This window comes from Mesobacillus sp. MER 48, from assembly GCF_023714225.1.
Taxonomy (GTDB): Bacteria; Bacillota; Bacilli; order Bacillales; family Cytobacillaceae; genus Mesobacillus; species Mesobacillus oceanisediminis_A.
Map to the genome: position 1 here is coordinate 1 of NZ_JAMAUR010000006.1, position 230,686 is coordinate 230,686.

General features: G+C 42.7%; 225 protein-coding genes, 1 pseudogene and 7 riboswitches (1 of these 233 cut by a window edge). Of the genes and pseudogenes, 156 read left to right on the forward strand and 70 right to left on the reverse strand.

Annotated elements, in window-relative coordinates; genetic code table 11:
* Positions 1 to 836 precede the first annotated feature (836 nt).
* The 8 genes from M3593_RS18145 to M3593_RS18180 form a co-directional block, all read right to left on the reverse strand.
* Positions 837 to 1,985 (reverse strand): FAD-dependent monooxygenase, encoded by a 1,149-nt coding sequence (locus M3593_RS18145; protein WP_144478570.1) that lies wholly within the window; start codon positions 1,983 to 1,985, stop codon positions 837 to 839.
* 140 nt (positions 1,986 to 2,125) lie between these two features.
* Complete coding sequence (gene mnhG / locus M3593_RS18150) at positions 2,126 to 2,497, reverse strand: monovalent cation/H(+) antiporter subunit G (protein WP_144478572.1); 372 nt, start codon at positions 2,495 to 2,497, stop codon at positions 2,126 to 2,128.
* On the reverse strand, positions 2,475 to 2,765 hold the full coding sequence (locus tag M3593_RS18155; protein ID WP_144478574.1) for a Na(+)/H(+) antiporter subunit F1: 291 nt from the start codon (positions 2,763 to 2,765) through the stop codon (positions 2,475 to 2,477). The genes mnhG and M3593_RS18155 overlap by 23 nt, the downstream gene beginning before the upstream one ends.
* Positions 2,765 to 3,241: a Na+/H+ antiporter subunit E gene (locus M3593_RS18160; RefSeq protein ID WP_144478576.1), complete on the reverse strand. Its 477-nt coding sequence runs from the start codon at positions 3,239 to 3,241 to the stop codon at positions 2,765 to 2,767. Before M3593_RS18160 ends, M3593_RS18155 begins: the two co-directional genes overlap by 1 nt.
* A gap of 4 nt (positions 3,242 to 3,245) precedes the next feature.
* Positions 3,246 to 4,727: a Na+/H+ antiporter subunit D gene (locus M3593_RS18165; protein ID WP_251544936.1), complete on the reverse strand. Its 1,482-nt coding sequence runs from the start codon at positions 4,725 to 4,727 to the stop codon at positions 3,246 to 3,248.
* Positions 4,720 to 5,061 (reverse strand): Na(+)/H(+) antiporter subunit C, encoded by a 342-nt coding sequence (locus M3593_RS18170; protein ID WP_144478580.1) that lies wholly within the window; start codon positions 5,059 to 5,061, stop codon positions 4,720 to 4,722. The genes M3593_RS18165 and M3593_RS18170 overlap by 8 nt, the downstream gene beginning before the upstream one ends.
* Positions 5,061 to 5,483, reverse strand: a complete 423-nt coding sequence (locus M3593_RS18175; RefSeq protein WP_144478582.1) for a Na(+)/H(+) antiporter subunit B — start codon at positions 5,481 to 5,483, stop codon at positions 5,061 to 5,063. The genes M3593_RS18170 and M3593_RS18175 overlap by 1 nt, the downstream gene beginning before the upstream one ends.
* Positions 5,470 to 7,887 (reverse strand): Na+/H+ antiporter subunit A, encoded by a 2,418-nt coding sequence (locus tag M3593_RS18180; protein ID WP_251544935.1) that lies wholly within the window; start codon positions 7,885 to 7,887, stop codon positions 5,470 to 5,472. The genes M3593_RS18175 and M3593_RS18180 overlap by 14 nt, the downstream gene beginning before the upstream one ends.
* A 308-nt stretch (positions 7,888 to 8,195) precedes the next feature.
* Here M3593_RS18180 and M3593_RS18185 point away from each other — a divergent pair, with 308 nt between their 5' ends.
* Positions 8,196 to 8,399 (forward strand): hypothetical protein, encoded by a 204-nt coding sequence (locus tag M3593_RS18185; protein WP_144478586.1) that lies wholly within the window; start codon positions 8,196 to 8,198, stop codon positions 8,397 to 8,399.
* A 144-nt stretch (positions 8,400 to 8,543) separates the two neighbouring features.
* Positions 8,544 to 9,101 (forward strand): DUF5366 family protein, encoded by a 558-nt coding sequence (locus tag M3593_RS18190; protein WP_251544934.1) that lies wholly within the window; start codon positions 8,544 to 8,546, stop codon positions 9,099 to 9,101.
* A 60-nt stretch (positions 9,102 to 9,161) separates the two neighbouring features.
* Here the strand turns inward: M3593_RS18190 and M3593_RS18195 are convergent, their stop codons facing one another.
* Positions 9,162 to 10,916: a transglycosylase domain-containing protein gene (locus M3593_RS18195; RefSeq protein WP_251544933.1), complete on the reverse strand. Its 1,755-nt coding sequence runs from the start codon at positions 10,914 to 10,916 to the stop codon at positions 9,162 to 9,164.
* Between the two features lie 274 nt (positions 10,917 to 11,190).
* Here M3593_RS18195 and kapD point away from each other — a divergent pair, with 274 nt between their 5' ends.
* Positions 11,191 to 11,814 carry a 3'-5' exonuclease KapD gene (gene kapD, locus M3593_RS18200; protein WP_144478592.1) on the forward strand — a complete coding sequence of 208 codons (624 nt, stop codon included), beginning with the start codon at positions 11,191 to 11,193 and terminating at the stop codon, positions 11,812 to 11,814.
* Between the two features lie 40 nt (positions 11,815 to 11,854).
* Here the strand turns inward: kapD and kapB are convergent, their stop codons facing one another.
* Entirely contained in the window at positions 11,855 to 12,241 is a 387-nt protein-coding gene (gene kapB, locus M3593_RS18205; RefSeq protein ID WP_144478594.1) for a kinase-associated lipoprotein KapB, read from the reverse strand.
* A 104-nt stretch (positions 12,242 to 12,345) separates the two neighbouring features.
* On the opposite strand from kapB, the gene M3593_RS18210 reads away from it, so the two are divergent.
* The 3 genes from M3593_RS18210 to M3593_RS18220 all read left to right on the forward strand — a co-directional run bounded on the left by M3593_RS18210 (position 12,346) and on the right by M3593_RS18220 (position 14,063).
* Positions 12,346 to 13,068, forward strand: coding sequence for a peptidylprolyl isomerase (locus M3593_RS18210; protein ID WP_144478596.1), 723 nt, complete (start codon positions 12,346 to 12,348; stop codon positions 13,066 to 13,068).
* Between the two features lie 73 nt (positions 13,069 to 13,141).
* Positions 13,142 to 13,354 carry a hypothetical protein gene (locus M3593_RS18215; RefSeq protein ID WP_144478598.1) on the forward strand — a complete coding sequence of 71 codons (213 nt, stop codon included), beginning with the start codon at positions 13,142 to 13,144 and terminating at the stop codon, positions 13,352 to 13,354.
* A 259-nt stretch (positions 13,355 to 13,613) separates the two neighbouring features.
* On the forward strand, positions 13,614 to 14,063 hold the full coding sequence (locus tag M3593_RS18220) for a hypothetical protein (protein WP_144478600.1): 450 nt from the start codon (positions 13,614 to 13,616) through the stop codon (positions 14,061 to 14,063).
* A 54-nt stretch (positions 14,064 to 14,117) separates the two neighbouring features.
* Here the strand turns inward: M3593_RS18220 and M3593_RS18225 are convergent, their stop codons facing one another.
* Positions 14,118 to 15,287, reverse strand: a complete 1,170-nt coding sequence (locus tag M3593_RS18225) for a MalY/PatB family protein (RefSeq protein WP_144478602.1) — start codon at positions 15,285 to 15,287, stop codon at positions 14,118 to 14,120.
* Between the two features lie 84 nt (positions 15,288 to 15,371).
* Here M3593_RS18225 and M3593_RS18230 point away from each other — a divergent pair, with 84 nt between their 5' ends.
* The gene (locus M3593_RS18230) at positions 15,372 to 15,632 is read left to right on the forward strand and encodes a DUF1871 family protein (protein WP_144478604.1); all 261 of its coding nucleotides are present in this window, start codon (positions 15,372 to 15,374) and stop codon (positions 15,630 to 15,632) included.
* Positions 15,633 to 15,656: 24 nt separating this feature from the next.
* Here M3593_RS18230 and M3593_RS18235 read toward each other — a convergent pair whose 3' ends face one another.
* The 3 genes from M3593_RS18235 to M3593_RS18245 form a co-directional block, all read right to left on the reverse strand.
* The gene (locus M3593_RS18235) at positions 15,657 to 16,514 is read right to left on the reverse strand and encodes an alpha/beta fold hydrolase (protein ID WP_144478606.1); all 858 of its coding nucleotides are present in this window, start codon (positions 16,512 to 16,514) and stop codon (positions 15,657 to 15,659) included.
* A 250-nt stretch (positions 16,515 to 16,764) separates the two neighbouring features.
* Positions 16,765 to 17,022: a helix-turn-helix domain-containing protein gene (locus M3593_RS18240; RefSeq protein ID WP_144478608.1), complete on the reverse strand. Its 258-nt coding sequence runs from the start codon at positions 17,020 to 17,022 to the stop codon at positions 16,765 to 16,767.
* A gap of 93 nt (positions 17,023 to 17,115) precedes the next feature.
* Positions 17,116 to 18,459: a sodium-dependent transporter gene (locus tag M3593_RS18245; protein WP_144478610.1), complete on the reverse strand. Its 1,344-nt coding sequence runs from the start codon at positions 18,457 to 18,459 to the stop codon at positions 17,116 to 17,118.
* Positions 18,460 to 18,733: 274 nt separating this feature from the next.
* Between M3593_RS18245 and M3593_RS18250 the strand changes: the two genes are divergently transcribed.
* From M3593_RS18250 to M3593_RS18265, 4 genes are all read left to right on the forward strand, one after another.
* On the forward strand, positions 18,734 to 19,291 hold the full coding sequence (locus tag M3593_RS18250) for an RNA polymerase sigma factor (protein WP_251544932.1): 558 nt from the start codon (positions 18,734 to 18,736) through the stop codon (positions 19,289 to 19,291).
* Positions 19,284 to 20,984, forward strand: coding sequence for a hypothetical protein (locus tag M3593_RS18255; protein ID WP_144478614.1), 1,701 nt, complete (start codon positions 19,284 to 19,286; stop codon positions 20,982 to 20,984). The genes M3593_RS18250 and M3593_RS18255 overlap by 8 nt, the downstream gene beginning before the upstream one ends.
* A 123-nt stretch (positions 20,985 to 21,107) precedes the next feature.
* Positions 21,108 to 21,500, forward strand: a complete 393-nt coding sequence (gene yugI, locus M3593_RS18260; RefSeq protein WP_144478616.1) for a S1 domain-containing post-transcriptional regulator GSP13 — start codon at positions 21,108 to 21,110, stop codon at positions 21,498 to 21,500.
* 758 nt (positions 21,501 to 22,258) lie between these two features.
* On the forward strand, positions 22,259 to 23,452 hold the full coding sequence (locus M3593_RS18265) for an ornithine--oxo-acid transaminase (protein WP_251544931.1): 1,194 nt from the start codon (positions 22,259 to 22,261) through the stop codon (positions 23,450 to 23,452).
* A 38-nt stretch (positions 23,453 to 23,490) separates the two neighbouring features.
* Here M3593_RS18265 and M3593_RS18270 read toward each other — a convergent pair whose 3' ends face one another.
* Positions 23,491 to 23,724: a DUF378 domain-containing protein gene (locus M3593_RS18270; RefSeq protein ID WP_144478620.1), complete on the reverse strand. Its 234-nt coding sequence runs from the start codon at positions 23,722 to 23,724 to the stop codon at positions 23,491 to 23,493.
* Between the two features lie 203 nt (positions 23,725 to 23,927).
* Here M3593_RS18270 and M3593_RS18275 point away from each other — a divergent pair, with 203 nt between their 5' ends.
* The 3 genes from M3593_RS18275 to M3593_RS18285 all read left to right on the forward strand — a co-directional run bounded on the left by M3593_RS18275 (position 23,928) and on the right by M3593_RS18285 (position 27,450).
* Positions 23,928 to 25,091 carry an iron-containing alcohol dehydrogenase gene (locus tag M3593_RS18275; RefSeq protein ID WP_251544930.1) on the forward strand — a complete coding sequence of 388 codons (1,164 nt, stop codon included), beginning with the start codon at positions 23,928 to 23,930 and terminating at the stop codon, positions 25,089 to 25,091.
* 287 nt (positions 25,092 to 25,378) lie between these two features.
* Positions 25,379 to 26,728: a glucose-6-phosphate isomerase gene (locus M3593_RS18280; RefSeq protein ID WP_144478624.1), complete on the forward strand. Its 1,350-nt coding sequence runs from the start codon at positions 25,379 to 25,381 to the stop codon at positions 26,726 to 26,728.
* 314 nt (positions 26,729 to 27,042) lie between these two features.
* Complete coding sequence (locus M3593_RS18285; RefSeq protein ID WP_251544929.1) at positions 27,043 to 27,450, forward strand: YugN-like family protein; 408 nt, start codon at positions 27,043 to 27,045, stop codon at positions 27,448 to 27,450.
* 20 nt (positions 27,451 to 27,470) lie between these two features.
* On the opposite strand, the gene M3593_RS18290 is transcribed toward M3593_RS18285, so the two are convergent.
* Positions 27,471 to 28,469, reverse strand: coding sequence for a potassium channel family protein (locus M3593_RS18290; RefSeq protein ID WP_144478628.1), 999 nt, complete (start codon positions 28,467 to 28,469; stop codon positions 27,471 to 27,473).
* Between the two features lie 212 nt (positions 28,470 to 28,681).
* Here M3593_RS18290 and M3593_RS18295 point away from each other — a divergent pair, with 212 nt between their 5' ends.
* The 7 genes from M3593_RS18295 to M3593_RS18325 all read left to right on the forward strand — a co-directional run bounded on the left by M3593_RS18295 (position 28,682) and on the right by M3593_RS18325 (position 35,348).
* Complete coding sequence (locus M3593_RS18295) at positions 28,682 to 28,885, forward strand: hypothetical protein (protein ID WP_144478629.1); 204 nt, start codon at positions 28,682 to 28,684, stop codon at positions 28,883 to 28,885.
* A gap of 308 nt (positions 28,886 to 29,193) precedes the next feature.
* The gene (gene uptA, locus M3593_RS18300; protein WP_251544928.1) at positions 29,194 to 29,784 is read left to right on the forward strand and encodes an undecaprenyl phosphate transporter UptA; all 591 of its coding nucleotides are present in this window, start codon (positions 29,194 to 29,196) and stop codon (positions 29,782 to 29,784) included.
* Positions 29,785 to 29,901: 117 nt separating this feature from the next.
* On the forward strand, positions 29,902 to 31,446 hold the full coding sequence (locus M3593_RS18305) for a spore germination protein (RefSeq protein ID WP_144478633.1): 1,545 nt from the start codon (positions 29,902 to 29,904) through the stop codon (positions 31,444 to 31,446).
* Positions 31,447 to 31,449: 3 nt separating this feature from the next.
* On the forward strand, positions 31,450 to 32,559 hold the full coding sequence (locus tag M3593_RS18310) for a GerAB/ArcD/ProY family transporter (protein ID WP_251544927.1): 1,110 nt from the start codon (positions 31,450 to 31,452) through the stop codon (positions 32,557 to 32,559).
* Positions 32,534 to 33,790 (forward strand): Ger(x)C family spore germination protein, encoded by a 1,257-nt coding sequence (locus M3593_RS18315; RefSeq protein WP_251544926.1) that lies wholly within the window; start codon positions 32,534 to 32,536, stop codon positions 33,788 to 33,790. The genes M3593_RS18310 and M3593_RS18315 overlap by 26 nt, the downstream gene beginning before the upstream one ends.
* 251 nt (positions 33,791 to 34,041) lie before the next feature.
* Complete coding sequence (locus M3593_RS18320) at positions 34,042 to 34,929, forward strand: helix-turn-helix domain-containing protein (RefSeq protein ID WP_251544925.1); 888 nt, start codon at positions 34,042 to 34,044, stop codon at positions 34,927 to 34,929.
* 41 nt (positions 34,930 to 34,970) lie between these two features.
* A complete protein-coding gene (locus M3593_RS18325; RefSeq protein WP_251544924.1) occupies positions 34,971 to 35,348 on the forward strand; it encodes a hypothetical protein in 378 nt (125 codons plus the stop codon).
* A gap of 364 nt (positions 35,349 to 35,712) precedes the next feature.
* Here M3593_RS18325 and M3593_RS18330 read toward each other — a convergent pair whose 3' ends face one another.
* Entirely contained in the window at positions 35,713 to 35,970 is a 258-nt protein-coding gene (locus tag M3593_RS18330; protein ID WP_144478643.1) for a hypothetical protein, read from the reverse strand.
* Positions 35,971 to 36,075: 105 nt separating this feature from the next.
* Between M3593_RS18330 and M3593_RS18335 the strand changes: the two genes are divergently transcribed.
* The 7 genes from M3593_RS18335 (at position 36,076) to M3593_RS24095 (ending at position 42,180) form a co-directional block, all read left to right on the forward strand.
* Positions 36,076 to 36,645, forward strand: a complete 570-nt coding sequence (locus M3593_RS18335) for a TVP38/TMEM64 family protein (protein ID WP_251544923.1) — start codon at positions 36,076 to 36,078, stop codon at positions 36,643 to 36,645.
* 3 nt (positions 36,646 to 36,648) lie between these two features.
* Positions 36,649 to 37,698: a F510_1955 family glycosylhydrolase gene (locus M3593_RS18340; RefSeq protein WP_251544922.1), complete on the forward strand. Its 1,050-nt coding sequence runs from the start codon at positions 36,649 to 36,651 to the stop codon at positions 37,696 to 37,698.
* Positions 37,699 to 37,991: 293 nt separating this feature from the next.
* On the forward strand, positions 37,992 to 38,570 hold the full coding sequence (locus M3593_RS18345; protein ID WP_251544921.1) for a sulfurtransferase TusA family protein: 579 nt from the start codon (positions 37,992 to 37,994) through the stop codon (positions 38,568 to 38,570).
* 14 nt (positions 38,571 to 38,584) lie between these two features.
* Complete coding sequence (locus tag M3593_RS18350; RefSeq protein WP_041964856.1) at positions 38,585 to 38,974, forward strand: DsrE/DsrF/DrsH-like family protein; 390 nt, start codon at positions 38,585 to 38,587, stop codon at positions 38,972 to 38,974.
* Positions 38,975 to 39,001: 27 nt separating this feature from the next.
* On the forward strand, positions 39,002 to 40,123 hold the full coding sequence (locus M3593_RS18355) for an MBL fold metallo-hydrolase (RefSeq protein ID WP_251544920.1): 1,122 nt from the start codon (positions 39,002 to 39,004) through the stop codon (positions 40,121 to 40,123).
* Between the two features lie 459 nt (positions 40,124 to 40,582).
* Complete coding sequence (locus M3593_RS18360) at positions 40,583 to 42,016, forward strand: bifunctional metallophosphatase/5'-nucleotidase (protein WP_251544919.1); 1,434 nt, start codon at positions 40,583 to 40,585, stop codon at positions 42,014 to 42,016.
* Positions 42,017 to 42,054: 38 nt separating this feature from the next.
* Positions 42,055 to 42,180, forward strand: a complete 126-nt coding sequence (locus M3593_RS24095; protein ID WP_260983613.1) for a hypothetical protein — start codon at positions 42,055 to 42,057, stop codon at positions 42,178 to 42,180.
* 264 nt (positions 42,181 to 42,444) lie between these two features.
* Here M3593_RS24095 and M3593_RS18365 read toward each other — a convergent pair whose 3' ends face one another.
* From M3593_RS18365 to M3593_RS18395, 7 genes are all read right to left on the reverse strand, one after another.
* Positions 42,445 to 43,032: a peroxiredoxin family protein gene (locus M3593_RS18365; RefSeq protein ID WP_251544467.1), complete on the reverse strand. Its 588-nt coding sequence runs from the start codon at positions 43,030 to 43,032 to the stop codon at positions 42,445 to 42,447.
* Entirely contained in the window at positions 43,029 to 43,640 is a 612-nt protein-coding gene (locus M3593_RS18370) for a hypothetical protein (RefSeq protein WP_251544465.1), read from the reverse strand. Before M3593_RS18370 ends, M3593_RS18365 begins: the two co-directional genes overlap by 4 nt.
* Positions 43,637 to 44,050 (reverse strand): OsmC family protein, encoded by a 414-nt coding sequence (locus M3593_RS18375; protein ID WP_144478659.1) that lies wholly within the window; start codon positions 44,048 to 44,050, stop codon positions 43,637 to 43,639. Before M3593_RS18375 ends, M3593_RS18370 begins: the two co-directional genes overlap by 4 nt.
* A 67-nt stretch (positions 44,051 to 44,117) precedes the next feature.
* Positions 44,118 to 45,185, reverse strand: coding sequence for a HAMP domain-containing sensor histidine kinase (locus tag M3593_RS18380; protein WP_251544463.1), 1,068 nt, complete (start codon positions 45,183 to 45,185; stop codon positions 44,118 to 44,120).
* Entirely contained in the window at positions 45,172 to 45,867 is a 696-nt protein-coding gene (locus M3593_RS18385) for a response regulator transcription factor (RefSeq protein ID WP_251544462.1), read from the reverse strand. The genes M3593_RS18380 and M3593_RS18385 overlap by 14 nt, the downstream gene beginning before the upstream one ends.
* A 45-nt stretch (positions 45,868 to 45,912) precedes the next feature.
* Complete coding sequence (locus tag M3593_RS18390; RefSeq protein ID WP_251544461.1) at positions 45,913 to 46,626, reverse strand: cytochrome c biogenesis CcdA family protein; 714 nt, start codon at positions 46,624 to 46,626, stop codon at positions 45,913 to 45,915.
* A 284-nt stretch (positions 46,627 to 46,910) separates the two neighbouring features.
* Positions 46,911 to 47,096: a hypothetical protein gene (locus M3593_RS18395; RefSeq protein ID WP_144478665.1), complete on the reverse strand. Its 186-nt coding sequence runs from the start codon at positions 47,094 to 47,096 to the stop codon at positions 46,911 to 46,913.
* Between the two features lie 40 nt (positions 47,097 to 47,136).
* Between M3593_RS18395 and M3593_RS18400 the strand changes: the two genes are divergently transcribed.
* Positions 47,137 to 48,039: a LysR family transcriptional regulator gene (locus M3593_RS18400; RefSeq protein ID WP_144478667.1), complete on the forward strand. Its 903-nt coding sequence runs from the start codon at positions 47,137 to 47,139 to the stop codon at positions 48,037 to 48,039.
* A 212-nt stretch (positions 48,040 to 48,251) separates the two neighbouring features.
* Here the strand turns inward: M3593_RS18400 and M3593_RS18405 are convergent, their stop codons facing one another.
* The 6 genes from M3593_RS18405 to M3593_RS24100 all read right to left on the reverse strand — a co-directional run bounded on the left by M3593_RS18405 (position 48,252) and on the right by M3593_RS24100 (position 53,248).
* Positions 48,252 to 49,832, reverse strand: a complete 1,581-nt coding sequence (locus M3593_RS18405) for a beta-propeller fold lactonase family protein (RefSeq protein WP_186326805.1) — start codon at positions 49,830 to 49,832, stop codon at positions 48,252 to 48,254.
* A gap of 29 nt (positions 49,833 to 49,861) precedes the next feature.
* Complete coding sequence (locus M3593_RS18410; protein ID WP_144478671.1) at positions 49,862 to 50,473, reverse strand: 4Fe-4S binding protein; 612 nt, start codon at positions 50,471 to 50,473, stop codon at positions 49,862 to 49,864.
* Between the two features lie 16 nt (positions 50,474 to 50,489).
* The gene (locus M3593_RS18415) at positions 50,490 to 50,885 is read right to left on the reverse strand and encodes a c-type cytochrome (RefSeq protein WP_144478673.1); all 396 of its coding nucleotides are present in this window, start codon (positions 50,883 to 50,885) and stop codon (positions 50,490 to 50,492) included.
* 89 nt (positions 50,886 to 50,974) lie between these two features.
* Positions 50,975 to 51,514, reverse strand: coding sequence for a cbb3-type cytochrome c oxidase subunit II (locus tag M3593_RS18420; RefSeq protein ID WP_144478675.1), 540 nt, complete (start codon positions 51,512 to 51,514; stop codon positions 50,975 to 50,977).
* A 15-nt stretch (positions 51,515 to 51,529) separates the two neighbouring features.
* Positions 51,530 to 52,903 (reverse strand): cbb3-type cytochrome c oxidase subunit I, encoded by a 1,374-nt coding sequence (locus M3593_RS18425; RefSeq protein ID WP_144478677.1) that lies wholly within the window; start codon positions 52,901 to 52,903, stop codon positions 51,530 to 51,532.
* A 222-nt stretch (positions 52,904 to 53,125) separates the two neighbouring features.
* On the reverse strand, positions 53,126 to 53,248 hold the full coding sequence (locus tag M3593_RS24100) for a hypothetical protein (RefSeq protein ID WP_260983615.1): 123 nt from the start codon (positions 53,246 to 53,248) through the stop codon (positions 53,126 to 53,128).
* 143 nt (positions 53,249 to 53,391) lie between these two features.
* Between M3593_RS24100 and M3593_RS24105 the strand changes: the two genes are divergently transcribed.
* The 7 genes from M3593_RS24105 to M3593_RS18455 all read left to right on the forward strand — a co-directional run bounded on the left by M3593_RS24105 (position 53,392) and on the right by M3593_RS18455 (position 60,218).
* On the forward strand, positions 53,392 to 53,526 hold the full coding sequence (locus M3593_RS24105) for a hypothetical protein (RefSeq protein WP_260983616.1): 135 nt from the start codon (positions 53,392 to 53,394) through the stop codon (positions 53,524 to 53,526).
* A gap of 476 nt (positions 53,527 to 54,002) precedes the next feature.
* Positions 54,003 to 54,482: a DsrE/DsrF/DrsH-like family protein gene (locus tag M3593_RS18430; RefSeq protein ID WP_251544459.1), complete on the forward strand. Its 480-nt coding sequence runs from the start codon at positions 54,003 to 54,005 to the stop codon at positions 54,480 to 54,482.
* Positions 54,483 to 54,509: 27 nt separating this feature from the next.
* A complete protein-coding gene (locus tag M3593_RS18435) occupies positions 54,510 to 55,088 on the forward strand; it encodes a sulfurtransferase TusA family protein (RefSeq protein ID WP_251544457.1) in 579 nt (192 codons plus the stop codon).
* 41 nt (positions 55,089 to 55,129) lie between these two features.
* Positions 55,130 to 56,251 carry an MBL fold metallo-hydrolase gene (locus M3593_RS18440; protein ID WP_251544455.1) on the forward strand — a complete coding sequence of 374 codons (1,122 nt, stop codon included), beginning with the start codon at positions 55,130 to 55,132 and terminating at the stop codon, positions 56,249 to 56,251.
* A 75-nt stretch (positions 56,252 to 56,326) separates the two neighbouring features.
* Positions 56,327 to 56,554 carry a sulfurtransferase TusA family protein gene (locus M3593_RS18445; RefSeq protein ID WP_144478685.1) on the forward strand — a complete coding sequence of 76 codons (228 nt, stop codon included), beginning with the start codon at positions 56,327 to 56,329 and terminating at the stop codon, positions 56,552 to 56,554.
* A 120-nt stretch (positions 56,555 to 56,674) separates the two neighbouring features.
* Positions 56,675 to 57,451 (forward strand): sulfite exporter TauE/SafE family protein, encoded by a 777-nt coding sequence (locus M3593_RS18450; protein WP_144478687.1) that lies wholly within the window; start codon positions 56,675 to 56,677, stop codon positions 57,449 to 57,451.
* Positions 57,452 to 58,382: 931 nt separating this feature from the next.
* Positions 58,383 to 60,218, forward strand: coding sequence for a M6 family metalloprotease domain-containing protein (locus M3593_RS18455; protein ID WP_251665129.1), 1,836 nt, complete (start codon positions 58,383 to 58,385; stop codon positions 60,216 to 60,218).
* Between the two features lie 35 nt (positions 60,219 to 60,253).
* On the opposite strand, the gene M3593_RS18460 is transcribed toward M3593_RS18455, so the two are convergent.
* Positions 60,254 to 61,147, reverse strand: coding sequence for a diacylglycerol/lipid kinase family protein (locus M3593_RS18460; protein ID WP_144478691.1), 894 nt, complete (start codon positions 61,145 to 61,147; stop codon positions 60,254 to 60,256).
* Between the two features lie 284 nt (positions 61,148 to 61,431).
* Positions 61,432 to 61,573: riboswitch (cyclic di-AMP (ydaO/yuaA leader) on the forward strand.
* A gap of 177 nt (positions 61,574 to 61,750) precedes the next feature.
* On the opposite strand from M3593_RS18460, the gene M3593_RS18465 reads away from it, so the two are divergent.
* The 12 genes from M3593_RS18465 (at position 61,751) to M3593_RS18520 (ending at position 73,167) form a co-directional block, all read left to right on the forward strand.
* On the forward strand, positions 61,751 to 63,091 hold the full coding sequence (locus tag M3593_RS18465) for a TrkH family potassium uptake protein (RefSeq protein WP_251544454.1): 1,341 nt from the start codon (positions 61,751 to 61,753) through the stop codon (positions 63,089 to 63,091).
* Positions 63,092 to 63,103: 12 nt separating this feature from the next.
* On the forward strand, positions 63,104 to 63,760 hold the full coding sequence (locus M3593_RS18470) for a potassium channel family protein (RefSeq protein ID WP_251544452.1): 657 nt from the start codon (positions 63,104 to 63,106) through the stop codon (positions 63,758 to 63,760).
* A gap of 162 nt (positions 63,761 to 63,922) precedes the next feature.
* Entirely contained in the window at positions 63,923 to 64,903 is a 981-nt protein-coding gene (locus M3593_RS18475) for a BMP family lipoprotein (protein ID WP_251544450.1), read from the forward strand.
* 23 nt (positions 64,904 to 64,926) lie between these two features.
* Positions 64,927 to 66,582, forward strand: coding sequence for a methyl-accepting chemotaxis protein (locus tag M3593_RS18480; protein WP_144478699.1), 1,656 nt, complete (start codon positions 64,927 to 64,929; stop codon positions 66,580 to 66,582).
* Between the two features lie 357 nt (positions 66,583 to 66,939).
* Positions 66,940 to 67,515: a chromate transporter gene (locus tag M3593_RS18485; RefSeq protein ID WP_251544448.1), complete on the forward strand. Its 576-nt coding sequence runs from the start codon at positions 66,940 to 66,942 to the stop codon at positions 67,513 to 67,515.
* Positions 67,512 to 68,042, forward strand: a complete 531-nt coding sequence (locus tag M3593_RS18490; RefSeq protein ID WP_251544446.1) for a chromate transporter — start codon at positions 67,512 to 67,514, stop codon at positions 68,040 to 68,042. Before M3593_RS18485 ends, M3593_RS18490 begins: the two co-directional genes overlap by 4 nt.
* Positions 68,043 to 68,185: 143 nt before the next feature.
* A riboswitch (SAM riboswitch) is annotated at positions 68,186 to 68,290 on the forward strand.
* Positions 68,291 to 68,364: 74 nt separating this feature from the next.
* Positions 68,365 to 69,378, forward strand: a complete 1,014-nt coding sequence (locus M3593_RS18495; protein WP_251544444.1) for a methionine ABC transporter ATP-binding protein — start codon at positions 68,365 to 68,367, stop codon at positions 69,376 to 69,378.
* Entirely contained in the window at positions 69,368 to 70,033 is a 666-nt protein-coding gene (locus tag M3593_RS18500; RefSeq protein WP_251544442.1) for a methionine ABC transporter permease, read from the forward strand. The genes M3593_RS18495 and M3593_RS18500 overlap by 11 nt, the downstream gene beginning before the upstream one ends.
* Before the next feature lie 20 nt (positions 70,034 to 70,053).
* Positions 70,054 to 70,881, forward strand: a complete 828-nt coding sequence (locus M3593_RS18505) for a MetQ/NlpA family ABC transporter substrate-binding protein (RefSeq protein WP_251544440.1) — start codon at positions 70,054 to 70,056, stop codon at positions 70,879 to 70,881.
* A 179-nt stretch (positions 70,882 to 71,060) separates the two neighbouring features.
* Positions 71,061 to 72,320 carry a DUF445 domain-containing protein gene (locus M3593_RS18510; RefSeq protein WP_251544438.1) on the forward strand — a complete coding sequence of 420 codons (1,260 nt, stop codon included), beginning with the start codon at positions 71,061 to 71,063 and terminating at the stop codon, positions 72,318 to 72,320.
* Between the two features lie 89 nt (positions 72,321 to 72,409).
* On the forward strand, positions 72,410 to 72,802 hold the full coding sequence (locus tag M3593_RS18515) for a hypothetical protein (RefSeq protein WP_251544436.1): 393 nt from the start codon (positions 72,410 to 72,412) through the stop codon (positions 72,800 to 72,802).
* Positions 72,803 to 72,807: 5 nt separating this feature from the next.
* On the forward strand, positions 72,808 to 73,167 hold the full coding sequence (locus tag M3593_RS18520) for a cupin domain-containing protein (RefSeq protein ID WP_285848115.1): 360 nt from the start codon (positions 72,808 to 72,810) through the stop codon (positions 73,165 to 73,167).
* A 50-nt stretch (positions 73,168 to 73,217) separates the two neighbouring features.
* On the opposite strand, the gene M3593_RS18525 is transcribed toward M3593_RS18520, so the two are convergent.
* Together M3593_RS18525 and M3593_RS18530 are read right to left on the reverse strand one after the other, a co-directional pair.
* The gene (locus M3593_RS18525) at positions 73,218 to 73,718 is read right to left on the reverse strand and encodes a DoxX family protein (RefSeq protein WP_251544434.1); all 501 of its coding nucleotides are present in this window, start codon (positions 73,716 to 73,718) and stop codon (positions 73,218 to 73,220) included.
* A 194-nt stretch (positions 73,719 to 73,912) separates the two neighbouring features.
* Entirely contained in the window at positions 73,913 to 74,428 is a 516-nt protein-coding gene (locus M3593_RS18530) for a DoxX family protein (RefSeq protein ID WP_144478717.1), read from the reverse strand.
* A 196-nt stretch (positions 74,429 to 74,624) separates the two neighbouring features.
* On the opposite strand from M3593_RS18530, the gene M3593_RS18535 reads away from it, so the two are divergent.
* From M3593_RS18535 to M3593_RS18555, 5 genes are all read left to right on the forward strand, one after another.
* Entirely contained in the window at positions 74,625 to 75,812 is a 1,188-nt protein-coding gene (locus tag M3593_RS18535; RefSeq protein WP_251544432.1) for an MFS transporter, read from the forward strand.
* A 192-nt stretch (positions 75,813 to 76,004) separates the two neighbouring features.
* Positions 76,005 to 77,390 (forward strand): MBL fold metallo-hydrolase, encoded by a 1,386-nt coding sequence (locus M3593_RS18540; protein WP_251544429.1) that lies wholly within the window; start codon positions 76,005 to 76,007, stop codon positions 77,388 to 77,390.
* Positions 77,391 to 78,061: 671 nt separating this feature from the next.
* On the forward strand, positions 78,062 to 78,760 hold the full coding sequence (locus tag M3593_RS18545; protein WP_144478723.1) for a response regulator transcription factor: 699 nt from the start codon (positions 78,062 to 78,064) through the stop codon (positions 78,758 to 78,760).
* Entirely contained in the window at positions 78,750 to 80,156 is a 1,407-nt protein-coding gene (locus M3593_RS18550) for a HAMP domain-containing sensor histidine kinase (RefSeq protein WP_251544478.1), read from the forward strand. Before M3593_RS18545 ends, M3593_RS18550 begins: the two co-directional genes overlap by 11 nt.
* Before the next feature lie 60 nt (positions 80,157 to 80,216).
* Positions 80,217 to 81,200 (forward strand): Gfo/Idh/MocA family protein, encoded by a 984-nt coding sequence (locus M3593_RS18555; RefSeq protein WP_251544427.1) that lies wholly within the window; start codon positions 80,217 to 80,219, stop codon positions 81,198 to 81,200.
* Between the two features lie 69 nt (positions 81,201 to 81,269).
* Here M3593_RS18555 and M3593_RS18560 read toward each other — a convergent pair whose 3' ends face one another.
* A complete protein-coding gene (locus tag M3593_RS18560; RefSeq protein WP_251544426.1) occupies positions 81,270 to 82,325 on the reverse strand; it encodes a lactonase family protein in 1,056 nt (351 codons plus the stop codon).
* Between the two features lie 219 nt (positions 82,326 to 82,544).
* Between M3593_RS18560 and nadE the strand changes: the two genes are divergently transcribed.
* Complete coding sequence (nadE, locus tag M3593_RS18565) at positions 82,545 to 83,366, forward strand: ammonia-dependent NAD(+) synthetase (RefSeq protein ID WP_251544424.1); 822 nt, start codon at positions 82,545 to 82,547, stop codon at positions 83,364 to 83,366.
* Positions 83,367 to 83,417: 51 nt separating this feature from the next.
* Here the strand turns inward: nadE and M3593_RS18570 are convergent, their stop codons facing one another.
* Complete coding sequence (locus tag M3593_RS18570) at positions 83,418 to 83,762, reverse strand: hypothetical protein (protein ID WP_144478731.1); 345 nt, start codon at positions 83,760 to 83,762, stop codon at positions 83,418 to 83,420.
* Between the two features lie 239 nt (positions 83,763 to 84,001).
* Positions 84,002 to 84,086, forward strand: a riboswitch (cyclic di-GMP riboswitch).
* Between the two features lie 274 nt (positions 84,087 to 84,360).
* Between M3593_RS18570 and M3593_RS18575 the strand changes: the two genes are divergently transcribed.
* Positions 84,361 to 84,585, forward strand: a complete 225-nt coding sequence (locus M3593_RS18575) for a hypothetical protein (RefSeq protein ID WP_144478733.1) — start codon at positions 84,361 to 84,363, stop codon at positions 84,583 to 84,585.
* A 53-nt stretch (positions 84,586 to 84,638) separates the two neighbouring features.
* Here M3593_RS18575 and M3593_RS18580 read toward each other — a convergent pair whose 3' ends face one another.
* The 5 genes from M3593_RS18580 to M3593_RS18600 form a co-directional block, all read right to left on the reverse strand.
* Complete coding sequence (locus M3593_RS18580; RefSeq protein WP_251544421.1) at positions 84,639 to 85,823, reverse strand: acetyl-CoA C-acetyltransferase; 1,185 nt, start codon at positions 85,821 to 85,823, stop codon at positions 84,639 to 84,641.
* Between the two features lie 63 nt (positions 85,824 to 85,886).
* On the reverse strand, positions 85,887 to 87,329 hold the full coding sequence (locus M3593_RS18585; protein WP_144478737.1) for a GntP family permease: 1,443 nt from the start codon (positions 87,327 to 87,329) through the stop codon (positions 85,887 to 85,889).
* Between the two features lie 37 nt (positions 87,330 to 87,366).
* Positions 87,367 to 88,962: an acyl CoA:acetate/3-ketoacid CoA transferase gene (locus M3593_RS18590; RefSeq protein ID WP_251544402.1), complete on the reverse strand. Its 1,596-nt coding sequence runs from the start codon at positions 88,960 to 88,962 to the stop codon at positions 87,367 to 87,369.
* 45 nt (positions 88,963 to 89,007) lie between these two features.
* The gene (locus M3593_RS18595; RefSeq protein ID WP_251544399.1) at positions 89,008 to 89,733 is read right to left on the reverse strand and encodes a beta-ketoacyl-ACP reductase; all 726 of its coding nucleotides are present in this window, start codon (positions 89,731 to 89,733) and stop codon (positions 89,008 to 89,010) included.
* 187 nt (positions 89,734 to 89,920) lie between these two features.
* Positions 89,921 to 90,805, reverse strand: a complete 885-nt coding sequence (locus tag M3593_RS18600; RefSeq protein ID WP_251544397.1) for a LysR family transcriptional regulator — start codon at positions 90,803 to 90,805, stop codon at positions 89,921 to 89,923.
* Between the two features lie 173 nt (positions 90,806 to 90,978).
* On the opposite strand from M3593_RS18600, the gene M3593_RS18605 reads away from it, so the two are divergent.
* The gene (locus M3593_RS18605) at positions 90,979 to 91,314 is read left to right on the forward strand and encodes a nucleoside triphosphate pyrophosphohydrolase (protein ID WP_144478745.1); all 336 of its coding nucleotides are present in this window, start codon (positions 90,979 to 90,981) and stop codon (positions 91,312 to 91,314) included.
* Positions 91,315 to 91,361: 47 nt separating this feature from the next.
* Here M3593_RS18605 and M3593_RS18610 read toward each other — a convergent pair whose 3' ends face one another.
* Positions 91,362 to 91,877 carry a DoxX family protein gene (locus tag M3593_RS18610; protein WP_251544393.1) on the reverse strand — a complete coding sequence of 172 codons (516 nt, stop codon included), beginning with the start codon at positions 91,875 to 91,877 and terminating at the stop codon, positions 91,362 to 91,364.
* Between the two features lie 248 nt (positions 91,878 to 92,125).
* Between M3593_RS18610 and M3593_RS18615 the strand changes: the two genes are divergently transcribed.
* Together M3593_RS18615 and M3593_RS18620 are read left to right on the forward strand one after the other, a co-directional pair.
* Positions 92,126 to 92,578 carry a DinB family protein gene (locus M3593_RS18615; protein WP_251544390.1) on the forward strand — a complete coding sequence of 151 codons (453 nt, stop codon included), beginning with the start codon at positions 92,126 to 92,128 and terminating at the stop codon, positions 92,576 to 92,578.
* Positions 92,579 to 92,668: 90 nt separating this feature from the next.
* A complete protein-coding gene (locus tag M3593_RS18620) occupies positions 92,669 to 93,064 on the forward strand; it encodes an HIT family protein (RefSeq protein ID WP_144478752.1) in 396 nt (131 codons plus the stop codon).
* Positions 93,065 to 93,108: 44 nt separating this feature from the next.
* Here the strand turns inward: M3593_RS18620 and M3593_RS18625 are convergent, their stop codons facing one another.
* Positions 93,109 to 93,321 carry a methionine aminopeptidase gene (locus tag M3593_RS18625; protein WP_144478754.1) on the reverse strand — a complete coding sequence of 71 codons (213 nt, stop codon included), beginning with the start codon at positions 93,319 to 93,321 and terminating at the stop codon, positions 93,109 to 93,111.
* Positions 93,322 to 93,529: 208 nt separating this feature from the next.
* Between M3593_RS18625 and M3593_RS18630 the strand changes: the two genes are divergently transcribed.
* A complete protein-coding gene (locus M3593_RS18630) occupies positions 93,530 to 93,970 on the forward strand; it encodes a Dps family protein (RefSeq protein ID WP_144479025.1) in 441 nt (146 codons plus the stop codon).
* An 89-nt stretch (positions 93,971 to 94,059) separates the two neighbouring features.
* Here M3593_RS18630 and M3593_RS18635 read toward each other — a convergent pair whose 3' ends face one another.
* Positions 94,060 to 94,368: a winged helix-turn-helix transcriptional regulator gene (locus M3593_RS18635; RefSeq protein WP_144478755.1), complete on the reverse strand. Its 309-nt coding sequence runs from the start codon at positions 94,366 to 94,368 to the stop codon at positions 94,060 to 94,062.
* A gap of 183 nt (positions 94,369 to 94,551) precedes the next feature.
* On the opposite strand from M3593_RS18635, the gene M3593_RS18640 reads away from it, so the two are divergent.
* The 4 genes from M3593_RS18640 (at position 94,552) to M3593_RS18655 (ending at position 97,214) form a co-directional block, all read left to right on the forward strand.
* Positions 94,552 to 94,959 (forward strand): DoxX family protein, encoded by a 408-nt coding sequence (locus M3593_RS18640; RefSeq protein WP_251544388.1) that lies wholly within the window; start codon positions 94,552 to 94,554, stop codon positions 94,957 to 94,959.
* Positions 94,960 to 94,972: 13 nt separating this feature from the next.
* A complete protein-coding gene (locus tag M3593_RS18645; protein ID WP_251544386.1) occupies positions 94,973 to 95,827 on the forward strand; it encodes a VOC family protein in 855 nt (284 codons plus the stop codon).
* Between the two features lie 28 nt (positions 95,828 to 95,855).
* Positions 95,856 to 96,455 (forward strand): NADPH-dependent FMN reductase, encoded by a 600-nt coding sequence (locus M3593_RS18650; protein ID WP_144478761.1) that lies wholly within the window; start codon positions 95,856 to 95,858, stop codon positions 96,453 to 96,455.
* Between the two features lie 123 nt (positions 96,456 to 96,578).
* Complete coding sequence (locus M3593_RS18655) at positions 96,579 to 97,214, forward strand: FMN-dependent NADH-azoreductase (RefSeq protein WP_251544384.1); 636 nt, start codon at positions 96,579 to 96,581, stop codon at positions 97,212 to 97,214.
* Between the two features lie 403 nt (positions 97,215 to 97,617).
* Here the strand turns inward: M3593_RS18655 and katA are convergent, their stop codons facing one another.
* Positions 97,618 to 99,078 (reverse strand): catalase KatA, encoded by a 1,461-nt coding sequence (gene katA / locus M3593_RS18660; RefSeq protein WP_251544382.1) that lies wholly within the window; start codon positions 99,076 to 99,078, stop codon positions 97,618 to 97,620.
* A 457-nt stretch (positions 99,079 to 99,535) separates the two neighbouring features.
* On the opposite strand from katA, the gene M3593_RS18665 reads away from it, so the two are divergent.
* Positions 99,536 to 100,123, forward strand: coding sequence for a cell wall hydrolase (locus M3593_RS18665; RefSeq protein WP_144479027.1), 588 nt, complete (start codon positions 99,536 to 99,538; stop codon positions 100,121 to 100,123).
* Positions 100,124 to 100,277: 154 nt separating this feature from the next.
* A complete protein-coding gene (locus M3593_RS18670; protein ID WP_251544380.1) occupies positions 100,278 to 101,192 on the forward strand; it encodes a nuclease-related domain-containing protein in 915 nt (304 codons plus the stop codon).
* A 648-nt stretch (positions 101,193 to 101,840) separates the two neighbouring features.
* Here M3593_RS18670 and dacB read toward each other — a convergent pair.
* Positions 101,841 to 103,322, reverse strand: coding sequence for a D-alanyl-D-alanine carboxypeptidase/D-alanyl-D-alanine endopeptidase (dacB, locus tag M3593_RS18675; RefSeq protein WP_483308933.1), 1,482 nt, complete (start codon positions 103,320 to 103,322; stop codon positions 101,841 to 101,843).
* Positions 103,323 to 103,435: 113 nt separating this feature from the next.
* Here dacB and M3593_RS18680 point away from each other — a divergent pair, with 113 nt between their 5' ends.
* Positions 103,436 to 103,636 carry a hypothetical protein gene (locus M3593_RS18680; protein WP_144478771.1) on the forward strand — a complete coding sequence of 67 codons (201 nt, stop codon included), beginning with the start codon at positions 103,436 to 103,438 and terminating at the stop codon, positions 103,634 to 103,636.
* 76 nt (positions 103,637 to 103,712) lie between these two features.
* Here the strand turns inward: M3593_RS18680 and M3593_RS18685 are convergent, their stop codons facing one another.
* From M3593_RS18685 to M3593_RS18695, 3 genes are read right to left on the reverse strand one after another with little or no spacing between them, the layout of a single operon-like run.
* Positions 103,713 to 104,837 (reverse strand): Ger(x)C family spore germination protein, encoded by a 1,125-nt coding sequence (locus tag M3593_RS18685; protein WP_251544376.1) that lies wholly within the window; start codon positions 104,835 to 104,837, stop codon positions 103,713 to 103,715.
* A complete protein-coding gene (locus tag M3593_RS18690; RefSeq protein WP_144478775.1) occupies positions 104,821 to 105,933 on the reverse strand; it encodes a GerAB/ArcD/ProY family transporter in 1,113 nt (370 codons plus the stop codon). Before M3593_RS18690 ends, M3593_RS18685 begins: the two co-directional genes overlap by 17 nt.
* Positions 105,920 to 107,410 carry a spore germination protein gene (locus M3593_RS18695; RefSeq protein ID WP_251544375.1) on the reverse strand — a complete coding sequence of 497 codons (1,491 nt, stop codon included), beginning with the start codon at positions 107,408 to 107,410 and terminating at the stop codon, positions 105,920 to 105,922. Before M3593_RS18695 ends, M3593_RS18690 begins: the two co-directional genes overlap by 14 nt.
* Before the next feature lie 162 nt (positions 107,411 to 107,572).
* Between M3593_RS18695 and M3593_RS18700 the strand changes: the two genes are divergently transcribed.
* From M3593_RS18700 to M3593_RS18745, 10 genes are all read left to right on the forward strand, one after another.
* Positions 107,573 to 107,914: a metal-sensitive transcriptional regulator gene (locus M3593_RS18700; protein ID WP_144478777.1), complete on the forward strand. Its 342-nt coding sequence runs from the start codon at positions 107,573 to 107,575 to the stop codon at positions 107,912 to 107,914.
* 56 nt (positions 107,915 to 107,970) lie between these two features.
* Positions 107,971 to 108,116: riboswitch (FMN riboswitch) on the forward strand.
* Positions 108,117 to 108,245: 129 nt separating this feature from the next.
* Positions 108,246 to 109,328: a bifunctional diaminohydroxyphosphoribosylaminopyrimidine deaminase/5-amino-6-(5-phosphoribosylamino)uracil reductase RibD gene (ribD, locus tag M3593_RS18705; protein WP_251544373.1), complete on the forward strand. Its 1,083-nt coding sequence runs from the start codon at positions 108,246 to 108,248 to the stop codon at positions 109,326 to 109,328.
* Positions 109,329 to 109,340: 12 nt separating this feature from the next.
* Positions 109,341 to 109,997, forward strand: coding sequence for a riboflavin synthase (gene ribE, locus M3593_RS18710; protein WP_251544371.1), 657 nt, complete (start codon positions 109,341 to 109,343; stop codon positions 109,995 to 109,997).
* Between the two features lie 11 nt (positions 109,998 to 110,008).
* The gene (locus M3593_RS18715) at positions 110,009 to 111,202 is read left to right on the forward strand and encodes a bifunctional 3,4-dihydroxy-2-butanone-4-phosphate synthase/GTP cyclohydrolase II (protein ID WP_251544369.1); all 1,194 of its coding nucleotides are present in this window, start codon (positions 110,009 to 110,011) and stop codon (positions 111,200 to 111,202) included.
* 43 nt (positions 111,203 to 111,245) lie between these two features.
* Positions 111,246 to 111,716: a 6,7-dimethyl-8-ribityllumazine synthase gene (ribH, locus tag M3593_RS18720; RefSeq protein ID WP_144478785.1), complete on the forward strand. Its 471-nt coding sequence runs from the start codon at positions 111,246 to 111,248 to the stop codon at positions 111,714 to 111,716.
* Between the two features lie 162 nt (positions 111,717 to 111,878).
* Complete coding sequence (locus tag M3593_RS18725; protein WP_251544367.1) at positions 111,879 to 113,276, forward strand: S1C family serine protease; 1,398 nt, start codon at positions 111,879 to 111,881, stop codon at positions 113,274 to 113,276.
* 12 nt (positions 113,277 to 113,288) lie between these two features.
* Positions 113,289 to 114,167, forward strand: coding sequence for a peptidylprolyl isomerase (locus tag M3593_RS18730; protein ID WP_144478787.1), 879 nt, complete (start codon positions 113,289 to 113,291; stop codon positions 114,165 to 114,167).
* Positions 114,168 to 114,444: 277 nt separating this feature from the next.
* Positions 114,445 to 115,254 (forward strand): zinc transporter ZupT, encoded by an 810-nt coding sequence (gene zupT, locus M3593_RS18735; protein WP_251544365.1) that lies wholly within the window; start codon positions 114,445 to 114,447, stop codon positions 115,252 to 115,254.
* A gap of 148 nt (positions 115,255 to 115,402) precedes the next feature.
* A riboswitch (cyclic di-GMP riboswitch) is annotated at positions 115,403 to 115,487 on the forward strand.
* 115 nt (positions 115,488 to 115,602) lie between these two features.
* Complete coding sequence (locus M3593_RS18740) at positions 115,603 to 119,097, forward strand: YncE family protein (protein ID WP_251544363.1); 3,495 nt, start codon at positions 115,603 to 115,605, stop codon at positions 119,095 to 119,097.
* 256 nt (positions 119,098 to 119,353) lie between these two features.
* A complete protein-coding gene (locus M3593_RS18745; RefSeq protein WP_251544361.1) occupies positions 119,354 to 120,595 on the forward strand; it encodes a S8 family peptidase in 1,242 nt (413 codons plus the stop codon).
* A 445-nt stretch (positions 120,596 to 121,040) separates the two neighbouring features.
* Here the strand turns inward: M3593_RS18745 and M3593_RS18750 are convergent, their stop codons facing one another.
* Positions 121,041 to 122,165 carry a CAP domain-containing protein gene (locus tag M3593_RS18750; protein ID WP_349654827.1) on the reverse strand — a complete coding sequence of 375 codons (1,125 nt, stop codon included), beginning with the start codon at positions 122,163 to 122,165 and terminating at the stop codon, positions 121,041 to 121,043.
* 223 nt (positions 122,166 to 122,388) lie between these two features.
* On the opposite strand from M3593_RS18750, the gene M3593_RS18755 reads away from it, so the two are divergent.
* From M3593_RS18755 to M3593_RS18800, 10 genes are all read left to right on the forward strand, one after another.
* Positions 122,389 to 123,384 (forward strand): hypothetical protein, encoded by a 996-nt coding sequence (locus M3593_RS18755; RefSeq protein WP_251544359.1) that lies wholly within the window; start codon positions 122,389 to 122,391, stop codon positions 123,382 to 123,384.
* Between the two features lie 126 nt (positions 123,385 to 123,510).
* The gene (kynU, locus tag M3593_RS18760; protein ID WP_144478797.1) at positions 123,511 to 124,797 is read left to right on the forward strand and encodes a kynureninase; all 1,287 of its coding nucleotides are present in this window, start codon (positions 123,511 to 123,513) and stop codon (positions 124,795 to 124,797) included.
* A 15-nt stretch (positions 124,798 to 124,812) separates the two neighbouring features.
* The gene (gene kynA / locus M3593_RS18765) at positions 124,813 to 125,646 is read left to right on the forward strand and encodes a tryptophan 2,3-dioxygenase (RefSeq protein WP_251544357.1); all 834 of its coding nucleotides are present in this window, start codon (positions 124,813 to 124,815) and stop codon (positions 125,644 to 125,646) included.
* 97 nt (positions 125,647 to 125,743) lie between these two features.
* Positions 125,744 to 126,370 (forward strand): arylformamidase, encoded by a 627-nt coding sequence (gene kynB / locus M3593_RS18770; RefSeq protein ID WP_251544355.1) that lies wholly within the window; start codon positions 125,744 to 125,746, stop codon positions 126,368 to 126,370.
* A gap of 139 nt (positions 126,371 to 126,509) precedes the next feature.
* Positions 126,510 to 127,139 (forward strand): TetR/AcrR family transcriptional regulator, encoded by a 630-nt coding sequence (locus tag M3593_RS18775; RefSeq protein WP_251544353.1) that lies wholly within the window; start codon positions 126,510 to 126,512, stop codon positions 127,137 to 127,139.
* 225 nt (positions 127,140 to 127,364) lie between these two features.
* A complete protein-coding gene (locus M3593_RS18780; protein ID WP_251544351.1) occupies positions 127,365 to 128,249 on the forward strand; it encodes an ABC transporter ATP-binding protein in 885 nt (294 codons plus the stop codon).
* Between the two features lie 3 nt (positions 128,250 to 128,252).
* Positions 128,253 to 129,050 carry an ABC transporter permease subunit gene (locus tag M3593_RS18785; protein ID WP_251544349.1) on the forward strand — a complete coding sequence of 266 codons (798 nt, stop codon included), beginning with the start codon at positions 128,253 to 128,255 and terminating at the stop codon, positions 129,048 to 129,050.
* Positions 129,051 to 129,065: 15 nt separating this feature from the next.
* On the forward strand, positions 129,066 to 129,863 hold the full coding sequence (locus tag M3593_RS18790) for an ABC transporter permease subunit (RefSeq protein ID WP_251544346.1): 798 nt from the start codon (positions 129,066 to 129,068) through the stop codon (positions 129,861 to 129,863).
* 488 nt (positions 129,864 to 130,351) lie between these two features.
* Positions 130,352 to 131,758, forward strand: coding sequence for a protoporphyrinogen oxidase (gene hemY, locus M3593_RS18795; RefSeq protein WP_251544345.1), 1,407 nt, complete (start codon positions 130,352 to 130,354; stop codon positions 131,756 to 131,758).
* A gap of 260 nt (positions 131,759 to 132,018) precedes the next feature.
* On the forward strand, positions 132,019 to 133,491 hold the full coding sequence (locus M3593_RS18800; protein ID WP_251544343.1) for a PAS domain-containing sensor histidine kinase: 1,473 nt from the start codon (positions 132,019 to 132,021) through the stop codon (positions 133,489 to 133,491).
* An 81-nt stretch (positions 133,492 to 133,572) separates the two neighbouring features.
* On the opposite strand, the gene M3593_RS18805 is transcribed toward M3593_RS18800, so the two are convergent.
* A complete protein-coding gene (locus M3593_RS18805) occupies positions 133,573 to 133,953 on the reverse strand; it encodes an SET domain-containing protein (RefSeq protein WP_144478812.1) in 381 nt (126 codons plus the stop codon).
* A gap of 137 nt (positions 133,954 to 134,090) precedes the next feature.
* Positions 134,091 to 134,900 (reverse strand): hypothetical protein, encoded by an 810-nt coding sequence (locus M3593_RS18810; protein ID WP_144478814.1) that lies wholly within the window; start codon positions 134,898 to 134,900, stop codon positions 134,091 to 134,093.
* A gap of 151 nt (positions 134,901 to 135,051) precedes the next feature.
* On the opposite strand from M3593_RS18810, the gene M3593_RS18815 reads away from it, so the two are divergent.
* From M3593_RS18815 to cydS, 4 genes are all read left to right on the forward strand, one after another.
* On the forward strand, positions 135,052 to 135,711 hold the full coding sequence (locus M3593_RS18815; RefSeq protein ID WP_144478816.1) for a phosphatase PAP2 family protein: 660 nt from the start codon (positions 135,052 to 135,054) through the stop codon (positions 135,709 to 135,711).
* A 349-nt stretch (positions 135,712 to 136,060) separates the two neighbouring features.
* Positions 136,061 to 137,407 (forward strand): cytochrome ubiquinol oxidase subunit I, encoded by a 1,347-nt coding sequence (locus tag M3593_RS18820; protein WP_251544341.1) that lies wholly within the window; start codon positions 136,061 to 136,063, stop codon positions 137,405 to 137,407.
* The gene (locus M3593_RS18825) at positions 137,404 to 138,429 is read left to right on the forward strand and encodes a cytochrome d ubiquinol oxidase subunit II (protein WP_144478820.1); all 1,026 of its coding nucleotides are present in this window, start codon (positions 137,404 to 137,406) and stop codon (positions 138,427 to 138,429) included. The genes M3593_RS18820 and M3593_RS18825 overlap by 4 nt, the downstream gene beginning before the upstream one ends.
* Before the next feature lie 11 nt (positions 138,430 to 138,440).
* Entirely contained in the window at positions 138,441 to 138,539 is a 99-nt protein-coding gene (cydS, locus tag M3593_RS24385; protein ID WP_395883519.1) for a cytochrome bd oxidase small subunit CydS family protein, read from the forward strand.
* Between the two features lie 49 nt (positions 138,540 to 138,588).
* On the opposite strand, the gene M3593_RS18830 is transcribed toward cydS, so the two are convergent.
* Positions 138,589 to 138,912, reverse strand: a complete 324-nt coding sequence (locus M3593_RS18830) for a BC1872 family protein (RefSeq protein WP_251544339.1) — start codon at positions 138,910 to 138,912, stop codon at positions 138,589 to 138,591.
* 151 nt (positions 138,913 to 139,063) lie between these two features.
* Between M3593_RS18830 and M3593_RS24110 the strand changes: the two genes are divergently transcribed.
* Positions 139,064 to 139,192, forward strand: a complete 129-nt coding sequence (locus M3593_RS24110) for a hypothetical protein (RefSeq protein WP_260983618.1) — start codon at positions 139,064 to 139,066, stop codon at positions 139,190 to 139,192.
* 17 nt (positions 139,193 to 139,209) lie between these two features.
* Entirely contained in the window at positions 139,210 to 139,332 is a 123-nt protein-coding gene (locus M3593_RS24115; protein ID WP_260983619.1) for a hypothetical protein, read from the forward strand.
* Between the two features lie 31 nt (positions 139,333 to 139,363).
* Here M3593_RS24115 and M3593_RS18835 read toward each other — a convergent pair whose 3' ends face one another.
* A complete protein-coding gene (locus M3593_RS18835; protein ID WP_251544337.1) occupies positions 139,364 to 140,356 on the reverse strand; it encodes an LLM class flavin-dependent oxidoreductase in 993 nt (330 codons plus the stop codon).
* 200 nt (positions 140,357 to 140,556) lie between these two features.
* On the opposite strand from M3593_RS18835, the gene M3593_RS18840 reads away from it, so the two are divergent.
* Positions 140,557 to 140,817 (forward strand): flagellar basal body L-ring protein FlgH, encoded by a 261-nt coding sequence (locus M3593_RS18840; protein WP_251544335.1) that lies wholly within the window; start codon positions 140,557 to 140,559, stop codon positions 140,815 to 140,817.
* Positions 140,818 to 140,912: 95 nt separating this feature from the next.
* Here the strand turns inward: M3593_RS18840 and M3593_RS18845 are convergent, their stop codons facing one another.
* Entirely contained in the window at positions 140,913 to 141,086 is a 174-nt protein-coding gene (locus M3593_RS18845; protein ID WP_251544333.1) for a hypothetical protein, read from the reverse strand.
* Positions 141,087 to 141,284: 198 nt separating this feature from the next.
* Here M3593_RS18845 and M3593_RS18850 point away from each other — a divergent pair, with 198 nt between their 5' ends.
* A complete protein-coding gene (locus M3593_RS18850; protein ID WP_144478828.1) occupies positions 141,285 to 142,085 on the forward strand; it encodes a DUF2935 domain-containing protein in 801 nt (266 codons plus the stop codon).
* Positions 142,086 to 142,120: 35 nt separating this feature from the next.
* Positions 142,121 to 142,459 (forward strand): YmaF family protein, encoded by a 339-nt coding sequence (locus M3593_RS18855; protein WP_144478830.1) that lies wholly within the window; start codon positions 142,121 to 142,123, stop codon positions 142,457 to 142,459.
* 184 nt (positions 142,460 to 142,643) lie between these two features.
* Here M3593_RS18855 and M3593_RS18860 read toward each other — a convergent pair whose 3' ends face one another.
* The gene (locus M3593_RS18860) at positions 142,644 to 143,177 is read right to left on the reverse strand and encodes a DUF1259 domain-containing protein (RefSeq protein WP_353056109.1); all 534 of its coding nucleotides are present in this window, start codon (positions 143,175 to 143,177) and stop codon (positions 142,644 to 142,646) included.
* A 208-nt stretch (positions 143,178 to 143,385) separates the two neighbouring features.
* Here M3593_RS18860 and M3593_RS24120 point away from each other — a divergent pair, with 208 nt between their 5' ends.
* A complete protein-coding gene (locus tag M3593_RS24120) occupies positions 143,386 to 143,508 on the forward strand; it encodes a hypothetical protein (RefSeq protein WP_285848107.1) in 123 nt (40 codons plus the stop codon).
* 47 nt (positions 143,509 to 143,555) lie between these two features.
* Here the strand turns inward: M3593_RS24120 and brnQ are convergent, their stop codons facing one another.
* Positions 143,556 to 144,920 carry a branched-chain amino acid transport system II carrier protein gene (gene brnQ / locus M3593_RS18865; RefSeq protein ID WP_251544331.1) on the reverse strand — a complete coding sequence of 455 codons (1,365 nt, stop codon included), beginning with the start codon at positions 144,918 to 144,920 and terminating at the stop codon, positions 143,556 to 143,558.
* A gap of 315 nt (positions 144,921 to 145,235) precedes the next feature.
* Here brnQ and M3593_RS24125 point away from each other — a divergent pair, with 315 nt between their 5' ends.
* On the forward strand, positions 145,236 to 145,370 hold the full coding sequence (locus tag M3593_RS24125; protein WP_260983621.1) for a hypothetical protein: 135 nt from the start codon (positions 145,236 to 145,238) through the stop codon (positions 145,368 to 145,370).
* A 96-nt stretch (positions 145,371 to 145,466) separates the two neighbouring features.
* On the opposite strand, the gene M3593_RS18870 is transcribed toward M3593_RS24125, so the two are convergent.
* Complete coding sequence (locus M3593_RS18870) at positions 145,467 to 146,675, reverse strand: M20 family metallopeptidase (protein WP_251544329.1); 1,209 nt, start codon at positions 146,673 to 146,675, stop codon at positions 145,467 to 145,469.
* A gap of 55 nt (positions 146,676 to 146,730) precedes the next feature.
* Between M3593_RS18870 and M3593_RS18875 the strand changes: the two genes are divergently transcribed.
* Positions 146,731 to 147,111: a hypothetical protein gene (locus tag M3593_RS18875; protein ID WP_144478836.1), complete on the forward strand. Its 381-nt coding sequence runs from the start codon at positions 146,731 to 146,733 to the stop codon at positions 147,109 to 147,111.
* A 76-nt stretch (positions 147,112 to 147,187) separates the two neighbouring features.
* Here M3593_RS18875 and M3593_RS18880 read toward each other — a convergent pair whose 3' ends face one another.
* The 4 genes from M3593_RS18880 to map form a co-directional block, all read right to left on the reverse strand.
* Positions 147,188 to 148,024, reverse strand: coding sequence for a MetQ/NlpA family ABC transporter substrate-binding protein (locus M3593_RS18880; protein ID WP_144478838.1), 837 nt, complete (start codon positions 148,022 to 148,024; stop codon positions 147,188 to 147,190).
* A 15-nt stretch (positions 148,025 to 148,039) separates the two neighbouring features.
* Positions 148,040 to 148,690 (reverse strand): methionine ABC transporter permease, encoded by a 651-nt coding sequence (locus M3593_RS18885; protein WP_144478840.1) that lies wholly within the window; start codon positions 148,688 to 148,690, stop codon positions 148,040 to 148,042.
* Positions 148,680 to 149,711, reverse strand: a complete 1,032-nt coding sequence (locus M3593_RS18890) for a methionine ABC transporter ATP-binding protein (protein ID WP_144478842.1) — start codon at positions 149,709 to 149,711, stop codon at positions 148,680 to 148,682. Before M3593_RS18890 ends, M3593_RS18885 begins: the two co-directional genes overlap by 11 nt.
* A gap of 240 nt (positions 149,712 to 149,951) precedes the next feature.
* A riboswitch (SAM riboswitch) is annotated at positions 149,952 to 150,055 on the reverse strand.
* 89 nt (positions 150,056 to 150,144) lie between these two features.
* Positions 150,145 to 150,248: riboswitch (SAM riboswitch) on the reverse strand.
* A gap of 175 nt (positions 150,249 to 150,423) precedes the next feature.
* On the reverse strand, positions 150,424 to 151,167 hold the full coding sequence (gene map / locus M3593_RS18895) for a type I methionyl aminopeptidase (RefSeq protein ID WP_144478844.1): 744 nt from the start codon (positions 151,165 to 151,167) through the stop codon (positions 150,424 to 150,426).
* Positions 151,168 to 151,424: 257 nt separating this feature from the next.
* Between map and M3593_RS18900 the strand changes: the two genes are divergently transcribed.
* The 15 genes from M3593_RS18900 (at position 151,425) to opuFB (ending at position 175,565) form a co-directional block, all read left to right on the forward strand.
* Positions 151,425 to 152,240 carry a ZIP family metal transporter gene (locus M3593_RS18900; protein WP_144478845.1) on the forward strand — a complete coding sequence of 272 codons (816 nt, stop codon included), beginning with the start codon at positions 151,425 to 151,427 and terminating at the stop codon, positions 152,238 to 152,240.
* A gap of 262 nt (positions 152,241 to 152,502) precedes the next feature.
* Positions 152,503 to 153,489, forward strand: a complete 987-nt coding sequence (locus tag M3593_RS18905) for an ABC transporter permease (RefSeq protein ID WP_144478847.1) — start codon at positions 152,503 to 152,505, stop codon at positions 153,487 to 153,489.
* 84 nt (positions 153,490 to 153,573) lie between these two features.
* Positions 153,574 to 154,401 carry a carbohydrate ABC transporter permease gene (locus tag M3593_RS18910; protein ID WP_251544473.1) on the forward strand — a complete coding sequence of 276 codons (828 nt, stop codon included), beginning with the start codon at positions 153,574 to 153,576 and terminating at the stop codon, positions 154,399 to 154,401.
* A 211-nt stretch (positions 154,402 to 154,612) separates the two neighbouring features.
* On the forward strand, positions 154,613 to 156,268 hold the full coding sequence (locus M3593_RS18915; protein ID WP_251544328.1) for a type 2 periplasmic-binding domain-containing protein: 1,656 nt from the start codon (positions 154,613 to 154,615) through the stop codon (positions 156,266 to 156,268).
* A 182-nt stretch (positions 156,269 to 156,450) separates the two neighbouring features.
* Positions 156,451 to 158,313: a sensor histidine kinase gene (locus M3593_RS24300; protein ID WP_251544326.1), complete on the forward strand. Its 1,863-nt coding sequence runs from the start codon at positions 156,451 to 156,453 to the stop codon at positions 158,311 to 158,313.
* Positions 158,306 to 159,814 (forward strand): response regulator, encoded by a 1,509-nt coding sequence (locus M3593_RS24305; RefSeq protein ID WP_251544324.1) that lies wholly within the window; start codon positions 158,306 to 158,308, stop codon positions 159,812 to 159,814. The genes M3593_RS24300 and M3593_RS24305 overlap by 8 nt, the downstream gene beginning before the upstream one ends.
* Positions 159,815 to 160,684: 870 nt before the next feature.
* Entirely contained in the window at positions 160,685 to 161,482 is a 798-nt protein-coding gene (locus M3593_RS18930) for a glycoside hydrolase family 16 protein (RefSeq protein WP_251544323.1), read from the forward strand.
* Between the two features lie 22 nt (positions 161,483 to 161,504).
* Positions 161,505 to 162,839 (forward strand): GH1 family beta-glucosidase, encoded by a 1,335-nt coding sequence (locus M3593_RS18935; RefSeq protein WP_251544321.1) that lies wholly within the window; start codon positions 161,505 to 161,507, stop codon positions 162,837 to 162,839.
* Positions 162,840 to 162,865: 26 nt separating this feature from the next.
* Positions 162,866 to 166,045: a cellobiose phosphorylase gene (locus M3593_RS18940; protein WP_251544319.1), complete on the forward strand. Its 3,180-nt coding sequence runs from the start codon at positions 162,866 to 162,868 to the stop codon at positions 166,043 to 166,045.
* Between the two features lie 20 nt (positions 166,046 to 166,065).
* Positions 166,066 to 167,400, forward strand: coding sequence for a glycoside hydrolase family 30 protein (locus tag M3593_RS18945; protein WP_251544317.1), 1,335 nt, complete (start codon positions 166,066 to 166,068; stop codon positions 167,398 to 167,400).
* A gap of 117 nt (positions 167,401 to 167,517) precedes the next feature.
* Complete coding sequence (locus M3593_RS18950; RefSeq protein WP_251544315.1) at positions 167,518 to 170,448, forward strand: carbohydrate binding domain-containing protein; 2,931 nt, start codon at positions 167,518 to 167,520, stop codon at positions 170,446 to 170,448.
* Positions 170,449 to 170,919: 471 nt separating this feature from the next.
* Positions 170,920 to 171,855, forward strand: coding sequence for an aldo/keto reductase (locus M3593_RS18955; protein WP_144478863.1), 936 nt, complete (start codon positions 170,920 to 170,922; stop codon positions 171,853 to 171,855).
* Positions 171,856 to 171,886: 31 nt separating this feature from the next.
* Positions 171,887 to 172,876, forward strand: a complete 990-nt coding sequence (mgrA, locus tag M3593_RS18960) for an L-glyceraldehyde 3-phosphate reductase (protein ID WP_251544313.1) — start codon at positions 171,887 to 171,889, stop codon at positions 172,874 to 172,876.
* Positions 172,877 to 173,103: 227 nt separating this feature from the next.
* The gene (locus M3593_RS18965) at positions 173,104 to 174,051 is read left to right on the forward strand and encodes an ABC transporter ATP-binding protein (protein ID WP_251544310.1); all 948 of its coding nucleotides are present in this window, start codon (positions 173,104 to 173,106) and stop codon (positions 174,049 to 174,051) included.
* Positions 174,048 to 175,565 carry an osmoprotectant update ABC transporter permease/substrate-binding subunit OpuFB gene (gene opuFB / locus M3593_RS18970; RefSeq protein WP_251544309.1) on the forward strand — a complete coding sequence of 506 codons (1,518 nt, stop codon included), beginning with the start codon at positions 174,048 to 174,050 and terminating at the stop codon, positions 175,563 to 175,565. Before M3593_RS18965 ends, opuFB begins: the two co-directional genes overlap by 4 nt.
* Before the next feature lie 84 nt (positions 175,566 to 175,649).
* Here opuFB and M3593_RS18975 read toward each other — a convergent pair whose 3' ends face one another.
* On the reverse strand, positions 175,650 to 175,814 hold the full coding sequence (locus M3593_RS18975; protein ID WP_251544307.1) for a hypothetical protein: 165 nt from the start codon (positions 175,812 to 175,814) through the stop codon (positions 175,650 to 175,652).
* Positions 175,815 to 176,194: 380 nt separating this feature from the next.
* On the opposite strand from M3593_RS18975, the gene M3593_RS18980 reads away from it, so the two are divergent.
* The 12 genes from M3593_RS18980 to M3593_RS19035 all read left to right on the forward strand — a co-directional run bounded on the left by M3593_RS18980 (position 176,195) and on the right by M3593_RS19035 (position 187,341).
* A complete protein-coding gene (locus tag M3593_RS18980) occupies positions 176,195 to 176,362 on the forward strand; it encodes a hypothetical protein (protein ID WP_186326811.1) in 168 nt (55 codons plus the stop codon).
* A gap of 16 nt (positions 176,363 to 176,378) precedes the next feature.
* Complete coding sequence (locus tag M3593_RS18985; RefSeq protein ID WP_251544305.1) at positions 176,379 to 176,840, forward strand: cytochrome c oxidase subunit II; 462 nt, start codon at positions 176,379 to 176,381, stop codon at positions 176,838 to 176,840.
* 15 nt (positions 176,841 to 176,855) lie between these two features.
* Positions 176,856 to 178,541 carry a cbb3-type cytochrome c oxidase subunit I gene (locus M3593_RS18990; protein ID WP_144478871.1) on the forward strand — a complete coding sequence of 562 codons (1,686 nt, stop codon included), beginning with the start codon at positions 176,856 to 176,858 and terminating at the stop codon, positions 178,539 to 178,541.
* Positions 178,542 to 178,930: 389 nt separating this feature from the next.
* Entirely contained in the window at positions 178,931 to 179,563 is a 633-nt protein-coding gene (locus tag M3593_RS18995) for an SCO family protein (protein WP_251544303.1), read from the forward strand.
* Between the two features lie 2 nt (positions 179,564 to 179,565).
* A complete protein-coding gene (locus M3593_RS19000; protein WP_144478875.1) occupies positions 179,566 to 180,123 on the forward strand; it encodes a hypothetical protein in 558 nt (185 codons plus the stop codon).
* Positions 180,124 to 180,249: 126 nt separating this feature from the next.
* A complete protein-coding gene (locus tag M3593_RS19005; RefSeq protein WP_251544301.1) occupies positions 180,250 to 180,930 on the forward strand; it encodes a Dph6-related ATP pyrophosphatase in 681 nt (226 codons plus the stop codon).
* 200 nt (positions 180,931 to 181,130) lie between these two features.
* Complete coding sequence (locus M3593_RS19010; RefSeq protein WP_144478879.1) at positions 181,131 to 181,523, forward strand: MarR family winged helix-turn-helix transcriptional regulator; 393 nt, start codon at positions 181,131 to 181,133, stop codon at positions 181,521 to 181,523.
* Positions 181,524 to 181,560: 37 nt separating this feature from the next.
* Complete coding sequence (locus tag M3593_RS19015; RefSeq protein ID WP_144478881.1) at positions 181,561 to 182,262, forward strand: polysaccharide deacetylase family protein; 702 nt, start codon at positions 181,561 to 181,563, stop codon at positions 182,260 to 182,262.
* 81 nt (positions 182,263 to 182,343) lie between these two features.
* Positions 182,344 to 183,339 (forward strand): LacI family DNA-binding transcriptional regulator, encoded by a 996-nt coding sequence (locus M3593_RS19020; RefSeq protein ID WP_251544299.1) that lies wholly within the window; start codon positions 182,344 to 182,346, stop codon positions 183,337 to 183,339.
* Between the two features lie 228 nt (positions 183,340 to 183,567).
* Positions 183,568 to 184,968 (forward strand): sucrose-specific PTS transporter subunit IIBC, encoded by a 1,401-nt coding sequence (locus M3593_RS19025; protein ID WP_251544297.1) that lies wholly within the window; start codon positions 183,568 to 183,570, stop codon positions 184,966 to 184,968.
* A gap of 92 nt (positions 184,969 to 185,060) precedes the next feature.
* Positions 185,061 to 186,551 (forward strand): glycoside hydrolase family 32 protein, encoded by a 1,491-nt coding sequence (locus M3593_RS19030; RefSeq protein ID WP_144478887.1) that lies wholly within the window; start codon positions 185,061 to 185,063, stop codon positions 186,549 to 186,551.
* 352 nt (positions 186,552 to 186,903) lie between these two features.
* Positions 186,904 to 187,341, forward strand: coding sequence for a GreA/GreB family elongation factor (locus tag M3593_RS19035; RefSeq protein ID WP_144478889.1), 438 nt, complete (start codon positions 186,904 to 186,906; stop codon positions 187,339 to 187,341).
* A gap of 83 nt (positions 187,342 to 187,424) precedes the next feature.
* On the opposite strand, the gene M3593_RS19040 is transcribed toward M3593_RS19035, so the two are convergent.
* Positions 187,425 to 187,580: a hypothetical protein gene (locus M3593_RS19040; protein WP_251544292.1), complete on the reverse strand. Its 156-nt coding sequence runs from the start codon at positions 187,578 to 187,580 to the stop codon at positions 187,425 to 187,427.
* Positions 187,581 to 187,668: 88 nt separating this feature from the next.
* The gene (gene eutH, locus M3593_RS19045; RefSeq protein WP_251544471.1) at positions 187,669 to 187,842 is read right to left on the reverse strand and encodes an ethanolamine utilization protein EutH; all 174 of its coding nucleotides are present in this window, start codon (positions 187,840 to 187,842) and stop codon (positions 187,669 to 187,671) included.
* A 455-nt stretch (positions 187,843 to 188,297) separates the two neighbouring features.
* Here eutH and M3593_RS19050 point away from each other — a divergent pair, with 455 nt between their 5' ends.
* From M3593_RS19050 to M3593_RS19070, 5 genes are all read left to right on the forward strand, one after another.
* The gene (locus tag M3593_RS19050; RefSeq protein WP_251544288.1) at positions 188,298 to 191,981 is read left to right on the forward strand and encodes a nitrate reductase subunit alpha; all 3,684 of its coding nucleotides are present in this window, start codon (positions 188,298 to 188,300) and stop codon (positions 191,979 to 191,981) included.
* Positions 191,971 to 193,518: a nitrate reductase subunit beta gene (gene narH / locus M3593_RS19055; protein WP_251544286.1), complete on the forward strand. Its 1,548-nt coding sequence runs from the start codon at positions 191,971 to 191,973 to the stop codon at positions 193,516 to 193,518. The genes M3593_RS19050 and narH overlap by 11 nt, the downstream gene beginning before the upstream one ends.
* Positions 193,493 to 194,050, forward strand: a complete 558-nt coding sequence (gene narJ, locus M3593_RS19060) for a nitrate reductase molybdenum cofactor assembly chaperone (RefSeq protein ID WP_144478897.1) — start codon at positions 193,493 to 193,495, stop codon at positions 194,048 to 194,050. Before narH ends, narJ begins: the two co-directional genes overlap by 26 nt.
* Positions 194,047 to 194,754: a respiratory nitrate reductase subunit gamma gene (gene narI / locus M3593_RS19065; protein ID WP_251544284.1), complete on the forward strand. Its 708-nt coding sequence runs from the start codon at positions 194,047 to 194,049 to the stop codon at positions 194,752 to 194,754. The genes narJ and narI overlap by 4 nt, the downstream gene beginning before the upstream one ends.
* Before the next feature lie 64 nt (positions 194,755 to 194,818).
* Complete coding sequence (locus tag M3593_RS19070) at positions 194,819 to 195,292, forward strand: hemerythrin domain-containing protein (protein WP_144478901.1); 474 nt, start codon at positions 194,819 to 194,821, stop codon at positions 195,290 to 195,292.
* A gap of 83 nt (positions 195,293 to 195,375) precedes the next feature.
* Here M3593_RS19070 and M3593_RS19075 read toward each other — a convergent pair whose 3' ends face one another.
* Positions 195,376 to 196,869 (reverse strand): nitrate/nitrite transporter, encoded by a 1,494-nt coding sequence (locus tag M3593_RS19075; protein WP_144478903.1) that lies wholly within the window; start codon positions 196,867 to 196,869, stop codon positions 195,376 to 195,378.
* A gap of 89 nt (positions 196,870 to 196,958) precedes the next feature.
* Between M3593_RS19075 and M3593_RS19080 the strand changes: the two are divergent.
* Positions 196,959 to 197,126: pseudogene (locus tag M3593_RS19080) on the forward strand (IS1595 family transposase); the annotation flags it as partial.
* A gap of 83 nt (positions 197,127 to 197,209) precedes the next feature.
* On the opposite strand, the gene M3593_RS19085 reads toward M3593_RS19080, so the two are convergent.
* On the reverse strand, positions 197,210 to 197,851 hold the full coding sequence (locus M3593_RS19085; protein WP_251544282.1) for a hypothetical protein: 642 nt from the start codon (positions 197,849 to 197,851) through the stop codon (positions 197,210 to 197,212).
* A gap of 220 nt (positions 197,852 to 198,071) precedes the next feature.
* Between M3593_RS19085 and M3593_RS19090 the strand changes: the two genes are divergently transcribed.
* The 8 genes from M3593_RS19090 (at position 198,072) to M3593_RS19125 (ending at position 209,325) form a co-directional block, all read left to right on the forward strand.
* Positions 198,072 to 199,145 (forward strand): NAD(P)H-dependent flavin oxidoreductase, encoded by a 1,074-nt coding sequence (locus tag M3593_RS19090; RefSeq protein WP_144478907.1) that lies wholly within the window; start codon positions 198,072 to 198,074, stop codon positions 199,143 to 199,145.
* 263 nt (positions 199,146 to 199,408) lie between these two features.
* A complete protein-coding gene (locus M3593_RS19095) occupies positions 199,409 to 201,745 on the forward strand; it encodes a helix-turn-helix domain-containing protein (RefSeq protein WP_251544279.1) in 2,337 nt (778 codons plus the stop codon).
* Positions 201,746 to 202,070: 325 nt separating this feature from the next.
* A complete protein-coding gene (locus M3593_RS19100) occupies positions 202,071 to 203,492 on the forward strand; it encodes an MFS transporter (protein ID WP_251544277.1) in 1,422 nt (473 codons plus the stop codon).
* Between the two features lie 60 nt (positions 203,493 to 203,552).
* The gene (locus M3593_RS19105) at positions 203,553 to 204,740 is read left to right on the forward strand and encodes an amidohydrolase (protein WP_144478912.1); all 1,188 of its coding nucleotides are present in this window, start codon (positions 203,553 to 203,555) and stop codon (positions 204,738 to 204,740) included.
* A 54-nt stretch (positions 204,741 to 204,794) separates the two neighbouring features.
* A complete protein-coding gene (locus M3593_RS19110) occupies positions 204,795 to 205,418 on the forward strand; it encodes a trimeric intracellular cation channel family protein (RefSeq protein WP_251544276.1) in 624 nt (207 codons plus the stop codon).
* A 172-nt stretch (positions 205,419 to 205,590) separates the two neighbouring features.
* Complete coding sequence (locus M3593_RS19115) at positions 205,591 to 207,123, forward strand: spore germination protein (protein ID WP_251544274.1); 1,533 nt, start codon at positions 205,591 to 205,593, stop codon at positions 207,121 to 207,123.
* On the forward strand, positions 207,116 to 208,213 hold the full coding sequence (locus tag M3593_RS19120; RefSeq protein WP_251544272.1) for a GerAB/ArcD/ProY family transporter: 1,098 nt from the start codon (positions 207,116 to 207,118) through the stop codon (positions 208,211 to 208,213). The genes M3593_RS19115 and M3593_RS19120 overlap by 8 nt, the downstream gene beginning before the upstream one ends.
* Positions 208,210 to 209,325 carry a Ger(x)C family spore germination protein gene (locus tag M3593_RS19125; RefSeq protein ID WP_251544270.1) on the forward strand — a complete coding sequence of 372 codons (1,116 nt, stop codon included), beginning with the start codon at positions 208,210 to 208,212 and terminating at the stop codon, positions 209,323 to 209,325. The genes M3593_RS19120 and M3593_RS19125 overlap by 4 nt, the downstream gene beginning before the upstream one ends.
* A gap of 172 nt (positions 209,326 to 209,497) precedes the next feature.
* Here M3593_RS19125 and M3593_RS19130 read toward each other — a convergent pair whose 3' ends face one another.
* A complete protein-coding gene (locus tag M3593_RS19130; RefSeq protein WP_251544268.1) occupies positions 209,498 to 210,598 on the reverse strand; it encodes a carbohydrate kinase in 1,101 nt (366 codons plus the stop codon).
* A 322-nt stretch (positions 210,599 to 210,920) separates the two neighbouring features.
* Here M3593_RS19130 and M3593_RS19135 point away from each other — a divergent pair, with 322 nt between their 5' ends.
* The 11 genes from M3593_RS19135 (at position 210,921) to M3593_RS19185 (ending at position 220,367) form a co-directional block, all read left to right on the forward strand.
* The gene (locus M3593_RS19135; RefSeq protein ID WP_251544266.1) at positions 210,921 to 211,898 is read left to right on the forward strand and encodes a carbohydrate kinase family protein; all 978 of its coding nucleotides are present in this window, start codon (positions 210,921 to 210,923) and stop codon (positions 211,896 to 211,898) included.
* Complete coding sequence (locus M3593_RS19140; protein WP_144478924.1) at positions 211,882 to 212,799, forward strand: pseudouridine-5'-phosphate glycosidase; 918 nt, start codon at positions 211,882 to 211,884, stop codon at positions 212,797 to 212,799. The genes M3593_RS19135 and M3593_RS19140 overlap by 17 nt, the downstream gene beginning before the upstream one ends.
* A 312-nt stretch (positions 212,800 to 213,111) precedes the next feature.
* Positions 213,112 to 213,855 (forward strand): SDR family NAD(P)-dependent oxidoreductase, encoded by a 744-nt coding sequence (locus M3593_RS19145; protein ID WP_144478926.1) that lies wholly within the window; start codon positions 213,112 to 213,114, stop codon positions 213,853 to 213,855.
* Positions 213,856 to 214,285: 430 nt separating this feature from the next.
* Positions 214,286 to 214,645: a hypothetical protein gene (locus M3593_RS19150; RefSeq protein WP_251544264.1), complete on the forward strand. Its 360-nt coding sequence runs from the start codon at positions 214,286 to 214,288 to the stop codon at positions 214,643 to 214,645.
* A gap of 340 nt (positions 214,646 to 214,985) precedes the next feature.
* A complete protein-coding gene (locus M3593_RS19155) occupies positions 214,986 to 215,549 on the forward strand; it encodes a hypothetical protein (RefSeq protein ID WP_251544262.1) in 564 nt (187 codons plus the stop codon).
* A gap of 114 nt (positions 215,550 to 215,663) precedes the next feature.
* Complete coding sequence (locus M3593_RS19160; protein WP_251544261.1) at positions 215,664 to 216,233, forward strand: histidine phosphatase family protein; 570 nt, start codon at positions 215,664 to 215,666, stop codon at positions 216,231 to 216,233.
* A 197-nt stretch (positions 216,234 to 216,430) separates the two neighbouring features.
* A complete protein-coding gene (locus M3593_RS19165) occupies positions 216,431 to 216,802 on the forward strand; it encodes a hypothetical protein (RefSeq protein WP_251544259.1) in 372 nt (123 codons plus the stop codon).
* A gap of 161 nt (positions 216,803 to 216,963) precedes the next feature.
* Positions 216,964 to 217,491: a DUF2199 domain-containing protein gene (locus M3593_RS19170; RefSeq protein ID WP_251544257.1), complete on the forward strand. Its 528-nt coding sequence runs from the start codon at positions 216,964 to 216,966 to the stop codon at positions 217,489 to 217,491.
* A 114-nt stretch (positions 217,492 to 217,605) separates the two neighbouring features.
* Positions 217,606 to 218,448, forward strand: coding sequence for a sugar nucleotide-binding protein (locus tag M3593_RS19175; RefSeq protein WP_251544255.1), 843 nt, complete (start codon positions 217,606 to 217,608; stop codon positions 218,446 to 218,448).
* 435 nt (positions 218,449 to 218,883) lie between these two features.
* Positions 218,884 to 219,333: a GNAT family N-acetyltransferase gene (locus M3593_RS19180; RefSeq protein ID WP_251544254.1), complete on the forward strand. Its 450-nt coding sequence runs from the start codon at positions 218,884 to 218,886 to the stop codon at positions 219,331 to 219,333.
* Positions 219,334 to 219,710: 377 nt separating this feature from the next.
* Positions 219,711 to 220,367: a lysoplasmalogenase gene (locus M3593_RS19185; protein ID WP_251544252.1), complete on the forward strand. Its 657-nt coding sequence runs from the start codon at positions 219,711 to 219,713 to the stop codon at positions 220,365 to 220,367.
* 89 nt (positions 220,368 to 220,456) lie between these two features.
* Here the strand turns inward: M3593_RS19185 and M3593_RS19190 are convergent, their stop codons facing one another.
* From M3593_RS19190 to M3593_RS19200, 3 genes are read right to left on the reverse strand one after another with little or no spacing between them, the layout of a single operon-like run.
* The gene (locus tag M3593_RS19190; RefSeq protein ID WP_353056110.1) at positions 220,457 to 221,014 is read right to left on the reverse strand and encodes a 4Fe-4S dicluster domain-containing protein; all 558 of its coding nucleotides are present in this window, start codon (positions 221,012 to 221,014) and stop codon (positions 220,457 to 220,459) included.
* Positions 221,007 to 223,010 carry a molybdopterin-dependent oxidoreductase gene (locus M3593_RS19195; protein WP_251544250.1) on the reverse strand — a complete coding sequence of 668 codons (2,004 nt, stop codon included), beginning with the start codon at positions 223,008 to 223,010 and terminating at the stop codon, positions 221,007 to 221,009. Before M3593_RS19195 ends, M3593_RS19190 begins: the two co-directional genes overlap by 8 nt.
* A 16-nt stretch (positions 223,011 to 223,026) precedes the next feature.
* Entirely contained in the window at positions 223,027 to 224,247 is a 1,221-nt protein-coding gene (locus tag M3593_RS19200) for a PucR family transcriptional regulator (RefSeq protein WP_251544248.1), read from the reverse strand.
* 259 nt (positions 224,248 to 224,506) lie between these two features.
* Here M3593_RS19200 and M3593_RS19205 point away from each other — a divergent pair, with 259 nt between their 5' ends.
* The 6 genes in view from M3593_RS19205 to M3593_RS19230 are tightly spaced (at most 40 nt apart) and all read left to right on the forward strand, a layout consistent with a single transcriptional unit that may run on beyond the window.
* On the forward strand, positions 224,507 to 225,835 hold the full coding sequence (locus tag M3593_RS19205; protein WP_251544246.1) for a radical SAM protein: 1,329 nt from the start codon (positions 224,507 to 224,509) through the stop codon (positions 225,833 to 225,835).
* 1 nt (position 225,836) lies between these two features.
* Entirely contained in the window at positions 225,837 to 226,559 is a 723-nt protein-coding gene (locus tag M3593_RS19210) for a TorD/DmsD family molecular chaperone (protein ID WP_251544244.1), read from the forward strand.
* 14 nt (positions 226,560 to 226,573) lie between these two features.
* Positions 226,574 to 229,141, forward strand: a complete 2,568-nt coding sequence (locus tag M3593_RS19215; protein ID WP_251544242.1) for a molybdopterin-dependent oxidoreductase — start codon at positions 226,574 to 226,576, stop codon at positions 229,139 to 229,141.
* A 19-nt stretch (positions 229,142 to 229,160) separates the two neighbouring features.
* Positions 229,161 to 229,700 (forward strand): DMSO/selenate family reductase complex B subunit, encoded by a 540-nt coding sequence (locus M3593_RS19220; protein WP_251544240.1) that lies wholly within the window; start codon positions 229,161 to 229,163, stop codon positions 229,698 to 229,700.
* A 14-nt stretch (positions 229,701 to 229,714) separates the two neighbouring features.
* A complete protein-coding gene (locus M3593_RS19225; protein WP_251544238.1) occupies positions 229,715 to 230,548 on the forward strand; it encodes a dimethyl sulfoxide reductase anchor subunit family protein in 834 nt (277 codons plus the stop codon).
* A gap of 40 nt (positions 230,549 to 230,588) precedes the next feature.
* Positions 230,589 to 230,686, forward strand: the 5' portion of a protein-coding gene (locus tag M3593_RS19230; protein WP_251544237.1) for a 4Fe-4S dicluster domain-containing protein. It continues 823 nt past the right edge of the window; the window shows 98 of its 921 coding nt (coding positions 1-98); the start codon lies at positions 230,589 to 230,591; the stop codon falls past the right edge of the window.

Below are 230,686 nucleotides of genomic sequence, written 5' to 3' on the forward strand. Positions count from 1 at the left end.
CTCTATATCTGTAGTCACTTCTAGTTGTACATGCATTCTCTCCACCTCAGGTAAAGTATGAATGCATGACACAAAACTGTACATTCTTACGTAATCATTTTTGTACATAATTAAATTAGCATTTCTAAAAACTGGAAAAGCTGTCAAGAAAACATCGTTATTTTGACAGTTCTGAAGATAGAAGGGCAAAAGCTGTCAAGAAAGCAACGTTATTTTGACAGGTCCGGAGGTAGAAGTCGAAAAGTTGTCAAGAAAGCATCGTTATTTTGACAGGTCTGTAGGTAGAAGTCGAAAAGTTGTCAAGAAAGCGTCATTATTTTGACAGGTCTGAAGATAGAAGCCGAAAAGCTGTCAAGAAAGCGTCGTTATTTTGACAGGTCTTAAGGTACAAGCCGAAAAGTTGTCAAGAAAGCGTCGTTATTTTGACAGGTCCAGGGGTAGAAGCCGAAAAGCTGTCAAGAAAGCATCATTATTTTGACAGGTCTTAAGGTACAAGCCGAAAAGCAGTCAAGAAAGCAACGTTATTTTGACAGGTCTGTGAGTAGAAGCCGAAAAGTTGTCAAGAAAGCAACGTTATTTTGACAGGTCCGGAGGTAGAAGCCGAAAAGCTGTCAAGAAACCATCATTATTTTGACAAGTCTGAAGGTATAAGCCGAAAAGCTGTCAAGAAACCATCGTATTTTTGACAGGTATGAAGAGAAACGACAATAATCTGTCAAAAACGAAGGCTGCTTTTCGCAGCTTTCAGCAGGAATCTGGTCATGTATCAGGCTAGTGCTCCCTACTCCTGCCTGATACCAATAGATTGTCCGCCCCTGAAACCTGCACAGTGTCAATCACATTGTTTCCATATCCTCCTCGATTTCAATGATTCGCCGCAGCTTCTCATTGTGGAAGGAGGCTGGTGTCATTTGAAGCAGTTTATTTCGAATGGAGCTGAGAATCGGGAAATCGATTTGTGAGGCCAACCCGTAGATTTTCATTTCATCTTTAATCAGCTTAATCCGTTCTTGTCTGTGCTGAGTGTATTTTTTAAAAGCATTTAACACCGAGTCTTCTTTACTGATCCATTTTGCCAGGTATACTGCATCTTCAATTGCCTGTGAAGCTCCCTGGCCTATGTTGGGCATTGAGGCGTGAGCTGCATCGCCGAGTAATAGAATATTTCCGGATTGCAGGGGTGTTAAGGGGTTCAGTTCATACAAATCGTCGTAAATAATCTGGTTGTTTGGGGTGTTTTCCAGTATTTCCTGGATTGGATCATGATAGTAGAAAAAGTTGAACAATAAGTCGATTGGAGTCCATTCGCGCAGGCTGCTGGCTTCTGGCGATTTTTTTAAGGCATACCAAAAGATTTGCTGGTCTCGTAAAGGAGCGATGCCGAATCTTCCTCTGGCTCCCCAGGTTTCAGTATAGGCAGTGACTTTGAATGGTGCGTATTCGATGATGCCTCGCCAGCAGGAAAAACCTGTGTAGGTAAGTGAGCTGTTTGGAAACATCTTAGAGCGGACGGAAGATGAAGCACCGTCACAGGCAATCAGATAGTCTGATTCTGCGCTGGTGCCATCTTTAAAAAATAATGTAACAGCTTCATCATCTGTAAAATCAGTTACATGCTTTTCTAAATGAAGAGAACCTGGGAGGAGTGCATCCAATAATATCTTTTGAAGGACAGATCGTTGGATGAACAAGTAATTTGGTATAGGGGTGGGAGGCTGGTAATGAAAATTTGCAATGTTGTTCCCAAAGTCGGATTTCAGCAGACAGGCATCCGATTCAAGTCCGTTATTCCGTAATTGGGATCCCAAACCCATGATGTAAAAGGCCCTTATTGCATTACCGCTTAAAATAATTCCTGTATCCGGTTCGTTGACCTTTTTTGCTTTTTCATAAACTTCTGCATGGATTCCATTTTTCTGCAGGGCAATGGCTGTGCATAATCCGCTGATTCCGCCGCCGACGATTGCAATTTTTTCATCCTCCATTTTTCTCCCTCCATTCTGTCAGACTGACTTATCATCTTAACTATACTCCGGTGCTTCTGAGGTTGGTATGGATAAACTTTGAATTTTCCATGTACAAAAAAAGGCCATCAGGGGGATGTACCTGATGGCCTTTCATATCGTTATTTGGATTGATTTTCAGCGATCTCTTTCCGTGCCTTTGCAAGGTCGTCCTGCACAGTACGGTCCGACAGTTTTACCCCGCTGTTATATGCTGCTCTTGAAATCAGATGCCCGGCAACAGGGGATGTAAGGAAGATGAAGCCAATTCCCAACAATAATCGGGAATTAAAATGATCTTCAATTAGCCAAAAATAAAGGAAGGTTCCAAGCAATACAAGCATTACCCCCATCGTGGCACTTTTTGATGCCGCGTGGTTCCTCGTATAAACATCCGGCAGCCTGATAAGCCCGAATGCCGTCACAAGGCTGAGGAATGCGCCGATCAGGATGAATAAGCCTGCAAAAAACTTAACGATCTCCATTTCTGTCATATTCCATGATTACTCCCTTCTCAAGAAACTTTGAAAAGGCGACTGTTCCGATGAATGCCAGGATCCCTATCAGCAGGATGATATCGAGAAATGCACTCGTATCGAGAAGGATTGACACTAAAGCAACCACAGAAACCAGACTGATGCCGATCGCGTCCAGGGCAACTACCCGGTCAGCCACTGTCGGCCCCTTGATAACACGGTAAATCAGGCCTATCATCGCAAGTGATATGAAGGTAACTGAAATCCACATGACGGTATCGAACATTATCGGCTCACCTCCATAATTGCCTTTTCGAACGTATTTTTGATGCTCTGAATCGCTTCGTCCGCATCACTGATGTCCATCGCATGTACATACAGAATCTTATTATCATCAGAGATATCGACGACAAGTGTTCCAGGGGTCAAGGTTATCAAGTTTGCGAGCATTGTAATCTCCCAGTCTTGCTTCAATTCTGTCGGGAATGCGAAGATTCCGGGCTTGATATTGAGCTTGGGCCTTAGAACTGCCTTTAGGACATCGATATTTGAAAGGATTAATTCCCTCGTAAAAATGTAGATCAGTTCTACTACTGCCACTACCCTCAACAAATAAAAACGGGAAGTGAAGAAGCGGCGGAAAATATAAATGATGAGCAGGCCGAAGAAATACCCGACGAAAAACGAAGCCGGGGAGTAGGATGTTTTAAGGAACATCCACACAAAGGCCAGAATGAAATTCAGCAAGATTTGAAAAGCCATCTCATCACTCCTTTAAAACAGCATTGATATAGATTTCCGGATTCGCCAGCGTTTCTGCTGCATTGGATATGACCGGATAAATTGCTTCAGTTCCGAAGCCGTACAGGACAGCGAACGCGGTCAGGACGGCCGGTGCGATGAGCAGCCATTTCACTGGAGCTTTTTCCTCATTCTTATAAGCTCGAGGTGTTCCCCAGAAGCCTCGGATAAATATTTTCATGACGGAAAACAGGACCAGTAAACTAGACATCAGGACAACGAACGCACCAAGATAGCTTTCATTCTCGAAGCCGGATCGGATCAGCATGATTTTACCTGCAAATCCGCTGAGCGGCGGTATTCCTGCGAGTGCCAGCGCAGCGATGAAGAAGGTCCATCCTAAAGCGGGATATCCATTGATCAGACCGCTAATCTTATTCAGGTCACTCGTCCCTGTAATTGCAATGATGATTCCAATCAACAAGAAGAGCGCGGCTTTGATGTTCATGTCATGGATCAGGTAAAACACGGAGCCTGTTAGAGATTCTGGGGTCAGTACAGAGACCCCGAAAAGAATAACCCCGACTGCCACGATAATGTTATAAATGATGATTTTCTTGATGTCCGAATATGCAATTGCTCCGATAGCACCGACGATGATCGTCAGGATGGAAAGAATCTGGAGCAATTGATGCGTATAGCCGGCATCATGGTAAAAGAACAGCGTGTAAGTCCTTGTGATCGAGTAGACACCGACCTTAGTCAGCAATGCTCCAAACAAGGCCATTACTGGTGCAGGGGGTGCAGAATAAGATCCTGGAAGCCAGAAATAAAGCGGGAAAATCGCTCCCTTCAGGCCAAATACAATCAGGAACAATACAGCAATGACCGTAATGATGCCCATGTCTCCAAGTTCGCTGATCCTCACCGAGATATGTGCCATATTCAATGTCCCTACTACTGAGTACAAATAAGCGACTGCGATGACGAACAGTGCTGATGAAATGACGTTAACAAGTATGTATTTTATCGATTCGCGAAGCTGGATTTTCGTCCCGCCCAATACCAGCAGCACATACGAAGACATTAGCATTACTTCGAAAAATACAAACAAGTTGAATATATCCCCTGTTGTAAAGGCACCGTTTACACCTACCAGCAGAAAGTTGACAACCGCATAATAATAAAATTTTTCGCGCGCTTCCCCAATAGATTTAAAGGAATAGAATAAAGCGGCAAGAGCGATGATGCTCGTCGTCAATACAAGCAGGGAGGAAAGCATATCCGATACGAGCGTAATCCCGTAAGGTGCTTCCCAGTTACTGAGGTCCATTGTCTGGATGCCATCTCTATATACATGGTTTGCCAGCATGGAGGCTGCAATAACAGTGATTACCGCGCTTATTGCAGATATCCAGCGCTGGGCCATGATATTTTTTGAGAAAAATATGAGTATAACCCCTGTTATCAGAGGAATTAAGATGGGTAAGATGATTAGATTATTCATGTCCTTCCTTTCCTCTCAAGCGATCCATATTATCCGTTCCAAGCTCCTGATAAGCACGATAGGCCAGCACCAGGAAAAATGCCGTCACACCAAAGCTGATGACGATCGCAGTCAAAATCAGCGCCTGTGGCAGCGGGTCAACGTAGGATTCGGCATGTTCACCCAGCAAAGGGACTGTCCCCCTCTTCAAACCTCCCATTGTTAAAATCAACAAATGGGCTCCATGGCTTAACAGGCCCGTACCAATAATAATCCTGAGCAGGCTTTTCGAAAGCATCAGGTAGGTGGCTGTCATAAATAAGATTCCAATTAGAAATGCCATTAAGATTTCCATTATTCGCTCTCTCCAATCGTTTGAATAATGGTCATTGTCACACCAATGACGACAAGGAAAACTCCGGTATCAAACAATACCGCCGTATGCAGAGATGTTTTGCCGAGGAGCGGCAAATAAACATAAGTATAGGCATGCGTCAGGAATGGCTTATTGAAAAATAAACCTCCTGCTCCAGTTCCGATTGCAAAGATCAGTCCGACCGCGATCAGTTTAATATAATCGACAGGCAAGATTGCCTTGACCGTCTTTATATCAAAAGCCAGCAGCAGGAGGACGATTGCCCCGGATGTCATTAACCCGCCAACGAATCCTCCACCCGGATGGTAATGGCCTGCAAAGAACAGGTGGATAGAAAACAGGATGATGACAAACAAGGTTAACTTCGTGACAGTCTGGAGGATTATATCATTTGTTTTCATCCAATTCTTTCCCCCTAGTCATGCGCAGCTTGATCATCGCGAAAATCCCGAGGGCAGCGATGCCAAGTACGGTAATTTCAAACATTGTGTCAAAGCCGCGGAAATCAACAAGGATGACGTTGACCATGTTTTCGCCGCCAGCTTTTTTATAGGTATTCTCAATATAATAATCCGCAATCGACCCAAACATTTTATTGCTGTGGGCAGATAGGGCAATCATCGTCACGATTGCTCCGACGCCAATTGAAATTACAGCGTTCGTAGCCCTAAAGCGGATTCGCTCTTCGTTCCTTCTGATCTGAGGCAAGTGATAAAACGCGAGCAGGAACAGCGCTACAGAAACCGTTTCGATCACTAGTTGTGTCAGTGCGAGGTCAGGCGCCCGGAAAATGACGAAGAATAGAGCGACTGTATACCCGACAGCACCGAGCAGGATAATTGAAGTCAATCTTGATTTGGCAAATAAAATCATAATCGATGATACAGCAATGATCAGCACCAGTATGACTTCAGTAATGTGGACTGGGGCAATATTGCTGAGATCCATCTTAAATGCATTTTTATAGAAAAGAGTCGAAGCCAGGATCAAAATGAAGAATGAGAAAATATACACTAGATATGACCGGATGAACCCCGTCATATAAGACTTTGTGATATTTTTAGATACCAGCTGGATGGTTTCCAGTCCTCGGTCATATAAATGATTAAGTGCCAGGCGCTCAGGGAATATGCGATAAACGCCTGTCCATTTTGGCAAGAATTTATAAAGCAGAATTCCGATCGCGATGACACCGATCGTCATGAACAATTCAGCTGTCGGTCCGTGCCAGTGTGAAATATGAACATCGAATCCCTCGCCATTTTCAAGCAATGAAGGGAGGATGGCTCCCATGGCTGGCGAAATGATGTTATGAGACAGTACATTCGGAAAAATACCGAAAATGATCACAAGTGATGCAAGAATAACCGGAGAAATCAGCATGCCGATAGGTGCTTCATGCGGTTTCTTTTCCAACTTTTCAGGCTGATACTTGCCAGTGAAGGTTTTGAATACATATATCATGCTGTAAAGGAATGTGAAAACACTTGCGGTCCAGGCAATCACCGGGAACAGGATGCCCCAAGTATCCATATTGAAAATATCCATTTCCGCCACTCGCAGCATCCCTGTAAAGAACATTTCCTTACTCAGGAATCCATTGAATGGAGGAATTCCTGCCATGGAGAAGGTTCCGATAATGGCAAGCGTGAATGTGATTGGCATGAAGTTCATCAAACCGCCAAGCTTGCGGATATCCCTTGTCCCAGTTTCATGGTCGATAATTCCTGTTACCATGAAAAGGCTCCCTTTGAACGTGGCGTGATTGATCAGATGGAAGACAGCGGCAGTGACCGCCACGATAAAATAGCCATCCTTGATCGTGCCATAATGAAGTGCAGCGGCACCAGCTCCAAGAAGCGACATAATCATACCGAGCTGGCTGACAGTTGAGAATGCGAGAATTGCTTTTAAATCAGTCTGTTTTACTGCAGAAAAAGAACCCCAGAACAATGTGAGCACACCGATTCCGGCGACGAGCCATACCCATGTGCCTGAATGGGCAAAAACAGGTGTCATGCGGGCAACAAGATAGATGCCGGCCTTGACCATCGTCGCTGAGTGCAGATACGCACTGACAGGAGTAGGAGCCTCCATGGCATCAGGCAGCCAGATGTGGAACGGGAACTGCGCTGATTTTGTAAAAGCACCGAGCAAAAATAGAATCAAGGTAACGGTGAATAAAGGATGGTTCATGACTTGATTGGACATTTGAATCGTTTCGGAAATGCTGAAGGTCCCTGTGATGATGTAGAGCATCAGGATGCCCCCGAGCATTGATAGTCCCCCGAAAACTGTGATTAGCATCGATTTCTGCGCACCGTAGCGTGAGCGTTCACGATCGTTCCAGTACCCGATCAGCAGGAATGATGAAAAACTGGTCAGCTCCCAGAATGTATAAAGGACGATCAGGTTGTCCGACAAAACGACGCCGAGCATGGCGCCCATGAATAAAAGCAAGTAGACATAGAAGGTATTCAACTTTTCCTTGTCTGGTGACAGATAATAAATCGAATACAGAACAACCAGAGCGCCGATTCCGGTGATCAACAGGGCGAATAACAGCCCAAGGCCGTCAACTTTTAACGTGAAATCAATCCCAAGGGATGAAATCCAGGGCACCGTTTCCATGGCTGTGCCGCCATGGCCAGTGGTACCAATGAACTTCAGGAAGTATGCAAACAGCACGGCCGGCAGCGGCAGCAGGAACCAGCCTGTATGGATACTCTTGAAATACTTATGTATAAATGGAATTAAGATCGCGAGTAAAAGCGGTGATAAAACTGCAAGGTGTAGTAAAGACAAATGATAATACCTCCTTATTTAATTCCAAATTCATGGCTTAACATTATATTTTTTGCCATTTAACCCAACTTCATGCCCCTAACTCACTGTTGTAAAAATTATATCGTAAAAAAGGTGGGGATGCATGTCAACGGCCTTGATAAATCAATGTTTTCTGAATCCAGCACCAGCACGCGGCCTGGTACATCCCTGAATATGCTTCCTTTCAAGACAGCTTTGGGAAGTTTAATTCACTGGCACTTCTTGTCGAATGCTGAATAAAATCCTGATTCTTTCTGCATACTAACAGTGAATAGGGGGGATAAGCCATGGCCCGAAAGCTGATTGTATGTGTTGGGATATTCCTGAGTTTGTTTACGGGGTTCATGTTACTCGAGCAAAGGGACAACAAAGAGTTGTCAAATAAAGGACCTGGAGTGCTGAATGTCCAGCAATCAGATATGGACGAGGTTGAAACAGCTGAATATATTCCATTCGGTTCAAGAGAATACGTCCGGATTGTGCCGCAATAACTCCAACCTGTTCATACGGATGAAAAGCGAAAAGGTTTCAAAAAAATAAAAGTTCCTTTTTGGGGCTTTTTTCTTTTTGTTTTTATTGCCAGCTTTCGCCATTTCTTTCATAATGATTATGAAAGGAATGAGTGAAAAAACATCATGAAAAATGCCTATTTTACAAGTTACTTTCCTTTGATGTCCATCCTGATGTTCAGCCTGGCTCTTTCTGTCCGTACGGAAATAGAGCTGCTGGCAGTCCTGAAAAATGCCGGGATTTATGATGGTATGATGGAATTCTTTTCGGATACAGGCATCAAGCTGTCATTGCTCGCCTTGCTGATGGTCGTTTTTTTTATGGTATTCGCTGCCCTGAAGCTGATTGCCGATACGATTAATGAGGTTAGCCTGTTATTGTTTTCCGTAGATTACGAGGGAGAAAGCCTGAAATTCATCCGCAAAGGAGCCGTCATTTATTTTGCAGGCGGGATTGCAGCGCTTGTCAGCTTCTTCAGTTTCATCGGGATCGGAGCCATATTCTTTTTAGCCACGATGATTTATTTCATTTATTTTGTCTACAAAATCAGTCCCAAACTCACAATGGCAGGATTGATCGGAACCGTCTTCTTTCAGACCATCCTTTGGAGCACCCTCGTGCTTGGTGTAGTGTACCTGGCGGTAAAAGTATATAACAGCCTGCTTGCAAGCTTGCCGATTTAAGTGCCGAACCATTCATTTGGTCGGTATTTTTTATATGAAAAAACCGGGCTGAGGCCCGGTTTATTTTTTCATGATATCACGCCAGATCAAAAGGTGCGGGGACTGATTGTTGATGGCCTCCATGCTTTGCGGCTGGTCTTTGCCGACCCACACGCCTGCGGTAAATGGACCATTGAATCCGACAAACCAGAAATCATGGTAATCATTTGTCGTCCCCGTCTTCCCGCCAGCTTCTGGTCCTGCACCTGCAGCTTTTCTGGCTGTTCCCGAGGAAACAGTCTTTTTCATGAGCGTCCGAACTTTTTCGATGGTGCTTGGATTCCATACCTGAACAGGTTGCTCATCCCATTTATAAAGAACTTCGCCTGCCTGATTGGTTACTTTAACGATGGCCCTTGGATTCAGAAAAATTCCTTTGTTGCTGAATACCGTATAAGCAGATGTCAGCTCAAGCGGACTTACCCCAGTCGTGAATCCTCCTACTGCCGCTGCGAGTACATGATCCTGGTTTGTTACATTTTTAAATTTGAAAGGCTGCAGGTCACTGAACGCTTCGTCAATGCCTACTTGCTGCAAAACCCTTATGGCAGGGGTGTTGTACGAATGGGTGAATGCTTTTTCAAGCGAAACCATCCCATAGGTTGAACCTCCATAGTTTTTTGGGCAATACCCCTTTATGCAAAGAGAGCCCCCATTGATTTTAGAATCGGTGTTCACATCAAATCTTTCAAAATAGGGTGCATACACAAGGAGCGGTTTGATGGCCGAACCCGGCTGGCGGAACGCCTGGAATGCCCGATTGAAATCGCCGCTTTGATATTTTTTTCCTCCCGCCAGGGCAACGATCCTGCCGTTCTCATGGTTTATAACGGCTGCGGCAGCCTGGACCGATGCATCCGGCAAATGAGCCGAGAGTGCCTGGACTGCCTGTGTCTGCCTATCAATATCAAGGCTGGTGTGGATGCTCACACCTGAGCGAAGCAAATCTTCAATCTTCAGGCTTAACTCCTCCGGATCCTGTATGTTCTCCTGTTGGGCAATCAATTCCCTCATTTCGAAAAGCGCGTATGAAGAATAATCAGGATAGAGATTTTTACGGGAATCGACCTTCAGCTTAATAGGCTCCTTTTTCAGCTCCTCTGCTTTTTCCGCCGTAATTTTTTCGAATTGCGCAAGCTGGTCGATCAGCCGTTCCTGCCGCTCTTTTGTCTGTTTGAAATGCTTTAGAGGATTATAATATGTTGGGTTATTTGGAATCGCGGCAAGAAATGCCTGCTCACTTTCTGATAGCTCCGCCGGCACTTTCTTAAAATAGAAATCAGCGGCAGCCTTGATGCCATACGCATTATTATGAAAGTAAATCGCATTCAAATATTGTTCGAGAATCTCTTTTTTTGAAAAAGTCCTCTCCAGCTGGTATGCATATAAAACCTCGCTCAGTTTCCGGTTGTACGATTCATGATGGTTCAAATACTGGTTCCTGGCCAGCTGCTGGGTAATTGTGCTTGCACCCTGCTGAATTCCATCTGCCTGCATGTTGATGGCGAGAGCGCGGCCAATTGCCGGCAGGTCAAAACCTGGATGTTTTTCAAAATTCCGGTCCTCAGAAACTATGAACACATCTTTTATAAAATCTGGTATTTCATTTCCCTTTGCATAACTCCGGTTCATCGGCCGGTAAATCTCCGTTATGACCTCGCCGTTTCCTGCAAGGATGAAACTCGTTTCGGAAAGCTTGGTCTCCGCCAGGTCAATCTCTTCATCCAATGTTTTGTTGAAGCTGACAGCCTTGCCTGCTTCTGTATAAGTTAACATGACCACCGCCATGAAAGCGGGAACCAAAAGAAATATCATTAGATAGCCTGTGAAAATGCGCACGGTGCTTCCTTTCTTCCTTCAGAATGTTTTCCTGTTACTCCTCATAATATCGGAACCTGGGATGAAATTATTTACTTCTTAAAAATGACAAGCTTAAAATGCAGAAAATTAAAAAATTTACAAAGAAACGTGCTATAATAGAAAAAATAATGCAGCGAAAAGCATATAATGGTTACATACAACTACTGGCTTTTCAGAAAGTTGGGGAAGCATGAGCGAAAAGGAAAGGACAACATTATTTATTGATTTTGAGTTCACGATGCCTGACAGGAACAGCAAAAGACGGGGATTTTACCAGGAAATCATCGAAGCTGGGGCAGTCCTGGTGGAGAACAATAAGGTGGTAGAACAATTTTCATCTTATGTAAAACCAATGCGGTTTCCGATTTTGACAGAACGCTGCCGTTCATTCCTGAATATTTCCCAGGAACAGGTGAACTCTGGAATTACCTTCAAGGATTTGGCTGAAAAGCTGAAATTGCTTGGCGGGAACAAAAATTGCCAGGTCGTGACCTGGGGGAATATGGACATGAAGGTGCTGCAGCAAAACTGTCAGCAGGCTTCGGTCGCTTTTCCGTTGCCTGGGAAGCAAATTGATCTTTCAATGGAGTATAAGCGTTTCTTTGGCGACCAGAATCAGACGGGTCTTTGGAAGGCAGTGCAGGAATATGGAAGGGAAGGGACCGGGAAACATCACCGCGCCCTGGATGATGCGCTGACGACCTACCATATTTACAAGCTCGTAGAGAAAGACAAACAATATCTTCAGAAGCCTGAACCCGCAACAATCGGGGACATGGTCGATTTTTCCAAGTTGCTCAATAAATTCGCATAAAAAAGCCAGATTGGAATAAACAATCTGGCTTTTGGCGTTATCACTGGTTTTTAAAATAATCCTTCTCAAGGGAGTCCAGGTTTCTCAGGCTTTGCTGTGCCCAGGCGGAATCATCGCCTTCGAGCTCAGAACGGAGCTTGCCTGTCGCTTCTTTTAGAGACTCTAGATAATCCGGAATTTCACCCTCGAACGGCTTGACCATTTTTTCCGGGATATTTGCTTGTTCGCGGAAGGAAAGTGCCTTCCTTTCGTGGAAAAAACCTACCGCTGCATCCTTGGGATTGTGAAGGTCGCCCTGCATTGGGTGTTTTGCAACAGCCAAAACTCGGACAAGATAATGCTGCGGGCGCCGTTCCGTGATTTCACCAATATACTTACCGGTTTTATAAATGGCGGTTACCTGATCGCCAATATTCAATTCAGCCATAAAGATGCCCCTTTCGGAATCTTGGATTTCTTTCATTATAGCAAAAATCAAAGATGCAAAACATTTTGCAATCGTATAAAGTGTCTATAGGAGGGATACATATAATGACTAAAAAAATAATGGCAGTACTCTTTGTGATGATGCTGGTTCTTGCTGGCTGCGGCACGGCGGGTGAGAAGCAAGAAGCAGACAAGCAGAAGGAAGAAACGACGAATGGCGGACAAGCAGCCGATGAAAATCTCGACTACCCTCAAGCGAATGCAGAAGTCCAGGAAAATGAGCGGCTTGTTGAAATGGTCACCTCGATGGGGAAAATCAAAATCAAGCTTTTCCCTGAGCAGGCGCCAAAAGCAGTTGAAAACTTTATCAAGCATAGTGAAGAGGGTTACTATGAAGGAGTTACATTCCACCGCGTTATAGATGGGTTCATGATTCAGGGCGGGGATCCTGAAGGAACTGGAGCTGGCGGTGAGAGCATTTATGGAGATCCATTCGAAGACGAGTTTTCAAGAGAACTTTTTAATATCCGCGGTGCATTGTCAATGGCAAATGCAGGTGCAAACACGAACGGAAGCCAATTTTTCATCGTCCAGAATAAAGAGTTGGATCCAAGCTTACCGGAACAAATGAAGGAAGCAGGCTATCCAGAAGAGGTACTTAAGATGTATGAAAATGGAGGTACCCCACATCTGGACGGCAAACATACGGTTTTCGGCCAGGTAATCGAAGGCATGGATGTCGTTGACAAGATCGCTTCTGTCCCAACAGGTGCCGGGGACAAGCCGGAAAAAGACGTTGTAATCGAAAAAATCAATGTACTGAAGTAGGCAATTGTTTGCGGTTGGACGAAACACCAAACCTTGCTATAATGTTTGGAGAGCTGATGAAAGGAAGATGAGAATGAGTAAGTGGTTTGTCATCTCATTGTTTTTATATTTTCCGGAAGATAAAACAGAATACATTCCCGCCGCAATCACTTCACTCGTTTTCCTGATCGGGGCCATCCTGACGATGCGATTCATCATCAAAGTATCGAAGAAAGAAGCCCAGAAAGCAAAGGAACACGAGCGGGCAGTCATGAAGCGAATGAATGATACAAATGAGAACAGCTGATTCAATGGCTGTTCTTTTTTGCGGGTGAAAAATTGGTAAAAATCGAGTGAAATTTCCAGTTCGCGGAATTCAGTCTGTTTTTCGCGGAATTAAGCGCCGACTTCGCGGGATTATTAACTATTTTCACGAAAAAAAGGCAATTATCTTGTTTCGAAAAGGTTTAACTCATTAAAAATTGGGGTAAAACTCATCTTTTCATTATTTTACTAAAACGTTATAATACAATTTATATTCTAAAAATCAAGAGTAGGGGTATAAATTGAAGAACTTACAGATAGAGAAGATTGTTGAACGAATTCTTGTCCAATCTGGCAGCAGTGTGAAAGTTGAACTTGAGGATTTTTTCCCAGGAGACCGGTTTGCGGGCGGGAAATATAACTTTGGCAGTCATACGATTACTTTATATATTGAAGAGATCAAGGCGCAGTGCCTGCAGCTTTTTTCCTCTTTGGACCAGTATGAAAATTATCTTGCCGTTGTTTTCGCGCATGAGATCGGACATGCTGAGGACCGTGAACTTGCAGAATTGATTCAGAAGATGGATGGAACCACTAATGATGTTTCGAAAAAGGGGATTGCCCTTCAGATTGAGATGAATGCCTGGGATTTTGCCCGGACGCTGATACCGTCAAAGCTTCATCCTTTCATGGACACCATCATCCACTATTCCCTCCAGCCATATTATGAAGCGCTTGAAGTGAGCGCATAAAAATGGAGCCAGCCTGATATAGGTGGCTCCATTGCTTATATCGTGCCTAAAAATCTAACTGAATGCCTTCTTCAATCTTTCGAGTCCTTCATATAAGGTTTCCCGCGGACAGGCGAGGTTCATCCGGACGAAGCCTTCACCGCCTTCGCCATATTTCGTTCCTGGTTCCAGGCCCAGTTTTCCTTTCTCCAAAAGCTGATTTTTGATTTCCTCGTCGCTCAAACCAAGCTCGCGGCAGTCGATCCAGAGAAGGTAAGTGGCATCGGCCTTCATTGGTTTGAGTGCTGGCAGATGTTCAGCAATAAAGTCAGTCGTGATTTTCATATTCTCATCAAGGTAGACAAGCAGCTGCTCAAGCCATTCTTCTCCGTACCGGTAGGCCGCTTCCATTCCTGCGATCCCAAAGGTGTTCAATGTGAAAAAGCCCTGCTGCTCCTGTAATTCCTTGAACTTTGCCTTCAGCTCCTTGTTCGGTATCAGGACTGCAGATGCCTGAAGCCCGGCAAGGTTGAAGGTTTTGCTTGGCGCGATGAATGTAGTCGTAATCTCCCTGAATTCTTCCTTGATCGAAGCGATGGGAATATGGACATTTGGCTTGAACACCAAATCTGAATGGATTTCATCGGAAACAATCAGAACATCATGCTTTACGCACAGGTCACCGATTTTCTCCAGTTCATCCTTCGTCCATACCCTTCCACCAGGATTATGCGGGTTGCAGAGGATAAAAAGTTTCACGCCATCCTGCAGCTTGGCTTCAAAGTCGGCAAAGTCCAATTCAAAGCGTCCGTTTTCAACCAATAAATTCGAAGTAACCAGGGTGCGGTCGTTATTTTTAACCATGTTGAAAAATGGTGTGTACACAGGGGAGTGAACGAGCACCTTATCACCTTTTTCCGTATAAGCGCGGATCGCCGTGCTGATCGAAGGGACGACGCCTTCGCTGAAAAGGATGGATGATTTCTTGAATTCACAGTCATGGCGCTTTTTCATCCAGTCCTGGATTGTCTCTGTCACAGACATCGGGACAAAAGTATATCCGAATATTCCGTGGTCAATCCGGTTTTTTAAAGCATCGGTGACCGCCTGGGGAGGGTGGAAATCCATATCTGCAACCCACATTGGCAGGACATCGTCTATGCCAAACACTTTTCCGACAGCATCCCATTTTACTGAATGCGTATTGTTCCGGTCGATTACCTTATCAAAAACTTTATTTTCCATATGTACGCACCGCCTTTTTCCTGAAAATTTATCTGACACTAAACTTATGATAAAATATTTTTAAAAAATAATCAGGTGATTGGATTGGAATCGAGAGAACTTAGCTATAAATTAATAGATGTTTTGAACAAATGGGATCCATTCAAAGTCGGAGAAGGCCAGTTTGATCCGGAAATTGCTGACATTCTCCAGGCTGTTCATGATTATAACGAAGCGAATAAAATCGCCGGAAGGATTCAGTCTGTTTTCGAGTTTTCTTTCGAACAGGTCCTGCCATATGATCAATGCCTGGCAATCGCAAACACTTTACTTGCCATCAAGAATGAAGATGTATGCTCTTTATAAGAGCCACGAACAAAACGGCAGCCATCAGCGGCTGCCGTTTGCTGTTGCTTCTTCAACTATTTCCTCTACAGCAATGAATCGATTGATAAGCTGATGCACATCCTCAGGCCGCTCCTCGGGGACAAGGTGGCCGGTCTCCTTTAAGATGAAAAGCTCGGAATGCTTCAGATCCTTGTTCAGTTTCCTGCCGATTCGCACCGGAACCACTTTATCATGCTCCCCCCATATGAGCAGGCATGGAGCTTCTATTTTTCTCAGTTCTTCGGCAGAAAGATCTCCTTCACGGTGCCTGATCATCATCGTCAACGCTTTGAATATATCATCTTCCAGAAAAGGCGTAAGATACCCATACAGCATTTCATCATTGATCATCGAATGATCATAGACGACGTTCTGCAGGTTTTGCTTCACTCCCGAGCGGGCCAGATGGAACTTTACATAAAGGTGGAAATAAGGAATGTAGCTGGACAGGACCAGTGGCAGACTCGCCTTTTTTAAATAACCTGAACTGCAGAGAAGGATCCCCTTTTTCGCATGATCTGGATGATGCAGCAGGATATTCATGGCGATTTGTCCGCCCATTGAGTGGCCAACGACATTGAACTCATGGATTCCTAAGGATTTCATCAACTCCACTACTGTCGCGGCCAGGTTCTCATAGGAATATTTAAAACTCGATAGCTTGCCGCTTTTTCCAAAAGGAGGAAGGTCGACGGATATGACGTTATAATCTTCTTTCAGCAGCGGGATCAAATGCCTGAAGCTGAAAGAGGAAGAAAGAAAACCATGGAGCAGAACCAGGCTTTCTTTAGCGTCAGGGTTATGATAGTGCTCATAATAAAGATCGATTCCTCTTACTGTCTTATTCCTGGCGAATTCCATCGGCTTTCACTCCTGACATTATGAACGAATTGAGATAGGTATGTTCTTTATTTTCCCCGCGAATCGAAAGTTCACACAAAAAATTGCCCGGAAAACAAAAAAAGATGGACACCATTACTGGTATCCATTAAAAAGGGGGGAATACTAGAAAGCCTTATGTGATTAGGATAGCCAGTTTGGCAGAATCATATACCTTATTGTCTAAAGTTTTTGGCAAGAAAAAAATAAGCAGGCATTCATCTTAGCCTGCTCACGTTTCTTTTAATAAACTGGTTGGTTTTTGTCCTAGTTCTGGCGGTGCAGCGTAATAAATGTCTCCCATGAGCACAGATGCTGGGACATCAAGGGCTGTAGAAATCTTCAAAATCGTCTGAGAGTTAGGTGTTTGCTCGCCGCTTTCGTATCTTTGGATTGTTTGGGTACCTACCCTGATTTTTAAAGCGAGCTCCTCCTGGGAAACTCCGGCTCGTTCACGGCACACTTTGATATTCTGTCCAATTGCAGTCATCGCTCTTCACCTCCAAAAATAATACATCTCTTACTATAATTTTATCACTAAATTTTTGAAAATATCGACAATAATGTGAACGTTTTCTTAACTTTAGATTATACCAATCGACTGTAAGAAAACAAAGCCGATTCCAATAGGCACGATGTAGCGAATCAAGAAGTACCATACCTTGAAAAGTACCGGATTGTTACCGGTGCCTTCCTCAAGTTCATTCCTGACCAATTTCCTCGGCAGCACATATCCGACGAAAATGGCGATGAAAAATGCTCCAAGCGGCAGGGCAATATTGCTTGTCAGGAAGTCGGCAAGGTCAAAGAACGTTTTTCCGAAAAACTTCACTTCCGATAGGACACCAAAGGACAGGGCATTTGGTATTCCAGCAACAAACACGAGCATCCCGCCAATCCAGGCAAATTTTTTCCGTTTGGCTTTATCGCCCTTGGAGAGGACGGCAACGATAATTTCAAGGATTGAAAAAGCGGATGTGAGCGTTGCGAATAACAGCAGAACCAGGAAAACCGTCAAGAACAATCCGCCAAAAGCCAATTGATCAAAAACCGCTGGCAGCACGACAAAAGCAAGGCCAGGACCTGCTTCGGGTTCAAAACCAAGCGCGAATACTGCCGGGAAAATTACCAGTCCGGCAAGCAAGGAGATCAGGATATTCAAGCCGACGACTGAAAAAGCTGATTTAGCGAGACTTTCGCCTTTGGGAAGGTAGGAAGCGTATGTCACCATGACAGATAGCCCGACACTCAATGCGAAAAAGGACTGTCCCAGGGCCATCAGGATGGTCTGCCCTGTTACAGCGGACCAATCAGGCTTCAGGAAAAATTCAACCCCGTCCATGGCTCCATCGAGTGTCAATGATCGGATCGCAAGGATGATGAACAGGATGAACAGAGATGGCATCATGTACTTGCTCGCTTTTTCAATCCCCTGTTGGACACCGCCCTGCACAACCCAGATGGTCATCACAAGGAATAATAGCTGAACAGCGACCGCTTCAACAGGATTTGAAATCGTCTGTTCGAACGCGGCTCCGTATTCTGCCTGGGTCAGCCCCGAAAGAGATCCGGTAAAGCTGCGGGCCAGATAGGACAAGATCCAGCCACCAACGACACTATAGAAAGAAAGAATCAGGAAGGAAGCAACAACACCGCCATATCCCAGCAATGGCCACAGGCTTTTCGGCGCGAGATGCTTATAGGACATGACCGCATCCTTTTGGGTATTCCGGCCAATGATGAATTCAGCCAGCAAAATCGGTGCTCCTATGAATATAGTCATCAGAAGGAAGAATACGAGGAAAACTCCGCCTCCATTGGTTCCTGCCATATAAGGAAATTTCCAAATTGCCCCGAGTCCAATGGCCGACCCCGCGGCTGCCAGAATGAACCCGAGCTTAGAAGTCCATTGTTCGTGCTTGTTCATAAGAAAACTCCTTTAATAGTCTGAATATTTATATTGTCTGACAAAATAAAAAAATACCTTTTCATGTTACTATTTTTTCAGGAAAAAGCATAGCATTTTCAGATTTTAAACATTTATTAAGCTTTTTGTTATTTTTTTGAAACAAAAACCTAAATCCGCCGTTTTATAGGTAAAGCATTCACATTGTAACTGCGTGACGCAATCGGCCGCAGCCGTCCCAGAATAACCATGTGAAGCACCTGATTAAAGATACGTAGAAGTTTGGGGGAGCCAAATGAATGATGATGAATTAGTATTCCGGTCCCGGAACGGAAATATGCAGGCGTTTGCGGAGCTGATTGATATCCACACTCCGACCGTCCGCCGCTTTGCTTTCCAGCTCGGAAACAAATATGACGATATAGATGATATCACACAGGAAGTGTTTGTCAGGGTCTATCGTTTCCTCGACCAGTTTTCGCACGCAAAATTCACCACATGGCTTTATAAAATCACCTTGAATGTAACGAGGGATTTTTCCCGGAATAAGCAAAGGCAGATCAAGAAGGTCCTGAAAATCGGCAAGGAAAGGACATATAACGGGAAGACAGCAGAGGAAAGCATCCTCCGCTTTGAAGAGGACAAGGTACTTCATGAGTGCATCCAGAAGCTCGATGAGAAGTATCGCATTCCGATCATTCTCTTTTATTTTCACGATAAAAGCTATGACGATATCGCTGAGATTACCGGCACTTCGCTCGCAAATGTAAAGACCAGGATGATGAGAGGCAAGGAACATTTAAAGAAGCTGCTTACACTGGCTGAGAAGAAGGAAGGTGAAAACCATGGATGATCAATTATTGGAAAAGCGGCTGGACAGCCTGAAAAAAGCATACGACGAGATGCCTGAAGAGGAAAACCGTTCAGCAATCCTGGCGGCCATCAAAAAAGACCAGAAGAAGCATACAAAGCAAAAGTGGTTTCACTTGCCATATGCCGCCAGCTTTATCGGCGTCGGCATGATCGCCGGAGTCCTGATGATGCAATATATCGGGGAGCAGGAACCTTCTGAAGAGAAAACAGAACAGCACCAGGCAGCCCCCGGTGAAAATAGTTCCCGTGAGCTGAAAAAATCAGAAGTGAAAATCATATTTGATGAGTTGCGGCAATACCATGCAAAAAAAGTTGCCAAGACGAAAGCGGCCCTAGGATTTGGTGCAGGGTTCGAAAAGTACCTTTATCCATCCATTGCTGAGGATATTGAATCAGTCGAAAATGAATATTTGACCTATCTCGAAGACCATGATCCCAAAGATTTGACAGATACGAAGCAGGCTTTAATAAACCAGATTGACGAGTCGTTCATTCTTCCATCGGAAATCATTGACCGCATTGAAAAGCATGACAAGGCTATGAGCGTTGAAGAGGAATTCCCCCTTCTTTCCCAGCTTGATTCATTTAACGGTGCCTATCTTTACGGAATGGTATTTTACGAGTGGGATATCAAAGAGGCCATCGAGAAGGAAGGACTGGAAGCTGTAGTAGAAAAAATGAATGCCGGCGGAAAAGGGCTTGAAAATCAGGATTTGAGAAAGATGGCGGCAGGGGCAGTGGCCAATGGCTATGCATTCCGGGAAGAAGACGGGAAACTGATGCCTTATGTTAACTTTAAGGATATTGCAGACCGCCTCCGCGGCAAGGTTGATGACGACTATGCGATGTATCTTGAATTGAAGAGCAACAGAATCCATGACAGGATGGGGAAAGTGATTTCCTATAAAAATTATGCAGATGTCTTGGTGAAGCTTGAAAAAGCAATTGGCACAATGGAGGATGGAAAAATCAAGGATATCCTTTGTGATGAGGCGCAATCGCTTTATGTCCAGTTTGCGGCAGGTTCGCCAGGAAATTCGATATATGGTGACAACAAGTTTCTCAAAGACGAGGTGAAAGAAGCCTATTTATACCTGATGGATTCCTATCCAGAGACCGACACAGCAACAGCTATGAAAGAAGTTTATGACAAGATGGAAGCAAAGCAGTTCCAGCAGCCAACAGATGAATTGGAAATAAAATTGAATCTGATTTATCCGTTGTATATGAAGATTCCGTCGAATCTGAAGGCAGAGGATATAATTAACAGCAAGATACTGCCGATTCCGGATTCCCTGCTGTCCAGCTACAAGGAATTCGCTGCCAAGAAAAATTTCAATATCCTGAAACATTATGGCCCGTTTGAAATCATGCAATTGTATTTCCATGCTGACCAAGTCGGGGATTATGAGACAAAGTACGCATTATACAGCAGGCAAAGCACCCTCCCGCCAAAAGAACAATATATAAAAGAAAGGGAGGAAGCCGAACCTGGTATGAATCTAAGTAAAATATTGAAAGGGTATCAGTTCGCTTCGCTATACCATCCAGCAGATGATCCGGAAAAAGTCATCGGCATCCAGCTTCATTACTCAGACCGTACAGATGGTCCAGTCTTCCAGATGGTTCAGGAGGATGGCTTCTGGAAAGTACAATATATGCCAATCCAGTAAGAGGGTATGGAAACACTCACATATTGAATTAACTTATTCCTTTTGATAAATGCTACAGAATATGATATAATTTTTAATTGCGTATTAATGGGATAAAATAAAACAATATTTAGGAGTGTTTCCATGTCAGAGAAAATCGAAGTAGGCAGTGTTTTAACAGGTAAAGTAACAGGAATTCAGCCATATGGCGCTTTCGTAGCATTAGATGAAAATACACAAGGTCTTGTGCACATTTCAGAAATCACACACGGGTATGTTAAGGATATTAACGAGCACCTGTCAGTTGGCGACGAAGTGAAAGTGAAAGTATTGTCAATTGATGAAGCTGCTGGAAAAATTGGCTTATCAATCCGTGCAACTGAAGAAGCTCCAGAACAGCCACAACGCGCTAAAAAGCCACGCAGCAAGCGCCCTGCTGCAGTCGTACAGCAGCAAGACGACTCAGCACAAGGCTTCAACACGTTGAAGGATAAGCTTCAAGAGTGGATCAACCAGTCAGATATGGCTAAGAAATAAGCTTCAAAGCAGAAACCGGATATTGCGTCCGGTTTTTTTTTGTTGGTTTGCTTTTTGATGAGGATATATTGTTTGACCTGGGCCAAGCTCGGACAAGGTTTAGAGTGAATTCGGGAAAGCTGTCCGAAGTTGGTGTGACTTCGGACAAGTTTCTAGAGTGAACCCGAAAAGCTGTCCGAACATGGATTGACTTCGGACAAGTTTCAGAGGAAACCCAGAAAAGCTGTCCGAAGTTGGTGTGGCTTCGGACAAGTTTCTAGAGTGAACCCGAAAAGCTGTCCGAACATGGGTTGACTTCGGACAAGTTTCAGAGGAAACCCCGAAAAGCTGTCCGAACTAAGCCTGACTTCGGACAAGTTTCCGAGGAAACCCCGAAAAGCTGTCCGAACTAGGCCTGACTTCGGACAAGTTTCAGGGGAAACCCCGAAAAGCTATCCGAACTAGGCACGATTTCGGACAGGTTTCAGAGGAAACCCCGAAAAGCTGTCCGAACATGGCACGACATCGGACAAGTTTCAGGGGAAACCCCGAAAAGCTGTCCGAACTAGGCCTGACTTCGGACAAGTTTCAAAGGGAAACCCAAAAAGCTGTCCGAACCCGGCACGTCTTCGGACAAGAATCATCAGTGAACACCCCAAGTTGGCATAACCAAAACCGATATTCCGCCTCAATTCTCTTTTAGGGGGTTAAAATGAAAGAGCTTACAGGTTACAATATGATTGTCTAACCAATTTTTTCATTGGAACGGAGGAAGATTCATGACGACAAAAACGAGTTCATTGATTGAACAGACTCAAAAGTATGGTGCGAATAACTATCATCCGCTGCCGATCGTTATTTCGAAGGCAGAAGGAGTTTGGGTAGAGGATCCTGAAGGCAACAAATATATGGACATGCTAAGCGCTTATTCAGCTGTCAACCAGGGGCACCGTCACCCGAAGATCATCCAGGCGTTAAAAGACCAGGCAGATCGCGTGACGCTTACTTCAAGGGCATTTCACAATGACCAGCTTGGACCATGGTATGAGAAGGTCTGCAAGTTAACGAACAAAGAAATGGCCCTGCCGATGAACACTGGAGCTGAGGCAGTGGAAACGGCAGTGAAGGCAGCTCGCCGCTGGGCTTATGATGTAAAAGGTGTCGTGGAAAACCAGGCAGAGATCATCGCATGCGTCGGCAACTTCCACGGCCGCACGATGACAGCTGTTTCGTTATCTTCTGAGGAAGAATATAAGCGCGGTTTCGGGCCAATGCTTCCAGGCATCAAATTGATTCCTTACGGAGACCTTGAAGCCCTGAAGGAAGCCATCACACCAAATACTGCAGCGTTCCTGATTGAGCCGATCCAGGGCGAGGCAGGCATCGTCATCCCTCCTGAAGGCATTATGAAAGCGGCTTTTGATGTGTGTAAAGAAAACAATGTCCTGTTCATTGCGGACGAAATCCAGGCTGGTCTGGCCAGATCCGGAAAAATGTTTGCATGCGAATGGGAAGGCATTGAGCCTGATATGTATATTCTCGGAAAAGCACTTGGCGGCGGGGTATTCCCGATTTCCTGTGTAGTGGCGGATCATGCTGTGTTAGGAGTTTTCAACCCTGGCTCACACGGATCGACTTTCGGAGGCAATCCAATGGCTTGTGCCGTTTCCATCGCCTCTCTTGATGTGCTGATTGATGAGAAACTTGCTGACCGTTCCCTTGAGCTCGGAGAATATTTTGTCGGCAAGCTTCGCGAAATCGATAATCCAATGATCAAGGATATCCGCGGCCGCGGCCTGTTCATTGGCGTCGAGCTGACAGAACCGGCACGCAAATACTGTGAAGAATTGAAAGAAGAAGGCCTGTTGTGCAAAGAAACGCATGATACAGTCATTCGTTTCGCACCGCCGCTTGTCATCAGCCTTGAAGAACTGGACTGGGCCATCGAGCGAATCAAGAAAGTTTTATCATAAAACGATAAAAAACCCGCCTGTTGGCGGGTTTTTGGTTTTTATCGGGTAGCGCGTGGTTCTGCTGCTCTTTCCTCTCTTTCGCTTGGTGCGAAAAGAAGTCCAATGTTAATTAAGCCAGCAAGTCCGACCAAACCATAGATGATTCTTGACAACGCTGAATCCTGGCCGCCAAAGATTGCTGCTACAAGATCAAATTGGAAGAATCCGATTAAGCCCCAGTTGATGGCCCCGATTATGGTAAGAACAAGTGCTGCACGTTGAATACCGCTCATGGATATTTCCTCCTTAAAATTAAATTTGTTCTTTTATAGAATGTTTCAGCACGGTATGAATTATTCATCCGCCCTATATTTCTTACCTACCCTTCTAAAAAAAGTTGTAACTTTTTGCAGCACATTAGAGAACATTAAGGAGTGTATTTTTTGCAATGCGTTTGGAAAAAGAACATAATAATCCCTAGAGGAAGGTGATTTAAATGGACAACTTTACTTTTTATAATCCAACAAAACTGATTTTTGGCAAAGGCCAGCTTGAGGAACTTAAAAATGAGGTTCCGCAATACGGAAAGAAGGTACTGCTGGTTTATGGCGGCGGTAGCATCAAGCGTAATGGACTTTATGACTCTGTGATGAGCACTCTTAAAGAAATTGGAGCTGAAGTATTCGAGCTTTCCGGTGTGGAACCGAATCCCCGGCTTTCGACTGTCCATAAGGGCGTGAAAATCTGCAAAGAAGAAGGTATTGAATTCCTTCTGGCAGTAGGCGGAGGCAGCGTCATCGACTGCACAAAGGCAATTGCTGCCGGAGCAAAATATGATGGGGATGCATGGGACCTGGTAACCAAGAAAGCTTTTGCTTCTGAAGCTCTACCGTTTGGAACTGTGCTCACCTTGGCAGCAACGGGCTCAGAAATGAATGCCGGTTCTGTCATCACAAATTGGGAAACGAATGAAAAGTACGGCTGGGGAAGCCCGGTAACATTCCCGAAATTCTCGATCCTTGATCCTGTGAACACTTATTCAGTGCCGAAGAACCAGACGATTTATGGTATTGTCGACATGATGTCGCATGTTTTCGAACACTATTTCCATCTGACCGAGAATACGGAATTCCAGGATCGCATGTGCGAATCCCTGCTGTTGACTGTGATGGAAACAGCCCCAAAACTGCTTGATGACCTGGAAAACTATGAGTACCGTGCAACAATCCTTTACGCTGGAACGATGGCCTTGAACGGCATCCTGAATATGGGCTACCGCGGTGATTGGGCTACCCATAATATCGAGCACGCTGTATCTGCAGTATACGATATCCCTCACGGAGGCGGCCTGGCGATCCTGTTCCCGAACTGGATGAAGCATAATCTCAAAGTAAAACCAGAGCGATTCAAGAAAATGGCTGTCAGAGTATTCGGTGTGAATCCTGATGGCAAGACAGACGAAGAAGCTGGACTTGAAGGAATCGAAAAGCTTCGTGAATTCTGGAACAGCATCGGCGCACCATCACGACTCGCTGATTATGACATTGACGACAGCAAACTAGATTTGATGGCCGATAAAGCAATGGCGAACGGTGAATTTGGCAACTTTGCAAAAATGAATAAAGACGACGTAGTGGAAATCTATCGTATGTCATTGTAAAGCTGAAATAGCGAAGGACCCGGAATGATTTCCGGGTCCTTTTTCTATTTTGAAAATAATCTGGAGGGAATTGACATAGGAACAATGGAAAATAAACATCGTTTGGGGGTGCAGGAACCTTCTCTTTTTCATTGTTTAAAACCCTTAAATTAGGAAAAAGATAAAGCGAGTCATAGAAGTTTAAAAATATTTCATAATTGGTCACGCTTTCATACTGTGGTGTTTCTTGATTATTAAGATTCATTTCGATAAAGTGATAGAGAATATAAAATAATGGAGGATCAGACATGACACATGTTCGTTTTGATTACTCAAAGGCGCTTAGCTTTTTTGGTGAACACGAAGTTACATATTTAAGGGATTTTGTAAAAGTAGCACACCATTCATTACATGAAAAAACGGGTGCAGGCAGCGACTTTTTAGGCTGGATCGATCTCCCTGTCGACTATGATAAAGAAGAATTTGCCCGCATCCAGAAGTCAGCAGAAAAGATCAAAAGTGATTCTGATGTCCTGCTAGTTGTCGGGATTGGCGGATCTTATCTTGGAGCACGTGCTGCACTTGAATTTTTACAGCACAGCTTCTATAACGCTCTTCCAAAAGAAAAGCGAAACACTCCGCAGGTTATTTTTATCGGCAACAACATCAGCTCAACGTATATGACTGATGTGATGGATCTTTTGGATGGAAAAGACTTCTCCATCAATGTGATCTCAAAATCCGGTACAACAACCGAGCCAGCGATTGCTTTCCGCATTTTCCGCAAGATGCTTGAGGAGAAGTATGGTGTGGAAGAAGCACGCAAACGCATTTACGCGACTACAGACAAAGCACGCGGTGCATTAAAGACACTCGCTGACGAGGAAGGCTATGAATCATTTGTGATTCCTGATGATGTTGGCGGCCGTTATTCTGTATTGACTGCAGTAGGCTTGCTGCCGATCGCTGTCAGCGGTTCAGATATCGAAGCCATGATGAATGGTGCGGCACAGGCAAGGGAAGACTTCGGCAAGTCAGAGCTTGAAGAAAATCCTGCATACCAGTATGCGGCAGTCCGCAACGCGCTTTACAACAAAGGCAAAACAATCGAAATGCTGATCAACTACGAGCCATCCCTTCAGTACTTCTCTGAATGGTGGAAGCAGCTGTTCGGCGAAAGTGAAGGAAAAGACCAGAAGGGAATCTACCCGTCATCAGCTAACTTCTCAACAGATCTTCACTCCCTTGGACAGTATGTGCAGGAAGGACGCCGCGATTTGTTCGAGACGATCATCAAGGTGGAAAAGCCTCGCCATGAGCTGACAATCGAAGAAGCTGCAAGCGATCTTGACGGCCTGAATTATCTTGCCGGCAAGACAGTTGATTTCGTGAATAACAAAGCGTTCCAAGGCACAATGCTTGCCCATACTGATGGAGGCGTACCGAATCTGGTTGTAGAAATTCCTCAGCTTGATGAATACACATTTGGCTACCTTGTGTACTTCTTTGAAAAAGCATGCGCGATGAGCGGCTACCTGCTTGGCGTGAACCCATTCGACCAGCCGGGCGTCGAAGCATACAAAGTGAACATGTTCGCATTGCTTGGAAAACCAGGCTTTGAAGAAAAGAAAGCTGAATTGGAAAAGCGACTTAAATAATGATGAAGAAGGAGTACCCGTAGTGGTGCTCCTTTTTGTTTTGAAATTGGAAAAATAAGGAATAATTTCCAGTTCGCCAATAAATTTTGGATTTTCGCCAATAAACATGTGCAAATCGCCAATAAAAAGAAATTTTCGCCAAAAAAATAGTGGGAATCGCCAATAAAATCATCTTTTCGCCAATAAAGGCACTAATCACAACGCTAATACCCCGAACAAACCCGGATTCTTGGCCAATCCAAACTTTCACCGCTCATTAATTCGCCTGTTTTGGTTAAAACTAAGCAAAAACATTTGGAAAGGCGGACAAACCATTGATTGAGATACAATCTGAGCTTGAGGGCAAACATTTTGATCTTTATAAACTGGAACAGCTGCTTAAACCGTTGGGGTATTCCGTGGGGGGAAACTGGGATTATGACCATGGAGCCTTTGACTATAAAATTGATGACGAGGTGGGCTATCAATTTTTGCGTCTTCCCTTTAAGGCGATTGATGGACAACTCGACTCAAAAGGCTGCACTGTAGCACTTCAGCGTCCATTCCTTCTTTCGCATAAATATCAGCGTGGACTTGATGACCATGCGGAGATTGGAAATGCCAGCGCATCCTTCAACCAGTTCCAGGAACCGGTGGATAAGGATGCGAGTTTTCCAGAAAAGTACATTGAAGTGGGACGTTCACTTGTCTTCGAAGCAGAAATTGCCTTATTGCATCATTAATTGCTTGAAATGGCCAAAAGCTATTCATCATTATCGTTTGAAATGGCAAGAAGTTGATCATCAAATTTAATTTTGATATTTCTTTTGGGGTTGACGATTATGTCATCCCCTCTTTTTATGCCAATCAGGATCGTATTTCGTTCCCTCAGCAAAAAGCTGCTTGCTTCCTGGAAGTGCTTGTCCATCAGAGTGGTTTCAGGCTCAATATAAGACAAGTGTTTGCCGTTTAATTGGCCAAGCAAATCCAATAATGGATTCACAACCTCAGGAGAGGCGATGCTGTTCAAAAGGACTGCGCTGGTCAAAGCATTAGCGGGGATCAGTTCATCTGCCCCTGCCCTTCTGGCGTTATTGACCTGTTCACTCGTTTGGATTTCTGCAATGCAGCGTATATCAGGATTCAGCCCTTTGATCGCAAGCAGTGTAAGAATCGTATTCATATCAGCCTGCAGTTCATCCAGATTTTGATCAGAAGTAATGATCACTTTTCTGGCGGTTGAGATACGGGCATTCAGTAATGTTTCATCCTTGTTCGCACGGCCCCTGATAAAATGCAAATTGTCTTCCTTGATTGGATTCGAACCCAGTGTGTCGTCAATCAGGATAATGGATTCGGATTGAATGAGGGACCTGATAATTGTGCGTGACCTCTCATTCCAGCCGATGATGATGATATGATCGCCCCCTCTATAACCAACTCTCCCCTCCGCGTATGCGTTCTGTTTGGTAACCGTTGCTGCTGACAGGTGAATGAAATAGGATGATAAAAATCCTGTCCCGACCAGGAGCAGGATCATGGCCGTTATTCTTCCTGGAGTAGAAACCGGGTAATAATCACCATATCCCACTGTTGATGCGGTAATGATCGCCCACCAGACACCATCGAAAACGGTCGGAAAGCTTTTGGGCTCAATAAAATGGATGACCGATCCAAAAAGGAAAATCATCAAAGCGGCAATCATCAGGATTCTTGTCAGAATTGGCAGCCTGATGAAGCGCATATACAAAAGGTTAGACATTTTTATTCCTCCTCTTTCATTCTCGCAATATGTATGAAAGCAATAATTACTTTTCCCTTTTTTCCCTATCGAAAAACAGACTTAGGAAAATTTATGTAATTCTATTCTTGTCGAGCAAAATCTTTTTTACACAAAAAAGTCATAATAGTTCATTAGCCCGTACCAATACTTATTCCTGACATATGCTGAATAGGGAAAGGAGGGATTATCAGATGTCATTTAATTGGGGATCGAACATTTTGTTATTTCTCGCCTGTATGGTCGCTGGATGGGCATTGATTCAATATGGTCCAATGCTGTTGACTCTTACGGGAGGCATTTTCGTCATTATAGGTGTCATTGTTATCGTACTTTTCGCTTTCGTCATCATTTTTATCGGCTTGAGGGTACTGCTAAGAGGCGGTTGGCGCAGCTGACGTTTCTCTTTCAAAGAACCTGTCATAATGGCGGGTTCTTTTTCATTGTTTATGAAATTAGAAAATTGTTTAGGTGTGGATAAATATATGTAGTATTCTTAATCTAGCTCCAGCGCCTAGCCCCTCGAGTCGCTTCGGTCCGCCCAATGAAGTCAAAGAACGACTTCACCGGTCGGCCCTCCAGCGCTTGTCGGGGCTGAACGAGGCGCTTACGCTTTTTGTTCTGTTTAGTGAAAAATAGAGATAAACTTGTACATTGTTCAATATATTTTTAAAAGAGAAGATGCAATCGAATTGGAGTGAAAAAAATGCATGCATTCATTATGAATGTTTTGGACTGGCTGTCGAGCCTAGGATACTTAGGAATTGCCCTCGGGTTGATGCTTGAGATCATCCCAAGTGAAATTGTCCTTGGATATGGTGGGTATATGATTTCTGAGGGAACCATTGGGTTTACAGGGGCAGTGGTCGCGGGCACCATCGGCGGGACGATGGCACAGCTTTTTCTTTATTGGCTTGGTTATTTGGGCGGGCGCCCGATGCTTGAGAAGTACGGGAAATACTTATTGATCAACAAACACCATCTTGAAGTATCGGAAAAATGGTTCGATCAATATGGACCAGGGGTTATTTTTTCGGCAAGATTCATTCCGGTCGTGAGGCATGCGATATCGATACCTGCCGGGATTGCTGGCATGTCGGCCATCAAGTTCACGCTGTATACTGTAGCTGCGATGATTCCATGGACGATATTTTTCCTTTATCTCGGCATTGTCCTTGGCGAGAACTGGTCTGGCATCAAGGACGTGGCCAGGCCATACATAATTCCCCTCAGCATCATTGCACTGGGGGCAGGAGCCGTCTATTTATTGGCAGCACGGAAAAAAACTAAGGTTTGATCAGCTCAGGAAACTTCCTGAGCTTTTTTATATGGTTAAAACTCATAAATCATAGGAGTTTAGTAAAAGTTAAGATAAGGAAATAAGCCAACCGCACGGGCAGGGAGTAGATTCAATATGTTAAAGGAAATGCTCAGGCTGTTCAAAAAACAGCAGAAACAACCTCCTCGCTCAGCGGAGAAGCTGGTCGGAGAGCAGTCTGCATTAAAGGATCATAAGTTCTCAGGGAGACTCGAAGACAATCTGTCGGTGATCAGGAAACTGTACAGTATTCCTGACAACAAGGATGTAAAATTGCGCGAAATGTACCTTGAGGGCTTCGGAAAAAATGCTGCCCTCATCTTCATCAGCACGATCTCAGATGTTAAGAGTATAGAAGAGAACATCCTCAAGCCCCTGGCAGAAAATACATCAGCAAATAAAAAGGTGAAGGATGTAGTTTCCATCCAGATGGTCCATGAAATAAATGTGTTCAAGGATGCCGTAAAGGATTTGAATAAAGGAAACGCCCTGCTCATATTGGATGGGGAAGCATGGGGATATGTTCTTGATTGTCCAGATTTCCAGAGCAGGGCAATCGAAAAGCCGGACAGTGAAATCTTAATCAAGGGACCGAAAGAGGCTTTTAATGAAAAGGCCGTAGTCAATATCTCGCTGCTCAGGAAGAAAATCAAAAATGAGAACTTGATAGTGGAAGCCGTTGAAGTCTCGCAACGTTCACACAATGATGTGTACATCGTTTATATTCGCGGACTTGCCAATGAAAAGCTGGTTGACAACATCAAGGAACGATTGGGGAGCCTTCAGGTGAATGCCATCCAGAACTTATCGCTGCTTGAAGAATATATTGAGGAAAGGAATTATTCATTATTTCCAAGTCTTCTTTCGACAGAGAGGCCTGACAGGGCAGCCTCTTTTTTAGAGGATGGTTATATCGTTCTATTAATGGATAACTCACCAGATAGTCTTGTTCTCCCTGCAACATTTTGGGCTTTTTTTCACACTCCTGAGGATCACTATCTTAGGTTCTTTTATGGAAACTTTACGAGAGCGTTAAGAATGGCAGCTCTTTTTATCACGATTTTCACATCTGCTATTTACATATCGATTACCACTTACCATGCTGAAATGATTCCGCCAGACTTGCTCCTTGCAATTGCCGCTTCACGGGAAAAGGTTCCTTTCCCTGCGGTGATTGAAATTTTGATCATGGAATTGGCCTTTGAATTGATCAGGGAAGCTGGGTTGCGAGTGCCAAGTCCAATAGGGCCGACGATCGGAATAGTTGGAGCGCTTATTCTTGGCCAGGCAGCCGTTGAAGCGAATATCATTAGTCCGATTGTCATTATTGTCGTCGCTCTCGGTGGTCTCAGCTCGTTTGCAGTCAGTGATATAAGTTTGAACTTCGCCGTAAGACTGATGCGCTTTCTATTTATCCTGAGTGCGTCGATGATGGGCATTTATGGTATGACTGCAATGTTTGTCGGTGGGCTATTCTATATGGTTTCAATCAAGTCATTTGGTGTGCCGTATTTAGCGCCTATGTCACCAAATTACAAGTCATCGAATGATACAATTTTCCGCAGGCTGACGAAAAATGAAATCTTGAGGCCAGGCTTCTTGAAAAGTGCAGATCTACAAAAAAAGACTAATGGAGAATAGGCGATGAAACAGGATAAGGGGAAAATTGGCATAAAAGAATATTTCGCTATTATTTCGTTGACCATTGGAGCGAAGTTGAGTGACGACACCCCTGCGATTATTTATGAAAATGCCAAAAATGCCGGCTGGATGGCAACGTTGCTGATTGGCCTTCTTTCACTTCTGCCGATCCTTTTTTTAATAAAAGTGTATTCAGCTCATAAAGGTAAAAACCTGCATGAAATTTTATTGCACCTTTTCGGGAAATTTTTAGGGAATATACTATCTCTTTTGTTGATAATTGGCGGGACAGCAGCAGTGATTGCAGACTCAGGTACCTACGTCGACATAATTGGCACGATGTATTTCACGAAAACACCAGCAGTCATTCTTTATATCATTTTAATGGTTATTTGCGCTTATGGAGCAAAGAGGGGCATAGAACAGATAGGCGCTGTATCCTGGCTTTTGCTGCCATACATCAAGATTACCTTGTTCATCGCCCTGATTTTTACTTTTCGCGAAGGAACACTAGGTTATCTTTTCCCTTTGTGGGGTGAAGGGCCGCTCGAAGTTGCAAAATCTTCCGTGAAAAATGTCTCAATATTTGTTGATTTTTTCTTTCTTGCCCTTATTATGCCTGTCGTGACTTCATATAAGGAAATGAAAAAAGGCACACTCATTGGTCTGGGTTTTTTAACAGTAGAAATGAGCCTGGCGCTTGTTGCCTTTGTCGTTTTATTTGATTATACTACTGCAGAAATGCTGAACTATCCTTTCCATGAAACAATCAGATATATTCAAATAGGATTCTTGGCCAACGTAGAAACCTTATTTTTTCCCTTTTGGCTGGTCGCGACTTTTATCCGTTTTTCGTTTTATCTATACATAATCGCCATATTCCTGGGAGGCGTTCTTAAAATTAATGAGTTTGAATATCTCATTCCTTTGATCGCAACCATCATCTTGCTGATGGGATTGTTACCTGATGCCCCATCGATCACCCTCTACTCGCTGAGGGAAAAAGTACTTGTCGTCTTGAGTCCTGCTTTTATGATGATGCCGCCATTAATGTGGGTAGTGGCGAAAATTCGGGGGGATTTTAAGAATGAAAATTCACTCTATAATCATTAAAGTGGCAATCCTCTCGGCTATCACTTTGAGCCTGGCGGGATGCTGGGATCACAAGGAACTGGATGATAAGGCATATGTCATTGGTATAGGACTTGATAAGCATAAAGCAGAAGGAAAGGTTAGAGTCACATACCTGATTGCAAATCCGGAGGTGGGTTCCCAGCAGACTGCTGGCGGAGCGAATGAGCCGCCGCAGGAAATTGTGACTTTGGTTGCTGATGATTTTATTTCATCGCGCAATACAGCCAATACTGTGGTGGCGAAGGAAATATCCTATGACCTGCTTCAGGTGCTTATCGTTTCAGAAGAATTAGCCAGAGACCCGGATTTTATCAGGGTCATCTACAGTGCAACTAAGGATCGGGAAATTAAGCGAAGCGCGCAATTATTAGTCACCCGGGAGGATGCGGCAGACTTCATCAAATTTAATCAACCAAGAATTGAAACCAGGCCGCATAAATTTTTAGAACTGATGATCGAAAGAGGGCAGGAGACTGGCATGATTCCCGAAGCAGACTTGAATAGTTTTTTCCGGGTCACTGAAAGCGATGCCGATTTATTTCTGGCGATATACGCTACCACCAAAAAAGTGGAAAAAGATGAAATGGAAACGACCGATGATGACCTCATGGCGGGTGAGATTCAAGTAAAAGGCACGACAAATAATGCCCAGTTCATGGGATCTGCTGTATTCAAAGAAGGAATGATGATTGGCAAAATAACCGGGGAAGAGACAAGGATATCAAGTCTATTAGACAATACCTGGACTACCGAGGATATCCTGACCGCAGTCCAAGACCCTTTTGATGAGCGATATAAGCTGAGCTTAAGAATTTCTCAAAAAAAAAGCAATAAATTTAAGCTGATTACCGGAAATGGCCGGCCAACCATTGAAATTGAGGTTCCTTTATTTATAGAAGTATACAGCGACCCAAGCATGACCAATTACGCAAAGAACCGTGACAAGGTCAAGAAGCTTAAAAAATCTCTTACGGCTGCAATAGGAAAAAACTTCACCGATTTTATAGTCTATAGTCAGGAAGAATTAAAAGGAGATACATTCGATTTATCCATACCGATGAGGAAGGAGTTTGCCACCCTCCGGGAATTCCGTGAATTTGACTGGATGCACACCTATCCTGATGCAGCAGTTAAGGTGAATGTCTCCATTCGATTTGGTGAATTTGGACGCCAGACGAAGCTGCCTGACCTTGAAGAAGTGAGGGATTAGATGGTACTGATTATGTGGATCGCCATAGCTTTTATCATATTGTATTATTTATTATTTGGTATAACGCTTTGGCGGCAAAAAAACAAGGTTGGAGCTATTGTTATCGTCCTTTTGTCTTTGTCTTGCATAGCACTCCATTATTTTTCCTATCAATGAATGTGCCAGCCATTTCAGGCTGGTACAAATTTTTAAATTTTACGAACACTATGATAATATATAATAAAATAATCACGTAAAAATGGGGTGTAGGGATGGGCCTGGTTGGATATAACTTCGGAAAGATACTTAAGTCTTCAAGAGTTTTTAAAGGATTGACTGAGGCACAGTTGGCTGCAGGTATATGTTCTGAAGAGGATATCATTCAATTTGAAAAAGAAGAGAAATATCCAACAATTGATCAATTATATAAGATGGCTTCAAAGCTTGAAGTAGAGCTTAACCATTTTTTCGATATCGCTTCGTCTGATACATACAATTACGCTATCGCTGTCACGGAGTTAATCAAAAAGTATAAAAGAGAGCGTGATTATGCCGCTATTGATGAAATCATCCAAAAGGAGCAGGATAATCAGCTTTTTAAGCATACGTCTTTCAATCAGTTTCTGGTATGGCACCAGGGGATATGCAGCTATTACCTTGAGGGAGATAGACAGAAATCAATCGGCTTGCTTGGTCAGGCATTGGCCATGACTCATCAGGAACAGGCTAGTATGAGCGAACGTGAAATTGAGATTTTGACCAGTATGGCCATTATTGAAAAGGACAGCGGGAACCTTGACAAGGCAGTGGAACTTTTTCTGAAGTCCCTGAACCAGCTGACAGAGCTGCCCCAAGTCCAGGATTCAAGCATCTGGCTAAGGATTCTTTACGGTCTCGCCCAGGCACTGTCAAAGCTGGAGAGATATGAGGAATCACTCATTTACTGCAGCAAAGGAATCGATAATTGTATATATGAAGAAAATATGTATTTATTTGGAGAACTTTATTACCAATCTGGCATGAATTTTATTAAATTGGGTAAAGAAAACAAAGGCAAGGAATATCTTGAAAAAGCAGTCATGATTTTCAAGCTGCAGAAGAATGAGAAGTTTGCCAGTCTAGTAGAAACTGAAATGGAAAAATTATTGAAATATTGCTGATACACACTTTAACTTTTTAGCCAGAGGCAGAGGAGGATAAAATGAAGAGAATAATACTGATGACCATTTTTGCTGCATTTTTTGCTGGTGTATCTGGTTGGGATTCTGAAGATAGGAGCCTGGCCGATTTGCCATCACAACACACGCCCAGTGGTACAACCTTAGCCGACTTGCCATCACAACATTCAGGCGATGGAGTCACCCTGGCAGACCTGCCGTCACAGCATGCACAAGAAGGAACATTGGTAGCAGATCTTCCCTCGCAGCACTCGCAGAACGGGACAATCGTAGCAGACCTGCCATCACAGCACACTCAACAAGGAACATTGGCAGCAGATCTTCCCTCACAGCATTCGCAGAGCGGGACAATTATAGCCGACCTGCCGTCACAGCATAGTCAAGTTGAAGGATTAGTGTAAGAAATGATTTGAGACAGCCTGGACCGATTAGGTCAGGTTGTTTTTTCATGTTGAAGGGGAAACCTTTTTCTTCATGTTTTTATGCAAGGCTCTTTTCTCAAACTATGTTGCTATTGATTACAAAATGGGATTTAATGACCTAGTTTTCTGCATAAAATTAAAGCTTATTATGAGAAAAGAGCTTGCACACTTAAAAACGAACTGCAAAATGGCTTTATAGCACGTTAAAATCGGCTTTAAGATTTTAACAACAATCTTTACGAAAACAACCTTATGCAAAGATTTCAGCTAGAATAGAACAAGTACATAGTGAAAGGCTCTGGATTTCTCCAGAACCTTATTTGATGTGGAATAGCCTCGGTTTTCAGTCTACGATATCCATATGGCTCCCGTTCATCATATTGAAGTTTTTGCTCGGCATGGCACCGTTTGTTCCGTGGCAGTCATTGTACATTTGCTTGACCTCTTCATCGGACAAGCCGGGATGCATTTTTTCGATAAGCGGCTTCATCTGGCCAAAATTGAATACGCCTTTTCCTTCTGTTCCTTCTTCCGCCAAGGCGGCGGTACTGGCTCCAAGGATTATGGCTGCGCTTAATAAACTTAACGACAGTTTTTTCATCTTCAGGTCAGCTCCTTTCGTTTATAAGTAAATTTTAGCCGGACAGTGTGCAAAAACTTAGCAGAAGCAGTGACAAATTATTGTACTTTTTCCGGAGGATAATAAATGGCATTATTAGATACTCTATCTGGACAGCCTGTCTGGATCGCAGTTTTGATCAGTCTGACGGTCAGTATCACAATTTCAATAATGGGGGTGGTCCCGAGCGCATTTGTGACGGCTGCTAATATTCTTTATTTTGGCTTTAGTGGCGGTCTTGTTCTTTCGATCATTGGGGAAGCCGCCGGGGCGATCATCAGCTTTTTTCTTTATCGAAGAGGGGTAAAAAAACTGGCGCAGAAAATCAACGACACCACCAAACCAATAAAAGGATTGGAGCGGCTTAAAAGCACTGCTGGCGCAGAGGCATTTGTCCTGGTGATTCTATTGCGGCTTTTCCCATTCGCGCCTTCAGGACTGGTGACGCTTGCGGCTTCTTACAGCAAAATGGGCGCACCTGCATTCATGGTATCGAGTACGATTGGCAAAATCCCTGCACTCTTCATTGAGGAATATTCGGTGCACACCTTGCTGGGCTGGAAAACAGAGTACCAGCTGTCAATGACGGTCTTTGCGGTTGTGGCGGGTGTCTGCTACTATTATTGGACAAACAGGAAAAGAAATCGGAGGATGTAGAATATGAGGGATAGAAACAGGCTAATGGCCGCAGCAATTGTCTTACTGGCACTGGTTTTGACAGGCTGTGCGGACCGGGAGGAAAATCAGGCAAAGCAGGAACAACAAGAACAACAGGATCAAAAACAACAGGAACAAGAACAGCAGAAACAAGCTGAAAACCAGCCAAGGATGGAGGGGAACATAACCAGCGATATTCCAGCAGAAAAGTTCATCAGAAAAGCAGCGGAGCAAAAAGTAGACCACGTACATGGAATTGGATATCCAGGCAATGATGAGGGCCTCTATGTTGCATCGCATAATGGCCTGAAAATGTTTATAAAGGGAGATTGGCTGGAAACTGCCGGACAAAACCATGAATATATGGGTTTTCAGGCAACCCAGGATGGCTTTTTTGCAAGTGGCCATCCCGAAAAAGGGTCAAATTTAAAAGATCCTCTGGGCCTTATAAAAAGCACAGATAAGGGCAGGACACTTGAAAAAATCGCTTTTTACGGTGAAAGTGATTTCCACTTCCTTTCTGCTGGCTACCACAACAGCAGCCTGTATTTAATCAATGAAGAACCCAGTTCCAGCATGGAAAGAGGCGTCTATTTATCCAGGGACCATGGCGGAAGCTGGGAGCAAATTGACATGGCTGGGATGGAGGCAAAAACACTTGGTATGATTGCGGTTCATCCGGAAAACGGAGGAATATTCGCAATGGCAACAAGGGAAGGTGTCTTCATCACAGATGATTTTGGGAAGAACATGAAGAAAGCGGGAGATTTCGAGATGGTGACAGCAGCGGCATTCTCGAAAGAATCACTGCTTATTTCCCCGGTTCAGGATCAAAAAATCAAAATGTTCAAGCTGGATCTCCAGCAGGAAGGGGCAGCAGAAGAGCTTCCGATTCCGCACCTTAAGGAAGATAATCCGATTACATATATAGCCGCTGACCCTCGGCAGGACGGAAGAATAGCCTTCATCACCATCCTGAATGACCTTTATGAATCAGAGGATGGCGGCCAGACTTGGAAGCGGCTTTTGGTGAACGGGAAGATTGAAAAATAATCTTGCATCCATCCAATGGGCAGGTATAACAATAGCCTAAATCCGATGGGATACATCCCATGGTTGAGCAGAATTTGGTTACAAAAATCCATATCTCTGCTTGCTTTGAATACCTATTTTAATACCAAATAAGCAGGAAGCAGCATCCAAAACAAAATGGTTGCTGTTTTTCTTTATTTTATTTACAATATACGCATAGTTTTTACCGTAGGAGGTATATAAACTAGGGGGATTTTTTTCAGTATGGATTCCGCGAATTCATAAAATACTAAGCTTTAGGAAGGGGGATTACTATGTCAATTTCTGCGGATAAAGTACTGGACGCAAAAGGACTTGCGTGCCCGATGCCGATTGTCAAAACAAAGAAATCCATGAATGAGATGGAACCTGGACAGGTTATTGAAGTGCAGGCGACTGACAAAGGATCTACAACAGACCTGAAAGCATGGGCTGAAAGTACAGGCAATCAATACCTCGGTACAATCACGGATGGAGATGTGCTAAAGCATTATGTGCGTAAAGCGAGTGAAGATGAACTGAACAATGAATCGCCATACCCACATACATCCACACTTGAAGAAGTGCTGGCAAAATTGGAAGGCGAAGAGAAGATAACCATTCTCGACGTAAGGGAATCTGCTGAATATGCTTTTGGCCATATTCCTAATGCAAAATCGATTCCGCTTGGAGAACTGGAGCAGCGCTTCAATGAATTGGATCCTGAAAAGGACGTCTATATCATTTGCCGCTCCGGATCAAGAAGTGATATGGCAGCGAAGAAGCTTGCCGAAAAAGGATTCAAGAAACCAATTAATGTTGTTTCTGGGATGAAGGACTGGACTGGCCCGACGGAAACATCAGTTGAAAAATAAGGAGGAACCAAATAATGAAAGTAGCTATCATCGCCTCTAACGGCGGAATGTTCGACGCATATAAAGTATTCAATATCGCGACTGCGGCAGCAGCAACAGACGCAGAAGTAGGAATTTTCTTCACATTTGAAGGGCTTAACCTGATCCACAAGGAAGCGCATAAGCAACTTCCTATGCCAGCAGGAACAGAGCACTTCCAGGAAGGCTTTGCAAGAGAAAACGTTCCTCCAGTTGAGCAGCTTGTTGAAATGGCAGCTGAAATGGGTGTAAAGATGATTGCCTGCCAGATGACAATGGACGTAATGTCCCTTGAAAAAGACCAGTTCGTTGATGGCATTGACGTTGGTGGAGCAGCTTCATTCCTTCACTTCGCAAGCGATGCAGATATTACATTGACATTCTAGAAATCAAAGCATAACAGGAGGAATGAAATGGTACAGACAATTACAGCAAAAGAATTAGCTCGAAAAGTCATTAACCATGAAGACCTGTTTATCCTTGATACAAGAAATACTGATGACTTCGATGATTGGAAAATCGAAGGCCGGAATGTAAAAGTCCATAATACACCTTATTTTGACCTGCTAGAAGGTGTGGATCCCGTAAAGAATGTCCTGCCGAAAGACCAGGAAATTTACGTTGTATGTGCAAAAGGCGGTTCATCTGAATTTGTAGCTGAACAAATCGAAGAGGCAGGCTATACGAATGTCTACTCCATTGAAGGCGGCATGAAAGCCTGGAGTGAACATTTAGAGCCTGTTAAAATCGGTGACCTGAAAAATGGCGGATCGCTCTATCAATTCGTCAGGATCGGTAAGGGATGCCTTTCCTATCTTGTCGAATCCAATGGCGAGGCTGCGATCATCGATACAAACCGGATGATTGAGCAGTATGAGGAGTTCATGACTGGCAAGGATTTTAAACTTGTTGCCCTTCTTGATACCCATCTTCATGCTGACCATATTTCCGGCGGTAAGAAGCTTGCAGATAAAGTGGGAGCTAAATATTACCTTCCGCCTAAAGACGCAGAAGAAGTTACCTTCCATTATGAACCACTTCAGGATGGCGATGAAATCAAGGTTGGAAACTCTGTCATACAGGCTTTGTACTCTCCTGGTCATACAATTGGAAGTACTTCGTTCATCATAGATGACCAATACTTGCTGACAGGTGACATTCTGTTCATCGACTCAATCGGACGCCCTGACCTTGCCGGATTGGCAGAAGACTGGGTGGGTGATCTGAGGAACACGTTGTATAAGCGTTATAAAGAACTTGCCGATGAACTGCTTGTTCTGCCTGCCCACTATATGGGAATCAATGAGATGAATGATGACGGCAGCGTTTCCGAAAAACTTGGCGTGCTGTATGCCGAGAACCATGGTTTGCAAATCGACAGTGAAGAAACGTTCAGGAAAACAGTGACCGAGAATCTTCCGCCTCAGCCTAACTCCTACCAGGAAATCAGGCAGATGAATATGGGCAAAATCAACCCGGAGATCGAAGAACAGCGGGAAATGGAAATCGGACCGAACCGATGCGCAGTAAGATAAATAGAAAAGCGCAAGCGCCTTGGTCAGCCCCGACAATCGTTGGAGGGCCGACCATTGAAGTCGTTCTTTGACTTCAAAGGGCGGACCGAAACGATCGAGGGGCTAGGCGCTGGAGCTGGCCAATCAAAGAAGGAGTACCTTATGAAGAGGGTACTTCTTTTTAATAAAGGCTCTTTTCTCAAACTTTGTTGCTATTGACTACAAAATGGGATTGAATGACCTATTTTTCTTTATAAAATTCAAGCTTGTTATGAGAAAAGAGCTTGCACACTTAAAAACGAACTGCAAAATGGCTTTATAGCACGTTAAAATCGGCTTTAAGATTTTAACAACAATCTTTACGAAAACAGCCTTAATAAACAAGGCTTTTTCCGTAAGCATCATGCAATCAGGACGTTTACGGAAAAAGCTTTTATAAGAATTCAAAAAGAAAAGTCATCAATCATAAAGGAGGACCCTATGACCAAGTTGACGATCATCCAGCAGAATGATACACATGGGAGTTTGGATTTGCATGATGAATTATTTTGGAAAAACAACCAGCCTGAGCTAAGTAAAACTGGCGGCCTTCCGAGGATTGCAAAATATATCAAAAATCTTAAATCACAAAAAGATAATGTATTATTCCTTGATGGCGGTGATCTTTTTCATGGGACACTCCCATTAGTTGCTTCAAAAGGAGAAGCAATAATACCAGCTTTGCAAAAGATGGAACTGGATGGCTGGGTCCCGGGAAATTGGGATTTCGCCTATGGAAAACAGCAATTATCTTCATTGGCGAATGCCCTTCCTTTCCCTGCTGTCGCATGCAATGTAAGGGAACAGGATTCCAATCAATCTTTCTTAAAGCCTTATATGATAAAAGAGATGAATGGCGTAAAGCTAGGAGTCATTGGACTCACCTATCCATATGTCGACGAGACGATGCCGGAAAGCTTTTCTAAAGGCCTTTCATTCACAAAAGGGGTGGAAGAGACCCGCCATTGTGTCGAAGAGTTAAAAGGGAAAGTGGATCTGATTGTTCTGCTAAGCCATATGGGCCTCCCGCTCGATGTTGAACTGGCAACCCTAGTCGAGGGAATTGACATCATCTTATCCGGACACAGCCATGACCGGATTGAAAAACCGATTACCGTAAATGGTGCTCTTGTCGTTCAGGCAGGTTCAAGTGCTTCTTTCCTTGGAAATCTGGAGATCAATATGGAAGGCGGTAAAATGGCTGAATATCAGTATGAACTAATAGCGATCGATGAGAGTTTTCCTGTGGATGAGGAAATGGAAGAAATCATTGCCGATATCCTGGAGCCTTACAGGAAGGAACGGGATAATGTGGTAGGGAGGACAGAGTCAATCTTGCACAGGATGACCTTGAATGAAGCGCCAATGGACCAGCTGATCACTGACGCATATCTTCATGCATTTGACGACTGCGACCTGGCGTTTTCTCATGGCTGGCGTTATGGCACACCCGTTCAGCCTGGTGACATAACCGAATACGATCTGCATACCATCATCCCAACAAATCCTGAAATGTTCACGCTGGAAATGAGCGGGGAGCAGCTGATGAATGCCCTTGAGAAAAATTTGGAGATGGTTTTCTCAAGGGATCCATTCAAGCAGAAAGGCGGATATATACTAAGATCTTCTGGCCTGTTCATGGCTTTCAAGCCGTACAACCCTGAAGGAAACAGAATCCAGAAGCTGCTAGTTGGCGGTGAGGAAATTGATTTGAAAAAGACATACAAAGTTGCCGGAGGCGGGAAGCAGCTGTTCAAAGGCGTTGAAGCCGATAAAACATATCAAGGTGTCCATGCCGTTGATGTTATTAAGCAATTTTTAAATGAAAAAGGACCATTCAAAGCAAATCAAGAACCGAAGATCTTGAGCATCTAGAAAACTTTTTGACATTTCAAAGGGGAACCCACGCCAAAATGTCCAAGAAAGAGGATTTAATGGACATTTCGAAGGCGGAGCAGCGCCAAAATGTCCAAGAAAGAGGATTTAATGGACATTTCGAAGGCGGAGCAGCGCCAAAATGTCCAAGAAAGAGGATTTAATGGACATTTCGAAGGCGGAGCAGCGCCAAAATGTCCAAGAAAGAGGATTTAATGGACATTTCGAAGGTGGGGCAGCGCCAAGATGTCCAAAAAGACCTTTCAAGCCAGAGCATCGCCTACAATATAACAAGATGACGGCCACTTTTGCTGAATGTTTTCTTATTTCTGTCCATCATAGGCTTGATGATGGACACTTTTGCTGTTCGCTTCCTGAATTCTGTCCATCATAAACAAAAAAGTCACGGCCTGAGCCGTGACTTTCTATTATTTTACCCCTGTAAGTTCCTTCATCATTTTTTCATCCATCGGTCCGACAATTTTCTTTGTTATGACGCCTTTTTCATCGAGGATGTAGCTGGTTGGGATGGTGAAGGCCTGATAGGTTGTTCCTGCGTTTCCTGCCTCATCCAAAGGGATGGTAAAGGTTAAGCCATATTCATCAACGAATTTTTGCACTTCTTCGACGCCTTTGTCCATGTTGGTCAAATTGACAGCTAGGATTTCTACGCCCTGATCGTTATATTCTTCATAAAAATTTTGCATATGAGGCATTTCGGCCTTACATGGAGGGCACCAAGTTGCCCAGAAGTTCAGGATCACTCTTTTGCCGCGGTAATCGGACAGCTTGACTGTCTCTCCTCCCAGGGTTTTCAGTTCAAAATCAGGTGCCTCAGCGCCTTCCCTTAATGAAGACAGCTTAGCACCCGGGATATCTTCAGTTGTTTCTACGGCTTCCTCAGTCGGTGCTGTTGTTTTCTTTTCGCTCTCGGTCGAACCTGGTTTCCAGATATTCACGACCAATATGACGACAGCCAATGCTAAAATCGCGAATGATAAAAGATTTTTATTCAATGCTGTAATTCCTCCTTATTTAAACCCTGAAATACTAGCAAGTAAATTCCAAGTGCCAAGATCAGCAGGTTTTCCGCTGAAAGCAAATTCGAAAAAAGACTGAGAACGAGTGCTTCAAGCATCAAGAATAATATAGCATATTCCTTCGAAAGCTCCATTCTTTTAAAATAAAACGCTCCAAAGACCAACGCCAGGAGTGCCTGTACTCCAGCAGCGATAAAATCCTCTGAAAATACGAATAGTCCGGTCCAATAGAGCAAAAAGAAAAGGAAATAAGCCGGAAGATACTCGGTCACTTTGACCATGCTTTCCTTTTTCCTTGCAATCCAATATAAATAGGCCGCAATTCCTGCAAAACCAAGGATCTGGCCTTCTGTGCCACCGTTAAAATAGAGAAGGGAGAAGGGGGTGTCAAGGAACATCTTGAAATTGAAAACGACATAGCTCAGTTTGTAGATGGCTATGTATATGAAAAAGCTGTTCCAATACCAATCACCTATGCTCTTTTTTTCCCTTGCCCGGTAGATCAGGGCACCGATAAATATGGCAGCAAACGCCGCGAGCAAATCTGCTGGCACCGTGAATCTGCCAATCGTTATATAATTCAAGCAACATCACCTTTTTTGGGCTGGTCTGACGTGAATTCAATCTGGTATCTGATGTCGATGCTTCCAATGACCGATTGAATCATGCCGCAATTTTTCAGGACAAGGGCGGCAATCTTCTCAGCTTGCTTCGCCTTATCCAATGTGTCGGTCTGCACGGCAACATCGAATGTCAACCGTTCAATCCGGTTTGCCTCTTCTGGATTCCTGACTGCTGACACATTAACGTCGATTCTTTTATAGTCTATTCTCTTCTTGTCCAGAATATTTGCCAGCACCGAAGTACTGCAGCCAGTCAAGGAGGATACGAACAGTTCCATAGGTCTGTATCCCATTTCTGCGTTCGGGGATATTGGAAGGAAACCATATTCCATCTGTCCGATAAGTTTCTCATTATAATAAGTGAATTCCATCAAAATCGCTCCTTTAATTCGAAAACTACTTTTCAGTCCAGTATGTAATCGTATTGTTAAGGATTGATTAAGAAACGGAATGGAGGGGGATCCTGATCCAAAATGAGTGATTATGCCCATCTGTATCAAGGCCAATATGTCCCTGATGGGCATTCATGATACTTTTGGCGATCGCCAGGCCGAGGCCGGCCCCGTCCGCTTTGGTGCTGCGGGATTCTTCTAGCCTGTAAAACCGTTCGAAAATCAGCTCTTTATTTTCCGGTTCAATATAGGTACCTTCATGGGAAAAAGTCACTCTGTATTCTGCATCACTACGCTGTCCCACTATGGCAAGATGCCCGCCAGTGTCATAATCGATAATATTTTGCAGCAGATTGGACAGGACTTGTTTCAAGCCGTCTTTATGGCCAAGAACAGGAGCGTGTTCAATCTGCTGGCTCAATGTCTCGAATCTGCCGGATAGCTTCAAGTGGAACGCTGCAAGTGATTCAGCCAATGCTTGTTTCATATCGATTTCCTCGAATTGTTTTTCGGGTAAATGGGACTCCTGGCTCCATGCATCAAGCTCAGCAATCAAATCGACAATTCTTGTGATCCGCCTGGATTCTTCGAGAAGAGACCCGAAAAGTTCCTGGTCACCTTCCAATACACCGCTGTGAAGAGCTTCTAGATACCCATTGATATTCGTCAGCGGAGTCCTTAATTCATGGGCGATATCCCTTAACATTTCTTCACGCCTTGTTTGGACAACCGATAGGGTTTCGGTCATGGCATTGAAATTTGTTACGAGTTCACCAAGTTCACCGCTTGCCTGTACATCAATCTTCGAAGGAATTGTTCCTGTTTTCACCTTAATTGCGGCAGCAGCCATCGCCTTAACTGGATTCACAATTCTTTTTACCGAAAAATAATGCAAAAGCCCGGCGGCGATGAAAGCGATGATGCTTACTTTGATCAGGAATGAATTCAGGGTTTCAACGAGCTGTTGCCCGGTCACTTGTTCATGATTGACGAGGAAGCAGGCATAGTCTTTTACAGATATTCCTGCCAGCATGATGACCAGCAGAATGACAATACTGTTGACCGCTACCAACTTCGATAACAACAAGTTCGTGATGCTTTTAATTCGCCGCAAATTTATACCCCATTCCTCTTACTGTCTGAATATAATCCTTCGGCGTTTTTTCTTTGATTTTCTCACGGAGATTCTTGATATGTACATCGATTGTCCGCTCCGTCACGGCCTTTTCGTTATTTTCATAAATGGTATCGAGTATTTGCGTCCGCGAAAGAATTTGTCCAGGATGCTGCATGAACATATGGAGAAGCCTGAACTCAAAATTTGTCAAGTCGAGTGTTTCCCCATCAACCAGCGCCTGGCCTTTTGCTGGTTTGAGGGTAAGACCTGTAAAAGTCAGTTTCCCGCATCTGCTTGCCGTCCTTCGTAACACCGCTTCAATCCGGACCATCAGCTCGGCCGGACTGAATGGTTTTACCACATAGTCGTCAGCGCCAAGCTTAAAGCCTTCAATCCGGCTCTTTTCCGAAGCTTTTGCTGTCAGCATGATGACAGGCATCATGCTTTCCAAATCGTTCCGCAGCCAGCAGCATATTTCTTCTCCGCTTTTGCCGGGAAGCATCAGGTCTAGTATAAGGATGCAAGGGTCATATTTTTCAATCATCTCCTGGGCGTCAATTCCATTGTCCGCTTCGAGAACCTCATAGCCCTCATTCGTTAAATAGATTTTGACAAGCGTCCTTATTTTGGGATCGTCTTCGACTACCAATACACTTTTGCCGATCAGTTCTTTCTTCACAAAAATAAGTCACTCCTTCAGGCATTAAGGTGGATCCTTTTAAAATCAGAATCCAAATAAACTGTAAGCTGACAGCCATGCACTGATTTTCTGCATCTGGCCTGACAGGACCAGAAAGCCCATGCCTACCATAATCATACCATTTACGAGTGCGAGCTTAGACAGATATTTATTGATCTTCTTGATTGCTTTTAATGAATAGGAAATGACGAAAGAAATGACCAGGAAAGGCACGGCCATTCCAAGAGAGTAAGAAGTCAGCAGGTACATTCCCTGATATAAAGTATCGGACGAGCTGGCCAGCAGCAAGATGGATGATAGTGCCAATCCTACACAAGGTGACCATCCGCTTGCAAACGCCATTCCTAGAAAGACAGAACCGAAAGCGCCCTTTGATTTTGTTTCAGAATGGACCTTTTTCTCCATCATCAGGAATTTAATATTCAGCAAACCTGCCATCTGCAATCCGAAAATGATGATCAGTAAACCGGCAATCTGCATGACGATTGTCCTGTAATTTGCGAAAACCTGTCCCAGGAATGATGCCGAAGCCCCCATGACAATAAAAATTATACTAAAACCGATGATAAATCCGAATGAACGGGTGAAAAGTGTTGCCCGGTCGACTGCGACCTTTGACCCCTCAATTTTACCTCCTGTTAAATGAGTTATGTAAGCAGGGAGGAGAGGGAACACGCATGGTGAGAAAAATGATAAAATCCCGGCGGTAAAAGCAAAAAATAAACCGATATCTGACATATTTATATTCACTCCTTTTCTATAAACTATATTGGGTTGTCTTTGTTAAGGATTAATGAAGAAGAACTCCTTATTATACCCCTATTGGTATATAACGTAATATATTGTATAATGACTGAGTGTGACTTTCAATTTTTTTCTCTCTCAAATGTAAACCAATTCATAATCCCGCTCGCTTGTTAGTATACTGTCTGGGTAAAAAAAATAAAACCCAGGAGAGCTCCCAGGTTTTATCCTTATGTTTTTTTATCTCCACATTTAAACCCTGTGTGGTATAATGCCAATTAATGATTTAAATTTCTTCTAATCCCGAAATAAGTGAACAGTGATACGGATGATAAAATGACCATCGACGCGATTTCAAATTTTACATCACGATAGCTAATTGAATCGTCTTTTGTGAAGTACATTAAACCAAAAATAAATACAGATAATACGATAACTGTAACGGCGATATCTAATTTCTTCATTTTATTCCCTCCAATCTATTAGTAAAGGGGTGCGATCATATTGAATCTTGAACATCTTAAGACATTCATAGCGGCTGCAAAATATGAAAGCTTCTCCCAGGCGGGGAAGATGCTGAACCTTTCGCAGCCTGCAGTCAGCCATCAAATCAGCCAGCTGGAGACCTACTACAATAAGCAGTTGTTCATAAGGGCCAACCGTAAAATAAGGCTGTCAGAGGCAGGCAAAACCCTGTATGAGCATGGCCAGCAGCTGCTGGCGTTAAATGATAAACTGGAAAGCCTGCTTGCTGAAGGGAATTCAAGCGAAACAATCAAAATTGGCTGCAGCAATACAATTGGTGAATGCCTTATATCCAAAATGATCCAGGATATTATAAAATTGAACCCTGATATAGCGAGCCATCAAATCCAGGTCACAATCGGTACTTCGGTTGAAATAACCGATTTGCTTTATGCATCCGAAATTGACCTTGCTCTTGTTGAGGGACAAGCTGGACGCTATGATTTTATTTCCCATGAATTCTATGATGACCTGCTCGTTCTGGGCGTGTCCCCGCAGCTCAGAGTTAATCCGGAAAACCAGGATCCTGAAAGACTAGAAGAAATGACCTGGCTGATCCGCGAACCAGGCTGCGCTATGAGACAGGCTACGCTTGATTTATGGAGATGCCTGAACATCGAACCCAAGTCCGTCCTTGTTTATAACAGCAATACGCTCATCAAGGAAGGGGTGAAGAATGGTCTTGGCGTCGCAATCTTTTCCAAGCTGGCCATCTGTCCGGAGGTTCAATCCAGGCAGCTCATTGTCAGTCATTTTATAGACAGGGACCGTTCCCGTCCATTCTACCTGTTAAGGAAGGATAAACAGTTCAAGTCAAGTCTCCATGAAAGAGTATGGAACTTTATTAGAAATCTAGATGAAAATCCTAATGCTTCTTGTTAAAAGGGCATTAGGATTTTTCTTTTATTTTGGCTGTTTTCGTAAAGATTGTTGTTAAAATCTTAAAGCCGATTTTAACGTGCTATAAGCAATTTTGCAGTTCGTTTTTAAGTGTGCAAGCTCTTTTCTCATAATAAGCTTGAATTTTATAAAGAAAACTAGGTCATTCAATCCAACTTAGTAGTCAATAGCAACAAAGTTTGAGAAAAGAGCCTTTATTTTTTATTTTGTTCTGCTATCTCCAGTTCAAGCTCGGTTTGGATCTTAAGGGCCTTGTGTGCATCAGATGCAAGATAATCGATGATCTGCTGTCTTTGTTCATCTGTCATCTTTGCTCCATTACCAGCCATCCGGTCCACAACAGATGTCCACTGTTCGGCGCCTTTGCTTGAATTCTTCATGATTCGGCCGATATCATGGCACTGCAGGCATGTTCCGAGGAATGCTTCCTCATTAACATCTTTTGGCTCAGGGAATACAAGGGTAGAAGCTTTTTTGATTCTGTTTGCTTCCTCCTCATTGCCTTTTTGATAAGCCAGAATCTGATCTTTTGGAACATTTGTTTTAAGTGCGATGCCGTTTGGATTCAACCCAACAGGAATTGTCTGTCTGAAATCCTTCTTTTTCGTTAAGTCAATTTTTGTGAGCGTTTTGTCGCCCCAGTTAGATCCAAACATCATGCTTCCGTCCGGACTCCATGACAGCCAGTGAATATTCTGTACTCCCCAGATCTTCCTGACAATTTTGTAATTATCCTTTGGATCAAGGACTGTCAAGAAGCCAGCACCGTTTTGCGAAGTATACCAGTACCCGTCTGGACCAAGGTATGCAATGTTCGTACCGGCTCCAGTTTTTACTGTCTTGATGAACTTTAGCTTATCAGTATCAATGATTGAAATTGACCCATCATTACGATTGCCTGTAACCAAATCATGCGTATTGCCCATAAAGCTTAAGTTAACTGGTTTAGGGATATCTCCAAATTTCTTTAAAAGCTTTTCTGTTTTAGCGTCATAAACCGCAACTTCATTATCAGCAGTGTTTGCAACTGCAACATATTTTCCGTCATTTGACATATCAAGGCCGGAACCCGTCCCTTTGCCATAGTCTGTTTCTGTCCGTTCAAGGTGTCTCATTTCCCCGGTATCAATATCGATAACAGTGATAAATGGTTCTGCCTGCAAGCTGACAAAGAGTTTTTTTCCATCAGGAGTGACGTTCAAATCCCTTGGCTTTTTACCGACATTTTTAAACACCTTAACGAGTTTAGCTGTTTTTGCATCAATCATTCCGACTGCTTCTACACCATTCAATGAAGTGAAGGCGTATTTGCCGTCATGAGATAAGGTCATGTGCTGTGGCGCAGGAGGCTTTTCGAAGCCAGGGAAATCAATATTATGAGACTCTAAAGTTTCCATATTGATCGCTAAGACGCTAGTTCCATAACGCTGTGTCGCAAATGCCCAAGTCTGGTCCTTGTTCAAATGGATGTGGTGCGGTGTACCTGAGCTTTGGATATATTTTACCGGATTCCCCGTTTTGATGTCAGCAATGGCCACCCCATTACTAACTTCGTTCGCTGAGAGGATCCAGCCTTCTCCATCCCAGTCCTTATTGGAGTCTGCGTTTCCGTTCGGCTGGTCTTTCCACCAGTTAGAAGAATAGTCTTCATGGAGTGGAGGAAGTTCCTTGCTGTTTTTATCATCAAGTGATGTATCTTTAACTGCGGCCTCAGAACATGCGGTAAGTGAGACGGCCAGTAAAGCGAATGCAGATAGTTTTAAAATCTTATTCATATGAATTTTCACCTCGCTTTGAATTTTGATTAGAACCATCCAACAAGCAGGACTAGTACAAGGGCTGCTGTTGTACCCCATGTAATCCATACGCCAGGATGTGTAAGCCATTTTGTTTTATCATCCACACGTGAAATGCCCTGGGCAAGTCCGTATGGGCAGACTTTACAAAAAGAGTTTCTTGCCTTGTAAGATAATGCTGTATATAGAACAGCAGTAGAAGTGACAAGGAAGAAGTATTTATCCATTTTGAAGTTGACGAGTGACTCCCAGATTGTCATTGGGTTGTAGAAGTAACTCACAGTCGAGTAAGCCATGAAGATGCTGACAACCAAAGCGAGCAGAAATGTAACTGCTTTGCCTTTGTCACCTAACTTCGATTCGATTTTGTTCAAAAGCATGCTGAAGGTATTATGCGGGCATGCATACTGGCAAAAAGCCCTGTACACGATCATTGACAGTGCGAGGAAAGCCATCAGGAACAAGAATAAGAAAACGAAAAATAAATAGCCAGCTTCATAGGATAATTGGAAGCCGAACAAGAAAAGCTTTTCGTTGTCGATATCCATCCGGAAACCATTCCACAACGGCAATGTGAAAATAATGATAAAAAATGCCCATCTAGTTATTGTTTTACCCACGTAAATCCTCCTTTCCTTATCTGTAATCCTCTAAGTATTCATATACCTTGTCGATTTCTTTTTCTGTGTAAAGATGTCCGATTGCCGGCATCGTGTTGCGGCCTTTTTTGATGACATTTTTAATGTCCTCTTCCGACATCCTGTCTGTAACACCCTTTAAGTCAGGGGCAGCACCCGTAGCATGGCAATTCAGGCAAGTTCCAGTGAAAATAAGCTCTCCCTTGTTATCCTGTGGAGCCGCCGCAGGCTCGACTGCAAGCTTTCCAGGCATGAAGATCGCATACCCAATCGCCCAGATGGCCACAACATAAAATACAGCTACAAGGAGTTTCGGCACCTTGTTATGTTCAATTTTAATACCGGAGACAATATCCTCATGTTTGCTTTCATGTTGCTGATATTCTTTTTTCATGATTTACACCTGCCTTTTAATGCTGTTATAGGAACTCATCGCCTTAAATCGCTGGGGTTCAAGGCGATGAGCAATTAATGAATTTTTAATTATTGTCCCTTGATTTTTGCTTCTTCCCGCTCTTTCTGGTACTCTTCCAATCTTTCTTCAGTTGGCTTGAGGCTCATCAAGTAAGCAACAAGGTCATCCAGTTCCTGATTGGTCAGGTAATCGAAGGATGGCATGATAGAACCAGGGCTCGTTGATTGAGGATCAATCAAGTGCTGGCGCTGCCAGTCTTCGTTGTATTTCAAGCCAACCCACATTAAATCCGGGCCAGTACGGTTAGAACCTAAAAGATGTGGTAAATCATATTTGTAGTCGCCGCCCTGGGATACTGGTCCAAGGTTTTGGTTCGTATCGGCAGGCAACGCCCTGACAAATTGTGTATGGCATGTCTGGCAGCCGTTCTGGATATAAACATCTCGTCCTCTTGCTTCAGCAGAATCCTCTGGATAGTTGCGGAGTTCACCGCTTGCAGTCGCAGAGTTGATTTCCTGGTCGAAGAGGGGAAGGATGACCGTTCCGGCTACGCCGAACATCCATAAAATCAATGCAACGATTAATACAGCTGATGGTTTACGTTCCAACGTGTTCCCTCCTCATTAAGCAGTAGCAGCTTGCTGCTGTGCTTGCTGTTTTTTCTCAAGTTTTGCAAGTTTAATAGTCTTATACATATTCCATGCAAGGAAGAACTGGGCTACATACATCATCGTTCCGCCAATTGCGCGGCCTTGTACGTACGGTTCCATCATCAAGACAGTTTGCAGGAATGGTACACCTTCGATCCAGGCGAATCCTTGGACGACACCTGCAATCCATAATGAGAATGCGAAGACAAGGAAACCGACAGTAGAGAACCAGAAGTGTGCTTCCATTGCTCTCTTGCTGAACATTTCGCGGCCAACGATTTTAGGCAGAATGTAATAGATAGCTGCGAACGATGTGAACGAAAACGCGCCGAATGGTCCCATATGTGCATGCCCGACTGTCCAGTGCGTGAACTTAATGACTGAACTTACGGATGGAAGGGCTTGCAGTGGCCCCTGAAGACATGCGAAAAGGTAGAAAATCGTACCAGCCATTGTGAAGCGGAGCGGTACGCTCGTCCTTGTCTGTGACCATGAACCTTTCATCGTACCCCAGAAGTTAGCCAATACGGCCCAAACCGGTATCAATAGAACGATTGAAGGAATGACACCTGCTTTTGAAATCCAGCTTGGAATTGGACCATTCATCAAATGGTGAGGACCATTCCAAACATAGAATGTAGCAATTGCCCAGAATCCAATCATGGAAAGCTGGTGGCTGTATAGCGGACGTCCTGTCAGTTTAGGAAGCAGGTAATAAATCTGTCCGACACCGACTGTTGTCATCCAGAGACCGATTGCGTTATGTCCCAGGAACCAGCCCATCAAACCTTGCTGGACGCCACTTGGAATCCATTGTGCCGGGAAGTTTCCGACAATCCATGTCAATGGCAGCCACAGCAATGAGCCGAGGAAGTACCAAAGGCTGACGTAAAGCATTTTTTCTGTTCTTTGTCCAACCGTCTTGAAAAGGTTATAAGCAACTAGCCCGATTGCGACAAGGAGTTGAACGTCAACCCATAGCGGGAATTCGCCGTACTCGATGACCGATGTCTGTCCGAATAGCAATGCGAAGAAACCTTCTAAAATGACAATGTTATAAAATACTAGTGCGAAGTTTCCCAGCTTTTCGCTGTAAACCTTTGTTTTTGCAAGCTTTGGAATCATGTAGAACATTGATCCTACATATGCCATTGATAACCAGGCATAGATGACGAGCATTACATGTGCAGAGCGAACATGCCCGTATGTTGTCCAGCGATTGTTCAACAATTCTGGCCAGATTTGTTTTGTTGCAGTAAGAAGTCCCATACTCATGCCGATGATGATCCAAAAAACAGCAGCAATGAACCAATTCTTGGAAGAACTCCATTTTTCGTCTGTAAACATTTTGACACTCCCTTGTTCATAAAATAACCACAAATATTTCACATTTTCTTCACAATCTGCTATGTTACATGATACATCTCAACAAGAAATAAAGTTATTCAACTTTTTTATAGTGTTATCCAATTGTTTTATAGTTGCTAACTAACTGGTAAAATCACAGCGTTTTTTAACAATTATGGCAAAAAAAAACAGAACGAATATAATCGTTCTGTTTGGGAAGTTTTAGTTTTGTTCTTCTTTTTTATTATTCTTTTTACGAAGTGTATCAAGGATGAAGATAATCAGGATGGGCACTCCGATGTAATAGAAGAAATCGAAGAAAAAGCCAAGGGATTGATGGTCCATTTTTGTACCTCCTTCATTATTTGACCACATTGTAATCCGATAGATTTTTTTTTACAACCCCTTAAATATACTCTGGACGGTTTCTGGAATTTCTGTTAGAGTAATTCGATAGTGATGATGATTTTAAAAAAGGGGGTGTAGGAATGGCACCGGGAGCATGGATTTTACTGATCGTCATGTTCGCATTCACCGCTTCAGCAGGAATCATCTGGGCATGGAGCAAGAAAAACGGACTTTACGATGAAAGTGTTAAATATAGAATGCTTGACGAAGACTAAAAAGCCTGGATCACAATCTTTACAATCTGCTAATTGAAAGATTCTTCACACCGGGCTTTGGTTTTATTTATTTTCCGCATAAATTCCTTCTGATGAACTCACAATCCTTTCCATTATCATACCAGTAAACTAATTTATCTTTATACCAGGAAACTACTTTCTTCTATATAAATAGAAATAATCGGCACAATGAGCTTTTACTTTGTTTTTTCAATATAATCATAGAAACATTAATCAACTTTTGCTGAGTCATGCATAAGATGAATGTATCCGTGTTGAGAACGGGATAATCTGCTTGAAGCATTCTTAAAAGAAAAAAGTCATAAAAAATTCATAATTACGGTTGACAATGGGATGAATCTTTTATATTATATACCCTGTGAGGTATTTAATAACGTTATCACGTTAGAAAACATATTTTATTTTTTTGCCGTTTAAAATACCCATTACCGTAATTATAGAGAGGGAGTTAGATAATGGGAGAACAGAAAAAAACGACAATCATTTTATTCAGTGGAGATTATGACAAAGTCATGGCTGCTTATATCATTGCCAATGGTGCAGCTGCTTATGATCATGAAGTGACAATTTTCCACACTTTCTGGGGATTGAACGCACTGCGTAAAGATGAGCCGATCCAGGCTGACAAAGGTTTCATTGAAAAGATGTTTGCCAAGATGATGCCAAGAGGTGCGAACAAATTGGGATTGTCAAAAATGAACTATGCAGGCTTTGGCCCTAAGATGATTAAGGATGTCATGAAGAAGCATAATGCAATGCCGCTTCCAGACTTGATTGATATGGCTAAAGAACAGGATGTAAAACTTGTTGCCTGCCAGATGACAGTAGACTTATTTGGTCTAAAACAAGAGGAAATCATGGAAGATGTCGAATTTGCTGGTGTAGCAGCGTATCTGGCTGATGCTGAAAACGGCAACGTCAACCTGTTCATCTAATAGATATTATTAATTGGAGGTCGACAAATGGAAACTGTTAAGACAAATGCTACAGTCGATGCAAAAGGGCTTGCATGCCCAATGCCGATTGTCAGAACGAAAAAAGCAATCAACAATTTGAATCCGGGCGAGGTTTTAGAAGTGCTCGCAACGGATAAAGGTTCAAGGGCAGATATCCAGGCATGGTCTAAAAGCTCTGGCAACCAATACCTTGGAACAATTGAAGAAGGCGATGTTCTAAAGCACTACATCCGCAAAGGCGGTTCAGGTGAAGAACAGGAAGAAACAAAATTCGAGAACATTGTTTCCAACGAGGATGTTCTTAAGAAGCTGGAAGCAAACGAAGATGTTCTTGTACTGGATGTTAGGGAACCAGCTGAATATGCATTTGGACATATTCCAAATGCGGTCTCAGTTCCTTTCGGGGATCTTGAAAACCGGATGGGAGAACTTGATAAATCCAAAACAATCCTTGTAGTTTGCCGCACAGGCAACAGAAGTGATATGGCATCCCAGGCACTAGCTAGCAATGGCTTCGAGAAAGTTTGGAATGTTGTACCAGGCATGTCCGAATGGAACGGGCCAACTGAAACGAAAGTTAATTAATTTTTTTAGAAAAATTCATACCCAGGGAGGTAAAGTACACTATGAAAGCAATGACGTCTAAAGAAGTAACAAAAAAAGTATTTAATAAAGAACCTTTATTTATACTTGATGTCCGTAACGAGAGCGACTTCAATGATTGGAAAATCGAAGGAGACAACTTCGAACATTTGAACATCCCTTACTTCGACCTTTTGGATGGAGTAGAAGAAATACTTGATCAGGTGCCAACTGACAAAGAAGTGCTTGTTGTCTGTGCAAAAGAGGGATCTTCTGTAATGGTCGCTGAAATGCTTGACGAGGCTGGCCGTGAAGTTTCATATCTTCAAGGCGGAATGAAAGCTTGGAGCGAACACCTTGAGCCAGTTAAGGTTGGCGATCTTAAAGATGGCGGATCAATGTACCAGTTCGTCCGCATCGGTAAAGGCTGCCTTTCTTACGCGGTCGTTTCAAACGGGGAAGCTGCTTTGATCGACGCAACAAGAATGACAGATGTATATCTTGATTTCGCTAAAGAGCTTGGCGTTGAAATCAAGCATGTATTCGATACACACCTGCACGCAGACCACATTTCTGGCGGCAGAAAAATTGCCGAAGCAACAGGTGCAACATACTGGCTGCCTCCAAAAGATGCTGATGAAGTAACATTCAACTACCAGCCTCTAGAAGATGGCAATAACGTTAAAATCGGTGAAACAAACATCGACATCAACGCTCTTTACACACCTGGCCACACAATTGGTTCCACTTCATTCGTGGTAGATGAAAAATATCTTCTGTCAGGGGATATACTATTCATTGACTCAATTGGTCGTCCGGACTTAGCTGGTAAAGCAGAAGACTGGGTAGCAGATTTAAGAAACTCACTATACAATCGCTACAAGCAGCTTTCTGATGACCTGGTTGTTCTTCCAGCACACTTCATGATCATCGAAGAGCTGAACGAAGATGGCAGTGTATCTGAAAAATTAGGTACTCTTTTCGCGAAAAACCATGGCTTGAACATCGAAGACGAAGCGGAATTCCGCAGACTTGTAACGGAGAACCTGCCACCGCAGCCAAATGCATACCAGGAAATCCGTGAAACAAACATGGGCAAAATCAACCCAGACGATGAGAAACAAAGAGAAATGGAAATCGGACCAAACCGCTGTGCGGTAAGATAAATCTGGCAAGGGGGCTTTGCTCCCCGGCCAGTATTGAAAAATACAACTTTCTAAACAACCAAGGAGGATTTTAACATGAACGTAGCAAAAGTATTAGACGCAAAAGGACTTGCATGTCCAATGCCAATCGTAAAAACAAAGAAGGCCATCACTGACCTTCAATCCGGAGACGTACTCGAAATCCATACAACTGATAAAGGCGCTGTAAAAGATCTAGCAGCTTGGGCACAATCAACTGGAAACGAACTACTGAAGCATGAAGAAGAAAACGGTGTGTTCAAGTTCTGGATGAAGAAGGCCTAATTGAACGAAGAGGGAGCTTGTCTCCCTTTTCTTGTGGTTATAAAAAGGTTATTTTTCGCGACTAACCTATTACAGAAGCATTAAATACGAAACAATGATTCAAATTAAGGAGGAAGCCTGATGGATTTATCATTTTTTATCGTCATATTTTTAATTGGCTTTATCGGTTCTTATATTTCCGGGATGGTTGGAATTGGCGGTTCAATCATTAAATACCCAATGCTATTATACATTCCGCCATTGTTTGGTCTTGCCGCATTCAGCGCACATGAGGTTTCAGGGATTAGTGCTGTCCAGGTTTTCTTCGCGACCATCGGCGGTGTCTGGGCTTACCGTAAAGGCGGATATCTGAACAAAACATTGATCATTTACATGGGCGCATCGATCCTGGTTGGTTCCTTAATCGGAAGTTACGGTTCCCGCTTCATGTCAGAAGGCGGCATCAACCTTGTATACGGTATTCTTGCTTTGATTGCAGCAGTCATGATGTTCATCCCTAAGAAAAACGTTGATGACATCCCGTTAGATCAGGTAACATTCAACAAATGGCTTGCTGCATTTTTCGCCTTGATCGTCGGAATTGGCGCCGGTATCGTCGGCGCAGCTGGAGCATTCCTGCTAGTGCCAATCATGCTCGTCGTCTTGAAAATACCAACAAGGATGACCATCGCCACTTCACTGGCAATCACATTCATTTCATCAATCGGTTCAACAGTAGGTAAGATTGCCACTGGCCAAGTAGATTTCTGGCCGGCACTCATCATGGTTGTAGCAAGTCTGATCGCTTCACCGCTGGGAGCAACCGCTGGTAAAAAAGTAAACACAAAAGTTCTTCAATACATCCTTGCAGTACTGATCCTAGGTACAGCAATCAAAATCTGGATGGATATTCTTTAGAATTCATGTATGGAAAAGACTTCGCCCCCGGCGAAGTCTTTTTGTTGTGTGTTTGGATGGTTATTTTGACAGGTCTCAAGAGTGGAGGCTCGAAGCTGTCAAGAAACCTTCGTTATTTTGACAGGTTTTAAGAGTGGAGGCTCGAAGCTGTCAAGAAACCATCGTTATTTTGACAGGTTTTGAGAGGGGAAGCACGAAGTTGTCAAGAAACCTTCGTTATTTTGACAGGTTTTAAGAGTGGAAGCTCGAAGCTGTCAAGAAACCATCGTTATTTTGACAGGTTTTAAGAGGGGAAGCTCGAAGCTGTCAAGAAACCATCGTTATTTTGACAGGTTTTAAGAGTGGAAGCTCGAAGTTGTCAAGAAAGCGTGTTAATTTTGACAGGTTTCACGAGTGGAGGCTCGAAGTTGTCAAGAAAGCGTATTTATTTTGCCAGGTTTCAAGTGGGGAGGCTCGAAGTTGTCAAGAACCCGTGTTTATTCTGACAGGCTTCAAGAGTGGAGGCTCGAAGTTGTCAAGAAAGCATGTTTATTTTGACAGGTCTCAAGAGTGGAGGCTCGAAGCTGTCAAGAAACCATCGTTATTTTGACAGGTTTCAAGAGTGGAGGCTCGAAGCTGTCAAGAAACCATCGTTATTTTGACAGGTTTTAAGAGGGGAGGCATAAAGCTGTCAAGAACCCTGTTGTAATTTGATAGCTTTCGGAGAGAAAAGAAAAGAATCATAATAGAAAAACGATAAGAAGCTCTCTTAGCCAGATTTTTTCTTATATTGTTAATGGATTATTATGGAAGAATAATAATGACTTATATGGTGGATCTGGAAATTAAGCCTTTCGGCACATCGGAAAACCTATCAAATAAGCCGTTATCCCTATTTAGAATATACTGAATATTTTATATTATTTAGGAAATAGAAACATTCTGATAGGGAGTGAGTGAATTGTTAAAGGTCCTTTCAACTTCGGCGTTATCCCTTGCTTTGGCAGGAAGCGCAGTTTTTGCGGGAGTCAGTGCAAATGATTCCGCGGTTAAGCCGCAAAGTAAATATGAACTAAGTCTTGCTCACCATGTAGGTGCAGCTCCTGAGCTTGTTGATAGAGCTAAGGAATTAGGGATTGATATTTCCAAGGTTGATCCTGCAGAGAAAATTGCCCAGACTGGAGCAAAGTTCCAGCAGCCTGGTGACAATCATGTTGCATATAAGGAAGCAACTGGTGATATCCCGGTACTGGTTATTTTGGCTAAGTACAAAGATGGAGATGAGCCGGTTGGCGATATGAAGGGTCAAGTCCCAGCTCATTACTATGAAGATTTAATTTTTGGAAGTGAATATAATCCTTATGAGCTGCCGCAATTCCAAAAGTATGATGGCCCAGATGTTCCAAAAGACCGTACGATGCAAAATGCTTACAAGGAATCAAGTTACGGAAAAACTAACCTTATCCGCAAAGAGAACACTGAATTTGTATGGGTTGAGCTGCCAAGGGGAGCTTCTTACTATCTTGACCAGGAAGGCACATACGCTGAAGGCGGAGTGTACAAGCTTGGAAACGTAAACGGTGACGCTCATACTGGCGAATTCATTCGTGACCTGTTAAAAGCAGCAGATGATCAAGTGGATTTCTCTAAATACGCTAATGAAGATGGCGAAGTTCCAAATGTATTCGTCGTCCATGAAGGTACTGGCGCTGAATACAGCCGTGACCCGGCGCAATTCTGGTCTCATAAGTGGAGCTTGCTAAGTGCGCTTTACTATGGAAAGTATTATGAAACTGGCAAGACTGCACCTCAGTATGAAGGAATCAGCCAGGGCGCATGGATTGACAGAACAGTCAAAGAAGACATGACTTACGATGGCGTAGTCGTTAATAACTACAACATCCAGCCAGGTATCGGCGGTAACGTAGCTGGTTTCGATGCTGCGACTAACACGTATAAAGAAGAATCGAAAACAGGACCATTCCCAGTACAAACTGGTGTTTATGCTCACGAATTTGGACATGCTTTAGGATTGCCTGATTTCTACGACACACTTTACTCATCAGAAGGTGTAGGAAACTATTCCATGATGGCAGGCGGCTCATGGATGCGCTATCCGAATAAAGCTGAGTACGGCGGCAACTCACCAACACACTTCGATCCATTCTCAAAGGTTTTCCTAGGATGGGCTAATCCAATCGAAGTCAAGCCAGGTGAAGTAAGAGAAATAACATTGCCTGCAGCAAACAAAGCTACGGCAGACAATGGAATCGTGAAAATGGAAGTTCCGGGTTCAAATGGTACTGAATACTTCCTGTTTGAAAACATGCAGCAGGATGGTTTTAACAAAGGTATGATCCGTCAGGGTGAAAACGCCCATGGTCTGGTTGCATGGCATGTGGATGAAAATGTCATTAACTTATACCAGACAGCTGGTTTCCGTCCGAATAATGTTGAAAACTGGATGAACAAGCGCTTCCAGTACAACCAGTCACAAACGGCAAGCAATGGTGATGTGGTAACACACTATGGATTATCTGTCCTTCAGGCAGATGGTTTGTATGACCTTGAGAAGAACATGAATCGCGGCGATGCTGGTGACTTCTTCAAGACTGGCAGCAAGATCACTCCTGTTTCTGGAAATGTACACTCTGGTTCTTACTACTTCTGGAAAGGCTTAAGTGATACACCTGCTGATTCTGGAATCCACGTGACGAACATCAAGGAAAACAAAGATGGATCAATCACAGCTAAATTTTTCTATAATGTTAATTCAAGCGTGAAATAAGGCTGAAAAAACCTGAGCAAGGAGTTAATCCCTGCTCAGGTTTTCTTTATGACCGGTACAAAAATATTCAGATGTCCTGGAAGAACTTTTGCACTGAATGGAAGCGGCTCGCCTTCTTCTCCGTCGATGTTGACCACATGAGGTTTGTTGGAGGATACATTCAGATAGGAGGTTCGTATATATTCGACCTCCTTGCTTTCTTCCAATTCACCTCTCAAAAGTGAAGGGATGAGGGTTGCGATTTTTGGGATGGATAACTTTTTTATGATAAAAGTGTGGAATTTACCATCATTCACGTCTGCCTCAGGGGCAAGTGCCTCAAATCCGCCCACAGAATTTGTGAGGGCAGTAAGCAAAAGGAAAGTCTCGCCTTCCCATTTCCCTCCCTCGTGTTCAACATTGATTTTAATAGCTTCGCCATTCAGGAAGGATTTTGTACCTTCCATAAAATAAGCCAGTGGGCCAAGTTTGGTTTTTTGCTCGGCGCTTACGTTGTAAGATGCTTCTGCGATCGCCCCAACTGCAAGAACATTGGCAAAATAAGACTCATTGACCTTTCCGACATCAACAGGACGAAGATATTGCTCTTCTAAAATAGAGATGGCCTCATAAGGTTCCAGCGGAATATTGAGTGCCCTGGCAAAATCATTGACTGTCCCAAGCGGTATTATGCCGAGAGCGGGCCGGTGTGCCTGTTCGGCCAGTCCATTGATGGCCTCATTGATGGTTCCGTCACCGCCCATAGCGATGACCGCATCATATAAAGCAACGCATGCTTCGGTGGCAAATGCAGCGGCATCTCCCTCTTTTTCCGTTCTTCTGATCTCTATGTCCTCATAATTGTTTCGCAATGTTTCTTCAATTTTTTCTGCATAATCATTCGCTTTTTCTTTACCTGAAGAAGGATTCACTATAACCATCGCTTTCATCCGCAACAACCTCCAAACTGTTTTGACAATCTTATTATTTACCTTTAATTCCCCGGCTATAAACCGCGTACAGGTGTGGAGAAAGGTGTTAATGAGTTAACGGAAGTGTAAAACAAAGAAAAACAGCGATTCAGTGAGAAAGTCCTTGATTTCATGTCATTATTGGGAAGAAATGAATAAAATAAGTCATTTTTGCGTTCCTTTTCATGTTTACAACCGAAATCCGGAGGAGTATGATTACAACAGTTTCAGATTTCTGGAACAAAAAACTGAATGAGTTTCATATTTCTAAATCGCTGAATCCGGCAGGAGCGGGGGAACCAATATTGTGGATGCGTCCACTTGGGGTGAAGCCTTTTCAAAAGGCAGGGCTATTCTGAGTCCTAATCCGACAGCTAACTTCGCAAGCGTTACAGAAGAGGAAGATGAAGCTTGTGTGACGACTATTCAAAAGTCCACAAGGCTGAAATCTTTTAGCCTCTGGGGGCTTTTTTGTTTTGCGTGATTTTAGATATGCTTATATCTTGATCCAGTTAAACATAACTCCCTGCCAGGAAATATTAGACGCGTAATTCCTCATACTAAGGAAAGAAGGAAAACACCATGCGTAGGAGATTGTTTATTGAGCTGGACCCTCCAAAGATACTCGTCTTAGGTTTTGGGACGATTATCCTGCTGGGGGCATTGCTGCTGTCACTGCCCTCTGCTACAACTGATGGCAAGGGGCTTCCGCTGCTTGATGCATTTTTCACTGCAACATCGGCTACATGTGTGACAGGGCTGGTTGTCGTGGATACCGGTGACACCTTTACTGCCTTTGGAGAAGTGGTCATCCTGTCGATGATCCAGGTCGGCGGTTTAGGATTTATGAGCTTTGCTACATTGCTCGCATTCATCTTGGGAAAAAGAATTTCATTAAAAGAAAGATTGATTATCCAGGAGTCTTTCAACAACGAGAACGTTGAAGGAGTCGTAAGGCTTGTAAAAAGAATCCTGATTTTCACAGCAACTGCCGAGATTGTCGGCGGAATCCTGTTATCATTCAGGTTTTCGCAGGATATGGCTGCGGGAAAAGCTATTTATTTCGGCTTCTTCCACGCAGTGTCAAACTTTAATAATGCCGGATTTGACTTGATGGGAGGTTTCAGGGGCCTTACTGCCTATGCTGAAGACCCGATCGTCAATCTTACGGTGACGTCACTGATCAGCCTGGGAGGCATCGGGTTCATTGTAATGAATGAACTATTCGAGTATCGAAGCACTCGCCGCTTGTCCCTGCATTCGAAAATGGCACTATCTGTTTCAAGTATTCTGGTAGTTGGCGGGGCTCTCCTGATTTTTATCCTGGAGTATAATAACCCTGCTACCCTGAGGCCTTTATCAGCGGCTGGTAAAATTTTCGGGGCATTTTATCAGGCTGTCACTCCAAGGACTGCGGGTTCAAATACCTTAAGCATTCCTGATTTAAAACAATCAACCTTGTTTTTGATCATCTTCCTGATGTTTATCGGCGCTTCTCCCGGATCAACGGGAGGGGGGATCAAGACTACCACATTTGCCGTCTTGATCGGTGCTGTCAAATCGCAAATCCGCGGCAGGGAAGATGTGACCTTCTTTGGAAGGAGGATGGATTTCTCCATCGTTTCCAAGTCTTTGACGGTGACCATTATTGCTATTTTCTTAGTGATATCCATGACGATGGTGTTAACTATCACAGAACCGGGAAAAGATTTTCTTATGATCTTTTTTGAAGTGGTGTCAGCCTTTTCGACTGTAGGACTTTCAATGGGCTTGACCCCTGAGCTGTCCTCATTCGGGAAAATTTTAATACTTATTACGATGTTTGCGGGCCGGGTTGGTCCATTGACACTTGCTTATGCAGTGGCCAAAAAAAGAAAAGAGGATCACTATCGATATCCAGCTGGAAAAGTGATGATTGGGTAGGAGGAGTATATTATGGCAAAGCAATACGCAGTAATCGGGATGGGGCGTTTTGGGTCCAGTGTAGCGACAACACTGTATTATGAAGGAAATGAAGTGCTGGCGATTGATAAGAGCGAGCAGCATATTGAGGAATATAAAGAGTTTGTTACACATGCGGTAATCGGAGACTCAACTGATGAGCAAACCTTGAAGGCTGTGGGGATCAGGAACTTCGAGACGGTCATCGTGGCAATTGGCGATGATATCCAGGCAAGTATCCTTACCGTTCTGATTTTAAAAGAAATGGGCGTTTCCAATGTCGTGGCCAAAGCGCTCAACAAACACCATGCACAAGTATTATTCAAGGTTGGCGCTGACAAAGTCATCTTCCCTGAACGGGACATGGGGGAACGGGTTGCCCATCAACTGATGGCGTCCCCGAATGTATTGAATTTCATCGAGCTTTCAGATGATTACAGTATTGAGGAAATCAAGCTGCCAATGAGCATGGCAGGCAAAAACCTGATTGAAATCAATCTCCGTGCAAAATACAATATTACCGTAATCGGCGTCAAAACAGCAAATAAGGTCGATATTTCGCCAGATCCGGAAAAGACACTTCGAGCAGAGGATATTCTGATCGTCCTGGGAGAAAATGGCGACTTGCATAAATTCGCGAAAATTAAATAATGACAGGATGAGGCAGGCTGGGAAGAAGACAGCCTGCTTTTTTATTCGTTCACTATTTTGAAAATTTACAAAAAATAGACTTTCTGTTCTGGCATTAATAAAAATAGACGGCGGCCGATGAAATAAATATAAATTTACTTGAAAAGGGAGCAGGACATCAAGATGAAACGAATTATGTATATATTTTTTATCGCAGTTTTACTCGCAGGGGGACTTGCTGGCTGCGCCAACACAGAGTTGAAGGCGAAGGAAAGGGTTAAAATTGGCATCATGTTGTCTGACGTCGGACTTGGCGATCAATCTTTTAGTGATGCAGCGTTTGCCGGACTGACAAAAGCAAGGGATGAATTGGATATTCTTTTTGATTATCGTGAGCTGCAGGAAGCAGGCAGCTATGAAAAGGGGTTTACTGAGCTGGTGGAAGACGGAAATGATCTTGTCATCGGGCTTGGTTTCATGGTTCTTGAGGATTTGGAAAAAGTCGCAAAGAAATATCCGGAACAACAGTTTATACTGGTGGATTCGGTATCAGAAATGGAGAATATCATATCGATTACTTTTAAAGAAGAACAGGGCAGCTTCCTGGCCGGTGCGGTTGCCGGGATGACCACCAAATCAAAGGTCGTCGGATTTGTGGGCGGTGCGGATGTGCCGCTGATCCGCAAATTCAAATCGGGATTTGAGCAGGGTGTGAAAGCAGTCAAGCCGGATGCTGAGATAAAGGTCGCTTACTCTGAGGATTTTGGCAATGCTGACCTTGGAGGAAAGATTGCTGCAGGAATGATCGATGAAGGTGCTGATGTTCTTTATGCTGCCGCTGGTTTTACGGGAGTAGGTGTCTTGAAGGAAGCGCAAGCGAGGAAAAAGTTTGCGATCGGTGTAGATAGCGACCAATACTTTTTTGCCGAAAAGGCCATTATTACTTCCATGCTGAAGAATGTGGATATCGCACTATATGAAGCAGTTAAGGAGTTCCAATCCGAGAAGAAGCTTAAATCAAGGCAAATCGAACTGGGCATTAATGAAAAGGGTGTCGGGCTTGCACCAATCCGGGTCATCAAGCTGAGTCCAGAACAGGAAAAAACCTTGAAAGACTTGGAAGAGAAATTATCAACAAATGAAGTTTCAATTCAGCTAGATTAACAGCTGCAACTGGGGGAACAGACATGACAATTAAAAAGAAATTATTATTGAACTTATTGCTCGCCATTGGCTTATCGATTGTGATGATTTCTTTTATCATTTACAGAATGCTGATGGTCCAGGCATCTAATCAAGATTATGTACAGGTACTGCTGACCGTTCAGAACCTGGAGGCTGAAACATCGGCAACCAAACAATCGCTAAGCAATTTTTCCTTCAGTCCGACCGAAGGGAACAGGCAGGATGCATTAGCGAAAATGGAGAAGACCTCTAAAATTTTTGCTCAGGCAGAAGGATTGATTCAGCAGGAAAACAGCAAGAAAGTGTTGGACAAAGCTTTTGAAAAGTTCAATGCATTGAAGTCCGAAGCTGAGAAGGCACTTGATGATAAAATCAGTGCCGAAGTGAAGCGGCAATCGCTGCGCAGTGAGGGCGTCCTAAATGATCTGTACCTCTTGAATATCCAGGTAAATGATTATTACGATTATCTTCAGGAGGATTTGAAGAACCAGATTCAATTCATAATCCTCTCGGCAATCATCGGCAGCATCCTGCTTGTTGTTGTTGCCGGGGGAATCGGGATCAGGCTGACGAGTTCGATTACAAGGCCATTGAAGCAGATTGCCATCAATGCCCAGGAAATCGCCAAAGGAAACCTGATGATTGAAAAAGTCCCATACAAGCATAAGGATGAGCTGGGGACTTTGAATGAGTCCTTCGACATGATGGCATCTCAATTGACTTCCTTGCTGCAAAAGGTGAATAGGACAAGCAAAGAAGTGGAAGAGTTTGCAGCGGAAATTGAACAGGAAAATGTATCGCTGACAGAGATTTCTAATCAGGTAGCTGTATCAACGGATGAGCTTTCAGCAGGTGCCCAAACTGTTTCGGAAGATCTGCAGCAATCCGTCGAACTGATTGACGACATGGATAAGGAAATCATGCTGAATCTGGACTACAGCCAGGAGTCATCCTCATATAGCCAGGAAGCAGTGGAAGCAATCGGAGAAGGCAGAAAAGCAATAGAAGGGCAAAAAGTGTTAATTACAGAAAACAAAGCGGCATCCTATTCCATCCAGACAGCAACGGGCAAGTTTGTTGGTTATGCCGCTAAAATTGAAGACATGGCCAAATCTGTTTCGGCAATCGCAGCCCAGACCAATCTGCTTGCGTTGAATGCAGCGATCGAAGCTGCAAGGGCTGGAGAGGCGGGCAAAGGATTTGCGGTCGTTGCGTCCGAGGTCAGGAAGCTGGCTGAAGAGTCAAACCTCGCAACAACGCAAATTTTCGATATGGTCAATCTGTTGAAGACTGGACTAGATGAAATCGGAGAAGCTGTGAACAAAGGCGGCGCCATCGCTGATGAGCAAATGGATTCGATGAACCTGACAATGTCAGCTTTTGAAAATATCGAAGCCAGAGTCAGCGGCATCTCTGAAAAAATCACCCAGCTTGTAAGCGGAATGGAAGCCTCCAAGGAACTGGGAGCCAAGGTCCTGCACAATGTTGAATCCATCAGTGCCGTCGTCGAAGAAACAGCAGCTGGAAGTGAAGAAATTTCAGCCTCCACAACGGAACAATTATCGGCATTCGGCAACCTTTCGAAAAAGGTAACAGACTTGAGGAAACTGACCAATGAGTTGAATGAATCTGTTTCTATCTTTAAGTTTAATAAATGATTATAAGAGTATCATGGCCTGGAGCTGTGGTACTTTTTTTATGGAGCAAAATGGACACTTGGTCGAATTATTTGAAAAAGTGGTCGAAATAATCCAAAATGTGGTCGATATATCCGGAAATTTAGTCGAAATAATCTAAAAAGTGTTCGAAAAAATGAAAAAATCGCCAAAATAATGAGTTGAGCAGTAAATCAGTGCATATAAAATGGCGGAAATTATGATAAATGATTCCCGACGGTGATATGATCCCTTTAATTTACATGCAGTTTCCAATATATGAGTCTATAATAAAATAAAAGAAATAAGAATTATAGAAAGAGACTGCATAGGGCTAAAAACAGAAGAGAAGGTGAAGTGTTGAAACAAAAAGATTTATTCCTGGCATTTTTCCGCGTGGGAATCCTTGGCTATGGCGGCGGGCCGTCATCGATTCCGCTCGTACATAAGGAAGTGGTAGATAAGTATAAATGGATGGACTCTGATGAGTTCGGTGATATTCTGGCTTTGGGAAATGCGCTCCCCGGTCCGATCGCGACGAAAATGGCAGGGTATATCGGTTATCGAGTGGGCGGGACCCTGGGCATGGTCAATGCCCTGGCCGCAACGATGATTCCGACAATTATCCTGATGATTATCCTGCTTACGACTCTGAACTCATACAAGGATCAGCCGTGGGTAAAAGGAATGGCAGATGCTGTTGTACCGGTTGTTGCCGTCATGCTCGCTGTCCTGACATGGGACTTCATTAAGAAATCGGGTAAATCGAAGCTTGGCTGGGCCTGGACAGCTATTGCGCTGATTGCCAGCCTGGTGCTCCTCCAGATCTTGAATATACATCCGGCAATCTTGATTTTCATTTTGCTGCTTGGCGCTTTAATAAAAAAAGACTCTTCTCCAATTGAAAAGAAACAAATGGGAGGGGAGCAGAAATGATTTATTTCCAAATATTTTTGGCCTTTTTCATTCCTGGTATTTTAGGCTATGGCGGAGGGCCGGCCTCCATCCCGTTGATTGAAAATGAAGTCGTCGACCGATACTATTGGATGACGGTCAATGAATTCAGTGAAGTACTGGCGATGGGCAATGCACTCCCTGGACCAATCGCGACCAAGATGGCCGGGTATATCGGCTATTCAGAAGGCGGAATCCTCGGTGCCATTGTCGGTGTGTTTGCAGCCGTGGCACCATCGCTGGTTCTGATGATCGGTCTGCTAGGACTGTTGATGAAATTCAAGGATTCTCCTCGTGTCAAAAGGCTGACAATCGTCGTCCGGCCAGTCATTGCGGTGCTCCTGGGAGTCATGACCTATGATTTCTTTTTTTCTTCCTATGAAGGAGTAGGATTGACACAGACCATCCTGATTGGCGGCATCAGCTTCGTCCTGATGGAAAAACTGAAGGTACACCCGGCGTATGTCATAGCCGGTGCCCTCGTCTATGGTGCCCTTGTTTTAGCGTAAACAAGGGTTTTTCTTTTTGAAAATAAATTCTCTTACAGCCCCAATGATGTAAGCGATTACAACCTGAAAAAGACTAAAAAACTCTGTTGACAAATATTTCAGAGAGTTTTAATATTTCAATTATCAAAATGAATTTAATAAGTTACTTATCAAGAGAGACTGAGGGATTAGGCCCGATGACGTCCGGCAACCTCCTTTATGGAAAGGTGCCACTTCCTACAGAATGGTTTCATTCTGAAAGATAAGTCGTATAGATATTTACGATGCCTCTTTCTTTGAATGAAAGAGGCTTTTTTTATTGAGTGAAAATGGGGGTGCAAAAATGATTGAAGTGAAGAATCTGGTCAAGGTATATGACACGAAAAAGGGATCGGTGACAGGCGTTGACGATGTTTCGTTAAAAGTAGAAAAGGGCGAAATTTACGGGATTGTCGGATACAGCGGCGCAGGCAAAAGTTCTTTGCTGAGATGCCTGAACCTCCTGGAGAAGCCGACATCGGGAGAGGTTTTTATTGAGGGAGTGGAGCTAACCTCTTTAAGTAAGGGCGAGCTAAGGAAAGCCCGTTTGAAAATAGGGATGATTTTTCAGCATTTCCATCTTGTAAGTGCAAAGACAGTCAGCGAAAACATCGCTTTTGCGCTAAAAGCTGCCGGCACTCCGAAAACAGAGATAAATGAGAGAGTGCTAGAGCTTTTACATATGGTGGGCCTTTCCGACAAGAAAGACGTCTATCCTGCACAGCTGTCCGGCGGCCAAAAACAGCGTGTTGGCATAGCCAGGGCGCTGGCGAATAATCCATCCGTCCTTCTATGTGATGAAGCAACCTCCGCTCTTGACCCAAGCACGACACGCTCTATTTTATCTTTACTTAAAAAGATTAATAGAGAGTTAGGAATCACAATCGTGCTTATAACGCATGAAATGGAAGTGGTCAAGACGATTTGTGACCGAATGGCTGTGATGCAAGATGGAAAAATCATTGAAGAGGGAAATGTCTACGATGTTTTTGCCAATCCACAGGAGCCGCTGACAAAGGATTTCGTCAACTCCATCCTACAATTCGAATTGCCGGAAAGACTGATGAAGGAGCGGGAAGGCAAATTGATCAAGATTTATTTCCAGGGCGAGATTGCCGAGCAGGGGGTCATCTCGGATGTATTCCAGAAATTCAAGGTGAGGGGAAACATCCTTCACGGCAAAATCGAGTATATTCAGGAAATCCCACTAGGAATTTTCATTATGGAAGTTTCGGGCGAGACACTTGAAATCGACCGGGCCATTGAATACATCGCAGCAAGGACAAGAAATCTGGAGGTGATTGAAGATGCTGCTTGATAACCTGGTCGCACTGCTGCCGGAACTGAATAAAGCATTCTTTGAAACAATTTATATGGTCGGCATCTCCATCCTTGTCTCGATCATTGTTGGGCTGCCAACAGGGGTTCTTCTTTTTGTCACCGATAAAGGCCTGTTCCTGGAAAATCAGCTATTTAAAACCATTGCCGGTTTTATCGTCAATATGATCCGCTCGGTTCCGTTCATCATCCTGTTGATCGCACTGCTGCCGCTGGCGAATTTAATCGCCGGCACGACAATCGGGCCGACTGCGGCATCTGTTTCATTATCTGTCGCGGCGATTCCGTTCTTTGCGAGAATCGTAGAGCAAAGCTTGCGCGAAATTGATAAAGGGGTCATCGAGGCAGCGGTGGCCACCGGAGCTACTCCGTGGATGATCATCAAGGATGTGCTCATTCCAGAGGCTAAACCGGGAATCGTCCAGGGTGTCACCATCACGATCATCAGCCTTGTGGCATACTCGGCAATGGCCGGAATCGTTGGCGGCGGCGGAGTCGGTGACCTGGCAATCCGCTTCGGTTATTACCGGTATGACAATACCATCATGATTACGACGGTTATTATCCTGATATGCCTTGTCCAGCTGATTCAGTTTGGCGGCGACAGGATTGCTAAATTAGTAGACAAAAGATAAAAATTGGGGGTTATTTTAAAATGAAGAAATTATTATTCTCCTTACTGTTACTTCTATCAAGCAGCTTGTTGGCTGCATGCGGAAGTGACTCAGCCTCTGGCGGCGATGCGAAGGCTGACAAAAAGCAGGTAACATTCGGAGCGACATCCGGACCGTACAGTGATATGGTCACAAAAGGCATCAAGCCTCTGCTTGAGAAAAAAGGCTATGAAGTGAAAGTGGTCGAATTCAGCGATTACATCCAGCCTAATCTGGCCTTGTCAAAAGGAGACCTTGACGCCAACCTGTTCCAGCACAAGGTGTACATGGAGAATTTTGCAAAAGAACACGATCTTGAACTGTCTGAAGTGATTGTCGTACCAACAGCGCCAATGGGGATCTACTCCAAGAAGTTCAATTCACTGGATGAAGTCGCAGAGGGTTCAGACATCGCGATTCCAAACGATCCAACAAATGCTGCGCGTGCCTTCCTGATCCTTGAGGATGCCGGCCTGATCACACTAGATCCTAATGCTGATCCGCTGACTGTTTCTGAAAAAGATGTAAAAGATAATGTCAAGAACCTGCAGTTCAAGCCAATCGAAGCAGCTCAGCTTCCAAGGGCTGTTGAGAGCGTCGACCTGTCGGCTGTACCTGGCAACTTTGCCCTTGCAGCAAAAATGGATCTGTTAACTGCACTTCAGCTTGAAAACATGCCGGACCAATATCGCAACCGTGTCGTCATTAATACCAAGGACCAGGATGCCCAATTCGCAAAGGACATCAAAGAAGTTGTCGAGTCCGATGAATTTGAAAAAATCATTGATAATGATTTCAAAGGTTTTGGAAAGCCAGAGTGGATGAAGTAAGAGAGTGACCATTAGGAAGTCCCGGAGCGCCTGCTCCTGGGACTTTTCCTTTTTTATAGCTTTCTCCCCTATAAATTGGGTAAAATATTGAAGAGACTCTTTTTCCGAAATTCACATTGGGGGCTCCAGAAGTAGAAACATTACACAAATTTCAATCAAACAGTAACAGAGGGAGATATATGGAAAAACGAAATAATAGATCTAGACATTTAGCCGCTATTTCGCTGGCGATTATGGGAGCGGGGTTCCTTGCGATGATTCCTTTCCAGGACTCGCTGATCGGGAAACTGCTGATGGGCGGCTTTGAGGCGGGGCTGGTCGGCGGACTCGCTGACTGGTTTGCTGTGACGGCGCTGTTCAGGCATCCGCTCGGCATCCCGATTCCGCATACGGCACTTTTGCCTAAAAACCGTGATAAGGTAACGCGTGCGTTAATCAATATGCTTGAGAATGACTGGCTCACAAAAGAAAGCATCATGGAAAAGTTCAAGCAGATTCATATTTTGGATAAAATTTTTGAAACAGTTGAGAAGGAACTTCACTCTGAATCTGTTAAAAACAGCATCCAGGCATTCAGCCTGGATGTGGCTAGGAAAGTGGACGTTGAAAGATTTGCGCCAACAATCGAAGAAGAAATCAAAGGCTTCCTGCTCTCAGCGGATTCTTCCGAGTTTTTGCAAAAGGCCTCAAGCCATATCCTGGCGAAGGAATATGATTCAGCTGCATTTGACTATGTCCTGCAAGAGACAGAAAAATGGGCATCACAGGCTGAAGCGAAAATAGTCCTTGGCAAGCTTGGAAAACAGGCAATTGATACAACCGAAGCGGATGGTCTCCTGAAATTCGCAATTCAATCTTTCAGCAATATGATCACCGAAGAAAAGGTCGGCAACATCTTGCAATCATTTATTTTAAAAAGAATGAAAAACCTGCAGCAGGAGGATAACCGATACCGCCATATGATTCTTGAAAAGATCCAAAAAGAACTGGGAAGTATCAGTGAGCGCGAAGCCCTCATGTCGGAAATCCAATCCTGGAAAAATAAAATGGTCGAAGAAATGGATTTGACCGGACAAATCAAAGGAGTCCTGGCTAAGTCTAAGGATCGCTTGATGGCTTTTATCGAAAAGGACAGTTTTATGGATGACACGGTGATTCCCGTTGTGAAAAAATTCATTGATGAAATCAAAGCAGACGATGAAAAAGTTTCAGCGACCGAACCATGGCTTCATGCTAAAATAGCTGGGCTGATTGAAAGAAACCATTCGAAAATCGGGAAGCTTGTCAGAGAAAACCTGGATAAGCTTGATACAGAAACACTGATTGACATGATGGAAAACAATGTTGGAAAAGACCTGCAATGGATCAGGGTGAACGGCGCGGTATGCGGTTTCCTGATCGGACTGGGCTTAACCATCTTCAAACTCATTGTCATGTGAACGTGAGACCAATTCGTTATCGGATTGGTCTTTTTACTATATTCGGGAATAAGAAATAAATGGTAGTATAATGGCAGGGAGGGGGATGTATGGTTAAAAGCGGATTGCTTTTGAAACTGGGGTTGCTAATTGTGTTCATGACTGCTTTAACGGTGTATGGAGCTTATCACTGCAAAATTGTGGATGGACCATACGATAAGCTGACAATCAGTAACATAGATGGCATCATTCACGTGATTGAGGACAAGGGTGAAATCGAAAAGATCCTATCCAAAATCAATGAAGGCAAACGTTCATTCAACTATAATGATGGCTTTACATACGATTCTTTACCCCATGGCATCCTGAACTTTGAAAATGAAGCGGAAAAAGTCCAAATAGGATACATAGTAACAACCGGGAATACGGTAACAAAATTTTGGGAGATAGAGACGGATTTTCTATTTGAAACCCTTCCGAATGCAACATCTAAAAAGGAGTGATTGAGCTGGAAAAGGTTAATATCAGTGAAAAGTTTTCGCTTTTTAATGACTATTGGAGCCCGAAAATAGCGGGGGAAATCAATGATATGCATGTGAAATTCGCCAAGCTGAAGGGGGAATTCATCTGGCATAAGCATGAACATGAGGATGAGATGTTCCTCGTTATGAAAGGAAAGCTCTTGCTCAAGTTTCGGGATAAAGATGTGCATTTGAATGAGGGAGAATTTATCATTGTGCCAAAAGGCGTGGAGCACCTTCCAATTGCCGAGGAGGAAGCACATGTCATCTTTTTCGAGCCAAAGTCCACATTGAATACCGGTAATGAAGAGAATGACCGAACGATGTCTGATCTTCAATCGATATAAATGGCTATATGACAAAAGCCTCCTGAGATGACTCAGGAGGCTAGCGTAATTCATTTAGCTGCCGCTTTGTTCCTAAAGATTGTTTTTCGGATGAATGGGATCACCCAGCGGTCCAGCCCATATCTTCCTGCGTTATATCCGGCGAAAAGGAGGATGAAGCCAAAGAAGATATCTGTTGGGTTGTGTGATACGGTTCCGGCAAGGAAGAAACTGAAGTTCATGATCAATCCGAAGAACATTGCTGCTGTTGTCAGACAGCCAAGAATGAGTCCCAATCCAACGAGGAATTCACCGACAGGAACAATAAAGTTGAAAAGCTCAATATTTGGAAGTGCGAAATTTTCCAGAAAAGATACATACCATCCATAAACAATTCCATCAGGGCCTTTGACAGGGTTGGCAATGGCATTGGTCAAATACCCTGTTGCATCAAATCCCTCTCCGGTCAATTTTCCCCATCCGGCAGTCATCCAGTTATAGCCTAGCCAGATCCGAATGAATGTCAGCAGGCCAGCTGCCACATTGTTTTCCCTTAACCACTTTGCGAACATATGAATCGCATCCCTTCAAAAATGAATGATTATTTGATTACACTACAATATATTGGTTTTCGGCCTTTTGATGCGGGCCAGAGAACGCTGTTCACAAAATAGCAATAACATATTGTCAAGAATTTGAACGAGCGATAATCTGCAAGGAAATGAAAAAGAGCCTGCAGAAAACAGGCTCTTTAAGGTCTTTAATGTTAAACGGTTTTATGTGCGGCTTCCGGTTCTCTCTTTAAAACAGTCTTGCGGATGAAAGGAACTACCCAGCGGTCTAAACCGTATTTGCCAGCATTGTAGCCAGCGAACAGAATGATGAAGCCGAAGAAGATGTCAGTTGGGTTATGAGATACAGTGCCGGCAAGGAAGAAACTGAAGTTCATCACAAGTCCGAAGAACATCGCAGCAGTTGTCAAACAACCTAGGATCAATCCAAGACCGATAAGGAATTCACCAAGCGGCACGATGAAGTTGAATAGGTCGACGTTTGGAATCGCGAAGTTTTCAAGGAAATTCACATACCATCCATAAACCATGTGTCCATCCGGGCCTTTCACTGGATTGGCAACTGCATTTTTCAGATATCCGGTAGCATCGAATCCTTCACCAGTCAATTTACCCCATCCAGCAGTCATCCAGTTATATCCGAGCCATACCCTGATGACAGTCAACAGGCCAGCAGCAACATTGTTTTCTCTTAACCATTTCGCTAACATCTAAATCGCTTCCCTTCAAAAATTAGTAATTATTGATTACACTTACAATATATCAAAATCCGAAATAAAAATGAGTTATCTGTGAAGTTGTTCACAAAAACGCAACAACAAATTGACGGAATATTGAACATGATCCTTTTTTAAAGGAAAAGTGGCAACAGTGCCTTATCAATTCAGTCAGAAAGGAAGAAAGCATATGGATCAATCAGCAAGAGAAGCTCAGCAAAATCAGGGCACTGAGAAAATTTGGAGCAAGGATTTCCTGTTTATATTCCTGGCGAATTTCTTCATATTCCTCGGGTTTCAAATGACCTTGCCTACCATCCCGCTATTCGTGGAGCATTTGGGCGGAAATGACCAATTGATCGGTTTTGTCGTAGGAATTTTCACCTTTTCGGCATTGCTCGTGCGCCCTTTCGCCGGCCGGATGCTGGAAACGAAAGGGAGAGGCTTCATTTACCTCACAGGTCTGGCAATCTTTGTGTTCTCAGTAGGTTCATTTGGATTCGCATCTGGAATTGCCTTCTTGTTTCTAATGCGAATTATCCAGGGGGTTGGCTGGGGATTTTCGACAACAGCATCTGGCACGATCGCAACGGATTTAATCCCCCCGAGGCGCAGGGGAGAAGGAATGGGATACTTCGGGCTCTCCGGAAACGTTGCTCTCGCGATGGGACCTACGCTTGGACTTGCTTTGGCTGCTGCCATTACCTTCAAACAATTATTTCTAATCAGTGCCGCTCTGGGCATTGCTGCATTTCTCCTTGCATCACGTATCACCTATAAAAAGGTGGAACAGTCCGAAGAGAAAACAGTGAAGCGAAGGTGGGATGTATATGAAAGATCTGCCCTGCAGCCGTCCTTGCTATTATTGTTCATTACGATCACCTTTGGAGGAATCGCTTCATTCCTGCCGCTCTACTCAGCGCAGAAGGGAATCGCAGGGATCGAGTGGTACTTTTTTATTTTTGCGTTGACGCTGATGCTCTCCAGGTCATTCGCAGGCCAACTTTATGATAAAAAAGGACATGGTGCTGTCTTCCTGCCAGGAACATTTTTAATCATGATCGCTATGATCCTTTTAGCGTGGCTGCCTAACAGCCTTGTGATGTTCATTGCAGCCGGCCTGTATGGATTCGGTTTTGGCTCCGTCCAGCCCGCATTACAGGCTTGGGCTGTCCAGGATGCTCCGATGAACAGGAAAGGGATGGCGAATGCCACTTTCTTCTCCTTTTTCGATTTAGGTGTTGGAGTTGGGGCGATGGCTTTCGGCCAGATTGGCCACTGGCTTGGATATGGAAGTATCTACATTGCTTCCGCCATTTCCGTTTTTGCTTCAATTCTTCTCTATATTTTAATGATGAAAAAGACCCCAAGAACCTAGACCTGCTTCCGGCTTTGGAGCAGGTTCTTTTTATTTGAAGTAGAAATTTTAATAGAGTAAAATACTGTTGTAGGTATATTTTGGAATTAGAGCAGCACCTGGCACCGGGGTTTTTTACTTTTAAAAAATATGGTGTGGGGTATAAAAGAATAAACTCTTCATAAACCTATTAAAAATGAAGGAGGAATTCATATGTATTTCAAATCATTTTTTGATGACCAGCTAGCACATATGTCGTACTTGATCGGCTGCCAGAGGACGGGCGAGGCGCTTGTCATCGACCCGGCAAGGAATATCCAGCCTTATCTGGATATCGCAAAAAAAGAAGGATTCAATATTTCAGCCGCAACCGAAACCCATATTCATGCGGATTATCTGTCAGGAGCAAGGGAGCTTGCTCACCACCATGGCGCCAAGCTGTATGTATCAGATGAAGGGGATAAGGACTGGAAATATCAATATGTCGACCAGTATGAGCATGAATTGCTGACTGAGGGCTCGACTTTCAATATTGGGAATATTTATTTTGAAGTGATCCACACGCCAGGACATACGCCGGAAAGCATCTCATTCCTGCTGACGGATAAGGGCGGCGGTGCCAATGAACCAATGGGCATCTTTACGGGCGACTTCCTGTTTGTAGGCGATGTCGGCCGTCCTGACCTTCTCGAAAAAGCAGCTGGCATCAAGGATACATCGGAAGCAGGCGCCCGCCAGATGTACGAATCGCTCCGCAAAGTGGAAAACCTGTCTGACTTCCTGCAAATATGGCCAGCACACGGAGCAGGAAGCGCCTGTGGAAAATCCCTAGGCGCGGTGCCAATGTCGACATTAGGCTATGAAAAAAAATTCAACTGGGCTTTCCAGATCAAAGAAGAGGACCAATTTGTTCAGGAGCTGCTAGCCGGACAACCAGAGCCTCCGAAATACTTCGCTCAGATGAAAAAGCTGAACAAGGAAGGCCCTGAATTGCTCAGACGCGAGGAAACCCCTGAAGTGTCATTGTCCGACACAGGGAATGCTGCAGTCGTAGATACCCGGCAGGCAAGTGACTATGCCGCGGGGCATGCAGAAGGAACGATCAACATTCCATACAATAAATCCTTCGCAAACTGGGCAGGCTGGCTATTAAGCTATGGCCAGGACATCGTATTGATCGCAGAACCGGAAAAACTGCCTGATGTGAAAAAATCCCTGCAATCAATCGGTCTTGACCAGGTAACCGGGTATGTTGATCCGGAAGAGCTCGGAGGAAGCCACGAGGAATATAAGTCTGTAACTGCCAGCGAGGCAAAAGAGCTAATGGAAGACGAAAACTACTTTGTCATCGACGTCCGCAACCAGAGCGAATGGGACAGCGGCCATATCCCCGGTGCCCATCATATGATGCTCGGCAACCTGACCGACAAGCTTGACGAAGTGCCAAAAGACAAGAAAATCATCGCCCATTGCCAATCAGGAGCACGCTCTGCCATCGGAACAAGCCTGCTGCTGAAAAATGGCTTCAAGGATGTATTAAACCTCGAAGGCGGCTTCTCCGCATGGGAACAAGAAGGATTGCCTGTTAAAAAAGATTAAGACCAGAGCCAGCTCATTCTGTGAGCTGGCTTCTTTTTTTTACAAGAGTTAGTGCTGATGCATGTGAATGTGAAAAAGCAAAGCTCCCTTGTTTGTAAGAATATAATAGTTGTCACCAATAGAGGTTATTGGAGCCTTGATTTGTAAGAATATAGGAGAACCGGGTCACCAATAGAGCGTATTGGGGCCTTGATTTGTAAGAATATAGGATAATTGTGTCACCAATAGAGCGTATTGGGGCCTTGATTTGTAAGAATATAGGAGAACTGGGTCACCAATAGAGCGTATTGGGGCCTTGATTTGTAAGAATATAGGAGAATTGTGTCACCAATAGAGCGTATTGAGGCCTTGATTTGTAAGAATATAGGAGAACTGTGACGCCAATAGAGTGTATTGGGACTTTGATTTGTAACAATATAGGAGAATCTTGTCACCAATAGGGCGTATTGGAGCTGTGATTTGTAAGAATATAGTAGGGTCGTGGCATCAATACAGCTTATAGGAACCCTAATTTTTAAAGTGGCTAGGAAAAAGAGGTAACTGTCCCTTTTAATCATGAACAAACTATGTCCAATCCATTAAATAATCTGTAACATTACCCTAATCAGTTGATTATGTTCCTGTTGCGCTATAATTTAGAGATAACAGATTTCGTAATAGAGGGGATTGCCGTGAAAATATTAGTGATTGAGGATAATGAGAGTGTGTGCGCGATGATTGAGATGTTTTTTTCGAAAGAGGGCATTGAAGGCAGGTTTGTGAATGATGGCCTAGAGGGTTATGAGGCTTATAAAAATGAGGATTGGGATTTAATGATTGTCGACTGGATGCTGCCGGGGATGGATGGTGTCACCTTATGCAGGAAGATCAGGCAGGAGGGCAGTGATATTCCCATTATCATGCTGACGGCAAAGGACAGTGAGTCGGACCAGGTTCTTGGGCTTGAAATGGGGGCGGATGATTATGTGACGAAGCCGTTCAGTCCGCTGGCTTTGATGGCGAGGATCAAGGCTGTGGCACGCCGTTACCAAAAACAGAAGCCTGACGAGAACAGCGATGTCGGGACAAGCCGGCTGAAAATCAACAAAGAAACACGTGAGGTGAGCCTGGACGGCAAGCCAGTGACGAATTTGACACCAAAAGAGTTTGACCTGCTCCTGCTTTTCGCCCAGCATCCGCGTCAGGTGTTTACGAGGGAACAGCTTCTCGAGCGTGTCTGGGGTTATCAGTTTTACGGAGATGAGCGTACGGTCGATGTCCATATCAAGCGTTTAAGGAAGAAGCTTGGCACAGCTGAACAGCCATTCTTCCACACTGTATGGGGAGTCGGCTATAAATTCGACGAATGTGTTGATGGGCATGAAGGTTAAGTATATCTACCAGCAATTCCTCAGCCATATCAGCATTATCATTGTCGCTTTCCTCATCCTTAGTCTTGTTTTCACACAATATGTTGAAACACTGGTCTATAAAAACAAGACGGAGGAGCTGGTTTCCTATGGTGAGAATATCCTGCGGGATCTCGACCGGGGTAGGGAACAGCCGGACCAGGTGATCAACCAGTATGCCCGCGTCCTGTTTGGACGTGATATCCAATTCAGTGTGTTTGATGAAAATATCCAGCTGCTGAATCCCATCCGGTGGAGAGGGCCGGCGATTGAATTATCGGAAAAAGAGTGGAGCCAGCTTACAAACGGAAAACCGATTGTGAAAAATTATGACCTTGAAAGGTATGACCGTGCTGTGACCTTGGTTGTTTTGCCATATTTGGACCGCGGGAATTTCGTTGGCGGCATTCTCCTTACCTCTCCAATCAGCGGGACACGGGAAATGATTACCGAAATCAATAAGTATTTGTTTTATACGATGCTGATTGGCCTTGGCGTTTCGTTTTTGCTGAGCTGGGTGTTATCGCGAATTCACGTCAACAGGATCAAAAAGCTCCAGGAAGCAACATCGGCCGTCTCAGCTGGGGACTATACTGTAAAAGTACCAAGTTCGGATTTTGATGAGATTGGCGAGTTGGCAAATGATTTTAACGGCATGGTCGACAGGCTGAATGAATCAAAATCCGAAATCGAGAACCTGGAGAACCGGCGGCGCCAGTTTATGTCCGATGTGTCACATGAATTGAGGACGCCGCTCACGACCATCAGCGGGATCATCGAAGGCCTGAGGAATAATATGATTCCCGAGGCGGAAAAAGAGCGGGGAATCAACCTGGTCAGCCAGGAAACGAAGCGGCTGATCAGACTCGTCAATGAGAATCTTGATTATGATAAGATCCGTTCAAACCAGGTTCAGCTTGTAAAAGAAGATATTGAACTGATCGAAGTGCTCGAAATCATCCAGGATCAGCTCGGATTGCAGGCAGAGGAACGCAATAATAGAATCGAGATCGAGGCAGAGGAAGCGGCGATGGTCCATGCTGATTATGACCGTCTCGTCCAGATTTTGATCAATATTACGAAAAACAGCATCCAGTTCACGGATAACGGAACAGTCTGGCTCCGTGGCAGGATGAAAGGCAGCACAACGGTGATTGAGATAGAGGACACTGGCATCGGTATTGAACCGGCCGAAATTGAAAAAATCTGGCATCGTTTTTACAAAGCCGATATCTCGAGGACGAGCAATCCGTTTGGGGAATTCGGTCTCGGTTTGTCCATCGTCAAACAGCTGGTGCAGATGCATGACGGGAAGATTTCTGTGGAAAGCGAGCATGGAAAAGGGACCAGGTTTGTGATTGAGCTCCCTTTTCGCTAAGATAATAAAGAAGCTGTGGGCATTGCCCCCGGCTTTTGCTATTGGAAAGGGTGAACCGACATGGTGCGTTTCGGAGTGGTAGGAACAAATTGGATTACGGAAGCGTTTATTAAAGGAGCACGCCATCAGAAGGATTTTAAGCTGGCTGCAGTATATTCCCGTTCAGAGGACCGTGCTGCGGACTTTGCAGGGAAGTTCGGAGTGGATACCGTTTTTACAGACCTGGAAGAGATGGCGAAAAGCGATGCCATTGATGCTGTCTACCTTGCCAGCCCAAATTCTTTGCATGCCAGCCAGGCGATCATGCTAATGGAAAATGGCAAGCATGTTCTTTGTGAAAAAGCGATCGCGTCTAACAGCCGCGAACTGAACGATATGATCCGAGCGGCAAAAGAAAATCAAGTTGTTTTGATGGAGGCGCTGAAATCGACCTTGATGCCGAACTTCAAGGCAGTCCAGCAAAACCTGGGCAAAATTGGCACAATCAGAAGGTACTTCGCAAGCTATTGCCAGTATTCTTCCCGCTATGACAAATATAAAGAAGGTACCGTCCTGAACGCATTTAACCCGGAATTCTCGGCAGGTTCGCTGATGGATATCGGTATTTACTGCATTTATCCGCTCGTTGTCTTGTTTGGAGAGCCAAAGTCTATCCAGGCAAATGGCTACATACTTGAGTCAGGAGTTGATGGGGAAGGAAGCCTGATTTTGAAGTATGATGAAATGGATGCTGTCATCATGTTTTCGAAAATCACTGATTCAACACTCCCTTCTGAAATACACGGTGAGAACGGCTGCATCAGGATTGATAAAATCAGCACTCCTACAAACGTAGAAATCCTTTACCGTGATGGAAGCAGTGAAGATCTGTCAGTAAAACAGCTTGAGGATAATATGTTTTATGAAGCAGAGGAATTCATTACATTGATCCAGCAAGGAAAGCTGGAGTCGGTAAACAATTCGCTTGAAAACTCAAGGATCACCATGAAAATCCTTGATGAAGCCAGATTGCAAATGGGTGTCAGCTTCCCGAGCGACAAATAGAAAAACAGGCAGGTGCTGCTAAGTGCACCTGCCTGTTTTTCATGGTATCGGCTGTTTATGGAACGATCCTTAGTAATGTAAAAATTTTACGCAGACAGGGTCCGGGACTTGCACATCAGACTGTAATAATGTCAATCTGCCTGTTTCTGTGTTACGAGAATAAAGCGTGACATTGCTGGAATTCTGGTTGGCGGCAATCAGGAATTTCTCGCTTGGGTCAAGCATAAAATCCCTTGGCCAATTGCCTTCAGTTGAAGTGTGTTCAACAAAGGTGAGCTTGAAGCTTTCTGGATCCACCTTGAAAACGGCAATACTGTCATGGCCGCGATTGGCAGCGTAGATGTAGTTTCCGTCAGAAGAAATATGGATGGCACTTCCCTGATTGTTTTCGGTGAAGTCTGCTGGCAAGGTTGTGATTGCCTGAAGTTGTTCAAAGCTTCCATCTTCAACATTGTATTTTAAGACAAGCACCTCAGAGCTGAATTCTGTCATCAGATAGGCAATTGTGTTGTTTGGATGGAAAACAAGATGTCTTGGACCGCTTCCTGGTGCAATATTCAATACACTCTTTTCAATCAGCTGACCGTTGTCCAGGGTGTAGGTGATCAGTTGGTCGATGCCAAGGTCGATCACTGCCGCATATTTCCCGTCAGGAGTGAAGCCGGCATAATGCGTGTGCGCTTTTTCCTGCCGCTCATCCGGTCCTGAACCCTCATGGACCACGCTTGATAACACATTTTCAATACTGCCGGTTTCAGCGTTCAGCAGATAAGAATCTGCAGTCCCTTTATGGTAATTAGCGGATAAAAGCAGAGTGTTTTCCGGGTTCACGCTCACATGGCAGGGAGATGCTCCTGGAGCAAGCTGTGAATCGATGAAAGATAATTTTCCGGAGTCAAGAATGTTGAAGCCTGCAACTCCTCCGGAATCACCTTCTTTTGCGACTGCATAAAGGAAGCGGTTGTCATCGCTGATTGTCAGGTAAGTAGGGTTTTCCAGAGCTGCAGCTGGTTCCACATCAAGGATTTTTCCATTTGCCGCATCCAATGTGAAAGAATAGATCCCCTCGCTGTTGCCTTTTGTATAGGTACCGAAATAGCCTTTGAACTTTTCATGGGTTGCCATTATGAATGCCTCCAATTTAATTCGCGTTAATACTATGGTTTATAGTCTAGCAAAAAAATCATGGCAGACAAAATGTTACGTCCACCATGGTAATGGGTAAAATAAACATGAGCATTTTTGGTATTGGGATGTTAGGTTTTCTGACGAAAATCTGGACTTTGGACTTTAGAAGGGATATGCTCTTTTTTGAATAGTTTTTCGTGAATTAGGAGGGTTATCATGAGCTTGCAAAAGCAGATAATTGAAGATTTGAATGTGCAGCCGCAAATTGATCCCCAGCAAGAAATCAGGAAAAGAATCGATTTTTTGAAGGAATATTTGCTTACATCAAGGGCGAAAGGGTTCGTTCTAGGCATCAGCGGCGGCCAGGATTCCACTCTGGCGGGGAAACTTGCGCAAATGGCTGCGGAGGAATTGCGGTCAGAAGGCAAGGATGCCAAATTCGTCGCTGTCAGACTTCCTTATGCGGTGCAAAAAGATGAGGATGATGCTCAGAAAGCACTGGAATTCATCAAGCCGGATCAAACGATCACCTTCAATATCCAGCCTGCTGTCGACACCTTCAATACCCAGTTCGAGGAAGCGATTGGCGAGAAGATGACAGACTTTAACAAAGGAAATGCAAAGGCAAGGATCCGGATGATCACCCAATATGCTATCGGCGGGCAGGACGGCTTGCTGGTGATTGGGACAGACCATGCTGCTGAAGCAGTAACCGGATTTTTCACAAAATACGGGGATGGAGGAGCTGACCTGCTGCCGCTTACCGGCTTGAACAAGCGCCAGGGCAGGGAACTGCTCAAAGCATTGAATGCAGAATCGAGACTGTATCTGAAAGAGCCTACCGCTGACCTTTTAGACAACAAGCCGCTTCAATCTGATGAAACCGAACTTGGCGTCAGCTATGAAGTAATCGATGATTATCTTGAAGGAAAGCAGATCGACGAAGCAGCAGCTGCCAAAATTGAGGGCAGATATCTTGCTTCAGAGCATAAACGGCATGTTCCAGCGTCCATGTTTGATTCATGGTGGAAGGAATAAGCACAAAAAAGGCCTGGCTAAGATTTTCAACCAAAAGCCAGGCTTTCCTTTTTATTCAGTTTGCGCAATAGCTAACTGTGGCGCATCCTCTTTGTCTGTCACTTTGTCGATTTTATCGGTGAACATCTGGAAGACCCGCTTTTTTTCTTCCAACTCCTTGATATACTCTTTCAAATCATTGAATTTCTCCTCAAATGGCTGATGATACAATTCGCGAATCTTCCTGTTCAGGTCCGGATTCACTGTTGACTGGACAACCTGCTTCGTGATGTTGAATTTATATGTATACACTTTAAGCTCATTTTTAACTTCGTCATACTCCGCATCTATTTCTTTAAGAATCTCTTCAATTTCTGCTTTCCATTCATCTAGCGACTTTTTAACATGCTGTTCCATAAGGATCCTCCTGCCATTCGCCTGTAATAAAGCTTCTTCCTTTTATTCTAGCAACTGAACTTTACATAGAGATTGCTGGGATATTACATTGTGAAAACAATGCGCTAATCAAAGTTGGCGCCTGAAAGGGTTGTCTATCTTTCATGCGATCACAAAGTTATAGGAAATTAGACTCATCTTTGTAATTAATTGGCGAATTTTGTTGAAAGTATGGTTCTAAAGTTTTATATTTTAAGTAGAACTGAAAAAGGCAAACTTATCGAAAGGTGAGGACGCAAAGCCACGAGTCTAAGGCCATGCTGCTAGGATAGTCGGGTTGCCAATAAAAGATCGGATGAGTATAGAACATATCGGTGAATGGTATTGGTTGACTGTTTGCCAAAGGAAATCCGCCGTCTTTTTTGGAGGGTTTTTTTTATTCTTCCTGGTCCATTCTGCACAATCATGCAAAAAGAACTGAATTTCACGTTTGCCGAGTGTGAGAAAGGATAAATAAAACTTAAGTATCTTGACAGGACGAGTGAAAATAATCCTTTTGGCAGGTTTTGTTTTTAGGAAAAAGGATTTTTGAAAAATAGAATGGAAGGTGGAGGAAACGTTGACTGTATTGTTTGGGACGGTAGAGTACTTTGAACGGGAGATAGAGTTTCATTTAACAGATGTTGAAAAAAGGGAAAGGTTCCAGGAAGAAATTCAGCAGATACAAATGAAGCTGGAAGAAGAGCTTCGGAATGATTTCATCTGTGACGAGAGGCTAAGAAGGGAATGCCTTGAGAATCTATCAAATGCATGCAGTAAATTAACTGAAGATTATGTAGTTTGATAACTACTAAAATATGAAAGCCTGTGGTGCGGACCACAGGCTTTTTCTATTGATTAAACATTTTCGATGATCGTTGCGACACCCATTCCGCCGCCTATGCAGAGGGTGGCCAGTCCGTATTTTTGTTCTCGTTTCTTAAGTTCGTGGATGAGTGTGACTAGAATTCTTGCTCCGCTTGCTCCAATTGGGTGGCCAAGCGCAATGGCACCGCCGTTGACATTTACATTCTCCTCGCTCATGCCAAGTTCCTTCATGACGGAAAGAGCCTGTGCCGCAAATGCCTCATTCGCCTCTACTAAATCGATATCCGTTAACTCCATTTCCGCTTTCTTAAGGGCTTTCTTAACAGCGCTAACAGGCCCAATACCCATGATGGATGGATCAACGCCCGCAGAAGCATTCGCCTTGATGGTTACAAGTGGAGTAACTCCTAGTTCTTTTGCTTTTTTGCCACTCATCACCACAACTGCAGCTGCGCCATCATTGATTCCAGAAGCATTGGCTGCGGTTACGGTTCCGTCTTTCTTGAACGCAGGCCGTAACTTGCCAATCTTTTCAAGAGTGCTGCCGAATTTAGGATGCTCATCCTGATTGACAATAATAGGATCGCCTTTACGCTGTTTCACTTCTACAGGGACGATTTCATCCTTGAAGCGTCCGGAAGTGATCGCTGCTTCTGCCCGATTCTGGCTCTTGACTGCGAAAGCGTCCTGTTCATTGCGCGAGATTTCATATTTTTCGGCAAGGTTTTCGGCAGTAATACCCATATGGTAGTCATTAAATGCACATACGAGTCCATCGCCAAGCAATGTATCAACGAGTTTTTGGTCGCCCATTTTGAAGCCTTCACGCGCACCTTTGAGAACGAAAGGCGCCTGGCTCATATTCTCCATTCCGCCAGCGACAACGATATCGGCTTCACCTGCTGCAATTGCCTGATATGCCAGGTGAACGGCCTTCAAACCTGAGCCGCATAGTTTATTGATTGTCATGGATGGGCATGTCTCTGGAAGTCCTGCTCTCATGGCAGCCTGGCGTGCCGGATTTTGACCAAGCCCGGCTTGAAGGACATTTCCCATGATGACTTCATCGACGGAATCAGCACTAATATTTGCTTTTTCCAATGCAGCCTTAATAGCGGCCGCTCCAAGATCAACTGCAGATACCTTTGAAAAAGCTCCGCCAAAAGCTCCTGTAGCGGTCCTGACCGCACTTGCAATCACAATTGAATTTTCCATTTTTACTGCCCCTTCCGAATTAAAGTTAAGAAAGGGGGAATTGCTCCCCCTTTGTTGTTATTATTATACTAGTCCAGTTAACTTGTAGACTGCAATAATGAAGAATACAGCCAATGTTTTTATTACAGTAATAGCAAAAATATCTTTATAAGATTGTTTATGAGTTAATCCGGTAACAGCAAGCAAAGTAATAACTGCACCGTTGTGAGGAAGTGTATCCATTCCGCCTGATGCCATCGAGATGACACGGTGCATGACTTCCGGCGGGATATTGAATTCTGTGATTGCCTTCATGTAAGTATCAGCCATTGCACTCAAAGCAATCCCCATACCGCCTGAAGCAGATCCAGTCACACCTGCAAGAGTTGTAGTCGTTACTGCTCCATTGATGAGCGGATCTGTGAATGTTGTTGAAATTCCTTTACTCACAACAGAGAATCCTGGAAGAGAGGAAATGACTCCGCCAAAACCGTATTCAGCCCCAGTATTCATCGATGCAAGCAAGGCACCGCCTATTGCAGTGTTGACTCCAACTTTAAATCCTCCGGTAACCTTCTTCCAGTCATATAAAAGAGTAGCCAGGATGCCAAGAATCAACGCCAGTTCAACGGACCAGATTCCAACTACTCCAGCCATCTGGACCGTACCATAGGATTCAAGACCAATCTTTGAAAAATCAAACCCATTCGGATACCATTTTGGCAGATTCACTGTGAAGAATTTGTTAGCTACACCAACAAGCACTAATGGTACGAATGCAAGTACAGCTCTTATTGTGCTCGTTTTAGCAGTCATGTCAATGTTGCTGACACCTTCATCTAGTGCCTCAGCTTCTGCTGCAGCAGCGGATTCTGCATTATCAAATCCGTAGAAACCTTCGCCGCGTTTTGCAGCTCTCTTTCTAAGAGTTTCAAGATAAAGCATGCCTAATGTGAAAACAAGGATTGCACCAATGATCCCGAGGGCAGGTGCCGCGTAAATATCAGTCCCGAAGAAGCTTGTTGGAATAACGTTTTGGATCTGGGGCGTGCCTGGAAGTGCGTCCATCGTGAATGTGAACGCTCCAAGGGCAATCGTTCCCGGAATAAGCCTTTTAGGAATGTTCGCTTCTCTGAATAAGTTTTTAGCAAAAGGATAGATGGCAAATACCACAACGAACAAGCTAACCCCGCTGTATGTTAATATAGCGCCCATCAACACGATTGCTAGAATGGCACGGGTGCCGCCAACCAATTTAATGATGGACTTAGCGATGGATTCGGCAATCCCAGACATTTCGACTACCTTACCGAAAATTGCACCAAGCAGGAAAACTGGAAAATAGTTTTTGATGAATCCGACCATCTTTTCCATGAAGATGTTGCTGAAAAAGGGCAGTACGTGGCTTGGGTCCGTCAGCAGCACAGCCAAAAGGGCAGCGATTGGTGCAAAAAGGATGACTGAATACCCTTTGTAAGCTGTGAACATCAATAATCCAAGGGCTAATAGTATAATGAATAGCTCCATATGGGGAACTCCTTTCTAAAACACAAGTTTTGATGGATCAGATTGCTGCAATATTTCGTAAGCCAGGAGTTTTTTTATCCTTTAAACCCATAGGTTCATCCATGAAAATCCTGCTGTCCATTAATTTTAAGTCTTTGGCAATCAATGGCCTGAAATTCATCTGGGAAAGGATATCTCTTTCTAAATTGATGCCAGGGGCAATCTCTGTAAGCGTCAATCCCTCAGGCAAAAGTTCAAAAACGGCTCGTTCGGTAATATAGATGATTCTTTTATTATTTTCACGTGCCACATCACCACTGAAAGTGATTTGCTCTACATTTTCGATGAATTTTTTTGCTTTGCCCTCCTGGAGGATTTCAAGCTTCCCTTTGCCGGTCCCTACCTTTAAGCCACCGGCAGTGAAGGTTCCGCAAAAAGCGATTTGCCTGGCGTTTTGGGTAATATTGATGAATCCTCCGCATCCGGCAATTTTAGGGCCGAACTTTGAAACATTAATATTTCCTTTAGTATCACATTGAGCCAGGCCAAGGAATGCAGCATCAATTCCGCCGCCATCGTAATAGTCAAACATATATGGTTGATCAATGATCGCCTGTGGCCCGATTGAGCAGCCAAAATCCAGCCCGCCTGCTGCTGTGCCGCCAATTGCACCAGGCTCAAGAGTTGGAGTGAATTGGTCATTCATTCCTTCCTCCTGGAGGACATGTGCGATAATTTCAGGCACTCCGATTCCATAATTCAGTACTTTGATATCCTCGTTCAATAGCATGGCTGCACGGCGCGCGATCACCTTGCGTTCGTTAAGGGGATATTTTTTATCGGATTGCTTATGAACAACATCGCTCCGGTAAAAATCTTCATTGTGCTGTGTTCCGAATGTCTGCATATGGTTGGCCGGGTTTTCAACAACAACCACATAATCGACGAGTATTCCCGGTATAGCCACAAGCTTAGGATCTATTGAACCGTTTTTGACAATCTTTTCTACCTGGACAATCACCTTGCCTCCGCTATTGCGTGCATTCATGGCGATGGATAGGATTTCTAGTGTAAGCGGTTCCTTTTCGAAGCTGATGTTACCGTTTTCATCGGAAACCGAACCTTTCAGCAGAGCAAAATCAAGCTTCTGTGTTCTATAGGCAAGATAAGATTTGCCGTCAAAGTTTACTTTTTCAACGATTTCCTCTTTTGTAGCTTGATTCAGCTTGCCGCCGTCAATATCCGGGTCGACAAATGTTCCTAATCCTACATGTGTGACCGTGCGCGGTTTACCAGCTGCTCCATCACGAAACATCTGTGAAATGACACCCTGCGGCAGGTTATAGGCTTCAATTTTGTCATTGACCACCAATGGCTGGAATTTTGGCGCAAGTCCCATATGACCGCCGATGATTCGCTTCACAAGTCCTTCATGAGCGTAATGGTTCATGCCTCGGTCAACACCATCACCGTTTCCTGCTGCATACATAAGGGTTAGGTTTCTTGGAGACTGGCTTTCAAGGAATCTCTTTTCTACCTCGATATATATTTCTTCTGCAACGCCAACGCCAATAAAACCGCCCAGGCCCACAATCGCGTTGTCGGTGATCAAATTTGCTGCTTTCTGTGATGAAATGATTTTTACAGAAGACATAGTCAACACCTCATTGTCATTTTCTATTTCAGTCCAGGGGTCGGATTAAAGTCTTAATCCACCGGTCACTTCCAGGACATGCCCATTGACATAACTTGACTCGTCGCTTGCAAGGAATAATACTGCGTTTGCAATTTCCTGCGGCTGACCAAGGCGCCCAAGCGGGGTTTTCTCTCTGATTGGCTGGAGGACTTTATCAGGTACAGTTGCCATCATTTCTGTTTCAACATAACCCGGGGCAATAGCATTTGACCGTACTGCAGCCCCTTTGCGAGTGAACTCTTTCGCCCAGGTATAGGTCATGCCAATGACACCTGCTTTTGTTGCTGCATAGTTTGTCTGTCCAACATTTCCATATACGCCAACAACAGAAGAGATACTGACAATTGAGCCCTTTCCATTTTCCATCATGATTGGCGCCACAGCTTGAGTCAGGTTGAATACTCCTTTAAGATTTACATCTATTACTGCATCCCACATATCTTCAGTCATTTTCTGAATCAAAGCATCACGGGTAATTCCGGCGTTGTTGACAAGGACATCGATTTTTTCGAACTCAGTTTTCACGTCTTCAACAAATTTCGCAACCTGGTCGCGATTCGTCACATTTAACTGCACATGGCGTACATTTGGCAATTGATATTCTCCGACTCCCATATCGAGAGAATAGACAATCGCAGCACCCTCTTGCGCAAGCGTTTCCACTATTTGGCGGCCGATTCCACGTGCTCCTCCTGTTACAATAGCCACTTTACCTTCCATTCTATTCATAATGTAAGCCCCCTACACGATATTAAATGATTACACTAATAATGTAAGCGGTATCAATATTAAAATAAAATACATATAAATCATGATTGTTATAACTTTAAGTTATGGAATAAAAAAAGCAGGAGTACAAGGTAATTGCCTCGTACTCCTGCCATTTTGTCTGGACAATGCTAAATTCGAAAAAAAGTTATTTAATATGTTCTCGGATGTATTCGATGAATTTCTTCGCAGCAAAAGAGATGTATCTGTTTTTTTTCAGGATGATTGCAATCCGCCATTTCATTTCCGGATGATCAATCGGGATTTGCTTAATGCTATTGCTGTTGAATCTGGCCAGGATTGGACGAGGTAAAATCGAAATCCCCTGGTTAAGACAGACCAATTCAGTTAGGAAGTCCCATTGGGAGCTCTTAAAATAAACATTTGGTTCAAAGCCAGCTTCACGGCAAGCCTTGAGGACATGGTGATGGAGAAGGAAGGTTTCATTGAGGAGTGCAAACGATTCGTCCTTTAAGTCTTCGAATGTAACTTTCTCCCTTTCAGCCAGCGGATGGTCGTTATGGACGATTAAGACCACTTCGTCTTCCGTTACTGGAATGTACTCAATTCGATCAGAAAGCTCAGGCAATATAACCAGCCCAAGGTCGACGAACCCCTTTTCGACCATTTCATAGACTGTGACAGCACCATTTTCAATAATTGAAAGGTTAATTCCTGGGTAATCTTGCCGGAAATTAGCAATAAGAGGAGGGAAGTAGCTTGTCCCTATTACAGGCGGGATTCCCACGCTTACATTTCCAGTCCTTAAATTTTTTGTATCCTGAATCGCTTCTGTGATCGAGTCCATCTCCAACAGAAGTTTTTGCCCCTCTTCGAATAGTTTTTCTCCTGCATCAGTCAAAGTCATTTTATGCTCGGACCGGTCAAAGAGCTGGACACCTAGATCTTCTTCCAGTTTTTTAATCATTTTGCTTAAAGCAGGCTGAGAAAGATGGAGATTCCTCGCTGCGACTGTAAAACTATTATCTTTTGCAACTTGGACAAAATACGCTAACTGACGTGTATCCATCATTATTCCTCCGTATTAATCCCATAAGTACCGCTATTGTAACATAGGCTGAGCATAGAAGAATAATGGTTTAAAATGAGGCAAGCTGGATGATTGCCATGTATTATAAGAAAATGCGTTTGAACACATAGATTTAAGGTTATGTTTATCAGTAAGACAGCAAAAGGGGAATCGTCATGGAAAAAAAAGAATACAACAAACTCGTAAGGGACTTTTTTCCGGATTTGATGAAGGATAAAGGCAAGAAAATTGAATATGAAATCTTGGAAGGCAGTGCATATAGTGAAAAGCTAATGGAAAAATTCAATGAGGAAGTTGAAAAATTCCGGAATGCCGGAACCGATAGGCTGCTGAGTGAAATAGTGGACTTGCTTGAGGTGGTCTATGCGATTGCGGAACATCGAGGAATCACCGAATCGGAAGTGGAGTTCATGCGCCAGCTGAAGAAGAACCGAAGCGGCGGCTTCCGCAAAAAAATCCTTCTCAAATCAGTAGATGAACGTTCAAAATAAAAATAAGCCCTCTGCCATAGTTGGCGGAGGGCTTTATCTATATCATGTTAAGCAGTTTTATGCACAGTTTCCGGTGCCTGTTTGAAAACAGTTTTGCGGATGAAAGGAACCACCCAGCGGTCTAAACCGTATTTGCCAGCATTGAAACCGGCAAACAGAATGATGAAACCGAAGAAGATGTCAGTTGGGTTGTGGGATACAGTGCCGGCAAGGAAGAAACTGAAGTTCATGACAAGGCCGAAGAACATGGCAGCAGTAGTCAAGCATCCAAGAATCAAACCAAGGCCGATAAGGAATTCACCAAGCGGAACGATGAAGTTGAACAGATCCACATTAGGAATCGCAAAGCTTTCAAGGAAGTTTACATACCATCCATACACCATATGTCCGTCTGGACCTTTTACAGGATTGGCAGCAGCATTTTTTAAAAATCCAGTTGCGTCAAAACCGTCACCCGTCAACTTTCCCCACCCAGCACTCATCCAGTTGTAACCAAGCCATACACGAATCACTGTCAACAGGCCAGCAGCAATATTGTTTTCCCTTAACCATTTAGCGAACATCTAAATCGCTTCCCTTCAAAATATATAATGATTACACTAATAAAATATCAAAGAAAAATATGGAAATCTGTGAATAAAGTGTGAAGACACATATCAGCCATAATGTTTTGAACAATTTTTGACAGAGAGTTCCTTTTATGGATAGTATACCCTGATAGGTATGACGATATTTCTTTTCCTTGTCACATATGTTGGAAATATATAGAATAAACATAAGGAGATAACAAGCAGGAAAGGGGAATGGAGTAATGAGCGAGCTATTGTTTAAACACTTTGAATTAACAAGAGGGAATTTTATAAAAGATATTGAGGGATTGGATCCTGAGCAGGCGAGTTTTCAGCCCGAGGGCTTCAATAATAACATCCACTGGCAAATCGGACATGTTTTGACGGTCGCAGAACAATTCATGCTGGGTTATCCTAAAAAATCAAATCATCTTCCAGAGAATTACATAGAGCTATTTGGGAATGGTACGCGCCCATCTGATTGGTCGGGCGATGTTCCTTCTGTCGAGCTATTGACTGAACAATTAAAAACGCAGCTTGGAAGAATCAAAGAGGTCCCGGCTTCGATGCTGGACGAGAAGCTGAAAAAGCCTTTTCTCGGACTGGAGACGTTTGGGGAACTTGCCAATATGGCCTTGTTTCACGAATCCTATCATCTAGGCCAAATCCATGCGATGAAAAAATTAGCGAAGTAATGACAGATATGGCAGTGACCGTTTGGCCACTGCTTTAAATAATTGCAGGCATCGGCCTAAATTAGACCATGCGAGAAATGGAGGCTGCCAATGTACCAGGAGACTTGTCCATATTGCAATATACATGCGGATGAGGAGCAGAATGTCGTTTTTGAAAATGAAACCTGTTATTTTATCCAAAAGGAATCAGAGCAGCAAATCCTGCAGGGGAGCGGACTGATCATCCCGAAACAACATAAGCAGAATGTATTTGAACTGTCAGATCAAGAGTGGATGGATTCAAGGGAATTGCTGGCCGCAGCAAAGAATCTGCTTGACACAAAGTACTCGCCAGATGGATACAGCGTAGGCTGGAATACTGGCAGAGCAGGCGGCCAATCGATCTTCCATGCTCATTTGCATGTCATTCCGCGTTTTAAAGATGAGCCTCTCGCCGGGCGGGGGATCAGATACTGGATCAAGCAGGAGGAAAATAGGAGAAACTAGTTATATTGGTACGAAAAAATGGCTCTGCAAATGCAGGGCCATTTTTAGGTTGTGCTCTCATGCCAATCTGAGTATAATCCGCTTCCATTGCAGCCGGGACATTCGTATGGTGCCGCGTAATAAACAAATTCATTCGCGGAAAAAGCGTAGTAACCCCTGCCATGGCAGTCAGGGCATTTATTTTGATCCTTCATATTGGCAAGGTGGTTTTCGTATCTTGCATTTCTCCATTGATTAAGCGCATTGAATAAACCCAAAATCATACACCTCCAGTTCTATGCATAGTTTGGAGAAATTCACATGTTTTTATGTATAGTTTATGGAGAAATTTGGTTTTTGCCCCTGGTACGAGCACATACCATAATTGAAAGTTGACATTAATGTGAACAATCCATCATTAACAAACCTTACTGGATAATCTTGGACTATAATGAACCTGAATAAAAAATCCAGGAGGAATTCATGATGAAAAATGAATTGACACAAATGGTCAACCAGCAAATTGCAAACTGGACAGTCCTTTACATCAAACTCCATAACTACCACTGGTATGTAACGGGACCAGAATTCTTCACTCTGCATGCGAAATTCGAAGAACTGTACAATGAAGCTGCATTGCATATTGATGAATTAGCCGAAAGATTGCTGGCGATGGGGGACAAGCCGGTGGCAACGATGACTGGTGCGCTCGAGCTTGCTTCGGTAAAAGAAGCCGCAGGAAATGAGTCCGCTTCAGAAATGGTTGCAAGCATTGTTCATGACTATTCAACCATGATCGAAGAATTAAAGCGGGGAATGGAACTGGCTGGAGAAGTACACGATGAAACAACAAGCGATCTTCTTTTGTCCATTCATTCAGGGCTGGAAAAACATGTTTGGATGCTGAATTCATTTTTAGGCAGATAAGAGAGGAAATGAAAGAGACGTATGCCGATGCATACGTCTCTTTTTTATCCTAATCCTTTTAGGCTCTGTTGGTGTACTTTGTTAGTTTTTCAGTCTTTCAGCCAGCTCTGGGACCAATCTTCAATTTTCCCCATAAGAGGTTCAAGTGCCTCGCCTTTATCGGTCAGAGAGTATTCAATCCGCACAGGAGTCTCTGGGTAGACTTTTCTTTTAACAATCCCTTCATTCTCCAAATCCTTTAAGCGTTCAGAAAGAACCCTGCCGCTGATCCCGATTGCAGACTCGATGCTGCAGAATCGTTGTGGACCAGATAGGAGCTGGTAAATGATCAGCCCGGTCCATCTTAAGCTCAGGATGGTCATGGCTTTTTCAAATCTAGGACAAATAATCTTATCCATTCTAATCACTCCTTACTTAATATTATAATCATATTAAATTAAAAATAAATTACTTTTAACAAAAAGATTACTTGACGTATATAATTAACTAAAATATAATTACTTACATAAAGTAACCTACTAACGATATTGTAACTGCAGTGCTGTTTTCGTTAAAGTAAATGAAAAAGGAGAATAATACAAATGATAAAGATGAATGAAGTTGGAGCAACAATTTTAAGAATTGTTTTAGGAGCAACTTTCCTGATCCATGGCGCGGCCAAGTTCCAGGGTGGTATCGAAAACACAGTGGGTTTCTTTGAAAGTCTTGGCCTGCCAGGTTTTTCGGCATACCTTGTAGCTTTAATAGAATTAGTAGGCGGTATCGCGATGATACTGGGAGTTGGGACAAGGATTGTTTCGATTTTGTTTGCGGTTGTTTTGGCCGTAGCGGTCATTAAAGTAAAGCTCGCCGGAGGATTCCTTGGAAACGGCCAGATGGCGGGATATGAACTTGACCTTGCGTTAATGGCCATCTCAATTTATCTGGCAATCACTAATAAATCACTCTTCGCTATTGATAATGTCATTTTTCAAACTAAAAACGCCTAAAGGAGGAAATCCAATGAATTTTCATCAGCCTCCGGTTACTTTTGTGGGCCGGGTGGATTTAAAGGTGCAAGATCTTGAGCGTTCGGTTGCTTTTTATCAAGATGTGATCGGTTTTAAACTATTTGAAAAAACGCAGAAATCAGCAAAGTTTACGGTGGATGGCAATAATGTGCTGCTGTCAATTGAACAGCCAGAGGATGTAATGCCAAAGCAGAGAAGAACCACTGGACTTTATCATTTTGCCATTTTATTGCCTCATCGCGCCGATTTAGCCAACATACTGAAACATTTTGTACAGTTAAGGCTTCCGCTTCAGGGAGCATCAGACCACCTGGTGAGTGAGGCACTTTACCTTGCCGATCCAGATGGAAATGGAATTGAGATCTATATAGACCGGCCAGCTTCAGACTGGACATGGAATGAGTCTCAAGTTGTCATGACCACGGAGCCGTTGGATGCAGAAGGTCTGCTTGAGGAGGACAAAAGAGGGACATGGAATGGTCTGCCTGCAGGCACTGTAATGGGACATATCCATCTGCATGTTTCTGAATTAGACAAAACGGAAGAGTTTTACACAAAGGGACTTGGCTTTAATGTAGTTTCTCGATATGGGCCTCAGGCTCTGTTCATTTCAACAGGGAAATATCATCACCATATTGGACTGAACACCTGGAATGGAGTTGGAGCTCCGAAACCAGCGGAAAACAGTGTGGGACTCAGATCATTCAGTTTGGTACTGCCAGATGAAGAGTCGGTAAAAGAAACGATTTCCCGGCTGATCAGCGTTGGTGCTGAAGTTACAGAAGAAAATGGTGTTATTGTTACAGTTGACCCTTCGGGGAACAGGATCAAGTTAGAAACAGCATGATAGAAAAAGATAACAGGCGGTGGAGAGAATGGGTCTATTAAACAAACTATTTGGGAACAAAACGAAGGAGGAAAAAATCATGACTGCAGAAAAAATGAATATCGGGATTATTTTAGGAAGCACAAGACAGGGCCGTGTGAGCCCGCAAGTTGGCGAATGGGTTAAGGAACTGGCTGACAAGCGCGGAGACGCAAATTATGAAATCGTCGATATAGCTGACTTCGATCTGCCATTTTTGGGAACAACGGATGGAACAGAACCGGGGATTGCTGCCTGGAATGAAAAGCTTTCAAACCTCGATGGTTTCGTGTTCATTGTTCAGGAATACAATCACAGTATTACCGGAGCATTGAAAAACGCGCTTGATTTTGCACGCGAGGCATGGAATAACAAAGCAGCCGGAATCGTCAGCTATGGTTCAACAGGCGGCGCAAGAGCAGCTGAACATTTAAGAGGAATCTGCGGAGAATTAAAAATAGCCGATGTCCGAACACATCCAACATTATCTCTATTTACTGACTTTGAAAACGGAACAGAATTTAAGCCGCAAGCCCTTCATGGTGATAATGTAAATGCAATGCTGGATGAAGTAGTGGCATGGAGCGGAGCATTAAAGACTTTAAGATAGAATGAGCAAATTAATTGACCTGCTTTTTTAAACGGGGTAATATCTCGAAGTAAGCTATTTTTACTTCGAGATTTTTCATGAAAATAGCTTGGAGAATAAAAAAGGAATAGGTGGAATCACATCATGGCAAAAGTTTTATATATCACAGCACACCCACTTACTGAAGAACAGTCATTCAGTTTGTCAGCAGGAAAAGCCTTCATTGACACATACCAGGAGCAAAACCAGAACGATGAAGTCATTCATCTGGATCTATTCAAAGAAAACATCCCACACATCGATGCCGATGTATTAGGCGGCTGGGGAAAACTGCAGAAAGGCACTGAATTTTCAGCCCTAACTGCAGAAGAACAGGCAAAAATCGGCCGTCTTGCAGAGCTTGTTGACCAGTTCACAGCAGCAGACAAATTCGTTTTCGTGACACCGCTTTGGAACTTCTCATTCCCGCCAGTCATGAAAGCATACCTGGATTCCGTAGCAGTCGCAGGCAAGACATTCAAATATACACAAGAAGGCCCTGTTGGTTTAATGACCGATAAAAAAGCCCTGCACATCCAGGCTCGCGGCGGATACTACTCAGAAGGACCAGCAGCAAGCATGGAAATGGGAAATCGCTACATCGAAACAATCATGAACTTCTTCGGAGTACCTTCATTTGAATCCCTTGTTCTTGAAGGTCATAACGCAAACCCTGAAAAAGCACAGGAAATCAAAGAAAACGGAATCGACCGTGCGAAGGATCTAGCACATACATTCTAATAGAAGATTTACAGGAACAAGCAGGTCAGAGATGGCCTGCTTTTCTATTTATTAGAGGGATTCCTGAAGTTAATTGATGTGTGATTGTTTGATAGAGGTTTTGTAAGGGGCACTTTTTGGGAAAAGCGTCGTGAGTTTGTCAGATAGAGGTCTTTTAGCGGACACTTTTCGAGAAAATCACCATGAATATGTCCGATAGGGCCCTTCTAGAGAATGTCCGATAGATGTCTTGTAACGGACACTTTTCGGGGAGATTATCATGAATTTGTCCGATAGGGCTCTTGTAGCGGACACTTTTTCAGGAAATAATCATGGGTTTGTCCAAAAGAATCATTCAAAAGCCATCTGCTTATTTATGATAAAAACGGATGCCCAATATAGGACATCCGTTTTATCATATCTTTTAAACTTCCTGTGGGACCTGCAGTCCGAGTCCTTGCGCGATACGGGTTCCGTACTCAGGGTCTGCCTTATAGAAGTGGCCGATCTGGCGGAGTTTGATATCATCGCGTTCAACTGGCTTCATTGCTGCGACGATATTAGCAACCAGGCGAGCTCGTTCTTCTTCGCTCATCAGGCGGTACAGGTCACCGGCTTGTGTGTAATGGTCATGGTGATCATAGCCCGCGTTTTCGGCCACACCGCTGACAGGAAATGCTGCCTGTTTTTGCTCATTCACTTCTGTTGGTCCTCCGAAACTATTAGGCTCGTAGTTTACAGATTTGCCGCCATTTCCATCAAAGCGCATCTGGCCGTCACGCTGGTAGGAATTGACTTCTGTTCTAGCCCTGTTGATCGGCAAATGATTGTGATTTGCGCCTACACGGTATCGGTGCGCATCAGCATAAGCGAACAGGCGGCCCTGTAGCATTTTGTCTGGCGATACATCGATACCAGGTACCAGCGTTCCAGGAGAGAAGGTTGCCTGCTCAACTTCCGCAAAGTAATTTTCCGGGTTACGGTCCAAGACCATGCGGCCCACTTCAATTAATGGGTAGTCTTTTTGTGACCAAACCTTTGTAACATCGAATGGATCAAAACGGTACGTATTCGCATCCTCCAATGGCATGATCTGGACATAAAGCTTCCAGGCAGGGAAGTCTCCCGCTTCGATGGCATTAAATAAATCTTCTGTATGGAAATCCGGGTTTTCGCCGGCGATTTGTGCCGCTACATCGGCAGTCAGGTTCTTCACGCCTTGCTCTGTCTTGAAGTGGTACTTGATCCAGACGCCATCTCCTTCAGCATTAGTCCATTTGAATGTATGGCTGCCAAAACCATGCATATGGCGGAAAGTAGCCGGAATGCCCCGGTCAGACATCAGGATCGTTACCTGATGCAACGCCTCAGGTGACAGTGACCAGAAATCCCACACTGCATTTGGATCCTTCAGGTGAGTCTGAGGGTTCCTTTTTTGTGTATGGATGAAGTCAGGGAACTTGATCGCATCACGGATGAAGAATACCGGCGTATTGTTGCCGACAATATCATAGTTTCCTTCCTCTGTATAAAACTTTACGGCGAATCCGCGTGGGTCACGCACTGTATCAGCTGATCCCAGTTCACCAGCAACCGTTGAGAAACGGACGAATAAAGGTGTTTTCTTTCCTGCCTCTGAAAGAAATGCTGCCTTCGTATATTTGGTTACATCATTTGTCACTTCAAAATATCCATGTGCTCCGGCACCTTTTGCATGCACAACACGCTCAGGCACACGCTCGCGGTTAAAGTGCGCCAATTTTTCCAAAAGGTGAACGTCCTGCAGTAAAGTTGGACCTCTTTGGCCAGCTGTCATGGAGTTCTGGTTGTCCCCAACCGGTGCTCCCCAGCTTGTAGTCAGATTCTTCTTTTGATCATTACTCATTCTTCATCCCGCCTTTTTAAAATTTGTTGATGACTAAATGATAACATCTTTCAATTAAAAATCAATATTAATTTATAATTATTTTAAATAAGGAGGTAATACATTAAAATAATTACTATAAATATGGCCCTGTCACAAAATATGGTAGATAAAAAAAGACTGAAAAGCTGTCGACATTTTTGAATCTCTCCAATCCAACTGAATATGCCTCTGACAAAGTTACAAACCTGTAACACTATGTAAAAAATGAACCGGATCCTTACAGTGCTGGTTATAGAAGGAAGCGGGGAAAGATTGGAATAAAATACTAGGTTTTAAAAGAGTCAAGCATCTTCAACAGATTGAGAAGGTTTATCCTGATTGGTACTTATTGGTCAATGAATCCATATGTTACAACTGCTAGCCTTATTAGTAGAGAAAAAGAGCAACTCTACTGGAGGTTTGGAAAATGAAAAAGATGAAAAAGACTTTGGCAGCACTCACAGCTGCAGTATCTCTATCTGTATTTTCAATGGGTGCGGCTGCAGAAGCGGCAACTTACCAGGTGAAAACAGGAGATACACTTTGGGGAATTGCGAGTAAAAATGCAGTGCCTGTGAATCAATTGAAAAAGGCCAATAACCGGACTAGCAATCTACTATATCCAGGACAAAAGTTGACGATTCCTGCCTCGACGGTATCTGCGGCAGATCAGGACTTGCTTGCAAGACTGGTCCACGCTGAGGCAAAAGGCGAGCCATATGCAGGGAAAGTAGCAGTAGCGACTGTTGTCTTGAATAGAGTAGCAAGCTCTGAATTCCCTAATACAATCAAAGGAGTCATCTATCAAAAATCAAACGGCTATTATGCATTCACACCCGTGAAAAATGGCGCCATCAACAAGGCAGCGGATGCAGAGTCAAAGAAAGCCGTTAAAGAAGCCATTGCATTCAGGGGACAGGGGAATGGATCATTATTCTTCTTTAATCCGAAAACCGCAGTAAGCAAATGGGTGTTTTCAAGAGAAGCAACCGTGACAATCGGAAATCATAGATTTGCGAAGTAACTCAAAAAAGCTGTGCAGATTCTCATTCTGCACAGCTTTTTCTCAATTAGGCTGCTTTTTTAAAGCCAAAAAACAAAGTGATAAAAAACCTTGTTAAATATTCGAATAAAACATACTATTTAATTGCAATACATAACGAATGGAGGAATGTTCTTTGATAGTTAAATCGCGTGTTGAATCGTTGGAGCTACAGATTCTGAGAAAGCTGAATTCAAGAATGAAATTGTCTTCGAAGGAACATAGTAACTATCTGTACCTGGAAAAAGGTTATGAAGGCGAAGTGATTTTTGATCATCGGATGGAGGAGGTAGAAAAAGGCTTTCTAGTTTTGAACGATTTGCTGCTGGAACATGGAAATACGAAATTCCAAATCGATTCCCTATTCCTGTCCCAGATAATCCACATGTTCGAAGTGAAGAATCTTGAGGGAGATTATTATATCGAAGGTGATAGGTGGTACACCCATAATGGAGTAGAAATTAAAAATCCTCTGATACAAATGGAAAGGGCAGAGTCTCTCCTGCGAAGGATGGTGCGAGACCTTGGGTACAACATAAATATTGAATCAACACTGGTCTTTGTGAACAACAATTTTTACCTCTATCAAGCCCCGCGTAATTTACCGATTATCTTTCCGAACCAGATTCCAAGACTTCTTAAAAACCTGCAAAAACAATTTTCTCCAATAAAAAATACCCACACAAACCTAGCCGAACGTCTGCATTCCCTGCATACTCAAGATTCGCCATACTCCCGGCTGCCTCAATATAGTTTCGACAAATTGAAGAAGGGAATAACCTGTTCCCATTGTCATAGCATGAATACAATCGTGACTCGAAAAACACTAATATGCACCAGTTGCGGGAAACGGGAAACTTTACATGAAGCAGTATTGAGAAGTGTTAGAGATATTCAATTACTTTTTCCGGAAGAAGCTTTAACAGTCAATACGGTCCATGAATGGTGCAAGTCTGTCAAAACAAAGAAAGCCATTAGGAACATTCTTTCAGAAAACTATACATTGGAGGGCCATGGCCCATCTTCCCGCTATATAACTGTTGATAAATGATTCTTGAAGGAGAATGATACCCTTATACAAGCGAAACTGTCCACATAAGGGTACCACTCAAGCGGAAAAACACCCTTATGAGGGCAAAACTGTCCACATAAGGGTACCACTCCGATCGAGAGACACCCTTATGCAGGCAAAACTATCCACATAAGGGTACCATTCCGATCGAGAGACACCCTTATGCAGGCAAAACTGTCCACATAAGGGTACCATTCAAGCCAAAAGACACCCTTATACAGGGAAACTATCCACATAAGGGTATCATTCCGATCGAGAGACACCCTTATGCAGGCAAAACTGTCCACATAAGGACACCATTCAAGCCAAAAGACACCCTTATACAGGCGAAACTGTCCACATAAGAGCACCATTCAAGCGGAAAGACACCCTTATGAGGGCAAAACTGTCCACATAAGGGCACCATTCAAGCGGAAAGACGCCCTTATGCAAGTGAAACTGTCCACATAAGGGCACCATTCAAGCCCATAGACCCCCTTATGCAGGCAAAACTGTCCACATAAGGGCACCATTCAAGCGGAAAGACACCCTTATACAAGCAAAACCATCCACATAAGGGTACCATTCAAGCCGAAACACCCTTATGAAGACCAAACTATCCACATAAGGGTATCATTCAAGCTTCAGTCATTGTCTTGAAAGTATTCTAACGATTTGATCCTCAACATTCCTGCCATCCCTGTCATCCAGCAGGTTATTCAGCATTATCGTAAAAATTAGTGTCTCGCCGCCGGGCTTTTCCACATATCCTGCGAGGGTGCTTACTCCAGTCAGCGAGCCTGTTTTGGCCTGAACGGTAACGAACTTCGCCTCTTCTTTCAGTCTGTTTCGCATCGTCCCGCCAACCATCCTATCCTTTGCTCCGGCCACGGGAAGGGAATTCTTGAAAACAGGAAACCATTCCTCTCCTTGCACTTCATAAAGAATTTTTGTGATCTCATTTGCCGGAACGAGGTTCGCATGGGATAGACCAGAGCCATCACGGAGGATGATTTTACTTGTATCGACACCGATACTCTCCAACTCATCCATCATTCCCTCAAAACCCTTGTCCCAGCTGCCGTCACCGTGGACGGCTTTGCCTATTTCTTTCACTAGTACTTCTGCATGGCCATTATTGCTGAGCTTCATGAATGGAATCATCAGGTCAGCAAGGGGAATGGATTTATGAAAAATTAATACCGGCATGGCATCTGCAGCCTTGCCATTTTTTATTTTCCCAACAATCTCGATGCCCTGGTCTTCCAGGGCTTTCTTAAAAAGGGTTCCGGCATATTGCGCTGGATTCCAGACGGCGACCCATTCCCTTACCAGTTGTGAATCCGCAGGAATCGACCCTTTCACGACAATAGCATTTGTGCCATGCTCCCGTTTGATTTGGATATCTTGCTTTCCTTTAGGTTCGATTGTTTTAGTTTCATTAACGACTGTGACGAAATCTGTATCCGGCTCAAGCGAAATCTTGGCTGCTTTGCCTTTTTTGCCGGGGGAAATGGAGACTATTACTGTTCCGGCATCATAGTCCAGATTCGGTGATGCTGTCAGTGCCGATATTTGCGCTCCATAATATTGATGCTCATCATTCCAGGATAGGTCCTCTGAATACCTGACATCATCATACCAGCTGTCATCGGTGATAATATCACCATCAATCTTGGAGATTCCGTTCTTCTTCAATTTTTTTGCTATTTCAGCAAAATCAGCTGGAAGGAGTGTTGGATCTCCTTTGCCTTTTAAATAAAGATCTCCTGATAGAGTGCCGCCTGCTATTTTACCAGTCGTCAAAACTTCGGTTGTAAAACGATAATCTTCCCCTAAAACTGACAGTGATGCGGCGGCAGTGAACATCTTCAGTATAGAAGCCGGCTGCATTCGAATCTCTCCGTTATGCTCATACAGCAGCTTTCCGTGATCTGCTGACCTGATGCTGATACCCGCCAGCGCACCATCAAGAATCGGTTCGTTTTCAATGAATTCATTGATTTCCTCTGACAGATCAACACTGGTTGAAACAGCCTGTGCAGGAGGTTCATCCGTATAGAAAAGCGGAATGATGGCTAAAATGCTAATAAACATGAACAGGACGATGAATATAGTTTTTTGTTTCAATTTTTCGTTCATTCCCTTCATAACTCTTCTGTTTTCGACAGGAATTTTCCCAATAAACAACTAGTAGAGTCTATGATAATGTTTAAATTAATAGAAGGTTGAGGAGGAAAAATATGTACCGATACGTTTGGAATACTTTATTCATTGTAGCCATCGGAGCAGGATTTTACTTCTATGTCCAACTGATTTTTTCCAAGGTGACAGATCCGTTGTACGGGACATTGGCACTTCTCGTAGGCTGCCTGTTCGCAGCCGGGATTTCAAGGGAGATGCTGTTGCTTTTGCAAAATAGAAATGAAAATAGCCAGGTTTAACTTAAAAAATACTCCTTATTGATCTTCTTTAGATTTGGAAGCTCAATAGGAGTATTTTGTTTGGTTGGAATCAAGTTTATTCTATGATTCCATGTCCGACAATTTCTACAACGACTTTTGGAGTTATGACCACGTTTGGATATTCCTTTATCCAATCCACATGCTTCCAATAGTCGGGGTATTGCGCAATCAGTCTTCTGCCAATCCCTAAACTATCACTATTTGCTTCCTGAAGAGTTTTAATAGTGGCTGCTGCATCATTGGTCAGCATCTCAGATAGTTTATTGTTCAATTTTGTAATTTCCTGCTTATTGTATAAATGGTTCTTAACGTAGTCGGTGATATCAATTTTTAACTTTAAATGTATATTCGCAATAGCCCGATTGTTCTTCACTTTTACCTCTAATGTTTCCTTTGCTTTTTTTACGGTAAAAGAAACAAAATGTGGCGGCTTGAAACTTTCACCTTCAGATATTCTTTTTGTGAATTTTGGTGACTTTCCCGAATTGCCGTCAAGCAATAGGAAAATAACCGCTTCGTCCCCGGTAAGTACCTGACCAGTGAATTTCCTTTCGTTAAATAAGGCAATACCCTCAACACTGGCGGCTTTCCTGTCTTCTGATGGACGAAGGAAAGGCAAAACGAAATCTTCTCCTGGATCAAACATCTCCGCGCAGATCGATTGAATGTTTTCGGCTGGAATGAGGGAAGCGATTTCCTGGCTCTCTAATAAATCATAGAAATATGAACTGGCCTTCTCCTCTTCAATATTTATTCGCAGCAAATCCTTACCCATCCCCTCGGCTACGACTACTTTGGCGCTTAGAGCACTCTTGGGATCCCGATAGAATAAATCAAGTACAGAATAGATATCCTTTTTTGCGAGCTCATTCCCTATGATTAACACCCTTAGTTTGGATGCATCAAAGACCTTTTCCGATTTTCTGTCTATGTCCGCCCGTGCCTCTCTTGGTGTATTTCCGAGGCCAGAACTGATGGTATATCCGCTGACCCCTCCTCCCTCTTGATTCTTTTTTATGATTGGGGAAGTAAGCTCATCGAGTATTTTTCCGTCAGGAGTCAAATCGAAGCTGGCCGCCATGAATAATTTTACATCCTTCAATAAATGCTGATCCCAGCAGGCACTAAGCAACAGAAGGGTGACAATAGCAAGAATGCCTGTTTTAAGAATTCGGGTCATTGGCCTTACCTCCATGCTCGGATTTTTTGAACAGGAATGAAACGGTGAGTAAAAAGGCAGGGAAAAGGATGAAAATAAAACCGGCCTTCGGGATATTGCTGCTCATGATATCTAAATATTTGATGTCAATTTCAGGTAAAAAAGAAAAGCCATAAATGATAAGCGCCATACAATACACAAGTTTCCGTCGATCCCTTTTATAAAAAATTTTAGCGGCTGAGTCAGCGGCCAGAAACAGGTAACTGCAGAAAGAAGTGAATACAAGGAATATCCAGATTGACAGAAATAGTAAATCCGTTCGTTCAATGAGTTTGAACGTATAAGATTTTAAGATATACAAAAGCGGTTCTGGCAATATTTTTATTTCAGCCGGGCTGAAGTAAATGAAACTGATGATAACCACATAGGCATAAAGTATGGTACTGAACAGGTTAGCAAAAGATACTGCCTTGAATTTTTGAAGTGTCGTTCCTGATACCATTGGAAAAGTGAGAAGGATGATTTCAAACCCCAGCATGGAAAGGATCGCGTCTTTACTGCCAATGACAATATCTTTGATGCCAGCCTGTCCGATCGGTAACATATAATAAATGTTCGCATCCTTCAACGTGTAGGAAACAAGCAGCAAGAGCAAAAGGATAAGCGGTGTGACCAATGTGTAAAAACGGGCCAGGACTTTCAATCCGCCAACACTTAAATAGATTCCGGACAGCAAAAGCAAACCGCCGATTACCCAATTTGGAGTATAGGGAAGGATCCAGCGATCGATAATTCTGACATAGAGCACAAGAATCAGACTCCCGACACTGATGAAATATAGCATATAGAAAAGAGAAATTAGTTTACCAATCTTCCTGCCTAACACAAACGCTGAAATATCAAGGATGTTTTTAGACTTGAATTTTTTAAAAAGCATGAAATACATTAACAAGACCCCTTGAAGCAAAAGGCCGGCCAGAAGTATCGAAATCCATCCATCTGACTGCGCAGATTTATGCATTTCATATGGGAGAGACAGGGCACCTACACCCAACTGTGTCTGGATGATCAAAAAGAAAAATTGCTGATGGGTAATCGTATCTTTATCTCGGTTCATTTGTTTTCCATCCTCTAGAGTCCCGCTGTCTCTTGGTGTTTACCGCATGTGAATTGCGCGGACGCTCATCCATTTTCCAAAGAGGCATTCTCAAAAATGTGTCCTTAAGATCCTTGACCTGCAATGGAGCCAATGGCGAAAAATATGGCACTCCGAAAGATTCGAGCTTGCACAGTTTAATGAAGACGAATATCAGGCCAAAAGTCAGTCCCACGAAACCTAATATTGAAGCCGCAACCATTAGGGGAAACCTGATCAGCCGGACGGTCGTACTCATTTCATTGGAAGGGACGACAAACGCAGATATCGCAGTGACAGCGACGATGACAATCATGATATTAGAAATCAATCCTGCGCTTACAACGGCATCACCAATGACAAGACCTCCAACAATTCCGATGGTTTGTCCAATCGGTCTCGGAAGCCTGATCCCAGCTTCCCTGATCAATTCAATCGTTATCTCCATGAAGAAAGCCTCCAAAAGCGGAGGATATGGGATTCCTTCTACAGATCCCTTTAATGGGAGAATTAACTCATGAGGGATGACTTCAAGGTGAAAAGCAATAATCGCAATGTAAAAGGCCGGCAATGTGATGGCGATAAGAAAGCTGACATACCTGAGCAATCGGATGAATGACGAAGGAATCCACCGGCTGTTATAATCATCCGAAGACTGATAGAATGCAAAAAAAGTAATTGGCAATATCAAGGCTGTCGGACTGCCATCACCAATGATGGTGATCCTGCCTTCCATCAGATTCGCGATCACCCTGTCCGGCCTCTCGGTGTTGATGAGCTGTGGAAACAAAGAGAATGGATCATCCTCAATGAACTCCTCTATATAGCCTGGACTTAAAACCATGTCAGTCGAAATATAGGAAAGCCTTCTTTCAACTTCATCAACGATTTTCTGGTCAGCAATCCCTTTCATAAAAATGACAGCTACTTTGGTTTTTGTCTTATCGCCTAACTCATGGTAGTTAACCGTGAATTCTGGATTTTTAATTCTAAGCCTTAGCTGGCTGATATTTGTTTCAAGTTTTTCAACGAAGCCATCATGTGCGCCGCGAACCACTGCTTCATTTATCGGTTCCTGTATGGCACGTTGGATATCCTTAGGGAATGTGAATAACCAGGCTTCGTCCCGTTCGCATATGAACAAAACATATCCACCGCTGAGGATGCCGCTGATCATTTCCTCTTGTGTATTCACCGGTGCACCATTTAACGACTTAAGCTCAGCGGGTGTAATCTTCGAATCTTCCATCAATAAAGGAATCAATAATAGTTCCTTGAATTTGTCGGGCGACACCATGGTTTCAAGGAAACAAAAACGCAATGTGCAATTTCCTCTTTTAAATTCAGACTCTTTAAAGTCTGCAGTCTGCTGAAAGATTGCTTTAAGTTTTTCATATCCACTGCAATGAACTTCTTTTTTCTCGCTAATGGATGCAGGAAGCCGGAACTTTTTCATCATCACACCACTTTTTTGCTTAATAGAAACTTTATTAATATATTCGTTAAAAATAGTTATCCCTTTTAAAACGTTTTATATGTAAAAGTTGATTGTGAATTTGCGATTATTTACTGTGTAGGGGTATGATAAAATATAATTAAAGATGTAAAAGGGGGTTTTTAGATGGACATTTTAGAGCCCGAAGTACACCCGGCTGAATGTGGTGACAGCTGCTGCTCTTCAGAGCGCAAAAGCCATCACTCTGAAAAAACGAAAAAAAATCTCGTCACGAGATTGAATCGGATAGAAGGACAAATACGCGGCATAAAAGGACTTATTGAAAGAGATACGTATTGTGACGATGTGATCACACAAATTTCTGCGACTCAGGCGGCATTGAACAGCGTGGCTAAGCTGCTGCTTGAAGGCCATATGAAATCATGCATCGTTGAACGGATTCAGGAAGGTGATAACGAAGTGATCGATGAACTGTTGACGACGATTGAGAAACTGATGAAAAAATAAAAGGTCATTTTGTTTTCTATTTATGAACATGTTCTGTATAATGTCACTAACTTAATATATTCCTTCGGGGTCGGGTGAAATTCCCAACCGGCGGTGATGAAGCATGTGCTTCTTAGTCCGTGACCCGGTTAACATTTGTTAAACGGTGGATCTGGTGAAACTCCAGGGCCGACAGTTAAAGTCTGGATGGGAGAAGGAAAAAACGAGGATTAGAAACAAGGGAGCAGTATACCCTTTTTTTACCCTCTAGTTTGACATTGTCTTTTTTAGGACCCCGAAGCGCTTATGTTTCGGGGTCTTTTTATATTTTTTAAAAGAGGGAGGGATGAAGGTGAAGAATCAGGACTATATGGCCCTTGCCATCAACCTCGCAAAAGCAGCGGAAGGACAGACCACCCCGAACCCCCAGGTTGGCGCTGTGCTTGTAAAAGAAGGGCAGGTCGTTGGCATGGGCGCCCATTTGAAGGCAGGTGAGCCGCATGCCGAGGTCCACGCGATCCGAATGGCAGGTGAGAAAGCGAATGGGGCAACTCTCTACGTGACACTTGAGCCGTGCAGCCATTTCGGGAAGACGCCGCCATGTTCGAATCTTGTCATAGAGTCGGGCATCAAAAAGGTGTTTGTGGCTTCGGTTGACCCTAACCCGCTCGTTGGCGGAGCAGGAATCAAAAAGATGCGTGAGTCGGGAATTGAGGTTGAGGTTGGATTATTGGAGGAAGAAGCTATTGCTCTTAATAAGGTGTTTTTTCATTACATAAGCACAGGGCTTCCATATGTAACCTTGAAGTCAGCCACAAGCCTTGATGGCAAAGTCGCAACAGTGACCGGGGAGAGTAAATGGATCACCGGGGAGCAAGCGCGTAAGGACGTCCATCACTTCCGCCATACACAGGATGCCATTCTGGTTGGCGTCAATACCGTCATAACAGATAATCCAAGCCTCACAACCAGACTTGAAGCTGGCGGGAAAAATCCTATCCGGGTGATTCTGGATTCCACCCTCAGGACGCCTTTAAAATCAGGGGTGATCCATGATCAAGCAGCTAAGACAATCATCGTGACAGGAGCGGGTGCCGAGCCTGAACGGGCAAAACAATTTGAAGAACAAGGCATCGAAATCATCAAGCTTGAGACTGAGAAAGTCGGAATTAAAGAAATGCTGGAAAAACTGGGGGAGCGCGGCATTACTTCACTGTATGTTGAAGGCGGTGCCGAAGTCCACGGCAGTTTTTTAAGGGAGAAGGCTTTTCAGCGGGTGGTTACCTATATTGCACCAAAGCTGATCGGCGGCAGAAATGCTCCGTCAGCATACGGAGGCGAAGGCATTGCCCGTCTGGACGAAACAGTTCCCTTGAAGGTCATTGATGTAAAGCAAATCGGCCAGGATATCCGGATCATTGCTGAGCCGGTCTAGAGGGAGGTTAATATGTTTACAGGGATTATTGAGGAAATAGGGACCGTTGCCAATATCCAGCACAGCGGTGAATCTTTTGTGCTGACAATTGATGCAAAAAAAGTCCTGACAGATGTCCATCTTGGTGACAGTATTGCTGTCAACGGAGTATGCCTCACTGTCACGTCTTTTACAGAAAACAGATTTTCGGTAGATGTGATGCCCGAGACAGTCAAAGCTTCGAGCCTGAAAACTGTCAGGCGAGGTTCAAAGGTGAACCTGGAAAGAGCGATGGCAGCCGGAGGCCGGTTCGGCGGGCATTTTGTTGCCGGCCATGTGGATGGAGTGGGGATCATCAAAGGGAAAACCCAAGTTGAAAACGCAGTTTATTATGAAATTCAGCTTGATCCCGAATTGCTGAAATACGTCATTATGAAAGGCTCCGTCGCAGTTGATGGTACAAGCCTGACTGTTTTCGGGATATCGGAAGACAGCTTGACCCTGTCGCTGATTCCGCTGACCCTTTCGGACACGGTTCTCGGCTTCAAGGATAAAGGCGATATCGTCAATATAGAATGTGACATGATCGGCAAATATGTAGGTCACTTCTTGAGTAACCAGGTTCCAGCAGCTCCAAAAAGAGGAAGTAATATTACAGCCCAATTCTTAGAGGATAACGGGTTTATGTGAGGGTGATGAAAATGTTTGATCCGATTGAAGAGGCTATATATGAACTCATGCAAGGCAATGTAGTCATCGTTTGTGATGATGAGGACAGGGAGAATGAAGGGGATTTTATCGCGCTGGCTGAGAAGGCAACGCCGGATGTCATCAACTTCATGGCGACGCATGGCCGGGGTTTGATCTGTGTTCCAATTGAAACAGAACTGGCACAAAGCCTTGATCTGATACCGATGGTTTCTCGCAACACTGATCCGCATGGTACTGCCTTTACCGTTAGTATCGACCATAAGTTCTCTACAACAGGGATTTCTGCGTTTGAGCGCTCGGCAACAGTACTCAGCATGCTTGATCCAGAGTCTAAGGCTGCCGATTTTAAACGTCCGGGCCACGTCTTTCCGCTTGTCGCCAAAAAAGGCGGCGTATTAAGACGGGCTGGCCATACGGAGGCAGCGGTTGATCTGGCAAAAATGTGCGGCGCCAAGCCGGCTGGCGTTATTTGTGAAATCATGAATGATGACGGCACCATGGCACGAGTGCCGCAGCTTCGCAAGATTGCTGACCAGTTCGACTTAAAAATGATCACCATCAAGGATCTTATCCAATACCGCAACCGTAAGGACAATCTGATTCAAAGAGAGGTTGAAATCAATCTCCCGACTGAATTCGGGATGTTCAAGGCTGTCGGTTATTCGAACGTCGTGGATGACAAGGAACATATTGCCCTTGTTAAAGGTGACATCGACCCGGATGAGCCGGTATTGGTCAGGGTCCACTCTGAGTGCCTGACCGGAGATGTATTCGGTTCGTACCGCTGTGATTGCGGGCCGCAGCTGCATGCCGCATTAACACAGATAAACGAAGAGGGGCGCGGCGTCCTTTTGTATTTGCGCCAGGAAGGCAGGGGCATTGGCCTGATGAATAAGCTGCGGGCCTATAAGCTGCAGGAAGAGGGCTACGATACTGTAGAAGCCAATGAAAAACTCGGCTTCGGTGCTGACCTTCGCGAATACGGGATCGGAGCACAGATTTTAAAAGACCTTGGCATCAAGCAAATGAAACTGCTCACGAACAATCCGCGGAAAATAAGAGGACTTAAGGGTTATGGCCTTGAAGTCGTCGACCGGGTGCCTATCCAGATGCCAGCAAGGGAAGAAAACGAAAACTACTTAAAAACAAAACATAGTAAATTAGGTCATTTACTAAAATTTTAAATCGGAAAAAAACTAAATAACATCTATAAATGGAGGAATAGTCATGAATAGAACTTTTGAAGGTAATTTAGTAGGAACGGGTCTTAAAATCGGAATCGTTGTTGGCCGATTCAACGAGTTCATTACAAGCAAGCTTTTGGGCGGTGCACAGGATGCACTGAAGAGACATGGTGTGGACGAAAGCAATGTCGATGTTGCCTGGGTTCCTGGTGCATTCGAAATTCCATTGGTAGCGCAAAAAATGGCAAAGAGCAATAAATATGATGCAGTCATCACTTTAGGAACCGTCATCCGGGGCTCCACTCCGCATTTTGACTATGTTTGCAATGAAGCTGCCAAAGGGGTATCAGCCGCGGCGATGAACTCAGGAGTCCCTGTCATCTTCGGTGTCCTGACGACCGATACAATCGAGCAGGCAATTGAACGCGCCGGAACGAAAGCAGGCAATAAAGGCTGGGACGCAGCGGCTTCGGCAATCGAAATGGCAAATTTGATGAAAAATATTGAAATGTAATCTTTTAAAGAAGCTGCAGGCTACCATGTCTGCAGCTTTTTTATGTGGCCACGACTAGCAAAGTCTTCCCAAACTTTTAAAATCCTCGCCTTAGTTTGTTAATAATTTGTTCATAATTTCTGGTTATGATGAAAACAAGTTAACAAACGAGGAGGAAATACCATGAAAGAGTTTGAGCAGCAATCCAGTTATGATGAATCGGAACCAGTCAACGAGCAGGAATCCCGGCACGATGAACCGGAACCGGTCAAGGAGCAGCAATCCAAGTATCATGAATCGGTAGCGGTCAAGGAGCAGGGATCCCGCTACCATGAATCGAAATCGGTCAACGAGCAGGAGTCCCGGTACCATGAACCCAAACCGGCCAATGATCAGCAACCCCGGTACCCTGTATCGGAACCGGTCAAAAAGTCCAATAAGTTCAAAAGCATTTTATCAACTGTCATGGCTGGAGTGGTCGGTTCGGCTATAACGCTTGCGGCTGTTAATTTTACCGAAACAGATGCTGGGCAAAAGGAGCAGGCCCAGACGGAAACAGCAGCAGAAAGCAGTTCAAATATTGTGACGACCCCTACATCTGCAAAAAGCTCAGGATCGATTGCCGATATCATTGAGGATTCCTCTAAATCGATTGTCGGTATCACCAATATTCAGCAGCAAAGCAATCCTTTTTCCCGCAGCCAGGGCAATGTTGAAACCGGTTCTGGTTCTGGGGTGATTTTCAAGAAAGAAGGGAATAATGCCTTTATCGTTACGAATAACCATGTCATTGAGGGTGCATCCAAGGTGGAGGTTTCCCTGTATAATGGCGAGAAGGTTGATGCGCAAGTGGTCGGAGCAGACGCGTTAACTGATTTGGCGGTTATTAAAATCGAGGCAGCCAAGGCGGCGGATGTCATCGAATTCGGTGATTCTTCAGCCTTAAGACCTGGCGACCAGGTACTGGCCATCGGAAACCCGCTCGGCCTGGACTTATCACGGACTGTCACTCAAGGAATCGTCAGTGCGGTTGACCGGTCCATCTCAGTGCCGACTTCTGCCGGGGAATGGGAAATGAATGTCATCCAGACCGACGCAGCAATTAACCCGGGGAACAGCGGCGGCGCATTGATCAATACAGATGGAAAAGTAATTGGAATCAATAGTTTAAAAATCTCGCAAAATGGAGTGGAAGGCCTTGGCTTTGCGATTCCGAGCCAGGAGGCACTGCCAATCGTCAACCAGCTGATTGAAACAGGAAAAGTTGAACGCCCTTATTTAGGTGTAAGTCTTGCTGATTTGGAGCAGATCCCTGAAATGTATCTCAAAAATCTGCCAGACAATGTGGACTCCGGTACGATGGTTACCAGCGTCGATCCAAATTCCGCAGCAGCCAAAGCAGGCCTTCAGGAACAAGATATCATCGTCGGCATCAATGATGCACAAGTGAAAAGTGCGAGTGACCTAAGGAGATATATGTATACCAAGCTTAAAAAGGGTGACAGTGCACAGGTGAAAATTTACCGTGACGGCAAACAGCAAACTTTGAAAGTTGTGTTGTCTGCTTCAAGTGTTGAATAATGGAGGGAAATAATGATTGCTTATATGAAAAAGAATAAATTGATGCTGACTTTTGCCGTAATTACCTTAGCACTTCTCTTGATTTTTGCAACAGCTTTTTCAAAAACAGAGACAGCAGCGAGCGTCAACGGTGAAAAAATCACAAAGGATGAATTGAACACAAAATTAACGGAGATGTATGGCGCCGATACATTGGATTCACTGATCACCAATAAAGTGATTGAAATGGAAGCTGATAAGCAAAAGGTAAAAGTAACGGGAAATGAAATAGATGAAGAACTGACAAAACTCCAAGAATCCTATGGCGGTGAAGATGCTTTTGCAGCGGCACTTGAACAGAACAAAGTGTCAATCGACAGGATCAGGGAGGACATTCACATGTATCTCCTTGCTGAAAAAATGATTAAACCTTCTATCAAAGTGACGGAAGAAGAAATGAAAACATACTTCGAGGAAAATAAAGAAAGTTTTGATCAAAAAGAACAAGTAAAAGCAAGCCATATCTTAGTCGAAGATGAGGCAACGGCAAAGAAAGTCAAGAAAGAGCTGGACAGTGGCAAAGACTTTGCTGAATTAGCCAAAGAATATTCCACGGATGCAAGCAATGCAGCTAAAGGAGGAGACCTCGGCTATTTCGGAAAGGGAGAGATGGCGAAAGAATTCGAGGAGGCAGCCTTCGGAATGAAAGTGGGGGAAGTCAGTGCCCCGATAAAAACAGACTTTGGCTACCATATCATTAAAGTTGCCGATAAAAAAGCGGCAAAGACGGCGGTATTCGAGGATCATAAGAAAGAAATCAAGGAATCTTTATTCGACCAAAAAATCCAGACTGAATATCCAAACTGGCTTGAAAAGAAAAAGGCAGATTACAAAATTAAAAGAAATCTATAGTTTTGAAGGAACCTCTGCAGCTTTGCAGGGGTTTTTGTATTTTATTCTTGCAGAAGGAGTTTCTTATACGATAAAATGTTTACTTAAGGAAACTTTTTAGGGTAAATGCATATATTGTTAGGGTAAAGGGATTCTTGCATCTTGAAAGTTTACCAAAGGAAACATTTTAGTGTAAGACTATTTTTCGAACTGTTGAATGGATTCATTCAGGTAACAGACATAGACGATGAATTCCCGTTGGGTCAGCACAAATATCGATTTTAAAAGGAGAATATCAATGACAGAGGAGATTTTATTTGCTTTCGGTTTGACATTATTTGCAGGCCTTGCCACAGGAATTGGCAGTGTCCTTGCTTTTTTTACATCACGGACGAATACAAAATTCCTTTCGCTGGCTCTTGGATTTTCAGCCGGGGTCATGATCTATGTATCGATGATTGAAATCTTTGTCAAAGCCAAGGATGCTCTCGTTTCGGCGATGGGCGTGCAATTGGGAAACTGGGCGACCGTGGGCGGTTTTTTCGCGGGAATTGTATTGATTGCCTTAATTGATAAGTTCATACCGAAGCAGGGAAATCCTCATGAACTGAAGAAAGTTGAGGATATGAACATCTCCAATAAACCTTCCAACGACGCAGCTTTATTGAAAATGGGTACATTCACTGCGCTTGCGATTGGAATTCACAATTTTCCGGAGGGAATTGCAACCTTCACCTCCGCAATCCAGGATCCTGCATTAGGTGTTGCCATTGCGATTGCCATTGCCATCCATAACATTCCGGAGGGAATCGCCGTTTCCGTGCCAGTCTATTTCGCGACCGGAGATAAAAAGAAAGCTTTCAAGCTATCATTTTTGTCCGGGTTATCAGAGCCGATCGGCGCACTGGCGGCTTACCTGTTCCTGATGCCATTCTTGAACGATATTATGTTCGGCGTCATTTTTGCCGCGGTTGCCGGAATCATGGTCTTCATTTCACTTGATGAACTGTTGCCCGCCGCGAAAAAATACGATGAATCACACCTCGCGATTTATGGGTTGGTAGCCGGTATGGCGGTCATGGCTGTGAGTTTGTTGTTGTTTATATAAATAATTGCCATAAAAGCCAGCAAATCAGCTGGTTTTTATTATAGTTTTTTACATAAAAAGAAAATTTACCAAAAATTCATTGAAATCAAACTGTGACTAATATAGTATTAAACATGAGCAAAAAGTAACAAAAAACGACAAAAATTGTCAACGATAATGGCAAACACGACTAAAGTCGCGGACGCAAAGCCACGGGTCTAAGGCAGGAATGCTATGATAGCCGGGTTGCCGAATTGAAAAGAAACTTATCAGCTTCTTTTTGGCAACGGTACCCGTATGTATTGGGCGCGTTGACAGAAAGGAGTTTTTTTAGTTTATTTCAATAAAAACAGTGTGAGAGGAGAAGTTATGAAAACTCGAATATTAAATGTAGGATTAATTTTTTTCTTAATACTATCTTCATTAAGTCCGATATTTCCAAGCACGATCGCTACAGCAGAAGCCACTGGCCAGTTAAAAATAGAAGGCAGTTTAGCTGACTGGATATTTGACCAGCAAACAAACCAAATTTATGCCGTAACTGCAGAAGGAAATCTTCAAATTTTATCCGCTGCTACTTTGCAATTGGAAAAGTCAGTTTCATTGCAAGGCAGGCCTTCTGATATTAAAAAGGTAAACAACGAATTGTATATTGCATTGCCAGATACTAAGAAAATTGTTGTCTTCGATCTAACTACAACTGAAATTACAGAAGAATATATTACTACACTTGGTGCTCCGTATAGGATCGAAATTACCGGTGATAAGCTGTTTTATGTTGAGGAAGATCAAGATTCGCGTCTTTATGAATATAATCTTACTACTTTTCTAGATAAAGAGATTACTATCCAGGGAGATACATATTCTTCTTTCCATGAGCCAGACTTAATATTGAATAACGAAAAGGATACTTTATATATTGCTGAATCAGGCATATCAGGTTCGACAATTGAGGCGATATCAACCACTGATTATTCATTAAAGTCAGAAATGACATATGATGATAGCTATGGTTTTAGTTATCCAGAAAGAAATCTAATTCTTGATGGGAATGATATATTTTTCGCAGGCAGAAAGCTGGATTCACTTAATCTAGGTAATATTCACGGTTCATACCTTGAAGATCCAGAATCTGAAACTGCGGCTAAAATCCTCGGAACAGATGAGAATTTTGTATATACGAAATCAGGTGTTTTTAAAAGGGATACGTATCAAAAAGTTCATTCATTTTCCTTTAAGGTGGAAGAACTTTTAGTCGGGAATGGCGAGCTTTATTTGTACAATGTCACTGACGGCACAATCCAGAAATCAACTGCTTCTTTTACGGCTCCTGCAGCTCAATTCAATGAACCTGTAAACAATAAACTATCATTGCCACCCCTTCAAGATTGGGTAATGGATGAGGCGAACAAGAAGATATACGCAATTTCAAAGCATGATAATTTGCTGCTTTATATCAACTCTGAAACATTGGAAGTAGAACACGCCAGGTTCATTGGTTCAATGCCAACTGATATTGACCGTGTTGGAAATCAGTTGTACATTGCAAATTATGGTGGTACGAATATCTCTGTTACTGGCTTGAATCATGGGGATAGTATCAGTACAGTGACTACTACCCAGTCACCATACAATATTGCAACAGACGGAACAGATTTATATTATGTACCTGAAGATCAACATGTGAAAATCTATCATGTTGATTTAACAACACAGACAGAAAGTCAAGTAGGTTCAGACACATACTTTGAAGCTGATATTGAATTCGATTCTGTTAATAATCGTCTTTATTTAGGTGAATCAGGCAGTTCTGGATCAAATTTATACATCCTGAATCCCCAAGATGGTTCCGTGGTTGCGGAAGATGGCTTAGGATTTTCATATCCATCAAGGAAAGTCATTGTGGATAACAACGACATTTTTTATGCTGAGCACCAGTTAGGCAATCCTGGTATTGCCGAAAGGAAATGGAATTATCAGTTTGAGATATTGAATGTAAATGATTCCTATGTTTTTACTGAAGAGGGAATCTATAACCGGGCTGATCACCGCAAGGTCTATGGTTATCCTGAAGCTGCGGAAGTACAATTTATTGAAATGGATCAGGCAGGCCAAATATTCATCTATCTCTCTAACAAACAAGCATTATATCGATTCGAATCTCTCACCGCTTTAAAAGAGCAGCTAGTAAAAAATCTTCAGGTTGGATTCAATCCGGAAGATGCATTTCAGTTGAGTTGGGATACGGCAACAGGAGATGGATATTACCTTTACTCAAAAAAATCAACAGAAACATCATTTGATAAGCTGGACGACTCTTTAATAATAAATAACTCATATGTACTTACTGACATGCAATTGAAAAGTATGTACGGAGAAACCGTTACCTTTGGAGTTAAATCATTATTTGGAGGAGCCCATTCTCCTCAAATGAATACTGTTCCATTTACATTTGAAATACCAGTACCTGAAAATTTCACTGCAGATATGACAGAAGGAACACTTAACTTCAATTGGGATTCCGTAAGGTTAATGGATGGGTACAATCTTTACTACTACACAGAATCAGATCCAACCGTGAAGAAACTAAATGAGTCACTCGTTTCAACTAATTCATACAAACTAACAAGTGAGTTATTTAACCAGTGGAGCGGGGAAACAGTTTATTTTGCTGTCGCTTCATCAGTTAATGGGAAGGAATCAGACAAATCGAATGTTTTCGAATACAAATTTCCTATTTTGCCACCGGCGAATTTTACTGGAGAATTCTTTGAATTAGGGTTTTTGAGACTTGAGTGGGATGCAGTATCGAATATTGATGGATATAGCATCTATTATCATATGGACTCAAATCCTGCGCCGCAGAAATTGAATGAAGAACTTATTAAAGGAACCTCAGTTCTTATTCCGATAGAAAACTTCAAAAGCTGGGCAGGGAAGAAAATCTACTTTACTGCTACAGCAACCAAGAATAACGTTGAGTCTAAAAAATCGAATGTATATAGCTATGTTTTTAGTGGAGAAGAGCCTCCAGTTAAAGAAGATCCGATAGAAGTTCCTAAAGATCAAAATGGAGAAGAAAGTGGTACAACCGAAGAAATCGACACAGATCCCTCTGATTCGCAAGAAGACAAGGAAGATTCAGAAGGAAATACAGTGATAGAACATACTCGGACAATTATTATTCCTTCTCTTATTATTAAAGGTGATAATGTAACAGTTTCTGACAATATGGTTAAAAGATTGCCTAACGGTGGTATTCTGAAAATCAATTTAAAAGATGACACCACTTCTATTAAAAATGTTGTTTTTTCTGCAGAACAATTAGAAATCATCAAGAAGACAAATGCGACAGTTTCAATTGAAAAAGGATCAACGACTGTAAATATTCCTGCAGAGATTTTTGAAGGAATCAGTGAAGAAGTTTCGGTCAAAATTCATAAATTGAATACTTTGCCAAATGGAGAAAGTATCCCTGAGGCACTCAGCGAAATTTATGATTTTACGATTAATTACGGTACTGATGTATTAAGCCATTTTTCAAAACCAGTAACGCTTTCTTTCAAAATTGACCCTGAAAAGGTTAAGGATCCAAACCAGGTAAAAGTGTATTATTGGAATCCAGAAAAAGAAGAGTGGGAGGAAATTGGCGGCACATATTATAATGGCGTGATATATGCCGATACAAACCATTTCAGTATTTATACTGTATTTGAAACCTCTGCAACTCAATCTGAACCTGATGAAGGTATTGCACTTCCCAATACAGCAACAAATGTCTACAATAATATTTTATATGGCATGATTTTAATAGTATTGGGTTCTGCCGGTGCTTTTATCTACAGAAAACGACGTACAATATAATTCATGGCGAAGCCTCAACCTGAGGCTTCTTTTTTTGGTGTTAAATGTCGAAAAGTGGTCACTTATTTAGTACTTTAGATATTGGGAAAATTTAAAAATAGAACTTTGTACATGAGACTTTTATGTAAACGTGTATTTTTACCTGATTCGAAAGGCTCAAAAATGAATAGTTTAGCATATTGTCGTTATCAGAATATTTTAAATATAATAGATTCTGTAAAACCCGCAACACCATAAAATGCAGAGGAGTGGTTAGATGAAAAGAAGGAAAGCACTTGGCGCGGCACTACTAAGCATGACAATGGGCTTATCTTTATTCACGGCCGGGGCATTTGGCCAGGCACCAGAGGCACAGGATTCATACCGGGTATTAGTTCAGGGTCCTGCAGCTGAAAAGGCGAAGGCAAAAGATCAATACGGTACCAGATGGGATTTTGGGGCGAATGGTTTTACAACAACGGTTAATGCCAAGCAATACCAGGCACTTTTGAAAAATAAGAATCTAAAAGTAGAGACAGTTCAACAAATGCAGCTGGAAGCGAAACCTGGCGCTGTGGCTCAAGCTACACCTTCCGATCGGACTCCATGGGGAATGGAAGCAATCTATAATGATAGTAATCTTCAGGCTACATCTGGCGGCAGCGGCATCAAGGTAGCGGTTCTGGATACCGGTGTCAATGTTGCTCATACAGACTTAGCCGGCAGTGACGAACAATGTAAGGATTTTACAAACCGCAGAACAGCGTTGGTTAATGGATCTTGTACAGATAAGAACGGCCACGGAACTCATGTTGCAGGTACTGTCCTTGCGCATGGAGGATCTGGCCAGGGGATTTACGGGGTTGCACCTGAAGCAGACCTTTGGGCTTATAAGGTTCTGAATGACCAGGGCTCAGGCTATTCCGATGATATCGCAGGTGCGATTCAGCATGCTGCAGATCAAGCAGTCAGTACAAATTCAAAAGTTGTCATTTCGATGTCACTTGGATCCAGCAGCAAGAGCACACTAATTGCAGACGCTGTTGACTATGCATATGGAAAAGGTGTCCTGGTTGTTGCAGCAGCTGGAAACAGCGGCCCTAATGCAGATACAATCGGCTATCCGGGTGCCCTTGTTAACGCAGTTGCAGTCGCCGCACTTGAAAATGTCCAGGAAAACGGTACATACCGTGTCGCTGACTTCTCATCCCGCGGAAACCCTGCTACAGATGGTGACTTTGTCATCCAGGAGCGCGATGTAGAAGTTTCTGCTCCAGGAAGAGCAATTGAATCCACATGGTTTGATGGAACGTATAACACAATCAGCGGAACATCAATGGCGACTCCGCACGTTTCCGGATTGGCTGCGAAAATCTGGGCTGCTAACCCAAGCATGACTCACAAACAGCTTCGCGCTGAACTGCAGAACCGTGCCAAAGCGAATGATATCCTTGGTGGATCAGGTGCAGCATCAGGTGATGACTATGCATCAGGATTTGGATTCCCGCGTGTGAAGTAAATATATTGTGAAAAAACCGCTTAATCAGTGAGTTGAATGAGCGGTTTTTTTGTGTAAATTGGAAGAAAATGCCCGGAATTTCCAGTTCGCCAATAAAATTAGATTTTCGCCAATAAATTAGTGGATTTCGCCAATAAAAAAATATTTTCGCCAATAAAATTTGAAAATCGCCAATAAAGTTGTGAAAACCGCCAATAAAATGATTCAAGCATGAAAAAGCGCCTGACATTGTATTGAAAATCAGTCTAAATCATGCCTCTTCATACGAAAAAAAACGATATCGCAGGGACATTTTTTATTTATATAGCTAGTTTCTGATTAATATAGCGACTTTTTTATTTATATAGCGACTTTTTCATTTATATAGCGAAAAATTCATTTTTATAGCGAATTGGAAATTATCCGCGACTTTTTCCAGCCAGCTGTATTACTTTATGACACGTTTTTAAAACTTCCTCTTACTATAAAAGTTCTCTGTAAAATAAGGTTCATGCTTCGGGCCAAATGCGACGCCGACACCAAGCAGTTTGAAGTCTGGTTTCAGGATATTCTCCCGGTGCCCGAGTGAGTTCATCAAGCCTTCATGGGCAAAGATGCTGCTGAATTGGCCGTATGCGAGATTTTCCCCGGCGACGGAAAAGGCAATATCGTCTTCAGCCATTCTGTCAAAAGGCGACTGGCCTTCGGGATTCGTGTGGCTAAAATATGAGTTTTCCGCCATATCGGCACTGTGCTTGCGGGCCGTCACCCTGACCGGATCGTCCCATGTCAGGATGCCTAAACCATGAACGACCCTAGATGCATTCGTCAAATCGAACAACTGGTATTCAAAACCTTCCTTCAACGCATCACTCGCTTCCGTATAAAACCCTGCCTTACTTTGTTCCAGCTTTTCGCTGATAATCTGGATGGCTGTTACGGTATTATTCCTGTGTTTATCATAAAAAACAGTCACATAGCTGTCATCGATATTGTACACGTCATAGTCCTGATCCTTCTGGAACTGGTAATAGACAAGCCCTTTCCTGATTTCACCCAGTGGTTCCCCAAGTGTCTGGCGGACGGTTTCTTTTGGAACTCCATATTTGATGTCATTATTGGCCGCAATCAGGTCCTGGTTTGTAAACAGAGCATTCACTGTTCCGTCATTGCTGTAGGAAACCATGGTGAAGTTTTGAAAATTTTCATGATAGGCATGCCACTCTGTTCCGTACTCATTCACGGAAACCCGTTTCGGAGCGCCGAGCTGTTTTTCAACTTCTCCCTTTACATCACCAACTCCAATATTGTGGATTGTGAATGTTACCTCAGAAGGTGTTGCCAGCTCTGGCTTAGATACTTCAGGCAAAATCTTCTCATCCTGTGTCAGTTCTTCTTTTTTCTCATTAACCTGCCAGATCAGCTGATTAATTCCACTATTGAGTTTCTCCAGCGCAGAAGCAAACTCCGGGTTTTCCTTTAGATTCTCTATTTCGTTTTTTATAGTCTCTTTATTTTCAGTAAGATATGGCCAAGAAAAATAAGCCAAAGCCCCGATAATCAGAAGCGAAAATAATCGTCTCAAAGCCAATCGTCACCATCCTATATTCCTTATCCCCAATATACCCATTAATCCATAATTAAAAAGCATAACGGCAAAGGGAAATGGGAAACTTAATTAATTCTAACTGATCAGAATGACCTATTTGTGAATAATTTCACAAAATGTTCATAACTCTGATGATCAAATCTGTAACTCAGACTGTATTATTACTATATCGATAGTGTTTACATTGCCACAGGAGGTTTTACTCATGAAAAAACTATTACAAATCATCATCGGGTTAGGATTCATTCTAACACCTTTATATACAAATGCCCACGTAAAATGGTTCACTGAGGTAGCACCAAAGAAAGAAACCATTGAAAATATTTTATCACCATTATTCATGGGACTAGCCTTATTGGCAGCAGTCGTTCTTGCTTCATTAACACTATTTATCCCCAAAATGACCCAATGGCCGCTAATCAAAAAGTGGGATGATTTCCTTTCTGGTTTCAGGAAGTATTCACGATATATTTTAAAATACGGAACGGCAGCAGCATTGATCATCCAGGTCACTAATGGCACCCTTTTCGCACCTGAATTCCATATTGACAGCACATTGATGACGATTTTAGTATGGGCGGCAATAGGCCTTCTTCTTGTGCCCCATCATATTGCAACAAAGTTCGGAGCATCACTTTTACTCATTTTATTCGTCATGGTCACTGTTAATCATGGCATTTTCTATATGCTTGACTACGGCTTTTATTTAGCGATCATTGGCGTGTTGCTTGTTGGCAAAACAAAGCTGGAAAAGGTAGGTTTCCCATTTTTGTATTTAGGCACAGGCCTCTCTCTTTGCTGGGTAGCTGTTGAAAAATGGGTGTACCCAACGATGTCGCTGGATATCGTCGCGAACCACCATGTGCCTACTTTTGGATTCGAACCAGCGGCCTTCATTGTCATGGCCGCCTTTGTCGAATTCGTCGTCGGTTATTTGCTGGTCGTCGGAATCCTGAACCGAGTTCTCGGATTTGTTGTCACTACCATCTTTATCCTGACAACTATGCTATTCGGATTCACAGAAGTCATCGGCCACTTCATGATCCATATCGTCCTGATCATTTTCATCATCGAAGGCGTTTCCTTCTACAATCCGCCAATCAAGCTGCACAAGACAAAAGTGGATCAATTTGTGTTTATATTCTTGAACTTCATTTTTGTTTTATCGGCATTTGTGCTGATTTATTATCGATTTGCTTAAGGACATGAAACAGCCGCAGAAATTGAGGCTGTTTTTCTTTTTGGGAATTATCAGACCATTTGTTGACGCTTGCTTCTGTTCTTTGTTACGATTTCCCTAGTTGCAAATGGGATGGGAGAGATGACGATGAGATCTTATGCTTTTGAACCTGGTGCACAATTTGCTGCACAGCTTGACAGCGGTGATTTACTAGCTCGTTTTCGAGATGAGTTTTACCTGAAGCCAGGTTCGATTTACCTTGACGGGAATTCGCTTGGGCTTTTATCAAAGCGGGCTGAACAAACTTTGCTGGAATCATTGGCTGACTGGCGCGAGCTTGGGATTGATGGCTGGATGGATGGTAAGCATCCGTGGTTCTATTTATCTGAAAAACTAGGAGAATTGACGGCTCCGCTTGTCGGTGCTTCAGCAGAAGAGGTAATTGTAAGCGGATCCACAACGATCAATTTGCATCAGCTGGTTGCTACTTTTTATAAACCTGAGGGTAAAAGAACGAAGATCCTCGCTGACGAATTGAATTTCCCTTCTGATATCTATGCGCTGCAAAGCCAGCTCAGGATCCATGGCTTTGATCCGGATACACATTTAATCAGAGTGAAAAGCAGGGATGGAAGATTCCTCGATGAGGACGATATCATTGAGGCGATGACGGAGGATATTGCGCTTGTTGTTCTGCCGACGGTTTTATACCGAAGTGGTCAAATCCTGGATATGGAAAGATTGACGAGAGCTGCACATGAACGAGGTATCCTGATCGGTTTCGATGGCTGCCATTCCATCGGTGCCATTCCGCATTCATTCTCGGATTGGGGAGTTGACTTTGCCTACTGGTGCAATTATAAGCATCTGAATGGAGGTCCCGGGGCAGTTGCCGGTCTTTTTGTGAATTCGAAGCATTTTGGAACAAAGCCGGGACTTGCTGGCTGGTTCGGTTCGAGGAAGGACAAACAATTTGATATGGAACATGTCCTGACTCCTGCTGAGAATGCGGGCGCCTACCAGATTGGGACGCCACATGTATTGAGCCTGGCACCTTTACTTGGTTCACTTGAAATGTTCGCCGAGGCTGGCATCGAGAATGTTCGTGAAAAATCATTAAAGATCAATCAATATCTTATGGATTTGATTCAGCATGAGCTGGGCGACGAAGGTTTTAATATTGGCAGTCCAGCAGAGGATTTCAAAAGAGGTGGCCACGTCAGCCTGGAGCACAAAGAAGCTGCCAGGATTTGCAAAGCTTTGAAGGAAAAAGGAATCATACCCGATTTCCGCGCTCCGAACATTGTCCGCCTCGCACCTGTGGCATTATATACTTCTTATAGTGACGTCTGGAATGCCGTCCAAATCTTAAAAGAAATTATGGATCATAAATTGTACGAGAAATTCAGCAATGAGCGCGGAGTCGTAGCCTAAGGGGGAAGCCGGGAAATGAAGGAAGAACAGAAAACTCCACACGAAATCCATACTGATTTTTCAAAAGAGTTGTCCTATGGGAGCTACCTGCAATTGGATAAAATCTTATCCAGTCAGCAGCGTTTGTCGGATCACCACGATGAAATGCTCTTCATCGTTATCCATCAGGCAAGTGAGCTGTGGATGAAGCTGATTTTACATGAAGTGAACGCGGCGATTGACTGCATCCGAAAAAATGATCTGGAGCCGTCTTTCAAGATGCTGTCTAGGGTGTCGCGGATTCAGGAACAGCTGATTCAATCATGGAGTGTGCTGTCGACGCTGACTCCGGCAGAATATATGGAGTTTCGTGACAAGCTTGGGCATTCATCCGGATTCCAATCCTATCAAAACCGGCTGATTGAATTCGCTCTTGGGCAGAAGCAGGCACATGTTTTATCCGTCTATAAGCATGATGCGGAACTGCACAAAACCATGGAGGATGCACTGCACGAACGCTCGATTTATGATGCCGCCATCCAGGCATTGTCAATGCGCGGACTTCAGATCGATGACGCCGCGCTGAACCGTGACTGGTCGCAGCCGTACGAACCAAATGCAAGCGTCGAGGAAGCGTGGCTGACGGTTTACCGCAATGTCGACCAGTACTGGGATCTTTATGAGCTTGCAGAAAAGCTTGTCGATATCGGCAGCAAGCAGCAGCTCTGGCGTTTCAACCATATTAGCACAGTCGAACGGATTATCGGCCACAAAGCTGGAACTGGTGGATCCGCCGGTGTATCCTATTTGAAAAAGGTCGTCGACCATCGGTTTTTCCCTGAGCTGTGGAGCTTGAGGACAAAACTATAGCAAGAAAAGGAGGAAGACACCCTTTCGCTTGGTAAATTGAGAACGGAAGAGGATCTGGAGTGTGAGGGGAAATCTATATTTGAAAGAAGGAAAATGTATGGGAGACTGGATTGATATTTCACAGGTTTTAAACGATAAAATTCCTGTCTGGCCTGGCGACACGCCATTTGAATATAAAGTGAGCTGGGGAATGGAAGAGAGTGGTTCGGTGAATGTTGGACAGGTGACGATGAGCACCCATACCGGCACACATATCGATGCCCCTTTTCATTTCGAAAGCGATGGAAAAAAGGTAATTGATTTAGACTTCAATCTCTATATTGGACCTGCGCTTGTAATCCATGTGGCTAAGCCAGCCAGTATCGGGCTTAAAGAGCTTGAAGAGGTGGATTTAAAGGGAGTCCAGCGCCTGCTGATCCGTACCGATGCATGGCAGGATAAAACGGCATTCCCGGAATCGATTCCGTATATTGAGCCGGAATTGGCTGCTTACCTGGCTGAGCATGGAGTAAAATTACTTGGGCTCGATCTGCCATCCGTCGACCCACTGGACAGCAAGGAACTCAGTGCGCATCATGAATTGAACAATCATGGAATCCATATCCTTGAAGGCCTGGTGCTGGACCGGATTGAACCTGGGGAATATGAGCTCGCCGCCCTGCCGCTGCCGTTGGATCAGGCAGACGGCAGCCCGGTCAGAGCTGTAATCCGGAAAATGAAATAAAAATAAAGAGACTGCCAATTTGGCGGTCTCTTTGTTTGTTTATGTCGAGAAATTTACTATGATTATCATTGACCGCAGTGGTCAATGAGGAATACAATGATATTGACCACTGCGGTCAATTAACATTAAGGAGGGCAAGATGACTTCGAAATTTTTAAGTTTGAACCCCGAAAAACAGGAACGAATCCTGAACGCTGCTCTCAAGGAATTTGCCCAAAAGGGATACGAGAACGCTTCTACGAATGAGATCGTTAAATCAGCAGGTATTTCAAAAGGACTCTTGTTTCACTATTTTAAAAATAAAAAAGAGCTTTACTTGTTCCTTTACGACCACTTTGCAGATGTTTTGTCGGAGGAATTCTTTCAGGAACTGAACTTTGCCCAACGAGATATCTTTGAGCGGCTGAAGGACCTGATGATCCTTAAAAACAGGCTGATAGCCAGGCATCCGGAGATATTCGACTTTATGATGTCTGCCTCATTGGAATCCTCGGTAGATGTAAAAGAGAGCCTGAATAACACCACCACAGAACTGATGCACGACAGCTATAGCAAACTATTCGAAAATATCGACCTTTCCCAGTTCCGTGAAGGGACGGACATCCACAGAACAATCAACATCATCATGTGGACACTCCAGGGCTTCAGTAACCAGGAACTCGAAAAAGCCAAAAGGCTGAACAAAGGAATTGATGATTTCGATGAAGCATTCCAAGAAGCAGAAGTGTATATCGATATGATGAAGAAGGCCTTTTATAGAAGCGAGTAGCGAAATATCGAATGCCGAGTAGAACAGTGCATCTGGGATTATAGGCGGATCAAGCGTAATGATAATTAGCTTAACCGTAAATAAAAACAGCTTAACCGTAAATATAAACAGCTCAACCGTAAAAAAAGGATGTGAAACAGGAGAAAAACGCAACCGATCAAGAAATTCGAAAAAACAGCCCAGCAAGGGCACTAGTGGAACAGAGAAATAGAGGGAGGGTCTGGCATGAACGTGATTGAGATTAAGAATCTGACGAAAATGTACGGCAAAGCCAGGGGGATTGAGGATGTAAGCTTTAATGTGGAAGAAGGCGAGATTTTCGGTTTCATCGGTCCGAATGGTGCGGGAAAATCGACGACAATCCGGACATTGCTGTCACTGATCTATCCGACAAGCGGCAGCGCAACGATTTTTGGCAAGGACATCATTACGGCCGCGCCTGAAATTAAGAAGGATATTGGCTACCTTCCTTCTGAAGTATTTTACTATGACAATATGAAGGTCATGGATCTGCTCAAGTACTCTGCAAGTTTTTACAAAAAGGATTGTACAGGGCGGATCAAGGAGCTTGCCGACATCATGGAGCTGGACCTGACCAAGAAAATCGATGATCTTTCGCTTGGGAACAAAAAGAAGGTCGGCATCGTGCAGGGGCTGCTTCATGAACCGAAGCTGATCATCCTGGATGAACCGACAAGCGGCCTCGATCCGCTCATGCAGCAGAAGTTTTTCGACCTTCTTGAAAAAGAAAATAAGAAAGGCGCGACGATCCTGTTTTCTTCCCATATTCTCAGCGAGGTGCAGAGGCTGTGTGACAGGGTGGCCATCATCAAGGACGGCCGGATTGTCACGGTCGAGAAAATCAGCACGCTAAAAGAGAATACGTACAAGAAATTCAAAATAGAATCAAACGCCGCGATTAATAAAGAGCTTTTCAATATCGAAGGTGTGAACCAGCTGCAGCAGGACGGCCCTATCATCAGCTTTTTATTCAGGGGAAATGTCAATTCCATTATGAAAAAAATTGCTGAAATTGAGATTGCGAATCTCTGGGTGGAGGAGCCTGACCTTGAAGAGATCTTCATGCACTATTATGAAAAGGAGGAATAGAACATGAATATGTTCCTTCATGAACTGAAGGCCTGCCGGAAATCGACTGTCATCTGGACCTTGTCCCTGGTGGCGCTGGTGGTATTGTTTTTATCGATGTTCCCTTCCTTTTCAAAGGATGCAGAAGAGTTCAAAAAACTGCTTGAGGGATTTCCAGTAGAGTTGAGGAAAGCAATTGGATTGTCAGTGGACAGCATTGCAACATTGATCGGGTTCTTCTCGTATGCGTTCCTTTACCTGAAGCTTGCGGGCGCCATTCAGGCTATGAATCTGGGAACCTCGATTTTATCGAAGGAAACACGCGAAAAGACGGCGGACTTTCTGTTGACAAAGCCGGTGACCAGGGGGCAGGTCGTCACATCTAAACTGCTGGCTGCATTCGTTTCCCTTGTCATTACCAATATCATGTTTATCACAGCGATATTTGTGATGGCATCCATTGTCTCGGAGGACGCTTTTAACAAGGAGGCTTTATTCCTGATTGCCATTTCCCTATTCTTTCTCCAGCTGATGTTCATGGCGCTGGGAATCGTTGTTGCCGCGATGTTTCCGAGGATTAAATCGGTGATCTCAGTTTCACTCGGAACGGTTTTCGGCTTTTTCATGCTAGGGATGATCAGTTCGACAACAGAGGATGAGGCATTGCGTTATTTGACGCCGTTCAATTATTTTGACGCAGCTTATACCACGCAGCATGAGGGCTATGAAACTTCTTTTCTGATAACCGCTGCCATTTTTATCATTGCCGCAATCGTTGCCAGCTATTATTTATACTCGAAAAAGGACGTCCATTCCGTTTAGGGAGGAGGGAAAATCGTGAATCTTTTTAAAAGAGAATTGAAAGCAAGCCGGAAAGCGTTAATCATCTGGTGTATCGGAGTTGTCTTTATGGTCGCCTCGGGCATGGCAAAATACTCAAGCCTCGAGGGGACAGGGCAGTCGATGAATACGCTGATGGCCGATATGCCAAAATCGCTGCAGGCAATAATGGGTACTGGTTCGCTTGATTTGTCGACACCGATCGGGTATTTTGGAGTCCTGTTTCTTTACCTGGCCGTAATGGCATCCATCCATGCAGCGATGCTCGGCTCGAATATCATCGCCAAGGAAGAGAGAGACAAAACCGTAGAGTTCCTGCTCGTCAAGCCGATCTCAAGGACATGGATGATATCAGCAAAGCTATCCGCTGCGCTGGTCAATATTTTGATTTTCAATCTTGTCACCCTTGCTTCCTCTATCAGCATGGTCGGGAAATATGCGGAAGGAGAGGACGTCACTGGGGAGATTGCGATGCTGATGATCGGGATGTTCATTCTTCAGTTGATTTTCCTCGTCATCGGGACTGCTATCGCCGCTGTTTTAAAGAATGCCAAAAAAGCCACATCGCTGGCAACGGGAATCTTGCTTTTCCTGTTCATCCTGTCGATTGTAATTGACTTGAATGAGAAGCTGGATGGACTGAAATTCGTGACTCCATTCAAATATTATGATGCGAAGCTTGTGCTGGAGGATGGCGGGTTTGAACCGATCTACTTGGGATTGTCAGCGCTGATATTGTTAGTGCTCACATTGGTGACTTACTTGTTTTACCGAAAAAGAGATATGAATGTGTAGATCCCGGGAAACCGGGATTTTTTTAAAAGGTGATGTGGTCGATATATTTGGGAATGTGGTCGAAATAATTCAAAAAGTGGTCGATAAAATTGAAAATCCGCTGATATATTTCGAAATGTGGTCGAAATAATCAAAAATTCGCCAAAAAAAATGAAATCAGGTCAGTCAACAGTGCATGATTGTTCAAAACGCCAGCTTAATTCCGTTTTTCTTACGCAAAACAGATGTACATTTGACGGAAATCCGTTAATCCCGCCTCCATAATCACCTTTTCATGGACTTAAGTTCACATTTTAGTAAAAAAACTTCCATCAACGAGTCTATTTCTGGTGCTATACTTTTGTTATGTTAAAAAGTTCACATAGTGCAGGATAACATTAGAAGAATCAAAACTATTTCTGGTGCTATACTTTTGTTATGTTAAAAGGTTCACATACTTACAGGGTAAAACTATAAGATAATCAAAACAAAAAGAACAGGTGAGCGATATGGACCAAAGGAAGGTTATCATCATAGGCGGAGGGATCACTGGGCTGGCGACTGCGTATTATCTCCAAAAGGAGGCAAAGGTAAAGCAGCTGCCGATCGAAGTGAAATTGATTGAGGCGAGCGGACGTCTTGGCGGTGTCATCCGTACCGAGAAGCGTGACGGCTTCATCATTGAAAGAGGGCCGGATTCCATCATAGCGCGAAAAAAGAGTGCCATGAGACTGATAGAGGAAGTAGGTCTCCAGGACAAAATCATCTCGAACACGGCGGGGAGGTCCTATATTTACGCAAGGGGCAGGCTTCATACCATGCCCGAGGGATCTTTCATGGGGATTCCTACAAAAGTCACCCCGTTTGCGTTGTCAGGGTTATTTTCATCACTGGGCAAATTGCGTGCAGCAGGGGACTTTATTTTGCCAAAAGATGCACCAAAGGCGGATCAGTCATTAGGTGCTTTTTTCCGCCGCCGGCTTGGTGATGAGGTTGTTGATAACCTGATTGATCCTTTATTATCGGGGATTTACGCAGGCGATATAGATGAACTCAGCCTGATGGCTTTGTTCCCAAATTTTTATGAAATCGAACAGAAGCATCGAAGCCTGGTGATCGGCTTGAATAAATCGATGCCTAAGCCTCCGAAAACAGCCAAGAAGCCTGGTTCTAAAAAAGGGATGTTCATTTCATTGTCAACAGGTTTGGAGGAATTGGTCCATCAGGTTGAAAAGCGTCTAGACGAAGGATCAGTCTTGAAGGAAAGAGCTGTTAAAAAGGTTGAGAAGACAGGCGAGGTCTATAAAGTCCATCTCGAATCTGGAGAATTGGAAACAGCAGACAGTGTAGTGATTGCGACAGATCATTTCCACGCCCAGCACATGCTGTCAGAATATCCATTCATGGAACCGTTCAAACACATGCCTGCCAATTCTGTGGCAAATGTAGCGATGGCATTCCCGAAATCGGCGATCGAAAAAGATATCGACGGAACAGGATTCCTGGTCTCGAGAAACAGTGATTTCCGGATCACAGCATGTACATGGACACATAAAAAATGGCCCGGCACATCGCCTGACGATATGGCGCTCCTCCGCTGCTATGTCGGGAAGCCGGATGACCAGGAAGCTGTTAATCTATCAGATGACGAAATCATCGAATTGGTTTTAAGAGATTTGAATAAAACGATGAACATTACCGCAAAGCCGGAATTCACTGTTGTGACCAGATGGAGTAAAGCAATGCCGCAATATACTGTGGGTCATCTCGAGAGAATCGCAAAGGTAAAATCGGAGCTTGAAAAAGAGCTTCCAGGCATCTGCCTTGCAGGTGGTTCTTTTGAGGGTGTCGGGATTCCGGGATGTATTGACCAGGCAGAAGCTGCTGTGGCAAAAGTGTTAGTATATCTCAAATGAATGGAATTCAAGCCGCTCCTTATAAGGGATAGCGGCTTCTTTATTTTTAACGGTCTGTTAAAGCTAATGCTATTTTTACACCTGTTGATTGTAGCGGAAAGCGAAGCGCCTGGAACGAAAATCAACAGCCTTGTTTAACAGAGCCTTGCTCTAAAAAAGAAGATTAAATACTCCTTTTGAAAAATCATAACTTTCTGTAAAATAGAGTTATAAGGATAATAAAATAGAGTTATAAGGATAATAGGTTTGGAGAGATCTCTATGCGTAACAATTTTCCGATATTTGGTCAGGATGATACAACTATCTATAATCCGGATGAACTACTAAGTTTATTCCTGGATTGTACGGCTGACGGGTTTGCAATTGTAGATATGGAGAACCGTTTTTTGAGGATCAATCATATGTACACAGAGATTTTCGGTTATACAGAAGAAGATTTGATAGGCAGGACCTTTCATGAGTTTTCGAATCCGGAGGTTGTACAAGAGATCATTTCCGAAGTCAAAAACGGAAAGGCATTTACCAATATGATAACGAAGCGATTCCATAAAGATGGATCATTACTCGATATTGCCGTCTCTTACTCCCCCTTCCGTAATAAGCAGGGCGAGATTATTGCCATCATCGCGATTTACCGAGATATTACTAAATTGGTAAGTATGGAGAATGAATTACACCGAACACGGGAACTGTACGAGCTGATCACCGAGAATACGACTGACATGATTCTGGTGATTAATAAAGATAAATTGATTCTGTATGCTTCACCCTCCCATGAAAAAGTGATCAGCTTGAAACCAGAGCAAATTGTAGGCAAAAGTCTGGGTGAATTTTTGACACCAGAGGAAGATGCTGTTCTGGATCTTAAGCTTAAGGAGATACTCGAAACTGGAGAACCGCAGATTTTACGGAAGAAGTTCATCACTTGTGACCTGGAATCCGTTTATACAGAATATAGCTTCTCGCCAATCTATAATGAAAAAAAGGAGATAGACTCCTTTGTCAGTGTCGGCCGGAATATAACAGACCGGGTCAAGCATGATGCCTCCATCCGAAATTTGGACAGGCTGTCTGTCACCGGTCAACTGGCAGCGGGTGTGGCTCATGAAATCCGCAATCCGCTGACAGCGTTGAAGGGGTTTTCAAAATTGCTGCAGACATGTCTTGATAAGGAGAAGCAGGAAGGTTACCTGGCAATTATCATGAACGAGCTGGACAGGATTGATTTGATTGTAAATGAGTTTATGTCACTAGCTAAACCGCAGGCAATCCAATATGTTAAAGAAGATTTGAAATCGATTTTGGACAGCACGATCAATATCATCCATCCGCAGGGGATGATGCACAATGTCCAAATCATCCCTACTTATCCAGATGAAAGAATCATGCTTTCCTGCAATCCACATCAGCTGAAACAAGTATTTTTGAACTTTATGAAAAATGCGATTGAATCCATGCCAAATGGCGGGAATGTCGTGATCGACCTGCAAAAGAAGGTGAAGGGAAAAGTGCTTATCAGCATTTCGGATGAGGGAACAGGAATCGAGCCTGACCGCCTTCGTTATCTTGGAACTCCGTTTTATACGACGAAGGACAAAGGCATCGGACTTGGACTGACGGTGAGCAATAAAATCATTCAGGAGCATGATGGAACCATGAAAATTGTAAGTGAAATAGGCCAGGGGACGAATGTCATTGTTGAACTTGAATGTTTAGAAGACGACATCACTTAGTCTTTTTTAAAAGAAGCGGCTTCCTAATGGGAGCCGCTTTTCTTACGAGATAAGACAGTATTAAATCACTTTGAGCTTTTCTTATTTCTCTTCATTGAACCAGAGTGGGTCGTTGTTATCGACTTCGCCATTATAGTTGATGACAATCTCTTCGCCGGCTTTGATGTCACGATACGCATAGAAATCAAAAGTATGATTGTCAAAATTGATTTCATAGATTGCGTTAGGCTCATAGGAGTGGTTGAAAAGCATGCCGTAGCCCAACAGAATGGCTGAATGATTGATCCCGTATTCAAAGGCATAATCGGCTAATGCTGTTTTCTCGATGTGTACATGCTGGTCGTTCGGATAGGAGAGAACAGGGGCTTCGTGTATCAGTTCACCCTTTGCTATATTTCTCTTGGCGAATACGCCTCTATTGAACTCACCATCGCTTATTTCAGAATTCTTTATTTCAATCATTTTTTTCACCTGTGTTTTATGACTTTTAAATCTGTTCTTTAAAGCATGACGGTTATTTGCCATAATTGCAAACTAATTTTTCCCTGTCCCGCGCAAACAGGTGATAAAACCCATTCCGTCCATTCTGAATAGTAAAGCTATTTTTTAATGATTTTTGAAGGATTATTGATCTTGTATCCTACCGAAACATCAAGAAGCATCGACTCGTCTTCCACGTCCTTTCCTTTGGGAAGGCTCTTCTTGACGATCTTGCCGTTGAATTCAAGCTCCTGTCCGGGCTCCAGTTCGAGTTTTTTCAGTGTTTTGCTGTGTGAGCCCCATGCAAGGCCAACCTCGATTAGTTCTTCCTGGTCGATTCGGACGTCTTCGAACACAATGACTTCATCATTGTCCTCATTGAAGTGATTCCAGCTCAACGCGAACTGCTTCACTTTCGCGGTAAAATGGACTTTATCTTCTGGGAGCACCAATTTAGGGGCCTTTTCTTTTTTTGTTTTAGCAGGCTTATCTGCCGAAGCTTTCGCTGTTTTTTCCGTTTTAGCCTCCGCTGGTGGAGCTGTTGTTTCTGCTGCTGCCAGTTCAGGATTTTCCATACTCTCAGATTTCGTTTTAGGCTCGTCCCCGGTCTGTTCAATAATTTCCTTGCCGAAATTGGAGGATTGCATTTCCTTCAAATATGCAGGATGGATGCATGTCAGCCTGCCATCCGGAAATTCAACGACAAGCGTATTGTATTCAGTTGTTTCACCGAAAACTTCATAACCTTTTATCGTAACAAGACAATGCTGGAATCTGTCTTTGTACCAAAATTCTTTCTTTGTGCTCAATCCCCATTCCTTGACCTTCTCAAGATAATGAGCTTCATTTTCAAACGTCTCATACATTCCTTTAGGCGGGATATACTGCGTTAAATGCGATTGTTTAGAACCTGTAACTGAATTTGCCATTCGCCCACTTCCTTTCAAGTCTATTTTACCTTCCCCGCAAGAAGAAAAAAAGTTTCCCCCCTTGTCGTTCTGTCTATTTGTCTTTTGAAAATCTGAATAAGGGGAATAGTAAAGGATGCAGAACATGGAAGGAAACAGGAGGAACAAGGACATGAAGTTTAATTTGCAGTTATCCATAGCGTTTTTCGGTTCATTATTCCTATTTATTTTGCTCTCTTTTCTTGTTAGAGCTGATTATCTAATGGCCTTTGATCGCCATGTCATCTCATTCATCCAGGGACTGGAATCCCCCTGGCTAACTAGCATCATGAAGTTTTTTACTTATATCGGAACCATCCGGTTTATTGCTGTTCTGACAATCCTCCTTTTTATTTTGATGTTCTATGTATTAAGATTCAGGCTTGAAGTACTCGTTTTCCTGGCAGTGGTCTTTTGCACACCAATCCTGAACAGATTGCTGAAATTATTTTTCCAACGGGCACGCCCGGATTTTCACAGGTTGATTGAGATTGGCGGGTACAGTTTTCCGAGCGGGCATGCTATGAATGCATTCTCTTTTTATAGTATCATGGCCTTCCTGCTGTGGCGCCATGTCCAAGGCCGTATTGGCAGAATGGCTGTGATTCTTGCAAGCAGCTTCATGATTCTCTCGATTGGAGTGAGCAGGGTTTATCTTGGCGTCCACTATCCTAGTGACATTGTCGGGGGGTTCCTTGCCAGCAGCCTCTGGGTTGCTGCAGTGATTTGGCTTTTTCAGCGATATAAGGATCGGCAATTTTACGTACAGCGCAGGAAAGAGCCGTCAGCTTGAGCCCGCTGTTAAGAACAGGCCGTTAAAAAGTCCCAGTCTAACCAGATTATTATTTTCCTAACGATATATGGCAGGTCCAATCGTTTTAACTATTGTGCTAAGGGGAATAAGGAATGAAGGAGACTACATATCATATTTTTCTCACATCTATCCTGTATAAATAGGTGGAAGGGACTTATTTTTCTGAGTTATGTGATTAAATGAACAAACTTAGCGAGCGGGGTGACAATTACCATATGTATAAAAAGCAAGAACGAGTGCTGATGTGGGTAGCGTTTATTGTAGCGGCGATTATGGGACTGTCCTTTATCGGCCGTATAATTGCCGGATAGAAAAGGGGGATTGAAGGATGGGAAATGAAGAATCTGTTTTTTTCAGCCGAGTGTTGACTGAGCTTACTTTATCTTTCCACATTATTTATGCCACCATTGGCGTCGGGATTCCGTTGATGATCATGATTGCTCAGTGGCTGGGAATCAAGAAGCAGGATGAACATTATATTTTGCTGGCCAGGAGGTGGACGCGCGGCTTTGTGATTACGGTTGCGGTTGGCGTTGTGACCGGGACGGCGATTGGATTGCAGCTATCGTTGCTATGGCCGAACTTTATGGAACTTGCGGGTAATGTCATTGCCCTGCCGCTTTTTATGGAAACATTTGCGTTTTTCTTTGAAGCGATTTTCCTGGGCATTTATCTATATACATGGGACAGGTTTGAGAATCAGAAGAAACACTTGCTGCTTCTTATTCCAGTTGCGATTGGAGCATCTTTTTCGGCTGTATTCATCACCATCGTGAATGCCTTTATGAATGCCCCGCAAGGCTTTGATCTTGTTGATGGTCAGCTGGTCAATATCAATCCGATCCTGGCGATGTTCAATCCAGCCATGCCGACAAAGGTGGCCCATGTGCTTGCCACTGCGTATATGACTTCGGCATTTCTCCTTGCTTCCATCGGGGCTTACAGGCTGCTTAAGGGATCGAATCATATCTATCATAAAAAAGCAGTATTTTTGACAATGAAAATCGGTTTGATTTTTTCGATTGCCGCAGCGGTGATTGGTGACTTTTCCGGGAAATATTTAGCCGAGTACCAGCCAGAAAAGCTGGCAGCCGCGGAATGGCATTTTGAGACCCATGAAGGTGCACCGTTAATGCTCTATGGCGTTCTCGATGATGGCGAGATTAAATACGCTCTTAAGATTCCATATGCGCTTAGTATTTTGGCACACAGTAATCCGAATGCGGAAGTGATTGGTCTAAATGAGTTTCCTGAGGACGAAACCCCGCCGCTTTACATCCACTATCTATTCGATGGGATGGTTACGATCGGCATATGGATGACGGTGCTCTCACTTATGTATGTTGTCGGTGTCTGGATGAAATGGAGTTTTATCCGGACCAGGTGGTATCGATGGCTCATTGTCCTTGGAGGCCCGTTATCGATGCTTGCGATCGAGCTTGGCTGGTGGTTCGCCGAGGTTGGGAGGCAGCCGTGGATCCTGAGGGGAATCATGAAGGTTGACGAAGCAGCGACGACAAGCGGACAGGTCGATATGATGCTGCTGATGTTCGCCGGTTTATACTTGGTGCTTGCCGTAGGAAGCATCGTGGTTTTAACAAGGATGTTCCGGAAGAATCCTGTTGAACAAGAACTGGCAGACAGGGAAGCTGAAAAGGAAGGTGAGTTGCGATGACACTTGAGATAATTGGGATTACTGTTCTATGGCTGTTTCTTTTTGGCTATGTCATCGTCGCTTCCATCGATTTCGGGGCAGGATTCTTCAATGCATACAGCCTTTTCCGGGGAAAGCAGCATATCCTGACCCGGATCATCCAGCGGTATTTGTCGCCGGTATGGGAAGTGACAAATGTATTCCTGGTGTTTTTCTTTGTCGGAATGGTCGGATTCTTTCCTAAAACGGCGTATTACTACGGAACCATCCTGCTTGTTCCTGCCAGTATCGCAATCGTCCTGCTGGCGATTCGGGGATCCTATTATGCTTTTACGACTTATGGCGGTTTGAAGCACAAAAGATATTCGTATTTATACGGATTATCAGGTTTGTTCATCCCGGCCTCACTGTCGATTGTGCTGACGATTTCAGAGGGCGGCTTTGTCACAGAAACGGCTTCGGGTATTAATCTGGATTACTGGGCGCTGTTTACCAGTCCGCTGACATGGAGCATCGTTGTCCTCAGTCTGGCAGCGGTACTCTATATTTCAGCTGTATTTTTAACATGGTACGCCCATAAAGCTCAGGATGAACCGGCCACAGAGCTGCTTCGGAAATATGCTTTAATTTGGTCGGTGCCGGCCATTGTGAGCGCAACAGGAATCATCGTCGAACTTAAGGACCACAATCCGGAGCATTACACCCGGCTCGTTGATTTATGGTGGCTGTTTGCAATTTCCTTCATCTTGTTTGCGGGAACTGTTTACTTGCTTGGAAAACGCAAATCATATGGAGTCGCATTCGGGTTGTTAACAGGTCAATTCCTGATTGCATTTTTTGCTTATGGCATTTCGCATTATCCCTATCTGCTTTATCCTTTTCTCAAGCTTTATGACAGCTTCACAAATGAAGCGATGGCAATCGCTCTCATTATTGCCTTTATAGCGGGGCTTGGTTTGCTGCTCCCTTCACTGTATTTATTGCTGAGGCTGTTTCTGTTCAATAAAGATTATGTTCAGGGTAAACGGGATGACCATGCATAGGAGGGTGGAAAATGGCTGAATTCACAATGTTCTACGCTCCCTTCATTATCATCATTGCCTCAATTGCCGCTGCATTCTGGCTGGCAGGTAAGGATGAAAAAGTGGAGTGATTGAAAAAAGAGCTGTCGTCCATCAAAGGAGGCAGCTCAGTTTTATTTATTATGATAATTTCCGCCACAGTGTTGCGCTCGCCACGACCGAGTCATTTTCAATGATGGCATAGGCAGCATTTGTAATCGCTTCAGGCAGGTTTTCACCCGTCCCTCTGAATTGATTGAAAGCAGCCTCTGAAACCCCATTTGATGAAAAGGCATAGCCCAGCTTCTCCAGTCTTTCGACAATCAGCATTGCATGCAGAAGATTCTGCTCTGGCTGGAATTCAGAGTCATTGATGAAAACACCTTTTTCATAATCAAACCAGCGGTCCCATCTGTTCAGCTTCCAGCCTAAAATCCTTCGCGCAATTGCATCCGTTTTTGTCATGTTTCTTCCTCTCTTTCTGAATATTGTTATATAACAGATTATTTTAATTGAATTATATTACATAACAGGGATTTTAGGCAATAACAAAGATACGAAATAGGAAGTTTTATTTGAGGATTTTGAGCATCTTAAAAAGTGGGGGTGACAAAACATGAGTGGAAAAGAAATCAGCCAGCAGAATGTAAGACTGGGCGGAAAAATTGCCAAAGAGAAAGGCCGTACGAATGGCGAGCTTGGCAATGACAATGACATCAATTCAGGAAAGAACCGCAAAAAGTAAAATGGAGGAGGATCATCATGACAAATCGAAACGATAACCGCGAACGCAAAAATAAATACCCAAACAATAAAGAAAGAAATATCTCCAAAGACATCAATGTGCGAAGCGAGATGACCAAAAAAGATTTGAAGGAACAATAAAAGGAAGGGGGTTTCCCCTTCCTGCATTACTTTAGAGTAGGGCTTCCGCAAGCATTGTGTATGTCTTAACTTTATCCTGGAAGCTGTGCAGATTATTGATGATCATAAACTCCTCAGTCCCATAATCATCACTCAGCCTCAAGAGCTCACTCTTCACTTTTTCCGGCGTTCCGATGATCATTCTTTTTCGGTTTTCCACGATCCTGTTCCGATCCTCCGCCGTTAGCGTTGTATTCTTTGCTTCTTCCAATGATGGAATCCTTGTATCCATCCCCTTTTCTACCCGCAAAAGCCATAAGTCCTGACTCAAAGCCAGTTCATCAGCCTTTTCCTGGGTTTCAGCACATACAACAAAAATACACACATTTGCTTTGGGTTTTTTCAGGAATGGAGAAGGCTGGAACTCCCGGAAATATTGTTCCAATGCTCTTTTTCCGTTGGCGGGTGTTATGAAATGGCCGTATGTAAATGCTGTTCCCTGTTCTGCTGCAAGTCTGGCTCCGCGATGAGTGATTCCCAATAACCATAATTCAGGGAAAGCTGTTTTGTCAGGATAGGCTTTAACGCTATGAAAGGGATGGTCACCTGGCAATTCATTCTGTAAGAATCCTTTTAGGTCACTAATTTGTCTGGGAAACTCATTTAAACTTTTCCGAAGTCCATCTGTCAACGCAAGCCTCGTGGTGGCTGACCCGCCAGGAGAACGGCCTAATCCAGCATCTATCCTGTTTGGGAACAGAGCCTCTAAAACCTTGAAGTTCTCTGCCACTTTAAAAGGGCTGTATTGAGGGAGCAGGACTCCGCCTGAACCAATTCTGATTCTTTTGGTCATCGATGCTATGTGGGATATCAATATTTCAGGAGAGGAACCGGCAATGCCGTTGGTGTTATGATGCTCAGCAACCCAGAACCTGGTGTACCCAAGATCTTCTGTGATTTGGGCCAGCTCAACTGTTTTGCGAAAAGCCTGTCCGGCCGAATCCCCCACGCTGATGACGGATTGATCAAGTACACTTAACTTCACTAATTAACCCTCCAGTTGCAAGCTGCTTCATTTTACCCATTATTCCCTCAAGCAATCCGCCCAAACTAGCATCCACACGTAAAGGTCCTTTAACCTGGAAAAACACATAGTCATCCAAAACTTTAAGGCAGGGGGGGAATGTTTATGATTTTCCAGTTGGGCTATAAGTAAAGTAACCTGTTACAGAAAGGAGTGACAACATGATGAAGCGAAACTTGATGCTTTCGTTTACGTTAGGGGCAGGCATCTTGCTGGCAGGCTGCGGAGCCACAGAAGAGCCGCCGCCAGAAGACGATCCGGTAATGGGACAGGATGAACAAGCACCACCAGCACCTGATGGAATGACAGAGGATCCTGGTGAACCAACCGATGGTACAACCGAGGATGATGAGAATTTAACGGACGATGAAAAAGACAAGGTTGAAAAGTCTGTTGAAGATAATGAGAATGAACAACCTTAGGACACCAGAGGTTCTAAGGTTTTTTATTGATTATATTATAGAGGGAATTGGTACAGAAAAAATGCTGTCTCTATGGAAGAGGCAGCATTTTTCCTTTATTGCTTTTCATCACCATCAGATTCTTCTTGATTCAATTTGAAATCTTCATCCTTAACATCATTTTCAGTATCCTCAACTGGCGGTTCATTTTCCTGGTCCGTCTCAGAGGAACATCCACCGATAAAAATTGTCAGCGCCAAAGGAATTCCATAAAAGAGTTTCTTTTTCACAATAAAAACCCTCCTCCTCCGAAATATTCTCGGCAGAAAAACATACCCAGTCAGTAAGCTGGACTGGAACATCTCACTCAACAGAGTCACCTATGTGGAAATCACTTTAGGCATAGAAAAAAACATAATAATGTTTTGGGACAAGAAATAGATACATATATTTTAAGATGTATGTATAGTGTGATGAGGAGGGTGTTCATGGCTAATCCGATTGTTCTTAGATCACTGGACGAAATTAGATTTTGGTCCAGAATCATGAAGGAGCACGCGCTGTTTTTAAGTCTGGGGTTTACGTATGAGCAAAAACAATTAATTGCTGAAGCACAACAGTTTATTGTGATATTTGAGCGGATTGAGGAAAAACTGGCACGATTTAGCGCTAACACGGATATTCGTCAAATCCAAGCTTTTAACAATGAGGTTTATCAAGCTGCCGCCTCAATTTGGAGTTACAAAAGAAAAGTATTAGGACTCACTCTGCGCTGTGAAATAAGACATAATAATTTCCCTTTGCTAATTGATCACGTAAGCAGAGAAGCAGCGTATTTTGCTAATCGTTTGAAGGAGTTAAATGAAGGGAAATTAGTTCCAGAGCCAGAGGCCATAATCGCTGAAAATGTTTTCTTCCTAAGAATTATGGCAGACCATGCAAAATTTATCGGGCATCTCTTAGATCCTTCAGAAAGGAAGCTGGTTGAGCAGGCTAGGGAATTCAGTCATGACTTTGACCAATTGGTGTTCCAGGCTGTGGATTTGGATTCGATGAGACCTCAATCGGAAACAGTGCCAATGCTTGATCAATTCCTGGATCAAAACAGGGTTTCGGTTGCTTCATTAAGAGATTTTAAGAAAACAGCTAGAGAATTAATTGAAGCCTGCAGAATCAAAAGCAATATTCATCCGCTGTTAGCTGACCATACATTCAGGGAAGCGGAACGGTTTTTGGAAATCATTGATCATTTTGAAGCTAGCCTAAACGCACAGACCATAAAAGGGTAACGTATATTTGAGTTATCAAGAGTGAGGGTGAGGGTATGGCGAAGATAGGGAAAGATGATTTTGTAAAAGGTTTTGTACCGCATCATAATCATGGTTCAGTCGATTACACTTCTATGGGTGCAGGACATGTTCATCAATGCCTGGATGTAACTTCACCGCCCATCATGACAGAGGATCACAACCATGTCCACTACACTGAAGGATATGTGGTCTTTGAAAACGGGCATACCCACCATTATCAGGCTTATTCCGGACCAGCAATTCCAGTCGGAAATGGAATGCACGTCCATTATTACGATTTCTACACTACTGAAAACGATGGACACCGCCACCGGGTAAAAGGTATTGATCAGCCAGCACCCGGTGATAAATAAAAAAGAGCGACCTTCAAAAGAACCGCCGGCCTTGAGAGGTTGGCGATTTTTTGTTTGTTGTCAGGTTATTTTCCAGATGACTTACTTACAATGGAAAATATCCTTGTGCAGAAGATCCGATGCTCTATAATGAGCCGAACCGAAAAAAAAGCTGCCGGCAAGGACCCACAGCTTAAAATGATATTTAAAATAATCCAGCATCTTTTGCCGCTTCGATGCTGTCACATGCAAATTCGAACGGATCTCCGACATTTTCCCAATGCATATATATTAAACGCGGTTCTTCAAATAGCCAGTGATTGTGTACGGCTGTTACCTTGATTCCTCTTTTCCGTAATTCTGTAAGGAAAGGATTAATTTCTTCCTGCAGGATGACAGTTTCACCTAGATTCAGAGTTTTGCCGCCTTTGTTGTTTTCAAATGATAGTGCAAATGGAAGAGCAAGCGGGGACCGGGTGCGACGCCCCAGGATCGTAGCTTTTATGTTTCTTAAGCGCTGTACAACACAGGCTGGGGTAGTTGTAATAACATCTCCTCCGATAATATCTGCAAGCTCCTCGCATTTTCTTGCGCTAATGCCTCTGACTGTTCCACGTTCATGCATATGGGAACTTGATTCAAATTCATCTTCCAGCAAATCCTTTTGTTTATGATGATGATTTTTCGAAAACCGGAAGAAGGTTTGATTTCCCATGCTGTCAAATTCTCTTCTTTCCAATCTGTCCAGCTCCTTTCATTTTATCAAAAGCAGTATATTCGAAGGAAATGGACATGACTGGATGGATTAATTAGGACAAACTCACTTTTCGCCTTTCTAAAAATATAGAGAAAGCATACCCTCGAAAAAGAAACACAAACTAATGGGAGAATGGTGAAGGATAGAGCATCTTTGATTTATATAAATTGAAAACAAAGGGGGTGAAAAAATGACGAAAAATAAACCAAAACATAATAAGGCAATGCCAAAAGCAGATGTAGAATTTGCTGAGGAAAGAGGAAATGGATTAGAAAAGGTAGCATTAAAGGCTCAGAAAAAACATAATAAATAATTTGCCTGTATTGCAGAAACAAAAGAAAAAAGAACTGCAGAGGATCTCTACAGTTCTTTTTGGTATGTTCCTGAAGTTAATTCTGTTTTAGGTAAAAGGAAGCCAACCGCTGCTCCAGTGATGGCTGGAATGATCCACCCAAGACCTATATCGTATAACGGAAGGTAATCCATGTATAACGTCTTGATCGAATTGAAAACTGGAACATTCAGATAGGGAACATTTGCTGCTAATGTACTATATCCATCAAAAAAGCTTACAAGAAATGTCATCGCCATCGAAGCAGAGTATACGCTCTGTTTATTACCGAATAGCGGTGATAATAGGGTTAACAGGATCAGGATGATGGCTAAAGGATACAGGAACATTAAAACCGGTACAGCGAATTGAATGATATTGTTTAAGCCGAAGTTTGCAATGGCAAAGGAAACGAAGCTTAGAATAAATACATAACTTCTGTATGAAACCTTCGGAAACACGTCATGGAAGAACTCGCTGCAGGCTGTGATCAGGCCTATGCTTGTTTTTAAACAAGCAAGCACAATGATGGTAGCAAGAAGGACGGCACCGAATGAGCCAAAATAGTGCTGTGCGACTGCTGCAAAAATCTGGCCGCCATTTTCGAATGTCCCGATGGCTGTCACGCTTGATGCTCCCATAAATGTTATAAGCCCGTAGATGAGCATCATCAGTGACATTGCGAAAATCCCTGATTTCATGGTTGCTTTGGCGATTTCTTTTTTGCCAGTAATACCTTGTCTTTTAATCGCGTGGATGACAACAATCCCAAATGCCAGGGATGCCAGGGCATCCATTGTATTATATCCTTCTTTAAAACCTGTCATGAAGGCAAGCTTCTCAAAAGCACCTGCAGGTTCACCATAACTCCCCATTGGATTGAATATCGAAAATCCAATTAAAAGAAATAAAAAAACGAGAAACGCCGGAGTCAAATATTTGCCGATGTAATCCATGACCTTTGCTGGATGGAGGGAGAAAAAATAAACAATGGCAAAAAAGATGAAGCTGAAAATCCCCAGCCATAAACCAGCCTGCCCTGGAGCAATATAAGGCTCAAAACCAACAACGAATGGAACAGTGGCTGTTCGTGGAATCGCAAAAAATGGTCCAATGGTTAAGTATAGAACTGTGGCAAAGGCAATGCCGAAAACAGGGTGCACTCTGCTGGCCAAATCACGCAATCCGGTGCTGCCGGAAAGCCCGATCGCCAATATACCTAAAAAGGGAAGGCCAATGGCTGTGACCAGGAAACCGATTAACGCAGGCCAGAAGTTTGTGCCTGCAAGCTGGCCTAATTGAATCGGGAAAATTAAATTCCCAGCGCCAAAGTACATGCCGAATAGCATGGTTCCAATGAGTGCATAGGTTGAAAATGAGATTTTTTGATGCAATTAAATTGCCTCCTCTTCTTGATGTAGTGAATCATGGTTTCTTCAGTTGGCAGGGAGGTATTTCTATTGAAGAAGGGAAGGAAATAGATAGAGAGAAATGAATTGTTCAATCTATCACAATAGAGTGTTCCGTTGTACCCAAAAGAAGAATAATACACATTACTATATATACTTACAGTTCACAAGTCAATGGAATTTTTAGTATTTTTAGAATTAAAGGAAAGCAATTCGCGGCAAGAACTTCTTCAGGAGTTTTGCTAACGGCGGTTCAGATTGCATCCGATAGAGAGAGTTTTGATTTCACGAGAGAATCTGATGACGATCGAACAAGCAAAAGCAATATTGAAAAATCCAGAGCTGGGACGACATTTGACAAGAGAAGAAATGGAGGCGATTGATTTCTTAATCAGCGTCGCCAAAGCAAGAGAACAGTGCTTCTGTTCCTTTTGATAGGTATCGATCAGGCTGGTAACTTAAAACAACCATAAGACCCTTGCGCATGGGCAAAGGTCTTCTTTCAATAGTGGGCAAGTATAAGGAAACAGGTTATTGTTTGTTTTCCGCTGCTTTCCTCAGCTCGAACTCAGCTTTGATATCTGTCAATAGTTCCTGGTTTGTAAATAATTGTAAAGCTGTCAGAGCAAGAGCTTTTGCTCCCTTTAGCAAGGCTTCGTCTCCCTCTGGTGAAGCTGCAGCTTCCCTGAAGGGAACAGTGTGGGCCACGAGATTATCAGGGCCTATCTTGATATAAGGGTGAATGGTTGGAACGACCTGGCTGATATTACCTGCATCGGTAGAGCCAATTCCCTCCCTTTCATTGGCTGCAACGTTCTCCCCAAGGTCTTGAATCACATTTTTAAAGACTTCATTATACCGATCATTCAATAGCAAATTATCGACTTTATTTTGGAAGGCGATAACATTCAGCTTTGCACCAGTTGCAAGGGCCGCACCTTCTGCAACAGCCTTTACGCGCTGGGTGACATCATTCAATCGGCTTCGGGTGGCTGCGCGGAGGAAGAATCTGGCTTTGGCATATTCAGGAATGATGTTCGGTGCATCCCCTCCATGGGTGATGATGCCGTGAATCCGAACATCATCCGTCAGCTGCTGTCTCAATGCATTGATTCCGTTGAACAGCTGGATCACAGCATCCAGAGCGTTTATACCTTCATGAGGAGAAGCCGCTGCATGGGCGGGCTTTCCGATAAATTCAAAGTCGAGAGGATCCACAGCAAGCGAGGTTGATGTCAATCTGGTCTGTCCTGAAGGGTGCAGCATCAAAGCCGCATCGATTCCCTCAACAAGGCCATGCTTTACAAAGCTTCCTTTCGCGCTCCCATTTGGTCCGCCTTCTTCGGCAGGCGTTCCAAAAACGACTGCTTCACCGCCAGTTTCATCCAATACTTTGCTTAGCGCGATCGCTGCGGCGACACTGGTTGTGCCTATGATATTATGTCCGCAGGCATGGCCAATCCCAGGCAGGGCATCATACTCTGCCAAAAAGGCGATGGATGGTCCCGGTTTTTCAGACCTTTTGCGAGCAACAAAGGAGGTTTCGTGTCCTGCTACCGCCTTTTCAACTTCAAAACCTTCATCTTCTAAAATATTGATAAGCCGTGCGGAAGCGAAAAACTCCTCATTGCCGATTTCCGGGCGTGCGTGAATTTCATGGCTGGTCGTTAAGTAAAGATATTGGTTCAGTTCCACGTTTTCTGTAATGATATCTTTAAGTGACTTTACTGATGTTGACATCCTGATTCCTCCTTTAAACTTTCATAAAAATAGTGAGTAACAGGGGCATCCCCTTTTGAAAGCTATTAACTTCAGTCCCAAGCCTGCTGGTCTTTCCCGAAAAGCGATGGCTTCCGCAATCATGATCGCAGAATATTCAAAGCTGCGCCCGAAAAGCGAAGGCTTCTGGAATTACGGTCGCAGAACAGTCAAAGCTGCGCCTGAAAAGCGAAGGCATCTGCAATTACGGTCGCAGAACAGTCAAAGCTGCGCCCGAAAATCGATGGCTTCCGCAAACTTGGTCGCAGAACGACCAAAGCTGCGCCCGAAAAGTGATGGCTTCAGCAATCATGGTCACAGAACCAGTCAAAGCTGCGTCCGAAAAGTGACGGCTTCCGTAATCTTGGTCGCAGAACGACCAGAGCTGCGCCCGAAAAGTGATGGCTTCCGCAATTAGGGTCGCAGAACAGTCGAAGGTGTGCCCGAAAATCGGTGACTTCAAGAATGACGGACGCATTAAATGAGATTTCTTCTTACCATCCAATCTCACTGAGCGGCACAAAGGTAGGGAGGGTGTTTCCTTTGTATTCTTTTTCGATGAATTCCTTTGTGTCATCCTGCTGGTAAAGTTCAGCTAATTTTTTCAAAGCTTCATTGTCCTTATCTTCTTCGCGGACAGCAATGATATTGATATATGGAGTGGCAGTGGCACTTTCAAGGAAGATGGCATCCTTCTTTGGTGTTAGTCCTGCATCAACCGCGATTCCGTTGTTGATGATCGATGCGGCTACATCCGGCAATACCCTTGGTGTCTGGCCGGCAACCAGCGGCACAAGTTCAAGATTCTTTGGATTTTCAACGATTTTATCGAGGGCGCCAATTCCGTCGAAGCCTTCCTCAAGCTTGATGAGCCCAGCTTCCTGGAGTAAAAGAAGTCCTCTTCCCATATTTGTCGCTTCATTTGCAAGAGCAATCTTCCCGCCTTCAGGAATGTCTTTCACTTCTTTATATTTTTCAGAGTAAATACCCATTGGAGCAATCATTGTGGTTGCGATTGGAACAAGGTCAAGATTATGTTCTTTGATGAAAGCGTCAAAATAAGAAACGGTTTGGAATGAGTTTGCATCCAATTCGCCTTCTGCAAGCGCAAGGTTCGGCTGGACATAGTCCGAGAAAGTGACGATTTCGACGTCAATTCCTTCTTTTTCTGCCTTTTTGGCGACAAAATCCCATACACGGTGATCTGTTCCGCTGACGCCAAGCTTTACTTTGACAGTCTCTCCGCCTTTCGCTGATGATGAGGAGCTCGAGCATGCTGTGCTGATTAATGCCAGACTAAGTACGATCAATGCTAGTAAAAGTTTTTTCATTTTTGATTCCTCCTGTTATCTTCTTCTGATTTTTTTAGCTGAAATATTTCCAAGGGATTGGAGCCCCTGTACCATGACTATCAAAATACCAACGGTGATGAACATTGTCTGGGTATCAAACCGCTGGTATCCGTATGTAATCGCGAGGTCGCCCAAGCCGCCTCCTCCGATTGCTCCGGCCATTGCCGATGCACCGATCAATCCGACCGTTGCAATCGTGAAAGCAAGAATGAGTGAACTCATAGCTTCTGGAAGAATGAATTTGAATACAATCTGCCATGGAGTGGCACCCATTGATTCAGCGGCTTCGATAACTCCTGGATCCACTTCCAACAAAGAATTCTCTACCAATCTTGCAATATACGGTCCTGCATAAAAGACAAGCGGGACGACGGCAGCGGCCGTACCAATTGATGTGCCGACAATCAGCCGGGTCAGCGGAATGATTGCGACCAGCAGGATGATGAATGGCACTGATCGGAATACGTTGATGACACTGTTAAGTACATTGAAGACAGGTGCATTTTCTAGCAAATGGCCTTTTCTCGTCACGACAAGCGCAATTCCAAGGGGAACTCCAAGGACTGCCGAAAACAGCAGGGAGAACGCGACCATTTGCAGTGTTTCAATTAATGCCTGGATGATTTGTTCTGAATTAACTAGCATGTGCGGTCACTTCCTTTATGTTGACTTTTTGCTGATTGATAAAATTAAGAGCCCTTAAAATTTCTTTATCACTTCCCTGGAACTCGACAATCAGGTTGCCGAATGGAATTCCCTGAAGCTCGGTGATATTTCCAAACAGAACATTGACATGGATATCAAAATTCTTTGACAGCTGTGACAGCAGCGGCTCGCCTGCTGACTCACCGACGAAGTTGATCCTAAATACCTTTTGAAGCCCCGAATGTCCTTTGATGATTCTGCGGACGGAATCTGGAATATTGTCATTCATGATGGTGCTGACAAAATTTCTGGCTGTTACTGTTTTGGGAGCTGAAAAAACTTCAAATACTGAGCCTTCCTCAATGATTTTACCTTCCTCGATGACCGCCACCCGGTCACAGATTTCCCTGATGACAGACATTTCGTGGGTAATGATTAATATCGTGATGTTGTACTCCTTGTTGATTTTTTTCAAAAGCTGAAGAATCGAACTTGTAGTCTGCGGATCCAGGGCCGAAGTTGCTTCATCACAAAGCAGGATCTTTGGCTGGGTTGCCAGCGCACGGGCAATGCCGATTCGCTGTTTTTGTCCGCCTGAAAGCTGGTCCGGATAATTGTCCGCCTTATCAGCGAGACCTACAAAGTCGAGGAGCTGATAAACCCGCTCTTTGATTTTCGCCTTCGGAACCTTACCGAGGACAAGCGGCATTGCGACATTTTCAAATACGGTCTTGGAGTTCAAAAGATTGAAATGCTGGAACACCATCCCGATATTCCTTTTAACCTCACGGACTTCTTTAAGTGAAAGGGAAGTCATGTCGCAGCCATCGACAATCACCCGGCCGGATGTCGGGCGTTCCAACAGATTCACACAGCGGATCAGTGAACTTTTTCCTGCTCCGCTAAAACCAATGACCCCAAATATCTCTCCTTCTTTGATTTCCAGATCAATTCCATTAAGTGCCGGTACCTTTTTCCCGCGGCTTTCATAAACTTTCTCCACTTGTTCAAATGTAATCAACAGTCTTCCTCCTTTGTAGATTGAAAAGCGCAAGCGCCTTGTTCAGCCCCGACAAGCGCTGGAGGGCCGACCGGTGAAGTCGTTCTTTGACTTCATTGGGCGGACCGAAGCGACTCGAGGGGCTAGGCGCTGTAGCTAGACACTAATTTAATACAAAAGTTTATAGTTTCTTAAAAAAGAAAAAAACCTCTTCCAGGAAACAGGAAGAGGCATGCCGCAACGAATGCAGGACAAGATCTCTTCTTATCTCCCAAGCTATTGCTTGCTGGATTTGGCACAGTCCTCAATGTGAGTCCGCTGCCGAGGCTTCATAGGGCCAGTCCCTCCGCCTCTCTTGATAAGAAAGTCTCGATATTAATTTGTAGATGGGGATTATTGGAAAATAAAAAGTCCCCTTCAGAAAGAAGAGGACATGAATTAAAAAGTCGGCCTCTTCTTATCTGTCAAGCTCACGCTTGCTGGATTTGGCACAGTCCTCCATAGGAGTCCGCTGCCGAGGTGTCATAGGGCCAGTCCCTCAACCTCTCTTGATAAGAAGTAACGAATATTGAGTTGTAAATCTTGTTTATTACTTTACTGCGTCACAGATAATGTGTCAATCATTTTGTGGGAATTTTTTTAGAAACACGAAAAATAGGAATTTAGTATTAAATGGCAGAGAGCCGATAAAAATACAAAAACCCCTGCATCGGCAAGGGGTTCAAGTGGAATTTTATCTGGTAATAACGATAGGTCCATTTTTAGTGAGGATGATTGTATGCTCACATTGTGCAACAAAGCTGTTTTCCGTGACATAAGTCCACTCATCATGTTCGTATTGGAAAACTTCTTCCTCACCAGTGGAGATGAATGGCTCAAAAGCGATGACCATTCCTTCTTTCAATAGCTCGTCATCCCATGGCTCATTATAGTTGTAGATGTGATCGGGAGCTTCATGGATGGTCCGCCCGATTCCATGTCCTGTAAGGTTTTTAATTACATTAAGTCCGTTTTTCCGCGCAGTCGCCATAACCGCCTTGCCCAGTCCGCTTTTCTTCGATCCGGGTTTCGCCTTTTTCAAGCCTGCTTCAAAAGCCTCAACAGCTGTTTCGCATATCTTCGTTAAAATCGGATCACCTTGGCCAACGACAAAGGAGATTCCTGTATCGGCAAAATAACCATTTTTTGATCCGGAAACATCGATATTAACGATATCACCTTCTTTAATGACGCGGCTCCCTGGAATCCCGTGTGCTACTTCTTCATTCACACTGATGCAGGTGTATCCTGGGAAATTGTATTCGCCTTTCGGAGCAGAAATCGCTCCATTTTCTTCAAACATGGCGCCTGCTAGCTCGTCGAGTTCCTTTGTGGTAATTCCGGGCACTGTCTTTTGCACCAATTCCTCCCGAATCATGCCGACAATCCTGCCAATTTCTTTTAATCCGTTAAAATCTTCTTCTGTTTTTGCAATCATGATTTAATTCCCTTCCATGTATGAACTATTTTATTAGCGTATCCCTTTTTTTCGTGAAAATCCATTCATCTGGCTCAGTGCCTTCAGATAAAAAATAAATAGGATTGGAATTACGTATTGAATGTAGTAATCTTGATAAAACAAACTTAGCGCCGTCTGATTTATGCAGAACAAGATATATTCACCACTTCATTATCCATATAATACATTAAAATGAGTTACATTTGATTACAGAGCAAGTCTTAGGAGGAAAAAAGATGCTTGATTTTTTCATGGGATTCCATCCGGTTGTCCAGGCGCTGATTGGGACTTTGTTTACCTGGGGAATGACTGCTTTGGGCGCTGCTTTAGTATTTACAACGAAAAATCCAAACCAAAAGTTTTTGGATAGTATGATGGGTCTCGCGGCAGGAGTTATGATTGCTGCAAGTTTCTGGTCACTACTTGCTCCTGCGATTGAAATGGGTGAGGGAGGAAGCCTGCCGAGCTGGATGCCTGCTGCGACTGGTTTTCTTTTAGGCGGGTTGTTCTTAATGGTCGTAGATAAATTGATGCCCCATTTACATCCTAATTTATCAATGGAAAAAGCTGAGGGAATCCATCCCGAAAAGAAAAGACGAAGTACTTTGATGGTCTTGGCCATTACCTTGCACAACATCCCCGAAGGTCTCGCGGTCGGAGTGGCTTTCGGAGCTGCAGCTGCAGGCTTTCCTTCGGCTTCGCTTATGGGCGCGATTGCGCTTGCAATAGGAATCGGTATCCAGAACTTCCCGGAAGGTGTCGCAGTATCGATGCCACTTCGGCAAGTAGGAATGTCAAGAAAGAAAAGCTTCATGTACGGCCAGTTTTCAGGCATGGTCGAACCAGTTGCCGCAATGATTGGAGCAGCCGCTGTCATGTTCATCCAGCCACTTCTGCCGTATGCGCTAAGCTTTGCAGCCGGAGCGATGATTTTCGTGGTAGCCGAAGAAGTAATCCCTGGATCCCAGGAAAACGGCAACAGCGATTTGGCATCATTAAGCCTCATGTTTGGATTCGCCATCATGATGATCCTCGACGTGGCATTAGGATAAAAACTGGATAAAAAGCTGAGAAAACTGTGCACCGGACTGAACCATTAGTCTGGTGCACAGTTTTTTTATATTAAGGACAACTTAAAATCTTCTCCTCCCGAAAAAATGAAAACGATAACAATGTGATGGTATCAATATTTTGGCCGATTTTTCCAAAACTAAAAAATTGGTACCATAAGCAAAATTCGATGGCTTATAAATGTAAGCCCTTTTTTTTATGATGAAGATACAAGAAAGACAAAGCAGCCAAGGTGGTGAAGAAATGGAAGTCAAGATAGAACAGCCAGTCGAACAACAAGTTACTGACACCATTATCGAAAAGGCAACAAAAAAAGAAAAATACCAAAAAATCAAAAAGACAATCATTTCACAAAAGTATTTGCAGACGATGGCGCTTCTGGGTGTAGTATGGATGTTCATCTTTAACTATATCCCAATGTATGGGCTGATCATCGCGTTCAAGGAATATAGCATCATCAAGACGATTTCGGAGGCACCATGGGTTGGATTGATGCAGTTTAAGGAATTCCTGCAGGATGAGAATTTCTGGATTGTCCTCAAAAATACCCTGGGAATCAGCTTGATTAAATTGATTATCGGTTTCCCGCTCCCAATCATTTTTGCTCTTTTGCTTAATGAACTAACATCTATGAAGCTAAAGAAAGCGGTTCAGACAATTTCTTACTTGCCGCATTTTATTTCATGGGTTGTACTTGGAGGCATCTTGACTACATGGCTGGCGGATATCGGTGTCATCAATGATATTTTGCTAGGTTTAGGGTTGATCAGTGAACGGACGAATTTCCTGGCTGAGCCGGATAACTTCTGGGCGATTGTCATTCTCTCGGATATTTGGAAAGAACTTGGATGGTCAGCAATCATCTATCTGGCAGCTATTGCTGGTGTATCTCCGGAACTATACGAATCATCCACAATTGATGGAGCAAACCGGTTCCAAAAAATGTGGCATGTCACATTGCCGTCAATTCGCCCAACCATCACAATCTTGTTCATTCTTGCTGTAAGCGGTGTCCTGAATTCAAACTTCGATCAGATCTTGATTTTGCGAAACTCATTGAATGAGAGCGCCAGTAACGTTATTGATATTTACGTCTATCAGATGGGTCTGCAAAATGCCCGCTACTCATACGCAACAGCAGTTGGTTTATTGAAAGCGATCATCGCCTTCATCCTGCTCCTGTCTGCGAACAAGATTACGAAGAAACTGAATGGAACATCTTTATTCTAAGGGGGTGAGGTTGTGTTTAAGCTTTTTAAACGGAACCGGCGAACAACAAGCGAATATATCTTCGACAACGTTAACATTCTCATTATGCTCTTTATCTGCGGCATCACGGTCTACCCAATCTGGTATGTTCTCGTCAACTCACTGAATGATGGTGTCGATGCCATGCGAGGCGGTATCTACTGGTGGCCGCGTGAGTTCACTTTTGCAAACTATAAGGCTGTTTTTGAAACACCTGGCATTGTTACATCATTTGGTGTGACCATTGCCAAAACGGTTATCGGCACAATCACCCATGTATTTTTTACAGCGATGGTTGCTTATGCCATTTCGAGACGAGACCTTTACGGCAGGAACTTCTACATGCTGGTCGGTGTCATCACGATGTTTTTCAGCGGCGGATTGATTCCCTACTTCCTGTTGATCAGGGACCTTGGGTTGTTTGATAACTTCCTAGTGTATATCATTCCGACAATGTTCAACTTCTTCCATCTGATCATCTTTGTTTCCTTCTTCAGGGAATTGCCAACTTCTCTTGAGGAAGCAGCAAAAATAGATGGGGCAAATGACTTTATGATTTTTATCAAAGTAATCATCCCGCTGTCAATGCCTGTTATCGCTACCATCGCACTGTTCCAGGGTGTCTACCAGTGGAATGACTATTTTGCCGGAGTCATCTTTGTGAATAACCCTGACCTGCAGCCAATCCAGACTTATTTATACAAGGTTGTTGCTGAGTCAAGTTCAAATCAGATGATGACGAATGCAGCGGGCTCGATTGCAACGAAGACAGTAACCTCTCAGTCAATCAAACTGGCAACAATGGTTGTAACGACGCTTCCGATCATGCTGGTCTATCCATTCCTGCAGAAATACTTTGTAAAAGGAATGCTGATTGGATCAGTAAAAGGTTGATTCTATTAACAATGATTTAAATTTTTCTTCTTAGAAGAAATTTAAATAATACCCGGCTTCATTATTAATTGAGTACTGCTTTTTCATGAAAGATACCCCTTATGATCTTGGGAAAGGCTGGTTTTTTGAAAAAAGCCTTTCCCGCTTTTTCAAAGCAGTGTACATTGAATAATGTGGCCCAAAAAAAACAAACAAGAGAGAGGGTCAAAAAATGAGGAGAAAATTTCTTTCCAAAGGCTTTTCACTAATGCTTGTTCTATCTTTGGTTTTGGCATTGTTTTCAGGTTGTTCCAACAAGGCAAATGAAAACGCTTCCGATGAAAAGGACACAGACAAACCAAAAGCAACAGTCAATGCACCTGGATGGCAGTCCAACAAGGAACCGATTACTTTTGATTGGTATGTGAACTTTTCCTGGTTCGCACATAAATGGGGCGACGATGTTGTTTCAAAGTATGTAACAGATAAAACTGGTGTTTCTGTCAACTTCATTTCACCAGCAGGCAACGAAGCTGAGAAAATGAACACGATGATTGCATCAGGCAAGCTTCCTGATTTCATCACGATCGGCTGGTGGGAAGATGCTGTCAAGAAGATGATCGAAGGCGAGCTTGTCCTTCCATTGAATGAACTTGCTGACCAGTATGATCCGTATTTCTTTAAGGTAGCAGATGGAGCAAAGATTGAATGGTATAAGCAGGAAGATGGCAATACTTACGGTTATCCAAATGCTTCTTCATCACCAAAAGATTTTGACAAATATAAAGACCTTAAGCCATCAAACCAGACATTTCTTGTAAGAAAAGATATGTATGAAGCAATCGGCAGCCCTGATATGAGCACGCCTGAAGGATTCTTGAAGGCGCTTGAAGCTGCCAAAGAAAAATTCCCTGAAGTGAACGGCGCACCGCTGATTCCTTTCGGCTTAAATGAATTTACGGATGTAGGAAACACTTCCCTTGAAGGCTATTTGCAAAACTTCCTTAACATCCCGATGGAAAAAGACGGAAAGGTTTATGACCGCAGCCAGGATCCAGAGTATCTTGCATGGTTAAAAACTTTTAGAGAAGCAAATGACAAAGGGCTTCTTGCTAAGGACATCTTCATTGATAAGCGTCCGCAAATGGAAGAAAAGATCTCACAAGGCAGATACTTCGCAATGCTTTATCAGCGAAGTGACCTTGCAGCACAACAACACGCATTGTATGCTAAAGATCCTAACTCCGTATATATTGCAGTAGACGGACCTGCTAACTCAAATGGAGACGCACCTGCTTTGGCTGGTGACAGCATCTCAGGATGGACAGTGACTCTGATTTCCAAAGATGTAAAAGATAAAGAAAGAGCAATTCAATTCCTGACTTACCTGATCAGCGAAGAAGGACAAATGGACCTTTATATGGGTAAAGAGGGCGAAACATATGATATGGCAAACGGTAAGCCTGAATTCAAACCGGAAGTATTGGATCTGCTGAATAAGGACCGCGCAGCTTTTGACCAGCAGTATGGTGCTTCATTCAAGTACTGGATGCTTATGGATACAAACATGAGCCTCGCATGGGCACCGCCAGCTTCTGAACCATTCAAGCAAATGGAAGACTGGACAAAAGGAAAAACAGTCAGCTATGCAGAGTTTGATGGCATCAGCCCAACTGGAACTTCCACAGAAGGTGTCGCAGCAAGCAAGATCGCACAAGAATGGGGTAAAACACTTCCTAAGCTTCTGCTTGCTAAATCCGATAAAGAGTTCGATAAACTCTACAACGACTTCCTGAAGAAACGTGATTCTTTCGGCTATGAAAAAGTGGAAAAGTATCAGCAGGAAGTATATGAAAACAATAAGAAAAAACTTGATGCAGCAAATTAAGTAACATTCGGAAAGACTGTTCCTTTTAGAATTAATTTTCTTGAAGGGACAGTCTATTCCTGCTTTTACGTTGGGCGTGCGTGAATCCTGTTAGACTTCAAAATATTGAAACACTTTTTCACGCTACTTTTAATACTTAAGATGTATCATTTGAATGTGGATAAATGTTGGGTGTGATTAAAGTGGACTTTCATAAAAAAATTAAAGAGGCAGCGACCTGGTTTGACCGCCTTTCCCTGCAACAAAAGCTAATTGCCTTATATATCATCATTATCATTATTCCGATTATCATTTTTATCTCCATCTATTCCAGTAACGTATATGACAGGGCGATAACCGAAATCAGCATCAAGAGTGAAAATGCTTTGGAAATTGAAAAAATCCACATTAAAAACAATATAGAATCCATGAGAAGGACGGCCCAGATGGTCGTTTCAGATATGGAATTCATTGATTTCGTTAAAAGCCGAAATGAAGCGAACGTCGACCAGTTAATAGATTTCAGGATGAACGAGCTTTCGAATGTCACCAGGCTGCAGGCAAATAACCCTGCCATAGAAAATATCCGCCTTTATACGACCAATCCATATGTAACCGAGATGTGGCCGATTCTCTTCAAGGAAGAACGGATCATGCAAAAGCCATGGAGAGATGAAGTCATCAACAGGAATGGCATGGAGGTATGGTGGTTTGACCAGCAGACAGAGGATGTTCTGGAACGGCTGCCATCACAAAACACGGCGAAAATTTCTTTGTTGCGGGAACTGGATTATCCAAAGGACGAACATTTAGGGATCATCGAAATCAATATGTTCCTGAAAAACTTTTTTCCTAAGATGTTCGGATCTGTTCAGGATCCTGATTCAGTGTATGTCGTGATCGACAAAGACAACAACATGATCAGGAACTTCCATCATACCTTTTTTGAAGATGAGGGAATTGACACAGAAGAGCTCAAACTGAAATTCAATAAATCAAAACACGAAGGCACTGGCAGTTTTCAGTTTGAAAACAATGAAACTCCATATCTAGTCATTACAGCCTACATCGAAGATTTGGATGCCTATCTGCTGAATGTCATTTCACTTGAGAGCCTTTATGCTGAAACTGCCAAGACAAGGAATGTTATTTTTAGCGGAATTATCTTTTTAGTTATTATTCTTTCTTTTGTCACCTATGTATTGGTCTTATTGCTCTTGAAAAAAATGTACAAACTGAAGGATTCAATGGAGCGAGTCGGGCACGGGGATTTTTCCGTGGATGTAGAGGTTGACGGTCAGGATGAGATTTCAGAACTGGCATTTCATTTTAAAAGCCTGCTTGGTAAAATGAACGGACTGATTGCTGAAGCTGTCAATAAGCAGGCAGCCGCAAAGGAAACCGAATTAAAGGCACTGAAGACCCAGATTGATTCCCACTTTCTGTATAACACATTGGAAAACATCAAAATGATGGCAGAAATAGAAGGGGAGTACGCTATTTCTGATGCAGTAACCTCGCTTGGGGAAATGATGCGTTATAATCTTAAATGGAAAAATGACTTTGTGATCCTGGAAGAAGAACTCAATTATATAAAAAACTATGTAGATATCATGAATCTGCGTCTGGATGGGCAGCTGACTTTAACGATTGATGTCCCAAACGAATTGCGGGACCAGGAAGTCCTGAAAATGTCACTGCAGCCGATTATCGAAAATGCGATTAAACATGGAATTATTCCGAACAACCAGAAAGACAGAGGCATCCTGCAGGTGAGCGCGAGGTATTCTGATGACTATGTCACTATTGAGATCGAGGATAATGGCGTTGGGATGACGCAAGAGCAGTGCGAGGCCCTCAACAGATCCCTCCAAACTGGTGAGGAACATCAAAATCATGGTTCCAAAGGCGGCAATGGCATTGGGATCCACAATGTGAATGAGAGGATCAAGCTTTACTATGGAACAGAGTATGGAGTGTTTGTTACAAGTGTCAAAGGCGAATTCACGATGGTGACATTAAAAATGCCTTGCAAAATTATGAAAGGGGGCAGCCAAAGTGTATAAAGTCCTTATAGCTGATGATGAGAAAAATATCCGATTGGGCATACAGGCAATGATTAAGAGAGAGCATCCAGAGTTTACTACTTTTATTGCCAGTGATGGACAGGAAGCCCTTGAACTAATAGCTGAAAATGAACCAGATATCGTGATCACTGATATTAAAATGCCGAGGATGGATGGTATCCAGCTGATCAAGGAAATCCAGCAAAGAGAAATCAAAACAGCCATTGTGATCCTAAGTGGCTATGATGATTTCACTTATGCCAAGGAAGCGATCAAGTATAAGGTGAGAGATTATCTTCTGAAGCCGGTCAATCGTTCAGAGCTTTTCAAAACTCTTAAATTGATCACTGAAGAACTGGAAAAAAGCCAGAAAATGACCTATCAGCACATGGATGAATATCGTGCCAGTCAGCTGAATTATATTTTGCTCAGTCCTAATCTGCAAATGGATGTTGTAGAGGATCTTTATAAGAAAATGAAAATCGAAGCCTATCCGGATGGCTTTTATGTAGGGATCATCGATGCGGAGGCTGAGATTGAAAAGAATCATTTGCTTGAAAAGATCAATCAGCTGCTTTGTTCACCCAATGATTGCATTCCATTTCTCGATAATGATGGCAGGGTGACCATTATTTCAGCAGATCTCGAGCTATTTTCCCTGTTGAAAGAGCAGCTTGGCAGGGACAGGCATTTGGTCTTCACCATTGGCATCAGTGAGAAGGAACAGGACATACGGGAATTGAAAAAAACGTATGAACAGGCAGCCACTGCCTTGAAGTACCATTTCCTCTATCCGCGCAGACAGGTTATTTATTATGAAAGTGTCAAAGAAAAGCCGGATGGTTCTTCAGTTCCGGTGGAATTGATCAATAAAATCTCCAATATGCTAGGAACAGAAAGGGAAAATGAAATAAAAACCAACCTGAGACAGGTGATGGACTTCGATGTCATCTCGCACAGCAGCATCAGCTATCTGGAAGACTTGAATCAGGCAATCAATGAGACCATTTTCAAAGGGTTTTTTAAGCGGCTGGGGGATGAATCCCTTGTGACGTTTGAGCTATTGAACAAAATTGATGACATTTATAACTTTGATAATTTCCATGAATACTTCCATGCCCTCGAAGGCTTGCTGATGAGGATCCACGAATACAATAAACAAATGAGATCAGTGTATTCAGAGCAAAAGTATATGGACCGGGCAATCGCCTATATCAGGGAAAATTACCACAAGGACTTGAATCTCGCCGTAGTCGCAAATTATATATCTTTGAATTACTCCTATTTCAGCCACATGTTCAAGGAGTATATTGGTCAAAACTTCGTTGATTATTTAAAAATGGTCAGGGTAGAAAATGCAAAAAAGCTGCTGAAAGAAACGGACTTTAAAATTCTTGAAATCAGCGAGATGGTTGGCTACAAAAATCCCAAACAGTTTGCACGAGTGTTCCGCGAAGCAGAAGGAATCTCGCCAAAAGAATATCGGGAAATGAATGGATGAAGAGAGCTGAATAGGCTCTCTTTTTCTTTTTTGCCCAAGTTTGGACAAAAGCTTGCCCGTGTGACTTTGTTTTGTCTGAAGTGCCTCCAAGTTCGGACAAAGTGTGGCCTGTGGGGCTTCGTATTGTCCGAAGTGCCTCCAAGTTCGGACAAAGTGTGGCCTGTGCGGCTTCGTATTGTCCGAAGTGCCTCCAAGTTCGGACAAAGTGTGGCCTGTGCGGCTTCGTATTGTCTGAAGTGACGCCAAGTTCGGACAAAAGCTCGGCGGTAGGGCTTGGTTTTGTCCGAAGTGACGCCAAGTTCGGACAAAGTGTGGCCTGTGTGGCTTCGTATTGTCCGAAATGCCTCCAAGTTCGGACAAAGTGTGGCCTGTGTGGCTTCGTATTGTCCGAAGTGCCTCCAAGTTCGGACAAAGTGTGGCCTGTGCGGCTTCGTATTGTCTGAAGTGCCTCCAAGTTCGGACAAAGTGTGGCCTGTGTGGCTTCGTATTGTCCGAAGTGCCCCCAAGTTCGGACAAAGTGTGACCTGTGCGGCTTTATATTGACCGAAGTAACCCAGGGTTCGGACAAAAAGATTGGCGGCACGTCTTCGTTTTGTCCGAACTAGCTCCAGGTTCGGACAAAATCTCTCCGGTGCGCCTTCACTTTGTCTGAAGCAGCGCTATGTTCTTATACCTGCATCTAAATCAACGCTCTTATCCCAATAAAATTTGCACTTTTTGGAAGTGTTTTCACCTGGAATTCCGTTCTTCTAAAATATTGACACCCTAAACAAAATTCTCTATCTCAAGATGCTTTGCTGGCAAAGGTAGAATAGGAATTGAGAGATATTTTGTTCGAAGCAATCAGTTTTTCTGAAAGGGGAAGTTTAGGTGGAGCAAAAAGATCAGGGGAAGGCAAACAAAGAAATGATGGCGCTTTCAAAAACTGAAACAGTGTGGAGCCTGGTGTGGGAGGAGAACTTTGATCTTCCTGATATAGATGAAAGTAAGTGGAATTTCGTTGAGGCGGGAACGGGGTTTGGCAATGAAGAATCCCAGTTCTATACAAGACGGAAAGAAAATGCACGGATTGAAAATGGCCACCTGATTATCGAAGCCAGGAATGAGAAGTATAACGTGATGGATTATACATCTGCAAAATTGACGACCAGAGGTAAGGCAGCCTGGACATACGGTCGTTTTTCGATCCGGGCGAAGCTGCCTGAAGGCCAGGGAATCTGGCCGGCAATCTGGATGATGCCAGAAGATATGGAATTATACACAGGATGGCCGGCCTGCGGGGAAATTGACATCATGGAGTTGATTGGCCACCAGCCTGGCACGGTTTATGGAACGCTGCATTACGGAATGCCTCACACATATACAGGAGAAAACTATACGCTTCCTGATGGCAAGAAGTTCTCGGAAGATTTCCATGTCTTTACCCTAGATTGGGAGCCAGGTGAATTCAGATGGTATGTGGACGATGTTCTGTATGCAAGGCAGACTGACTGGTTCAGCAAGACTCCAGATTCAGAGGAACCGCAAGCTGGATTTGCACCGTTTGACCGCGATTTCTACCTGCAGCTGAACCTTGCTGTTGGAGGAAAATGGCCTGGTTATCCTGATGAAACAACTCATTTTCCTCAGCAGATGGCAATTGATTACATCAAAGTATACAAAAAATAAACTCAGTAGAGGTGAACAGAAGATGAACAAGTTTTCAAAGGATTTTATTTTTGGTACAGCAACATCATCCTATCAAATTGAAGGGGCCTATCAGGAAGATGGAAGAACCCTGTCTATATGGGATACGTTTTCCCGGACTCCCGGTAAGGTCTTCAATATGGATAACGGGGATATCGCCTGTGACCACTACCACTTATATGAAAAGGATATTGAGATTTTAAAAACGCTTGGTGTGGATTCTTATCGCTTCTCGATTGCCTGGCCAAGGATTTTCCCGGAGCAGGGCAAGTATAACGAAGCGGGAATGAACTTTTATAAAAAGCTTATAACACTCTTGAATCAAAATGGCATTAAGCCTGCAGTCACTCTTTACCACTGGGATTTGCCAATATGGGCCCATGAAAAGGGCGGCTGGACAAACAGGGAATCCGTCAATTGGTTCTTGGAGTATGCTGAAAAATGCTTTGAGGAACTTGATGCACATGTGGAAATGTGGATTACCCATAATGAACCATGGTGCGCAGGTTTCCTCGGCTACCATCAGGGCGTCCATGCACCGGGACATACCAATATGGAAGAGGCGGTAAAGGCTGTCCATCATATGCTTCTGTCCCATGGTGAAGCTGTTTCCTTGCTGAAAGGGAAATTTGCTTCGGAAACTCCGATCGGGATTACGCTGAACCTGTCACCGATGTACCCGGCAAGCAATTCTGCCAATGACCAGCTGGCTGCCAATAATGCGGATGGCTACACGAATAGGTGGTTCCTGGATCCTGTGCTAAAAGGATCTTACCCTGCGGATATGATGAATCTTTTTTCAAAATATGTCCATTCCTTCGACTTCATCCAGGAAGGCGACTTGGAGAAAATTTCCGTGGAATGTGATTTCTTTGGAATCAACTACTATAATCGCAGTCTTGTTGAATTCAATGCAGCATCGGACTTCCTGTTCAAGAGTGCCTATTCAGATTATCCAAAGACCGGAATGGGATGGGATATATCGCCGGCTGAATTTAAAGAACTGATTCATCGCCTGCGCAAGGAATATACGAATCTGCCAATCTATATAACCGAAAATGGCTCGGCGTTCGATGATTTTGTTTCAGATGACCATCGTGTCCATGATACCGAGAGACAGGACTATGTGGAAAAACATATTCGTGCCGTTGCCAAGCTCAATGAGGAGGGCATGAACGTCGCCGGGTATTATCTATGGTCTTTGCTCGATAATTTTGAATGGGCATTTGGCTACGACAAACGCTTTGGAATCACGTATGTTGATTTCGAAACACAGGAGAGAATCCTTAAGGATAGCGGTTACCGCTATGCCGAAATTATCAGGAACCGCTCAATCTAAATCCAACATCTCTGGAGTGAGAAATAATGGGGAAATATCGATTTGATGAAAAACAATATTTTGTAATTGAAAACTTCGATCAGGCAAAGACCTTTTCGAGCTTCCTGCCGGGATTGGCCGGGTTGTACGGTATACCGATGTGGGCTTTTTACGTAAACCGCGGCCAGGCGATGGTCAGCTTTGGTGTCCAGGATAAAAACCATGCGATCACAGAGTTTTTCCCGGCAAACCAGGCCTACCAGCGAGTATCAATGAATGGTTTCCGCACTTTTATCAAATTGGATGGAAAAATCGTTTTTGAACCATTCTCGTCATATGGACGCAAAAAAGATCGTACGAGAAACATGTATATAAAAGAAAACGAACTGAAAATTGAAGAAATCAACCACCAATATGGAGTGAAATCACTAATCACATATTTCACATTGCCGAATGAGAACTTCGGCTCATTGGTAAGGAAGGTTGAAATAGAAAATCTATCTGAACGATCATTCGAACTGGAAGTGCTTGATGGTCTTCCAGCTATCATCCCATACGGAATCGATGATGCAGCATACAAAGCGGTTGGAAATACGCTTAAAAGCTGGATGGATGTTTTCAATCTTGAAAATGGAATTCCGTATTACAGAGTCCGTTCTTCTACGAATGACTCTGCGGAAGTTGAAGAAATTTCGAAAGGTCATTTTTACTTGAGCTTCGATGACCATGGGCAATTGATCACTCCAGTCGTTGATGCGGAGCTTGTCTTTGGGTCGAACAGTTCATTCTCTTTCCCGGATGAGTTTGAAAGCAAATCACTTCATGAGTTATCGAAAGCTCAGCCGGTTACCTCCAACAAAGTGCCTTGTGGATTCTCCGGTCTTAGAAGGGTGCTTGGAAAAGGAGAACAAGTCACATTCCACACACTTGTCGGTCATGTGAAGGACATTGAAATCATTAACGAAAAAGCAGCTGACATAAGAACTGCCGGATATATGGATAGAAAATACGAAGAAGCGCAGAACCTTGTTACGGAGATTACGAAGGATGTCGAGACAAAGACAGCGTCCCCGCTATTTGATGCCTATGTAAACCAAAGCTATCTTGATAATGTACTGCGCGGCGGCTTTCCAATTGAACTGGAGACTGATGATTCAGCCTTTACTTATTATGTGTTTTCCCGCAAGCACGGCGACTTGGAACGGGATTACAACTTTTTCTCGCTTGCGCCTGAGTACTTCTCGCAGGGGAACGGCAACTTCCGTGATGTGAACCAGAACCGCAGGAATGATGTGTTTTTCCATCCTGAGACGGGAGACTACAATATCAAGCTGTTCATGAGCCTGATTCAGGCGGATGGCTATAATCCGCTCGTCGTAAAAGGAGCAAGCTTTGAACTAAAAGATCAATCAGATTGGGGCTGGCTGGATGAACTGGTTCCTCTGCAGAAGGATGCTGAATTCATTAAAAAGAAGCTGATCGGAACCTATACACCAGGATATTTACTCCAAACGATTTCAGACAGCGACATTCAGCTAAACTCATCACTTCCAAATTTCCTGGAAAAAGTCCTTTCAAAGAGCAGCCAGAACATTGAAGCAGAGTTTGGAGAAGGGTACTGGATGGATCACTGGACATACAATCTCGATCTGGTTGAAAACTATTTGAAGGTTTATCCGGAAAATAAAGCTCAGCTATTGTTCGATGATTATGGCTACAAATACTTCCACAGTCCAGTGTTTGTGAATCCGCGTTCTGAAAAATATGTCCTCGCTAATGGCAAAGTCCGTCAATACGAAGCCATCACAGAATTTGGGCATCAGCAAGGGTCAAATTGGGTGATGAGACCTGATGGTGAATTCTTTACTTCCAATCTTTACAGCAAACTGTTCTCATTGGCATTGCTGAAATTTTCTACATTGGATCCTTTTGGGATGGGGGTGGAAATGGAAGCGAATAAGCCAGGCTGGAATGATTCCATGAATGGCCTGCCAGGAATATTCGGTTCAGCCATGAGTGAGACATTAGAGCTGAAACGCCTGCTTGAATTTCTCATATCTTCTGGAGAGGCTGCAGAACTGGAGATTGCCCTGCCTGCAGAAATAGCCGTTCTGGCTGATTCAGTTGTAGAGTTCCTGAACCAATTTGAAAATGGCGAACTGGATAATTACAGCTACTGGAATCAAACAGCGGCTGCCCGTGAAAAATACCGCGAGTTAGTGAAAAACGGCTTTGAAGGTACGGAAAAGAATATCGAGTTGCAAAAGCTTACTGCTTATGTAAAGAAAATGCTTCATAAAACAAAAGCGGGAATTGACAAGGCAACGGAGCTTGGCAATGGGTTGCTTCCAACTTATTTCTCCTTCGAAGCAGTGAACTGGGAAAAGATCGTCGATGAGAACGGAAATGAAAAACTGAATAAAAAGGGCTTGCCGTTGGTCAAGGTCAATAGCTTTGAAGTGTCTGTTCTTCCGCATTTCCTTGAAGGTCCTGCAAGGGCTTTGAAGACTGCCGACCTGCAAACAGCTAGGTCGACATATCAGCATGTAAGGAACTCGGAAATTTACGACAGTAAGCTGAAAATGTACAAAACTTCTGGATCTCTTGAAGACCAAACATTTGATATCGGCCGTGCGAGGGCATTCACTCCAGGCTGGCTTGAGCGGGAATCCATCTTCATGCATATGGAATTCAAATATCTGCTCAGTGTCCTGAAGTCCAGATTGTATGAAGAGTTCTATGAAGATATCATCTATGCAATGCCGCCGTTCATGGATGCAGAAGTGTACGGAAGGAGCGTCCTTGAAAATTCATCATTTATTGCGAGCAGTGTTAATCCTGATTCCAGTCTCCATGGACAAGGCTTTGTCGCAAGGCTAAGTGGAACGACGGCAGAATTTTTAAGCATCTGGCAGTTGATGATGATGGGGAAAAACCTTTTTGACGTAAACGAAAAAGGGCTGACGCTGCAGCTTGAGCCGATTCTTCCTTCATGGCTTTTCGATTCAGAGGGCAAGGTGCAATTTACATTGCTGGGCAAAATTCAGGTAACCTATCACAATCCATCAAGGAGAAATACTTTCGGTGATGAAGGTGCCAAGACTGTTAAGTATGTACTCCAAATGAATGGCGAAGAGGTTGAGGTTAATGGCGATAAGCTGCAGGATGCCTATGCACAAGCTGTTAGGGACGGAAAAGTATCAAGGATGGATGTTTACCTAGATTAATAGGACTGAGGTGCTGACAGATGGAAATGAAAATGATCCAAACTTCAAAAAACACAGGCGACCGCTTTGCTGACAAGGGCAAAATTTCTTTTACAGATGAGCCTGGCCGCGATTTTGTGATGAAGCTTGACCCAGAAAAGAAATACCAAAGCTTCATGGGATTCGGCGGAGCTTTTACAGAGGCAGCTGCTTACACACTTTCGCAAATTCCCGGGGAAGAACGCGCAAAAATAATCGACAGCTATTTTAACCAGGAGACAGGTCTTGGTTACAGCCTGGGCAGGACCCATATCCATAGCTGTGATTTTGCCCTCGAAAATTACACCTATGTTGAAGAGAATGACACGGAGCTTAAAACCTTTTCAATCGAGCGTGAAAACAAATATGTATTGCCGCTCATAAAGGATGCTGTGAAGGCCAGAGGGGAAGGATTGACGATCCTTTCTTCTCCATGGAGCCCTCCAGCCTGGATGAAGACCAATAATGAAATGAATAACGGCGGGAAGCTAAAGGCTGAGTTCAATGATACATGGGCTTTGTATTACACCAAATATATCAAGGCAATGGAAACAGAGGGTGTGCCGATCTGGGGGATCACCGTCCAAAATGAGCCTGAAGCCACGCAGGTTTGGGATTCTTGCAGATATACAGCAGAAGAAGAGCGTGATTTTGTCAAAAATCATTTAGGTCCTGTCATGGAAAAGGAAGGCCATGAGGACAAGAAAATCATCATCTGGGACCACAACCGGGATATCGCCTATGAACGGGCAAAAACGATTCTATCAGATTCTGAGGCTGCAAAATATATTTGGGGTACAGGTCTCCACTGGTATGTATCAGAAGAATTCGAGAATTTGAGCAAGATTCACGAAGACTTCCCTGACAAGCACCTGATTTTTACCGAAGGATGCATTGAAGGCGGAGTCCAGCTGGGCGCATGGCATACTGGAGAACGTTACGCCAGGAACATCATGGGCGACATCAACAACTGGCTTGAAGGCTGGATTGACTGGAATATCGTCCTTAACGAACAGGGCGGGCCGAACCATGTAGGCAACTACTGCGATGCTCCTGTGATCGTCGACACGAAAACTGGTGAGGTTCACTATAACAGCTCCTTTTATTATATTGGACACTTCAGCAAATACATTAAGCCGAACGCAGTTAGAATCGGGCATGAATTAAATCATGAATCTTTAAAAGCAGTTTCATTTAAAAATGAAGATGGCTCGATTGTTGCGGTTGTCATGAATGATGCAGACACAACAGAGTCATTCTCACTATCGGTCGGAGGCAAGATTGCCAAAGCCGAGCTGCCTGGTCATTCAATTACAACATTCATAATAGAAAGTTAAGCTCTGCCGCCTCCTTGTCATGACAAAATGTGATTTACGCTAATGATCAACATGAAAAGGAGGTGGATTTATTTTAGAAGTCTTTAATGCTTGTAAAATAATGAAGGAGGAATTGGTATGAAGAAGACCTTGGCTCTTTTGTTGAGTGCCATGATGATTTTGCCAGCAGCCAGTTTCGGGGCGCCAAAAGATAAACCAGGAAATGAAGAGTTGAAAAACAAACAGAACAAATCTGAGTGGTCACTTGTCTGGTCAGATGAGTTCAGCGGTCCGGAAATCGACCGCAGCAAATGGACTTATGATATCGGGAACTGGATCGTAGATGAGGATGGCAACGGGGTTACTTCAGGTTGGGGCAACAACGAGAAAGAGTATTATACGGATTCTGATGAAAACGCTTTTATTGATGATGGCAAGCTTGTCATAAAAGCGAAAAAAGAACAGGTTACAGACCAGTTTGGAACATACGATTATACTTCTGCCAAACTCAAAACAAAAGGTCTCTTCAGCAAGACATACGGCAGATACGAAATCAAGGCGAAGCTGCCAACAGGCAAAGGACTTTGGCCTGCGATCTGGATGCTTCCTGAAGAAGATAAATATGGTTCCTGGGCAGCCTCCGGTGAAATCGATATCATGGAGGCGTGGGGAAGCCGGCCGAATACAGTGGCAGGAACAATCCATTATGGCGAAGGCTGGCCAAATAACAAGTATACAGGTAAGGAATTCGAACTTCCTGAAAACAGAGGCATTGACAAGTGGCATACATATGCTCTCGAATGGGAGCCTGGAGAGCTACGCTGGTATGTTGATGGTCAACTCTATCAAACTCAAAATAAATGGTATTCAAAAGGAAAGGATAACGCAGCAAACTATTCCTATCCTGCACCTTTTGATCAGGAATTCTATTTGGTTATGAACCTTGCAGTTGGAGGCTGGTTTGACGGTGAAGTTGACGAGACGACGAAATTCCCAAGCCAGATGGAAGTCGACTATGTAAGGGTGTACGACTTGAAGAAACGGGATTACCGCGAACCTGTGGAACCGGTGTCCGGACCTGTGGAATTGCCAGCAGATGCTAAGCAGCCTTTAGAGGATGGCAATTTGGTTTATGACCAAAACTATCAAAAGCCAGTAACAGTAGTGGATCAGCCTGGGGTGGAACTGGATCCGCTATATTGGAACTTTGTGAAGTTACCAGAGTTCGGAGGAGACGGCAGATTAGAACTAGAGGAAATCGATAGCAAGAATTTTGCTAAAATGAATATCACGAATCCAGGTTCACAGCTTTATTCCCTGCAAATGATCCAGAACATCTCGCTTGGCAATGGCGGGAAGTATAAGGTCAGCTTTGATGCCAAATCGACTGCGGGAAGAAAGGTCATGGTAAAAGTAGGGGCTGGCGAGAAACGAGGCTGGGTGAAGTATTCGAATGAGGAATCCTTCCAGCTTTCTGCCGAGCTGCAACGCTATGAATTTACATTTGATATGCTGAATGAGACTGATATTGCATCAAGGCTTGAGTTCAATCTTGGCGGCAATGGGACGAATCCGGTTTGGATCGGCAATGTAAAAGTTGAAGATATTACAGGCACACCAGTAGATCAAAATGGTGTAAAACAGCCGTTGCCAAATGGCAACCATGTTTATAATGGAACATTCGACCAGGGTGGCATGGACCGGATGATATTCTGGAATTTCTCAGTTGAAGAAGCAGCTGCAAAGGCCTCTGTTTCTGAAAACACACGAGAACTTCATGTGGCAATTGAAGAGGGGGACAGCCATCCTGAAGCAGTCCAGCTTGACCAAAAAGGGATTAACCTGGTTGCGGGAAATGATTATAAGCTTTCCTTTAAAGCAAAAGCAGCAGAACAAAGACCGATTCAAGTCAGCCTTTTGAATGTTGGCGGCACGGTTAACTACTCTGGAATTGGCACAATTGAGCTCACTTCCAATATGGAAGAGAAAACATTTGAATTTACAATGCCAGAAAATATTTCTGATTCAGAAGCTCAGCTTGTCTTTAGTTTTGGCGGCGGAGATGTCGATGTTTATATGGATGATGTTGTCCTGATAAAAACATCCAACATTCCGGACTATGGAGACATTGACTTATATCCTTTGAAAAATGGGGATTTCACAGACGGATTATCAGCTTGGGAAAATTATGCTCATTATGATGCCAGCGCCCAGATCACTCCAGAAAATGGAGAGGCCAAAGTGGCTATTGGCAATGAAGGAAATGAAACTTGGAGCGTCCAGCTGATACAGCCGAACTTGAACCTTACTAAAGAAGTGGTCTATGAATTATCCTTCGATGCCCGTTCTACAAAGGATAGACAGGCTGAGGTAACGATTGAGAACGCTGAATATACTCGGTTCTTGAGTAAATCGATCACACTTAGTGGTCAAATGCAGCAATTCACCTATGAATTCAAAATGCCCGCCGATGACATTGCGTCCTTCAAAATGCTGCTTGGTAAAAACGCTCTTTCACCAGTCGGCGCACATGATGTATTTATCGATAACGTGGTGTTGAAGGTTAAAGACGCTCCGTCCGAGCAAGATCCCGGCTCCACTCCGGGAATTGATAACGGAACATTCAGCGCTGGAACGGAAAGCTGGTCCTCATGGTGGGGCGACCAGTGGAGCGGGTATGCTGCTGGAGAGATGACGGCTGACAATGGAGAACTAAAGGTTGCGATTTCACAGATTGGCGGTGCATCGTATTCTCCTCAGGTATTTCAAAAGGATTTGCTTTTTGAAAATGGCAGCAGCTATACAGTAGCTTTTGATGCAAGAGCAGATGTGCCAAGGAAAATGAATGTCAATATTGGCAGGGAATTGAGCACGGACCCTTGGTTCATAGCTTATATGCCAACACACACAGTGGATTTAACGACAGATATGACCCATCACAGCATCACTTTTGTCATGACTGAAGAAACCTATGCAGATGGCAAAATCGTTTTCGAGCTGGGCAATATTTTCGAAGGCAATGCGGCAGCAAATGTCTATCTGGACAATGTGAGCATCATAAAAAAATAGGTGAATTAGCGGATGTATTGACTTGGTCGAAATAATTGGGAATGTGGTCGAATAATTTAAAAATTCGCCGAAAAAACTCAAAATGTGGTCGAATAAATTAGAAATTCGCCAATAAAATTTAAAATGTGGTCGAATAATTTTAAAACTCGTCAATATAATTCAATAATAGTCGAAATCAAGAGGCAGAACAGCAAGGCTTTTCTGCCTCTTTTCCTTCAAATTCAGGAAAAGGAATATTGAAGAAGCGTGGCCAGAGTAATTTTATCAGAGGAAACTTTTAAAGGTGGAAATGCAAGATGACTTTACAGAAAAACAGTCTGCCTAAACAGATTGGCTTATTAGATCGCCTTTATCATTGATGAATGGTTCAGGGGAATCATCATGTACATAAGGTGGAAAAGCAGAGTATGGGAAAAGAAGGTACTGATTGATGCAAACGAACAGCCAGCATGACAGTAGAGGAGGAGGAAGATGAATTACAGACAGCTTGGAAGTACAGGGATAAAAGTGTCGGAAGTTGGTTTCGGTGGCTGGCAGCTCGGCAATGCAAGGGACTGGGAAGGCATGGATGACAATCAGGCAATCATGCTGGTGCATGAAGCACTTGACCGGGGCTGCAATTTCTTTGATACTGCTCCTAATTATGGAGGTGGCAAAAGTGAGTCATTGCTTGGAGAGGCTCTTTCCGGAAGAAGGAGCGAGGCAGTGATTAACAGCAAATTTGGCCATCATCCAGATAACACCCTTGATTTTGATTCGCAGAAGATCCGCAGTTCGGTTGAAGGTAGTTTGCAGCGGCTTAAAACGGATTACCTGGATTCGATTTTATTGCATAATCCCCCGCTTGAAATCCTGACCGGAAAAAGCGATCACTTTTACATATTGGAATCCCTCAAGCAGCAAGGGAAGATTCGGGCATACGGAGCTTCAGTCGATTCCGGGTATGAAATGGAGGAGCTCATGAAGTCTACTGGCAGTCAGATCATCGAAGTGATGTTCAATATTTTTCATCAGGAGCCTAGAAGCGCCTTCACTATGGCTGCAGAGAAGAATGTGGGACTGATTGTTAAAGTTCCGCTTGATTCTGGGTGGCTATCAGGCAAGTATGATGAAAATAGTGTTTTTACAGATATCAGGAGCCGTTGGGATCAGAATCAACTCAGGAAAAGAGCCGAGCTGCTGCCTGTCCTCAAGGAAATGCTCGAACCAGGGGAATCGCTGGTCCAGTTGGCCTTAAGGTTTATACTTGATTATCAGGAGGTGTCTACCGTAATACCTGGAAACAAGAAACTTGAACAGCTGATTGAGAATTTATCTGCGTCAGATAAAAGGATTTCAACGGAAAAAGTAGAAAACCTAGAAGTATTATGGGAAAAGACGCTGCAAGCCAATCCATTGGGATGGTAGAAATGATTAGGAATATTTGGAGGTTAAAATTATGGCATATCAACCAGACAGCAGTCGCTATGAAACGATGACTTATAACAGATGCGGTAAATCAGGGCTTAAATTGCCAGCCATTTCACTAGGGCTATGGCATAATTTCGGCGGCCAGGATACTTTTGAAAATGGGCGTTCGTTAATCAGGCGGGCTTTTGATCTGGGTATTACCCATTTCGATCTTGCGAATAACTATGGACCGCCCCCGGGATCAGCAGAAGAAAACTTCGGCAGCATCCTCCGCAAGGATTTTTCAGGATACCGTGATGAAATGGTGGTTTCGACCAAAGCTGGCTACGGCATGTGGCAGGGGCCCTATGGTGATTGGGGTTCAAGAAAATACCTGGTAACCAGCCTCGACCAGAGTCTAAAAAGGATGGAACTCGATTATGTCGATATCTTTTATCATCACAGGCCGGATCCGGAAACTCCTCTAGAGGAAACGATGATGGCACTTGATCATGTCGTCAGGCAGGGGAAGGCTCTTTATGTTGGCTTGTCCAATTATGGAGTAGAGGAAACAAAACAGGCTGTCGCGATTCTAAAAGAACTGGGAACACCGTTGTTGATCCATCAGCCTGCTTATTCAATGTTCAACCGATGGGTAGAAGATGGACTGACAGATTTGCTGAAGGAAGAAGGAGTCGGATCGATTGCGTTTGTTCCACTTGCCCAAGGGTTGCTGACCAATAGATACTTAAACGGAATCCCCGAAGATTCCAGAGCCCTGAAGCCAAACAGTTTCCTCAATGAAGGTGATGTATCTGAAGAAGTTCTTGCCAGGGTTAGAAAACTAAATGAAATTGCACAGGAACGGGGCCAGTCACTTGCCCAGATGGCACTGGCCTGGGTTCTTAGGGAACAGAAAATCACCTCAGCCCTTATAGGCGCAAGCAAAGTAAGCCAGATTGAAGAAAATGTCGCCGCCCTGAACCGTCTGGATTTCAGTGAGGCAGAATTGAACATGATTGATGATATTCTTAAATAGTTACCTGAACAAGCTGTAAAGCCAATTGGTTTTGCAGCTTTATTTTTTGCCGGAATAAATTTCTTGGTATCAGGGTAAAGGTAGATTAGCTTTCTTTTACCAAAAGACATAGGTTTTGGTAGTATTTAATTAGCAATATCCGGCTCTGCCTGTAACGAAAAATAAGAACTGATGAAAGTGTTAACACTAATAGTAAAAATTAGACAAGAAAACTTAGGGGTGAAAAAGTGATCAGCTTTGAAAATGTCGCAAAGAAATATGACGATGGAACCTATGCGGTGAAGAATTTTAATTTACATATTAACGAAGGGGAATTGCTTGTCCTGATCGGTCCGAGCGGCTCCGGTAAGACGACGACTTTAAAAATGATCAATCGGCTGATTCCGCTTACGGCCGGCTACATAAGGATCAAGGATAAGATGATCAGTGACTATGATATTCACGAGCTTCGCTGGGATATTGGGTATGTGCTTCAGCAGATTGCCTTGTTTCCGCATATGACGATCGAAGAAAATATAGCGGTCGTCCCAGAGATGAAGAAATGGGATCAGAATAAAATCAGTCACCGGATCGATGAATTGTTGGATATGGTTGGACTTGACCCGAAAACCTATCGTAAAAGGCTGCCCCATGAACTATCCGGAGGGCAGCAGCAAAGGATTGGCGTAGCCCGGGCGCTTGCTGCCAATCCGCCGATCATTTTAATGGACGAGCCATTCAGCGCATTGGACCCATTGAGCAGGGAAAAACTTCAGGATGACCTGATTCAATTGCAAAACAACATAAAGAAAACGATCGTATTCGTGACCCATGATATGAGCGAGGCATTGAAGCTTGGTGACCGGATTTGCCTGATGAGGAATGGGGAAGTTGTCCAGACAGGATCCCCGGAAGAACTGCTGCAACAGCCTGCGAATGACTTTGTCCGTGAGTTTGTCGGGATTGACCAATCTAAGGGGAAAATGGTGGATATCATTGAAGCTGTTCATCCTGCGAATCCTATGGAGATGGAGCACCTTCCTGTCATTTCCCGCAAGGTGTCGATCAATGGAATCCTCGTGTTATTGAGTGAGCATGAACAGCTAGCGGTTGTTGATGGTGATGAAAAAATCGGTACCATTGACCGACAGGGGATGATCCAGATTTTATCTGGCCGAATGGAGGCGATGAAATGAACGGCTGGACTTCCACTTTTGCAGAAAGAAAAGATGAACTTTTAAGTGCCCTGCTCGAACATATCCAGATTTCTTTCATTGCGCTATTCTTCGCAGTGTTAATCGCCATTCCGCTCGGTATTTTCCTGACAAGAAGGAAGCGGATATCAGAAGGAATCATAGGAGTAACTGCGGTGCTGCAAACAATTCCTTCACTTGCATTGCTCGGACTGTTGATTCCTCTGTTCGGAATTGGCAAAGTCCCGGCAATCATTGCCCTAGTGGCGTATGCACTTCTTCCGATTTTAAGGAATACATATACAGGAATCAATGAGGTAGATCCCGCGTTAATTGAAGCTGCCCGGGCCATGGGAATGAACAGCAAGCGGCGTTTGATGAAAGTGGAACTTCCATTGGCGATGCCGGTCATTATGGCTGGAATCCGGACAGCGATGGTCTTGATCGTTGGAACAGCAACGATTGCAGCCCTGATTGGAGCCGGTGGGCTAGGTGACCTGATCCTCCTCGGAATCGATCGTAATAACACGGCATTAATCGTTCTTGGGGCCATACCCGCTGCCCTTCTTGCGATCCTGTTCGACCTCGTGCTTAGAAGGTTTGAAACGGTTTCTTTTAAAAAATCACTTGTAACAATTGGGGCCATTTCATTAGCCGTAATCCTCATGATGGCCATTCCATTCCTCGGCGGGAAAAATGAAGACGAACTTGTCATCGCCGGAAAGCTGGGATCGGAACCGGAAATTCTGATCAATATGTACAAGCTCCTGATCGAAGAAGAAACGGACCATTCGGTACAGCTGAAGCCGGGACTGGGAAAAACATCTTTTGTTTTCACCGCATTGAAAAATGGAGATATTGATATTTATCCGGAATTTACCGGCACGGCCATCTCGGAATTTTTAAAAGAAACAGCCGAGAGTACAAGCCGCCAAGAAGTATATCAGCAGGCAAAAGAAGGGATGAAAAAAGAGTTCGACATGGATATGCTTCGGCCGATGGATTACAACAACACCTATGCTTTAGCCGTTCCGGAACAATTGGCAAAGGAAAAGGACTTGAAAACCATATCTGACTTGAAATCGATTGAAACATCATTAAAAGCTGGCTTCACGCTTGAGTTTTCAGATCGGGAAGATGGCTACAAAGGAATCCAGAAGCTTTATAATCTGAATCTGCCAAGCTTGACCACTATGGAGCCAAAACTTAGGTACGGAGCGATAAAAAGCGGGGAAATCAACCTGGTGGATGCCTACTCCACCGACAGTGAGCTCCAGCGCTACAAGCTGGTCGTACTTGAAGATGATAAAAACTTATTCCCTCCATATCAGGGAGCCCCTCTCATGAGAGCTGAAACAGCAGAAAAATATCCCGAAATCGTCGAGGCACTTAACAAGCTCGAGGGTAAAATCACCGATGATGAAATGCGGAAAATGAATTATCAGGTGAATGTAGAAGGGAAGTCGGCTGAAGAGACAGCACGGAAGTATTTAAGAGAAGCCGGATTATTAGAATAAATACATCATGAACATCAGTTAAGACAAGAGGCAGGAAAACCAATTGGTTTTCCTGCCTCTTGTCAGTGGTGAAATTAATACAGACTAATTACTAATACTCGATAGAAAGCGAGTTTTTGCCTGTGCAAAAATGGCATTGATTTCGCCATAAATTGATTCTCTTTCATTTTTATTCGTCACATCAATAACCTTATATTTTAATTCTTTTACTAAATTATGTTCTTCTGATGTCAAAATATCCTTAAACATATGAAATCCTCCTGTTGAAATATTGATGTGTTAGGAAATTTAAAAATCCCATGAAGGAAAAAACCTGGCAGGCTTTCATGATAGATGATTGTTTACCCTCTTTTGAAAACAAATAAACTGATTCTTAACTACTCTAAGAGGTTCGCCCGCCCCAGCATATTAAAGGGAGTGAATCGAGCTATAGTTTTTTCATGAAATGACAAATTACTGTTAAAAACCCTCGTCACAACAGCGGGGGTTTTTATTTGAGTAAATTTGAACCGCTCCTAAAAAAAGTTAAATTTCTAGTACTCCCAGGGGTTTGATATGTGATTTGACTCACTACATTGATAATCATTCGCAATTAAGATGAAGGTAAGAAATCAAAGGAGGGGATTTGGTTGAAAGTTACAGACAGAAGTGGCCAGGAAGAAGTTCAGGGTGAAATCGTGGAGGTTACAAATCACGAGAAAACAAAGGTAGGGACCTGGATATCGGTTGGCGTAGTGGGAGCAGTGATTCTTGCTACCTACTTTATTCTATTCGGACTTTATATGGCAAGAGTCTAGAAGGGGGAGAGAAAAAATGCATTTAGATGAAAAAATCTGGCTGTTTTTAAGTTTTGGAATGATCATGGGATTCATGATTTTTACTGGGTACCAGGCAGTGGCATTAGGAATGGGGCCGCCAAGCCATAAAGAAACGATTGATCCGCAAAAGGTCGATGAAACAGCTCCATTTGATGAGCCGGGAATAAAACAAATTGGTGAAAACGAGTACGAAGTTGTCATGACGCTTCAGGTATTTAGTTTTACACCAATGGAAATCGAAGTTCCTGCCGGTTCTACAGTCCTTTTCACTTTAACGTCAAAAGATGTTGTCCATGGTTTCCAGGTGGCAAATACGAATTTGAACGCAATGGTTATGCCGGGTCATATCCAAAAAATATCTCAGAAGTTTGATGAACCAGGTGAATATTTGGTGCTATGCAATGAATATTGCGGTGCCGGGCACCAGGCCATGAGCACGAAAATCATCGTTAAATAAAAGGGGGGAAAAAATATGCAGTCTGCAGTAAACTCAACTTCATTTAAACAAAAAACTAATCAAGTATTAGGAATTAGCCAGGAAGATGCAAGAATCTCGAAATCATACTTATCTATTGCGTTCATCGCATTGCTGCTTGGCGGTTTCCTGGGCTTGCTTCAAGGCCTGAATCGAGCGGGTGTCCTGCAATTGCCGCCATGGCTTAACTATTATCAGGTGCTTACGGCCCATGGAATCTTGTTAGTCGTTGTATTATCGGCATTCTTCACGATTGGGTATTTTTATGCCGGACTCTCTCACACGCTGGGAGGATTGCTGCCTAAAGTAAGGAAAATGGCATGGATCGGTTTTTGGATGAAGATATTCGGATTTGTTTTGGTCGTCATTCCAATTTTAAAGAATGAAGCGTCGGTCATGTACACCTTCTATCCGCCAATGGCCGCATCACCAATGTTTTACTTTGGCTTGGTATTCATTGTATTGGGCATCTGGATGCTAGCTTTGGGAGCGTTTACACAGGTTGCGAACTGGAGAAGGAATCACAAGGGACAACACCTCCCGATCCTCGCCTTCTTTGCAACAGGTGTCTTCGTCCTGTTAGTCGGCGCAACAGCTTTTGTTGCAGTGGAAGTCCTTTTCATGATCATTCCATGGACACTTGGCTGGACAGACGGCATAAACGTATTGCTGGCGCGTACACTTTTCTGGGCATTTGGCCATACTGCCGTTAACATTTGGTATCTGACAGCTGTCTCTGCATGGTATGTCATCGTACCAAAAATAATCGGCGGACACCGTTGGAATGATCTCTTAACACGTATGGTTGTCATTCCGTTAGTAATTATGAACATTACCGGCGGATTCCACCATCAGATCATTGACCCCGGTATTTCGGAGTCGATTAAATATATGCACGTGTTCATGAGCCTTGCAATCGGATTTCCATCTTTAATGACCGCATACGCGATGTTCAGGGTTTTTGAACGTACTGCAAGAGCGAAAGGCGGAAAGGGTTTAGTTGGCTGGTATAAAAAGATGCCATGGGGCGATGTACGATTCCTGTCGCCGTTTATCGCCATGGTAGCATTCATTCCCGCTGGAGCTGGCGGAATTGCACAAAGCACGAACCAATTGGACCAGGTTATACACAATACAATGTGGGTGGTAGGCCATTTCCACTTAACACTTGGAATGTCTGTCATCATGACCTTCTTCGGCATCAGTTACTGGCTCGTTCCATATCTGTCAAAACGGGTGCTGACACCTGCCATTAATAGATTGGGAGTGATTCAAACCGTCATATGGACTATAGGTATGGTGATCATGTCGATTTCCATGCATGCTGCAGGGCTATTTGGCTCTCCAAGGAGAACATCCTTCACAACCTATGGAGACTTTGCGGAAAAACTTGGATGGAATCCTCTAATGGCAGCGGTGGGGATTGGAGCAAGCTTATTGCTGATTGCCGTCATCCTTCAAGTTTATGCGGTATTCAACCTCATGTTCTTCGCACCAAAGGGAGTAACAGAATTCCCAATTGCCGAAGAGGAAGCAGGAGCGTCGAAAACGCCATACTGGACAGAGCGCTGGGGAATCTGGGTTGTGCTCATGCTATTGGTTGTTTCGATGGCTTATGTATTGCCAATCGCAGACATGATCATGAATGCACCTCCAGGATCGCCGCCATTTAAGACTTGGTAAAAAGAAAAGCGAAAGCGCCTTGGTCAGTCCCGACAAGCGTTGGAGGGCCTGCCAGTGAAGTCGCTCTTTGACTTCATTGGCAGGACTGAAAAAGCGGAGGCGACTGCCCAACTCCGACAAGCGCTGGAGGGCCTGACAGTGAAGTTGCTCTTTGACTTCATTGGCAGGACTGAAGCGTCTCGAGGAGTTAGGAGCCGGAGCTAGAAAAACGACTCGAGGGGCTAGGCGCTGTAGCTGGACACTAATCTAATTGCAAAAAACTTTTTACTTTCTTGTTATGTAAACAAAGAGATAGCTCCTGAAATCAGGACTATCTCTTTCAAGTCAGAATGTAATGTGAAAACAGGACCTATATAAGAATCACCACTGAAAAATGGGATGTGATCAATTTGATCAAAAATCGGCAAACGGCCGTATCTTGTATAGTTATATTGGTGTTTGGACTTCTTTTATTTTATACAGGAACAGACGGATTCACAGCTTATACAGCAGAGACAGCAAGAGTGACAAAACTGGTTGAAGAACAGCCCCAGTTTCCACAAGTAACCTTTGAGGATAGTGAGGATCGGACCTATTCTATTTCCGAATTTGAAGGAAAATATGTATTTATCACTTTTATCTATACAGGCTGCACTACGATATGCATTAAGCTAGAAGAAAATATGTCGCAGGTGTACGAACTGCTTCCCAGTGAATATATAGGCAAGGATATCATCTTTTTAAGCATCAGCTTTGACCCGGGCAATGATGATCCGGCTACGTTGAACAAGTATAAGGATTTATTCGGAAGTGATGGAGAGACATGGAGAATGGCCAGAATCCCTGACCAGGAACAGTTGGATACCTTGCTGAAGAAGTTTGGCGTCATTGTGATTCCGGATGGAAATGGGAACTTCGCTCATAATTCTGCGTTTTATTTATTGGACCGTCAAGGCGCACTAGTGGATGTAATGGATTTTACACTGGTAAATGAGGCAGCAGATAGGCTGAAAGAGACTTTAGAAGCAGACAGGGGGAAATGACGATGAATCAGTTTTTGTTCGGGCTTGCCCTTTTAATCGGTTTAATGCTTCCTCCTGTTGCAAACTTAATGGAATCCGTCATGATCATCCACATGCATATGCAGATGCCGATGCTGGTGATTGCCGGTTTTTTCATGGGACAGTTTTTCCAGCAGCGCTTTCCTCATTTCTTTTCCAAATATAATCAAGAGGGCATCCCAGGAATCCTTCTTTTTATCATCATCATGGGTTATTGGATGCTGCCGCGCACAATGGATGAAGCCTTGACTGCAAATAGTGTGGAATTTTTCAAATTCTTCAGTTTGCCTTTCCTCGCGGGAGTGCCTCTAAGAGACTCCTGGAAAAAACTCAAAAAGAATCGAAAAAATTTTACGATTGGATTTTTCACAGTGGTTTTTCTGGGAATGGGCTGGTTATATATTCAAGCAAACGACCAGCTATGCAATAATTACTTAGTAGTTGACCAGATGATCCTCGGGTGGGGATTTATCACAATGGCGATCTGTATGGTGATTTACCTGGCGTATACGGTATTAGTGGACCCTTCATTATATGAATAAGGAATTGATCCACTGTGCAGATTTCACAGCACGATGCTATAAAGTATAATAAGTTAAAGGTAGTTTGTTAGAAATACTTGATATACAAACAGCCAAAAAGGCGAATCAGTGTAGAGGAGGACTAAAATGAAAATAGCAATCTCATTCAGTGGCGGGAAGGACTCCACGCTGGCATTATACAAAATACAAAACAACCCTGTTTTTGAGGTTGATTCATTGCTCGTGACCCTGACAGAAGGATTCGGCCGGGTATCGATTCATGGGGTTCGCTATGAGCTGTTGAAGCTTCAATCTGAGTCATTGGGAATTCCATTAAGAGAGGTCTGGCTTCCGCAGGATTGTCCGGATGAAAAGTATCAAGAAATAATGGGTAAAGCGATAGCAGGGATGAGAAAAGACGGCGTTACCCATATTGCCTTTGGCGATATACATCTTCAGGATGTACGAGAGTATCGGGAGGAATTATTCTCTGAATCGGGAATAACCCCTGTTTTTCCGCTCTGGGGTATACCGGTAGAGGAAGTAAGCCATGATTTTGTTGATCTTGGTTTCAAAACGGTTTTAACATGTGTTGATTTAGAAAGGCTGGAGCCGTCCTGCGCAGGCAAAGTATATGATCGAAAATTCATCATGGAATACCCGAAAGAACATGATATTTGCGGAGAGAATGGAGAATTCCATTCATTTGTATTTGATGGTCCAAACTTTGAATTTCCTATCAACTATGGATTAGGCGAGAAAAAAGTGACAAAGGATTATTTTACTAAAAAAGATCGATTCTTGTTCATAGATTTAATCCCATATTAAAGCTTATAAACTTTTAAGTTCAAATAAATGGTCAATAAACTGCCAGCTAGAAAAATAATGACTCCGGAAATAGAGTTTGGAGAAAGATATTGTAAAAAATCCATAAAAAGCACCCCTTTATTTAGATGTAAATATCGTATTACGATATTTTGTATTTTAATTATATCGTGTTAAGATATATTTATCAATAAGAAAGTAAGGTGGAATTTTTGCTTAGTAAAGACGTATATGAGTACCTTGCTGAGTTTCGGTACCAATTGAGGAAGTTCCAGAAGTTCAGTGAAACAGCAGCTGAAAATATGGGCATAACCGCCCAGCAGCACCAACTGATGCTAGCCATAAAAGGATATCCGGAAAGGGAGTATGCTACACCGAGCGAGCTGGCAGAACGATTGCAAATCACCCATCATTCATGCGTCGGCCTGATCGATCGCTGCGAAAAGTCAGGACTGGTCTCTCGCAGGAAAAACCCGGAAGACGGCAGGAGTGTCTTTGTAGATGTAACCGCTAAAGGGATGGAGATCCTTGAGGGTCTGTCTGAAATCCATCTGGAAGAGATCAAACGAATCGGATTGTTTAAGGAGAAGCTTTGATGCATAACTGAATGACGGGAGAAATAAGAGGTAACTTATGAAAAAGAGAATTGTCTATCTTGGAATTATAATTACGATCGTATTCCTTTTTTTGCTTGGGACATATAAATTAATGAATTCCAGGACTTTTCAACTGTTTGGCGGTCTAACATCCCAGGTGGAAACCAAAGAAAAAGTAGTCGCATTAACCTTTGATGATGGTCCAACACAACAAGTGCCAGAAATTTTGCAAATACTAAAGAAGTACGATGCTAAAGCAACATTCTTCCTGATTGGAAACGAAATCGAAAAAAATCCAGATGCAGCAGAAATGATAGCCAGGGCAGGTCATCAAATTGGGAATCACACATACTCCCATAACAGGATGGTGTTGAAATCCCCGACTTTTATCAAAAAGGAAATTACCCGAACAAATGAATTAATTGAAGCAGCAGGGTATAAAGGGGAGATTGACTTTCGGCCTCCTAACGGGAAAAAACTAATAGGACTGCCCTATTACTTGCATCAGCAAAATATTGACACCATCACCTGGAATCTTGAACCAGATTCCTTCTATCATACATCTGCTGATAAAATAGAATACGTGATAGATAATGTAAAGCCTGGTTCCATTATTTTATTGCATCCGATGTACGATCAATCTGGAGATGAGCTTAAGACCATCGAAGGAATTTTGAAGGATTTAACAGTAGAAGGGTATAAATTCGTCACGGTAAATGAGCTTCAGGAAGTTAATTGATCTATAAATGTATATGAGGCATTGTGAATCATGCAATCCATTGGTATTATGGTTCTGATAGCAAGTTAGGGAGATGTTTTGATGTTGACCATTAAGGAAATTGCAGAGATGGCAAATGTATCAAGAGCAACAGTCTCGAGAGTTTTAAATGAATCGGGTTATGTAAGTGCAGCAGCTAAAAAGCGAGTGCTGGAGGTAATTGAAAAAACAGGGTATGTGCCCAGCCAACATGCAAAATCACTTCGAACCAAACAAACAAAAGTAATTGGTGTTATCCTTCCGAAAATCAGTACCGAAACATCAAGTCGTGTAGTAGACGGTATGAATGATGTATTTAGCGAGCACGGTTATCAAATCCTGCTGACTACAACTAACCTTAATCCTGAAAAGGAAATCGAATATATCCGATTGTTAAAAAGCAGACAGGTTGATGGGATTGTATTAATTGCTACCAATATAAATAAGGAACTAATGGCAGAGATCGAGCAGCTACAAATACCCTTTGTGGCTATTGGACAAGATATTCCAGGTGTATGCAGTGTTACCTATGATGATTATGAAGCCTCGAAAACAATGGCGAAAGCGATTATCGAAAAAGGCTATAAAAACATCGCTTTCATTGGTGTAGATGAATCAGACCGTGCAGTGGGAATAAGGCGCAAAAAAGGATTCCTGGATTCAATGAAAGAACATAACCTTACAGTCAGAGAGGGATGGGTCAAAGAGACAAATTTCGATATATTATCTGGTTACGAAGCGATGAAAGAAATAATGGAGCAATCTGAAAAAGATGACTACCCAGATGCTGTATTCGCAGTAACGGACAGAATTGCTATTGGAGCCATGCAGTATTTGAAAGAAGCTGGTTATAAGATTCCCAATCAAATAGCTGTTTCAGGTATGGGTGCTGCTGATATTTCTCAATATGTCCAGCCGGCATTAACCACAATTGAATATGAAAATCAGAGGGCGGGCGAAGAAGCGGCTTTCATGCTCCTGGATCAAATTGTAAAGAATGAAAAGAATGATAAGAAGATGATTTTAGGTTATAGACTAATAGTTAGAGATAGTATATAATCGTTGTGTAATCGATTTCATATTACAGCCTAAGGATAAACATTGATGTAATAAATCAATGAATGTTTTTAGGATTTATTTTTACAGAAATATGAAATCGATTCCATTTATTTTAATTTTTAATTTATTTTATGGAAGTACATTTTTTTTAGGTTTATATGAAATCGATTTCATGTTCGCAGGTGATTGGTTTCATTAAGAAATTTTTTAAAAAAGGAGTGTTTACTAATGGCTGACAATCGTCAAATTGCAAAAGAAATTATTGATGCAGCAGGCGGACAAGAAAATATCTTATCAGCTGCCCATTGTGCTACCAGGCTAAGGATCATGGTAAAGGACAAAGAAAAAATAGACCAAAAGAGAGTAGAAGAAATTGAGAAGGTAAAAGGTGCCTTTTTTAACTCTGGTCAGTATCAGGTAATCCTTGGAACGGGTACGGTCAATAAAATTTATGAAGAAGTAATAGGTCTGGGGATTGGCAGTTCCACAAAATCTGAGCAAGCCAAAGAGGCAGCTCAGAGCGGGACAGTTTTCCAGAGAGCGATTCGGTCTTTCGGGGATGTTTTTGTGCCCATCATTCCTGCTCTTGTCGCAACTGGATTATTCATGGGTCTGCGCGGTCTTGTTATGCAGGAACAAATCCTGGCTTTATTTGGTTTGACACCAGATGATATATCACAAAACTTTCTATTATTTACTCAAGTTTTGACTGATACTGCTTTTATCTTTTTGCCTGCACTTGTTGCCTGGTCTACTTTCAGGGTATTCGGCGGATCACCGATTATTGGTTTGGTCCTGGGGCTCATGCTTGTTAGTCCGTCCTTGCCAAATGCTTGGAACGTAGCAGGCGGGAGCGCAGACCCAATCATGTTTCTTGGGTTTATTCCAGTGGTAGGTTATCAAGGATCTGTATTGCCAGCTTTTATTACCGGTATTGTTGGTGCCAAGCTCGAGCAGATGATTCGCAAACGTGTTCCTGATGCCTTTGATTTGATTGTTACGCCATTTTTAACTTTATTAATTATGATTAGCCTGGCATTATTTGTGATAGGCCCTGTCTTCCATACAGTTGAAAACTGGATTTTGGATGCAACAGTTACCGTTTTGGAGTGGCCATTTGGCATCAGCGGATTCCTGATTGGGTTCTTGAACCAAATCATCGTTGTAACAGGTGTTCATCATGTTTTCAATATGCTGGAAATATCTCTGCTTGAAAAATTGGGCAATAATCCATACAACGCAATTGTTACCGCTGCCGTTGCTGCCCAGGGTGGCGCTACATTGGCAGTAGGTTTAAAGACTAAATCCAAAAAGTTGAGAGCGTTGGCTCTGCCATCCTCCTTATCCGCTTTTCTGGGTATAACTGAACCTGCCATTTTCGGTGTGAATCTCCGGTATGGAAAACCGTTCCTGATGGGCCTTATTGGCGGTGGTGTTGGCGGCTTTTTCGCTTCCATCTTTGGCTTAAAAGCAACGGGGATGGCGATTACAGTTATTCCAGGTACCTTGCTCTATTTGAATGGACAAATTTTACTGTATTTATTTGTTAATATCATCGCAATTGCCATAGCTTTTGTTTTAACTTGGATGTTTGGTTTTTCCGATAAGCAGTTAAAGGAGAACCAGTAACTAGTTACTAAAGGGTAAAAGGCCAACTCAATAATAGTTCCAGGTGAGAGGAAGCGATTCCTCTCATCGCTATTTCAGCAGGAGGGAACAACATGGCAAGACATACTGAATTAAAATATCGAACGATTTTTGAAGCTAAAGAAAATGAATTAGAAGGGCTTAAAGCAATATCAGCTAATTCCAGATGGAAGCCTGCTTATCATATTCATCCACAATATGGCCTGATTAATGATCCGAACGGACTTGCCTATTTCAACGGCGAATACCATGTCTTTTTTCAATGGTTTCCGTTTGATGCGATTCATGGGATGAAGCACTGGGGGCATGTGAAATCAACGGATTTGGTTAACTGGGAGCGTCTGCCAGTTGCCATTGTCCCTGTAAAGGATTATGAATCGCACGGAGCCTATTCCGGTGCTTCTCTAGAAGTAGATGGAAAGCTCTACATGTACTATACGGGGAATATTAAATATAGCGCAGTGGAAAGATCGGCTAATCAGTGTCTGGCCATCATGGATAAGGCTGGTACGATTACGAAATACGCAAACAACCCAATTATTGAAGGTGTGCCGGAAGGATATACCGGTCATGTCCGCGATCCCAAAGTTTTTGAAAGGAATGGCCGCTACTACATGCTCCTTGGTGCACAAAGAACGGATTTAACAGGAGCCATTATTGTCTATGATTCTGCCAATGCGATTGACTGGTCCTTTAGAGGCGAATTAAAGATTGATCTGGAATTTCCTGATTCCGTCTATATGCTCGAATGTCCGGACTTTTTTGAATTGAATGGACAGGATGTGATGATTTTTTCACCCCAGGGCTTGAAAGAGGAAGGTCATGATTATCACAATCTCTATAATGTCATCTATCTGCTGGGCAAACTGGATATCGAAAACCTTACTTATCAAGTAGAGTGCTACCAGGAGCTGGAAAAAGGATTTGATTTTTATGCACCTCAGACCTTTGTGGGTAAAAACAAGGAGCGGCTGCTGTTTTCATGGGCTGGAATGGGGGAAGTGGAATATCCTTCTGACAGGGAGTCGTGGGCGCATTGCCTATCCGTTCCGCGAGAACTGGGAATTGTTAATGGAAAGTTGGTTCAAAAGCCTGCACAGGATTTAAAGCTGCTTAGACAAACATCAAACTCCGGTGAAATGACGATCTCGGAAACTGGCGGGGAAATCGGAAACCCATCAGACCAGTATGAAATAGATCTTAATTTTAATAGCATCCAAAGCAACAAATTCGGGCTTGAATTGTTTGTTTCTGAAACGGAAGGGCTTGTACTGGAGTTTGACCGTGAGCAGCAGATAGTGAGCTTGAATCGTGAGAATTTCGAAGCTGCGTTTGGCGGAGAATACGGTTATGTAAGAAGCGCTGAACTTGCATTAGGGGACAATGTGAAGGTCCAGGTTTTTGTTGACCACAGCATCGCAGAGATTTTTATCAATGATGGGGAAGTGGTATTTACTGCACGTGTATTCCCCAAAGCAGAGTCAAAGGGAATCAGGATGTTCAGCGATGGTAACATAAGCTGCAGTTATAGCAAATATGAGCTGGCGCAAGGAATTTCGATTTAAGCGTAGGGTGATGACGAAACTGTATTCATTCCGAGAAGTCGATTTTATCAGACAGCAGAAGGGTTTCTTAATAATTATGGTGATTTAAAATCAATCATCAGTTTGTTGAAGCAGAAAAGAAGATACTTGAAAGTGTAATTAAGAGTATAAATCGCTTTGACTCTGAAAAGAAAATGTGACTCTATAATTCTGGCTTTATCGGAATGAATATGATATGGTCGTGGCATATGGCAGATCCTTCAAAAATTATGGGGTCTGCCATATATTTATATATTTTTTTAGGAGGAATGGGATATGAAAGTGGAAATGAAGTTTTGCAAGGTGTTTAGTTGCAGCAAGGAGGCGAACTACTATGAGCCTTAGCCAGATAGCACACATTGATTCTATAAGGGAAACGTTTCTAAAGCAGCTCGTCTTTATTGAAGAGAACTATAATGAATTAAATAACATGTACCTGTATTCAACCCCAATACAGGAAAGAGTCAAGAATTTTCTAAGTCTCTATATTAGTGAACTGGAAAGCTTTATAAAAGATGAAGACTGGAATGATCCTTTGTCAAAAGTGTTTATTGGCACAAAAGTAACTGTCCTGTTTCGAGATGAAAAGGAAACGGAAGACTACTTTATAAGCCTGCCCGATCATTCAGACCCGGATGCTAACTGTATTTCATTTTTATCACCGGTCGGAAGGCAGCTTTTGTTAAAAAATGTGGGAGATGAGATTTCTTTGGTTGTTCCCAATGGTACAGTTTCTTTATCAGTCAAAAGAATATCCTTTTCTGGAAATTGAACATAGACTGGACCTGACTACAAGGGGGGAGTGGCAAAAAGCTTTTTTTCTCGCTTAGTGTTGTCTTTAATCCTCTTAATAAGTCAGTTTCTTCCCAGATAAATGCAGGTACCTGCTTCGTTTAGTACGGCAGAAAGCAGGATGATGCATACTTCCAGCCACTGAAGCGATGTGACCATTTCTGATAAAATCAGCCTGGCTGAAAGGTGAAAATACAGAAATACCCTTGTTTTTTTCATAGTTGGACCTCCTGGATGACAAAACTAGTAAGTTATAAAAATAAATTCAAGACGTGTGTATGCACGTCTTTTATATTATTGAAACCAATTATTCTCTGACAGAAAAATAGGCAATGTTACCTGCTAAAATTCCCGCTGTCAGTTTTCCGGCAATCATCGGGACAATAGAGCTTTTATCAACGGGTCCTATAAATCCGAGGTGACTGCCAAGAACAAAAGAGCCACTGACTGCAAAAGCGGTGTTAACGACTTTTACTCTGATGTTTTAATCATGGAACCTGGGATGATGTTTGCGCATAAGGTAATTGAAAACATGGAGGGATTCATAACCATAGACAGCTATATGTTTAAGGGCACTGAAATCAAAATTTCTCTCCCGTGTATTCAAAATTAATATTTGTATAAAAGACAGGTCTTCTCCCCATCTACAAGGGAATTAACCTGTTTTTTTATTTATATAATGTTCTTACATCTTTGAATGCAGAAGTAACTGTGAGAAAAATAATTCCATTAAGTAAGGTTCATTCCATTGTCCATTTTATTGTGATGATTATATGTCCTAGCGTTAAATAAATTTATGGTATTTTTCCAATAATGTTTATTTTCTGACAACCAGGGTAATCGGCAAGCGAGGGGTCTTCCAAAAATGCCTGAAAAAGGATAATTTTTCATGGTTTTGAGAAGTATAAGAATAGTAGAAAGGAAGGGATGAGAAAATTGAGTGAAAAGCTACCGCCATTCTTAAGGAAACTGAGCTATTTCGGGAGATCAGAAGACATTTCCGATCATGCCACAATTGCACCTGATGATCGATCAACTGAAAAAGTTTACCGCCGGCGCTGGCAGCACGATAAGGTTGTCAGGACAACTCATGGCGTGAACTGTACGGGTTCCTGCAGTTGGAAGGTTCATGTAAAGGACGGAATCATCACCTGGGAGACGCAGCAGACAGACTATCCGACAACAGGACCCGATATGCCTGAATACGAACCGAGGGGCTGTCCACGAGGAGCAACATTTTCGTGGTATACATATAGCCCTGTAAGAATTAGATACCCCTATGTGAGAAGCGCGTTAATTGAATTGTGGAGAGAAGCATTCAACGAACATAAGGACCCGGTTCAGGCTTGGAAGAGTATTGTGAATGACCCAGCCAAATCCGAACGATACAAGTCTGCTAGGGGGAAGGGGGGCTTTGTCCGTTCTAGCTGGGATGAACTGAATACGCTTATCTCTGCCTCATTGATTCATACAATCCAGGAGTACGGACCAGACAGGATTTTTGGATTCTCCCCTATCCCCGCAATGTCGATGGTCAGTTATGCCGGGGGTTCAAGGTTCTTGAATTTAATCGGTGCACCTTTATTAAGCTTTTACGATTGGTATGCAGATTTGCCGCCAGCGTCACCGCAAATCTGGGGAGAGCAGACAGATGTCCCTGAAAGCTCTGATTGGTACAATTCCTCCTATTTAATTGTCTGGGGTTCGAACCTTCCGCAGACAAGGACACCTGACTCCCATTTCTATGTGGAGGCAAGATACAGAGGAGCAAAAGTAGTCGCAGTAAGTCCTGACTATGCTGAATTCGTCAAGTTTGCTGACAAATGGCTGCCTGTTCAGGCTGGTATGGATGGGGCTATTGCGATGGCAATGACTCATGTGATTCTAAAGGAATTCTATGTGGATCAACAGGTTGATTATTTTAATGACTATGTAAAAAAATATACGGATTTGCCATATCTGCTCCTTCTGAAAAAGAATGGTGATTTTTATCAAGGGGATAAGTTCCTAAGGGCTTCCGATATAGGCCGACAGACAGAAAACGGAGAATGGAAAACCGTTGTCCTTGATCAGACGTCAAATGACTTTGCTGTTCCTAATGGAAGCATCGGACATCGATGGGAAAATAACCAGAGCTGGAATCTCCACTTGAAAGACAGTGATAACCAGCTCGATGGTATTGATCCAGTCTTGACCCTGCAAGGAATAGAAGATGAGATTGTCATGGCCGGCTTCCCATTTTTCGGGCCGGATAAAAAAGAAATTTTGAAAAGAGGAGTTCCAGTAAAGAAAATCATTAAAGGTGGGGAAGAGGTGTATGTGACGACCGTCTTCGATATGCTTCTTGCCAATTGTGGCGTGAATCGCGGATTGCCAGGTGATTATCCTGCTGATTATGACGATTTAAAGCCATATACTCCTGCCTGGCAAGAATCAATTTCAGGAGTCAGCAGACGAGATTGTGCGCAGATAGCCAGGGAGTTTGCCCAAAACGCCATCGATTCAAAAGGAAGATCAATGATTATTATGGGCTCAGGAATCAATCACTGGTATCATTCCGATATGATTTATCGGGCAATCTTGAATCTTGTACTGTTGACAGGATGCCAGGGAGTGAACGGCGGCGGCTGGGCACATTATGTCGGGCAGGAAAAGGTACGCCCTCTTGAAGGATGGCAGACAGTGGCGATGGCAAGAGATTGGGGCGGACCGCCAAGATTGCAAAACGGGACGTCTTTCTTCTACTTTGCATCGGAGCAGTGGAGGTACGACAACCAAACATCGGATGAACTCATTTCACCATTGATTGACAAGCCTACTTACCAACATCCCGGCGACTATAATGTGCTGTCAGCAAGATTGGGTTGGCTGCCTTCTTACCCACAATTCAATGAGAATCCAATCAAGATGGCAGAAAGGACAGGTCAAACCGACAAAGATGCCATCATTCAAGAAGTGGTTAAGCAGCTGAAGGACGGCAAACTGAAATTCGCCATAGAAAATCCGGAAGATCCAAGGAATTTTCCAAAAGTCCTGTTTGTATGGCGCGCAAACCTGATTGGCAGTTCAGCTAAGGGACATGAATACTTCCTTAAGCATTTACTTGGCACCCACCATGGCAATTTAAGTGAACAGAATGAAGAAAATCTGACAAAAGAAATCAGCTGGGTCCAGGATGTGCCAGAAGGCAAGCTCGATTTGATGCTTGACTATGATTTCAGGATGTGTGGGACCGGTCTGTACTCTGATATTATTCTTCCATCGGCGACCTGGTATGAGAAGTACGATGTCTCAAGCACGGATATGCACCCATTCATCCATCCATTCAATCCGGCAATCACACCGCCATGGGAAGCGAAATCAGATTGGGACGCATTCAAGAATCTTGCCAAGACGTTCTCTGAAATGGCTGGAAGATATTTTAATGAACCGGTGACTGACCTGGTTGCAACCCCTCTCTTGCATGATTCCAGAGATGAAATTTCCCAGCCATATGGGAAAATCCCGGACTGGAAAAATGGAGATGTCGAGCCGCAACCGGGCGTGAATATGCCGCGTCTCCATTTGGTCGAGCGTGATTTGACAAAGGTATATGACAAGTTCATCGCACTCGGTTCGAATGTAAAGGAATCCATTGGTTCAAAGGGGATTGGCTGGGAAGCGGCCAAGGAATATGAAAAGCTGAAGGCGATAAATGGTACTGCGTCACAAACAAAGGAATACAAGGATTTGCCAAGCCTTTTTACCGATAGGAATGCTGCCGAGACAATTCTTACCCTATCAAGTACCACTAATGGTTCGCTTGCAATGAAAGCATGGGATGCGTTAGAAAAGAAAACGGGTCTTGAGTTAAAAGACCTGGCAGAAGAGCGGGCTGAAGAGCATATGTCATTTGCGGAAATTACTGCTCAGCCAAGGAAGGTGATTTCCTCACCAGTTTTCAGCGGGTCCGAAACAGGCAATCGTCGTTATAACCCTTTTACCACAAATGTTGAACGGCTTGTGCCATGGCGAACACTGACTGGACGACAGCATTTTTATATGGATCATGACCTGATGATTGAATTTGGGGAGGAGCTTCCTAACTTCAAGGCTCCGCTTCATAAGCTTGCTTTTTACAAAGGAGATCATGAACCTGATGCAAAAGGGAATGAAATTACACTCAGCTACCTGACGCCTCACTTTAAATGGTCCTATCACAGTACGTATGGAGATACCCTGCCGATGTTGACGTTGTTCCGTGGAGGGCCACATGTATGGCTGAATAATGAGGATGCTGCTTCTGTCGGGATAGAAGATAATGATTGGATCGAAATGTATAACCGTAACGGGGTGGTGGTAGCGAGAGCGGTAGTCAGTCACAGAATGCCTAAAGGAATTGTCTTCATGTATCACGTACAGGAGCGGTATATCAACGTGCCAGGCTCTCCGATCACAAAACAGCGTGGCGGGACGTTCAACAGTCCAACCCGTATCCACATCAAACCGACGCAGATGATTGGTGGCTATGCGCAATTGAGCTACGGATTCAACTACTATGGACCGACCGGAAACCAGAGAGATGAGAAGGTAGTGATCCGGAAAATGAACAGGGATGAGGTGGATTGGCTTGAAGATTAAGGCACAGTTCGGAATGGTCATGAATCTAGATAAGTGCATCGGCTGCCATACATGCAGTGTGACCTGCAAGAATACCTGGACAAACCGGCCTGGTGTAGAATATCAATGGTGGAACAATGTCGAAACAAAACCGGGAATTGGCTACCCGAAGGAATGGGAGAATCAGGAACTGCGAAAGGGCGGCTGGGCACTTAAAAACGGGAAACTGGAGCTTAAGGCTGGAGGCCGTGTCAATAAACTGCTGAATATCTTCTATAATCCAAACCTGGCAGATATGGATGATTATTATGAACCATGGACATATGATTATGAGAATCTGATCCAAAGTCCGGAGAAAAAGCATCAACCGGTGGCGAGGCCTAAATCACAGGTTACCGGAGAATACATGGATATCAAATGGGGACCAAACTGGGAGGATGATCTTGCGGGGGTGCATGTAACAGGGAAGAAGGATCCGAACATGGCTGGGCTTGATGAGCAAATCAAATTTGAATTTGAACAGGCATTCATGATGTACCTGCCAAGAATTTGTGAGCATTGTATGAATCCTTCCTGTGTTTCATCCTGCCCTTCTGGTGCGATGTACAAAAGAGAAGAAGATGGAATCGTCCTTGTGGACCAGGAGGCCTGCCGCAGCTGGAGATTTTGCATGACAGGCTGTCCTTATAAAAAGGTTTATTTTAATTGGAAAACACATAAGGCTGAAAAATGTACTTTCTGCTACCCGCGTATTGAAGCGGGATTGCCAACAGTTTGTTCTGAAACATGTGTGGGCAGGCTGAGATATATCGGAATTGTCCTCTATGATGCGGATAAAATCAAAGAGGCAGCATCAGTCAAGGACGACAAGGAACTATATGAGGCACAACTGGGGATGTTCCTTGATCCGCATGACCCGGAAGTGATCAGGGAAGCGAAAAAAGAAGGCATCCCTGATGACTGGATTGAAGCAGCACAGAGATCACCGGTTTATAAAATGGCTGTTGAACAAAGGATTGCACTTCCGCTTCACCCGGAATACCGGACACTTCCAATGGTCTGGTATGTACCGCCTTTAAGCCCTTTCGTCAATGCTTTCGGCGGTCAAATTGATGATCTTGATCCGAATATCATTTTTCCGACGATCAACCAGTTCCGTATCCCTATTGAATATCTGGCAAATCTTTTTACGGCTGGGGATACTGATGTGGTTAAAGCGGTCCTTCGGAAGCTGGTTGCAATGCGCATGTATATGCGCCAGGTAAACTTAGGTAAAGAACCCAATCTTGAGGTTCTAGAAGCGGCAGGTATGACCGAACAAGTGGCAAGGGATATGTATGAGCTCTCGGCGATTGCCAAGTATTCAGAACGCTATGTCATTCCGCCTTCCCATAAGGAGCGATCAGGGGACATGCATTTTATGCAAGGAAACGCAGGCTTCGAAGACCTGGCTCAGGACTGTGAATCATGCAGTGTCGGTTCTGAACGTGATCCCCTCTATTATTATGGTGAAGATTACTGGAGGGATTTAGATGAACAAAAGCCAAGTGGTTTATAAGCTGTCTTCCATTCTGCTGCACTATCCGGATAAGGAATGGAAGGAGTATCTTTCACTGCTCTATGAAGAGGCGAGTTTGATTGATGATGCACAAGTACGTGGCATGATTGAAAATTTCCTGGACTACCTAGACAGGACCAGTATGGAAAAATTGTGCCAGAACTATGTGCTTACATTTGATTTTAATGACAGGAGTACGCTCTATCTTACCTATTCTGTCTTCAAGGATAACCGGGAAAGAGGCCCTGCACTAGTGAAGCTGAGGAATGAGTTCCTTCAGGCAGGAGCGGATCTGGAGAGTGATGAATTGCCTGATTACCTTCCATTGATCCTGGAGTTCGCTTCCATCACGGAAACAGAGAAATCAGCAAAGATTCTTAAACTGCATTTCCGGGCAATCGAGCGGCTCTGTCTGGAACTGGAATCGATGAACAGTCCATACCATCATTTGCTTGGGGCATGTGTGTTATGCATCAAGCGGCTAAGGTCAAATGAGCAGGTCAGTAAATCAGGTGAAAGGAGAATCATATGAGCAGCCTCGATCTCTTTTTATGGGTGGTCTTCCCTTATATTTGCCTGACGGTCTTTGTGCTGGGGCATATATACCGCTACAATACTGATCAGTTTGGCTGGTCAGCAAAATCCAGCCAGTTTCTTGAAAAAAAGAAACTTAAGTGGGGAAGCATCCTGTTCCATTGGGGGATTATCTTTGTATTCTTCGGTCATGTGGCAGGGGTGCTTATCCCCAAAATCATTTATGATAGCATCGGGGTAACAGATCATATGTATCACTTCGGCGCAGTTTGGTTCGGCGGAGCGGCAGGAGTCATCTGCGTCCTCGGAGGAGCGTTGCTTTTTATGAGAAGGGCATCTGTAAAACGGATCAGAGTGAACAGTAAATTCAAGGACTGGTTATCTCTTGTGTTACTGGGAATCGTGGTGATTGTTGGTTTTACCAATACCGTTGGGTACACAGCCTCAGGCGGCGATTTCGACTATCGTACAACAATCGGTCCCTGGTTCAGGGGAATCCTTACCTTCAATCCGGCCCCTGGTTATATGATTGGTGCACCGATTGGTTTCCAGGCGCATATCCTGTTGGCTTTTGCCTTATTTGCAGTATGGCCATTCACAAGGCTTGTGCATGTGTGGAGCCTGCCACTGGAATATCTGAAGAGGAAATACCTGGTCTACCGTAGGATGACACCTGCAAAGAATGTCACAAAGAGAAATTAATCATTAAAGAAAGAAAGGCTGAATTTCAGCCTTTCTTTACGATTTTGTAAAGGAGGATACGTATATGTCAGGTCCCGCGTTAAAGAATCATTTTTCCCATCAATCAATCCATGATGGTTATTATACAGAAGGACGTGATTTGACGGAATTGCTGGTTAAGCTATTCAGGGAAGAGCGTGAAGAGGATTGTGCAGTAGCTGCAGACGCGCTTGTGGAGCACTGGGAAACAAGGACAATTGCCCATGCGGATTCTGAGGAAGAAGGCTTTTATATGGAGATCATGGAAAAAAAGCCTGAATTGAAGGAAGAAGTAATCAAGCTCATTAGAGACCATGATTTAATTCGAATGATAGTGGCCGACGTCAAAGGCAGACTGCCGAACGAAGGAGTAACAGAAGAAGTCATCGATCGCTTCAAAACCATTCTTCATTTGGTGGATATTCATAATCATGAAGAAGAACGGATCCTATTCAGGCAGGACCATCATCATCTTGACCAAATCCGCGAACAAGATGAAAAACCAGCCTCCGGACAATAGCCTAAGGTTGCTGTGTGCAGTTAGGATACGCAATTGGTGAAAACAGGAAGCAGAGAATCGGCTAAAAAGATTCTCTGCTATTTCTAATGAATTGAAAGATCACTGAACATCGCGACTAGCATTTTGGGCTCACCAGCATCATCCTTTATCGTACTAATTGTCAGCCATTCAGGAAAAACTTCTCCATTTTTCTTTTTATTCCAGATTTCTCCTTGCCAATAACCATCAGCTTTAATCTTTTCCCACATCTCTCTATAAAAATCCTTGTCGTGTTTACCTGATTGCAGAAGGGCAGGTGTTTTTCCAATCGCTTCTTCTTCCATATAACCAGTCACTTTTGTAAAAGCAGGATTGACCTTCTTGATGATTCCATTCATGTCTGTAATCATCATCCCAGATTCTGTACTTTCAAGAACGGTGGAAGCGAGCTTGAGTTGGTCTTGATAATAAAGCCATACAACGAGTATCAGGCTGGCAAGTGCAAATTCAGACAGCGCCATGAATCCAATTGCGTAATGCCCTGTCCAATTGAACAAGGTGGTGAGGATCAATGGAGGGAAAAACCCTCCGAGTCCACCCATCGCAGCAACGATTCCATTCACAATCCCAGCCTGTTTTGAGAAATACATTGGAACTAGCTTAAAGATTGTCCCATTCCCAATCCCCGCACAAAACGCTACTCCCAAAACGCCGATTGTGTAAATCGGCAAGGATGGGGTGAAGGAAAGGAGAAATCCGCTAAACGTCAGCCCAGTAAAGACAAACATCAGGATGATGAACGAATTGAATTTGTCGCCAAGCCATCCGCCAACTGGGCGAAGGAATGTGGCAATGGTAATGAAACCTGCTGTTCTAAGACCAGCATCCACTTTACTGAGATCAAAATGATTCACCAGGAAGTTTGGCAAATAGATGGTGAACGCCACAAACGACCCGAAGGTAATAAAGTAGAATAAGCTAAGCAGCCAAAGTTTAGGATTATGATAGACACCTTTAATCTGATCACCCAGGGACACCTTAATCCTCTTCTCTTGTTTGTCCCCGAGCAGAAAATTTAGGACTGCAATGATGATCAATAAGATCAGGTACATATTAACTGTTGCACGCCAACCAAATTCATTTGCAATCACTGGAGCTAAAAATGCAGTGAAGGCCGTACCGATATTTCCGGCACCGTAAATCCCATTTACAAAACCGTGTTTTTCCTTTGGATAATATTTAGGTAACGAGGTAACGCCGACAGAAAAAACAGCTCCCCCAATACCAAGCAACAGACCGCCTGTGATCAAAATTATGATTGAGTCAGCAGAACTTATGATGAAGACGGGGAGCAAGAGGATGATAAAACTAATGGTGAAAATCAAACGGGCCCCATACCTGTTTGTCCAATAGCCTATAGGAATTCTTAAAATTGAACCGAGAATAACTGGTACTGCGGTTACTAGAGTCATTTCACTTGCAGTCAAATCAATGTCTGCCGAGATATAGGGCATAAGGGAGGAAAGGATGACCCACACCATGAAACCAATCACCAGACTTGAGGTCTGAAGAACGAGTTGAAAGCTTCCTTTTTGCATTGTAGAACTCCTTTCATTGATTAGCAAAGATAACGGCGTCAATACTTAAAATACCCATATTGATGCCAGTAAACCGAATATTTTTACAGAAAAATGTCAACAACCTCTATAGTCATCTAAAAACTTGGATGAAACGGTTCCAGGGTGTTGCGACTAGGTATTTAGATAACTATCTTTATTGGTACGGGTGGTTAGAAATAGACAAGCATTTGTCCTTTGAAAAACAGGCAGAACAAATGCTTATTTCATCGTGCTAAAAATCGAATAAAACCACAGTGGAAATTTTAAGGGCAGTTTAAAAGGTCCATAAATTTATGGTCCTGATCCTCACCGAACTATCTCAGTATTTTTTAATCTCTAGAATTCTCCATTTTTCTTCCTTATCTAAATCGAATCCAATAGGCGAGGATTTATTTTCCTTCAATCCCGTTGCCTTGGTCATTACATATTGATAAGCAGTATGTTCGTTTTGAACTGAAGTAAAAATGAGAATGATTTTCCCCTTTTCCGTTCTAAATTCACTAAGGTTTCCAACTACGTTAGGTTTCCATTCAAATCCTAGCCCGTCAAAATTGAAAAAACAAGGGCAATTACCTTCAAGGTCAAGATATGAGTAACTTACAGTACCATCAAAGGCTATATAGTTATTTGCTTGAAAAAATGTTTTCGCTGCCTTATAGGAGTTAACTGTGCTAATCGCATCATTTAAATCTTGGTATTGAATGAACGTTTTGAATTCTTTAACTTCCTCTTTTAATTGAGAAATTTGCTCACCTAATTGTTTATTTTCGTTTTGCAACTGTTCCGTCCCGGTAGAACTCTTTTGATTTTGTTTCTCTAAGCGAGACACTTTTTCTATTAGTATATTTTTATCATTTTGAAGGTTATTTACCAATCGAGAAATGTCAAAGTAGTCTAAAACGAATATCGTACCAAGAACTAATAGGATGATAAAAGTGTAAGTTTTAAAACCTCTCTTCATTTTAATACCTCCATTTCAAGTAATCATCCATACGAAAATTAAACACAAAAGTTACAGAATAGTAAAAATTAGTTTCTTTTAAAAAAATCTAAAACAACAAACTTTACGAAACGAGCGTTACGAAACCAGGCTTTTTTAAAACTAGCCTTCAAAAAAGGGGATTTTTTTTACGTATAGAATTGATTAATAGATAAAGTTCAAAAGAAATGAGGCTAATTCAATGCTGAAAAATGAAATGACTGAGCTTTTGAATATTGAATACCCGATCATACAGGCACCAATGGCCGGAGGCATTACGACTTCACAACTGGTTTCAGCAGTCTCCAATTCAGGAGGCCTTGGAATGGTAGGGGCAGGCTATATGTCTCCTGATGCAATGCAGGAACAAATCAAGGAAATCAAACAGCTTACTACCGGAAATTTTGGTGTTAATCTTTTCGTGCCGAATGAATTTCATGTTACGCCGGATGAAATTGAATCTGCTGAAAATGCCCTGAAGCCTATACGCGAAAAATTGAAACTTGAGGACCAAAGACAGCTTGATCTTCCAGATTACAAGATGAATATCGAAATATTTGAAGAACTGATTCAGATTGTTATTAATGAAAACATCCGGGTTTGTTCCTTTACCTTTGGACTGCCTCCTAAGGAAATCGTAAGAGAACTTAAAACTCACAATATTATTTTATTGGGAACAGCCACGACAGTCAGGGAAGCAATTGAAGCTGAAAATAGCGGAATGGATGCCGTGATTGTGCAAGGCAGTGAAGCAGGAGGCCATCGGGGGAATTTTATCAGCGGAGATAAGGAAAGTCTCATAGGTCTAATATCGTTAATTCCTCAGGTTGCCGACCATGTGAAAATTCCTGTTATTGCTGCTGGCGGCATCATGGATGGAAGAGGGCTAATGGCATCCCTTTGCTTAGGTGCAAAGGCTGTTCAAATGGGCACAGCTTTTTTAACATGTACGGAAAGCGGAGCCCATCAACTTTATAAAAATGCTATATTGGATGCCTCCGAAGATCAGATGGTGTTAACAAATGCCTTCTCCGGCAAATGGGCTAGAGGCATGAAAAATAGGTTTATAGAAGAAATGCAGGAGAAAGAGGTTCCATTCCCTCAATTCCCAGTCCAAAATGCACTTACACAATCAATCAGAAAAGCTTCAGCAGCACAAAACAATCCGGAATTTATGTCACTATGGTCCGGCCAGAGTCCAAGACTTGCTAAAACGCAATCGGCAGAAGACTTAATCAGAAGGATTGTAAATGATGCAAATAACATTCACCTATAAGTTTCATCATGAGTAAGGGAATGGATATTTAGACTCAGGCTGCAGGCAGACTCGATTAAAACAGAGTCGGACTGCAGTCTTTTTTGAATCCTATGTATGAAAATTCAACAATGTTTAAATATAAATGAATAGTACTTACCTTATAGGAATCTGAAGTGAAAAAGGGACATGTTTTATGTGTTAAAATAGGTTTTATCTAAAACATTAATAATTTTCCGTACGGACTGGCAAGATCATTCGTTAATTAGATAGTAGGTGAACACATGAATCAGCCGCTGACCGATTTTCAAATTTCTTTGAAGAAGATTCAATTTTTATCCCCAAAAGTGAACCAGGGTTTGAAATTCATTTTTGTGATTGACGGCGAATTAATGGTTGAGATTGATAGCCGGTATTATGTTTTAAAGGAACAGGATTTGCTTGTCATTAATCGAAATCAGCTTTTTCAGGTGAAAGGAAATGAAGCTAATAGGGTGTTAGTGCTGGATATATCGGACTCATTTATGGATCGATACTATCCAGAATACCGGAACAGCCGGTTTGAGGTCTTTTCTCAAGAAATAGAAATGGGAAGAGAAATCATGCTTGATAAAATGAGGAAATTACTTGTTGAATTAATGATTACCTACAGCAGAAAAGATGAAAGCTATCAAATTGAGATGCAAGGATACATATGTGACATTTTGCTGATTCTGATTCGCAGGTTTAAGCAAAGAGGAACAGCCATTGAAAAAATCGATGCTAATGATATCCGGCTGACAAAAATGGTGGATTATTTGGAGAAAAATTATCATCAGGTAATTACATTAGAAGATATGGCACAAAAGTTCTATCTTTCAACAGGGTATTTATCCCGTTATTTTAAGCAGAAGATAGGCATGGGCTTCAATCGCTTTTTAATGGAAATCCGATTGAAACACAGTGTGAAAGATTTAGTGTATACAGATGATACGATTTCCCAAATCGCAATGAAAAATGGTTTTGCGAATACAAAGTCATTTTCCAAGCTTTTTAAAGAAAAGCATGAAGTGACTCCCCATATTTACCGGGAGATTCATTCAGAAGCCCAAATCGATTCATTTCAAAGCCTGTCGATTGAAGATACTGACACCCTGGTCAATACTCCTGAAATTCTGGCCAAATTGGGAAGCGTACTGACCAAACATGACCAATCATATACCAACACCGAGACCAGGTTTGAAGAATTGCAGCTTGATGTAACAGATACAATCAATCAAAACCTGTCCCTCCCTGATCATGTACTGATTGTCCGGGAATTAAAGGAACTGCAAAAGGAAGATGTCAGATCGCAAATACTAATGGCAAAAGATGATATGCGTCTTAACTATATCGGAATCAGCCATTTGCTGAGCGGGGAAACGATTACGGCAGAGGTTGAAACAGATGAAGAAATTGCCACAAGTTCCCCTTATTTTAAATCAGATGTTGCCTTGAATTTCATGAAGAAAAATGGACTATCGCTTTTTGTAAGAATTGAATACCAGGAAATTACCAAGAATGAAGAATTCTATTTCCAAAAGCTTTATGGTTTTATGAAGCATTGTTTACAAGTATATGGAGCCTCCTATCTGAAAACATGGCATTTCTTATTTTATGAGTCCTATTTTACTGGTGCTGAAGCTTTGGAATTGAAACGTGTCTATTTAAAAATGTACGATTTGCTGAAAGAACTGGTACCGGACATTCATGTGGGTGTTTTTTTGCCTTTCTCTTTTAAAGAAGAGAAAACGAAGGAACCCCATAAATGGATACTGACGGAAGGGAATCATATCGATTTCATTGCGTATCATTCAAATCAGAATGACATGATCGATTTCAAGGAATTGAGTGATAACCGTTTTAATTTGACAAAGGATTATGTAAAGGAAAACACGGCGAAAATTAAATCTTATCTGAAAAAACATCATCTTGAGAAACCGATGCACCTTATTTCATGGAACACACTTTCTGGAAACACCCGTTTTACGAATGGAACTTTTTTTCGTGCAGCCTTAGTGTTGAAAAGTGTATTGGATATAGCCAATGATGTTGAGTCCATCGGCTTTTGGATTAATACTGCATTGCATGAAGGCAGTGATAATGGACAGAGAATCCGTATTGAGGGATTGGAATTTTTCCACTATTTCAGCGGGAAAAGACCTGCATTTTTTGCCATGATGTTTGCTAATAAGCTCGATGGGACCATCATAGCCCGGGGGTCTGATTATTTGATGACCAAAACAGACCGGGGCTATCAGTTGGTGTTGATGAATTGTAAAACGATAAATCCATATTACTCCATCGAGGAAGCATTTTTGCAAAAGCTGAATAAAGAGATCCAGGTCAAGATTGCTGGGCTTGAAGCAGGGGAATATCAAATTCGGAAATATATTTTTGATAAAGATCACGGAGCTTTATATACGAAATGGTGGAATCTTAACAGCAGACATGGAATTGATCTGGAGATTATCGATTACATCAATAGGACAAGCCATCCAGATATTGAGCTTTATGATGAAACCATCACAGGAGAATGGTCATTTTATTCCTATTTAACAGTTAATGCTATTCATTTTTTTGAAATAAGAAAAGCGATGTAAAACAGAAAGTCATTGCCGTATCGGCAATGGCTTTTTGTTTTACATCTTAAGAATCCAGGATTTCGCATAGGGAAGTCAAATTTTGACCTCCCTTTTTTTACCCTTATTAGTGGTGGTGAAATATTTTACATTTTACGAAAAGGAATACAGCAAATAATGACTCTCTAATCTGCAGGATTTGGACTACAATTTTCTTGTAGGAACAAAGAGAAGATGTTCATTCCAGGAGGAAGGTGAACGTTAGGCAGAACAAAAACTGACTTAATTAATTTCAATTTGGGACAATACTATTATTGCCATTTATGTGAATTAGGAGGTTATATTCATGGAGACAAGTTATAAAGGTACAAATAAAATGATCACAGGCATCGTGTTTGGTGTTATTACCTTCTGGCTGTTTGCCCAGGCGATTGTCAATGTCGTTCCAGCAGTCCAGCAGGATTTGGGCATATCAATTGGAACGGTAAACATCGCCATTAGTTTAACGGCTTTGTTTTCCGGAATGTTCATTGTTGCTGCCGGAGGCCTTGCCGATAAAATTGGCAGGAAAAAGATTGCGTACATTGGATTTATATTAAGTATTATCGGTTCACTTTTCCTTGTTTTAGCCCAGGGTTCAGCAATGCTAATTATTGGACGTATTATTCAAGGGATTTCAGCTGCATTTATTATGCCATCAACCATTGCATTAATGAAAGCCTATTTTGAAGGAAAAGAGCGGCAGCGTGCATTAAGTTTTTGGTCCATTGGATCATGGGGCGGTTCTGGGATTGCTTCATTTGCAGGCGGCGCCATCGCTACCTCAATGGGCTGGAGATGGATCTTCATTTTTTCTATCATCTTTGCTTTGATTGGAATGTTCCTGCTGAAGGATACTCCAGAAAGTAAACAAGAATCTGTGGGCGGTTTTAAATTCGATTACACAGGTTTATCGATTTTTATCATCACAATGATTGCTCTGAATGTCTTTATCAACTACGGAGCTGATTTAGGGTGGGCCAGCCCGCTTACATTAGGGCTTCTGGCTGTTACAATCATAGGTTTCATTGTGTTCATCAAAGTGGAAAGAAGTAAAGAGGTCGTACTGATTGATTTCGACGTCTTTAAAAATAAACCATATACAGGCGCGACGATTTCGAATTTCTTGCTTAATGCTATCGCAGGTACACTAGTTGTCGCCAATACGTATGTACAAGTAGGGCGGGGATTTAATTCCTTCCAGTCCGGTATGCTATCACTCGGTTATCTAGTCGCAGTGCTTGCCATGATTCGTGTAGGTGAAAAAATCCTGCAGAAGGTTGGAGCTAAATTACCGATGATTTGGGGAGCCTTCATTACAACAGTCGGCGTGGCGATGATGGGACTGACATTCTTGCCAGACCTTGCTTATACCATTACCGTTTTCATTGGATTTGCCCTATTTGGTCTTGGACTTGGAATTTATGCAACTCCATCAACAGATACTTCAGTTTCCAATGCTCCCGCAGACAAGGTCGGTGAAGCAGCAGGGGTTTACAAAATGGCTAGCTCACTTGGAAGTGCCTTCGGCGTTGCTATATCTGCAGCCGTCTACGGTGCAATCGCAGGAAACGGAAATTTAGAAACAGCAGCTTCAATTGGGATTATCGTAAACGTCATTTTCGGGATACTTTCGATTTTATCAATCATCTTCCTCGTACCGGGAGATGCCGGCAAGACTGCTCCTGCCAAAGGATCTCGGACCAGCCGAAAGCCAGTGGTAGAATAATGCTTGGTAAACGAAGCTTTTTGTTGAGTTTTAAAAAGTTAAAGAAGGGATGATAGGATCATGAGACAAAAATTAATGGAAATGCTTGAATCGCGTAAGGATGAAATCATTGAAATACGCAGGCATCTTCACGAATATCCTGAACTTTCTTTTCAAGAAGAAAAAACAGCTCAATATATTTTAGATTTTTATAAAGGAAAAGATGTCGAGGTACAATCGAATGTCGGAAACGGACACGGGATCATCGTCACGATAAAAGGCGGGAAATCAGGTAAAAACATTGGTTTGCGAGCTGATTTTGATGCCCTCCCAATCGTCGAGGAAACAGATGTACCATTTAAATCGAAAAATGAGGGTGTCATGCATGCATGCGGCCATGATGGACATACAGCTTATTTGATGGTTTTGGCGGATTGTCTTATTCAATTAAAAGAGGAAATACCAGGCACAATCAAAATCATCCATCAGCATGCGGAAGAAGTACCGCCAGGCGGAGCTAAAAGCATTGTTGATTCCGGTGTACTTGATGATTTGGATAATATCTTCGGCATCCATCTGCTGCCGATGGGTCCAGCTGGGGTTGTCGGATATCACTCTGGATATTCTTTTAACGGCAGGGCTTACATGAAATTAAAGATCAATGGAAGAGGCGGACATGGTTCTTCGCCGCATTTGGCGAACGATGCTATCGTCGCTGGGGCCCATTTTGTAACAGCCGTTCAGACAATCATCAGCCGCAGGTTAAGTCCCTTTGATATCGGGGTGATCACGATTGGATCCTTTGATGGAAAAGGAACCTTCAATGTCATTAAAGACAGCATTGAACTTGAAGGTGATATCAGGTATATGACTGTTGAAACGAAAGCTACTATTGAAAAAGAAGTAAAACGTCTTGTGAAAGGAATCGAAGAAGAATTTGGTGTAAGCTGTGAACTGACTTATTTAAATGATTATCCGCCATTATATAATGATCCAGCCGTAACAGCACAGGTTGCAGAGATTCTTAAGAGTGCAAACGATAAAGATATAAAAGAAGTGAAGGAATTCCCAGCAATGGCTCCATCCGAAGACTTTGCATACTATGCTGAAAAATTCCCTTCCTGCTTCTTTTACATCGCCTGCACACCTAAAGGAGTAGAGGATCCGTACTTCAACCATAATCCGAAGTTCGATATCGATGAAGATGCCCTGCTTGTCGCAGCTAAAGCGGTAGGACATGTTGTTTGCGGTTATTATGAATTAGATTAGGAGATATAGTAAGGTCTATCTTAAAAATTGAACCAGAGATTGGAGTGGGTGCTCATGACGTGGGAATTCCTTAACATCATTGGCACCCTAGCCTTTGCTATAAGTGGCGCAATGGTCGCAAGGGAAGAAGAATATGATTTAATAGGAATTTATGTATTAGGATTCACTACTGCCTTTGGTGGCGGCATTATTCGTAATCTGTTAATTGGACTGCCTATTGAACATATTTGGAAGCAGGATTATTTATTCGAATTTGCCTTTTTGGCTATGACCATCGTTTTTATCCTCCATAATAAATGGATCAATCGTTTTAAAAAATGGGTAATATTTTTCGATGCGATTGGTTTAGCGTCATTTGCCATACAAGGAGCAAAATATGCAGTCTCCATTGACGCACCTCTAATAGCGGTCATTATTGCAGCTGTAATGACAGGAACCGGAGGCGGGATGATACGGGATGTTTTTGCACGGCGGACGCCAATGATTTTCCACTCAGAAATTTATGCTTTATGGGCAGCAATCGCGGGAATCACCATTGGATTAGGTTTGATACGGGGACCGTATGCCACGACTCTGCTCTTAATTGCCATCGTTCTGTTTCGAATCATATCAGTTTACTTTAGATGGAATCTGCCACAGAGCATCCAAAATAGTAAAAGGAGTTTGGATAAATCATAAGTTTGGATTCAAAAATATTGCTTTTATATACAGACACTCAGAAAGCTCATGTATACATGGGCTTTTTTTGTGTCTAAGAGGATGTTCTTCCACGTGCAGTAACTACTATTCATGTATGATTTGCCAACTGACGATACAAAATAAACTATCATCAACTAGGTGGGAATATCACATGGTATTTTTTCGGAAGTATAACGCATCAGAGGGTTCTGAATCCAGATATGGAACAAATCAGGGACGGATAAGTGCAAAATTAGAGGAGAATACTGCTGAAATTCAAGCCATTTTTTGTGATACACCTGATCTAGTCGTGAGGGAGTTAGTCATAAGGCAAACCAGTAATAAGGCTGCGCTTGTGTATTTAAGTGGAATCACCGATAGTAAGGTTGTTTTTGATCATATATTGGACCCGCTTTTATTCCAGGGAGAGAAAGAAAAGAAGGAGGGAGATATAAAGGTCTCTCTTGGTCATATCAAAGAGGCTGCCACATGGAAGCAAGTGGAAAGTGCAATATTAAGTGGCGAGTGCGTCTTATTTTTGGATAACCATAAAGAGGCGTACATATATGACACGCCGGCATTTCCAAAGAGATCTCTGGAGGACTCCCCTATTGAAACTTATTTATCTGGGGCACATGTGGGGTTTACGGAAACTGGCGGCGATAATATTGCATTAATCCGTCAGCAAATTCCTAATCGAGAACTGAAAATAAAGGAAATGACAGTTGGAGAAAGAGGGAAGACGAAGCTCTCCATATTATATCTGGCGGATGTAGCGGATCAGGAAATATTGAAAGAGCTTGTGGACCGGATACAGAGGGTGAATGTCGACAGCGTCATCAATGCGGGGGTACTTTCGCAATACATAGAAGACCATTCATACTCTCCCTTTCCTCAATTTTTATTAACAGAACGACCTGACTTCGCAGCAACAGAAATTTTACAGGGCAGATTCGTAACCGTGGTCGACCGCTCTCCAAGTGTGATCGTCGGACCTGCGTCTTTTAATAATTTTTTCACAACAGTAGATGACTATAGTAACCGGTGGATGGTAGCATCTTTTGTTCGACTGCTTAGATATATTGGCTTTTTCATTGCGATCTTCCTTCCTGCAATTTATATTGCTACTATTTCATTTCATTTTGAAGTCATTCCACTGAAGCTGTTATTTTCTATCGGAGAATCGAGAGAACGGATTCCTTTTCCGCCTTTTATTGAGGCTTTTATTATGGAGCTGACTCTTGAAATGCTCAGGGAAGCGGGAATTCGGCTTCCTGCCAAAATTGGGCAAACAGTAGGCATTGTTGGGGGTATTGTCATTGGCCAGGCAGCCGTAGAAGCTGGAATTGTCAGCAATATTATGGTGATAGTTGTTGCTTTGACAGCAATCGCTTCTTTCATCATACCTAATTATGAAATGGGTTCAGCTATTCGGATTGTCCGGTTCCCGATGATGATTCTTGCTTCATTGTTTGGTTTCGTCGGAATCATAGTAGGACTGATGATCTTACTTTCCCATTTTATCGGTCTCGAATCACTGGGAATGCCTTATGGCAGTCCGGTTGCTCCTTTACGTTTTCCTGACTGGAAGGATCTATTTATTCGCTTCCCTCAGTGGTCGCTCGAAAAGCGCCCTTTCAGTACAAGAGCCGTACAAATGAAAAGAGCCGATAGCCGCCTTCCTAAAGGTGAAGAAAATGAATAACATGAAAAATAAAATTACTTTAATGCAATATATCTTTTTAATACATGGTGTTCAAATGGGTGTTGGCGTACTGACGTTGCCCCGTGAACTAGCGGAGAAAGCAGGAACAGATGGCTGGATTGCGATTTTCATTTCCTGGTCAATATCAACTCTTGCCAGTTTATTGATCATTCAGATCATGAAGAAACACCCAAATGGGACTCTTCTTGATTTATTAACCAATTATTTTGGCAAATGGGTCGGGAAAGCAGGAACAATCCTGTTTGGATTGTATTTTGCTTTATTAGCTCATGTGATATTTATTAGGGAAGCGCTTTTTATCCAGGCATGGATCCTGCCTCATACTGAGGTGTATGTAACGATTTTGTTGTTATCAATCCCCAGCTATCTCATTGCCAGAAAAAACATCAACATTTTAGGAAGGTATTCAGAACTCGTCTTTTTCATGACCTTGTGGACGGTGGCCATTTATTTAATTCCTTTGAAGAATGCCGAGTGGCTTAATCTGCTTCCCGTTATAAAGGAGGGATGGTCCCCAATCTTTAAAGCTGCAAAAACGGCCATCTTTTCATTCGTAGGTTTTGAAATTGCCTTTTTTCTTTACCCCTTTTTGCACAAGAAAGAGAAGGCATCCATGGGGATTGTGATTGCCAATAGCTTATCGCTTCTCGCATTCTTGACTATCACAATAGGTGCCTTTGCTTTTTTCAGTCCGGATGAAATTACGGCTTATAATGAACCGACTATTGCCAAATTGAAAGTCCTTGAATTCAAGTTTATTGAAAGATTGGAAATTGTCTTTTTTTCCTTTTATTTGTTTGTAATGTCTACGACCGTTCTGCCACTCATGTATTTAACGGTTTTTTGCACAACTCGGCTGACAGGAAATGAAAATAACAATAGGCCCTTATTCTTGCTTTTACTGATTGAAGGGATTTATGTCATTGCGTTTCCTCCAACTCTCGATCAGAATACTTTTCTCCAGCAAATAACGGAACAGTTTAGTTTGGTTCTAGCATTTGCTTTTCCTCTTTTTTTGTGGGGGATTTTAAGGATACGAGGGCTTTTTCAAAGGAGGGCATCTAAATGAAACGCCTTTTTCTCGCATTGCCATTAATGATTATTGTTGCCACGCTTACAAGTTGTGGAGGCAATGTTCCATTGGAAGATTTAACGATTTCATTGATTCTTGGTATTGATCTGGATGACGATAACAACCTGATTATTTCTGAATCAAGTCCAGTATTCAATAAAGAGAGCAAAAAAAATACAGAAACCTATCAGGTAAAGGCTAAATCAATCAGGGAATCCCGGAAATATTTTGATGTGAAAGCCACAGGTGAAGTCACTGCGGCGAAAATTCAAATTTTACTGATTGGAAAACGCGTACTTAAACATGAAGGCTGGTTTTCTCTTCTGGATACAGTATATCGGAATCCCACCTTTTCCCTGAATACAAGGGTAATCGTGGTGGATGGCCCTGTCTCGGATGTTATTTATTTTGAACCCGATAATAAACCGCAATTACCTTTATATTTGAAAGAAGTGATTGATAAAAACAGTGATCGTACGCAGACTGTAATGACCACACTCCAGGTGCTGCATCGGCAAATGTACGAAAAGGGAATGACGCCGTCTATATCGGAAATAAAAAAAGAAAAAGACCTTGAACTTGTCGGGGTATCATTGTTGGATAAGAAGGGAAAGATTGTAGACACGCTCAGTATTCAAGAATCTGCTCTCCTCATAGTCCTCCAGGATCAAAAGAAGAAGGAATTGACCTATTCCCTGGAACTCCCCGCGCTGGAGGATGAAATGGAGGTTTTTAATACTAAAGAAGTAAGCATAGATGTAAGGCGAGTTCAATCTAACGTAAAGACCAAATATGCCCAGGGGAAATTCCATTTTCATTATAAGATTAATTTGGGTGTTAATATTGTAGAGCGCTTATTTCCTAAAGACAGTGTAAAAGATGAAGAGTTAGAGAAAATGATTGAGAAAGAATTGAAATCAAAGTTCGAAGAAGTCATTAAAAAAGTCCAGGACCACAAAATTGACCCCATCGGGCTTGGAATCTATGCAAGAGCCTATGAATATGAACATTACAAAAAAGTGCAGGATGATTGGGGCAAAGCTCTTTCGGAAGCAAATATTGATATGGACTTAAATATAGAAATAAAATCGATGGGGGCGACAAAGTAATAAAAAAATGTTAGAGAGCTTTTTAAGCCTGCTGATTGTTCTATTTTTTTCTGCAAATTGAAAGCGTCAAAAACAGTTTACCAAGGGAGGGGAGACCCAGAAAAAAGTCGTTCATACAACTTTTTGAGTCACCCATATTTGAATAGGTGAAGGGATATTGTTGCTTCACCTGTTATTTCTTGCTAGAAAACATCTTTATGATTTCATGAAGTTTTTCAGGCTTCAAAACTGGGGATATTGATTCCTCAGTTTGAAGGGTAAGCGCAGCACCAGCAAGGCCTAATTGACACGAGCCGATTAACGATTCTTTCATCATCATCCCATAGATGGCACATGAAGCAAATGCGTCATCTGCTCCAGTGACATCAATAATGTCAGTTGTAAATGGCGGCAAATGCCCGGATTCATCAGATGACGAGTAAAAAACACCTTCATTCCCAAGTGTTACAATGATTTGTTTAACCCCACGCTGCCTAATTTTTTCACAGGCTAACTGGCAGTCCGTGATAGATTCTATTCTCATATCTGACAGGACTTCGGCTTCTTCCCGGGTCGGGAGCAGTAATTCTACTCCGTCAAGGCGAACAGGCAATCTTTGTGCTTTCGTTGAAGATACTGGATCAATATATAAAGGAATGCTTTCATCTCTGCAGCGTTTAATTAAATATCGTATACTGTCCTCAGGAATATTCGTATCCAGAAAAACAGCCTGTGAAGCAGCGATATGGGACCATTTTTCTTCAAACATGGAGGTTGTGATTTTTTCATATATAGTCATGTCAGCCATCGCAACAATACTTTCACCATCAACATCTAACAATGCTGTGTAATTGCCTGTGCGTTCCATTGGCAATACCCATACCTGACTAATATCGACACCAACACTTTTCGTCTCCTTCAATAACCAGTTTCCTTCTTTGTCCTCTCCGACACATGCAATTAGAGATGTGCTGACGCCGAGCCTGCTTAAATTTTCGGCAAAATTGCGAGCCACCCCGCCACATGTTTCGGTAATTCTTACTGGATTTGAAGAATATAAGCGTACCTTCTGATTCGTCCGTGCTTTACGGTCTGTGTTTGCCCCGCCAATACACACGATTGACGATTCTTCTCCAAGTATATAACCGCGCCCTTTGATCTCTCCGCGTCTTGTCAGGTTGGCAATATAGTTAGCAACAGCAGGTCGGGATAACCCTACCTTGCTTGATAATTCCTGTTGTGAAATGAAAGGATTCATTCTTATATGGTGTAAAATTTGCTTCTCTTTATCCATGAGACAACCTCACTTCCCGAAAAACCATAGTTTTTCAACTCAACGTGAATAGATTTTCAAATTTAATTTCATCTCGTTAAGCTTTTGCAGAATCAACTGATTGTTTTTTTGATAGTTGTTTTAATCAATCCATTATAACCAAAAAAACAACGGCAAAAAAGCCCCTGTAAAATGGGACGATTAAAATGCATTTTCCAGTAATTGATGTTCAATCTAGAGACTACTATTCTTTTAAACTCATTGACAAATAAAAAAGAAAGCGTATACTAAACTTATGTTTATTTAGTAAACAAATGTTTTTAACTTGGGAAGGGGGGATAAAATGACGAAGGAAATGGCCGAAGCATTCAAGGAAACAAATCCTATCATTTGCATTGGCGGAGCCAATCTTGATCGGAAATTTTATGCGAAATTTGACATAACCGGCGAAACTTCCAATCCTGTAAAATCTTCTACATCGGTTGGCGGAGTAGCCAGAAATATTGCCGAAAACCTGGGCAGATTAGGGGAAGAAGTCATCCTTTTAACAGCAAGAGGAAACGATGCAGAATGGATTGGAATCTATGATTCATCATCCCCGTTCATGAATCTGGAGTATGTCACGCCATTTGAAGATTGTTCAACGGGAACTTATACGGCCGTTTTGGACCGAAATGGCCATTTATCAGTCGCGTTAGCCGATATGGATATTTACGAAAAAATCACTCCTGAACTGTTAATCAGTAATATCCACATTCTCAAAAGAGCTAAATGTATCGTTGCTGATTTGAATTGTCCAAGTGAAACGATTGATTATCTATGTTCTTTTACTTCTCAGCATCAAATTCCATTTGTGATCATCCCTGTTTCATCCCCAAAAATGAATAGGCTTACAAAATCGCTGCATGGTGTCAGCTGGCTGATCGTAAACAAGGATGAAACCGAAACATTCATGAACATGAAAATCCTGGATGTTCAAGACTGGGAAAATGCTGTGAAGAAATGGTTAGGATTAGGTGTGAAAAATGTGATTGTCACTAATGGCTCAAAAGGTGTAATGGCGGGAGTCGAAAATGGAGAGCTATCTTACTTTCCGGCAATTGAAACACCAAAGGTTGTAGATGTAACAGGTGCAGGAGATTCCTTTTGCTCAGGAGTCATTTATTCCTGGTTACAAAACAAAGAAATGGACTACATTATCAAGTCAGGTTTGCTCAATGCCCATAAAACGATTATGTCAAAATATACCGTTAGACAAGAGCTAACGCAAAAACAATTTATCTTAGATATGGAGGAATTAAAAAATGAAACAATATATTGAATTATCAGCAGAGGTACAACAAGCAAAAAAGGAAGGTAAAGCTATCGTTGCTTTGGAGTCCACGATTATTTCCCATGGTATGCCTTATCCGCAAAACGTTAAAATGGCCCGTGAGGTTGAACAAATTGTTCGGGATAACGGTGCTGTCCCAGCAACAATTGCCATCATTGATGGGAAAATCAAAATTGGTTTAACAGATGATGAATTAGAGTTGTTTGGAAAAAGTTCTGGTGTTGCAAAGGTATCAAGGCGTGATCTTGCGCAAATCGTTGCCACAAAACAACTAGGCGCGACCACTGTTGCATCCACCATGATTTGTGCTGACTTAGCGGATATCAAAATCTTCGTGACAGGCGGTATTGGCGGGGTTCATAAAGGAGCAGAAAGAACCATGGATATCTCGGCTGACCTCGAAGAGCTTGCTCAAACGGATGTAGCAGTCATCTGTGCAGGTGCTAAATCAATTCTTGACCTGGCGCTTACTATGGAATACCTCGAAACAAAAGGAGTACCGGTAATTGGTTATGAAACAGAGTACCTTCCAGCATTCTATACGAGAAGCAGCGAACATAAATTAAACTTCTCCACAGATTCTGTCGACGTTATTGCCGAGACATTAAAAACAAAATGGGAACTAAACCTTAAAGGCGGAGCAGTGATTGCAAACCCGATCCCGGAAGAATTTGCTATGGATGAAGACTATATCAATTCCATTATTGATCAAGCAGTGAAAGAAGCAGAAGAACAACATATCATCGGGAAAGACAGCACGCCATTCCTGCTCGGAAAAATCAAAGAATTAACAAACGGTAAAAGCCTTGATGCGAATATCGAATTAGTAAAACACAATGCTAAAGTAGGAACGCAAATTGCTGTCAGCTTTAACAGCCAAACGAAGTAAAATGAATTCTTAATAAACCAAACACAACTTCAATAGAGCGAAATCTATCAATCTTGGTTTCTGCTTTATTGAAGTTGTTTATAATATGCTTTTTAGTTATTGATGGTCAGCAAAATACCGATCAGATAAATGCAGTGGTCGGCATACTAAGGCAAAAAATCTAAACAAGCGTATTAATATAGGAAAATACTTTTAATTCGAGACTCTTTAATTGAAAGTAATTAATAATAGGATTATTATTAAATTGTTCATTAAAGCAAATAATACAAATTGTATATGAAGTTGTTTTTAAAATCGAAAGGAGAATTTATAATGGGTAAATTAGATGGGAAAGTAGCAATCATTACAGGGGCAGCACAAGGTATGGGTGCTATGCATGCTCGTAAATTTGTGGCAGAAGGCGCAAAAGTAGCGATTACGGATCTTAATTTTGAAGGTGCACAAAAACTGGCCGATGAATTAGGAGACCATGCAATTGCGCTTAAATTAGATGTATCCAGTGAAGAGAACTGGGTAGAAGTTGTAGCAAAAACCGAAGAGGCATTTGGACCAATCAACGTCCTGGTAAACAATGCAGGAATTGGTATCTTCAAAACATTAGAAGAACTAACTGTAAAAGACTTCGAATTAACATTTAAAGTAGACGAGCTGGGTGTATTCTTAGGGATGCAAAAAGTACTTCCTTCAATGAAAAAAGCTGGCGTTGGTTCTATTGTTAACATTTCATCCGTAGATGGTTTGGTAAGTGCTCCAACCGCTATTGCTTATAGTGCTTCAAAGCATGCTGTAACCGGTATGACTAAAGGTGCTGCAACCGAACTAGGGCAATATAACATCCGTGTGAATTCTGTCCATCCAGGAATTATCAAAACACCTATGGCTGACCAGCCAGATGTTGAAGAATATCTAAAACAACTTGAAAAAGATATTCCCCTAAGAAGAAGGGCAGAAGTTGAAGAAGTGTCTAATTTAGTTGTATACCTTGCTTCTGATGATTCTAGTTACTCCACTGGAGCACAATTCGTTGTTGATGGCGGAATGATTTCAGATTTGTAATTGTACCAAACTTATTGGCATATAATCCAATTTAGTTCAATTAAATAAATTAAGTCTGTGCACGTGCACTATTTTAAGAGCATGTGGTAAAAAAAGGTCAGTTAAGTTAAAACTTAACTGGCTTTTTTTATGAAGGGATATAATTCATATATGCTACACGTAGGTTTCCAGATGAATAAAGAGAGCTTAGGTACTCAGTTAAGATCAGAACGACTTAAAAGGAATATGTCTCAAAATCAATATGACAACCAGGACTCTAGGCCATATAGAAAATGACAAAGAAAACACAGAGGACAACTAGATTTCTAAGAGATAAATCCTGAAAAAAGAAAATACCTCTCCCCTATTGTTAGTTATAAGTTTGACTTGTTTAAAGTAAATCGTTTTTATTCCGATATACACTGTAGCCAAAAACAAGGAGATGGATACATTGAGTTTAGAATCACTTACAGCAAAGATAAACAAAAACGTAGAAGAAATGGAACTTGCTATCGCAAGGGTTTATATTGAAGAAAACATTGAAATCTTAAATGAACATAGAAATATGTTAAATAAAAATGCAAGGGAGTTATTGGACTTCCTCTTGCAAATGCAGGTTCATGATGGGCAGCCATTGACAAGAAAGGATATGGCTATCATAAATACAATTAATACATACGCCAATAAGTTCGACTTAAGAGGAATAAAAATGATTGTAAAGGACCATCCCAACTTACTGATTAGAAAAGATACACCAGCATATCTAAACGCAGATGCAAAAATTATCCTAGAAGGCATGAAAGCAATCTAAAAAAATCAATATACCTTACAAAGCCCTTCGTCTGAGAAGGGTTTTTTCATTTCTGTCAGAACGGGCTAATGGTGTTTAAACAATTTTTAATGGGAATTCAAAACTGGCTTCATATTTTATGAGGGTTTTTCTGGTTAAGCCACTGGAGATTATTTACTTGTAATTAAGTATTTTAGAGGGGCACAAAGTTAATGAACTAGCAAAGCAGGATAGTAATAACGATATTCGGCTTAGCAAGCCAGATTAAGGGGAGAGGGTGTTCAAACAATTATTTCTAAGTATTTACATATATGAGATTTAAAGGTTAAATTAAATAGAATTAGATTTTTAGGAGTTTATTATGACAATTATTCTTGGAATATTGATTGTGTTTGGTTTAATAATTTTAGCAGTTAGCATTTGGAAGAAAAGTAGGTTTTTATCAATTTGTTTAACAGTTCCAGTTTTTTTTGTTTTATTCATTATTGGATACGTTGTCTTTAACTCTTGGTATCATACAACTTCTGAATCCCTGGAGATTACTGTGGAAAGAGATAAGCAACGATATTCTCTTTCAGGTGTTTGGGTGAAACCAATGGACAGCTACAGATTCGTCACCGATTATATTGTATTTTACGTTCCGGATAATATAAAGTTGTCCAATGTGAAACGTAACAGATACAAAGACTATAACGAGATGGATTATAAAGGATTAGAGGCAGCAGTTCACAAAAGCTTAAACGAAATAGATCCACCTAAATTGCAACCTCAATTTTTTGATATTGAGACAACTAAGGAGTTTCGCATATCTTTTGATTTCCCAGAAAACATAAACCCCAGCGATATTAAAGTCTATTATGTCCATATTAGAGAAGAACCAATGGATTCGTTGGAGTTTTGGTTTAAGGAAATTGATTTAAAATAGGGTGACTTTCTATTCAACACCGATTCTGGAAGTGCTGCCATTATGGGATCTCATATTTCTAGCTATTGAGAGGCTCTTAGTACTAGGAAGATATATTAATTAAAGAGGGGTATAATGAAAACTTATATATATTTGCTGAGGCACGGTGATTCCCCAAAAGTTGGAGATGAAAGAACAAGAGAACTAACTGAAAAAGGAGTCTCAGACTCTAAACGAATTGCTCAACTTTTAAAAAGTGAGTGCATTGATGCTGTTATCTCGAGTCCTTACAAACGTTCCATCCAAACGGTTCAACAGTTAGCAATAGAATTAGGACAGGAAATTTTAGTAATTGAAGAACTTAAAGAAAGAGTCTTTTCTGCTGAAAATTCTCGAATACCTGACAAGGCATTATACCCTTTATTAGAAAGGTCATTTGCTGATTCAAAATATGCTATAAAGGGAGGAGAATCTAATGCTGATTGTCAGAAACGAGCAATAAAGGCTTTAAAAGAAATATTGAATACCTATAGAGGACAAAAAGTACTTTTAGGTACACACGGGGCTATTATGACATTAATGTTGAGGTATTATGACAATAAGTACGATTTGAACTTCTTATTAAATACATCAAAACCAGATATATACAAGATGGAATTCATCGGACAGGAATTAGTAGATATTCAAAGGTTATGGACTAGTTAAAAGTTGTTAGCTAACAATAGGAAGATGATATTTTTGCCAGCGTTGTGTTAAATAAAGAGATGCTGCTGCATCTCTTTTTCTTGCTCCACTAACGATGCAGAAGAGTTAAATACGAACTTATAAAAAGATGTAACGATAAAGAATGCTTTTACTCTAATAAATTAACATTTTCAAAGTCAAAATTTCGAGGGAATTAAGTGAAACAAACCATTAAAGTCATCTCATTTACTTTTGGAACAATTTTAGGAATTGTAGGCGGAACCATTTACGTTCTATTTTTAATATTTTCACCTGATGAATTCAATCAAAAGAAATGGGTTAATAAGCATTCGGAAAGAATCGATATGATAGATAGTATGCTTTCGGAAGTGGAGTTAAAAGGGAAGACTAAAACTGAAATTATAAAACTTCTGGGCGTGGAAGAAGAAAAGGCATATTTTAAGGAACCAAACAATCTGGTTTATTATCTAGGTGACGAGCGGGGTTTTGTGAGGATAGATCGTGAATGGCTGGTCCTTTGGTTTGATGATAAAGACAGAGTAACAGATTATGAAATTAAAACAGATTAATAAGTAATAGTGGTATTAGGCTAATCATGTTTGAATTGTTTAAACATCGGGTGCGTTCATCCAAAATTTTTTAAATTCCTTATTATGCTAAAGATCCAATAATGTAAAATAAGAATCGGCTAAACAGAAATGAAAGTTAGACTTATTAGGAGGGACAGTTAATGAGTAACTTTAATGAAGGATACTATTGTAATTGTTGCGGAAAGGTTCACGAAGAGCTCCTAATGAGTTATGTAAGTCCCTTTCCTGATTATGTCTACGATATACCATCAAATGAGCAAGAAGATAGGATAGAAATGTATGATGATTTGTGTATCATAGACGATGAATATTACTTTATTCGTGGATGTATAGAACTTCCTGTAATGGACGGTAATGGCTCTTTTATTTGGGATGTCTGGGTTTCATTAAGCGAAGAAAATTATAATAAAACCATTGAGTACTGGGATGCTAAGGGAAGAGAAGAAGAGCTTGAGCCAATGTTTGGTTGGTTATCAACTTCCCTTCCTTGTTACCCTGAAACAATTAATTTAAAAACGAGGGTTGATACCAGACCAGCAGGTATAGCTCCTTATATAGAATTAGAGCCGACTGAACATCCATTAGCTTTAGAACAAAGGAATGGCATATCAAAGGTTAGAATTAAACAAATAGCCGAAGAATTGTGCCAACAAGATGATCAAAGTTAATGTTTTATTGCTTTACTTTACTTATGGCCTGTTATGAAATTAAAGGTGCTTTGATTCCAAGTAGGATTAAAGCACCTTTTTGTTGAATAAGTTATGTTGTTAAAAGGCAGGAAAATGTTAAAGAATGTGAGAAGAAAAATGAAATTACTTATTTTAGGTGGAAAAGGATTCTTAGGCTCAAGTTTAATGGTTACAGCACATAAGAAAAACATAACTGTTTACGGAACTTCACGCTCTGTATCTAATGAAGTAAATATCTTAAAAACAGACATCTTTGATAAATCTTCTATATTATCTGTTTTAACTAAAACCGCTCCTGATATAATTGTTTGGACCCTTATGAGTAGTCAAAACGAAATTGAATTAATCAATAGCGGACTTCAAAATTTACTATCAATAATAAGAAAAGAAACAAAGCTAATATTTATTTCAACAGATGCAGTTTTTACGGAAGGTATAGGAAATTATAAAGAAACAGATAGAATTGGAATACTTCCTAACGAATCTCCACTTTCAGCTTATGTTAATGCAAAATATACAGGAGAAAGCCTCATAAAGTCTCACCATAAAGATCATATGATAATTCGTACTGGCCCTATTTATGGGGGTTCTTCAAATATTGAAAAAAGAACCGCCCGTATAATTCAGAAAATAGCGAATAAGGAAAGTGTTAATGCAGCGACTAATTTGTATCGTTCCTTTGTACACGTTGATGATCTATCTACTGCAATACTTGAGTTAATATTTATAAAATTTATAGGTACTATACATTTAGGACCTTCGAAGAAAGTAAGTTACCATACCTTCTATAATCGACGCTTGAAACAACTGGGATTCAACTACTCCGTAAATCCTTTTAAAATTGATAAAGAAGACAGTTCATATATATCTTTGGACACTTCACTCAATACCCAAAAGGCAAATTCATTACTAAAAACTGAATTTCGAGAAATTTAAAAGTCAAGTTCGCTCTATTAAAAAATAATGCGAAATGCGTGTATGTATCCCTTATTTGATTTGTTTAATTTTATTGATGGTTCTGGTGAAATACCTAACTCTAACTACGAAAAAATTGAGTTAATCGAGGGTACATTCAACGAGATAGAGGAATTGGAAGAAAGAGAGGAATTCTTACATGATTTGTTAATGTCAACATATTGGGATTGGAAAGAGAAGATAGATAAAGGGTGACTCTTGAACTAATGGTTGCGTTGTTCCAGTATAATTAACCCCTTTTTTTTGTCGAATTTCTTATTTAATAAACGGTGCAGTAGAGGGAAAAGGCTAGGAAGAAATTTCATAAAAGTTAAATACAATATAATGTGTAGTATTTTTCGAACTTATAAAAAGAAAACAACAAAAAAGCAGTAACAAAAATGAGGAGGTATTGTAGTGAACCAACACCAAATCATCATTACTCAGTATAATCCAAAGTACGCTGAACAAACAGTGAAAATGTGGCGCGATAGTAAGGAGCAGGCAATTGGTCAGAAAGAAATTCATAGCTTTGAAAATCACGTTTATTTTTTAAATACTATATTACCTAAACAGTTTCAAATAAATTTAGCGTTAATTGACGATAAAGTAGTAGGAATGATTGCTTTTAATGAAACCGAAATAAGCCAACTCTATATTCATACAGATTATCAAGGAATGGGTATAGGTCAATCATTACTAGATAAAGTAAAAGTAATATCAAGAGGGAGATTAACATTATATACATTTGAAGTGAATGAAAATGCACAACGATTTTATGAAAAGAATGGATTCAAAATCATTGGTAGAGGACACGAAAATGAAGAAAATTTACCTGATATTCAATATGAATGGTTTTCAAAATAAACAAAAGTTAACGGAGGCTACAGGTATCAGGCATAAAAAGCTATAGTAAAAGCAATGACTTGGTAAATGTCGGTTCTTTTTTGTGTTGGTCGAAACAATAGCCAGGGATTGTAAATAAATACTGAAATATAAGGGTGCAACAGCAGAATAAAGCTGTCACGTCTTCCACTATTGGAAGTTTAGCAGATCAAGGAAAAGATTCAATGTAATAAAAATCCAATTTGATTTAGCATATGAACCATGCAATTCCAAAGTTACAGGTGCTTTCCCTATCGGCTTACTACTGAAGTTATAATTACCAGTTTCTGTTGAAAAAGTCCTATTAATCTACAATAAAACATAAAATATAATAAAAATTATTAGGATGTGATGTACATATGAAAAAATTTGTATTACCTCTTCTAATCTTATTCATGAGTGGCCTTTATATCTTTTTTATCCCCGAAGATCCTGCATCTGTTAAAATCACTTTTAAGCTCATTCCTATGGTTTTAATCATTATTTATGCATACCTACATTGCAATACTAATCCTAAACCTGCTCAATGGATTATAATAACTGGATTGTTTATATGTATGTTGGGAGATGGCTTAATTGCAGGTTCTTTTATCTTTGGATTAGCAGCATTTTTAACAGGGCATCTATTTTACTTATTCGGATTCATTAGAACATGGAAGTTTTCTAAAACACGTTTCGCAATGATCATTCTTATATTTGTTTACTCTTTCTTAATTAGTAACGAACTTGTAAAAGCTTTGATGGACAATGGAAACAGTAATCTCATTATTCCTGTTATTGCATATGTTTTTGTGATTTCACTTATGGCATGGTCAGCCATTATGACAGGTAATAAATGGGCAATTGCAGGAAGTTTTTTATTTGTCCTATCCGATTCTATATTATCTTGGAATCTGTTTGTATCTGATGTTCCACAATCAAGTTTACTCATCATGTCTACATATTACACAGCTCAGTTTTTAATTGCCCATAGCCTCGGTAGCTTATTAACCAAATCTAGAAAAGAAGGATTGTAAAGTATTCTTTCAAAAAGTTTAGTAATAGGAATTTCTCCCCCAACGGAACGGGTTAGTACTTATAATAGGAGGGCTAGTTTAAGAACATCTTATGTTTTCAGTCTACCCTGGGATAAAAAGTAACGCTTCCTCGTCTTCTGTCCAAAAAAAACAATTGACGGACTCGTAATCGAGATATCAGGAAAGCCTGGGAGAGACCTTACTATGTTGGGGTTGTTAAATTCCCCCAGATTCACGAGTTTGAGTGCATTAGTTGTACAGGCTTCCACACAAGCGGGTAAATGGCCTGTATCCTGTCGTGGATAGCACATCTGACATTTGGATACCTTATGGGACTCAGGGTCGAACTTTGGTGCATGGTATGGGCAGGCTGCGACACAGAGTTGACATCCGTCACATAGATTTTGGTTTATTTCCACAATCCCGTCTCTTCGCTTAGTAAATGCTCTATGTGGACAGACTCTGAAGCATTCTGGGTTATCGCAATGGTTGCAGGAAACGGAAAGGAACAATTCAGGACTCACTTTCTTTACTGTCCTCCAGTTGATACCGGAGGGAGTCTGATTTTCATTTTTGCATGCAATTTCACATGCACTGCAGCCTATGCAATCATCAGCATTAAAGCAAAATCCCATTTGTTTAAACATTGCATTCCCTCCATTTCCTCAAATGCACAATACTATCATAAAAATAAGTGCTGCTATCGGGTTTTTCATTTTCTTTATTTCTGATCAACTGGTTAATAGGATTGTTTCCAGCCTGATGGGTTAGCACAATGTTGTCAGGTAGATGCGTGGAGATTCTGGCGGTTCCAATGATGCTGCCCGATTCGTTGTATAGCTCGACTTTGTCCTGGTCTGCGATGCAGTTCTTCCTTGCTGCTGCAGGGGATATTTCAATTATGGATTCATCTTTTTTTGAATTAAGCCATGATACCCACTCATATTGAGAATGGATTTTGAGTAGTGATTGAGGAGTTAACAGTGTATAGCTGTCTAGCTCAGATGAGTTAATGGCCAAACTGTTATTCTCATTTGGTGAAAAAAAACTGAATACTTGTCTTTCATAGGGGAAGGTGAATTTCTCTTTTTTATGGTGAGCTTTTGTCATTAAATCCTCGAAACGATTAATTCCATAAAGATGCATGATTTCAGGTGTTATTTCGTCCCGAATCCACTCTATTGGTTCCTTCTCATATGGAAAGTTAGAGAAACCCGGTGAAAGTTGATTCAGCTTCCTTGTCAGCTCTCTTGCTATCTGAAGGTCGCTTTTAGCTTCGTAGAATGCAGGAATTGCTTTTTGATTCAAGGAAATCCAATAATGCCAGTATCCGATGTTTAAGTCTTCCTCCTCAAAATGGGTAGCTGCGGGAAGAACCAAATCTGATTCCATAGCTGTTTTCGTCAGATACATATCTACAGTAACGATAAGTTCAAGTTGATCAAACAGCTCTTTCCATTTCGCCAGATTTTGGTCTTGAGTAAAGATATTCCGTGAAGCAATCCAAAGTAATTTTAATGGCGGATTATCGAAAGAAAGAGCATTGTTAGCATAGTCACTGATATCAACAGACCTTGAATCTGGAACAAGCTCATTTAGCGGCCCTTCACGATTAAGCAGCCTGTTAGGAAACAGTTCTACATCATTATGCATAAAATATAAGCCTGCATTGGGAATGGTTAAATTTCCGGACAGAGCCACAAGACTGTTAATTGCCTCGATGCTGTCCTTTCCATTGCTGTTTCTTTGGATTCCCAACCCAGCCCAGGTAGCGGTGGGCTTAATAGAGGAATACAGACTGGCCAGTTCTGTAATAGCTTCTTGAGAGACTCCTGTTATTTCGTAAATCTCCTGCATTCTAATCTTGTGAGTTATGAAATTAATATAATCCTTCCAGCCTTCTCCTCTTTCATTAAGAAAATCATTTGAAGCATAGCCATTCTCGTATAAGATTTTTGCGACTCCGAGTGCGAGCCACATATCAGTACCAGGTTTAATTTGAATATATAAGTCTGCTTTTTTCGCTGTCTGAGAAAGGACAGGATCAATGACAACCAGGATTGCGCCTTTTCTGCGTGCTTCGTAAATGAACTTCATTTGATGCACATTGGTCACGGCAGGGTTTGCTCCCCAAAGGACAATCATTTTAGAGCAAGCCATATCCTCTGGAACTGCACTGAACTTCTTGCCAAAGGACCGCTCCAGAGCATTCAAGCCAGTCAAGGCACACGGGTTGCCAACTGGTTTAGTATGAGGACCAATGCTGTTGAAAAGCCCTTCAGTCGCATAGTGAAGGAGACCAAGGTTACCAGAATATTTATTGTATCCAGAAGCAAGGTTGGATCCGTATCGAACTTGGAGTTCGATCATTTTCTTCGCAATTATAGTATAGGCATCATCCCAGGATATCCTCTTCCAGTTGCCAGAGCCTCGAGGGGTCTGCAACATGGGATATTTCAGCCGGTGAGGATTATAGACAAACTGGGTATAGGCGTAGCCTTTAGCACAGAGACTTCCTTTAGTAAAACCATGAGAAGGATCACCTGTTACCTTAACTAGTCTATTGTTTTTTACATAAGAGAGAATTCCACACGTACCATAGCAGTTTCTCGGACAGGTATTTCGGTATATTCCATCCGCCATGACTACACTCCCTTTGTTAAATCTTTCTCATCTTCTTGATTTTAAAAGCAGCAGAAACATTCAGCCTGTTATTGATATCATCTAGTTTGTATCCCAGGATTTCTTCAATCTTTTTAAGTCTATATCGAAGGGTATTTTTGTGTAAAAACAATGCTTGAGATGTAGAAACCATGTCAAATTGATTGGTCACATACGCTTCCAATGTTTCCGTGAAATCAGTATGATGAATGCTATCGTAATTAATCATTTTTCCAAGAATCGTTTCATAATACTCCTTCAAATCCTGGGTATCATGCTTATATAAAATGCGTTCTAGTCCGAGTTCTTCGAAGTAGGGGACTTGGATATCCAGTAATTCTCCAATCTCAAGAGCAACCTTTGCTTCTTGAAAACTCCGAAATAAATCCCGAGGATCGCTGTAGGTTTTTCCTATCCCACATGAAAAGAAGCGTTCAGTTTCTTGTCTATCCATTTCCTTTAATATAATTTCTGCAATTGTCCTTATTGAGTCCTTTAAACTCATCTGATCTTCTTTTTTGGCAGTCAATATTAAGGAAACTTGATTACCTCGCTTCATGGTTATAGGTTCCCATTGTCTCTCCACAACGGTTCGTTCAACTATATATAGCAATTTATTTATTAGTTTTTTATCTGTCGCATAATGGTTAAAATCCCTCAATGCAAAGACAAGCACTGCTTGTTGAAGGCTAAAGTCCCAATTCCATATTTGAGCGTGTTCAAGAATCTCGTCCTTTTGCTTGAGGTTCCCATATAGAAGGTCAAAAAGGAACGGTTCCTTGAACTTAAGCTTCTCTTGCCGTATTTCAAGCTTCATTTGTAGTTTGGATGCTATTAGGAGGGATGCAAGCGACATCAACGTTTGAGTTTGTACCTCCATGATAGGAATCTCTGAATCTACGAGGTAAAGGTACCCAAGGATATTATTATCATAGGCAACAACGGTTCCCCAACCCCAATAGACATAAGAATCGGTTATCAGCTCGTAAAGAGAAAAAGACGGGTCTTTATGCTGCTCCAATTGTTGGATGGCCATAATGCTTCCGATAGTATGATAAGGGTCTTTTAATGCACTCGAAATAAGTTGATTATGGCTATTCGTTAAAATAACTGCTTTGCCAGACAGGTCAGAAACCTTTTGGATTAAAAAGGTTATATTTTCGTGACTTGCCCTGGTTAATTCTGTTGCAATTTCAGGTATACATGCGGATCGTTCCATGTGGTTAATCCTTTCAAATATATACTTTGTAATTCAATTTCATGGTAGTGCAGACCCGGAGCTTTAACAACTAGTTTCACAGAAACGTAAAAGTTAACTGCAACGTTGCAGTCACAATTTGGACACCATCATATTGTGCAAAGACACAAAAAAGGACTTAAAGATTCGTACTCTCCGTACATTGGAGTGGGCTCCGATCAATCCTATAATGTACTTGTAAGTGAAAAGTTTCACAATATGACGGATAGAGGTGAAACAAGTGATTAGAACACTAGAGCAAGATTTAGAAAAGATACAAAATCAATCACTTAATAGGTATGCAAGGATTTATAAAGATATCGAAAAGGAAACACTCAAACATATTGAGCAATTTGGTCTTACTTTTGAGGGAAGACCCGACCAAACTGAGAGAGAAAAGCAGCTCAAGGACCTAAAAGGCTGTGATGCAGCCTTCCGTAACAATGGCAAAAGTGTCGTCTCAAATGGCAAGATTTCTACCGCATGTGAGGCATGCCAGACCGGGGTCGGAAGCTATACAAATTTCGTTTCGTTGAAATGCCATCGTGACTGCTATTTCTGCTTCAATAAGAACCAAGACAATTACCAGTTTTATCACGAAAACCAACGAAATGCCGTGGAGGAACTAGACCAACTGTTCGATAGCGGAAGCACCGTTACCCACCTGGCGTTGACAGGAGGTGAGCCACTCCTTCATCCAGGAGAGACGATTGATTTCTTCAGGAAGGCAAACAAGTTTAACCCTGCCATTCATACAAGGTTATACACAGCAGGTGACCTTCTAACAAAGGATATCCTTATAGAATTACGGTTAGCTGGGTTAAATGAAATTCGCTTCAGTATAAAATTGGAAGATTCGAAACAAAAGCAAAAGCACATTCTACAGAAAATAAAGCTTGCTAAGGACTTTATTCCAGATGTAATGGTTGAGATGCCGGTCATACCAGGCACTGAAAAAGAAATGAAGGAGCTGTTATCAGCTCTCGAAGAGGTTGGAATCTTTGGTATTAACCTGCTTGAATTTTGTTTTCCACTTGGGAATGCTGATGCTTTTCAAGAGAGGGGATTCAAACTGAAAAATCCACCTTATGATATTTACTATAACTTTTGGTATGCAGGAGGTCTGGCGGTAGCGGAAAGCGAGAAGCTTTGCCTTGAACTTGTCAGATTTGCTATCGAGAAAAAGTTTAATATGGGTGTCCATTACTGTTCACTGGAGAATAAGTTCACGGGGCAAATTTATCAGCAAAATTATAACCAAGTACTTGATGAAACTTATACATTTTCTCCAGTGGACTACTATTTTAAAACCGCAAAGGTGTTTGGTAAGGACCGGAAAACAGTACGCAAAGTGCTCGAAAAGAAAAAAATCCCCTATATCGAGAATTGCGACTATGATTTTCTGCAGTTTCCAGTTGAAAGCATTCCGTTTTTACGGAATAAGGAAATTCCTATTATCATGTCATCTAATGTCGTTGAAATAGATGAAGATGGACGTTCGATTAGGGAAGTACATCTTGAGTTCATACACCCAACTGAGTTGGAGAAATTTAGAAGAAAGGGTGATTGATATGCAAGCAACCAGGAAGGCGTTAAAGGTGGAAGAAATTGTTGACCTTTTTTATGCACGGCAAATCGCATACGACATGCTTAGAAGGTTTTTCATGGAGGAGCCATCAAAGGAATATCTATCGTTATTCATACAAGAGAATGTGTTGGATGCGTTTCCTTTCCAGGAGGAATCAGAACTTATTGCGTCAGGTGTGAAATCTATAAGGAATTTCCTGGAGAAATCCAAACCAATTATATCTTCAAGAGATTACGATGATTTGCATTGGGATTATACAAGACTATTGATTGGACCATTCGAAGTACCAGCTCCACCATGGGAGTCAGTTTACCTCCGTACTGATCGTTTGCTTTTCCAAAAAACAACGATGGATGTCAGGAAGCTGTATCAAAAATATGGATTTCAAGCGGCTGATTATAACATGGAAGCCGATGACCATATAGGTCTCGAACTGGACTTCATGTTTCGACTGAATTCCTTATGTATAGAGTCGTGCGCCACAATAGTGGACACATCCGTTCCTGAAGTGATCTATCTATTAAAAGAACAAAACAACTTTATGCGAAATCATCTTGGGAAATTTGCTCCAGCTTTCGCCAAGAATGTTATACAGCATGCAGAAACTGAGTTCTATGCAGGAATGGGAATGATTCTTGAAGGTTTTATTGATATGGATTCTAGCGTTCTATCAGAATTGCTGAACATAGAATTAATAAAGGAGTAAAAGGAGGTTACACCATGTTGGATTTAGTAGAAAAAATAAAAGACTTAAAGATGTCCAGGAGATCTTTTATTGGCTGGTCATCTGCTACAGCAGCAGCGGCAGCTATCCCGGTTACAAGAGGGCTGGTTGCGAAAGCAGAGAAAAATGCCTCAGGCAAATCGGATGAAGAGGTATGGAAAACGGCAGCATGCTGGCATAACTGTGGCAGCCGTTGCTTAAACAAAGTCCTGATCAAAGACGGGGTGGTCATTCGTCAAAAGACGGACGATACACACGAGGACAGTCCGGATTTCCCACAACAGCGCGGCTGCTTAAGGGGACGGTCCCAGCGGAAACAGGTATTCAGTGCTGACCGCCTGAAATACCCGATGAAAAGGAAGAACTGGGAGCCGGGAGGAGGTAAAAAAGATCTCCGTGGTCGTGATCAGTGGGTACGTATCTCTTGGGACGAGGCATTTGGCATTGTGGCTTCCGAGATTAAAAGGATTACTGGGAAATATGGGAATGAATCTGTGTTAGTAACCGGTGGAGATGCCAATATCACCAACGTGATGAAAGCTGCCGGAGGATATACAGCTTGCTACGGAAGTTCTTCATGGGGAGCCTGGCGATGGATTTGGGAACAGATGGGTGTAGGAGAAGGTTTAATTGTCAATGGCATTAATGACCGCTTGGATTTGAGAAACTCCCAGTTGATAGTTCTTTGGGGTGCCAATCCTGCATGGAGTACCATGGGAAGTGTCACCTACAACTACCTTCAAGCAAAAAAAGCTGGTGCACGATTCATCTCTATTGATCCAATGTATTCGGAATCGGCAAGGGTTTTTGAAGCTGATTGGGTGCCGATCCGACCTGGAACGGACGATGCGCTCGCATTTGGAATCATGCATACGCTTCTTGATGAAGATTCCCCGACCAATCCTTTGGTAAAGTGGGACTTCCTTGATAAATATACAATTGGCTTCGACGCTGACCATATGCCTAAAGGTGCTGATCCAAAAGAGAATTTGAAAGACTATATACTCGGAACTTATGACGGACAGCCGAAAACACCTGAATGGGCTTCGGAACTTTGTGGAATAAAACCATCCGATATCCGGAAATTAGCTCGTCAAATTGGAGGAACGGAACGTGTAGCCTTGTTGACAGGATGGTCACCGGCACGTATTTCAAATGGCGAAGGCTGGGTACAGGCATTTTCAGCACTTGGGATGATGACTGGCCATATGGGAAGCCCAGGAAATATGACTGGTGTCAGTTGTTGGGAGTATGCAGGCAACATGGGTCCTATGCTCCTGACAGCAGGAGGTAAAGGAACGCCAACCATAGAAAACAAAATTGATAATAACATTAATGAAAATGAAATCTGGGATGCGGTACTGAACGGCAAATTCCTGCAGCGCTATGAAGGAGAGCGCAAGGCAAACATTCAATTTATCTACCATAATTACAACAATACGCTCCAAACCCGAAGTAATATCGCGAAAGGAATCGAAGCACATCGCAAGGTGGAATTTATCGCCGCTAACTCCTATGTGCTGACAACAAACGCGAAATATGCTGATGTCGTCCTTCCTGTTGCCACTCAATGGGAAACCGAAGGAGCAGTAACTGGAGGTAACAGAGAAATTCTGATTACCTGGTCAAAGATCATAGACCCGTTATACGGATCTAAGACCGACCAACAAATTGCGGAGGGGATCCTAGAGAAACTCGGGATAAGCCCTAAAGAAGTATTCCCGATTTCTGAAAAACAGCAATACTTCAACCAATTAGCTGGCAGCATGGTTGTCAAAGATAATGGAGTCGACTATGAGCCGCTTTGTACCATTACGGCGGCTGATATCAAGGAAATGGGTGTAGAAGGCAAACCGCAAAAAGGACGTATCCCATTAAAGCAATTTATTGAGCAGGGGATTTATCAAGTGCCTCGTAAGCCAGGAGACAATTTTGGATTCATCGCTTACAAAGAGTTCATTGATGACCCAAAAGCTCATCCAGTATCGAGTGAGAGTGGTAAATTCGAAATTTACTGTAAGGCAATCAACGAACTTTCCAAAAAAGCATATTCCGAAATCAAGCCAATCCCGGTGTATGAACCAAAAGTGCACGGCTATGAATCTACTTTTGAAAACTGGGAATCCAAGAAGAAAGGAAAATATCCATACCAAATTATCAATCCTCATTATCTCAGACGTTCACACAGTACCTTTGACAATGTCCCGCAGCTTCGTGAAGCCTGGTCAAATCCTGTGTATATCAGCAGTCATGATGCGAAAGAAATAGGGATTAAGGATGGCGATACAGTACTAATGTCAAATGAATTTGGCAAGTCACTTCGTCCGGCAAAAATAACAGAAGGGATTATGCCAGGAACCATTGGGCTTCCACATGGAGCATGGATTGATATTGATGAAGAGACGGGCATTGATCGTGCTGGTGCGGACAATTTATTCGTGCCTCACATTCCAAAGGGACTTGGTTCATCCGGTTTTAACCTGGCCCGCTGTAACATGGAGAAGTGGGAAGGTAAGCCAATTGAAGAAGATGTCAAATGGCCGCAAAGAATCATCAAATTTTAGTAGAAAGAGGGTGTAATTCATGGTGCAAATGGGATTTTATATCAATGTTGCTGAATGTGTAGGCTGTAAGACTTGTACAGTCGCATGTAAAGACAAAAATGATCTGGAAGTCGGAAGGAACTTCAGAAGGGTTTATGATTTCGAAGAAGGATCCTATCCAAAGCCATCAATGTGGCATCTGTCTATTTCATGTAACCACTGCGACAATCCGGCGTGTGTGCAAGGCTGTCCAACAGGGGCATTGTACAAGCGAGATGAAGATGGAGTGGTCCTAATTGATCAGGATCACTGTGCAGGGTGCAGATATTGCGAGTGGAACTGTCCATATGGTGCTCCACAATTCAACGAAGAACTTGGCAGGATGAGCAAATGTGATACCTGTATCGATTTGCGAGAAAAAGGGGAAGACCCTGTTTGTGTATCCTCATGTATCATGCGAGCGATCGAATTCGGCCCAATTGATGAATTACGTAAGAAATACGGAGCAAACGCAGATATTAAAGGTTTACCTAAGTCATCCATTACAAAACCAAACTTAGTTCTTGGAGGAAGCAAATAAAAGGAGGGATTAACATGCATGAGTGGCCGTTATTAATATTTACAGTTGCTATTCCAGCGGCTGCCGGAGGGATTTTCTTCCTTTGGTTAGTCTCTAGGAAACTCGAAAAAAGTGGCAAGGATTTAATTAGTATTATGAAGATTCCAGTGGTGGGACTTGCCTCCATCTCTCTTATTGGGCTTGCCGGTTCTTTTTTCCACCTTGGCAGCCCGATGAATGCTATTCATACCATCAGAGGTGTGGGACGGTCATGGATGAGCAATGAGATTATTTTAACCGGTGCTTTCATTGCTCTTCTATGTATCATTGCCGGGATGGTTACTATTTATAAAAAGATCAATCCAATGCTGATGCTAATCACGGGGATTGTTGGGCTAGTTGCAATTTATGCAATGGGCAGCGCATATGCAGTTACCAGGGTTAACGGCTGGGACCACCTGAATACGTATCTCGTTTTTTATGGAACTGTATTTGCGTTGGGTCCAGTTTTAGGAGCAGCGTTATTACTGCCAAAACTATCTGGTGATCAAATCAGACAAGTGATTCAGTGGGCGTTTATTTCCGGTATCTTTGGGATAGGAATTCAGTTAATTGGAACAGCCATGTTCTCAGCTTATAGTCCAGAAGTGCAATTGATTTCAGGTATGACAGCTGCAGATAAACTCGCACCTTATTCAGGAATGATTGGAACTCGATGGTTTATAGAAATTCTTGCTCTTGGAGTGCTGGGATATATGTCACTTAGTGGGAAGCAAAAAGTCAATTATGCTTTTGTGATGGCCGCTTTGCTTGTTTTCGCAGTCGCAGAAGGTATGAGCAGATATGTATTCTATGTTTTGGGATCCTGAATTTAATCAATAATGATGATGAATGGCAGAGGTGAATGGTATGGGAGTCGTTGGAAATTGGCTGGAAAGTCTCGATTTTGAGTATAAAATTTCCGATGGATGTGTCCGTGGTAAGAGCAAAAAAGCTACTTGCACAAC

Coding starts and splice junctions, on each gene's coding strand:
- uptA (WP_251544928.1), top strand. CDS start 29,194: ATGCATGCATTCATTATGAATGTTTTGGACTGGCTGTCGAGCCTAGGA.
- M3593_RS18755 (WP_251544359.1), top strand. CDS start 122,389: ATGAAAAAACTATTACAAATCATCATCGGGTTAGGATTCATTCTAACA.
- M3593_RS18550 (WP_251544478.1), top strand. CDS start 78,750: ATGAAGGTTAAGTATATCTACCAGCAATTCCTCAGCCATATCAGCATT.
- M3593_RS24115 (WP_260983619.1), top strand. CDS start 139,210: ATGACAAATCGAAACGATAACCGCGAACGCAAAAATAAATACCCAAAC.
- M3593_RS19130 (WP_251544268.1), bottom strand. CDS start 210,598: ATGGATAAAGAGAAGCAAATTTTACACCATATAAGAATGAATCCTTTC.
- M3593_RS18855 (WP_144478830.1), top strand. CDS start 142,121: ATGGCGAAGATAGGGAAAGATGATTTTGTAAAAGGTTTTGTACCGCAT.
- M3593_RS18700 (WP_144478777.1), top strand. CDS start 107,573: ATGGACATTTTAGAGCCCGAAGTACACCCGGCTGAATGTGGTGACAGC.
- M3593_RS18715 (WP_251544369.1), top strand. CDS start 110,009: ATGTTTGATCCGATTGAAGAGGCTATATATGAACTCATGCAAGGCAAT.
- M3593_RS18250 (WP_251544932.1), top strand. CDS start 18,734: ATGAATGATGATGAATTAGTATTCCGGTCCCGGAACGGAAATATGCAG.
- M3593_RS18885 (WP_144478840.1), bottom strand. CDS start 148,690: ATGCTAGTTAATTCAGAACAAATCATCCAGGCATTAATTGAAACACTG.
- M3593_RS18445 (WP_144478685.1), top strand. CDS start 56,327: ATGAACGTAGCAAAAGTATTAGACGCAAAAGGACTTGCATGTCCAATG.
- M3593_RS18355 (WP_251544920.1), top strand. CDS start 39,002: ATGGTACAGACAATTACAGCAAAAGAATTAGCTCGAAAAGTCATTAAC.
- M3593_RS18540 (WP_251544429.1), top strand. CDS start 76,005: ATGTATTTCAAATCATTTTTTGATGACCAGCTAGCACATATGTCGTAC.
- M3593_RS18580 (WP_251544421.1), bottom strand. CDS start 85,823: ATGGAAAATTCAATTGTGATTGCAAGTGCGGTCAGGACCGCTACAGGA.
- M3593_RS18235 (WP_144478606.1), bottom strand. CDS start 16,514: ATGGAATTCGCCAGGAATAAGACAGTAAGAGGAATCGATCTTTATTAT.
- M3593_RS18165 (WP_251544936.1), bottom strand. CDS start 4,727: ATGAATAATCTAATCATCTTACCCATCTTAATTCCTCTGATAACAGGG.
- M3593_RS18730 (WP_144478787.1), top strand. CDS start 113,289: ATGATTGCTTATATGAAAAAGAATAAATTGATGCTGACTTTTGCCGTA.
- M3593_RS18345 (WP_251544921.1), top strand. CDS start 37,992: ATGTCAATTTCTGCGGATAAAGTACTGGACGCAAAAGGACTTGCGTGC.
- M3593_RS19135 (WP_251544266.1), top strand. CDS start 210,921: ATGACGAAGGAAATGGCCGAAGCATTCAAGGAAACAAATCCTATCATT.
- M3593_RS18360 (WP_251544919.1), top strand. CDS start 40,583: ATGACCAAGTTGACGATCATCCAGCAGAATGATACACATGGGAGTTTG.
- ribE (WP_251544371.1), top strand. CDS start 109,341: ATGTTTACAGGGATTATTGAGGAAATAGGGACCGTTGCCAATATCCAG.
- M3593_RS18405 (WP_186326805.1), bottom strand. CDS start 49,832: ATGAATAAGATTTTAAAACTATCTGCATTCGCTTTACTGGCCGTCTCA.
- M3593_RS18475 (WP_251544450.1), top strand. CDS start 63,923: ATGAAACGAATTATGTATATATTTTTTATCGCAGTTTTACTCGCAGGG.
- M3593_RS19185 (WP_251544252.1), top strand. CDS start 219,711: ATGAAAAAATTTGTATTACCTCTTCTAATCTTATTCATGAGTGGCCTT.
- M3593_RS19160 (WP_251544261.1), top strand. CDS start 215,664: ATGAAAACTTATATATATTTGCTGAGGCACGGTGATTCCCCAAAAGTT.
- M3593_RS18905 (WP_144478847.1), top strand. CDS start 152,503: ATGGAAGTCAAGATAGAACAGCCAGTCGAACAACAAGTTACTGACACC.
- M3593_RS19070 (WP_144478901.1), top strand. CDS start 194,819: ATGTCAGGTCCCGCGTTAAAGAATCATTTTTCCCATCAATCAATCCAT.
- M3593_RS18195 (WP_251544933.1), bottom strand. CDS start 10,916: ATGTTAACTTATACAGAAGCAGGCAAGGCTGTCAGCTTCAACAAAACA.
- M3593_RS18915 (WP_251544328.1), top strand. CDS start 154,613: ATGAGGAGAAAATTTCTTTCCAAAGGCTTTTCACTAATGCTTGTTCTA.
- M3593_RS18460 (WP_144478691.1), bottom strand. CDS start 61,147: ATGAAAGCGATGGTTATAGTGAATCCTTCTTCAGGTAAAGAAAAAGCG.
- M3593_RS19120 (WP_251544272.1), top strand. CDS start 207,116: ATGAATAACATGAAAAATAAAATTACTTTAATGCAATATATCTTTTTA.
- M3593_RS18160 (WP_144478576.1), bottom strand. CDS start 3,241: ATGGCTTTTCAAATCTTGCTGAATTTCATTCTGGCCTTTGTGTGGATG.
- M3593_RS18990 (WP_144478871.1), top strand. CDS start 176,856: ATGCAGTCTGCAGTAAACTCAACTTCATTTAAACAAAAAACTAATCAA.
- M3593_RS18840 (WP_251544335.1), top strand. CDS start 140,557: ATGATGAAGCGAAACTTGATGCTTTCGTTTACGTTAGGGGCAGGCATC.
- M3593_RS18560 (WP_251544426.1), bottom strand. CDS start 82,325: ATGGCAACCCATGAAAAGTTCAAAGGCTATTTCGGTACCTATACAAAA.
- M3593_RS19005 (WP_251544301.1), top strand. CDS start 180,250: ATGAAAATAGCAATCTCATTCAGTGGCGGGAAGGACTCCACGCTGGCA.
- M3593_RS19200 (WP_251544248.1), bottom strand. CDS start 224,247: ATGGAACGATCCGCATGTATACCTGAAATTGCAACAGAATTAACCAGG.
- ribH (WP_144478785.1), top strand. CDS start 111,246: ATGAATAGAACTTTTGAAGGTAATTTAGTAGGAACGGGTCTTAAAATC.
- M3593_RS18880 (WP_144478838.1), bottom strand. CDS start 148,024: ATGAAAAAACTTTTACTAGCATTGATCGTACTTAGTCTGGCATTAATC.
- M3593_RS18950 (WP_251544315.1), top strand. CDS start 167,518: ATGAAGAAGACCTTGGCTCTTTTGTTGAGTGCCATGATGATTTTGCCA.
- M3593_RS18665 (WP_144479027.1), top strand. CDS start 99,536: ATGAAAAAGACTTTGGCAGCACTCACAGCTGCAGTATCTCTATCTGTA.
- M3593_RS18955 (WP_144478863.1), top strand. CDS start 170,920: ATGAATTACAGACAGCTTGGAAGTACAGGGATAAAAGTGTCGGAAGTT.
- M3593_RS18745 (WP_251544361.1), top strand. CDS start 119,354: ATGAAAAGAAGGAAAGCACTTGGCGCGGCACTACTAAGCATGACAATG.
- M3593_RS18275 (WP_251544930.1), top strand. CDS start 23,928: ATGGACAACTTTACTTTTTATAATCCAACAAAACTGATTTTTGGCAAA.
- M3593_RS19190 (WP_353056110.1), bottom strand. CDS start 221,014: ATGTTTAAACAAATGGGATTTTGCTTTAATGCTGATGATTGCATAGGC.
- M3593_RS18680 (WP_144478771.1), top strand. CDS start 103,436: ATGTACCGATACGTTTGGAATACTTTATTCATTGTAGCCATCGGAGCA.
- kynU (WP_144478797.1), top strand. CDS start 123,511: ATGAGATCTTATGCTTTTGAACCTGGTGCACAATTTGCTGCACAGCTT.
- M3593_RS18805 (WP_144478812.1), bottom strand. CDS start 133,953: ATGATTGAAATAAAGAATTCTGAAATAAGCGATGGTGAGTTCAATAGA.
- M3593_RS18255 (WP_144478614.1), top strand. CDS start 19,284: ATGGATGATCAATTATTGGAAAAGCGGCTGGACAGCCTGAAAAAAGCA.
- M3593_RS19035 (WP_144478889.1), top strand. CDS start 186,904: ATGAGCCTTAGCCAGATAGCACACATTGATTCTATAAGGGAAACGTTT.
- M3593_RS18640 (WP_251544388.1), top strand. CDS start 94,552: ATGATAAAGATGAATGAAGTTGGAGCAACAATTTTAAGAATTGTTTTA.
- M3593_RS18270 (WP_144478620.1), bottom strand. CDS start 23,724: ATGAGCGGTATTCAACGTGCAGCACTTGTTCTTACCATAATCGGGGCC.
- narI (WP_251544284.1), top strand. CDS start 194,047: ATGAGCAGCCTCGATCTCTTTTTATGGGTGGTCTTCCCTTATATTTGC.
- M3593_RS19000 (WP_144478875.1), top strand. CDS start 179,566: ATGAATCAGTTTTTGTTCGGGCTTGCCCTTTTAATCGGTTTAATGCTT.
- M3593_RS18645 (WP_251544386.1), top strand. CDS start 94,973: ATGAATTTTCATCAGCCTCCGGTTACTTTTGTGGGCCGGGTGGATTTA.
- M3593_RS18870 (WP_251544329.1), bottom strand. CDS start 146,675: ATGTCAACATCAGTAAAGTCACTTAAAGATATCATTACAGAAAACGTG.
- mgrA (WP_251544313.1), top strand. CDS start 171,887: ATGGCATATCAACCAGACAGCAGTCGCTATGAAACGATGACTTATAAC.
- M3593_RS18440 (WP_251544455.1), top strand. CDS start 55,130: ATGAAAGCAATGACGTCTAAAGAAGTAACAAAAAAAGTATTTAATAAA.
- M3593_RS18390 (WP_251544461.1), bottom strand. CDS start 46,626: ATGTCAGATATCGGTTTATTTTTTGCTTTTACCGCCGGGATTTTATCA.
- M3593_RS18245 (WP_144478610.1), bottom strand. CDS start 18,459: ATGAACAAGCACGAACAATGGACTTCTAAGCTCGGGTTCATTCTGGCA.
- M3593_RS19090 (WP_144478907.1), top strand. CDS start 198,072: ATGCTGAAAAATGAAATGACTGAGCTTTTGAATATTGAATACCCGATC.
- M3593_RS18505 (WP_251544440.1), top strand. CDS start 70,054: ATGAAGAAATTATTATTCTCCTTACTGTTACTTCTATCAAGCAGCTTG.
- M3593_RS18490 (WP_251544446.1), top strand. CDS start 67,512: ATGATTTATTTCCAAATATTTTTGGCCTTTTTCATTCCTGGTATTTTA.
- M3593_RS18650 (WP_144478761.1), top strand. CDS start 95,856: ATGGGTCTATTAAACAAACTATTTGGGAACAAAACGAAGGAGGAAAAA.
- nadE (WP_251544424.1), top strand. CDS start 82,545: ATGAGCTTGCAAAAGCAGATAATTGAAGATTTGAATGTGCAGCCGCAA.
- M3593_RS18290 (WP_144478628.1), bottom strand. CDS start 28,469: ATGTCTAACCTTTTGTATATGCGCTTCATCAGGCTGCCAATTCTGACA.
- M3593_RS19210 (WP_251544244.1), top strand. CDS start 225,837: ATGCAAGCAACCAGGAAGGCGTTAAAGGTGGAAGAAATTGTTGACCTT.
- M3593_RS18240 (WP_144478608.1), bottom strand. CDS start 17,022: ATGACTGCAATTGGACAGAATATCAAAGTGTGCCGTGAACGAGCCGGA.
- M3593_RS18335 (WP_251544923.1), top strand. CDS start 36,076: ATGGCATTATTAGATACTCTATCTGGACAGCCTGTCTGGATCGCAGTT.
- M3593_RS18210 (WP_144478596.1), top strand. CDS start 12,346: ATGACTAAAAAAATAATGGCAGTACTCTTTGTGATGATGCTGGTTCTT.
- M3593_RS18320 (WP_251544925.1), top strand. CDS start 34,042: ATGGGCCTGGTTGGATATAACTTCGGAAAGATACTTAAGTCTTCAAGA.
- M3593_RS18655 (WP_251544384.1), top strand. CDS start 96,579: ATGGCAAAAGTTTTATATATCACAGCACACCCACTTACTGAAGAACAG.
- M3593_RS19025 (WP_251544297.1), top strand. CDS start 183,568: ATGGCTGACAATCGTCAAATTGCAAAAGAAATTATTGATGCAGCAGGC.
- M3593_RS19075 (WP_144478903.1), bottom strand. CDS start 196,869: ATGCAAAAAGGAAGCTTTCAACTCGTTCTTCAGACCTCAAGTCTGGTG.
- M3593_RS18630 (WP_144479025.1), top strand. CDS start 93,530: ATGAAAAATGAATTGACACAAATGGTCAACCAGCAAATTGCAAACTGG.
- M3593_RS18280 (WP_144478624.1), top strand. CDS start 25,379: ATGACACATGTTCGTTTTGATTACTCAAAGGCGCTTAGCTTTTTTGGT.
- M3593_RS19105 (WP_144478912.1), top strand. CDS start 203,553: ATGAGACAAAAATTAATGGAAATGCTTGAATCGCGTAAGGATGAAATC.
- M3593_RS18945 (WP_251544317.1), top strand. CDS start 166,066: ATGGAAATGAAAATGATCCAAACTTCAAAAAACACAGGCGACCGCTTT.
- M3593_RS18315 (WP_251544926.1), top strand. CDS start 32,534: ATGAAAATTCACTCTATAATCATTAAAGTGGCAATCCTCTCGGCTATC.
- kynA (WP_251544357.1), top strand. CDS start 124,813: ATGAAGGAAGAACAGAAAACTCCACACGAAATCCATACTGATTTTTCA.
- M3593_RS18535 (WP_251544432.1), top strand. CDS start 74,625: ATGGATCAATCAGCAAGAGAAGCTCAGCAAAATCAGGGCACTGAGAAA.
- M3593_RS18585 (WP_144478737.1), bottom strand. CDS start 87,329: ATGGAGCTATTCATTATACTATTAGCCCTTGGATTATTGATGTTCACA.
- M3593_RS19215 (WP_251544242.1), top strand. CDS start 226,574: ATGTTGGATTTAGTAGAAAAAATAAAAGACTTAAAGATGTCCAGGAGA.
- M3593_RS18900 (WP_144478845.1), top strand. CDS start 151,425: ATGCTTGATTTTTTCATGGGATTCCATCCGGTTGTCCAGGCGCTGATT.
- M3593_RS18325 (WP_251544924.1), top strand. CDS start 34,971: ATGAAGAGAATAATACTGATGACCATTTTTGCTGCATTTTTTGCTGGT.
- M3593_RS18620 (WP_144478752.1), top strand. CDS start 92,669: ATGTACCAGGAGACTTGTCCATATTGCAATATACATGCGGATGAGGAG.
- M3593_RS18170 (WP_144478580.1), bottom strand. CDS start 5,061: ATGGAAATCTTAATGGCATTTCTAATTGGAATCTTATTTATGACAGCC.
- M3593_RS19115 (WP_251544274.1), top strand. CDS start 205,591: ATGGTATTTTTTCGGAAGTATAACGCATCAGAGGGTTCTGAATCCAGA.
- M3593_RS18435 (WP_251544457.1), top strand. CDS start 54,510: ATGGAAACTGTTAAGACAAATGCTACAGTCGATGCAAAAGGGCTTGCA.
- M3593_RS18810 (WP_144478814.1), bottom strand. CDS start 134,900: ATGGCAAATTCAGTTACAGGTTCTAAACAATCGCATTTAACGCAGTAT.
- M3593_RS18725 (WP_251544367.1), top strand. CDS start 111,879: ATGAAAGAGTTTGAGCAGCAATCCAGTTATGATGAATCGGAACCAGTC.
- M3593_RS18480 (WP_144478699.1), top strand. CDS start 64,927: ATGACAATTAAAAAGAAATTATTATTGAACTTATTGCTCGCCATTGGC.
- M3593_RS18910 (WP_251544473.1), top strand. CDS start 153,574: ATGCTCTTTATCTGCGGCATCACGGTCTACCCAATCTGGTATGTTCTC.
- M3593_RS18780 (WP_251544351.1), top strand. CDS start 127,365: ATGAACGTGATTGAGATTAAGAATCTGACGAAAATGTACGGCAAAGCC.
- M3593_RS18635 (WP_144478755.1), bottom strand. CDS start 94,368: ATGGATAAGATTATTTGTCCTAGATTTGAAAAAGCCATGACCATCCTG.
- M3593_RS18340 (WP_251544922.1), top strand. CDS start 36,649: ATGAGGGATAGAAACAGGCTAATGGCCGCAGCAATTGTCTTACTGGCA.
- M3593_RS18395 (WP_144478665.1), bottom strand. CDS start 47,096: ATGAAGAAATTAGATATCGCCGTTACAGTTATCGTATTATCTGTATTT.
- M3593_RS18190 (WP_251544934.1), top strand. CDS start 8,544: ATGAAAAATGCCTATTTTACAAGTTACTTTCCTTTGATGTCCATCCTG.
- M3593_RS19095 (WP_251544279.1), top strand. CDS start 199,409: ATGAATCAGCCGCTGACCGATTTTCAAATTTCTTTGAAGAAGATTCAA.
- M3593_RS18830 (WP_251544339.1), bottom strand. CDS start 138,912: ATGACAAAAACGGATGCAATTGCGCGAAGGATTTTAGGCTGGAAGCTG.
- cydS (WP_395883519.1), top strand. CDS start 138,441: ATGGCTGAATTCACAATGTTCTACGCTCCCTTCATTATCATCATTGCC.
- narJ (WP_144478897.1), top strand. CDS start 193,493: ATGAACAAAAGCCAAGTGGTTTATAAGCTGTCTTCCATTCTGCTGCAC.
- M3593_RS24100 (WP_260983615.1), bottom strand. CDS start 53,248: ATGGACCATCAATCCCTTGGCTTTTTCTTCGATTTCTTCTATTACATC.
- M3593_RS18295 (WP_144478629.1), top strand. CDS start 28,682: ATGTCATTTAATTGGGGATCGAACATTTTGTTATTTCTCGCCTGTATG.
- M3593_RS18590 (WP_251544402.1), bottom strand. CDS start 88,962: ATGTCTTCTGTAAAAATCATTTCATCACAGAAAGCAGCAAATTTGATC.
- M3593_RS19100 (WP_251544277.1), top strand. CDS start 202,071: ATGGAGACAAGTTATAAAGGTACAAATAAAATGATCACAGGCATCGTG.
- M3593_RS18310 (WP_251544927.1), top strand. CDS start 31,450: ATGAAACAGGATAAGGGGAAAATTGGCATAAAAGAATATTTCGCTATT.
- M3593_RS18785 (WP_251544349.1), top strand. CDS start 128,253: ATGAATATGTTCCTTCATGAACTGAAGGCCTGCCGGAAATCGACTGTC.
- M3593_RS18815 (WP_144478816.1), top strand. CDS start 135,052: ATGAAGTTTAATTTGCAGTTATCCATAGCGTTTTTCGGTTCATTATTC.
- M3593_RS18850 (WP_144478828.1), top strand. CDS start 141,285: ATGGCTAATCCGATTGTTCTTAGATCACTGGACGAAATTAGATTTTGG.
- M3593_RS19085 (WP_251544282.1), bottom strand. CDS start 197,851: ATGAAGAGAGGTTTTAAAACTTACACTTTTATCATCCTATTAGTTCTT.
- M3593_RS19170 (WP_251544257.1), top strand. CDS start 216,964: ATGAGTAACTTTAATGAAGGATACTATTGTAATTGTTGCGGAAAGGTT.
- M3593_RS19195 (WP_251544250.1), bottom strand. CDS start 223,010: ATGGCGGATGGAATATACCGAAATACCTGTCCGAGAAACTGCTATGGT.
- M3593_RS18610 (WP_251544393.1), bottom strand. CDS start 91,877: ATGTTCGCTAAATGGTTAAGGGAAAACAATATTGCTGCTGGCCTGTTG.
- M3593_RS19140 (WP_144478924.1), top strand. CDS start 211,882: ATGAAACAATATATTGAATTATCAGCAGAGGTACAACAAGCAAAAAAG.
- M3593_RS18185 (WP_144478586.1), top strand. CDS start 8,196: ATGGCCCGAAAGCTGATTGTATGTGTTGGGATATTCCTGAGTTTGTTT.
- M3593_RS19125 (WP_251544270.1), top strand. CDS start 208,210: ATGAAACGCCTTTTTCTCGCATTGCCATTAATGATTATTGTTGCCACG.
- M3593_RS18685 (WP_251544376.1), bottom strand. CDS start 104,837: ATGACCCGAATTCTTAAAACAGGCATTCTTGCTATTGTCACCCTTCTG.
- mnhG (WP_144478572.1), bottom strand. CDS start 2,497: ATGACAGAAATGGAGATCGTTAAGTTTTTTGCAGGCTTATTCATCCTG.
- M3593_RS18825 (WP_144478820.1), top strand. CDS start 137,404: ATGACACTTGAGATAATTGGGATTACTGTTCTATGGCTGTTTCTTTTT.
- M3593_RS19155 (WP_251544262.1), top strand. CDS start 214,986: ATGACAATTATTCTTGGAATATTGATTGTGTTTGGTTTAATAATTTTA.
- M3593_RS18555 (WP_251544427.1), top strand. CDS start 80,217: ATGGTGCGTTTCGGAGTGGTAGGAACAAATTGGATTACGGAAGCGTTT.
- M3593_RS18175 (WP_144478582.1), bottom strand. CDS start 5,483: ATGAAAACAAATGATATAATCCTCCAGACTGTCACGAAGTTAACCTTG.
- M3593_RS19175 (WP_251544255.1), top strand. CDS start 217,606: ATGTTAAAGAATGTGAGAAGAAAAATGAAATTACTTATTTTAGGTGGA.
- M3593_RS18305 (WP_144478633.1), top strand. CDS start 29,902: ATGTTAAAGGAAATGCTCAGGCTGTTCAAAAAACAGCAGAAACAACCT.
- M3593_RS18450 (WP_144478687.1), top strand. CDS start 56,675: ATGGATTTATCATTTTTTATCGTCATATTTTTAATTGGCTTTATCGGT.
- opuFB (WP_251544309.1), top strand. CDS start 174,048: ATGAACGGCTGGACTTCCACTTTTGCAGAAAGAAAAGATGAACTTTTA.
- M3593_RS24110 (WP_260983618.1), top strand. CDS start 139,064: ATGAGTGGAAAAGAAATCAGCCAGCAGAATGTAAGACTGGGCGGAAAA.
- M3593_RS18800 (WP_251544343.1), top strand. CDS start 132,019: ATGCGTAACAATTTTCCGATATTTGGTCAGGATGATACAACTATCTAT.
- M3593_RS19220 (WP_251544240.1), top strand. CDS start 229,161: ATGGTGCAAATGGGATTTTATATCAATGTTGCTGAATGTGTAGGCTGT.
- M3593_RS18935 (WP_251544321.1), top strand. CDS start 161,505: ATGAACAAGTTTTCAAAGGATTTTATTTTTGGTACAGCAACATCATCC.
- M3593_RS18375 (WP_144478659.1), bottom strand. CDS start 44,050: ATGGAATTCACTTATTATAATGAGAAACTTATCGGACAGATGGAATAT.
- M3593_RS18740 (WP_251544363.1), top strand. CDS start 115,603: ATGAAAACTCGAATATTAAATGTAGGATTAATTTTTTTCTTAATACTA.
- kapB (WP_144478594.1), bottom strand. CDS start 12,241: ATGGCTGAATTGAATATTGGCGATCAGGTAACCGCCATTTATAAAACC.
- M3593_RS18595 (WP_251544399.1), bottom strand. CDS start 89,733: ATGAATAGAATGGAAGGTAAAGTGGCTATTGTAACAGGAGGAGCACGT.
- M3593_RS18605 (WP_144478745.1), top strand. CDS start 90,979: ATGGAAAAAAAAGAATACAACAAACTCGTAAGGGACTTTTTTCCGGAT.
- M3593_RS18425 (WP_144478677.1), bottom strand. CDS start 52,903: ATGTTTACAGACGAAAAATGGAGTTCTTCCAAGAATTGGTTCATTGCT.
- kapD (WP_144478592.1), top strand. CDS start 11,191: ATGAGCGAAAAGGAAAGGACAACATTATTTATTGATTTTGAGTTCACG.
- M3593_RS18525 (WP_251544434.1), bottom strand. CDS start 73,718: ATGTTCGCAAAGTGGTTAAGGGAAAACAATGTGGCAGCTGGCCTGCTG.
- M3593_RS19015 (WP_144478881.1), top strand. CDS start 181,561: ATGAAAAAGAGAATTGTCTATCTTGGAATTATAATTACGATCGTATTC.
- M3593_RS18690 (WP_144478775.1), bottom strand. CDS start 105,933: ATGAACCGAGATAAAGATACGATTACCCATCAGCAATTTTTCTTTTTG.
- M3593_RS18570 (WP_144478731.1), bottom strand. CDS start 83,762: ATGGAACAGCATGTTAAAAAGTCGCTAGATGAATGGAAAGCAGAAATT.
- M3593_RS24125 (WP_260983621.1), top strand. CDS start 145,236: ATGACGATCGAACAAGCAAAAGCAATATTGAAAAATCCAGAGCTGGGA.
- M3593_RS19145 (WP_144478926.1), top strand. CDS start 213,112: ATGGGTAAATTAGATGGGAAAGTAGCAATCATTACAGGGGCAGCACAA.
- M3593_RS18940 (WP_251544319.1), top strand. CDS start 162,866: ATGGGGAAATATCGATTTGATGAAAAACAATATTTTGTAATTGAAAAC.
- hemY (WP_251544345.1), top strand. CDS start 130,352: ATGGACCAAAGGAAGGTTATCATCATAGGCGGAGGGATCACTGGGCTG.
- M3593_RS18265 (WP_251544931.1), top strand. CDS start 22,259: ATGACGACAAAAACGAGTTCATTGATTGAACAGACTCAAAAGTATGGT.
- M3593_RS18145 (WP_144478570.1), bottom strand. CDS start 1,985: ATGGAGGATGAAAAAATTGCAATCGTCGGCGGCGGAATCAGCGGATTA.
- M3593_RS19030 (WP_144478887.1), top strand. CDS start 185,061: ATGGCAAGACATACTGAATTAAAATATCGAACGATTTTTGAAGCTAAA.
- M3593_RS18430 (WP_251544459.1), top strand. CDS start 54,003: ATGGGAGAACAGAAAAAAACGACAATCATTTTATTCAGTGGAGATTAT.
- M3593_RS18415 (WP_144478673.1), bottom strand. CDS start 50,885: ATGAAAAAAGAATATCAGCAACATGAAAGCAAACATGAGGATATTGTC.
- zupT (WP_251544365.1), top strand. CDS start 114,445: ATGACAGAGGAGATTTTATTTGCTTTCGGTTTGACATTATTTGCAGGC.
- M3593_RS18975 (WP_251544307.1), bottom strand. CDS start 175,814: ATGTTTAAGGATATTTTGACATCAGAAGAACATAATTTAGTAAAAGAA.
- M3593_RS18155 (WP_144478574.1), bottom strand. CDS start 2,765: ATGTTCGATACCGTCATGTGGATTTCAGTTACCTTCATATCACTTGCG.
- M3593_RS18695 (WP_251544375.1), bottom strand. CDS start 107,410: ATGATGAAAAAGTTCCGGCTTCCTGCATCCATTAGCGAGAAAAAAGAA.
- M3593_RS18465 (WP_251544454.1), top strand. CDS start 61,751: ATGCGTAGGAGATTGTTTATTGAGCTGGACCCTCCAAAGATACTCGTC.
- map (WP_144478844.1), bottom strand. CDS start 151,167: ATGATTGCAAAAACAGAAGAAGATTTTAACGGATTAAAAGAAATTGGC.
- yugI (WP_144478616.1), top strand. CDS start 21,108: ATGTCAGAGAAAATCGAAGTAGGCAGTGTTTTAACAGGTAAAGTAACA.
- M3593_RS18775 (WP_251544353.1), top strand. CDS start 126,510: ATGACTTCGAAATTTTTAAGTTTGAACCCCGAAAAACAGGAACGAATC.
- M3593_RS18330 (WP_144478643.1), bottom strand. CDS start 35,970: ATGAAAAAACTGTCGTTAAGTTTATTAAGCGCAGCCATAATCCTTGGA.
- M3593_RS18215 (WP_144478598.1), top strand. CDS start 13,142: ATGAGTAAGTGGTTTGTCATCTCATTGTTTTTATATTTTCCGGAAGAT.
- katA (WP_251544382.1), bottom strand. CDS start 99,078: ATGAGTAATGATCAAAAGAAGAATCTGACTACAAGCTGGGGAGCACCG.
- M3593_RS24105 (WP_260983616.1), top strand. CDS start 53,392: ATGGCACCGGGAGCATGGATTTTACTGATCGTCATGTTCGCATTCACC.
- M3593_RS18600 (WP_251544397.1), bottom strand. CDS start 90,805: ATGATGGATACACGTCAGTTAGCGTATTTTGTCCAAGTTGCAAAAGAT.
- M3593_RS18225 (WP_144478602.1), bottom strand. CDS start 15,287: ATGGAAAATAAAGTTTTTGATAAGGTAATCGACCGGAACAATACGCAT.
- M3593_RS18820 (WP_251544341.1), top strand. CDS start 136,061: ATGGGAAATGAAGAATCTGTTTTTTTCAGCCGAGTGTTGACTGAGCTT.
- M3593_RS18615 (WP_251544390.1), top strand. CDS start 92,126: ATGAGCGAGCTATTGTTTAAACACTTTGAATTAACAAGAGGGAATTTT.
- M3593_RS19040 (WP_251544292.1), bottom strand. CDS start 187,580: ATGAAAAAAACAAGGGTATTTCTGTATTTTCACCTTTCAGCCAGGCTG.
- M3593_RS18470 (WP_251544452.1), top strand. CDS start 63,104: ATGGCAAAGCAATACGCAGTAATCGGGATGGGGCGTTTTGGGTCCAGT.
- M3593_RS18500 (WP_251544442.1), top strand. CDS start 69,368: ATGCTGCTTGATAACCTGGTCGCACTGCTGCCGGAACTGAATAAAGCA.
- M3593_RS18350 (WP_041964856.1), top strand. CDS start 38,585: ATGAAAGTAGCTATCATCGCCTCTAACGGCGGAATGTTCGACGCATAT.
- kynB (WP_251544355.1), top strand. CDS start 125,744: ATGGGAGACTGGATTGATATTTCACAGGTTTTAAACGATAAAATTCCT.
- M3593_RS18985 (WP_251544305.1), top strand. CDS start 176,379: ATGCATTTAGATGAAAAAATCTGGCTGTTTTTAAGTTTTGGAATGATC.
- M3593_RS18495 (WP_251544444.1), top strand. CDS start 68,365: ATGATTGAAGTGAAGAATCTGGTCAAGGTATATGACACGAAAAAGGGA.
- M3593_RS18510 (WP_251544438.1), top strand. CDS start 71,061: ATGGAAAAACGAAATAATAGATCTAGACATTTAGCCGCTATTTCGCTG.
- M3593_RS19020 (WP_251544299.1), top strand. CDS start 182,344: ATGTTGACCATTAAGGAAATTGCAGAGATGGCAAATGTATCAAGAGCA.
- M3593_RS18530 (WP_144478717.1), bottom strand. CDS start 74,428: ATGTTAGCGAAATGGTTAAGAGAAAACAATGTTGCTGCTGGCCTGTTG.
- M3593_RS19110 (WP_251544276.1), top strand. CDS start 204,795: ATGACGTGGGAATTCCTTAACATCATTGGCACCCTAGCCTTTGCTATA.
- M3593_RS18515 (WP_251544436.1), top strand. CDS start 72,410: ATGGTTAAAAGCGGATTGCTTTTGAAACTGGGGTTGCTAATTGTGTTC.
- M3593_RS24095 (WP_260983613.1), top strand. CDS start 42,055: ATGTCCAAGAAAGAGGATTTAATGGACATTTCGAAGGCGGAGCAGCGC.
- M3593_RS24120 (WP_285848107.1), top strand. CDS start 143,386: ATGACGAAAAATAAACCAAAACATAATAAGGCAATGCCAAAAGCAGAT.
- M3593_RS19225 (WP_251544238.1), top strand. CDS start 229,715: ATGCATGAGTGGCCGTTATTAATATTTACAGTTGCTATTCCAGCGGCT.